Genomic DNA, 230686 nt, shown 5'->3' with positions numbered 1-230686 from the left:
TGCAACTTCAATTCTTGCAATATTTCCGTGATGATAACGCACACGCAGATTACGAATATTCATTTCTTTCAAAACCCGTTCCGCTGCGCTGATTTTCTTTAATTTTTCCTCAGTAATGTGTTCTCCATATTGAACACGTGAAGCAAGACATGCGCTGGCCGGCTTGTTCCATGTCGGCAAATGATACATCTTTGAGAAGAAGCGGATATCCTCTTTTGTCATACCCGCTTCCTTGAGCGGACTGACGACACCGATCTCTTTTAGTGCACGCATGCCGGGTCGAAAATCACCTTTGTCGTCAAGATTAATTCCGGCGGCCAGCCAATGGATGCCTTGTTTTTGCGCTTCTTTGGACATACTGCTGAATTCCATCGCCTTGCAGTAATAGCAGCGATTTGCTGAGTTGTGCCGAAAGTCAGCTCTTTCAAGTTGATTCATCTGAATAATTTTGTAATTGACAGTATTGTTTTTTAGAAACGATTTAACATCTTTTAAATCGTCTTCGGTGACTGTCGGTGATTGAATGGTTAGTGCCAAGGCACCATCCTGCAATTCTTCTTGAGCTACTTTTAATAAAAAGGTACTGTCGACACCGCCGGAGAATGCAATCGCTATTTTCTTGTATCCGTGCAGCAGTGTTTTCAATTTATCTAGTTTAGAAGCTTGCGAGGGCAGCATAAGTTCAGCTCCTTTAATGGATCAATGAATGTCCGTTTCTGAAACATCCACCGTTTATTTCACAATAACCCCAAGACCATCTGGTATAACGGTTACTTTCGCATCTTTTCCCTTAAGAGCAAATGCTTTTTTCATTGCTTCGTCCAGAGTAAGGGCAAGTTCCATATGCATCGACGTAATCAGGTTCGGATCAACGAGATCAGATACAATAATAACATGGTGTCTGGAGAGAATTCGTGCTAAAATTTGCGAAGTCCATTGATCTGGAACGGTTTCCTGACGAGCCGTATGCGTGGCTTTTTCAAGAAATTCTGCCGGATCATCGACATCTGCGATATTGTGATAGAATCCTTCACCGCCATGTCCGTCAGCACAGCCCGCAACCATAATAATGATTCCGCCTTCGTTGTTTGTAGCTTCTGCTGCGGTCATTCCTTTGACTGCTTGGTAAATATTCTGATCGAGAGGATAGCCGCCATTTGTTACTACGGCAATATCACTTGGAATCTTTTTCACTTCGGCCATCTGTTCAACGAACTGACAGCCCGTTTTGTGTGCTTCTTCCAGATCCCCAGCGAAGCTTTTGATCACCTGTTTATTCTCATTTAGAACGACGTTAAGAATGAATTTTAGACCAGCCGTTCTTGCCGCATAGAGCATATCCTTATGAATCGGATTATGATGAAGATTGCCTGTACGCGCCTTGTCTGAATCAATGAATTCACCGCAGTGGTTGGCCATGATCGTTTTGTACGATGCAATGCCGGGAAGCACCGACTTGCGTCCGCCGGAGAATCCTGCAAAGAAATGCGACTCAATGAATCCTTCAGCAATCAGTAAATCAGCTTCGATTGCTGCTTTGTTCACGATACAAGGGCCGCCGGAAGGAAGGGTACCAATTTTAATCATTGATTCGTCATCGGTGGACACATGCATCACGATTTGTTCTTCCGCAACAATACGTTCTCCATATTTATTGACAAGTTCTTCGTGAGTGGAAGGCCGATGAAATCCGGTTGCAACAAGTATTTTGATCTCTGCGTTCGGTTCAACTGAGCGGATGCGGCGCAAAAGGATTGGCATTGTAATTCTTGATGGAACTGGTCGCGTGTGATCAGAGCTGATCACAACAATCTTTTTCTTGCCTTTCACCAAACTTTCCAATTTTGGAGAACCAATCGGATGATCAAGTGAAGCTTCAACAATTTCTGATTCTGATTGATTGCCTTGATTTTTTTCGGTATCTGATTTGAGAATGCCGGCTAAATGATTTTCATCAATTGATAAATTGAGTTGTTTTTTGTCATAAGGTAATTTTATCGTTGGCATTACGTTCATCCCTCTTTAGAGTTCGCTATGGAATGCGCATTCCGTAGTTTTGCTTGACTTAAGAGCTCATAAAGAAGCATACACAGACTTTTAGGTTTTGTATAACAAATATAAAAGATGACAGTTATAAGAAAAAATGATGACAAGCTGTGAAGGAGGGTGAAAATGAGTGTATTAGAAAAGAAAATGAGAGAGTTTTTCGATGGGGGAAACTTGCAATGATCGCTGCGAAGAATCAAAAAGTGAGGTCTTGATAATGAGACAGAATTGTCATTCCATCCGAAAGGCTTTATTGAGTTTAATAACGTAATCAATAAACAGCTTCATTACTTCATATTTGGGGTTCTCTTTTTTGTATAAGAGATAGGTTTTCAAATCAAGAATCGGGTCGATTGCATATTGCATTCCCGGCTCCTTATTTTCTTGCAGAGCTGTAAGCAAGCGTTCAGGAAGCAGAGCACCCGAATTATTCTCTTTGCAATAATTCACAATGGCATAAGGCGTGGATAACTGAACTGTTGCTTTAGGTTCGGCATGGGCATTGTCGATTAGATAGTTGTCAGTAAGGCTGCTCATCAAATAATGTGTCGGGTATTTGACAAACGGGTATTGTAAAATCGTTTTGGCAGTAATTTTTTTCCCGGAAAAAGATAGATTTGGTGCGTAATAGACAATTCGATCCAATCTGAAAAAGGCTTTATCATAGGCACCTAACTGCATATCTGGCGAGAGAAATGTAGAGGCAATATCAATGCGTCCATTTTCCAAAGAATGAATCAAATTACTTTTTTCCATACTGTAAACGGTAATGAAAATATTAGAATATTTTTGATGGAAATAGGCAGCATGCTGATTCATGAGCACGTCACCCAATGAGGTCAGAACGCCAACTTTCAGTTCAAGTGGTTTTTTGCCGGTTACCTGTTGCACGTCGTAAATGGCCGATTTTAAATTCGGAAGAATTTCATTTATTTTTCGATAAAAGAATTCTCCTTCCGGAGTGAGTTTACTGCCTCGATTAGAGCGTTCAATCAACTTAACGCCTATGATTTGTTCTAGCTTTTTCATTTGAAAGCTGAACGCTGATTGAGTCACTTTAGCCTCTTTAGCTGCTAGAGAAAAATTTTTAAATCGACCGTATATCAGAAAATCCTCAAGTTCTGTAATGCTTGGCATGTCCACCATATTTTTACACCTCTAATCTGTTTGGAATTATTGCGATACATGAATAGTTTTAAATCAACTGAACAAATTCGTTTCCAATCACTCGAATAAGTGTACGCTGAAGATAATTTGTTTGTAAAGATATTTCGGAAGAAGTGACACTCCGTAAATGTGAAATGAATCGTGATTCGAAAATCATTAAATATAAGTAGAAACTCGGCTGTTTGTTACAATTCCAGCACAATATTGTGAATTAAATAGCAAGAAAAATATACATTTTAAGTAACATTTTAATAATAAATTTTTTGGATCCTTACATGTTTCAGTACGCTACACATAGGTTAGTATCTATTTTTCATTGGTAAAACGAGCGCAAGATGAGTTATAAATTTAGAAATTAGTGGAACAAACATTATAAATTTACACCGATTATATTGAAATGATCTTGATAAATAAAAAAACTGGAAGAGCACAATATAGGACTCTTCCAGTCTTACGTTTTTTAATTGATTTAAAATTTACAGTCCGAGGAATCCGCGAGCGAATAATGCGGCACAAGCTGCACCGAGGAATGGTGCGATACCTGGGACAATAATACCGTATTGCCAATCGTTGTTTGCTTTTCCACCTGGAATCGGCAAAATGGCATGGGCAATACGTGGGCCCATGTCTCGAGCGAGGTTCATGGCGAATCCGGTAGGACCGCCCATGCCCATGCCGATGGCCCATACAAGAAGACCAACGCCGATCGGCACGATGCCCGGAGTTTTAATCGAAGCAATTGCTAAGATTGCGGTAATAAAGATAAACGTATCAATAAATTCGACAAAGAAGTTGCGCGGTAAATTGCGCACATTTGGGTTTGTTGAAAAGATGTTGCGAATCTTTACACGGTCGAGTTCTTTGGATGCATTGAATTGATCGTAATAAGCGATAAAAACAACGATGGAACCGAAAATACCGCCGAGCACTTCTGCGATACTTAATGGGATAACGTTTGCCCATGGAATATTGCCTAATATTGCCTGTGCGACAACCATCGCAGGATTGATGCTGACATCTCCGAAGATAAATAATGAGATGGTGATACCGAAACCCCAAGTTGTAATGGCGAAAATGTGACCGGAGTTCTGATATTTCGATGTCTTCAGCACCTCACAGCAGTGTACACCGACACCAAAAATAATCATTAACGCCGTTCCCAAAAATTCCGCGATTAACTGATGCATTGATTCATTTTCCCCCTGCAATTTGTTTTAACAGGAAGAGTATAAAAGGAATGCAAGTCTATTTCTTTTCCATTTCTCGGATTAATTTTTGCCGTTTTTCATTGCATACGTTTACAAAATGCAAATTTGTTGACTTCTAGAATTTGGGTTGACATTTATCAAGAAAATAGCTTGCTCTTAACGCGTTAACTTACATTATCTGATATACTACCAAATGACAGGTTTTTTAAATGAATCAATTGATATAAAGGTATGAAAGACGGCCATTCGTCAACCGGAACAGACAAAACGATGACAGGAGGTTCAGCTCATTGGAAGACATCTATTTTTACTTTATGTCATTCAGCCAAGAACAACACTACTGCAGCACTACACATTGTAAAATTGTGATTCCAATTTATGGATATACGGCTATCGTAACTCAATCCGGCGAAAGAAGAATTAATAGTTCTCAATTTTGTTTGCTGCCTGTCGGTTTTTCTTATTCTCTCTGTTCAGCTGAGTCAAATGAAAGTCTTGTGATTGAAATTCCCGGACGTTACATCCGTGAAAATTTGCGCAATCAATTAGATGAACAAAATGAATTAATTTGGGATTTGAGCATCATCTGGCAATCAATTAAGGATTTGCTCATTCACGAAGTAATGCAGGAAAATCATGATGAGGCTGTTTTATTGCTCAATTACTGGTTTCATAAAATAGCGGAAAAGCCTGCAAGTGTATCCATAAGGTTCATTCATCAGCATTATTCAGAAAAGATTGACGTGAAGTCGCTTGCGGAGATGGAGCATTATACACCATCTTATTATTGCGATTGGTTTAAGCGCAAAATGAAGATGACTCCACTTGAATATATCCATTTTCTTCGTATTCATCGTGCGAAGGAACTGCTTGGCAATTCAAAATTGAGTGTACTGACGATCTCCTATCAATTAGGCTATGAATACAATGCTTCGTTTACTAAAATGTTTAAAAAATATGAACGGTGCTCTCCTTCGGAGTATCGTGCGGAGAAGCTTTCTTAAGGCCAAATCGAGATTTGGAAAGACGGATCGGACGCTCAGGCAAGCTCAGTTGTGGTACACTAGTTCCCAGAGAATGATTAATCGGAAATCATGGGGGCTTATGAATGATTACTACAAAACTTCCGGTACGTTTTGTCGACTGCGACGCTATGGGTCATGTTAACAATGCAGTCTACTATACTTACTTTGAAGAGGGGAAACGTGAAATCTTCCGCTGGTTTACGCCGAGCATGGATTTGAGTGACTGGCGCGTGATTGTTGCTTCGACACACTGTGATTACATTCAAGAAATCAACTATGACGAAGAAATAACCGTTTACACATGGATCAGCACGATTTCCCGATCTAGTTTTGATGTGGAACATGCAATTGCGGGACCAAGCGGTAATTGGCACGCACGAGGCCGCGTAACGCTCATCGGTTATGATTATAAAACCAAGCAAGTTGTCCCGCTGACCGAGGCGATCAAGGGAATTCTGAAGCAGCATCAAGATGCTCCTGAAGGTGTTCCTGCGTTAAGACAGATTCGTATTAACGAATAGACGAAAGAATAAATGAAATGCAATAAAATAAAAAGAGCCGAGCGATGGATTTTCCGCTCGGCTCTTTCATTGATTACAAAACAGGGGACAGCAGGCGTGAAATACTTTCTTTGAACTTGATAATAAAGGAACGATTGCGGTAATCGGACATAGTCAGTTCTTTTGACAATCGGATATCCTGCTTAAAGATCTGAGACAGCTCTTTAGCAGTTTCTTGATGGTAGATAAATGCATTGACTTCAAAATTTAGACTGAAACTACGAAAATCAAGATTCGATGTACCAACGGTTGCAATGCGATCGTCAACGATGATCGTTTTCGCATGCAAAAATCCGTTCTGATAAAGATAGACACGTGCTCCCGCTTCAAGCAGCAGTCCGACATTGGAATAGGTGGCCCAATAAACAAATGGATGATCCGGTTTGTTTGGAATCATGATACGAACATCGACATGTGAGAGTGATGCAATGAATATAGCGTTCATCAGACTTTCGTCCGGGATTAAATAGGGTGTTTGGATATAAACCGTTTCTTTTGCCGACAGGATCATTTTTATAAATGCATTTTTAATTTGTTCCCATTTCTGATCAGGACCGCTTGAGACGACTTGAATGCCAACTTCCCCATACTGCGTCTGATCATTCATTGAATAATAGGATTGAAAGGGTACTTGTTCTCCTGACGCCTGGTTCCAGTCGAGAAAGAATCGCGATTGGATGCTGTTCACGGCTTCACCGACAATACGCAAATGCGTGTCACGCCAAAAGCCGAATTTTTTGCTGAGACCAAGATATTCATCGCCAACATTGAATCCGCCGATATAACCGATTGAACTGTCAATAATAACAAGTTTACGATGATTGCGATAATTAATACGTAAATTTAAAAGCGGCAGACGACCGGGAAAAAATGTGTAAAACTTGCCGCCAGCATGAATCAGGCGACGGACAAGCTTCTTGGGCAGTCGTCTTGAACCTTCATCATCGACAAGCAGGCGGACAATCACACCTTGTTCAGCCTTTTGGATGAGTGTATCGATTAATTCATTTCCTAAAAAATCGCCACGAAAAATATAGTACTCAATATGAATGTGATGTGTTGCAGAACGGATATCCTGCAGGAGACTTTGAAACTTGGATTCTCCGCTTGTGAAAATAGACAGCTTATTATTCAAGGTAAGCGGTGCCTCATCATTATTGAGATTCATATAAATAAGACCGTGATAATCACGAAGAATCGGTTCCGAGAAGGGGGGCTCATGATTGACAATCTTGAGCATTTGTCGGCCAACCGTTTCTTTTGTTCGTTGATGAACCGTATGATCCCACTTAAAGATCTTGCGCCTGCTCAAATTTTGTCCGAAGATAATATATAAAATGAATCCGACGATTGGGAGAAAGTTGAGAATCATCAACCACGCCCAAGTAGAGCTGATGCTTTTGCGTTCAAGAAAGACGACGGTCGCACCGAGCAGAATATTGGTTCCAAGTAAAATCGTCAGTAAGATTGAAGTGATGCTCATTATGCCACATCCTTTTTCCTGCCGAGTACATGATAGTTGATTATACCCCTAAACAATCCAATCATGCTAGAGTTTGGCCGTTGCAGTGTTTTGAAAATCAGTATCAAAAGTTGTCCTCGCATGATTTTCATTGCTTCGTCTCTTATTATCAAGCTATAATTAGAATAATAACTTGTGGAAGATAGGTCCTTCACGGACTTGTGAAAAGGTGTGAAACTGTGCTAAAAAAACATTCGAACTTGATTTTCTGGACGATCGAACTCTTGGGAATAGCTCTGCTTATTTTCATACTGACAAAAATATCGTTTATTTTTGTTCCGGTTGTCACTCTGATCACAACGCTGTTTTTCCCAATTATTGTGGCCGGATTCCTTTTCTTTTTGATTAGTCCCTTCGTGGAGATCTTCCAGCGAATGAAGATTCCAAGAACGCTCAGCATTTTAATTATTTACATTATATTGACCGGCTTGATCGCTTTACTTGTGGTGATTGTCGGTCCGCCGCTGACGTCGCAGGTCAAATCGTTATTTAGTCAGCTTCCGGATTATATGACAAGCTGGAGAAAAAGCATCGAACACTTGGCTGATTCTCAAGGATTTAAATGGCTGATCCACCAAGATTATTATTCTATTGATAAAATTCAGAGCAGCCTTGAGAAGATGCTTAAAGCGTTTACGGACAATGCAGGTTCAGGGCTGTCAACGTTTTTTAATGTATTAGTTAATGTGACGCTGACCGTGGTAACGGTGCCGTTTATTCTCTTCTACATGCTTAAGGATGGTAACCGTCTGCCTAGTGCGGTCACTCGTTTTTTTCCGCACAAATATCACGAAGAGGTTAATCGCATTCTCAGTGATCTGAATGATACATTATCTTCGTATATTCATGGATTGATTATTGTCGCGTCATTTGTCGGCATTACATCAAGTATCGGGTTTGCCGTGATCGGATTGCCGTACAGCCTGCTTCTCGGATTGATTGTGGGCGTAACCAACATCATTCCGTATCTTGGACCGATCTTAGGTGCAACTCCGGCACTGGTCATCGCATTGATGGATTCGCCAGCGAAAGCGCTGCTCGTTCTCGCTGTCATCGTCATTGTTCAGCAGCTTGACGGCCATCTGATTTCACCGCTTGTTATGGGCAAACGACTGAACACTCATCCGCTGACAATCATCGTACTGTTGCTTGTCTCCGGCAAATGGATCGGCCCGATCGGTATGATTCTTGCCGTGCCGACTTATGCAATGATCAAGACATTTATTGCGCACATGATTCGTCTGGTGCGATTGCGCCGCAAAAGCAAGGATGACAGTTTGATAAAATGATTATGATTCTTCAATACGGATCCGCCTGGTCAGTGAGACAAACTGCTTCAGGGCCGGATTCGTATTTTTTTTCAAATAGGCAAGTGAGAGCACGGCCTTAAGCGGATAATCATCGATTTTACGATACACGACCTCCAAATTGAACAGCTTTTCTGCAGAAGCCGGTACGACACCAATTCCAATTCCGGCGGAGACGAGACCGACGACCATCTGATATTCCGTTGCTTCTTGAACAATTTTCGGTGTGAAATCGACATGTTGAAATAGAGATAGAAATTCATCGTACAGACCGGGCCAAATGTCACGTGAAACTAAGATAAATGGAACATCTTTCAGATCCTCAATCCGAATTCGTTCTTTTTTCGCCAGTGGATGATTCTTCGGAAGTGAGAGTGCGGCAAATCCACGCTTGATCGGAATGGTATCAATCAAAGAACTGCTCACCGGAGGGTGCAGTAACCCGACATCAATTCGATCACCGATTAGTGCGTTCACTTGATCCGGTGTGGAAAATTCGTGAAGACGTATCGAGACATGTGGGAAAATACTCCTGTATTCTCTGATGATCTGCGGAAGTATGTCATAGGTTGCCGATCCGACGAATCCAATCACTAAGCGTCCGAATTCGCCGCGATGCGCACGCTGAGCCGTATCTACGGCTTGATTCACCTGTGCAACAACTTCACGTGCTTCAGGTAGGAAGAGTTCTCCTGCGGTTGTCAGTTCAACATGGCGCTTATTTCGTTTAAAAAGAGCGACACCGATCTCTTCTTCGAATTGCTGAATCTGTTTACTTAATGGAGGCTGTGTCATTTGCAGCCGTGCGGCGGCTCGTCCAAAATGAAGTTCTTCTGCAACCGTGATGAAATAAATAAAATGGCGAAGTTCCATAATGTTCATAACACTCCTCGACGTACAGTTTTCAATAATAATGATCTAAAAATGATCTTTTGATTAATATACACTATGTATTACATGACGTTCAATAATATATTTCACATTGGTTAATAGACGCGGTAAAATGATATTAGTCACAGAAAACATGAAAAAAAGCGCGGACTATTTGCTGTTGCACCATTCAAAAAAAGTGCCAGCAGATAGAAGAACACTCACACATAACTAGGGAGGAAAAAAATCGTGAGCGATTTAAAAAAGGAAAAAGAAGAACAGAAACTGGCGACCGGTGCTGAGCTTGTCGTTGACTGTCTGATCAAACAAGGCGTGAAATACGTATTCGGGATACCGGGAGCAAAAATTGATGCGGTGTATGATGTTCTAAAGGATCGCGGACCGGAATTGATTGTATGTCGTCATGAACAGAATGCTGCATTTATGGCTGCGGCGATCGGACGAATCACCTGCAAACCTGGCGTTTGTCTGGTCACCTCCGGACCAGGTGCATCTAACCTTGCGACCGGCATTGTTACAGCCAATGTCGAAAACGATCCCATTGTCGCATTGGTTGGTGCGGTTCCGAGAGCAGATCGACTGAAACGTACCCATCAATCGATGGACAACGCCGCTCTGTTTCAACCAATTTCCAAATACAGCGCTGAAGTTGTTGATCCAAAGAACGTACCGGAAGTCGTCACTAATGCTTTTCGTGCTGCTGAATCAACATCGGCAGGTGCCAGTGTTGTCAGTTTTCCACAGGATGTTCTCGTTTCAAAAACAACTGTGAATGCACTGGGACCGCTCGAAAGCCCAAAACTGGGAACTGCTTCTGAAGAAGCGATCGACAAGGCAGTAGAAGCAATCAAGAATGCGAAGATGCCGGTTATACTTGCGGGTATGCGTGCGAATCGTTTTTCAGTAGTTTCTGCTGTACGCTCATTGCTTGGGAAAATTGCCTTTCCTGTTGTGGAAACGTTCCAAGCGGCCGGTCTGATTCCACGCGACATGGAGGAACATTTCTTCGGACGTATCGGTTTGTTCCGCAACCAGCCCGGCGACTTGGTGCTTGAAAAGGCGGATGTTGTGGTAACGATCGGTTACGATTCTGTTGAATACGATCCGAAATTCTGGAACAACGTCGGTGCACGTACAATCATTCATTTGGATGAAGTACGCGCGGATATTGATCATTACTACCAGCCTTCGATTGAACTCGTAGGAGATATTCCATCGACCGTTCAGCGAATTAAGGATAAATTGACAAACCTAAATATGACACAAGAAAGTATTTCTTATCTAGAAGGCATGCGGCACAAGCTCGATGCACGCGATGAACCGCCAAAGAAAGCAAATGGTAATCTTGTACATCCATTGAGCCTGATTCATACACTGCGTCATTTGATCAGCGATGATACCACGGTTACTTGCGATGTGGGTTCGCACTATATTTGGATGGCACGTCACTTCCGTTCCTATGAGCCAAAGACCCTGTTGTTCAGCAATGGCATGCAGACGCTCGGTGTTGCACTTCCATGGGCAATGGCCGCATCCTTGGTCAATAATCACGCAAAGACGATTTCTATGTCTGGAGACGGAGGTTTCCTTTTCTCGGCAATGGAATTGGAAACAGCAGTGCGCTTGAAGCTGCCGATTGTTCATATCGTGTGGCGCGATGGTACGTATGACATGGTTGCCTTTCAGCAAAAAATGAAATATGACCGGACATCCGGTATAGATTTCGGGAAAATTGACATTGTCAAATATGCTGAGGCATTTGGTGCGAAGGGACTGCGAGTGAATAAACCTGAAGAACTCGAAAGTGTTCTGAAAGAAGGCCTCGCCTACAACGAAGGACCGGTGATCATTGATGTGCCGGTTGATTACAGTGATAATATCGCTCTTGGCAAGAGTCTGATTCCAAACCAATTAAACTAATCAATACAGTAATGCATACTTTTAAAATGGCGCAGTGAACCTATTTATTCAGGAAAGAAGGTTTTTCCACTATGGCAAGTGAAAAAAATAACGGTCAGTTGTTTCAGCTTTCAACGATGTCGTCATTGCTTGACGGTGTCTTTGAAGGGGCAATGAACTACGATGAATTCAAGAACTATGGAGATTTCGGTATTGGCACGTTCGAACATCTGGATGGAGAAATGATTGCTTTTGATGATGCATTCTATCGTTTGCGTGGTGACGGTACGGCTACACCGCTCAAAAGCGAAGACAGGACTCCATTTTGCTCGCTGACTTATTTCCAGCCGACGATCAAAAAAGAATTTGATCAGCCGCTCGACAAGGCAGCTTTTGAAAATGAACTGAAGAAAATAATGAAAAGTGAGAACTTATTTTACGCCTTTCGAATTGACGGGGTGTTTAAAGAAGTAAGCACACGAACCGTTGCTTATCAAGAAAAGCCGATCCCGATGACTGAGGCAGTTAAAACACAGCCGATCTTCCACTTTAAGAATGTAAAAGGAACGATCGTAGGCTTCTGGTCGCCGGCATTTACACAAGGCATTGCGGTTTCCGGTTTCCATCTTCACTTTATTGATGAAGAGCGCAAGGGAGGCGGCCATGTCTTTGATTATACGTTGGATCATGGAACGGTTCTTGTTGATAAAAAATCGCACATGAGCCTGTACACTCCTGAAACGGCAGGTTTTCTGAACGCAAATCTATCCCGTAAGGACCTTGAAAAAGAGATCAAGGTTACTGAAGGCTGATTAATATAAAAAATAAGAGAAAAAATCTGAAGGAGCCATCCCTTTGGATTTTTTTTCGTTTCTCCGCATTATTTTTTCTTTTAATCAGCGGTACTGCGCATCATTCATGAGCAGTTTCACATAGAGCAATGCTCCAATGAATTTCAAAACAGGCTTCTGCATAAAAATGAGTAGGTAGCGTTTCAGAAACAATGAAAGCAGGTGAAACTGATGGTTCAAATGATCATTATCCAAGCATTTGCAGCGTTTGGAGCGATCATGCTGCTGCTGGTATTCGTAAAGCTTTTTTTTCATGCCCATGATGTGATGCTGTTCCCGGCTGCTTTTGCTTTCGGATTGTTTTATACCGCCTTTATTGAAAGACGAACAGAACTCCTTGAAGGCGCGATTATAGGGGCCATATATGCACTTGCTGCGTATGGTTTATACATGCTTGTAAAGAAACTGTCTAAACTGTACCGTCACTCTAAGGATGGACCGTTCCATTAAGAAATTGATGAGAAACACGTTATAAATCATTTCTTGCTATCAATTTGCTCATCAAAGGACTCGTCCAAGATCAGAATGCCCGCTAGTCCGAACCATGGATTAAATCGAATGGTCTCGGACAAGATGTTCCATGTGCAGGCGTTACGTGACCACCAAGACAGGAGACAATCATTTGCTTAAGAGAGGGTTACATTGATGTGAAAATTGTATAGATGCCGATACAGATCAGCAGAATTGAAGCCGCATATTCGGATAATGTGCCCATTCGCGAACGAAGCTTCTTTAATCCTAATCGCTGCCCTGCATCTATTGAGAAGAACGAAAGAATGCCGACGGTCAGTGCCACACCGACCGGATTTAATCCGCCAATGCCTGCACCGAATGCAGTACCCATTGCGTTGAACGAGAGTGCGAAGCTCAGCCAGAACGTTTCATTAAAGGAAATCAGGTTATTCTGGTCGCGGTCAATTTGGTCTGCCTGAGGAATTGTCTTTGAAGGCGTCATTCGGTGTGTACAAGTGCTGACAAGCGACCATAGACCGATACCAAGTATGATTGCACCGCTCATCAGATTTGCAAGAAACTCTGGAATTGTGAAGCCGAGAAGCGAACCGGCAATGATTGTAATAAGTGAGGTTGCCAAAGCAACGACAGCCATAAACAAATTGGCGATCCACGTAATTTTCTTCCCCTTGATTCCAAAGGACATGCCCACCGCAAAATTATCGATGCTAGCCGCAATGCCGATTAGGAGTATCATGAACCAATGCATCTTCTCATCCCCTTACCTATCAAAAAATTGAGACCGGCAATTCAATTGTTGTGCTTTAAAAATACTCGGTCGGAAGGTATAGTATGTTAAAATAGAAAAGGTGTTCATTGCTAAAAGACGAATACCCTATCTTTTTAACCGAACTATCATCAGTTTTCGTGTGATAACGGAATGTAAGAAACGAATAGGATGAGAAACAGGTGATCAAGTGAAACAGATGATACAAACTCATGGACTTTATGACGGCGCTGCTTACTATTATCTGAAGTACCGCGGTCAGTATAGCGATCGACTGATTCAGACCTTGGCTTTGAAGTGCGGACTTGATGGAAACGGACGGCTGCTCGATTTGGGCTGCGGAACGGGTAAACTGACTTTTCCGATGGCTAACTATTTTGATGAAACGATTGGCATTGATGTCAGTACGGATATGCTCCAATCTGCCCGCAGTCAATGTGAATTACTCGATATTCATACGATGAAATGGTTAAAGATGGCTTCTGAACAAATGAATCCGGAACTCGGTTCCTTTCGGATGATTACAGCCGGGGATGCATTTCATTGGATGGATCGCGAGCTTGTACTGAAGCTCAGTTATGATCGACTTGAACCGGGCGGTGCACTTGCGCTTGTCGGACAGGGGCATATGCTCGGCGATCGCTCTCTTGATTGGCAGAAGGCTGTTCAGCGCATTGTCGATAAATGGTTTCCTAACAGCAAACGTTTGAAACATAGTGTTCGACATGAGCAGCTCGTGGCTCAATCTTCGTTTCATTCCCTGCTTACAGGACAGATACACTCTGAACGTGAGCGTGACATTCCATCAATTATCGGCTACCTTTATTCCACATCCACCTGCCGCAAAACAACGCTTGGCAAAGATGCAGCAAATTTTGAAAAAGAATTGTATGATGAACTCAAATCAATCGACTCGTCCGGGACTTTTAAAGAACCCGTTACGGATTACTATATCATTGCGTTTAAATAAAACAGGCAGGCTATTTTTGTAGTGAAATAGAAAATGTATTTTTAATAGTCATTTGCAGCCATGAACGGGAGGAACGAACACGTGAACAACCATGATATTGACTACAAAATCGAAGGTCAGGAAATGCAATACGTGGAAATTGAATTAGATCCTCGCGAAACGGTGATTGCTGAAGCGGGAAGTTTTATGATGATGGAAGACGGCATCGGTATGGAGACGATTTTCGGCGATGGAAGCGGTCAAAACGGCGGTGTGATGGGGAAACTGTTCGGCGCGGGGAAACGTCTGCTGACCGGCGAAAGTCTGTTCATGACCGCATTTACCAATGAAGGAGCAGGAAAGAGGCACGTATCCTTTGCTTCGCCTTATCCAGGGAAGATCATTCCTCTTGATCTGAGTCTGTATGGCGGGCAGATGATTTGTCAGAAGGATTCCTTCCTGTGTGCTGCAAAAGGGGTTTCAGTTGGTATCGCTTTTCAAAAGAAGTTAGGAGCCGGATTTTTCGGCGGCGAAGGCTTTATCATGCAGAAGCTTGAAGGCGACGGACTTGCGTTTGTCCATGCAGGCGGAATGATTAAAGAGCTTGAGCTTGCTCCGGGTGAAACCCTGAAGGTTGATACGGGTTGCCTCGTGGCCATGACGAGCAGTGTTGATTATGACATTGAGTTTGTCAGAGGTGTGAAAACCGCTTTGTTCGGCGGCGAAGGTCTCTTTTTTGCGACTTTGCGGGGCCCTGGAAAGGTGCTCGTACAATCACTTCCGTTCAGCAGACTTGCAAGTCGCGTATTCAGTGCGATGCCAGGCAATCCTGCCGGCCGCAGCAAAGATGAAGGCAGCATCACCGGAGGGCTTTTTAACTTGTTCAATGGCGACTAAATGCAAATGAGTTTTTTGGACAGCGCTGGCGCTCAAGTGGGCGACAGCGCTGTTTTGATTCATCTGTGGGCATTTTTCTAGGTTTTCGGCAAGAAATTCTTTAAACTATAGGCAATGATAGATAACGGAGTGGTACGAAGTGAAGAAAAAAAATGAAGCATCCGGTACGAAAAGTGTGTCGTGGGTTTTTTGGCTGCTCACTGCCAAAATTATTTTTATTCTCTTGCTGGCGGGGCTGACGGTATGGATTATCTATGCGGTTCATGCGTCGAATTCAACAGGAGGCGTTCGATTTACTCACGTGCTCGGTGCGGGATACAGCAAGGATGGCAAGACGCTTTGGCTTGGGACGAACAAGCGGCTGCTTACCTATAAAAAGGGTATTTGGCACTCCGAAAAGCTTAAGAACCGTGCGCATGACGACATGTTTCTAGCCATCAGTTCCGGTTTTATTCAGATGAATGAGACGGGCTATCTGCAGTGGAAGACATTGAAACAAGAGCCGCTGGGCCACCGAAAGCTGAATGAACCTCTTGGAGGGCTGTGGGCCTTCGGCTATAAGACAGGACGTATGTATCACCTTCAAACAATAGCAGGTGAAGGATCTGCATTGCGTTATTCGGATGACGGCGGCGCTACGTGGAAAGTCGTGAAGATAAAACATCTGGATGGGAATGCCCAGATTCTTGAAGCTTCACCGGTCGATAAACGTATACTAGTGATTGGGACAACAAAAGGTCTATATGTCAGCACGGATCTAGGCGCTCATTTTCATCGATACTTGAAGGGCTACTCGGTTACGAGCGCTGCATTCGGTTTTAGCAAACAAAATGCACTGCTCGTTGCTGTTGCGGGAAAAGAAACTGCACTTTACCAAATCATTCCTCAACAAGAAAAATCAATAAATCTTGATATGGGTACAGTGGAAAATGACACAGTGACTCGAGTCCTTCAAAATCCGGCGAAGTCCGGAGAAGCTGTCATGTTGACCAAGCACGGTGACCTGTATCGAACGGAGAACAGCGGACAAAACTGGACAATCATTGCGAAAAAAGGTCGCGGATTAAATGGAAATTAAATGCGGACAAAGGGTTTCCTATGATAAACTGATATAAATAACGTGAAGGTCGGTGAAGAGATGATTCAAACGGTTTTATTTGATGTCGATGGTGTATTTCTTAGCGAAGAACGCTATTTTGACGCCTCGGCACTTACTGTGCGCGAATTACTGTACAGCGAGAACTATTTAGGGCTCGGAAACGGCAAACCTTTCCAAACGGAATACAGAGACGAAGAGATTGCTGAAATCCGATCAGACATATTTCTTAATGATGATGTACTGAACTTCTTGAAATCCCGTGGAATGAATGCCAATTGGGACATGATTTATATAACGATTTCCGAACAGCTGATTCATTTAACGACTCAGCTTCCTGAAGATGCGAAGATGCAGGCAGCAGAATTGCTGAAGAAACCGATTGATCAAACCACATTGAATACGTTTCGCTCATTGTTTAAGAATTACCAGATAAAACCTGATTTCAAGCGCTTTATGGATGATTATAAAGATACCAAAGCAGTAAAACAGGAATTAATCGTTTATCTTAATGAGATTGCTTTGAAGCGGCTTGGCATTGAAACCTCAGCATTCCAGCCGAAAAGTGCTTTTTGGCATATTGGCGAGCACGCATCCCAGGAATGGTATATTGGTGATGAAAATGTTCTGGCAGCAACAGGCTTGCCCTCGGTTCAAACAGGTAAGAAAGGTTTTATGAACGAAGAAGTAACTTTGGCTGATCCGGAGTATATTCGTGGAATGTTTCACGCATTTCATGATTATGGTGTGCGCGTGGGTATTGCTACAGGCAGACCGCGATTGGAGACATTCAAACCATTTACCTATTTAAACTGGATCGGCGAGCTTGATCCGAATCATATTGTAACCGCAGACGATGTACTTGCCGCAGAAAAGAAATACGATGTGGCACCGCTTGCTAAGCCGCATCCTTTTACGTATCTCGCTTCCTTTCATGGTAAGGACAGTGATCTAAAACGCTGGAGCGCTCGTCGCCCTGAGCAGCTGCCTGATGGAGAACAAACCTTGATTGTCGGTGACTCACTCGCTGACCTGCTCTGCGCAAAGCAATTGGGCTGCCGATTTGCCGGGGTCCTCACCGGCCTTTCCGGTCAGAAAGCTCGAAGTGAATTAGAGGAACATGGTGCTAATTTTATTCTCGATTCCATTGCAGATGTAAAGGACTTGGTGCTTCATCTTCTGGGAGAATAAAAAAAATAAATTTTTTTAGGCGGGCGATGCGGGCCTGCCTCTTTTTTATCCGGACTTAATGAGGGAAGAAGGAGAATTGATGGTGAATGGTGTAACGGCAGGCATAGACGCAGGTGGAACGCTATGCAAGATTGCTATGCAGACTGAAAAGGGATGGGTATATCAATCATTTCCCACAAAGCAGATCCAGAAGTGTATTTCATGGCTGGATACGTATTGTGCACATCGCTGCCTTTGCATTACCGGCGGCAAAGCGAGCATGATTCGGGAAAAACTGAAACGGTCTGATTATACGCTCATACCTGAGTTCTCTGCATCATGCGCCGGTGCCCGAGAGCTGCTCGCCGCAGAAGGACATGCAGATCTCTCAGATTTTATCCTTACTAATGTCGGTACCGGAACGTCAATAAATCATGTTAAAGGAAAGACACAGGAATGGATGGGCGGAACAGGAGTTGGAGGGGGTACGATATTAGGGTTGTCGGGACTGCTTACAGGCGCTTATAATTATTCGACATTGATTCAGTATGCTGAGCATGGAAAAAGAGATTCGATTGATTTGACGGTTGCACGAATCTATGAAGGTGAGAAACCGCCGATTCCCGGTGATTTGACCGCAAGTAATTTTGGCGCTGTGTCAGATGAAGCGGCATCGCCATCTTCGGCGGATCAGATTGCGTCAGTAATTGGACTTGTCGCAGAGACGGTCACCTCGCTTAGTGTCTTGGCAGCGCAGAAAGCCGACGTAAAGACGATCGTTTATATCGGGAGCTCCTTCGTCAATAATTCCTTGCTGCGAAAAATTGTTACTCGCTACAGTGGGCAATGGGGGTTCGTTCCAATTATTCCGCAGTATGGATCCTTTTGCGGAGCTGTAGGTGCAGCTCTTACAAAATAAAACAGCCGCCAATCGCTGAAAAGCGGAATTGGCGGCTGCTTTACTTTGGCTATGATTAATTTTCATCTTCCGGGATGTTGATTTCAACAAACTGAACATCATTAAGATCTTCAATACTGAGTAATTCATCACGAACGCTGTCCGGTACAGGTTTGTCAACAGTGAGGACCATGACCGCTTTACCGCCGATTGTTTGGCGTCCGACGTACATACTGCCAATGTTGATGCTGCCTTTTCCAAGAATTGATCCGACGTTTCCGATCATGCCGGGAACGTCCATGTGATCAATATAGAGCAAGTATTTTTCTGGTTCCATATCAAGGCGATAGCCGTTAATTGAAACAATACGGCCGCCAAACCCGGTTAAATAGGTGCAGGCAATCGTCGCTTTGTCGTCGCCATTCACGATTTCCAGTTCGATAAAATTGGTGAATCCTTTATGAGCTGCATTTTTTTGTACACTGTATGAGAGACTGTGTGCCTTAAGTACTTGCATGACGTTTACGATATTGATCGAAGAATCCAAGTAATAGGAAAGCAGTGCCTTAATCATTTGCCGTGTGAGCAGCCCTGTGTCTTCTAAAAAGAGTTCACCATAATAATTAATATTTATTTTTTTCGGTGCTTTTTTGAAGACTTGCATTAAAAATTCGGCCATTTGTTCGCTTAATGTGAGATATGGACGGATCTTCTGCTGTACCGATGCCGAAATATGCGGCAGGTTAATGGCGTGCTGCACACTTCCCGATGTAAAGATACCGACAATTTCTTCACTGACCGATTCAGCAACCTTTTCCTGTGCTTCGGCAGTTGATGCACCGAGATGCGGTGTAACAATAATGTGCGGATTCTGAGTCAGTCCGGTGTTTTCAGGGGGTTCGTGTTCGAATACGTCAATCGCTGCTCCGGCGACTTGACCGCTGTTTACAGCGTCGACAAGTGCTTGCTCATCAATAATGCCGCCACGCGCACAATTAATGATACGAACGCCCTTTTTGGTTTTGGCAAAATAGTCTGCGTTGATTAATCCGCGTGTTTCAGCAGTCAACGGGGTATGAACCGTGATGAAATCGGCTTGTTCCGCAATTTCATCCAAGCTTGCTTTAATAATTCCCAATTTCTTCGCACGATCTTCGGTTAGAAACGGATCATAGCCGAGAATGTTCATTTGGAAACCTTTCGCCCGTTTGGCAACTTCGGTGCCGATTCTGCCCATGCCGACAATGCCTAAGGTCTTTTGATAGAGTTCGACGCCTTTGAAAAGTTTGCGTTCCCATTTTCCGGAGGTAAGCGAACCGTATGCCTGAGGAATGCTGCGGGCGAGTGACAACATCATTGCCATCGTGTGTTCCGTTGCAGCGATCGTATTGCCGGCCGGCGCGTTAATGACAATAATGCCTTTTTCAGTAGCTGCCTCAATGTCAATATTATCGACGCCGACACCGGCGCGGGCGATCACCTTCAGCCGGTCCGCAGCTTGTATAATGTCGCGAGTTACTTGTGTTTGACTGCGCACGATCAGTGCGTCGTAATCCTTAATCATTTCTGTGAGAACTGTCGGTTCAAGGCCGGTGTGTTGATCAACTTGAAATTCTTGATTGCTTGTTAAAGCTTTCAAACCGCTCTCGCTGATTGGATCGGTAACAATAACCTTATACATTTTTTGCGTAGACCTCCTCAGCCTTTTTAACTGCTGCGCCGAAACGAGGCGCCTGTCCGAACTTTGCAAGTGTCAATTCGAGTGCGCTCAATACTTTAAGAATATCGAATGGCGTGCAATAACCCATATGTCCGATACGGAATATTTTTCCTTTAAGATCTTTTTGACCGCCGGCAATAGTAATTGAGAAATCTTTTTTCAATGCTTTTTGAATATCCGGAGCAGCGATACCTTCCGGCTTAACGGCTGTAACGGTTGGCGAAGCGTCTTCTTCGGTTGTCAGCAGCGGCAGCCCCAGTTCACGGATCCCGGCTCGCATCATGTCGCGCAGGAGCACATGACGCTTGATCACGTTTTCCCAGCCTTCTTCTTCGATCATGTCGCAAACAGCCTGCGCACCCTGAATGAGTGAGACAGCCGGAGTAAACGGCGTTGATTTTTGTTTTTCATAAGTGTCGACGTAGCGTTTCAGGTCGAGATAAAAACGCTTTTCCGGACATTCGCGAATTGCTTTCAATCCTCGATCGCTGAATGCGGCAAATGCAAGACCCGGAGGAAGCATCAGTGCTTTTTGTGAACTGGTGACGAGAATATCAATATGATCGCTCTCCATGTCAACAGGGACGGCGCCGATGCAGCTGACACCGTCTACGATAAATAGAGCATCGGTTTTTTCTTTGACAACTTTTCCAAGTGCGTGGATCGGATTCAGAACCCCGGTTGAGGTTTCATTGAATGTTCCAAACACCGCCTTAATGGGTGTTCCTTCAAGGGTATCGATAAATGCCTCAAGCTGTTCAGGAGAACAAGATTTGCCCCACTCGATATTTAAGCGGTGAACGGTTGCTCCATAATTTTCCGCAATCGAAGCCAGGCGGTCGCCGAACGATCCGGCAACGATCACGACTGCGTGGTCGCCTTCGTGAATTGTATTCACAACTGCTGCCTCAAGTGCCGATGTACCGCTGCTGGTTAAAATCATGACAGGATGCTTAGTTCCGAAAACAGGCTGGAGCCGTGTTGCGACATCTTCAATCAGTACGGAAAAATCTGGACTCCGATGCCCGATCATCGGGCGTGCCATTGCGGCATTGACTTGATTTGGAATAGGGGTCGGGCCGGGTGTAAACAAATACGTCTGATCTAAAAACAATGAACTCATCCTTCCTGTTTCTCTTTGATTTGCGGAAGCGGCTTTTGTGCTCCCTGAAAAAATAAAAACGTCCCTCGCAGCATGGTTTCATGCTGCGAGGGACGTTGATATTCGTGGTGCCACCCTCATTTACCGACAATAAAATATAAATGTCGGTCTTCATTGAATCGATAACGGCTTTAAGCCGGACCCGCATACACATTGCTGCACATGATTTCACAACAGCAATTTTCTGCCGATCTGTTTCGGAGTGCTCAACTAATTGTGAATTGTACCGGCTTCCAGCGTAATACCGGCTCTCTGTGAACAAATCCCGCAATCAATGCTGTCTCCATCATCACAATTGTCATGATTTAAATGCTTAACTTATTGTGTCCAAATTGTAACAGCTATCTGATTGTTTGTAAAGAAAAATATTTTGATTTCTTCAGAAATATCGGAAGACCTAATTATTTACTCGGTTCCGCCGAAGTTTCGAGAATCGCCTGTTCAAGAATCTGAAGAAAGAGTTTCATATCTTCCATGGTGCCAATGGTGACTCGCACGCCATCTTGAAAGGGGTTTATTAAGAATCCTTTTTGTTTGCAATACAACGCCACCTGTTTCGGCTCGGCAACTTTAATGTAAATGAAATTTGCTTGAGTATCAAAGTAGGAAATGCCCTTTTTATCAAGAAAAGCAGTGGTCATTGAAAGGACCTCGCGATTTTTGAGCACACATGCTTCTTTAAACGTATCATCCTTGAGACCGGCAAGAGCGGCAACTTGACTCAATCTCGGGTTGTTGAAAGGGGGGCGGACCTTTCCAATTTCTTCAATGACGGGCAGACTTCCAATGGCATAACCGATTCGGAAGGAGGCAAGTCCATACGATTTGGAGAACGTCCGGAGCACAAGGACATTTTCCTTGCTCTCAAGGTAGTTTAATCCATTTGGAAAATCCTTTGCTGTAACAAAATCAATATAAGCTTCGTCAATGACAATTAGCACATTTTCAGGGACTGCTTGAACAAATTGATCCAGTTCGGTTTTCGTTAAATAGGTCCCAGTCGGATTGTTCGGATTGCAAATCCAAACGACCTTAGTTGTTTCATCGATAGCCTCAAGCATCGCTTTCCAGTCATGTTTTCCATTTTGGTCACAAGGTATTTTCTTTGTTGCTGCACCTTCAATTTGAGCATGACAATAATATTCATAAAAAGTCGGCCAGGCCATGACCATGCTTGTGCCCGGTTCAAGAAATGCGCGGCTGATTAAAACAATAATTTCATCCAAACCAGCGCCAAAGAGAAAACGATCCTCCCTGATACCTAATCGTCGCGAAAGTTCACGCCTCAGATCAGAATTCTGGCAGTCCGGATAAAGCTCAGGAAGCAGAGCATCCTCTATGATTGCATTACGTACATTTGGCGATGCACCGTATACATTTTCATTGGAGTCTAACTTTATCATGCGCTTCAAGCCGTACATGTCTTTTATTTCATCCACGGATGGGCCGGGATCATAAGCTCTTAAATTTTCAAGTGTTTTTTTAAACATTGTGATCACTCCTTCTGTTCCAGTTTGAATTATTTCTCCTACCACATTATTCGGACACAGGGCTTTTGCCACCTAGGTATGTCCGGTCTCATTTTCAAGAATTTTTAGATGCGGCAGATACTGGGGTCTCTTTATCCATTACATTTAATCATGGAAAAGTATAAATGTAAAGAGAATGTCAATAGAGTTAACAGCTGAAAAATAGGCGGTAAAATAAGATAAATGACTTGATGACTAGAATAGTGTCATGCGTCATTTTATTAAAAAATTGCATGAATACACGTGAAAATTGAACAAAAAGCAAAAATAGAAAACGTTTGCAGAAAATTATTTTCAAATGTAAGCGTTTGATGTACAATGGAATTATAGATGAAGGAGGGACTATGAATGGCAGAGAGTCAATGTATTGTTCGTATTCAGTCAGCCTATCCGCACTTGAGTGAAAAAGAACGCAGAATTGCTGATTATATTTTAAATAATCCGAAGGAAACAATTCACAGCAGTATTAACCAAGTCTCCGCGAGGATCAAGGTGGCGGATGCAACTGTTTTTCGTTTCTGCCGCCGATTAGATTTTAAAGGATTTCAAGAAATGAAAATAGTACTTGCCTCTGACATTGCGCGAAATAAACGCTTTGGAGAAACGACGAAGACAAGTGAAGACGATGTCTTAAGTCTAGCGGAACAAGTGTTTCAAGACAACATCCGCACATTGGAAAACACGTATCAGATTTTAAATAGCGAAGGTTTTAAAAAAGCTGTTTCTATTTTGGCACACTCAGAGCGCATTGCATTTTTCGGAAGCAGTGGTTCTGCCTTGATTGCTCAGGAAGCACATCGAAAGTTTGTACGCGCGGGAATCATGACCTACGCGCCGAGTGATGGTGAGTTTCAAATGCTGTCGGCTTCACAATTGACTGAGCGTGATGCCTCGGTATTTATTTCATACTCGGCTTCAGATAAGCATCTAGTTCAAGTTGCTAAAACGGTGAAGCAGAAACGCTGTCCGGCGATTGGGATCACAGGATTTATGAAATCGCTGCTTGCGGAACTGATGGATGTCTCACTGCACACAGTTTCTGTTCCGACTGATTTCAGATCAGAATCCTATGTGGCACGTGCCGCCCAGGTGACTTTAATTGACGCGCTTTTTGTGAGTGTCATGGAGCAACGCCAAAAGCTGCAGTTAATTGACAATCACGAGCAGGATGCGCTTTTACAGGGATGATTCTGATTTGTATTGCAAACGATTACAGAGTTGGCGCTGCAAACAATAGACGACATTTGATTATCGATCATTGGGAACGCAGGACAAGAAATAAAATATATAAACCGCCAAGAATTGCGGCAAATAAAAATATAAAGCCCCAGGCAATCTTAACTTTCATCAAAAAACCTCCTGATTTGCTCTTAGTTTGAGCAGATCAGGAGGTTTCTATTAAAAAGAAAACTGAGTGTCAGATGCCTATACTTGGAAATTATTTGGCGGATGCGATGCGTGTTTGCACACCAACGTTCACCGGTTCCAGCACGATACATTCGTAGTCTTTGAAACGCTTTTGCAGGAGGCTGCACAAATTCGCACTTTTATCCTTGCTGACCAGTGACATGACTGTTGGACCTGCACCGCTTAAAAAGGTACCAAATGCTCCATTTTCACGCGCTATGTGAGTGATCTCATCCATATCAGGGATCAGCTTTGCGCGGTACGGCTGGTGAAATTTGTCGCTCTCCATCATTTTGCCCGCAGACACGCCGTCCTCACTCAGCAGAGCCGCGACGAGCACATTGCCAATACTACTTGCTTCAATGGCTTGCTTGAAGGGCATTGTTGTAGGCAAGGCTTTGCGCGCTTCACTTGTCTTTAGTTCAAAGTTGGGAATGGTTGTCACCAAATCAAATTTCGGTGCGGGCAACCGTACACTTGTTACCCTCGTTTTCGATTGTGTAGAGATAACCAGTCCTCCGTAGAGCGAAGCCGTGACATTATCAGGATGGCCTTCGGCACGGCAGGCGATCCATGACTTATCCTCCAGAGAGAGGTTAAGATCGAGCAGAACATCGGCAAGTTCAATACCTGCAATGATGGCAGATCCGCTGCTGCCCAGACCACGTGAGAGCGGAATATCGTTGAACACATCCACAGAGTAGGCAGGCAGTGTTTTCCCATGTTCATCGGCAATTTTCCTGGCTGTAACATAAATCAGATTGTTTTCAAGAGCAGGGCGAAATGCAGGCTGATTCACATAGTGGAAGGACCATGAGTCTGCTTTGACTGCTTCTAAACACAGATAACGGCCGACTGCCAAACCAATAGAATCAAATCCTGGCCCAAGATTAGCCGTGCTTCCCGGCACTTTTATTTGAAATGCCAGCGGCTTGCTCATTTGGTCACCTGTTGAAGATGATCGACAACAGCAGAAGCTTCGGCACCGATAATTGTCGGTTCAATCGTCAACGTATCCATTGCTGTGGTTGGATCCTTCAGACCGTTTCCAGTCAGAATACACACGATCTTCGAACCTTTTTTGATTTTGCCTGTAGCCACATGTTTCATCAGGCCCGCAACGGATGCGCAGGAAGCAGGTTCAGCAAAGACGCCTTCTGTTCGAGCGATCAGCTTGTAAGCAGCAATAATTTCTTCATCGGTTACGGAATCAATTTCTCCGCCTGATTCCTTCTCAGCAGCGACCGCAAGCTTCCAGCTGGCGGGGTTGCCGATTCGAATCGCGGTAGCAATCGTTTCGGGATTTTCAATAACTTTATTTTTGACAATGGCCGCGGATCCTTCTGCCTCGAATCCGTGAATTTCCGGCGGAGCGATCTGCTTGTTGTCGCGGAGTTCTTTGAACCCTTTCCAATAGGCAGAGATATTTCCGGCGTTGCCGACGGGGATACAAAGCACGTCCGGCGCGCTGCCGAGCTGATCAACGATTTCGTAAGCACCTGTTTTCTGTCCTTCAAGTCTGAACGGATTGATTGAGTTGACAATGGTAAAATCTGAATGTGCTCCTGTATAGCGAACAATATCCAAAGCTTGGTCAAAGTTTCCGTTGACTTCAAAGATCTTTGCTCCGTACATGACGGACTGAGCTAATTTGCCCAATGCAATTTTTCCTTTCGGAATGACGATGATGCAATCCATACCTGCACGTGCGCTGTAAGCAGCTGCCGATGCTGACGTGTTGCCGGTGGAAGCGCAGATTACACCTGTGCTTCCGCTTTCCTTTGCCTTAGCAACGGCGAGAAACATGCCGCGGTCTTTAAAACTACCTGTTGGATTCAGACCTTCGAATTTTCCATAAATCTCGCAGCCTAATTTTTCAGACAGCTTTTCAAGCGGAATGAGCGGTGTGTTTCCTTCAAGCAGCGTCAATCGCGGTGTTTTATCCGTAACCGGCAAGACATCCTTATATTGTTCCATTAAACCTTTCCAAGCCATGATTTTAGCCCCTTTCAACACGGAAGTATTTAGCATTCACAATGGCATCCAACTGTTTCAGCATTTCAAATGATTTTTCAAAAAGTACTTTGTTCGTGACGTGAGTGACAATGGCAACTTCGGCAACATCGCGTCCCGGAATCGGTTCCTGATATAGTTTTCCGAGGTTAATCTGCTGCTCCCTAAAGAGATCGGTCAGTTTTGAGAATGAGCCGGGTTCATCCTTCATATGCATCCGAACAAAGAACTGGCTCTCGACAAGATTATCCTTGCGGGCATGCAATTCTTTTTTGGGTAGAAAAATATGATTGCCGGTTACGCCAAGCGAGATATTGCGGACAACTGAGAGAAGGTCGGAAACGACGGATACCGCAGTCGGGCCTTCTCCGGCGCCTGCACCATAATACATGGTTTCTCCTAGTGCAGAACTATAAACATAGATGGCGTTGTTTTCATTTTCCACCGAAGCGAGCGGATGGCCGTTAGGAAGCAGTGTCGGTTCGACGCGTACATCAATGTCGCCATTGTTGACCTCCGAGATGCCAACCAGTTTGATCGTGTATCCAAGCTTCTTAGCAAAAACGATATCTTCACGCGTCACATCAGTGATACCCTTAATTTTTACATCGTCCAGTTTCACAGGAATAGAATAGGCAAGATGACTTAAAATGACCATTTTTCGCGCGGCATCAAGTCCCTCGACATCCGATGTAGGATCGGCTTCGGCAAACCCCAACTTTTGGGCAGAAGCGAGTGCTTTTTCATACGACAAGCCTTCGCCACTCATCTTGCTCAAAATATAGTTGGTCGTTCCATTCACAATACCGATCATTTTCTGAATCCGATCAGCTGCCAGACTGTCGGTAAGTGTCCTGAGAATAGGAATTCCGCCGGCAACACTCGCTTCGTAATAGAGATCGCAATGATTGGTTCTTGCTTCTAAAAGTAATTCTTCGCCGTAGGAAGCCATGAGGTCTTTATTGGCAGTGATTACGTTTTTCTTATTTTTAAGCGCTCGCAGAATATAACGATACGCTTGATCCACGCCGCCGATCAATTCAATAATTACATTTATTTCGGGATTGTCAAGAATTTCATAGACATCTGTGGTTAAATTTCGGTTATCAATGAGTACTTTTCTCGGTCTGTTTTTGTTGCGGACGAGCACTTTTTCCAGGTGGATTTCACAACCGGTACGTTCCTCAAGTCGTTCTCTGTCTTTTGTAAGCAGCCTGACGACGCCAGTTCCGACCGTTCCGAAACCAAGCAAGCCTATGGACACCTTCTTCAATTCTCACCACTCCTCGTATGCACACGCTACTAAAAGTATACGTGATCACAGATTAAGGCGCAGGCAGTATGTTAACGCAACTGTCCGCACTTTTCTATTTTTCAGTCAAATAACGAACGACGTTATGTATCTTGCATTATAACCCGAAGATTGAGCAACAACAAGACAATTTTTCTTGACAAATGCGTATGAGTGGAAAGAGAAAACGCCATGGTGTTTTGAATAGATTTAATTCTCTTGAGCAGCGAAAAAAAGATTATCATGTAAATCAGATGAGAATGAAGCTATGGGGGTTGACCATCCGTTAAAAATACGTTAGTATAAATGCCAATCGTCAATAGTTTAATGAATTAAAGTGATGATGGGGACTTGTCATGTGGGAAATGGTTTTCAGAGAATCGGGAATGGTGAAAACCCGGTAACCGACACATGAACATACCGCCCTTGAATGTCTGTCTGAAGAGAGTAGGACAGAACGAGTGCCGGTCACTTGTTACAAAAATGACTGATCTCAAGATTGAGTTTACAGTTGCTAAGCCGGTGTTTGTGAAAACATCGGGAAGCTGGGTGGAACGTGAAAAGCCAAACCTTTTCGCCCCTGCACATTTATTTGTGCGGGGCGGAAAGGTTTTTTGTTTCAGAGTTAATAGTTATTGAACTTCAAATCTGTGCGATGCATATACGAAATGGGTGGCTGAACGAATGAAACAGAGCATGAACGTTGAATTAATGGATCAGGAACAGCTGTATGACTGTCTCTCGAATGTGTTGGGAGGCAAGAGATCACGCGCAAAAAACGTCTCCGTGACGCGTCACGGAGAGGAAAAGGCTGTGACTTACGAATTTGCGGAGACAAAAGCATCAGGCATTGCTCATGAATGGGTACAAAACGGTCCGCAGATTGGTGAAAGAGAGCTGGTGACAATATGTTTGCCGCTCCTATCGGAAAAAGAGTTTTTCCATGTTAACCATTTGATCTCAAAGTACAGAGGTACAATCATTGACAACAGAGACTTAACCTACACCGCGACGGCTGATGCATCCGCGAAACAAGTTGATGCATTGATTTGTGAACTGCTCCCTTATGGAATGACAGCAATGTCCAGAACAGTCATTGAACAAGATATTGATGCTCCTATGTCCTTAAAGAATGAGCAGCAGGAGAACTACAAAGCTTTGGCGCGTGTGATCAGATCCGGCTGCTGATCGATATACTTATTTTCTTTTTTTTGCCGCTTGGGCCATAACCGTTTTAACAATTTCCTCGGCGTTGTTTTGAAGATCCGGACGCATGATTAGTTTGCTTGTGTCGAAATGCTTATAGCTTGGCGTTTCCTTTGCCACTCGTTTCTTTAAACGCGCAACGAGCGCACGGTAGGCAGGACTGTCTCCCTGGTCGACCGCCGATTCAGCCTTATCGACTTCATTTGTTTTATCAAGGCGTATGACCCAATAAATAATGGCCGCCGTTATGTGTTCGCAAAAGGGAGCGGTTGAGGTGCAGCCGCAATCGGCAGTCATTGTGCTGATTTTTGGGGGAAGTGGCGTCTTAGATTGTTTGCTATTCCAGTGAATATTGACCTGAAAAAAAGTGCTGTGAACATCTTCAACACTTGCGTGCAATCCTTGATCCGACGCATGATAATCCCATACCCGATGCTTGTCATACAACATCAGACCGCGTTCGAATGCGCTTTGCTGTGCTCTTGCTGCATAATCAGCCAGCCATCCGGCCAGTCTGGCATTACGAAACGTAAGTCTGCGTGCCATGATTACACCACTCCTTCATGTAATTGAATCAGATTTAACAGTTCCTGATCGCTCATTTCAGTCAGCCAGGACTCCCCGCCGCTGAGAATCTGTTTTTGCAAGCTCTTCTTTCGCTCGATCAACTGATCAATTCGTTCTTCAAGCGTTCCTTCACAGATTAGTTTATAGACATAGACATTGCGTTCTTGACCAATCCGGTAGGCTCTGTCGGTAGCCTGTTCTTCAACAGCCGGATTCCACCAACGATCATAGTGGATCACATATCCTGCTTCTGTCAAATTAATTCCTACTCCGCCGGCCTTGAGTGAAAGGATAAAAAGTGTCTTCTTATGATCGGGATTCTGAAATTTATCGATCATTTTCTGGCGCTGTTCGGCACTTAAGGAACCGTGAAGGAAGAAAACCTGAGCATCCGGATATTTTTGCTGTACTTCTTCAAGCAGTAGTTTCCCCATTTTTACATATTGAGTAAAAAGAAGAACCTTCTCATCCTGTTCAAAAAGTGGATCAAGTATTTGAAACAATAAATCAAGTTTACCGGACGTCTGGTCGCTGGTTGCAGACGGATCGCTGACTAATGAAGGATGGTCGCATACCTGCTTCAGTTTGGTCAGCGTCGACAAAATCAGGCCTTTTCTCTGGATTCCGCCTGTCTCCGCGACGTTCTTTTTCAATCTGTTGACTATGGATTGGTAAAGTGATGCTTGATTTTTTGTCAAGTTGCAGATCCTTTTTGCTTCAACCTTTTCCGGCAGATCACGAATAATCTTTTTATCTGTTTTTTCACGTCGAAGGAGAAAAGGACGAATCATTTGGGTGAGCTGACGTCCTTTAGATCGGTTGTTTTTCTTCTCAATCGGATGAATAAACTGAGTTCGGAAACGTTCAAGTGATCCGAGATAGCCCGGATTCAAGAAATCCATAATCGACCAAAGTTCTTCAAGACGATTTTCAATAGGCGTACCCGTCAATACAAGACGATGTGCGGTCTGAATCGGGCGTAATGCACGCGTTTTTTGAGCGTGCGGATTTTTGATCGCCTGCGCTTCATCAAGAATGACACAGCTCCAATTGTAGCCCAGCATTTCGCTGGCTTCTTTTGTGTATATTGCATAACTGGTCACGACGACATCGCATGCGCGAAGGCGCGCGTGGAACGATTTTCCGCGCAAACGATCCGTACCGTGATGAATATACAGATCAAGCTGAGGCGAAAATGTCGCGCATTCATGCTTCCAGTTCGCAACGAGCGAGGTCGGACAAATAATCAGAGCAGGTCCTTTTGGAAGGGCGGAATCAGAAAGTGAATCTTCGGGATGCTGCTTGATATAATCCAAATAGGCGATTGCTTGAACCGTTTTACCCAGTCCCATATCATCGGCAAGACATCCTCCGACATGTTGGCGGCGCAAATTAACGAGCCATGTATAGCCTCGTTTCTGGTAGGAACGCAGACTGCCGACAAATGCATCGGGCAGCTGAACGCTGCGGGCAGGCTTTTTTAATAATTGGCTCAGATAATTGCCGATTTCCGAATCAAGATGAATATTGATTCGGCCGTTTCGTTTGCGGCGGCGGGTTGCCTCAATTTTCATCGCTGCAGAAACACTCGGCTTCTTATCAAATAGGCTGAGCGCATCTTCCATTTCTTCGTAAGCCTTCATCATTTGATTAACAGGCAAATGGATCCACTGATTTCCTTGATAGATAAACGGTTGATTGGCGCGGACAAGCTGCCTGAATTCATCGGTACTTAATTGAATATCTCCAATTGCAATACGCCAATCATAAGTGATCAGCGAATCTAAGCTGAACAGTGACGCCTCATTTCCATTTTTTTTCTGATGAATATCCAAATCAACAGTTACTGACGGAGCATCTTGAATCGCGACATTTTCCGGAAAGACGACAAGGATCGAGGCGTCTGCAAGGATATGTTCGTATTGATAGAGTTCTGAGAGCTCATGTATTGAGATGCAGCCGTCAGCGACGCCCTTGAACAACGAAACGATTGATTCCGGTATTTGCCCTTTTATCCGATCGAAACATTGGGACAGCCAATTTTCTTGGGTGAGCGAGACCGGACCGGCAGTCTCTTCAGGTGAACGCTCTGCAAGTCTGCCATTTTGCCAGCCGGAAATTTTGATTGTGTAGTCCCAAATGGATGACGCAGAAAACAAATTGTCTGCATTCGCAGGCTTAAGGATTATTTTCGCTGTTTCCGGAACAAAATAGGCTTCAGTTTGTTCACGTTTATAGTTCAACAGTGCCTGCTCCCATGAACCTGACTGCTCAGACGCAACAGGGCGGACCCATCCTGCAAGTTCAAATTCTAACTGATCCATTTGTTCGATCTGTTGCTGGTCATGAAGGATCATCCATGGTTTGTCTGTTCCAGTAAGAGGACTGCCGCTTTTGAGTTGATTCAGAAATGAATCGTGATCACTATTCTCAAGCTCAATCAGCTGATTGCTTAAATCTGTCTTTTGATTGGAACGAATCATGGCGTTCAACCAATAGATGACAATTAGGTAAACCCATTGCTGCACCTTCTGATCCTGCAGCTCATCTATTGAGAATGCGAGGCGCGGCAACCGGCTCAGCCAATCGGCAAACAACCCGCTATCAGTGAGAACGCGGGCATCGGGTATCCATTGACAGAAATAGCATTGCTCATCTTTTCCACGCTTCAGATGATAGAAAAAGGGATAAAAAAGTCCATTTTCTAATAGACTATCTATAGTTTCTGATATTTGGCGAAACCATTGTACAGTGAGTCCGGGTAAAATGCCCTTTTGATCTTCCCGAATAACCCCGTCATGGATCAAACGAAAGACACCGGCCATCGGCATAATAGCGCCGTCAACGTCAGCGTCGCTCTTACCATCAATAAACTTCGCTTTATAAGGGAAAAAAGGATATGAGGATGCTTCGCTCAGCCATTCCGGAATCTCCGCGTTGTCTGCGGAGCGGTTCGGAAAGGGCAGGACTTCACCATTCATGTCAGTAAACCAAATAAAAAAGTTCCATGAATTCTCAATATGAGGAATAAAAGTCATTTGAAGAAATCGATCCATCCAGTAAGATCTCCTTAAAAAGTTGGTGATGTTAAACAATCATATTGTTTATTGGCTCATTTACCACCGGGTTGATGAACGATGGGGAAAAGCTTTCATACTTCGAGCCATCAAATCGGCACATTTTTCAGCAAGCTGAAAGATGTGAAGAGCAAATTAGGCTTTTCACGAATAGGTCAATAATATAGTACGAACAACAAAATCCTGCAACAAAGCCAAAAATAAAAACTGAAATCAAAATTCTATATTATATAGAAACAACTGGCCATAGATTTAATGATTTAGACCATTGAATGCTTGCATTTGCATAAAATTACTATCCTATAAGTGTATCATAGCGATCATTAAGAAGATACTTCAATTCCTGATAATCAGCTGACGAGATGGATAGGCACATGCAATTTTATTGAATTCTTGTTATGATAAACAGAGAAGTTAATTGAGCGCTGTATAACATTATGGCACAGATGGTGATGAAACTATACTTGTAAGGTTCATAATATTGTTAGCGCTAACATTTTCTGTGTACACAGATTTAACGATGAGTTCTAATTATTGAGTGTTTTAAATAACACGGGAATGATGTGTTGGAGCCAGAAAGTAAAGGCGGGATTGCAAATGAAAGAGAAAGAGTGGTATTTTATTGATTCAGGCGTCAATTCACCGGCGTATAACATGGCACTTGATGAATATCTGCTTGAATGCGGCGCAAAGGGCAGGAAGCAGCCAGTCCTTCGTTTCTATGGCTGGAATCCTCCGGGGCTCTCCATTGGCTACTTTCAAAAGACTGATGGAAAAATTGATTGGGAAGGAACAAAGGCACATCACATTGCATGCGTACGTCGCTTGACTGGTGGGCGCGCCGTGCTCCACCATAATGAACTCACTTATAGTGTCATTATTTCTGAAAATGATCCGGACATGCCGCACTCAGTTGTCGGGGCTTACAGGGTTTTGTCCAAAGGATTGCTCGAAGGATTCAGAGCGATGGGATTAAGTGCGGATCTTGCCATCCCCGAAAAAAAGCCGGGCAGTGCCCATTCACCAGTGTGTTTTGAGGAAGCATCCTGGTATGAACTGGTCGTTGAAGGACGGAAGGCTGCAGGAAGCGCACAGACAAGGCAGAAGGGAATGATCCTTCAGCATGGATCAATTCCGATCTCAGTTAATGAAGACGAACTCTTTGATTGTTTTTATTATGCAAACGCCAAGTTGAAGGAGCGGGCAAAACGGGCCTTTTCCGGTAAGGCGGTTGCACTGGAAGATCTACTGGGGCGAAGCGTTGACTTAGAGGAAGTCAAAGAGGCCTTCCATCACGGTTTTGAAGAAGGATTGGATATCAAGCTTCAGCCACTGATACTGACTGAAGACGATGAGCGAAACGTCTTGGCACTGGCAGAACAAAAGTATGAAACAGACCAATGGAATAAATCCAGGTAAGCGCAAAGCGGTCATTGAAAAACGCGAGGGGGAATAACAGTGGAAAAGCACGGATCCTATTTGAGAAAACCTGATTGGCTCAAGATACGAATCAATACGAATCAGGACTATCGCGGTATTAAACATCTGATGAGGGAAGAGAGCTTGCACACGGTTTGTGAGGAAGCAAAATGCCCAAATATTCATGAATGCTGGGCAACCCGCCGGACTGCGACATTTATGATTCTAGGTGACGTATGTACGAGAGGATGCCGTTTTTGTGCGGTCAAAACTGGCAGACCGACAGAACTGGATCTCCGCGAACCGGAACGTGTCGCAGATTCAGTATGCAAGATGCGTCTGCGTCATGTCGTTGTGACCGCAGTGGCCCGAGACGATCTCAAGGATGGCGGTGCATTTGTTTTCGCAGAAACTATTCGTGCGATCCGAAGAAAGGCACCCTATTGCACCATTGAAGTATTGCCTTCAGACATGAAAGGCGATGATGAAAGTATTCTGACGCTCATGGATGCAAAACCGGATATTTTCGATCATAATATTGAAACGGTTCGAAGACTTACGAAACGTGTTCGTGCAATCGCCACCTACGATCGCTCACTCGCGGTTTTGAAACGGGTAAAGGAACTGAGCCCAAATACACCTGTAAAATCAAGTATTATGGTCGGTCTTGGTGAAACTAAAGAAGAGATTCTTGAGGCAATGGATGATTTGCTTGCGAATCATGTGGATATCATGGTGATCGGCCAATATTTGCAGCCGACTCGAAAGCATCTGGATGTCATCCGTTACTATACACCGGAAGAATTCGATGAGCTTAAGGAAATCGCACTTGCAAAAGGTTTCAGACACTGTGAAGCGGGACCTCTGGCCCGTTCATCTTATCATGCTGATGAACAAGTTGGAGAGGATTCACGTCGCCGTCATGACGAATTGATTCGTCAATCTGAAAAAGAAACCGGAACTGAATAATAATACATCAGAGCGCCGCGTCTTGTTTACTTCAGACGCGGCACTTTATTGCCCGAAACGATGCAATCGTTCATAAAAGTCGTCAATAAAGGATGAAAAAAGCTGCTCGGAAGGAGCGAGATCACGATCGCGCGGCCGTATCACGCCAACGGAACGCGATATTTTCGGAGTGCTGAGTGCAAGAGCAGTGACGTCGTCCGGAAGATTATATGCGGCAGCATTTTCAGGCATTAAGGCAATACCGAAATTGGATGAGACTAGGCTCTTAATTGTGTCCATGTCCTCACCTTCAAAAACGATATTCGGAGTAAATCCGGCCTGTCTGCACGCATCACGGAATAATTCTTGAAGGGAAAGCTTGCTGCGAAATGTGATAAATCGTTCGTTTTTGAGTTGGCTCAGCGGAATTGATCCATGTCCGGCTTTTTTATGCTGTTTCGGCATGAGAAGAACCATTCGCTCCGTATAAAGGATGCTGCTGCGTACAACGTCATGGTGCTTCGGAACCGGCGAAGCAAAGGCAAGATCGATGCTGCCCTGTTCAATCAATTTAATTAGGTAGGGGACCGTGCCCTGATGGAGCTGGAAATCAATGCCTGGGTGTATGTCATGAAATTTTTGCAAAACAATAGGCAAGGTGTGTACCGACAAACTTGTTGAAATTCCAAGTCGGATCAATCCCGTTTCAGGATTAAGGTATTCTTTAATCTTTTTTTGAGCTTTTTCAAATTCAATTAATCCCCGTTCCGCATGTTGCAGAAATATTTTTCCTGCTTGCGTAAGTTGAATGTTGCGCCCTTTGCGCGAAAAAAGAGCAACGCCGAGTTCGTCCTCAAGCAGCGCAATCTGACGGCTGATCGCGGATTGCGCGACATGCAAAGCTTCAGATGCTTGTGTTATATGTTCCCTTGTTGCCGCTTCTATAAAATATTGAATCTGCCTTAATTCCATTATTCGCACACCATTCATCTAAAATTGAGATTGATTTATTCTAAATTATATATTGTAAAGATTGATATTGAAAGAGTAAAATTAAATCACCATACTTTTGGCCTAATAAAGAGATAAAAAATACGTTTTCAGAAAACTCACACAGATATGATGCGTGATTGCGAACAGAAGGAAGGATGAGGTTTATGATGAGCAAAGTTCAGACGAGAGAGAAACCGGAAGGACTTTACCGCCCGGAATTTGAACATGATGCATGCGGAATCGGTATGTACGCGGATATTAAAGGGCGTGCGTCTAATGAGATTGTCAAGACTGCGCTGGAGATGCTGGCAAGGCTCGATCACAGAGCCGGTAAGGCTGCCGATGGAAAAACAGGCGACGGAGCCGGAATTTTGGTTCAAATTCCCGACCGTTATTTTCAGGAAGTATGCGACTTTGAGCTTCCCCCTGTAGGACATTATGGTGTCGGCATGTTTTTTATGCCCCAGGATCGTTCGAGCCGATTGGTTGCAATCGGCAAAATTAAAGCCTGCATTGCTGCACGAAATCTAAGAATATACGGCGAGCGCGATGTTCCAATCGACGAAAACGAAATCAGCCGTTTGGCAAGAAGCAAGGCGCCATATATGTACCAAATGTTTATCGGCACGGCGAATCAAGACGCAGGGCCGGTACTGGATTCGAAATTGTATTTGCTTAGAAAAGCCATTGAAGCAAAACTTAATGATGAAATATATGTTGCCAGCCTCTCAAGCCAAACTCTTGTTTATAAAGGTATGCTTCGGGCAAAAGAGGTTTCGGCTTTTTATACAGACTTGCAGGATGAACGCTTTGTTTCAGCGCTTGCCTTAGTCCATTCACGGTACAGCACAAATACCTTCCCAAGCTGGGAACGAGCCCACCCAAACCGGATGATTGTACACAATGGAGAAATCAATACAATTCGCGGCAATATGAGCTGGTTTAATGCCAAAGCGAAACGTTTAAATGACGGAAAACTTCCTCAGATTATTGATCCTGAGGGCAGTGATTCGGCTATTTTTGATAATGTACTCGAATTTTTAACCTATCATGGTTTTTCACTTCCACATGCGGTAATGATGATGGTACCTGAGCCTTGGGAGGGAGATAACGGACTCCCTGATTATCTGCGTGACTTCTATGAATTTCATAGCAGAACGATGGAACCATGGGACGGTCCTATGGCACTTGGATTCTGTAATGGAAAACAAATTGGAGCAATTCTCGATCGCAACGGCCTCAGACCGGCACGCTATTACATCACGAATGACGATAAAGTTGTATTCTCGTCTGAAGTAGGTGTCGCCGATCTGAAACCAGAAAACATTCGAGAACGCTGTCATCTGAAACCGGGCCAGCTGCTGCTCATCGATACCGAAAAAGGGCGTATTGTACCGAGCGATGAGTTGAAGAAAGAAATCTGTTCATCGATTCATTACGCGGATCTTCTGAAAAAATCGGTAATCAAGCTAAACGGACAGCATGGAACCGGGGTACTTCTTCCCGACAGTAAGCGTCTTTTTCAACAAAAAGTGTTTGGCTATACCTATGAAGACGCAACGAAAGCCATTCAGCCTATGGCGGAACAAGGAAAGGAACCAACCGGTTCGATGGGCAATGACACACCGCTCGCGGTCTTGTCCAATAAGTCGCAATTGTTATTTGATTACTTTAAGCAGTGGTTCTCACAAGTAACAAATCCGCCGATCGATGCCATTCGAGAGGCACGGGTGATGTCGAAAATAACATGGCTTGGCCCGCAAATCAGCTTACTTGAACCAAGCAAGCATGTGACATCGCAAATTCGGTTGAAGCACCCAATCCTTGATCGAAAGGCATTTCAGGATCTTCAACACCAAGAATTAAAAACGCGTACGGTCGCACTGACTTATCTTGCCGAAGAGGGCAAATTCGGACTTTCCAAAGCAGTGGATCAGCTGATTCTGCATGTGGACGAAATGATCCATGATGATGTGTCGTTGATTATTCTTTCGGATCGGGATGTGGATCAAAATCATTTGCCGATTCCGTCTCTTCTTGCGGTCAGTGCGTTGCATCATCATTTAATCAATCAGGGAACACGGCCGCAAATCAGTTTGATTGTTGATTCAGGCGAACCGAGAGACAGTCATCAGGTAGCCGCATTACTTGGCTATGGAGCCGATGCCATTCATCCGTATTTGGCACTTAATACCGTTCATTCTTTAATTAAATCGAATCATTTGGATCTGTCCGAGGAAAAAGCGGAGCAAAATTACATTAAAGCACTCGTTGGCGGTATCGTAAAAATCATGTCTAAAGTAGGCATTTCGTCAATTCAAAGTTATCGTGGAGCGCAGACGTTTGAAGCGCTTGGTTTGTCAAATGCTCTTATTGATAAATATTTTAAGGGCACGGTATCACAGATCGGCGGTATTGGGCTGGAAGAAATTGAGACGGAAACCTTGTTGCGCCATAAAAAGGCTGTTGAGGAATGCCTACAAGGAGAAATGAAGCCATTGGACCCAGGCAGTACAATGCAATGGCGCCAAGGCGGGGAACAGCATAAAATTGAACCGCTGATTGTGCATACGCTTCAGCAGGCAGCACGGACAAACGATTATCAATTGTATAAAGACTATAAAAAAATGGTAGACAAAGCGCCGTTCTCGACCATTCGGAGCTTGCTGACTTTTGAAAAGGATCGAAAGCCGATCTCTCTTGAAGAGGTTGAACCTGTTGAAAACATTCTGAGACGGTTTAAAACCGGTGCAATGTCCTACGGATCGATCAGCAAAGAAGCACATGAAGCAATGGCGATTGCAATGAATCGTATCGGCGGGAAAAGCAACAGTGGTGAAGGTGGCGAGGATGCCGATCGATTTACGCATGATCAGAACGGCGACTGGCGCCGCAGCGCAATAAAACAAGTAGCATCAGCACGTTTTGGGGTAACAAGCTATTACCTCTCTGAAGCAGACGAACTGCAGATTAAGATGGCACAAGGTGCAAAGCCCGGTGAAGGCGGACAGTTGCCTGCCGGCAAAGTATATCCTTGGATCGCCCGCACCCGTCATGCAACAACAGGGGTTGCTCTAATTTCACCGCCGCCGCATCATGACATCTATTCAATTGAAGATTTGGCGCAATTGATCTATGACTTGAAGTCTAGTAATCCAAAGGCGAGAATCAGCGTTAAATTGGTTGCGAAAGGCGGAGTCGGTACCATTGCTGCGGGTGTTGCTAAAGGGAAAGCTGACGTAATTCTGATCAGCGGACATGACGGCGGGACTGGCGCAGCATCCAAAACAAGTATTAAGCATGCCGGACTTCCATGGGAAATCGGACTTGCCGAAGCGCATCAAACCTTGATGAAAAACGGTTTGCGTGATCGTGTTCGTCTTGAAACTGATGGGAAATTGATGACGGGGCGCGATGTTTTGATTGCTGCTTGTCTCGGTGCGGAAGAGTTCGGTTTCGCTACGGCACCGCTTGTGGTTCTCGGTTGCCTGATGATGCGCGCGTGTCACCTTGATTCATGTCCTGTCGGCATCGCAACGCAAAATCCGGAATTGCGCAAGAATTTTATGGGCAATCCGGATCACATTGTTCATTTTATGACGTTTATTGCTCAGGATATTCGTGAACAATTGGCTGAACTGGGATATCGTTCGCTTAATGAAGTCATTGGACAGGCGCATTTGCTCAGAATTAAAAAAGAAGTACACAGTCACTGGAAAGCACGCACATTGGATCTCTCCGACCTGCTTTATCAGGCAGAAAGCGATGTTTCCAAACGCTACTTCGCCCGCGCTCAAGAGCACCACGTCGAGCGCCGTTTTGACGAACGTAATTTGGTTGCCACCTGTCTGCCGACGATTGAAAACAAGCGTCCGGTGCAACTTGTCTATAAATTAAAGAATTCCGACCGAACCGTCGGATCGACACTTGGCTATTTCATTTCACGTTCGACCGGAGGTAAGGGCTTGCCTGAAGACACTATTACTTTGTCCTTTACCGGGAGTGCCGGACAGAGTTTTGCGGCATTCATTCCGAAAGGTGTAACGATGATCTTGACGGGAGATGCCAATGATTATGTCGGCAAAGGACTGTCGGGAGGAAAAGTAGTTATTAAGTCAGAAGAGCTTGAGGGTGTTGATTCAGATTCCCAAGCAATGATGGGAAATGTTGCCTTGTTTGGCGCAACGAGCGGTGAAGCTTATGTGCGCGGTACCGCCGGCGGACGTTTTTGCGTGCGCAACAGCGGGGCTAAGGCTGTTGTCGAAGGAGTCGGCGAGAACGGTTGTGAATATATGACCGGAGGCAGGGTTGTCGTCCTTGGTGCAATCGGAAGAAATTTTGCTGCTGGAATGTCCGGCGGTGTTGCTTATGTTCTTCCTGATGGTGAACGTGATCAGCTGATTCCTCTAATTAATAAGGAATTGGTAAATATCGAACCGCTCACGGATAAGCAGGAGCAGGATGAGGTTTATCAGTTGATTAAGAATCATTTGGATCATACCGGCAGTCCGAAAGCCAAAAAAGTACTCATGAACTGGAAAGAATCCATCCAACGAATGATCAAGATTATTCCGCGCGACTACGAAGCAATACTTGAACAAATTGCGCGGTATGAATCGCAGGGATTGACCGGAGAACAAGCCAAGGAGCAAGCGTTCTACTTGAAAAAGCAAGGAAATTTAAGTGTGCGCAATTCCACTTATTTACCGGTTTGAGTTCAAGACGCCGACTTTTGCAGCGGACAAATTTTGAAAGGATGAAGTTTACCTATGGGACAATTAATGGGTTTCCTGAATATAGAGAAAAAGAATCAAAAAGAACGCAAGCCGGTTGAACGTGTGCATGACTGGGGCGAATATAAAATTCCATTGGTGGAAAAGGATGCAAAAGAGCAAGCGGCACGCTGCATGGATTGCGGTATTCCTTACTGTCAAATTGGTACCACAATAAACAGAGGTACAACCGGATGCCCCATCCACAATCTAATTCCTGAGTGGAATGACCTTGTTTATCATGGGCTTTGGAAGGAAGCTTATGACCGTCTGGCGAAAACAAATAATTTTCCTGAATTTACATCGAAAGCCTGTCCTGCTCCATGTGAAGGATCATGTACCGCAGGCTTTGTCAGTGATCCGGTTTCGATTAAATCCATAGAGCGAGCAATTATCGACCGTGCCTTTGAAGAAGGATGGGTCGTACCGAAACCGCCGAAACGGCGTACGGGCAAAAAGGTCGCTGTGATCGGATCAGGACCTGCGGGGCTCGCCTGCGCAGACCAATTAAATAAAATTGGTCATGAGGTGACTGTTTTTGAACGATCGGATCGTCCAGGCGGTTTGCTGATGTATGGTATTCCAAGCATGAAAATTGAAAAGGATGTCGTAGACCGTCGCGTTCATTTGCTTGAAGAAGAAGGTATTCTTTTTAGAACAAATGCGGATGTAGGAAACACAGTCAGCGTCGAAGCGCTAAAAGAAAACTATGATGCAGTGATTCTCTGCACAGGCGCAGGCAAGCATCGTGAGGTGTCGATCGAGGGTCGCGAATTGAAGGGTATTTCACCGGCAATGCAGTATTTGACTGCAAGCAATCGTCACCTGCTCTATGGCGAAGCGCTAAAGCCTGATTTCGATGCAAAGGGAAAACATGTGATTGTGATCGGTGGCGGAGATACAGGCGAAGATTGTGTGGCAACGGCAATTCGTCAAGAATGCAAAAGTGTTGTTCAGTTTGGCAAACACGGCAAGCTTCCAACTCAACGCATGGCCAATAATCCGTGGCCGGAGCATCCAAATGTTTTCTCGGTGGATTATGCTTATGAAGAGGCTGAAGAGGTACTTGGAAAGGATCCGCGTGAATACTATGTTGAAACGCAGAAATTTATTGGAAATTCCGATGGACATGTGCAGGAGCTGATCACCGGTTCATTTAAGAAAGATACGGATGATGCAGCTAAAAAAAGCTGGAAGGCCGATCTTGTGCTCATCGCCATTGGTTTCCAAGGCACTGAAGACAAAATATTTGAGGATTTCAAAGTAACTAAAGACGCCTCAGGCCGTGTGATCGAAACGGATTCACGCAGCTACCAGACAAGCCAGGAAGGTATCTTTGCAGCGGGCGATGTTCGCCGTGGAGCAAGCTTGATTGTATGGGCGATTGAAGAGGGGCGCAAAGCAGCGGCTGCCGTTGATCTTTATTTGGATAAGAAATTGTCTTTGCTTCACAAATAAATCATTTCATAAATAGTTCATTGTGAAATTCATCATTCATAAAAGCCGACATTTGTCGGCTTTTTTCTAATTCATGTGATGTGAAACGACTATGTTGTTTACCGTTCATGAATAAACCAATAAATTGTATGAACAACAAAATCCTTTAAAACCTAATTCAAAAATATCTGATCTTTATTTTGAAGCGACAAATTTCGCATTGTTTCGACGTAAAATTTTTGTAAATTATAGAAACGGCTCCTCATACAGAGTGAAATATACCGTATAATAAGAAATAAGTGTTTGAATTTGGAAAAAGAGATTAAGGTTATGGGGTGAGGACGGTGGCGAGACATAAACTGTTCGCATCGATCACAGTTGGGCTGCAGACGCTTGTTCTAAAAATTGCCGATCTGACCAAAATGTCGATCGTTGAGTACGTTAAAGCTGACGTTTCAATTGGCGCGGATATTTATAACCACAGGATGATTGAATTTCAAACGGTTGATCAGGCTTGCCGTCAATTGGCCGGATTTGTACAAATTTTGGATGATTACGGCGTTACCAATTATCGTGCTGTCGCAGCAAGTTCGGTTCAAGAGGCGAGAAACGCTGAATATGTAAAGGAACAAATCCGAATTAAAACCGGCCTCAATGTTGAATGGCTGGCGAATGCTGAGGAGCGTTTTCTTCATAATCAGGCTGTCGCTTATAACACGGATACGTTCAGCGACTTGATCCAACAAGGCACCATGATGATCGACATCGGATCGGGCAGCATGCAATTGACCGTGTATAATGCTGGCCATTTTATTTTTTCTCGAAATATCAAGCTTGGTCCGCTTCGTATCCGTGAATTGCTTGGTGACTTGGAAAGTAAAACCGGTGATTTTGTGGAAATTATGGAGGATTATATTCGTAGTAAAATTGATGGTTATCATCAATTTGCCCCAAAAGGAGTCGCAATTCGCAACTTTGTGCTGGTCGGTACCGATCTGCTCGCGTTTAAACAAGCGTTTATGAGCGGAAGCGACGAGATAATCAGCCGTCAACGTTTCGATGATTTATATCAGCATATCTTGACCATTCCTCCTCAGGTGTTGGCCAAGGAATTTACGTTGCCCTACGATTCAGCATCGCAGCTGCTTCCATCTGCTATGATCTTGAAGATGACACTGGAGATTACAGGAGCCGAAAGCATTATTCTTTCGGATGCCGATCTGGCCGATGGGATTATTGTTCATGAATTATTACAAATGCATAAGAATATTTTGGATCACTCGTTTACAGAGGACATCATTGTTTCTGCTCGAAATATTTCTGTACGCTATAATTGCGACACGGAGCATATTAACAGTGTTGAAAATTTTGCCCTTCACTTATTTGATCGGTTGAAACGGCTGCACGGTCTGAATAAAAGGGACAGACTTCTTTTACAGCTTGCTGCAATTTTGCAAGATACTGGGAGTTACATTGATATGAACGCCCACTATATACATTCTTACTACATTATTCAATCGTCGGAAATCATCGGCATCTCAGAAAATGAACGGGATATCATTGCTAATATCGCGCGCTATCATAGCGCGGAGACGCCGTCGAGCAACTCGTCTGCTTTTCGGAAGCTTCCTACGACAAGCAGACTGATTGCTGCAAAGCTTGCGGCGCTGTTAAGAATTGCTGATGCACTGGATGACAGCCGTCAGCAAAAGGTGGAGCGTATCGCTGTTTCATTGAAAAACGATCAAGTCACAATTACTGCCCGCTCTGATGATGACCTTTCACTGGAAAAGCAGACGTTTAAAGAAAAAGCGGCTTATTTTGAAGAAGTATTTGGATTGAAACCGATTTTAAGAGGATAGGTGGATGGCAATGGATAATTTTGATCGTGAGGAATATTTCAGCAATCGTGAGTTAAGCTGGCTGCTTTTTAACGAGCGAGTGCTTGAGGAGGCGAGAGATAAAGATAATCCGCTGCTCGAACGGATAAAATTCTTATCAATCACAGCAAGTAATTTGGACGAGTTCTTTATGGTGCGAGTCGCGTCTTTGATTGATATGGTCAACGTAGGCTATAACAAACCGGATGCCTCTGGCTTAAGGGCAGATCAGCAGTTGTCAGCGATCAGCGCCAAGGCTCATCAAATGATCAATCAACAGTATACGACTTATAATCGAATGCTGAAGAAGATGCTTAACGAGAATAAGATTCATATTCTGGATATAGACGAACTCTCCCAGAAACAGCTTGATTTTATTGACCATTATTTTAACCGAGAAGTTTATCCGGTTCTGACACCGATGGCAGTCGATTCGTCGCGTCCTTTTCCGCTGATTTTAAATAAAAGTATCAACATCGCGGCGTTTATTCATAAAAAGGACAGCAAAGCGTCTCAAAGCGAATTTGTTACTGTTCAGGTACCAAACGTGCTGCCGCGCGTTGTTAAGCTTCCGGATCGCGAAGGACATACAAGCTTTATTTTGCTTGAAAACATCATTCGAAGGCATCTTAATCAGCTCTTTGTTGGTTATGAGCTTGATGAAGCATCATGTTACCGCGTTATGCGTGATATGGATCTTGAAGTGGATGAAGAGGACACGGAGGATTTGCTGAAAGAAATTGAGAAACAGCTAAGGCTTCGTGAACGAGGCAATGTCATTCATCTTGATGTGGAGGCGGGAATCAGTGAACGCCTCGTGACCAAGCTGTTTGATCGGCTTTCAGTCAGCGCTGACAATGTATATCGGGTTAACGGTCCCATCGACCTTACCTTTTTATCAAAGCTTGCCGGACAAATCAAAGAGCCGGGCGACATGGTTTATCCGCCGCATCGTCCGTTTGTCCACTATGAATTGCTGGAGCATTCCATTTTTCATGCCATGCGTGCAGGAGATATTTTTCTCCACCATCCGTACGAATCGTTTGATCCGGTGATTGAGCTGATTCGGCAAGCCTCAAGAGATCGTCACGTGCTTGCCATTAAAATGACTCTGTACCGTGTTTCAGGAAATTCTCCAATCATTCGTTATTTGGAAAAGGCAGCTGAGAATGGCAAGCAGGTGACCGTACTCGTTGAACTGAAGGCGAGATTTGACGAAGAAAATAATATTAACTGGGCACAGAAGCTGGAGAAAACCGGCTGTCATGTTATCTATGGACTGGTCGGATTGAAAACGCATTGCAAGATGGCGCTCGTTGTGCGCAGAGAAGAAGACGGTATTAAACGTTACATGCACTTTGGAACAGGCAACTATAACGATATCACTGCTCATTTTTATACCGACATGGGCCTTTTGACTTGCAACGAGCAGATGGGTATTGATGCATCCAATGTATTCAACATGCTTTCCGGTTACTCAGAACCTCCTTATTTTCATAAATTGGTGATTGCACCTCTATGGCTGCGTAACAGTCTGCTCGATTTAATTGATACGGAAATCAAGAATGCGCAAAGCGGCAAACCTGCGTTTATTCGTGCAAAGATGAATGCATTGTCGGATGAAGGCATTATCAAAGCCTTATATCGAGCATCGGCAGCAGGCGTGGACATTCAGTTGCTTGTTCGAGGTATCTGCTGCCTTCGAACAGGTATACCAGGTGTGAGCGACCGGATAGAAGTTCATTCGATCGTTGGTCGTTATCTTGAACACAGTCGAATCTATCTATTCGGCAACGGAGGCGAGACTCTGGCCTTTCTTGCAAGCGCAGATTTGATGCCGAGAAACTTAAATCGACGTGTCGAGCTAATGTTTCCTATCGAGGATGAGCAAATTAAAACAACAATTATTGACCTGTTTGATTTAATGATGAGAGACAATGTGAAGACGCGTGTGCTTGGCAGTGACCATCGTTATGAGAAGCCGGATCGACGAGGGAAAATTCCGTTCAATGTTCAGGAGCATCTGGCAAAACTTGCAGAGCAGCGAACCATTCGTCGTGATCATTCGCTTCGAGAAAAACGAACCTTTACACCAATTAAAGGGCACACGAACGAATCAATTGATCCGGAAGATGAGTAAATAGAATAAAATAAAAAAATATCCTAAAATGTTCGAGAGGCATTTTCCCTTGTCACTGGTGCTTTTTTGCCAAACAAGATTAATGTACTCTCTTTTTCTGTGCTTTTTACGTGTTGAATCACTGAGAGACATGCCGTATGATTAAAGATATCGTTTTAAAGTAATAGATCGTTGCACTTGAAAAATAACTATATATTGTGGTATGTTATTTAACATAAACTATATGTAGTGGTTTTTGTGGCAGAAACCTTCACTGCATTGATAGAAGGAGGAGCGTTCGCTTGCGCATCTTATATGCAACAATGACAGGAAACGTCAAAAGGTTTCTCGCTAAAACAGGACTCGCTCATCAACCGATCAGCAGTGCTGATCCTATTGATGAACCTTATGTTTTGGTGACAAATACTATTGGATTTGGTGACGCTCCGGATCAAGTGAAAGACTATTTAAAAAGAAACGGAAGATATCTCATTGCTGTGGCAGCAAGCGGGAATCGAAACTGGGGTCATAATTTTGCACATGCGGCAGATGTAATTGCAGAGTTGTTCCACGTACCAGTTTTATATAAATTCGAGCTTGGTGGTACTGAGAAAGATGTCAATGAATTTCGAGAGAGGGTGAAGGCACTTGCCGAACGAAGCGATAAAGTCAAAGTCTTACACTGAATTGAACAATGAGGTGCTGACACGCGGAGATGACGGTTTTTACCGTTTAGATAAAGACAAAGAGGCTATTGAGGTCTATATGGAGGAAGTGCACGCGAAGACGATTCATTTTAATGGTATACTTGATCGGCTTCACCATTTGGTTGACGAGCACTATTATTATGACGTATTTGCTGAATACAGTGATGAGCAAATCGAACAGATTCATTCGATGGCTGTCGCCTATAAGTTCCAGTTCAAATCCTACATGGCAGTGAGTAAATTTTATCGTGACTATGCGATGAAAACCAATGACAAATCTCACTATCTTGAAAATTATGATGAACGAGTTGCCATTGTTTCTCTGTTCTTAGCGCGCGGAAATTATGATTTAGCCGTTCGCTTGATGCGTGCGATGATGGAGCAGCGCTATCAGCCGGCAACGCCAACTTTTCTTAATGCAGGAAAAGCACGCCGCGGCGAAATGGTTTCCTGCTTTTTGATCGAAGCGGATGACTCGCTCAATTCTATTAATTACATAGAGAGCACCTCTCAACAGCTGTCGAAAATCGGCGGCGGTGTTGCACTTAATCTCTCAAAGATACGTGCACGCGGTGAAGCGATTAAAGGGGTTGAGGGTGTCGCCAAAGGTGTAGTTCCGGTCGCACGCAAGCTGCAACTCGGATTCTCCTATGCGGATCAGTTGGGACAGCGGCCTGGCGCGGGTGCAGCATATCTGAATATCTTTCATTGGGATGCTCCGGAATTCCTTGATACAAAGAAAGAAAATGCTGATGAAGATATTCGTCTCTCGACATTGTCGATTGGTCTGATTGTTCCGGGTAAATTCTTTGAACTTGCCGAGGCAGGCAAACCTTTTTATATGTTTGCACCTTACACCGTTTTCAAAGAATATGGAAAGCATCTTGATGATATGAATATGGATGAAATGTACGATAAGCTTGTTGCTAATCCTGCTGTTAAAAAGAAGAGCGCGGATACACGCGAATTTCTGAATTTGATTGCTCAAATGCAGATGCAATCCGGATATCCTTATATTTTCTATAAAGACAATGCAAACAAGAATCATCCGCTCCATCGTCTAGGGGACATCAAGATGTCGAACCTCTGCACTGAAATTTTTCAACTGCAGGAGACATCAACAATTAACGATTATAATGTTCCTGACGACATTCGCCGCGATGTTTCATGCATCCTCGGCTCACTTAATATTGTGAATGTAATGGAGACCGGAAAAATCCGTGATTCGGTACACGCAGGTATTGAAGCACTGACTCAGGTCAGTGAGATGACCGAAATTGCGAACGCCCCGGGAGTAAGTCTTGCCAACCGTGAACTGCACTCTGTCGGTCTCGGTGCGATGAACTTAAACGGCTATCTTGCAAAAAATCAGCTTGCCTATGAATCAGCAGAAGCTCGAGATTTTGCACGTACGTTCTTCTCGCTTGTTAATTTCTATTCAATTGAAAAATCAATGCTGATCGCGAAAGAACGCGGCAAAACATTTAAGGGCTTCGAAAAATCGGACTACGCTGATGGTACGTATTTTGCCAAATATGAGCATGAGTTCTTCGGCCCGAAAACAGAGAAAGCAGCGGAGCTCTTTAAGGGTATTCATATTCCTACTCCTGCAGAATGGACAGAACTCAAAGCAAAGGTCGGGCAATACGGCTTATACAATGCCTATCGTTTGGCAGTCGCTCCAACGCAATCGATCAGTTATGTGCAAAATGCAACGAGTTCGGTCATGCCAGTTGTGAATGTTATTGAACGGCGTAAATACGGAAACAGTGAAACAATCTATCCAATGCCGTTCTTGTCGCCGCAGACCATGTGGTATTACAAATCGGCGTATCAAACGAATCAGTTCCGCGTGATCGATATGATTGCTGAAATTCAAGCGCATGTTGACCAAGGAATATCGACTATTCTTTATGTCGACAGCATGACCAGCACGCGTCAACTGGCAAGATTGTATGTCTATGCACACAAAAAGGGATTAAAATCTCTCTACTATACTCGAACACAGCTCTTGTCGCCTGAAGAATGCACGGCTTGCTCAGTCTAAACACAATTAGCGTTCTAAGGCTTTAACGATCAAGAAGTTCAATTGAAGGATGGATTATTTACGATGAAGGCAATTAATTGGAACAGCAGCGACAATCAAATCGCAAAGGTATACTGGAAGCAAAACATTAACCAGTTTTGGACAGAGGAAGCGTTTAAGGTATCGCGTGATCTTTCAGACTGGTCGAAAATGAATGAGGATGAGCGGGCAACTTATGTTGAAGTGCTTTCCGGACTCACCGGTCTTGATCGTGAGCAAGGCGATAACGGAATGCCGCTTGTGGCCATTCACCATGACAATATGCATGAGCAAGCAGTTTTTGCTTGGATGGGGATGATGGAGCATATTCATGCAAAATCCTATTCGCATATTTTTTCAACGTTGATTTCGTCAAAGGAAACGGATTATTACTTAGGCGAGTGGGTGAACAATCAACCTGAACTTCAGGAAAAATACCGTCTGATTGCACACTGGTATAATCAGCTTTACGATAAGCGGGAAAATGTGACACCGTTTAAACGGTATATGGCGATGTGCGCCTCTGTTTTTCTTGAGAGCTTTTCCTTTTACAGCGGCTTCTTTTATCCGGTCTTCTTATCAGGACAGGGCCGCATGATCGCCAGCGGTGAAATTATCCGCAAGATTATCCAAGATGAATCGATTCACGGAAGCTTCACGGGTATGGTCGCACAACGTCTGTATCGTGAGGATCTTACAGATGAAGAGCGCCAAAAAGCTGACAATGAGAGAGAAGAGCTCCTTGACCGATTAATTGAAGTTGAGAAGATATATACAGCAAAGATCTATACGAAGATCGGGTTAACCAATGAAGTGATGGATTATGTATATTATAACGCGAACCGTGCCTTGCAGAATTTAGGCTATGATGACAAGTACGATCATCGTCCGGTGAGTCAAATCGTATTAAATGGAATCGATACAAGCACGATTAATCATGACTTCTTCTCGACAAAAGGCGATTATGTTGTTCCGCTGAACATTGAACCATTGACTAATGAAGATTTCAATTTCGATAATGTATAAAGAAAAGTTCCGATCCATTGTGTTCGGGGCTTTTTTCATATTAGAGAAAAAAATAGAAATTTCTAGTATAATAAGAACTAGGAATTGTTCGCACTGAGTTTATCTTTATGTGACTGACCTACTCGTTGTTCGGCATTCGAATAACTGAAATATAAGGTGTAGCTAAGTTTGGTTTGGAGGTTGGTTCTGTGATCCCTCAATGGATAAAAAAGAGTTTGGTCGCCTGTGTTGCGGTCTTAACCTTTGGTACGGTTATCCCAACTCTTCCTGCTCATTACCTTGATAAGGAAAATGATAAGCAAAATGTCCAAAAAGCAGGAAATGATGTTGCAGCTTCTGGTTTTGAAACCGAACTAGCAACAAAAAAAGAGAGTCATAATTCTTGGAAACTGAAAGATTCCAAAGAAGACTTGCTTGACGGATTTTCAAGCTACGCAGCACGCGAAGCTGAAAAGCAGGGTGCGACTAAATTCGGATCACGGATCACGGAACGAATTAATCGACAATACACGGAACAAATTGTTCCTGCATTTGCTCAAGCACTGCAGGAGATCGGTGATGTGCATAGCCTTGCATGGATTCGCGAACTGGATGTTACTCATGCACCTTCTCAGGGATTTGGCGAGCGGATCATGCATGTGTATAATAAGCAATCAGGCAAAGAGGTCCTGAAACTTCATGTTCGGCGCGATCATCCGCCGCTTGACGGTTATTATTTTAACTTTCATTATCACACGGCGTTGGATGATTTTCAGCAGCACCATGAGATAAAAACGATATATTGGGGCAAGAATATGCCGCCAAAATGGCGTGCATGAATCCAATGGAAAAACCGGGGCATTGCTCCGGTTTTTTGTACTATAAAAAAGTATAAGCGATCCGGGATAACGCCACGTCCTGTGGCGACCCGGATACTAGGTCTTCGCTTTTGTCAAAGTTTTGGCGAAGCCAAGTTTTCTAATGTAAATCAGCCGAAAGCAATGGATTTGTGAATGAGCAGCCGGAAAAAAAGTTATTGAAACTATTCAAAGCCCAGATTCGCGGTGATCTGTGCCATGATGCGATAACCGATTGGATTTGGATGAATGTGGTCGAAGCCGAGTAGCTGCGGTTCATGTCCTGAAAAAGCACGATATATATCGGCAACGCGAACAAACGGATAGCGTTCAAGACCAGTGAGCCGTTTAGTGTATTCCTCCAGCCAGTGATTGGTATTTGGAATGTAAAACAAGGGGTTATACAAATTCAACACACGAACGATAAATGGGCTGGGGTTGCTTGCATGGAGCGTATCAATACGTTGGATCATCTGGTCGAAATGGATCAGACTCTCCTGAGAGGCCTCAATAATGGGTGACGTATCGCCTGTTCGCATCCACATTCTTCCTGCCTTCAGAAAATCGTTGCCTCCTCCGGTCAATGTAATGAATGAAGCATTACTTACCGACTCAGCTACTTCAGGCTGAGAAAGTATATTACGAATCTCCTCAGTTGTTGCTCCATTTCTTGCATAAACACGTCGCTCAATCTGCGTCTGATAATAGGCTTCAAGTGTGCGGTGATAGAGTTTAACAAAGTTCGGTTGAAAGAAAGTTGATCCAATTCCGACAGTTAGTGAATCACCAATAGCAACGTAAAGCGGATGCAAACGCAACTTGATCACCTCCTGTTCACAAGTTGTCTCTTTAATATACAAAAAGAAAGTATAAAAGCGAATTAATAGCAAAAATCTAATATAAGAAAAGCTAAGGTTCGACTGGCATCCGACGACTCGGCATCGGCAAGTTTTCTTTACCAGTGTATTCATGATTTCAGAACATGTTCTGCTGACGGATTAGGTGAAGGAAAAAAGGAGCAAAGCAAAAAGCAGCGTCCACATGTGAAACACAGTGAAACGCTGCTTTCTATTGGGATCGTTGATTATTGAATGTGGTGATAGATGTTGATTAGTTACCGATGAATTCCTGAGTCCAGTAGGAGCCGTAGGAGCCGCCCTGAACATAGCCGACACCGATTGTAGTAAAGCTTGCATTTAAAATATTTGCACGGTGGCCCGGACTGTTCATCCATCCTTGTACAACTTCTTCAGGTGTTTTTTGACCGGCGGCAATGTTTTCACCGGCAGATTTATAAGAGATACCGAATTTTTTCATCATGTCAAATGGTGAACCATAAGTTGGTGACTGGTGATCAAAGTAATTTTTATCACTCATATCTTGAGATTTGGCACGTGCCATTTTTGATAGAGTGCTATTGTCTGCCTTCAGTGGCTGAAGACCGGCTTTTGTCCGTTCCTGATTTGTCAAATCAACAACCTTCTGCTCATACGCGTTCATTTCGCTGTTTGAGGATTGGTTGTCCGAAGGTTTTTCTGAATGATCGGCTGCAGGTTTCTCAGAATTTGCCGGTGCTTCAGATTGCTGCGGTTCAGCAGGCTTCGCTTGCTCTGGTTTTTCTGCTTGAGCGTCTTCGTCCTTCTTTGGAGTTTCAGCCTTTTCAGCTGCATCTGCATCTGGTAAATTCACCAGCTGTTCCTGAATTTGGCTGAAATCCAATGTGATTCCGAGTTTCTTCAGCAGCTCTTCCAAATTCGGATTTTGCTGCTCCTTCAATTTCCATGGGTTGAGCAGGTCTGTTGCGGCAGCTTTGCAGATTTCTTCTTTTGTTTGAGTTGCCGCATGTGCCTGGCCACCTCCCATAACGAGCGGCAGGGCAAGCATCCCTGCGATGGTTAAACCAACTACTTTCTTTTTCATTGTGTAACTCCCTCCTTGGTCAATAGGTTTCGGGTTTAGGAGATTGGTAGTGGGGTAAAAGGTTGAATTACATGATGTTACCAGATTTGTGGAAGATCTACCCATGAGTTTGGTTAACCTATTTTTTGCAGACATTTTATAGAAGAAATAGTTAAGTATATAAGAAAAACCGGGCAAAAAGCGCCCGGTCCTAACATACGAAAGTTCTTACATCTCGCCTCTATTTCTATTAAGCATTCTGATCTTCATTAGTAAAATAAGCGGAAAATTTCCGGTTATATGCATCATGGCACTTGTTTCGCCGGTAAATAAGGGTAATTTTTCCGCTTATGCAAATCAAAACCCTACCATGTTTACGTTTTTCGATTCGATAAGCGGAATTTCTCCGTCTATTTAAGCTTTTTTTTCGTTCATTTTCAAATTAAGCGGAATTTCTCCGTTTATTTCTCAGATTAGGCGCTTACCTGATCGTCCAACCGAATCCTATGACGCTGATCATCATACCAGCAAGACAAAATCTTATACTTTCTTTACTTGTAAGAAAAACCGGGCACAGCCCGATCCTTACTTCCGCAGGACGCGGTGACTTTCGTGTTGCATACAGGACCTACTTTCACAGGACGTATGCGTATTTAGCGAAAGTTCCTTACACTAGCGAAAGCTCCTTCACTCCAAATGGAGCTTTGATCCATCAACCTTGTGATTTGAGCGACACTTCAGCTGCTCGCTTGTCGGGAGTTCAGGACCTCCTCAGACATGCTGATATCTGCGGGTTTCCTTTGGCCTGCGATCAACAGAGCCGCTCCGCAGGCCTCTCGCACTTACGTGTCTGAAATGAACTTAGTGCTGAAATGCCGCTAATCGTAGTGCCATCACGGCATAATTTTATACTTTTGTACGTAATCATCGTACTTTAGCACAATGGTATTTTCATTTAAGCGGTGTCCAGCACCCTTCAAGGGGGACATGAATGTTTCCTATTTGTGTAAAAAAACAACCGCCCGATGTGGATCGGACGGCTGCTTCCGATGAAGTCTTGCTAAAGGGGCAATCACTTAATGGGAGACAAAGCAATCGAATTATAGTGCTGAAACCAATCGATGATTTCTTGAAGACGAGTAAGCCGATTTCTTGGTTTTCCGCTTCGTGAAAGCTCGTGATTTTCTCCTTTTATTCGTACAAAGCGTGTTTCGACACCAAGTCGGCGCAGTGCGATATACCATTGCTCTGCTTGTTCAATCGGGCAGCGATGGTCTTGTTCACTGTGAATAATACAAGTCGGTGTTTTGACTCGATTTGTTTGTCGAATCGGCGAAAGTTGCATCAGCATTTCCTCATTGTTCCACAGATCAGCACCATTAAAATAACGAGTAAGGAAGTAATAGCCGATATCACTCGTTCCATAGAAATTATAGAGGTTGCAGATGGATCGTTGTGTGACTGCTGCACGGAAACGGTTCGTTGTCCCAACAATCGTATTCGTCATAAATCCGCCGTAGCTTCCGCCGGTTACAAATTGACGATCAGGATCGCATTCCGGAAAATTCGCTAATACGTGATCGAGTCCTTTAAGAATATCCATCTTGTCCTTTCTGCCCCAGTCACCATAACATCCGGCACAGAATTCAGCACCGTAGCCGCGGCTCCCCCGCGGATTTGTGTAGACGACGGCGAAGCCCTGCGCTGCCAAACATTGAAATTCATGGTTGAACGAGTCGCCGTAGGCAGCTGCCGGTCCGCCGTGAATTTCCAAAACAACCGGTACTTTTTCTGAAGTTCTGGCGGTTTTGGGGGGCATAAGCACCCAGCCGTCGATTTTCCAGTTGTCGGCACCGTCATATGTAAACGAAATCGGCTCATTCAAATCTAATTGTTTGAAAAGCTCTTGATTATGATTGCTGACTTGTCGAATCGTGTCGCCATTTCCCAGGAAATAGAGATCTCCTGTCGAAAGAGGTGTCGATAGAATTGCGATGATTTTGTCATTGCTCATCGAAAATGAGGTCATTACAGTTTTTTTACGCATGAATACGGTAGAGACTGCACCATTTAAAGTTATTGATTTTAATCCGCTGATTGCACCGTCTTGAACGAGATATGTTAGGGATTGACCATCTGTTGCCCATTGAATCAAATTGTGGCCGGCATCAAAACGAACGTCAGTACCAATAAAACTGCCGAGTGACAGGTGTTCGTTTTTAGTTAGATTTTTTGCTGGTCCACCAGCTACGGGCACAAGCAGAATGCTGATATTTTCCGGAGTACATTCTCCGTCTTCATTTCCTGCGAGAGCAACCGTCTGTCCGTCCGGTGAAACTTTTACATCCTCAATGTAACCTAATGCTTTATAAATACGTTCCGTTGTGTGCGTAGAAAAATCATAAACATATAGATCCGAAAGATAATCATTTTGATCCGGTTGAGGCTTACCCATGCAGAAGTACAGTCGGCACCCGTCTGGTGAAAAGGCAGGAAGTTCTGCGTCGCAATGTGGGTTTGTGATCAGTTCCTTATGCTTGTCTACGATGGAGAGGAGATACAGAGCTGTTGTTCCGTCAACAAAGCCTTTGCCGTTCTGCAAATATCTGAGTCGCGTAACCACCGTGACATCCGGATTGTCAGAGCCTTTCTTATCTTTTAATGTTGTTTGACAGACAAGTTTGTGCCCGTCAGGGGAAAGTGCAAAATCATTTGTGCCATCTTCGAAATCGGTGATTTGTTCCGATTCTCCGCCCAAAAAAGGAATTCGCCACACTTGATCAGTTCCTGTTCGGTTCGAAAGATAATAGACATACATTCCATCCGAGGAGAAACAGGGACTATGATGTTTCTCTAAACCCGTTCCGTTATAGGCATGGGTCAGTGGTCTAGGGGCATGTTCTCCATCTGTACAATACAATGATGAAGAATATCCGTTTCGTTTTACATCTGTTTTCGTTACGACATAGACCGCCTGAGTTCCATCCGCTGAAAGTGCAGGAGAACCGGCAAAAGTAAATGCCGCTAAATCGTCAATCGTTATCAGTCGCTTGCTCAAATTGATTCCCCTCCTTTCATTCAATTATAGGTGATTAGCGATAAAACGACATCCTTTTTTAACAAGCTGTCAGAAGATTTCATCATAACTTTTATTTTGGTCAGCTTTTCCATGCTTGAAAAAAAGCCACCCTGAATAAGATCAGGATGGTTTGATCATGCTTTGATTAATGCTTATTTAGGAAACTGTTGTTGTGCATACTGCATAAACTGCTGCTGTGTCTGCTGGATTTTCTGTGGATCTTGCGACTCCATTTTGTACCAGCCTTTGTTGAACATCAAATTGAAGAGGTCACGTTGATGATCGCATGTCTGATCAAAAACCCCTTTGACATCCTGATACAACGATTGGTGACTGGCTTCCTGAAGCGCATGAACGTAAGAGGTACACAGATATTTTTCCGTAAGAAGTACATCATTCAGATAATCGCGATCATTCATCTGCGGTGTCTTAGGAACTTGCGTCTCTGTGTTTTGAATTGGCATGGATTGTACCGGTTGTTTTTCCATCATCGTGCCATTCCCCCTGCCATCGCAGTTGCTTGAACATGTTTACCCAAATGATTGAGGATGTTTTGATAATGACGCATGTGCAACTGACATGTTCGATTCATCGCCTGAATCACATCCTGATCCTGACACAATGAAGCGTAAGCATTTGCTTTTTTAATGATCTCGAGGTTCCAAGACAGGATGTCTTCAATGTAAAGAAAATCCTTTGTCGATAAAATCGCAGGTGGTTGTGCGAAATTCATTGGAGTCTGCCCGCTCTGTTGCTGAATGTTCATGTGTTTTTCACACTCCTATATAGTTGTGGTGGCGGTGCTCTCTGTTAGTATGTCCGGTCGGCATCAAAAAATTTGGTTGAAGCAACTGTTTTTTTGTGTTGTTTTTTGCATGGTTCATGACGGCAGGTATAATAAAAGAAGATCATTTAGGGGAAGAGAAAGGATGAGTAAAGTGCTGACCATGTATAGCTATCCGCCATGCGGAACGTGCCGAAAAGCGAAGAAATGGCTGGATGAACATTCAATTCCATATGAAGAAATCAATATTGCCGATCATCCGCCCGACTACGATGTACTGAGGCAATTGGTTGACAAAAGCGGGCTTCCGATCGGAAAATTTTTCAACACGAGCGGAAAGCACTATCGTGAAGGCGATTTTAAAAATCGTAAGAAGAATGAACCAGAAGAAAAATGGCTTGAATGGCTTGCTGAAGACGGTATGCTGATCAAACGACCGCTTGTCTATGACAAAAATAAAGCAACGGTTGGGTTCAGCGAAACACTGTTTGAAAACGAATGGATGAAACGTTGAAAATGTGAATGAAATTCATTTGTTTTATCTGCCAAATTTTACGCTATAATAGAAGTATCGTTAAGATGTAAGGAATATCCAGTACCTGAAAACGGAGGCAAAATAATGAGTGTACCTACAGATTTGCTGTATTCAAAGGATCATGAATGGGTTAAGAAAGAAGCGGATGGTAAAGTCCGTATCGGTATCACAGAGTTTGCTCAAAAAGAACTCGGAGATATTGTTTTTGTTGAACTTCCGGATATTGGTGCGGAACTTGGCTCAGGCGATTCATTCGGCAGTGTGGAATCGGTAAAAACGGTTTCTGAACTCTATGCGCCAGTAAGCGGCGTTGTTGCAGCAATTAATGAGGAACTTGAAGATTCACCGGAATTTGTTAATGAATCGCCTTATGAAAAAGCTTGGATGGTTGAACTCGAATCTGTTGATGCGTCAAGCTTTGATAATCTTCTGGATGCTGCAGCATATGAGAAATTGATCGGTTAACGAAAGGCATATGCAGGCAATAAGGCACTTATAAAGTCACTCACAAAATAGTTTAATAATCCTTGTCATCTTTTTGTTACCAGATTGTCGCTTTCTTTTCAATAGGGAAGCATGGTATAAATGAGGCAAGGGTTTTTTGCTTTTTCGACAAAATCCTCGAACAATGGGACATTAACAAAAGTTTTTGACAATAGTCCTACATTTCCATGGGACATGTTATTGTAAAAAAAAGATGGTCAACAGATTTGATTTTTACCATTTGGAATTGATCAAAGACTTAAAGACCAAAGCGAGAGGTGAGTGTTTTGATGAGCGCAAACCAGTTAACATTAGGCGGAGCGTTTAATATTTCGCTTGAAACGAATATTTTTCAGGTACAGCAAGGCGATGAATCCTTGCGAAACTCAATTATCGAATCATACCAGCCTTTTATTAAAAAGGTTGTTTCTAAAGTATGCAATCGTTTTATAGATCAGACAATGGATGAATTCAGTATCGGTTTAGTTGCGTTTAACGAAGCAATTAACCAGTACCAAAAAGGGCAGGGAAGTAAGTTTTTGACTTTTGCAGACATGGTCATTCGACGCAGAATTATTGATTTCATTCGCAAAGAATCCCGCCAAGTACGCCATATTTATTTGGATCAGACAAAACAGACCGATGAAAACACGATGGAAGAAAGTTTCATCGAACAGCAAGCTGCTATTGATCACTTTGAAGAGCAGCGGCGGATTAACGAGCGTATGGAGCAAATCGAAAGCTATCAAACACTGCTGCTCGAATACGGTATTACATTTGATGTGTTGAGCAAGCATTGCCCGAAGCATGCGGATGCGCGTGAAAATGCAAAAGTATCGGCAAAAAGGCTGGTTGAGCACAAGGAATTAGTAACTTATTTAAAGAAAAAGAAGCAGCTGCCGATAAAAGATTTGTTACAATTTGTATCGTGTAGCCGCAAAACGATTGAAAGGAATCGAAAATATATAATAGCATTGTCGCTGATCTATATTGGCGGGTTCAGTGCATTAAAGTCATATATTGAACCGGAATTAGAAACGGTTCAGTGACCGAGAAAGGTGGGGAGGAAAACTGATTAATCAGGGTGTACTCGTGTCCAAAAAGGGGAGGCGTGCTGTCATTCTGACTGATGAAGGCGACTTCAAATCGGTCAGGCTCAGACGCATGGCTGATCTTTCTATTGGACAAACGGTACGTTCCAAACACCTTGCCCGATTTAACTTTCTTCCCAAATCGATACTGACGCCGATCATCGCACTTGGATTTTCGCTGCTTTGTTTTATTCCGTTGTCGCATAGTACTTATGCGCCTCCTGGGCCGGTAGCTGCATATGTGTATTTTGATTTAAAGGCAAGTATCGAAGCGAGTGTAGATCGTAATATGCAGGTTATCTCTGTACAGCCTTTAAACAGTGAAGCAAGACAACTGCTTCAGAGTATCCCTGTCGTCCAAAAGATGCCTCTTCAGCAGTTCAGTTCAGCACTCTTCTCAAAACTGAGGAACGAAGGCGTTTCAGATAAGCGATCGCTTTGTTTAGTTACAACAGTTTTGACGAATCAAATCGGCCGCTCGCAAAAATCAGTATTTACAGAGGGCTTGACCGCATCTTTTAATCGCGGAGCAAGTCAATCCCTTCAAGCGAACGGAATTGGAATTGAGTGGCTTCAAGCATCTCTTGAACGAAAAAAGGATGCCGAAGCACGAGGCCTGTCTGTTGGAAAGTATCTGCTTTATTTGCAAGCGAATGCGTACGGCAAGACGCTCTCGCTTGAAGATGCCCAACAATTATCCACTGAGAAGATGCGCGAAGTATCAGGAGCTGTTTCACTGCCATGGCATTCGTTGATTAGAGAACGGAATAATACTCAAGGAAGCAGACCATCTACGGAGCAAGCGTCCTTTAGGGCCAATCAACTTAAACCGCTCTTTCAAAATCCTTTTCAGGTCGGTGAGGCGGCTAAAAGCAGGGAGAACAGCAGCTATAATTATTTGAACACTCGAATAGCGGGTTATGCCTGATTTTTGTCTATGAAGATCCAAGCAGAGAAACATCTGCTTGGATTTTTTAATATGCATAATCGGGTATCTGTTAAGAGAAAAAATGGTTTGACAGCTTGAGTTATGCGTGGTAAATTATTAACACTCAATTGAATAGAAAAACTCTTATCCAGAGAGGCGGAGGGACTGGCCCGATGATGCCCGGCAACCTAATTGCAGATCGTTGCAATAAAGGTGCTAATTCCTTCAGAAACAAATGTTTCTGACAGATGAGAGAGGCGAATCCCACCTCTCTCAAGGCGGGTTTTTTTATTGGTTGAAACAAAAATCGGAGAGAGGGATGCCACCAAGTAGAATACAGATTAAATGCCAAGTAAAAACGTAGGATAAGTTTTTACGACTGTAATAATTGAAAGCGGTGAACGAAGTTGATTCAATTAAGCAATGTTGAAAAAACGTTTCGGACTGATCAGGGTCCGGTGCGTGCACTATCGGATGTTAGCCTTGCTATTCAGGAAGGGGAAGTGTTCGGCATTATTGGCTATAGCGGTGCCGGCAAGAGCACACTCATTCGGATGATTAATCTGCTTGAGAAACCGACGTCAGGAACGATCACGATTGATGGTCGAAGTCTTACAGACTTGGATGAGCGCCAGCTGCGTGAAGAACGTCGGTCAATTGGAATGATCTTTCAGCATTTCAACTTGCTGTGGTCGCGGACTGTTGCTGAGAATATTGCTTTCCCATTAGAATTAACGAAGCTGAAAAAGAAACAAAGAGAAGATCGGATTGCCGAATTGATTCGGATGGTTGGACTTGAAGGCAAAGAGTCTGCGTATCCATCACAACTGAGCGGCGGTCAAAAACAGCGTGTAGGCATTGCACGAGCACTGGCTAACAATCCGAAGGTCCTTCTTTGTGATGAAGCGACATCGGCACTTGATCCAAAAACAACCGATTCAATTCTTACCCTTCTGTCGGAAATTAATAAGACGCTTGGACTGACGATCATACTGATTACTCATGAAATGACTGTAATTCGAAAAATATGCGATCGTGTGGCTGTGCTTGACGGCGGTAAAATTGTTGAGCAAGGAACAGTTGAGTCTGTGTTTTCGAATCCGCAACAAACCATTACTCAAGAATTCGTAGGCAACCATACTGGGAAAAGTACACCGATTCAAATCAAAGTTTCCGATGTGATACATACTGAGGGAACTGTAATCAGTCTTTCGGCTGCTGACCAAGCCACGTTTCAACACAGCTTATCGCGGCTGCTCGGGAACACGAACCTATCGGTAAAGGTGCTTGGATTAGCATACGGAGCGAACACTCAATCGGAGCATACAATCGTTTCCATTCAAGGGGCTTCAGAATCCATTAGAAAAGCGATCAACGTTCTGCGTTCAGAAGGCGTGAGAGTTGAGGTGACAAAGGAAAATGTTTGAGTGGTTACAAAATGTTGATTGGCCAAGTATGTGGCTGTCTACCGGTCAAACGCTCTATATGACAGCTATCTCCGGTGTGTTTACATTTTTTTTAGGAGTCGCTTTAGGGCTTTTACTTTACTTAACGGCAAAAGGCGGACTCTATGAGAATCAGATTATCTACAGGTTTATTGCTTCATTCGTCAATGTGTTTCGATCAATCCCTTTCATTATTTTGATCATTCTTTTGATCCCGCTTACGGTGATTATCATTGGGACCATGATTGGAGCGAGTGCGGCACTGCCTTCGATCATTATCGGAGCGGCACCGTTTTATGCCCGGCTGGTTGAGATCGGTTTAAGAGAAGTAGATAAGGGAGTCATTGAAGCGGCTCAGGCAATGGGTGCAACCAAGTGGCAAATTGTTTGGAAAGTACTTCTTCCTGAAGCACTGCCGTCACTATCTTCCGGAATGACCGTTACGCTGATTGCACTGATTGGCAACACGGCAATGGCCGGGGTCGTTGGTGCCGGAGGACTTGGTACTATTGCTTATAATGAAGGTTTTCAAGCAAATAATAATACAATTACGTTTATCGCGACCGTGATTATTCTAGTGATTGTCTTTATTATTCAGTATGTCGGCGATCATATTACTCGCCGTGTTGACAAGAGATAGACAGCATAAAAGCTGACTTATTAAACAAATGATGGTAACTAAAATTAATCAAACAGAACTTGGGGGAGTTAATATGAAAAAATCAATCGTATTTGCTGTAGTTCTTGCTTTTGCTCTCATTCTTACCGCATGCGGACAATCAACAGGAAAGTCGGAGAAAAATCAAACATTGACTGTTGGCGCGTCGGCAGTGCCTCATGCTGAAATTCTCAAGCAAGCCGCACCATTGTTAAAAAAGAAAGGTATTACCCTGAAGGTAAAAGTATTCCAGGACTATGTGCTGCCAAACAAAGCACTCGCATCAAAACAATTGGATGCTAATTATTTCCAACATGTTCCATTCCTTGATCTTTATAATAAGCAAAACAATACGGATTTGGTTAATGCAGGAAAAATCCACATCGAACCATTTGGTATCTATTCCAAGAAATTCAAGAGTGTTGATGAAGTGAAAGACGGAGCAACGGTCCAGATCAGCAACAACAAGTCGGAACAAGGACGCATTTTACTGCTTCTTCAATCAAAAGGACTTTTGAAGATTAAATCCGGTATTGATCCAATTGCTGCTACACTTGCTCAGAAAAACGGGAACTATACGGATTTCGACAATATCAAACATCTGAAATTCTTGCAGCCGATCGATCCGGCCATTCTGCCGAAAGCTTATGAGAACAGCGCGGCAGACTTGTATGCAATTAATACAAACTATGCACTTCAAGCGAAATTGCAGCCAAAGAAAGATGCTTTGATCCTTGAAGGAGCTTCCTCTCCATATGCGAATATTATTGCCGTGCGAAAAGGCGATCAAAATAAAAAAGCGATTAAAGAACTAGTCAATGTGCTGCATTCTAAAACGATCCAAGATTTTATCAATAAGAAATATAAAGGCGCGGTTCTACCTGTTTCCGAATAAATAGATAAAGAACAATAAAAAATCGTCCAGCAGCAATTGTTGGACGATTTTTCATTTAGTTCAGGAAAAATTATATTATATATTTTATTCATTCTTCTATTATGATAATTGAAAATAGCGGTATAATACGGATACATACTTACTCGTAAATTGTGGACTATCCTTTGGGTTGCTATCTATTTACATCTGATATAATATGATAATGAGAATAGATTGAGAACGGATTTCAATCTGCAATTAGACTTTTTAAATTGGAGGTTTTGATATGACTGTACCGGAATTGAAAATAAACGATCTTCACGTTTCTGTTGAAGGCAAGTCCATTGTTAAAGGATTTAATCTGAATATGAAGGGCGGAGAAATACATGCCCTGATGGGACCGAACGGGACCGGAAAATCAACCGTTGCTTCTGCATTGATGGGACATCCGAAATATGAAGTCACCTCAGGACAGGCACATCTTGACGATCAGAACTTGTTTGATATGGCCGTTGATGAACGCGCAAGGGCAGGAATGTTTCTCGCCATGCAGTATCCGAGCGAAGTAAGCGGGGTCAGCAATGCTGATTTCTTGAGAACCGCGATCAATGGGAGACGCGGAGAGGGCAATGAAATTCCGCTGATGAAGTTCATCAAGACGATGGACAAGAAAATGCAGATGCTGGAAATGGATCAGTCTTTCGCAGAACGCTATGTCAATGAAGGATTTTCCGGCGGTGAGAAAAAACGGAATGAGATTCTGCAGCTGATGATGCTCGAACCGAAATTTGCAATACTCGATGAAATTGACTCCGGCTTGGATATCGACGCTCTGAAATGGGTGGCTAAAGGTGTTAACTCAATGCGTTCGGAAAACTTCGGGTGCTTGATTATTACACACTATCAACGGCTTCTAAATTATATTAAACCTGATTTTGTTCATATTATGATGAATGGACGTATTGTGAAAACCGGCGGACCTGAACTTGCCTTGCAACTTGAAAAAGAGGGTTATGACGGCATGAAGGCTGAACTTGGGATCACTGATGATGAAACGGTTGAGGCATAAAGTTTTCATATGTGAGGAGGGGTGACGATGTCCATGCAATTGAAAAATCTTCCATTCGACGCGGAAGAACTAACAAAATTTGCTGAAGAACGAAAAGAACCGAAATGGTTTTCAGATACACGGTTAAAAGGTTTGAGCCTAGCCGAAGAACTTCCGCTTCCAAAGCCGGAAAAAACACGAATTGCAGATTGGAATTTTACCAACTTTAATTATCAGATCGGGAGCAGTGCTGTAAATCAATTAAGCGAGCTGCCTGATAGTATTCAAAATCTGATGAAAAACGGCGAAGAAGCAGGCAATGTTCTGATTCATGTAAACAGTTCTGCTGTTTACAGCAGACTTTCAAAAGAACTGACTGATCAGGGCGTTATTTATACCGATTTGGCAACAGCAATTCGGGAACATGGCGACTTGCTTGCGAACTACTATTTTAAGACAACACCGATAGATAAACATCAACTGACAGCTTTGAATGCAGCTCTGGTTAATGGTGGTACCTTTCTTTATATTCCAAAGAATGTTGTGATCGAGCAGCCGATCCAAGCTGTTTATTATCAGGATGCCCCATCTTCCGGCCTCGTGGCACATACGGTAGTCGTTGCAGAACAGAACAGCTCGGTTACTTTTGTAGAAAGCTATCTTTCCGACAACTCAGTTGGCGAAGGTGCGGCGAACTTGGTTAATGAAGTTATTGTAGGTGAAAATGCACAGGTGAAATATGGCGCGGTCGATGAATTTACAGATCAGATTGTCACATATGTCAGCCGCCAAGCAGAAGTAGCAAAGGACGGACGTATCCAATGGGCACTTGGCCAGATGAACGACGGAAACACATTGTCGGAGAACGCAACGAATCTCGAAGGAGACGGAGCAGCTGCAGACATTAAAGCAGTAAGTATCGGAAGTGGGTCTCAAAAACAGAATTTCGATAATTATGTGCGTCATGTGGGTAAGGCAACGCAAAGCCAGCTGCTTGTCCGTGCCGCGCAAAAAGATGCATCAAATTCCATTTTTAATGCAAGAACGAAAATCGAACATGGTGCATCGGGTGCCGATGGTGAACAGACGCAGCGTGTCCTGATGCTCAGCGATGAAGCTCGCGGTGACGCGAATCCGATCCTGCTCATTGATGAATATGACGTTATCGCCGGACATGCGGCATCTGTTGGCAGAGTAGATCCGGATCAGCTTTACTATTTGATGAGCCGCGGCATTAAACAGGAGTTAGCGGAAAAACTAATCGTTGAAGGTTTTCTTGCACCGATTGTTGATTTGCTTCCTATTGAAGGTGTGCGCAAACAATTGACAACTTTAATTGAAAGGAAAGTCGGCTAATGGATATTCAATCAATTCGTCAAGATTTTCCTATCCTGAAGCAGCAAGTCAATGGACACAATTTGGTCTATTTGGATAATTCGGCGACCTCTCAGAAACCTGTCTCCGTCATTCAGACAATGGTTAATTATTACGAGACCTATAATTCCAATGTACACCGCGGCGTGCATACGTTGGGTACAATTGCAACGGACCGCTATGAGGAAGCACGGGAAAAAATCCGCCGCTTTATCAATGCGAGCAGCGAAAAAGAAATCATTTATACTACGGGTACAACTCAGAGCCTGAATTTGATTGCCTACGGATATGGTCTTGCGCGGTTGAGCGAGGGAGACGAGATTGTGATCACGCCAATGGAGCATCACGCAAATCTGATTCCTTGGCAGCAGGTTGCTAAGAAAACGGGAGCTGTACTCCGTTATTTTCCAATGGAAGCTGACGGCACTTTAGATCTTGCTAAAGTCCGCAAAACGATTACGAATCAAACAAAGATCGTATCGGTAACGGAGGTTTCCAACGTACTGGGAACTGTTAATCCTGTAAAAGAGATTGCGAAAATCGCTCATGAACATGGCGCAATTATGGTTGTAGACGGCGCGCAAAGCACGCCGCATATGACTGTGGATGTTCAAGATCTCGATGCGGATTTTTTCGCTTTTTCAGGACATAAAATGCTCGGACCAACAGGCATCGGCATTCTGTATGGCAAACAAGAATTTCTTGAAGCCATGGAACCGGTTGAGACCGGGGGAGAAATGATTGATGAAGTTGGTTTTCAGAGTGCGACCTGGGCAGAGCTTCCTTGGAAGCTTGAAGCCGGAACGCCGCATATTGCCGGAGCAATCGGACTTGGGGCGGCAATCGATTACTTACAGAGTATCGGTATGGATGCGATTCAGCATTATGAAGAACAGATAACAGCGAAGGCTTACGATATGCTTTCAGAAATTGAAGGGGTCACATTATATGGGCCAAGCGAACGCTCCGGACTCATCTCATTCAATATTGAGGGCGTACATCCTCATGACGTATCGACTGCGCTTGACTCGGAGGGCATCGCTGTTCGTGCCGGTCATCACTGTGCCCAGCCGTTGATGAGCTGCTTAAAATGCGAATCAACGGTTCGTGCAAGCTTTTATTTCTACAATTCTGAGGACGAAATTGAAGCACTAGCCAAAGGAATTAAAGAAACGAAGGAGTTCTTTGGACATGTTGTTTAATAATCTTGACCAGCTTTACCGTTCTGTTATTATGGATCACTATAAAAAACCACGAAACAAAGGTGAACTTGAGGGAAATCACTGTGTGACGGTAAACATGAATAATCCGTCATGCGGCGATAAAATTCAAGTGTCACTTGAAATAGAAGACAACAAGGTTGTCAATGTAAAATATTTAGGCTCCGGATGTGCCATTAGTCAATCCTCCGCCTCTATGATGACTGAGGCGATCAAGGGATTGGAGATTGATAAAATTCATCAGCTTACCTTTGATTTCTCTGAAATGGTTCAAGGGCGCGAGCATAATGATGATTTGGATCTCGGAGATGCTGAAGCACTTCACGGTGTTTCTCAATACCCGGCTAGAATTAAATGTGCGACCTTAGCATGGAAAGCTGTTGAGAAAGCATTACGTGAGGCGGATAAGGAAAAAAGTCGTCAATAATCAACAATTCTGTGAATTGTGGTAAACTGAATCTAAGCAATTGCTCATGCCAACTGTTGACTAAGATCAGTAAGTATCTGTGATTATAAATGGCGATACAGATGTATCGTTGAGTAAGATGAAAAAGGAGGAATATCGCGATGGCTACAGAACAGCAGCTGCCCGAAATTGAAGAATATAAGTATGGGTTCCGGGAAAAAGACGTGTCTGTGTTTCGAACAAAGCGTGGTTTGACTGAGGACATCGTACGCGAAATTTCCAAGAAAAAAAACGAACCGGAATGGATGCTTAATTATCGTTTGAAAGGACTGCATCATTTTTATAAAAGACCCATGCCGCAATGGGGCGCAGATTTAAGCGGACTGAACTTCGATGACTTGACCTATTATGTGAAGCCGGTACAAAACCAAGGCCGTTCCTGGGATGAAGTACCGAGTGAAATCAAGGATACCTTTGATAAACTGGGTATCCCGGAAGCTGAGCGCAAATACCTTGCAGGTGTTTCTGCGCAATATGAGTCCGAGGTTGTCTATCACAGTATGAAGGAAGATCTTGAAAAAGATGGTGTCATTTTCCTTGACACAGATTCCGCGCTTCAAAAGCATGAAGATTTGTTTAAACAGTACTTTGGCAAAGTGATTTCTTTTGCTGATAATAAATTTTCCGCGTTGAACGCAGCATGCTGGTCCGGCGGATCCTTCGTTTATATTCCGAAGGGTGTGGTTTGCAAGACACCGCTTCAAGCCTATTTCCGCATTAACTCAGAGAGCATGGGTCAGTTTGAACGCACGCTGATCATTGTCGATCAAGGTGCTTCTGTACATTATGTTGAAGGCTGTACTGCGCCTGTATATTCCAGCAGCTCACTGCACAGCGGTATTGTTGAAATCTATGTGTGCAAAGATGCTTACTGTCGTTATACAACGATTCAAAACTGGGCAAACAACGTGTACAATCTTGTTACCCAGCGCGCGATCTGTGAGGAACATGCGACGATGGAATGGGTAGACGGAAACATCGGTTCCGCCGTTACGATGAAGTACCCATCCGTCGTACTAAAAGGTGAAGGATCACGGGGAAGTACGCTGACAATCGCGATCGGCGGCAAGGGACAGAACCAAGATTCCGGATCAAAGATGATGCATCTGGCTCCGAACACATCATCAACGATCATCTCGAAATCCATCGCTAAGAATGGCGGTAATGTAACCTATCGAGGTAAGGTTCATTTTGCACCGAATGCGAAGAATTCCCGCGCCCATATTGAATGCGACACTTTGATCATGGATGATAAATCGACATCGGATACGATTCCTTATAATGAAGTATTGAATAAGGATATTTCGATGGAACATGAAGCGAAGGTTTCCAAGGTCTCCGAAGAACAGCTCTTCTATTTGATGAGCCGAGGGTTAACCGAACAAGAAGCGACGGAAATGATCGTTATGGGCTTCATTGAGCCGTTTACGAAAGAACTCCCGATGGAGTATGCAGTCGAAATGAACCGGCTGATTAAATATAACATGGAAGGCTCGATCGGCTAACAAGCATAGATGATCAAGTCAAGTATTGATACCTTTCAATCCGCCTTCGGACGGTTTGAAAGGTTTTGTGTTTTTTGGGTAAAGAAATTTAAAAAAGGCGACTCCTCCTTGACAGAATAAAAGCTGCAGAGGATAAAATAGATATGTCAGCTTTAAAAAGCTGCATGGTTTGTTTCTTAATGGGAGGTTTACGTTTGATCACACTCCATTTTTTACATACAAATGATATTCACAGCCATCTTGATTCGTGGGGCTGCTTGGTACGTTACTTGAATCAGGAACGAGAACGCCTTAATGAAGCTGGAGAGCCGTTTCTGACCTTAGATTTAGGCGATCATATGGACCGTGTAAATCCAATGACAGAGGGGCTGCTCGGAACAGGAAACGTAAAATTATTAAATGATGCACACTATGACTACGTGACCATTGGCAATAATGAGGGGATTACATTTACGAAAGAGCAACTCAGCATTGCGTATCTGATGAGACGTTTTAAGATTGTGCTCGCCAATCTCTATGATCAGCAAACCGGAAAGCGTCCGCAATGGTGCATGCCATACGTGATTCAGGAGATGCAGGGCGTGAAGGTTGGTCTGATCGGGTTGACAGCTGCTTTTCCTCATTTTTACAGCCAGCTTGGTTGGACCATTAAGGATCCATATTCCGAATTAACGAACCTGGTGACACAGATACGCGGCAAGGTCGATGTTCTCGTTTTATTGTCTCATGTCGGTTTGCCGTTTGATGAAAAGGTCGCACGGGAAATTGAAGGAATCGATGTTATTATCGGTGCTCATACGCATCATGTGCTTGAACAGGGAAAAATAGTAAGCGGTACGTTAATTGCCCAAACCGGAAAGTTTCTTCAATACGTCGGTCATATCGTCGTTGATTATGATGAACTAAAGAGAAAGGTTGTTTATAAAGGTGCAGATCTTGTAACGCTTCGTGAACCATCTGATCAGAGCGCGAACAATGAGGTGCGCGAACTGACTCAAAAAGGCATTGCAAATATGCAGAAGGTTATTGCCGTGCTCGATCACGATTATCCGGTCGACTGGTTTGCAAAATCAGAATTAACCGACTTAATGGCTGATGCGCTTCGCAAGTGGTGTGATGCAGATATCGGAATGGTGAATGCGGGTGTTATACTGGATCACCTGTTGAAAGGTCCTGTTACGCGATTCATGATTCATCGCATCTGTCCTCACCCGATTAATCCATGCCGCGTCGAAGTGACGGGGGAAGAAATTGTTGAAATGATTCGTCTCGGACGGAAAAAAGACTTTCAAACCTTTGAATTAAAAGGATTCGGATTTCGCGGTAAAATGCTTGGCCGGCTTGTGTTTAGCGGACTTTCGTATGAAATAATTTCAGATTCACTGGTTAATGTCCGAATACACGGGCAGCCGATTGATAACTTAAGGCGATATAGTGTCGGTACGATCGATATGTTTACCTTAGGCTCATTTCTTCCTCCGATTGTCAAAGCTGAGCAGCGCTTCTATTTGCCGGAAACATTGCGCGATCTGCTTGCATGGCGGCTCGGTCAATTGCTTAAAGAAAAATGACAATTCACCCATTGCCCACTCTCCCCATAGGATAGGTGGGGAGGGAGGCTTAATAATGATTGACGTGCAACCTTATACAATTGATGGCATTCTGTATCAAGGGATCAGTGTCTCATTACCGAAAACGACTTTGCTTGTGATTGCTGGGAAAAATGGCTACATTATGTGTGGTGCGCTGGATGTGAATTTACTTAATGATAAGCTCGCTGATCGAAACGTGCTGGCCGGAAAGGCAGTCGGTGTCCGCACTCTGGACGATCTTCTGCATGCACCACTGGCAGAAGTGACGGTCGGTGCGGAAAAGCTTGGCATTCATGCAGGTACGATTGGTTTAGACGCTTTGAAAAAAATGGCCTAATTTCTTCAATCAAAATCTGAATAGATTTTGCGGAATCATTCAGATGCATGATGTGCCATGAGTTTTCCATAGAAAAAAGACTTAACCCTCCTTCACAGTCATATAAATGATGTGGAGGAGGGTTGTCATGTTTAAACCGAGCCGACGCTACAGAAGAAAGAACATGTCGATTAAGCATACGCTGTTTCTCTCACTCTTCATTTTTTTTCTGTGCGTTTCCCTAGCAATTTGGATTGTCAATGAGAAAATGAAGCCCGCCGTAATGAGTATCGCGCTCACACAAACGGAACAAATCAGTAATTATGCGATCAATTATGGAATTGGGCAAAATGTATTAAGCAACGTGAATGAGAAAAATGATCCTAATGAATTACCGAAAATAGATCCCTCTAAACTGATTCTCACTCACCGTACGGATGAGAATACGGTGAGTGATTTCGATCTGAATACTGAGGAAGCTAATCGTTTAAAAGGAATTATTTCTAATCGAATTCTTTGGTTTTTAAGAGCGGCTGAGAAAGGGCGTATTTCCTTAACCAATGGTCATGCTGATGATCTAGTATACAGCAAACATCATAACGGTGAGGCTTTGATCGCCGACATCCCGTTGGGGCAGGTTCTAAATAACGCATTGCTGAGTAATTACGGACCGCGTGTTCCTGTTGAAATGGATGTGGTCAGTAACGTCGAGAGCGACATCCGTTGGAACTATAAGAATGAGGGCATCAATAACACGCTGTTTATGTTGTATCTTGATGTCAAAATTAAGGTTGATGTTATTGTTCCGTTTGAAATGAAGACGAAAACAATTGTGCAACATATACCGCTTGGCGGCAAAGGTCTCAGTCCCGGTGTTCCTTACTATTACAGCTCAAATGGATCCGGCATTTCGACCGCAGTACCGATTGAGACACCTAAAAAAGAAGAAAAAAAGAAAAGTGGTCAGTAAAACGCAACACTCGTAGTCACGCTCAAGTGTTGCGTTCTCATTTGGATTCGTTCTTATTTGCCTGCTGTTCCCATATCCTTAATGCCGGGTACGGATCAACAGAATACTCTGCATGTCCGTTATCTCTGTACAGCCCATAATGCAAATGCGGCGGAAATTTTCCCATCGTTCCTTTTGGACCGTATCCCGAGCTTCCGACATAACCAATGACTTGTCCTGGCTTCGTAATAACATTGTGATGAATTCCGGGTGCATAGCCGTTCAAGTGGGCAAAATAATGGTAGTTTCCATGCAGATCGCGTAGGCCGATCCGCCAACCACCGTATTTATTCCAGCCTATCAGTTCGATGACACCATAAGCGGTTGCACGGACTGGTGTTCCGTAATCGGCGAAAATGTCGGTTCCTTCATGAATTCGATTTCCGCCCCATCCTCGCTTTGCGCCCCATGTCGAGGCATAATCATAATTGTAATTTGTCGGGACGGGAAAAGCGTGCTGTTCCAATTTAGCTGGCGTTGCATAGTCAAAGAGTCGAGCAAAATCTTCTATAAGGTCCACGGCTTTGCCTCTGTTATAGATGTTCCACAGGCCAATTCGTATGTTTTCTTCACCTGGTCCGGATTGAACAATTTGTTCGGCAAATGTGTAGAGCCGATCCTCAGGACTTTCAAGACTTGCATGGCCGTCGCCATTCCCGTCCTTACCCACACCTCCGAATAAGGCAATGGTTTTCGGATTCTCATCATTGAGATCAGGATTGAGCGGACCTGCCCATACGCGCTTTGGAAAGGTAATGCTGATTAGTTCATTTTTATTTTTTTTCTCAAGCCGTAACGCGTTTATATTGCGTGCATATTGGTCGCATCCGGCAAGCACATTCCAAGGAACATCAGTGAGCAATGCAGTTTTTAAATACAGTGCCTTTCGCTCTTGAGCTTGTGTATCCGGCTTTACTTGTGCGTGAACGGTTTGCGATGATACAAAAAATATAATGAGTAAGCTATAGATAATTCGTGACCGCAGCGACATGATTTAACAACGATCCTTTCATCGTTCATTTTTATTAGCAAACTTGGCTTCGCCAAGCCACTGGCGAAGGCGAAGACTACATTCCTTTAATTTTTTTCTTTCTTATTTTGTGTAAAATTGATTTGTTTTTGCACTTTTCACGAAAGCCGCGTGATCTGCTATAATGGACAGTATGCGGATATGATGCTCTGCTTTGCATCCAAAAGCGGGCAGATGCCATGATGTGCTATACGGCAATCAAGAGGGGAGGTTATCCCATTGACCGGTTCAATCGTTTCTGTTGAACACCATAAATATGAAGTTGTAGAAGATGTTCGGAACGGCTGGAATGAGGAAGCCTTTTTAAAGCGATACAGCGAAATCCTGAACAAATTCGATTACATAGTCGGCGATTGGGGTTATGAGCAGCTGAGGCTTCGCGGCTTCTATGAAAACCATAATCCGAAATCAACCTTTGATACGAAAATAAGCACACTTGTTGATTACATTGTTGAATATTGCAGCTTTGGCTGTGCCTATTTTGTACTGAAAAAAATTGATGGTAAATAAACGTATGAACCTTGTCTGTTAGTGTGCACAAAATCAGACAATTGATAAGTCTGATTTTGCTCAAAGACAAGATGCAATGTAAAACAACATGGAGGTAGAGACGGTTGGAAAAGTATGATGCATTTTTGCTTGACCTTGATGGTACCGTTTATTGGGGAAAAGAAGAAATACCGGAAGCTGTAACCTTTGTGAAGACGTTAAAAAGCAAAGGACTGCGTTATTTGTTTGTAACTAATAATTCGACGCGCACGAAAGAAGCCGTTGCCGATCAATTATCCGGGTTTGGTATTCCGTGCACGCCGGATGACGTCTTGACAACGAGCATTGCAACAGCGAGCTATATAAAAGCGCAAAAGCCTAACGCAAAAGTGCTCTACATTGGTGAGCAAGGATTGCAGCAAGCGATGCAAGCCGCTGGTTTTACCTATGAAGAGGAGCACCCTGATTTTGTCGCATTTGGTATGGATCGGCATATTACCTATGAAAAATATGCGAAGGCATGTCTGGCAGTCCGTTCCGGTGCAGCCTTTGTTTCCACAAATCCGGATGTCGCACTTCCTAATGAACGCGGTCTGGTACCGGGAAACGGAGCGCTGACATCCGTAATCACTGTGTCCACAGGTGTAAAACCCGTATTTATCGGGAAACCAGAGCCGATTATCATCGATTTGGCGCTTGAGAAATTAGGTACAACCAAGCAGCGCACACTCATGATCGGAGATAATTATGATACAGACATTATGGCAGGAATTAATGCGGGCCTTGATACACTCATTGTTCACACTGGCGTAACGTCTGCTGAAGTTTTGAAGACGAAGACCGTACAGCCTTCGTATGCATTAAAGTCCCTAAGTGAATGGAACTTTGAATAAGTGCCATTAATAACGACGATTATCATGATTTTTTAACAAATTCTTTAACTGAATAACCGCTTATATGGCCGCATTTTTAATGCGGTTTTTTAACAAGTAAAGAAAGTATAAGATTTTACCCCATATTTAAACGAATAAACCAGTGTCTTGACCGAGAATCAAAGCGGAGGTGCGAGACGCCTGCGGCAAGCGAGCAACCGAAGCGATGATTCAACACTGTAAAGACACAAACCAATCACACATGGCTGGAGATTAAAGACCGGGCGCTTTTTGCTCGGTTTTTCTTATGGAAATCATTGCTTGTTCGGGTGATGAAATATACTTTTGATCAATAGAATGGATAAAGTAGAAGTCTGACAATGGAGGCGGCCGTATTATGAATATGCCTGACTGGCGGTCGGTAGTGGCCAAAGATTACGATATGCAGAATACAGACGGACCCATTAGGCTTTATTTTTATCCCATAAATCAATTTTATCACCATAATTTAGAACAGCTGGCACGATGGGCGGATTATTTAGCGATCGAAGCCGGATTACCGGTCTGCCGAATGGTGCGAAACCGTGAAGGCCGCTATGATACGGAAGTGAATGGAGAGTCATGGGTCCTGATGAATTCTCCACTACAAACGGATCGGCTGGAACGATCAGCCGGGGCAATGCTTGCAGAATTTCACGCGCGGACATCAGGTGTCGATTTGGCGTCATTTCCCGAATCAACAGGGCAATCGAGAACAGAAAACTTAGAGAAACGACTTGATACATTGGAAAAAAAATATGATGTTTGTCAAAATGAAGGGCAGCGCTCGTCTTTTGAGCAAGTGTTCGTAGATCATTTTCCATACTTTTCAGGCTGTGCAGAAAATGCAATTCAGATGGCTGTTGATGAATCCATCAACTCCCCCAATGCGGAACCGCTTTGTATCGGACACGATCAATTTGTCGATTACGAACGTTTTCCTATAGATAATCCTGCTCTTTGGGTTGTTGACGATCGATCCAGGGATTTGGCGGAAGGGCTTCGCACACTTGCTTGGCAAAGCGTGCGAAGTGATCCGGAGCTGACAGCCAAAGCTTTTTTAGATGATTACGAAGCGCGCTTTCCGTTGAGTGAGCCCGCAATTGCCAAGATGTATGGACGCCTTCTCTATCCGCTTACCTTCATAGAATGCTGTGAGCGATATTTTACTGGTTCCGTAAATGCCAACGAACGTGACCTTGAATTGGTTTTGCGCCAGGGAGAAGAAAAAGTGAGGGATCAAGAGCGGCTGCTTTCATTTCTTGCAGACCGTTATAAAAATCGATTCTATGCCCCAGAATGGCTGTCCCGTCCATTATGACAAAAAAAGCACCGTTCGCAAATTCAGCAAACGGTGCTCAGCTTTATCCAGTTCTATTTAAAAGACTTGTTCAAGCTCTTTAATTCCGGGAACATTTTCAACGAGTGCTCGTTCGATGCCTGCTTTCAGCGTGAGTGTCGAACTTGGACAATTGCCGCATGCGCCGAGTAATCGGACACGTACAATGCCGTTCTCCACGTCCAACAATTCAACATCTCCGCCATCGCGCAGCAGGTAGGGACGAAGCTTCTCCAGTACCTCTTCGACTTGATTATACATACACACACTCCTCCACTGTTGCATTTAGACTCATTATAGCTTTTTTTATCTGGAAAATCTATTGATAAGTCATACCAGTTCAACAACTGAAGCGATTGTCAAAAATCAAATCAGTGACGCAGCCGTGTGAATTTGCTATATTAATTAGTAAATTACATGTGATCTTGAGGTGAACGGATTGGAACTAACAGTATACGGAGCTGAAGCCGTCTGCGCAAGCTGCGTTCAGGCACCGCCGGCAAAGGCAACTGCTGAATGGCTGGAGGCAGCTCTTTCACGTAAATTTGACGGAACGATTTCAGTCCGTTACATTGATCTTAATAAACCGGAAACAGCTGAAGACCGTGCCTATTGTGCTAAAATTCTTGACGATGACTATTTTTATCCGCTTGTGGTATCACAAGGGAAGGTGCTTGGCGAGGGATTTATCACACTCAAGCCGATTGTACACTACTTAATTGAGCACGGTATGTGTCTTCGGCAAACAAACCAATAAGCATACGCACGATCGATCAGATAAAAAGGAGGACATCATATGCTCGATTTTCATCACAGCTGGCCCTATGAGAGGGTTGCGAACGACCTCTATTTTGAAGAGTGTCCATTTTGTCATAAATCGCCGGTTTTGCTTTCGATTAAAAAAGAAGCTGTTGACGGTGCTTTCGAGGGAATTAAAGCAAATCTAATTATGCCTTGCTGTCAAGAAAAAATCGTTATTGAAACGATGGATCGTGATTACATCTGGGCAACACAGGTATTACGCTGACGCTGACATACCGCTATCATATTGAGCGGCTTACATAGGACTGGAGTGATGAATTTGGGACAGGAAATTCAGTTTACAAAAATGCATGGCCTTGGCAATTGTTACATCTATTTGGACGGGATCACGCGGGATTTATCATCGATCACGTCCTTTCCTGAACTTTCACAGCACGTTTCCGATCCTTATAAAGGGATTGGTTCTGATGGTTTAATTCTGATTTTGCCGTCGACTGTCGCTGATGTGCAAATGCGTATCTTTAACAAGGATGGTTCCGAAGCGATGAATTGCGGGAATGGACTTCGTTGTGTCGCAAAATACGCCTATGAGCATCAACTGGTCGATTCAAAACGATTTGCAATTGAAACCCGCTCTGGCAATAAATGGGCCGTTGTACATGTGCAGAACGGTGTTGTGGATGAGGTGACCGTAGATATGGGAGAACCGATTCTTGAACGAGAGCGGATTCCTGTAGCAGGAGACAAACGCGGACAAAAGGTTATTCGCGAGCCCCTATCCGTTGAGGATAAGGGGTATACATTCACTGCCGTATCCATGGGAAATCCGCATGCCTTATTTTTTGTGGAAGATATTGCTAAGGCGCCGATTCACAAGCTTGGCGCGATGCTTGCCGATACGGATCCTCTTTTTCCAAATGGTGCTAATATCGGCTTCATTGAACCGATTACAGATCGGGAAGTGAACTACCGTGTGTGGGAACGCGGATCAGGAATCACTCAAGCATGCGGTACAGGTGCATGCGCGTGTGTTGTTGCCTCTGTTTTGGAAGAGCGTGTCGCAAAGAATGTGCCGGTAACCGTGCATCTTGAAGGCGGCGATTTACAGATTGAATGGAGAAACGATACGAATCATGTGATGATGACCGGTGAAGCAAAAACGATTTGTGAAGGGGTCTATTTTCAGGCATAAAGGATGTTTATTTGTGATTCAGGTCACATCACGATATAATGTTACTAAATCATAAAAGGAGCTGAAAGAAATGAATATTACATTGACTGATGCTGCCAGCTTTCGCGTCAAGGAAATGATTGAGAACGAACCGGGAGAAAACTTATTCCTCCGCGTTGGTGTCGGTGGCGGCGGCTGCTCCGGACTGACTTACGGAATGGGATTCGATGATAAAATGATTGACGGCGATCTCGCTTTTGAAGGCCAAGGTTTTAAGGTAGTTGTCGACCAGAACAGCGCGCCAATGCTCGACGGAGTCACCATTGATTTCAAACAAAATCTTGACGGCGGCGGATTCACAATCGATAATCCGAACGCAATTTCTTCATGCGGCTGCGGTCATTCATTTAAAACTGCAGACAACGAAGGACAGCCTGCAAAACAGTGTGACTGCTGAAAAAACAGATTACTTAGAAGCATATTTAGCAAATTTAACTATTAAATACGGTGCGACTTATCTTTTCAATTCTAAAACGTACAGCAAACTGCTTTAAAGGTTCGTGATCCCTTGAGACTTTGGCATCAAAAACTCATTCCCTTTTTACCGAGACAGCAACTGCTAGGACAACATCGAGAATGTGCAGCTCTAAGAGGAAATGGATGGGGCCGACCGCATGCGACCGTTAACTATGTTTTTAAGTATTCTCCATACAAACTTTTTCAGTTTCACATGATTGTAATTAAAGAAATGAAGAAACGTGGATATAATCCTGATATGCAATGGGCAGATCCGTTTTTTCGTGGGAAAAAATGCTTAAAATACAGTGAACTTGAATGCGTACCTTTAAAAGATCCTATTTATCCAGAGCATGATGAGGATTATTTGAAATCCTGCCTGTTAAATTTGAAAAATAAAGGTATTGAACTCTCTCTTTAACTAAAGTTTGCAAATTAAATCGTGTATCAATCAATTCCTAGTCAGCTGCTCTTTAGGTTTTCACAATGACTATTGATTTCGTTCATTTTGGAAAGGTAAAAACTTGCGGCTGTCTTTTTTTTCGAGCACCTTTTAGTGATTCATCACTAAAAGGTGCTTTTTTTTTAATATCGATCGTTCGAATGAAGCAGGAATTATTTCAAGTTCTGTTGAATGACTAATCATATCCTGCAAAAATGGAGATGGTAAACAATGGAACAAATAAAGCTGTCAAAAACTGAACGACTCATTTTAGCTAATCAATATATCATCTTAAGAAAATTGGATACCCATTCAACGGCAGAGTTTGATGGCATAATTGAAGCATTGATCAATGGATATCCATATATCTATAATGATTATTTTAGTTATGTAAACGATAATATAGATGAAGACATTGAGAAAAAAGTAATTAATGTCTTGAGTATGTTTCGAAGTCTGTATTCGAGCTATCAACAATTAGCTGTTGATGATCGGAATAGCATTGATGAAAGTGAAGTTGTTTTTAGTGGGTTCGATGGAAATAACGAAACTTCGCATTACGCCTTTACTGAATGCTTAATTAACAAATACGATCAATTTAATGAAGTAAAAGAGCTGATTAAAAATAAAAAATTAGAGGATTTGAATTCACATTTTCCTACATTGCCACGGTATAATCAACTCTTAGAAAGATGGTTCACGCTTAAAAAAGAAGGACAATTTAGTTCATCTGAAAATGTGTTCCTAACAGTAGATGAACTAAATTATGTCTTGGGACATAATTTCTGAACCTAGAGATCAATTTAATTATAGAAGCTGTCTGATGATTTGACGGCAACCTAACGGCATCTGTTCATTCAGGTGCTTTTATTGTATCTTAATTTGGAAATTTTCATATCCATCAATGGAGGAATTTGGATTTTTTTAGCAATACATGGATGACAATCAAATTGGTTGATGAAGTACATTTTGACGCGTATTGTTATCCGTGAGGAAGATTTGTCCATTTCGTATTATAAATATTTTTGACACAAATTATCCTTGAATTGTTAACAAAAAAGACATATTATTAAGAGGAAAACGAATCAACTTCAATTGCATTGATGGTTTGCTTGCTGGATTCAGTTCAACGAGAGTGAGCATATTAGTCGGCCGATGTTATGCATCGGCAAACCAACCTAATAACTGTATTTATATTTTTTATAAAAAGAAAAAGGTGGCTGTGAACAACCATGAGTAAGCCGAAAATCGTTATACTTGGCGCCGGATACGGCGGTATGATGGCAACCGTGCGCCTCACAAAAGAATTAAGTGTGGAAGATGCGGATATTACGCTTGTCAATAAGCATAATTATCATTATCAAACAACTTGGCTGCACGAAGCTGCAGCGGGAACGATTCACCATGATCGCACAAGAATGTTGATTAAAAATGTGATCAACACAAAACGTGTACATTTTGTGCAAGATTCTGTTCAGTCTATTGACCGTGAGAATCACAAAGTATTGCTCAAAAACGGTGAGATTGATTATGATTATCTGGTCATTTCACTCGGATTTGAGTCGAATACATTCGGTATCAAAGGATTGGAAGAAAATGCGTTTGCTATTCGCAGTGTAAACACGGCACGTAAGATTCGCGAACACATCGAGTATCGGTTTGCAAGCTACAACAGTGATCCGGATGCAAAAGACAGCGACTTGACTATTGTTGTCGGTGGTGCTGGATTGAGCGGTGTTGAATTTTTGGGAGAGCTTGTTGACCGGATTCCGGCACTTTGCAAGGAATATGATATTGATCCTAGTAAAGTACGAATTGTGGATGTTGAAGGTATGCCTTTTGTTCTGCCTCCGTTTGATCGGGAATTGGCAAATTATGCGCAAAACTATTTGGAAAGTAAAGGCGTTGAATTTAAATTAAGTACGTTTATTAAAGAAGCGACCTCCGAAGGCGTTAAGGTTCAAAAGAAGGACAGCGAAGAATTGGAAGAAATTCAGGCTGGTACCGTTGTTTGGACAGGCGGTGTCAAAGCTAACCACATTCCTGCTGAATCCGGATTTGAAACGAACCGCGGCAAAATCCAGGTAAGTGCAGATCTTCGTGCTTCAGAGGACGATCACATTTTCGCAATCGGAGATGTCGCTGTTGTCTTCCCTCCTAATGCGGAACGTCCTTATCCGCCAACGGCTCAGATTGCCATTCAAGAAGCCGAAAATTTGGCGAAAAATATGAAACATATCCTTAAGGGTGAAGCGACTGAACCGTTTGTATACAAGCCTAAGGGTACAGTGGCATCACTTGGTGAAAAACAGGCGATCGGTGTCGTGTTTGACCATAAATTGACTGGCAAGCCTGCAGCGGCAATGAAAAAGGTAATTGATGATCGCTACCTGCTCATGCTTGGCGGTGTTCCACTCGTGCTGAAGAAGGGCAAATTAAATCTTCTTTAAGCATTGTGCCGATTAAATAATTATAGTCTCTCTAGTTTGGCGGATAAGCAAATCTGCCAGCCGGAGGGACTATTATTTTTTTAAATGATGTGTTTACATAGAGTAGTTAATAGAGACCTATGAAGAAAGTCCGATTGTCTCTGGCAACACGTTTCTTGCTCATAAATTAACCATTTGTGAAGTAAAGGGATTGATTGAAGACACGAAAAATAGAGTGCAATGGTTGGGGGGCATTGAAGGGTGTATTGCATGAAAATAATGAGTTCTATTAAAATTGAAGGCATTTACGATGAGCTTCCTGTTGCTCATTTCAGCCATTTCCAAATTTGCATTAACCGATTTGCCTTTTCAGGATTCTCGTTCATTTGATCAATCAGATGGTCAAGTTCCGGAATCTTTTTGACCTTCATAAGTAATTCCTTATCTTCTTGACTGCCGTACCCTAATGCAGACTCATTTATCAAACCAGTGCGACCAAGTAAATAATCTGTAGAAACACGAAGATAATCCGCAATTTGCACAATCATTTCAGGATCTGGTTTGCGATCTCCTGATTCGTAGCGGCTCAGCTGCGCATTGGAAATATTTAATTGACGCGCCATTTCAAGCTGCGATACACTTTTTTCATCGCGCAGGAAACGGATTCTGCTGCCCAACGTGTTAACCATCAGGAGTAATCCTCCTACATTTTGCTTTATCACTAAACAAGAAAATTCTATCATGTTCCCTTTTTAATAGTGTTTTGTTTGACAAATAGGAAAAATGATTGATGATATTTAGATCTTAATGCTATAATTCTAACTAAAATTACCAATAAGGTAATGAGGAGGATCACTATGCTGACTGTTGACCTGAACAGAATGAGACAGTTAAGAGAATCAAAAATGTCATTGCAAGAAATGGCCACACGAATCGGATATCAAAGCGCCAATGGTTACTATTATCTTGAATGCGGCAGAAGTAAAATAAGTGCTGCGACACTCGCTAAAGTGGCAGTGGTACTAGATGTACCGATTCAAGAGCTCTTTACTGACCAGGCGGAAAATTGATACGATGATGGTCTCTTAAGAAGATGGGAAAGTTTACAAGTAATGAAACCAGTCAAAACTTTGAATTTGTACGAGTCAATGCTAAACTTAGTATCGGAATTATACTCGATGTTGAGACGGGGAATGTTGCTTGTGAGTCATTCACCAGCCATCTCTGAAAGGAGACTTTTTAATGTGCGGATTTTGCGGATATATCGCAAGAAATCCTCATTTGGAACCGGATAATCATGAACAAAATTCGATGACCTCACGAGCAGAGATTATTAATCACAGGGGACCCGATGATGTGGGGTATTATACGGATAATCAGGTACAGTTAGCCTTTCGCAGATTGAGTATTATTGATCTTGCAGGTGGACATCAGCCGCTTCCATATGAAAATGATCGTTACTACATTATTTTTAATGGCGAAGTTTATAATTACGTTGAATTGCGCAATGAATTAATTATGAAAGGTTTCAGTTTTGAAACGACATCGGACACGGAAGTCATTGTCGCTCTATACGCTGATCGCGGTTTAGATTGTGTCAACTATTTGCGAGGAATGTTTGCTTTTATTATTTGGGATAAGCAGGACAAAACCTTATTTGCTGCACGTGATCACTTTGGTATTAAGCCATTTTATTATATGGAGCAGGACAATGGGATTTTCTTCGCTTCCGAAATGAAAAGCCTGCTCATTAGCGACGAGACGCATCCGATCGAAGAGAAGGCTTTGCAATATTATCTCACCTTTCAATTTGTTCCTGAGCCCAATATGCTTGCGGGAAATGTAAGAAGTCTGGAGCCTGGACACTACCTTATTAAAAAAAATGGCAAGCCGTTGCAGAATAAGGCGTTTTGGCATCCAACGTTTGCTCCTGTCAATCAGTCAATTGATGATGCAAAAAAGAAAATACAGGACGTGCTTATTGATTCGGTGAAAATACACATGAGAAGCGATGTTCCGGTTGGTGCCTTCTTATCCAGCGGTATTGATTCAACATCAATTGTTGCTTTGGCTAAACGTTTTAATGAAAAGATTAAAACGTTTACAGTAGGGTTTGCAAGCAAAGGCTACAATGAGGTTGATGTTGCAAGAGACTCTGCGGAAAAGCTTGGTGTCGAAAATTACGCGCTTGAGATTACACCCGAAATGTGTATGAAAGAGATGCCGAAGATCGTTTGGCATTTGGATAACCCGCTCGCCGATCCGGCAGCAATTCCGAATTATTTTGTTGCCCGGGAGGCAAGAAAACAAGTGAAGGTTGTCCTTTCAGGAGAAGGAGCTGACGAACTGTTCGGCGGCTATAATATTTATCGAGAACCGCTTTCTCTGAAATGGTTTGACTCCGTCCCTGAACTTGGGAAAAACTTGCTTCACGCACTTGCGTCAAGACTTCCTGATACGTTAAAAGGACGTAGCTACCTGCTTAGAGGAACGACACCGCTTTCCAAACGATATGTTGGAAATGCGTTTATCTTCAATGAAGAAGAGAAGAAATATGTACTGAAGACTTTTTCTGAGAACACTTCATTTACGGATATCACGAATCCAATCTATAAAAAAGCTTCTGGGAACAACAAATTGGACCAAATGCAGCTCGTTGATATTGAAACATGGCTACGCGGAGATATTCTTGTGGTTGCTGATCGGATGACGATGGCGCATTCATTGGAGCTGCGTGTTCCATTCTTGGATACAAATGTGTTTGATGTTGCCCGCTCGCTGCCTGCCTCGCTTAAAACTGCACAGGGAACAACGAAATATGCGTTCCGTGAAGCCATGCGTGGTATTGTTCCGGATTCGATTCTATTTAGAAAAAAGCTTGGCTTCCCAGTACCGATCCGCATCTGGCTGAAGGATGAAATGCATGACTGGGCGCTTAAAATTATCCATGACAGCGATACGGATACTTATATTAATAAGTCATATGTGCTTAAATTGTTGGATGATCATTGCAGTGGGAAAATCGATAACAGTAGAAAAATTTGGACCGTTTTAATGTTCATGCTCTGGCATCAGATTTATATTGAGAAAACAGTAAGTGTGGAGCATGAGCCTGCGCTCCAATCATAAAAAATTGAAATGAAAAAAGGATCCTTGCATCTAGGGCAAGGATCCTTTTTTGTGTTGCTGAAGCTTAATGGGTTTGAGTTTCCCGTTCGCGCTCCAGACCTTCGTTTGGTCTAAATAAGATTGTTAGGCAATACAGGGCACAAATGCCGACAATCCCATACACGAGGCGTGAAAGTGCAGTTCCTGATCCACCGAATATCGCAGAGACAAGGTCAAACCGAAAAAATCCGATTAACCCCCAATTTATTCCGCCGATGATAAGTAGTACGAGACATGTTTTCTGCAAACCGCTCATAACCGTACCTCCTTTTATGTGCGTGCATGACTAGCATGGCTTTTTTTCCCACATCTATTCATAAAAATGATGATTGAATAAAATATAATTAGTGAATGATCTGTGAAATCGTTTGCAATTTGATGAAAGAAAAGGGAATCATGACTTGAATTTGCCCTCATGGTCTTGTACAGTTAAGGAGGAATTATTTTGAGTATTGGAGGCCGATGAAATGAGCAAGAAAGTTGCTTTTGATTACAGCAATGCACTTTCATTTTTTGCACAACATGAATTGGATTATCTGACAGCGCAAGTATCGACTGCTCATCAAGCAATTCATGAAAAAACCGGAGCAGGCAATGATTTTCTTGGCTGGCTTGATCTCCCAACTGCATATGATAAAGAAGAATTCTCCAGGATTAAGAAAGCAGCAGAGAAAATTAAATCAGATTCGGATGTTTTAGTAGTTATTGGTATCGGCGGATCCTATTTGGGTGCCCGCGCGGCAATTGAAACCCTTAACCACTCATTTTATAACATTCTTCCGAAAGGAGAACGCAAAACACCGCAGGTATTCTTTGCAGGCAACAGCATTAGTTCAACCTATTTGAATGAATTGTTTGATGTGCTCAAGGATAAGGATGTTTCGGTTAATGTTATTTCTAAGTCAGGAACAACGACTGAACCTGCGATCGCGTTCCGCGTATTCCGTGAATTTCTTGAAAATAAGTACGGTAAAGAAGAAGCAAAGGGCAGAATCTATGCGACCACAGATAAAGCAAAAGGTGCGTTAAAAACTCTTGCTGACAACGAAGGGTACGAATCCTTTGTTATTCCGGATGACGTCGGCGGACGCTTTTCAGTGCTGACGGCAGTCGGTCTGCTGCCAATTGCTGCTTCCGGAATTGATATTGATGAACTCATGACCGGCGCAAGAGATGCACAGAATGACTTCAGCGAACCTGATTTGAGCAAAAACGCTGCTTATCAATATGCAGCGGTTCGTAACATTCTATACAATAAGGGCAAATCGGTTGAGATGCTTGTCAACTTTGAACCGCATCTGCACTATTTCTCAGAATGGTGGAAGCAGCTCTTCGGAGAAAGTGAAGGCAAAGACTTCAAGGGATTGTACCCTTCTTCAGCTGATTTCAGTACGGATCTTCATTCACTTGGACAATTTGTACAGGAAGGCCGTCGCGTAATGTTTGAAACGGCAGTGCTTGTAGGCGAACCAAGAAAGAATGTGACGATCAAAGCAGAAAAAGGAAATTTGGACAACCTGAATTTTCTTGCTGACAAGACGATGGATTTCGTTAATAAAAAAGCTGCTGAAGGTGTGCGTCTTGCACATACGGACGGTCAAGTGCCGCAGCTCGTGGTGACCATTCCTGAACTGAATGCCTATCACTTTGGTTACCTGATTTACTTCTTCGAAAAAGCAGTTGCGATCAGCGGATATCTGCTCGGCGTGAATCCATTTAATCAACCGGGTGTTGAAGCATATAAAAAGAATATGTTTGCACTGCTCGGCAAGCCTGGCTATGAAGCAGAAAAAGCAACACTTGAAGCACGATTGAATCATTGATTTTCCAGATAATATAAGAAGCTTTGCCTCATAAAGGGGTGGAGCTTCTTTTTTTTTGGAGATATTCCGTATGTTATAGACTGTTTGTTCGTGTAAGGTGGAAAGGTGATTAACGGTTTGGGGTTTGACTAAGGTCACATTATCCCTTAACATATAGTGCAGTGATGCCTTGACGGACATGCTTTGTAAACGATTCGGAAAGGAAGGGAATAGGACACGTGAAACGAAGAAACTCTACCGGAATGTTTCCCAAATTGATCAGCATCCTTTTAACATTCGTTCAAGTTGTCATTGTTTTATATATCTTGCTGCAATTTTTCGGTGCAAATCCGACACCTTTTGTGAATCTGCTTAACAGTCTGAGTGAGCCGATACTTAAGCCTTTTCAAGGCATTTTTCATCCAATTGTCTTTAATGAGCACAGCCTCGATCTTTCTGCAGTCTTCGCTTTAATTGTGTATAGCATTATCGGATTCGGGATCCAAAAGATCTTGGCCATCCTTAAAATAAAATAAGAATAACTGCTGAAAAACGGAGCGTAGGTGCTCCGTTTTTTTACGTGCAACCTTTTGCTCGCAATTAATGATGGTTATTCAATCGTCCCATAATTATAGTGCTGTAGTAGTTGCCATCGGAAAGCTTTTTGTCTTCTCTGAGCACGCCTTCAACAGCAAATCCCATTTTTTTATACAGAGTAATGGCGTTAGTGTTGGTTTCAAGCACATTCAACATGATTCTTTTTATCCCTTGTTGATCAGCCCAGGCAAACAGTGTAACAAAAAATCCCCTTAAATAAAAGGGGATCGTATTGAAGCCGTTAATCAAATTTACGTAATGATTCAACCGGATCAAGGTTGGCTGCCTTAGAAGAAGGGGCAAGGCCGGCAATGACACTGATCAGTATGCTTATCATTAATCCGAAAAGGACAAAGCCCGGTGTCACATCAAGCAGGGACACGTGCATATGCGGACGGGCGAAATAATTGCCGATTGCGGCGGCAATAAATGCCAACCCAACTCCGATTGCTCCGCTGAATAAGCCGAGCAAACTCGCTTCCGAGAAGAAAAGATGGCGAATGTCCTTGCGCCGTGCGCCGATCGCGCGTAAGATGCCGATCTCCTTTGTCCGTTCAGAAACACTTATATACAGAACGACAATGATCATGATTGCTGAGACCAGAAGCGAAATACCGGCAATCGCAGCAAGGACATAGGATGCGATGGAAATGTAGAGTGTCAGTGAATCAAGAAATGCGCCGGCTCCGTTTGGCGTGTAGCCATGCTTTTTAAAGTAGTTCTGGACGGTCTTAACATTTTCAATTTTGTCGATCTTGACGGTTGCCATATTCGCCTTTAACGTCAGTTTCTGCTTATCGTACATATCCTGCAATGTACCATAGTCAGCTGTGAGCAGGCCCATTTGCGCGTTTCCGTTAAAAATGGCTGAGATTTTCAATTTTTTCTGCATGACGATCGGCTGTTGATTTTTGTCCGTCATGTTGACATAGAAAGTAACGGTTTTTCCAATCAGACTGTTTGGTTTTTTCGAAAGCTGCTTAGCGATGTCTTTGCTCAACCCGATTTCGTTTGCCCCTGGGATATGGCTTCCCTTAGCTAAATCTTTTTCAGGAATCGCTCCATCTACAGTCTGAAAATATTGTGGGATAGCGATTTTACTGCCTAGCTTAATGCGTGTTGAGGAGAGCCAGAGTACTTTTTCCGCTGATGTGACATGATTGATCTTTTTCATCTTCGCAAGATCGTCTTCTGAAACTGCAGCGGATTTTTTAATTTGGCTGCTCTCGCCGTCTTGCTGCGAGATTCCTTTCTTGGTGAGCTGAACGACCGTAGGATTTATATTTTTCATGATTTCGTCGTGAAGGTAGGTCTGCACACCGCTGCCCAATGCTAGCATAATGATGACACTGAATATACCAATCGATCCGCCAATCGTAACGAGCAAATTTCGTTTCAAGTTGTGGCGAATATTGTCAAGGGCCATTTTAAATGTTGCGGGCATGCTCAAATTTTTTGTTTTCGGTTCCTCGCGATGTTCAGGCAGCGGATAGGCATCTTTGAGACGGATGTCATCAGCGATCCGCCCGTCGTCAATTTTTATGATGCGTGTTCCGTAGTCTGCAACCTTTTGCGAGTGTGTGACCGTGATGACTAATTTGCCTTGCTTGGCAATTGTGTCAAGAAGCTCCATAATCTGCTCACTGTTCTTCTTGTCAAGCGCTCCTGTCGGTTCGTCAGCAAGGATAATATCCGGATTATTCGCTAGTGCGCGGGCGATCGCCACGCGTTGCTTCTGACCGCCGGAGAGCTGATTCGGCCTTTTGTGGAGATGGTCACCGAGTCCGACAGTCGTTAGTAGGTCCTTGGCGTGCGCCACGCGTTCCTTTTCCGACATCGTCGTCATTTTCAGAGTGATCAGCACGTTATTCAGAACAGTCATGTGATTGATCAGATTGAAGCTTTGGAAAATGAAACCGACATTTGTCTTACGGTAATCATCCAGCTCTTTTTCTTTCATCTGATGCAATGCCTTGCCGTTGATCAGGACATCACCAGTGTAATCCTTGTCCATACCACCGATGATATTCATCAACGTTGATTTTCCACCGCCGGATTCGCCTAGAATAGAGACAAACTCCCCACGTTCAAGTTTTAAATCGACCCCATGAAGAACGGGAAATGTCTGCTTTCCGGAAAGCTTGTACGACTTATGAATGTCTTTTAATTCAATGTAGCTCATTGGGTTCCTCCAGTTATTATCCCGCTTGAATGTTCGCGAGAGTTTCTTATTCTTATGTTTTACTGCCCATCCATAGCATAATGGATGATATGAAATGTTTAACCGTGCTGAGGCATTAAATGTTTCTAAGCCTAAAGACGTATTCTCATCGCTATTTAAGTGTAACCAATAGGAATTTGGCAAAATAGTGATGTTTATCCGAATTAGAAATGACAATTGTCATGCGTTCCACCAATTATTGAACTTCCCATAACTACTCAATGAATCAGCCGACGATTGTTTGTCCGTGATACATTAGTCCGTTGTCCTGTTCATCTTGTTATAATAGTTTAAAAAAATAATTAGGGAGTTTTGAAATGACAGGTTATGAAAACAAAGAAGCATTAATTGATGAAATTCGAAAAACATATCGACTTTTTGATCAAGAATTTGAAAATGTTCCTGAAGCGAACCGGAACATTCGCCTTGATGAAGTGGATCGAACACCACAGGAAATGCTTGCTTATCAGATTGGATGGCTGACGCTCGTGATGAGCTGGGAGGAAGATGAATTAGCTGGGAAACAGGTGATTACACCAACCCCTGATTACAAATGGAATCAACTAGGAATGCTTTATCAGCAGTTTTATCAGCACTACGCCAATGATTCATTGGAGGAGCTTCGTGCATTGTTTAGAGATAAGATTGAAACATGGTGCGGATGGGTTAATGGCTTGAGTGATGAAGAACTTTTTGTTCCGGGTATACGAAGGTGGACGGTGACTAGTGCAAATTGGCCGATGTGGAAATGGATTCATATTAATTCTGTCGCACCATTTAGGAGTTTCAGGACCAAAATCAGAAAGTGGAAAAGAAATATTTAAGTTGGCTGTTACAGAATCTGATGGAAGAATGGTCTGAGAGGATTGAAGGTGAGCAGGGAAAAAGATATACCGCCATCTAACAATGCGTCATTGATCACTGGCTTAATTAAGCGTGAATGAACGGTTAGCATGTATTCAACTGTTTCCGGATACAATAAAAGCCGTTGCACAAAAATCATGCAACGGCTCTCTAGAAAGTGGAGCATAGGGGGATCGAACCCCTGACCTCTGCCATGCGAAGGCAACGCTCTCCCAGCTGAGCTAATGCCCCATAAAAGACCACGACAAAGATTATACTGCCGAGAGAAAAATTGGTCAACCCTGTATCAAAAAAGGCGGTTATATCATTATCTGTTTGTGGATGTAAACTTTTTACTTTAGCATTTATTTTAAAATATCATGAGATTGTGTTAAATAATAAACGAAATTTAAAAATATTACCAAAATTTAAATCTTTAGTCAATAAAATATTTAAATTTTGTAATAAAATATAATCTTTTTACGTCACATTTCCTAACATTAGAGTTATAATTGTCTATGAAATTTTTTTTAATCCATATAAGAGGAGACGTTGGTAGTGAGTATTTTTAAAACAAAACCGATTGCCAGCCTGATTGCGGAAACAGAAGGTAAGCAGGGATTAAAGAAAGCGCTTGGCGCGATGGATCTTACTCTGCTCGGCATCGGAGCTGTTATCGGCACCGGCATTTTCGTCCTTACCGGTGTTGCAGCAGCAACCTACTCCGGACCGGCACTAATTATTTCATTCATTTTATCCGGATTGGCTTGTTTCTTTGCTGCTTTATGCTATGCGGAATTTGCTTCTACTGTTCCGGTTGCCGGCAGCGCATACACGTACAGCTACGCTGCACTTGGTGAAATTTGGGCATGGATTATCGGATGGGATTTAATTCTTGAGTATGCCGTTGCGATCAGTGCAGTTGCGATTGGCTGGTCAGGCTACGCAGTCACGCTGCTGAGCAGTTTAGGCATTGATTTACCAAAGGCAATTACTGCGGCACCTCTAGACGGCGGTGTAGTCAATTTGCCGGCGATGATTATCATTGCATTAATTTGCTGGCTGCTGATTTCTGGTATCCGCCAGACTTCAAATTTAAACGGCGTTATCGTTGCAATAAAGTTGATCGTTATTGCATTGTTCATTGTTCTGGCTGTTTGGCATGTGAAACCTGCAAACTGGCATCCGTTTATGCCGTTCGGCTTCAACGGAGTCGTTTCCGGCGCAGCGGTTATCTTTTTCGCCTACATTGGTTTTGATGCCGTATCTACGGCTGCTGAGGAAACAAAGAATCCTCAAAAGAACCTGCCTAAAGGTATTCTTTATTCACTATTAATCTGTACGGCATTATACATTGTTGTATCAGGAATTTTGACAGGTGTCGTTAAATACAGCTTGTTCAAGCATACAGCTGCTCCGGTTGCGTTTGCTCTGCAGCAAATTGGAATTAACTGGGGCTCGGCACTCGTTTCTGTTGGTGCGATTTGCGGCATTACATCAGTATTGCTCGTCATCACGTACGGCCAAACGCGTATCTTTTTCGCTATGGCTCGTGATGGATTGATTCCTAAAGCACTTGGCAAGGTCAGTGAGAAGCATCAGACACCGGTAACTTCAACACTTTTGGTAGCTGTCGTCACGATCATCACGGCCGGCTTTCTGCCAATCGGAATTGTTGCCGAACTCGCTAATATCGGCACGCTGTTCGCCTTTGTTATTGTCTCAATTGGCATCATTGTGCTTCGTAAAAGAAGACCTGATTTGAAACGCGGCTTTAGAACACCATTGGTACCACTTGTTCCTATTCTCGCCGTGTTGTCCTGCGGTTATCTGATTATTCACTTGCAGACAGCGACACTCTGGCGCTTTGTTATTTGGTTCATAGTTGGTATGATTGTTTATTTCTTCTATGGTCGTCGTCACAGCACGCTGCTTCGCGATACCCAATCATCCAGTCAAGAAAAAGCTTGATAAATCGGATAACATTTTAAATAAGAATAGAGAGAACAGCTTGTTTCCCTTGTGGATACAGGCTGTTTTTTCTTAACGATGAAATTATAGCAATGAACCTGTGAAAAATTTTTGTAAAATGATGTCTCATTTGTATTTTTTGCTAATGTGTAATGAGATATGGTAAAGACTACATAGTAAGGATCTAAACGGTTGATTGAAAGGTGGGGAAGACGAATGGACAGGGAGATACTGTACACGCGCTTATTCCAAATTGGTTATTTCATATTAGGCGCGGCAATCGTCGGACTTCTCTTCTATTTCTTTGTTCTTCTACTTGGCAACCATTATACAGATGATGAGAAGCTGGTGTTGAGCAGGACATCAGTAGTGGTTGACGAGCAAGGGCATGAACTCTCAAGGCTCTATGCTGAAAATCGTGATCCAGTCACCTTGAAAAAGATTCCGAAGCACGTACAGAATGCGTTCATTGTGACTGAGGATCAGCGTTTTTATAAACATTCAGGCATAGATCTTCGCGGCATCATGCGTGCATTGGTAACGGATGTTATGGCAGGTGATAAAGCAGAAGGCGCAAGTACGATTACTCAGCAGCTGGCAAGAAACGCCTATCTTTCTAATGAAAAGACATGGTTTCGAAAGTTCAAGGAAGCGGCCATAGCCGTCAGTCTTGAGCGAAAATACAGCAAGAAACAAATCTTGGAAATGTACTTAAACCAAGTTTATTTTGGTCATGGCATTTACGGTGTTCAAATGGCATCTGAGTTTTTCTTTAATAAAGATGTCAGCCAGTTAACAGAAGAAGAAGGCGCTCTTTTGGCAGCACTTCCAAAGGGACCAAATGGCTATTCACCGATTTTGCATCCAAAGAAGGCATTGGAGCGGCGCAATCTAGTCCTGTCGCTGCTTGAGAAAAATGGCTACCTGACTGCCGAACAATCGGTGCGGTTGAAAGGTAAAACGCTGGGGCTGAACATCCATAAGATTCAAACGCATCCTGAATTTGATTCATATATGGATCTTGTCAAGGAAGAAGCAGCGAAAAAATACCACATTGGAACGGACGACTTGATCCGCGGCGGATATAAAATAGTTGTGCCGATGAGCCGGGAGGCACAATCTGCTTCTTATAATGCATTTAAGAACAACATTTATTTTCAAGGCAGCAATCCAAATCAAACGCCAGAAGGTTCTTTTGTTCTGATGAATAAAAACGGCGGTGTGCTCGCGGCGCAAGGCGGTCGAAATTATGTTCGAGGCAGTTACAATCGAGTGAATGACAAGCGGCAGCCGGGTTCATCCTTTAAGCCTTTGGCTGTCTACGGTCCGGCACTCGATTCGGGCAAGTATCAGCCTTATTCAATGCTTCAAGATAAAAAAGTCGCTTACGGCAGCTACAAGCCGACAAATTACAGCGGCAGTTATACCGGTGAAATAACGATGTATGACGCGGTTACTGTTTCGCAAAATGCACCGGCGGTTTGGCTTCTCAACCGGATCGGTATTTCGAAAAGTAAGTCCTATTTATCGAAGATGGGTATTAATCTGCCGGACAACGGTTTGGCGATTGCGCTCGGCGGCTTATCTAAAGGTGTCTCACCGCTGCAAATGGCTTCTGCGTATACGGCTTTCGATAATGGCGGACGTCAATCTGATCCCTATTTTATTCAGGCAATTTATGATCATCAAGGGAAAAAGATCGGCGAAGCAAAACCGAAAGCAAAGAAAATATTTTCGGAACAAACGGCATGGTACATGACTCGCATGTTACAGTCGGTTATGAAAAACGGAACAGGCCAAGCAGGATATAGTCAGGCCGAGATTGCTGGAAAAACGGGATCAACAGCATACACGAAAAATGGATTGCGTGATGCATGGTTTGTCGGTTACACACCTGATGCGGTTGGTGCTGTGTGGATCGGTTATGACCAAACGAATAAAAATCAGTATTTAACGGGTTCAAGCAATGACGCGGTCAGACTATATAAATCGGTGATCAACAGTATGCCTAATGAACGCAAGCTTACGTTCGAGAAACCGAAGCATGTCAACGATCTCGATGAGCCGATTCGCTTGGCAGCGGTAACACAGCTGCAGGCAAAAGGAATTCTTGGTAAGTATGCACTTCCTGCACTGCAGCTTACTTGGAATGGAGGTTCCGATAAACGAATTGTTTATCGAGTTTATGCCGAATCGGATGGAAAGAAAATATTAAAAGGTGAAGTTAAAGGGAAAAACACCTATCGAATTGACTTTGTTAATCCGATGAGCAAAGAGAATTACTATGTCGTCCCTTACAATTCGCAGACAGGGAAAACCGGAGCAGCATCGCCTTCAGTCGAACTCAATTGGTTCTCCAAGCTTTGATAGAATAATGCAGCAAAGAAAAGTACAGTACAGTGCACTTTCTTTGCTGCTTTTCCCATTCCGTTTTCATTTGGGTTCAAAAGATAATTCAGAATGGACGACCTGTCGCGCAGATGTCCGATAAACTTTTTCCATTTGGCATACAAAGCTTCTAGTCTCATTTCATGTCCATTGTCGGATTTCTCGTCATTTACCCTAAAAAGATATAAAATAGAGCTTGTGAAAAAATATTCTCTATTACATCGTTCGAAGCCTCAGTGGTTGAGGCTAAAGTAATTGCCAATTCCGTAAAAAGCAATGAAAGGTTCTGTATACAATGAGTAGAAAAAAGATTGGTTTGCTTGTGATGGCTTATGGCACACCCTATAAAAAAGAAGATATTATTCCCTATTACACCGCCATTCGTCATGGCAGAAAACCGAGTGATAAACAAATAGATAATCTTGCTCGCCGTTATGAAGCGATTGGTGGCGTCTCACCGTTAGCAAAATTGACACGTGAGCAAGCTGATGCACTAGCTGAACAATTGAACGCGGCACAAGTGGACTATGAATTTCACGCTTACCTTGGTTTGAAATATATCCATCCGTTTATTGAAGATGCCGTGACTCAGATGCGCAGTGATGGTATTGAACAAGCGGTTTCTTTGGCACTGGCGCCGCATTATTCTCGATTCAGTGTTCAATCCTATATTGATCGCGCTCAAGCTAAAGCAAGGGAGCTTGGCGGGATAACTATTGCATCGATAAAGAGCTGGTTTGATCAACCACAGTTTATCCATTTTTGGAAGCAGGCCGTGCTGAGGGCTTTTGAAGACATTTCAGAAAGTGAACGTAATCAAACCGTTGTCCTGTTTACTGCTCACAGTCTTCCAGAAAAAATTATGAAAAATGGTGATCCTTATCCGGAACAAATAAAGGAAACGGCGGAAGCAATTGTGCATGCTGCGGAGATAAAGCATTATGCTCAGGCATGGCAGAGTGCAGGAAAAACACCCGATCCATGGCTTGGGCCGGATGTACTTGATCAAATCCGTGCGCTTCACAAAAAAGAAGAGTATAGGCATTTTATTTTCTGCCCGATTGGTTTTGTCGCTGAGCATTTAGAGGTGCTCTATGATAATGATCAAGAATGTCGTGCACTTGTCGAATCACTTGGTGCAAACTACCATCGCCCGCAGATGCCTGACACAGATCCGCTCTTTATCGACGCATTGTCTTCAGCCGTTTTGAACGTTTGCCGGTCGCATCTGTTTCTGGCAGCAAAATGAGAATCAATGAATCCACAAAAGCTATAACACAAAAAAATGCCTTCAGGCCGTATAGCCTGAAGGCATTTTTTTTTTGCTTCTTATAGATTTTCAGTACGACCGATATAAGCGATTTTGAATACACCGTTTTCGAATACAATTTTTGTGACACTTGTATTTTCAATAGAAGAAACATGTATTTTTTCATCGGATAGCATATAAATAAGACAACTGATATAGAGACCATGGCTGACCGCTAAAATGGTTTCCTCTTCGCTGTGTGCCAGAACACTGAGAATAGCGCGTATACGTCCTTTAACATCGTCATAGCTTTCGGCCAATCCGGTTGTGTCCAATTCTTTCAGTGATTCAAGAGAATTAATTTTTATTTCATCAGGAGAGTCGCCGCGAAGTTCCGAATTGCCCAAGGCATCACTGACTGCTCCCCACATCAAGTCATTCGAATCCCCCTCAAACTTGCCAAAGCTCACTTCACGAAGATTATTCGTTTCGATTGGTACGAGTTCGGGATTTAACGAGTGATCGAGTATCAGCCTGGATGTACGCCTTGTTCTCCCCAGATCGCTTGTATAAGCAGCATCAAAAGAAATGTCCTGTGACTTAAAAAGCGCACCAAGTTCAGCAGCTTTTTGTTCACCGATGTCCGTTAACGGGGTATCCGAAATACCCTGTACTTTCCAAAGTTGATTGAATAAAGTCCGTCCATGTCTTACGAAATAAATGGTTTTCATTTATATCCTCCCATTGACAGTTTTAAAGCGATTTTATTGTCATTCTATAGAAATCAATCTATTTTAGATTATCCTAACTTGCCTATTCTTGTAAAGCGAGGTGTGAGCGATTTTTTAAGAACGAAAGAATTTGTATCTGCTTACATGATCCTGCTAGACGCGAATCACAAAGGGAATTAAGATGAAAAAGGAGAACCCAAAAAGTAAAGGGAGGTACTACACAACATGATTTATTTGAATAATCGCGATATGCTTGATCAAACGCTTAATTTCGCTCTTGAGGAATATGCATTAAAGCATTTATCAATTGATGAAACCTATTTAATGTTCTACCGAATGGCTCCAACGGTTATTGTTGGACGCAATCAGAATGCGGTGGAAGAAGTTAATATGGATTATATTACGAAGAATGAGGTCACGGTGACTCGCCGTTTGTCAGGCGGAGGTGCTGTGTACAATGATCCGGGCAACCTAAGCTTCAGCTTTATTGCGAAGGACGACGGAGACAGCTTTAATAATTATAGGAAATTTACAGAACCAGTGATTCGTGCGCTACATCATATGGGCGTCGATGCAAAGCTTGAGGGCCGCAATGACCTTACGGTTGACGGGAAAAAAATTTCGGGTAATGCACAGTTTGTCACTCAAGGACGGATTTTCAGTCATGGAACGTTGCTTTTTGATGTCGATCTGGATCATGTAACACTAGCCTTGCATCCGGACAAGGCGAAATATGAATCAAAAGGCATTAAGTCGGTGCGTAGCCGGGTGACCAATATTCGCGAGCATTTAACAAAAGATATGGATATTCACCAATTTAAAGCAGAACTGCTTCACTATATTTTTGAAGGTGAGGATCATATACCTGAATACCAGCTGACTGACGATGACTGGACAAACATCATCAATATTGCCAAACGACGCTATCGCAATTGGGACTGGGTTTATGGGAAGTCACCTGAATTCAATGTGCATAAAGCAAAGCGTTTTCCGGGTGGACGTGTGGACTTTCGTATGAATGTAAAAAAGGGTGTCATTGAACAAATCTCTGTTTTTGGCGATTTTTTCGGTGTTGGTGATGTTCGTGAATTTGAAAAATTACTGATTGGGGTAAGATATGATCAGAGTGTCCTTTCTGAAAAACTAACGTCGATTGATTGTCACCACTATTTCGGAAAGTTGGGAGAAGAGGAATTGCTCGCTGCTCTTTTCTAAATATGTTCTAAATAGACCTCACTAAGACTAAATTGATAGTAGCCCGTCCCAGTTTAAAGACGGACAATCATTAGTGTAGCAGAAGAGGAGGATCCTTCTTGAAGAGAAAAAAAGTGATAGGATGGTTTATCGCTTTATATACCGTCTATCTTCTCGTGATGGCTGCTTATTTTTTTGTCTGGTCGAAGTCAGGTATACCGGCAACTATGAAAGGGACTGCAGCTGATCCCTCCTTGTTCATGAACAGGAAACAGCTGGCGGAAAGCGGCAGTCTTAATGCTTGGCGGCATTTTCTTTCCTTTGCTTCCATACCGCTGGAGTGGGGTGTCTATCTGTTTGTTCTGATCGGCGGATTCTCATTGTGGCTGAGAAAGTGCTCAGAGCGTTTATCATCATTTTTTATTGTACAGATGTTCCTATGCTACGTCGGTTTGGCAGTTATTTCTGCATTGGTTTTCTTGCCGGTTGAATTTGCGTCTTACCAGCTCTCACTTCATTACGGGGTTTCTGTTCAGCCGCTTTCGGACTGGCTGAAAGATCAAGGGATCAGCACCGCTATTGGAACGCTGATCGGCTTTGTTGCAATGAGCGCCGTTTTTTTCTTGATTCGCCGATATCCGAAAAACTGGTGGTTTCCGGCATGGCTGCTGTCGATTCCATTCATCTTATTTATCATGTATCTGCAGCCAGTGGTCATTGATCCATTGTATAACCATTTTCAGAGTCTTCAAGATGGCGAGCTTAAGTCGGAAATTCTTCAAATGGCTTCGAAAGCAGGCATTCCCGCGCATAATGTCTACGAGGTGGACATGTCGAATGAGACCAACGCAATGAACGCCTATGTTAACGGAATCGGGTCTCACCTGCGTATTGTGCTGTGGGATACGACTGTTCATCGGCTCAGTCATGCTGAAGTCCTTTTTATCATGGCACATGAAATGGGACACTATGTGATGCATCATATCATTTGGGGCACCGCGGCGGCGTTGATTGGTTTATTGATTACATTATGGATCGCTGCTAAAGTACATTTATGGGCGAGCGCACGTTGGGGGACAAAAATGAACATTGTTCATCCCGGTGATCTTTCTGCACTGCCCATGCTGCTGTTAATTTTGTCACTTTTGTCTTTTGCAGGTGATCCGGTTCAAAATATGGTGTCTCGCCATTTTGAACACCAAGCAGATGAATATGCGATTGAAATGACTCAAAATAAAAAAGCAGCCATCTCTTCCTTTCAGAAACTGTCCGCGTCAAGTCTTAGCGAAATGGATCCACCGGCATTGGTAAAATGGATTCAGTATGATCATCCAACGATGCTTGAGCGTATTATTTATTTAGAGCATGTAAAAATCAATAAATAATCATCTGAGCCAATGAAGCCTGTATTTTTTCAAGAAAGCGTTCTTCTCCCGAGTGGATTGTGATAAACTAAGTAACTGTTGAATGGTAACGATTACATGGAATACTGCATTCTCATTACAGCTATGGAATTGAGGAATTTATGATGAAAAATGAGAAAAAGACAGTCGCAGTTTTATACGGTGGAAAGTCGACAGAACATGAAATTTCATTGCTTACGGCTTTTTCCGTAATTAATGCGATGGATAAAGAAAAGTATCGAGTGCTTCCTGTCTATATTAAGCAAAACGGAAGATGGATTGCCGGCGATGAAATCAAAGGAAAAATTGAGTACAAACATCAATTACTTCTTAAGGAAAACGCCACAGCGGAGTCATCTGCTGAGCACTGGCTTGCGCCGTCAGCACCTGCAAGCGCAGCTGTTGGACGACCGGATGTTGTCTTTCCGCTCCTCCATGGTCCAAATGGAGAGGATGGAACGGTTCAAGGTATGTTTGAACTGCTGAATATCGCCTATGTAGGTTCCGGTGTTTCAGGATCGAGCGTCACTATGGATAAAGTGATGATGAAGGATGTACTCAGCGCGCACAACATTCCCGGTCCGAATTATGAATCCATAACTCGATTTAATTGGAAAAATGATGCACCGAAAATGATTCTTAAGGTGAAAAATTCAATCGGCTATCCATGCTTTATCAAACCGGCAAACGGAGGCTCAAGCGTCGGGATCAGCAAATGCCTAAGTGAGACAGAGCTTTCAGCAGCAATTACGGAAGCATTCCTTTATGACTCAAAGGTTATTGTTGAAGAGGGAATTGCCGGGCGCGAAGTCGAAATTGGCGTAATTGGCAATCATGATTTGTCTGTCTCTGTTCCGGGCGAGATTATTACGAAGAATGCAGCATTCTATGATTATCAGTCGAAATATCATGAAGGAAACAGTACTTTAGTGATTCCAGCTGATTTGCCTGATAAAGTAAAAGCGGAGCTTGAAGAGATGGCGAAACGTGCATTTGTCGCATTGAACCTTTCGGGGCTTGCACGTGTTGACGTTTTTATCCGTGAAAAGGATCAGCGTGTCATTGTCAATGAGGTCAATACAATGCCCGGATTTACGCAATTTAGCATGTTCCCGCTGCTTTGGCAGCATACAGGGCTCCCTTATCATCAATTAATTGAAAAGCTTGTTGACTTCGGATTGGAAATATATCAGGATAAACAGCACATTCATTATCAAATTGAAAAGTAGCAGGATATCTCCAAAGCGGCAAAGGCACCGGTGAGAAAGATCACCGGTGTTTTTGATGTGCATGTACATAAAGAGATGAAATGACGATTCGGTTGAGCAGTCCATTACAGCAGCCCTGTGGCATGGCAGAAGCTCTTTCTTGTTTGCTTTTGTTTAAAAGTTGCTTAATCAGGTTGGACGAGCTGTATGGCTGTCTAAACACCTTCAGTCCACAGCCCAAAGAATACAAGGGTTATAGAAAAGGCTTGGCTGAATATGTCAGCCAAGCCTTTGAGATTCATAATATTATTGGAGAATGGTAATCGTTATGCTCCTGCGTCCAAAATTAAGCGCTTGGTCACGGGAAGCAAAATGGACATCGATCCGATTTCCTTTAATCGCGCCACCAGTGTCCCCGGCAGTATAAACACCGTAGCCCGGAATCATAACTCGAGATCCGAGAGGAATGATACTCGGATCAACGGCAATCACTTTGGCATTCGGATTGCTGCTGAAATCAATTCCTGTAGCTGAACGTCCGCCGAGCGAATAACTTGTTGCCTCAACGGTAATTGATTTACCTGATGGAGCAGATTGTTCTTGCTGCGGATTTGCCGGTTTATAGGAAGTATTAGTGACTTGCGGCTTTTTGGATGCATTTGCGCTTGCACGCTCAGCAGCGGCTTTTTTCGCGGCTTCTTTTGCCGCATCTTTAGCTGCTTGTCGAGCCGCATCTTCAGCTATTTTCCTGGCTTTTTCTTCTGCAGCCTTACGCGCGCGTTCTTTTGCATCTTTTTTTTCCTGAATTTTAATTTCAACAAGCTTTTTTTGATTTTCTTTGGATTCATCCGTATTACGGTAAACGGTGTAAAGAGCAGTTTTTGTATCTGAACCGATTATACCGTTTTCTGAATCCTGACGATTTGACTCTAAAGCATTAACGGCTTCATAGGTCTGCTCGTCGAAAACACCATCGACATCTCCGCCGTAGTAACCGAGCTGCTGCAACTCATCTTGCAGCTTCGCCACCTCCGGACCGGAATCGCCCTGTTGAAGCAAACTATTTCCGAAAATTATGTTGATCTCCTGATTGTCTGTTTGACTGCTCGGAGCGTTTGCTGCAAAACCAACTGCATGTGTTTGTTCAGAATCATTACTTTTCATGATGTGATTATCATTTGTACTGTTCGTTTTGGCGAAAACAATGGTCGTTGGTGTGAGCACACCGAGGCATACCGTTAAGCTCGTCATTGCCGTCAGCCTTTTAATGATATTCATTCAGTGAAAACCTCCTTAGGTGATCAAGCCATGGCCTGAATCCATGGCTAACATCCAAGGGCTATTCTAGACGTTGAATGTCTCAGGCATGTTTTAACAACATTACAGTTCTGTAACACAAGATCACTATTAATCATTTTGTCAATACATTTTCCGCTAATTTTTTTACTATTTTTAGTGGTAAAAGGGCCTAAGGACCTATTTAAATTGGAAATAAAGAAGAATTCTGTCCAAGTTAATGATTAGTCGCAGATCTTTCGACAGAAACTTTCATTTCTTTAAAAATAAGTGAACGCAAATAATCTTAAGAAGAGTTATGATGTATTAGAAATAGGTTTTTTATTTAAGAACGTTGATTTTTTTTGCATGGACACATTGATGACGGACATGCCTTGATCGAAGATGGCATTCCTATTATTTATGGATTATGAATGGAGGATAACGATGCAAGCGAAAAAAGCTAGAGAATCATTATCGGTAACCTCAGTACACGTACTGCCTAATGACACGAACAATCATGGTACATTTTTTGGCGGAAAGCTCATGATGTATGTGGATAATATTGCTGCAATTGCTGCAACACGTCATTCAAGAAGCCTTGTCGTTACAGCTTCAATTGATTCGGTTGATTTTCTGCGGCCGATCTATACCGGTTCATCGGTTTGTTTAGAAGCATTTGTCACCTGGAGCCACAATACATCCATGGAAGTATTCGTCAAAATAATTGATGAAAATCTTAGAACCGGGGTACGTCAATTATGCACAACGTGTTTTTTGACCTTTGTAGCACTTGATGATAAAGGAAAGCCGAATGCTGTTCCTAAAGTCATTCCTGAGAGCGAAGAAGAGCAGCTGCTATTTGAAAGTGCAGAAGGACGTTACTTGAATCGGAAAGAGCGCAGACAGCAAACGAAGAAATTCACCTCAGAGCTGACGCTGAAGAAGCCTTGGGAATAACTGTCTTGTGTCCACACCAAATGGCGTCATAAGCATAACATGTAGTGTTGAGTAAGGGACACATGCTCAATAATATATATGAAGGGGCGAGTGACGATATGGGTGCACCAAGCGGTGGATATAGCGGCAGCTTTGCGTTAATCGTTGTTCTGTTCATTTTGTTGATCATTGTGGGCACAGCCTACGTTTATTAATGACTAGAAGCAAAAGAGCACATTGAAATAATAAAACACCCGCGGAATTGATTTCCGCGGGTGTTTTATTTCTATATAATTATGCTGCGATACGTTTTTGAATAAATTTCTTTAGTCGCTGGCTGATCGGGATCATAATTAATGTCAGCACAACACCCTTAAGCAAGTTAAACGGCATGACTCCGTAAACAATCAGCGTGAGCAGGTTGTGTATGCTTCGGTTCGCAGATTGTGCCATTCCAACAGTGGCGTCGATGCTGAAACCGAGAAACAGAGCATATCCAGGGAAGATCAAGTAGTAGTTTAGGATGGACATAATCACAGTCATGACTACGGTTGCCGATATCATGCCAAGCAAGAGCGAGACAAACGTTGATTTACGGCGATAAAATGCCCAAGTTACTAAAATGAAAAGTGAGCCCGCAGTAAAATTGGCAAATTCACCGATTGGAACAACAGTAAGCGATCCGGTCAACAAGACATGCAGGATGTTTTTGATCGCTTCAATGGCGATACCTGCACCCGGTCCAAGAATAAGTGCACCGATCAATGCAGGCAGATCACTAAAGTCCATGGTTAAGAATACTGGAAACAATGGAATGGGAAAAGCGATCAACATAATCAGAAAACCAAGTGCAGAAAGTAATGAAATCAGTACCAATTTCTTCAAAGATGTGTTCATGTAATTACCCCCATAAATGTAGTATTGGGGATCATGCGCAGCATTTCTGGCTTATGCGCGGTTCGTGGTAAAAACCGTACAGCTCTTCAGGATTTTCATGTTCCAGACGCATTAAAAAGCCCAAAGGAACGTTCCTTTGGGCTCAACAAAATCGATGTGCAGAAGCACAGCGAAAAGAATGCGAAGAATACAAAAATACTGTCGCATCATCCTTCTTTCATCCAGACTCTACTGTCGGTTCCGGTTTCTCACCGGATCTGCCTTGCGGCTCGCGGACTCTGACTGTTTGTCAATACCGCCGGTCGGGAATTACACCCTGCCCTGAAGGAACTTCGTATTTAATTACACTCGTATTATACAATAATTTAACTGCTACAGCAATATAATCGACTTTAATTATCGATGCAAATCTAATAATTTGATCTCAGACTGTTTCAGATAAAGTAATCGAGAACAAGTCCGAGAGATAGGAGGATGCCGAATAAAGTTTGAAGCTGTGCAGTGGCTTTCATTGCAGGCACCATCTGGATGGCTTTCGTTTTCTTACGAAACAATTTGGTTGCTTGAATTGCCTTTGGGAGGCTGGCGAATACGAGGAGCATCCAAGCTGATTCGACACCTAGGATCATTAATCCAAAGATCCAGATATAAGAAAAGGTGAATAAACCTGCAAGCAATGTGATTGCCTTTGGCCGACCGAGTAAGATCGGAAGCGTCCGTCTGCCTTTTTGCTGATCCCCAGCGAGATCGCGTATATTGTTTGCCATATTAATTCCGCCAACCAGTATGCCAATCGGTATCGAGATCAGCACACAATTCAAAGTCAGCGTTCCGGTCTGGATAAAAAAGGAGATCCAGATGATGAATACGCCCATGAAAAGACCGGAGATTAATTCGCCGAAGGGTGTATAAGCAATCGGATAAGGACCGCCGGAATAAAGATAGCCGGTGAGAATGCATATTGAACCTGCAAGAGCGATCCACCAGCTGCTGTTTGCACAAATATAGATGCCGATAAGCATGGCAATGCAACAAAGCGTGAACGCCAGTCGAATAATGGTTTTCGGATGAAATCCATCGCGGACAATGCTTCCGCCAATTCCTACCGACTCCTCATTATCTAAACCTCGCTTAAAATCGAAATACTCATTAAATAAATTCGTTGCAATTTGAATGAGCATCGAGGCGGTCAGCATGGCAAGAAACAAAGCTAAATCAGGACTTTTTATTGGCAGTACGAGTGCGGTTCCCAGTGCAACCGGAACAAAAGAAGCGGATAATGTGTGGGGCCGAAGCATGAACCACCATTTTTTAAAGCCAGTATTTCTTTCGGGTGCTAATTCCCCCATTATAATCTCTCCCACTACAAAATTCTTATGTGTTTCCTATTTTGAACTCATTCCTTAGTTTCATAGATTCAAAGGACGAGCTTTTCTAATAATTGTCACCAATTCGACACTATTTTCTTTTTAAGTTTATGGAATAAAGTTGTTGGTGTCAATAAGATGCATCTGGAAAATGGTTCAAAATTAAGGAGTTCAACAATAAGGTTATGATGCATGAGCAAAAGAAAGATATGGGGCAGAGAGGAAGACCGCTTGGAATGAAAATAACGAAGAAAAAATTGTGTTATGATTGTGCGGCTTGACTTGTTTCCGGAGGATTTGTGAACTGAGTGTGATGTTTATTCAGCAAGCCTTTCAGCGCATCACATTCAATTCCGGTCAGCGTAATGCCGCGTCCCATTTTTTTCTTGTCGGGAGCCCAACTCCGAATATCATATTTAGCTTCGCGGGTATTCCAGCTGACAAGGTTTAATTCCTTTGTCCAGCCACTGTTTTCAGTGGCAAGTACGCCATAGTGTTCGACGATGTTGAAGGTTACTTCTGAATTTGAATCCGCCATACGACAATCACCTCTTCATTTTATTTGAACAAATGTTCTGATAATAGTTTATATGCAAACAAACGTTCTGTCAATTGCATTTATCAGATAATTATTTATGGGAATTACATTGTTCATGACTTGATCACATTTTTGGTATACTATAAGAAAATTAAATGACAATTACGGTATAGTAGTTTTATAGAAAAGATTCGCTGAAAAGGAGATACAGCTAAATGTTGAGCTACACATTAGCGTTCTTGAAATATGAAGATAAAGTGCTTATGATTAATCGTCAAAAATCACCATGGCAAGGTGCGTGGAATGGTGTCGGCGGTAAACTGGAGCAGGGTGAATCTCCGAAGGACTGTGTCATTCGTGAAGTGTGGGAAGAGACAGGCATCAAATTAACTTCACCCGTATTTCGCGGAATTGTCACATGGAATCCAGACGTTGAGCCTGCTCAAGGAATGTATGTGTTTATTGCCAATGTGTCGCGTGATGAATTGACTGATCTGCCGCGTGCGACTCGTGAAGGCATTCTTGCGTTCAAAGATGTTTCTTGGGTTTTGTCAGAAGACAATTTCGGTACCGTCCCGACTATTCGTTTTTTTATGAGACGCGTGCTTGATGTGGGGAGCAGTGATCCTGCAGATTACCATTGTACATTTGAAGGAAACGTGATTGCTAAAACCGAGATTCGACCCTTACCGGAGTTCGTTACGATTTAGGAAGCAAGAACAGGATCAGAAGCATCATACAGCCGAGAAGTCCTATAAAGTAAAGAATCCAATAATCGGCACCCATCATGACAGACAGAACGGGAGCTAAGACTGAATAAACACCGGCGAGCAGAATCATAATGCTGCTCGTCAAAATAAAACGACTCGGATTTTTTATTCGATAATGAATGATACGTGTGAAGGCTGTGTTATTTTTTAAGAAGAAAAGGAAAAATCCGCAGGCAATGAGTAATATGCCCAATACTGTCAAACGATTCATAGGACGACATCAACCTTCGTTCAATTTTCATTCACCACAGTTCATTATACATAAAGAAGTCGTAAATGGGAGATCAAATGTAAATTTTTCGAGATGAAAAAGCTTCGGAATTATATCAATTCCGAAGCTTTTTATTATTTTAATGAGAATGAATAGGCTGTTCAGTTGTCTCATCCGGAAGATCAGCTGTGCAGTTTGCACATTTTGTCGCATTAATCGGAATCGATGATAGACAATATGGACATTTTTTTGTTGTTGTCTCTTTTTTCGGTGTTGTCTTATTCAGTATCTTAATTGCAAAGAAGATGACCACTGAGATAATGAGAAAATTGATAACATTGTTAAGGAAGAGTCCATAATTAATGGTTGGAGCCCCAGCTTTCTGAGCTGCACTGAGACTGCTGTATGCATGACCGGATAAATTTAGATATAAATTGCTGAAATCAACTTTTCCAAGCAACAAGCCGATTGGCGGCATCACAATATCTTTAACAAGAGAACTGACAATTTGTCCAAAAGCAGCCCCAATAATCACTGCCACGGCAAGGTCAATCACATTACCGCGTGCCAAAAATTTTTTGAATTCATTCATTGTTTTCATAAGTGTCCTCCGGTTTCTGTGAAATTTTAGAATGACTATAAATAAAATCATAGCATTTTCGCCATTTTTTTTAAAGAAATCCCTTCTCTTCTTTATCTTCTAGAGTAAAACAGAATGAATCGGTGCATCCTACAGTTAGGAGGTCGATTCGGGTGAAGTATCGAAAATTCATATATCTGCTTTGTGCGATTGTCGCATTATCAACGATCGCTTATGAGCACTACCCCGAAATGAAAGCGAACGCTAAGGATATTCATAGCGGGAAGCTGATTGTTTCGTTAATTAATGCAAAAAATGAAGAAATGGGCACGGCAACGTTAACTGAGACACCAAAGGGCGTTCGAATTGAACTGGAGGCGGACGGATTAACACCGGGTATCCATGCGATTCACTTTCATGAATATGGCAGCTGTACACCTCCAGATTTCATGTCTGCCGGCAGTCACTTTAATCCTGAACACAAAAAACATGGGTTGAAGAATCCAATGGGACCTCATGCGGGAGATATGATGAATATCTTTGCGGACAGCCATGGTCATGTAAAAACGGTACTTTTCAATTCAATGGTAACGTTGCAAGAGGGTAAACCAAATTCGTTAAGAGATGCCGATGGTTCCGCCTTAATCATTCATGAAAGAGGCGACGATCAGATGACAGATCCTTCCGGAAACTCAGGAGACAGAATATTATGCGGTGTAATTAAATAAGAAAAAGATGAGCCGGAGATTTATCCTCCGGTTCTTTTTTGAACATTCGAATTGAACATGATGAAATTTCATTACCAACGACCGCATTTTCCGATACTTCTTATTGAGAGCAGGTGGACTGAACGTCAAACAATCGCCTGAAAGAAAACAGGCGATTGTCGACAGGGAATGTATTTGGTTTTTAAGACGTAACGCGGATTAATCCGCAAGAAGGGAAAGCCCTCCGTCGACTGTAATTGTTTGACCGCGGATCATGAATGCCGCAGGAGTACAAAGAAAATACACGGCCTCAGCGAGATCTTCAGGCTCGACAATCCGACCGGCGGGATTGCGTTTTGCTGCCTGATCGAGTAGTTCGTCGCGATTTGGAAAATGCTTCAGTGCATCTGTGTCAACAGCGCCTCCGGAAACGGTGTTCACTGTAATATTCATTGGCGCCAGCGCTACAGCCAGATAACGAGTGAGCGCTTCAACAGCCGCTTTTGAAACACCAACGACGACATAGTTCGGCAGCGCACGGACTGCGCCAAGACTTGACAGTGCGACAATATGGCCGCCGCCTGTTTTATTCATCAGTTTTGCTGCTTGCTGGGCTGCGAATAAGTAGGCCTTTGCATTGATATCCTGCGTCCAGTCCCAATGTTTTTCCTGAATGTCCATAAGAGGACGCTGAACGCCGGACGCTGCGTTGCTGATGAAGACATCGAGACGACCGAATGCAGATTCAACTGCATCAAAAAGCTGGTCAATTTGATCAAGTTCACCGACATTTGCTTTCATAATATGGACAGAGACGCCATATTGACTTTCAATCGCTTCCTTCGTTTGCTCGGCGTTCGTACTTTTACGTGCATAATTTAAAATAAGGTTGTATCCGTTCTGCGCAAATTTTTCTGCAATTGATTTTCCGATCCCGCGGGTCCCGCCCGTAATCAATGCCACTTTATTTTCCATGTTAATCTCCTTTAAAAACATCCATCCGATTTAAAATAAATCGGATTTAGTATAACAAAAGGTTCAAAAGAAGGACAAGAAAAATATTTAAAAACGAATCATCGCACCATGATCTTTTGCCTGTAATAGGGTATGATACGTTTAGAATAGTTACCGGTAACTCTGAAAGGAGCGTATTTTTAATGATTATCGTTTACCTAAGTCTTGCGCTTGTTGTTGCATCAATCATCGCATTCATTGTTTCCGCTGCTAAGACGGTTAAATTGATGAACGGATCCATTGAGAAAATTTCAAAGACCAGTGCAAAATTAGAAGATCAAACTGAAGGAATTCTGAATGAAAAAGATGAACTCACACGCAATCTTTCACGCATTCAATCGGATATCACTCAGAAAAAAGGCAAGATCCAAGATGCAGCGCGTCAGGCAAAACAATCGGTTCTTTCTGCACAAGTTGCTTTTTACAAAGGAAAAGCATTTGTGAAAAACACTCAAATTAAGATTCGCTGATAAACGTCGGTTCAACGGTGACCTTCACATTTCCTTTGACTGCTTTTGCAATGACGCAGTCCTGTTCCGCTTTATGGATGCAGGTTGTCAGATGGTCATTAAGTAACTTAGTAAGCGGCTCAGCTAAACGGATCGTCGGGTAATGGGTGACGTTCTCAAAATGCAGGCCGCCTTTTTTTGTGACCGTCGCCTTGGTATGGATATCGATACGGTGATAAGCAATCTTTTCTTTTTTTAATCGAATGCCCAGGGTGATCATGTAACAGGACGCGAGCGCGCTGATTAATAATTCATCCGGGTTTGTTCCGATGCCTTTTCCCGACATGGCCGGATCAACTGAAATCGCAGATGATAGACCGTTTGTCTGTATTTTTCCCTCGCCGTCCCAGGATCCTGTCCATGAACCGTTCAGTTCAAAATGAAAATCTGTCATAATGTTCATCCCCTTAGCTATGAATAAAAGAGAGACATGCATTGAATCTCTGTTATCGTAGCATAAATCAAACGCTCTGCAACGGATCATGCTTAAGATTAGGAGGTAGCGATTGTGGCATTGACAGAAAACGAAAAGAAATCAATCATTCCATGGTTATGGTTCAGCATGATCTGTATTTTGCTTTTTTTAATTTTGGTTATTGCGATCCGGCAACCTGCTGTTCAGGCGGCAGATCGTGCACTTGTTCAGAGCCTTAATCCAATACGAATTCCCATATTGGTCACTTTTTTTTCAGAGTTTACCGATTTTGCCTCAAGCAGACTGCTGCTTTGGATTATTGCTCTCTTCATGATTTATCTCTTCGTTTACAAACGTTTTTTTTCGTCTATTCTGCTTCCCTGCGTGTTTTTGTTTGAGCGTGAGCTGAACAGTGTACTGAAAAATTGGGTGATGCGTGATCGTCCGCCGTTCCAGCACCTTGTGCATGAAACCGGCTTTAGTTTTCCAAGCGGACATGCAATGAATGCGTCTACTGTCTATGGATTGCTCATTTTGCTTATTCTTCCGTTAATAAAAACAAAATGGATTCGAATCGCGTGGGCTGTTATCGGCCTGACGATGATTTTGCTGATTGGATTCAGCCGGCCTTTTTTACGTGTCCATTACTTTACGGATATTCTCGCGGGGTATTGCGTCGGCGGTTTTTTAGTCGGTATTTCAGCGATTGTTCTCATTTTTGTATATAATAGAAAGGTTGAGACAAAACGCGCCGATAAAAGGCGTTAGAGCGGAGGATGTTTATGAAAAAAGGTTCGATTACAATGGCAAACGGCGACGTGATCGCTATTGATTTTTTCCCGGAGGAAGCACCGAATACAGTAGCCAATTTTGAAAAGCTTGCGAACTCAGGCTTCTATGACGGGGTAACTTTTCACCGTGTGATTCCGGGTTTTGTCAGCCAGGGCGGCGATCCGACAGGAACAGGGATGGGCGATGCCGGCTACACGATTAAATGCGAGACTGACGGTAATCCGCATAAGCATGTTGCCGGTGCGCTTTCGATGGCACATGCAGGAAAGGATACCGGTTCCTGCCAATTTTTCATTGTTCACGAACCCCAGCCGCATTTGGACGGCGTGCATACTGTATTTGGACAAGTAACCAGCGGACTCGATGCAGTTCTTAAAATGCAGAACGGCGATGTCATGAAGGCTGTAAAAGTTTGGGACGAAGATTAAATCAGTGTTGAGGAGGACTTTCACATGCCAATCAGCAATGTAGGGCTCCAAATTCTTCCCTTTTCAAAAGAAAAGGACACATACGGACTGGTTGATGAAGCAATTAAAGTCATTCAGAACTCAGGTGTAAAGTATGAGGTAACAGCACTCGAAACGATTCTTGAAGGAGAACTTGACGAGCTGCTCGATGTCGTGAAAAAAACGGTATATGCAACGGTCGAAGCGGGTGCTGATGAAGTCGCGGCGGAAGTAAAAATTCATTTCCGCCCTCAAGGTACTTCGATCGAAGAAAAAGTAGGGAAATACCGGAAGTAAAGTGCAGGAATAACTGAATGAGTATAACTAAAGCCGCAGAGACGCGAATCTCTGCGGCTTTTTGTCAATGAATCTTCATTTAGCTGGTCAAGCGAATGAAAAGAACTGATGTTCTGTATATGCTATAATTATAGTAATTAACTTTCGAATTAACGATCTGTTCAGATCTATTTAGATACAATGAAACGGGGGGAGACTGATGTCTGTCCGATTTATATTGGGACGGCCGGGAACGGGTAAAACGGCGATGTGCTTATCTGAAATTCGCAGCCATCTGCGTGAACGGCCGGATGGGGAACCGCTCATTTATTTGGTTCCCGAACATATGACATTCAGCATGGAGTATGCACTGGCATCCACTGCGGGACTTGGCGGGATGACCCGATTGAATGTGTACAGCATGCCGCGTCTTGCACTGCGCGTCTTGCAGCAGGCAGGCGGAGCCACGCGAAAACACTTGAATGCGACCGGTGTGTCGATGCTGCTGCGCAAAATTGTTGAGCAGAATAAAACGAAACTTCGACTCTTTCAAAAGGCATCTCAGCAGAACGGCTTTTACGATCTGCTTGGCGATACGCTGATTGAATTTAAACGTTTTTGTCTTGAACCGGAAGCAATGATCACTGAAGCGGAACAACTTAAAGGAGACAGCGCGGAACGGCTCCTTCTGAAGGACAAGCTTCATGATTTGTCGCTCATCTATCAATCGTTCAGCCAAGCTCTGGAAGGAAAATATATTGATAGTGAGGATTATCTAAAGCTCATGGTGGAGCGAATGGATCACGCTGATTTTCTGAAACAGGCGGAAGTCTGGATTGACGGTTTTCAGACCATGACGCCGCAGGAAATGTTGGTGGTTGAACGGCTGATGGCAACATGCAGACGGGTCACCATTGCTTTAGGAACGGATCAGATCTACGATCGGGCACCGGATGAATTTTCTGTGTTTCGCCATCCCGCACTATTGTTTCTGCAGCTCAAGGAACGAGCAGAGATGAATGATCAAATGCTTGAACCCATTGTCTTTCAAACCGATGCATTACGGTATCAGTCAGTGTCTTTAAAAAATATGTGTCTGCATTTCGGACAGTATCCTTCTCAAGTAAGCCTGGAAACGGATGGAGTCACGATGACTGAAGCTGCAAATCGCCGTGAGGAAGTGGAGCAGGCGGCACGCAATATCATTCACTGTGCACGTGTCCATGGTGACCGTTTCCGTGAAATGACGGTGCTTGTCCGTAATCTGGCAGACTATCGCGATCTTGTTGAAACGATTTTCAAAGATTATCAGATTCCTTTTTTTATTGATCAAAAAAGTCCGATGAAACACCATCCTCTCATTGAATTTATTCGCTCAGTGCTGGAAACGATCCAACAAAATTGGCGTTATGAACCGATCTTCCGCTGCGTGAAAACTGATTTCTTGATTCCATTTGATTTCAATTTAAAGGAAGCCCGCGAAGGCATGGATCAGCTGGAAAACTATGTAATCGCACGCGGCTATTATGGGAAAAAGTGGACCGATGAAGATCCATGGCATTATCGGATCTACAGGGGGCTGGAGGAGCAAACGAGAGCACAATCAGAAGCTGAAGAACATGCAGAAAAGACGATCAATAAATACCGCATGCTTGTTGCACAGCCGATTGCTTCCTTGGAGCGACGATTAGGAGATGCGACGACGGTCTCCGAACAATGCGAAGCACTTTACCGTTTTCTGATCGATATGACCATTCCCGAAAAGCTCGAACGGCTGGCAAGAACAGCGGACCAACAGCAAAAGCTTTCCGAAGCAAAGGCACACGGACAGGCATGGAAAGCAGTTGTGGATCTGCTTGATCAATGTGTGGAAACAGCAGGAGACGAGCAGATGACGCTCGATCTGTTTATAAAGGTTGTCGACACGGGGCTTGATGCACTGGAATTTGCGATGGTCCCGCCGGCATTGGATCAAGTGCTGGTTGGCAGTTTAGATCGGATGCGGTCGTCAGAAATGAAGGATGTCCTCCTCCTGGGCGTTAATGAAGGGGTACTGCCGGCGAAACCAACAGATCAGGGACTGTTCTCCGGTAAGGATCGTGAACTGCTGCTCGATGAAGGCGTAACGGTGGCTGAAGGCGAATCAGAACAAATGGCTGGTGAGAATGAACTGATTTATCGCGCACTGACACTAGCAAGGAAGCGCCTTTTTATTTCTTATCCGCTCGCTTCTGAAGACGGCGAGTCGCTGAGACCCTCTCCACTCATTTCTCGACTGCGGCACTTTTACCCGGATTTGCAGGTGCAGCTGGCGCCCGCAGAACCAAGAACCCTGAAGGATGAGGAGCAGCTTGCATTCATCAATACACCAAGAAAAACGGTAAGTATTCTCTCCGCTCAAATTCGCGAATGGAAAAATGGGTATCCGATTGCCGAACTATGGTGGGATGCCTATAACTGGTTTACGGTGCATCGCGAGTGGGGCAGTGCGGCACACATGGCATTGGCCGGTCTGTTTGCACGCAATGATGAGCGTCTCAGCCCGGATTCGGCTCTTGCCTTATATGGGCAGACGATCCAGACGAGCGTTTCACGAATGGAAAAATTCAATTCCTGTCCATTTTCGCAATTTGCGTCTTATGGGCTCAATCTCAAGGAACGGGAAGCTTTTCAATTAGCCGCTCCTGATATCGGTCAGCTTTTTCATTTGGCGATTAAACAGATGACCGCTCAGATTATGAAGGAAAATCGAAGCTGGCAAGATCTATCGCCGGAGGAATGCGATCAATTGGCAGCAGGCACAGTAAATGAGCTTGCACCGAGTCTGCAGAGACAGATTCTGACCAGTTCGAACCGTTATCGATATCTGCAGCATAAGTTGGCACAGGTCGTGGCACGTGTGGCACGTGTCCTCCGCCGTCACGCATTGTCGAGTGGCTTTTCCCCAGTGAGTCTTGAGCTTCCTTTCGGTCCCGGCCGACCGCTGCCTCCGCTCAGCTTTCCTTTAAAACACGGAGCGAGAATGGATGTTGTCGGGCGAATCGATCGTGTGGATCAAGCCAAAGACGAACAGGGGCGGTTGCTTTTACGAATAATCGATTATAAATCGAGTTCGAAAACTCTTGATCTGTCAGAGATTTTTTACGGCCTTGCGCTTCAAATGCTGACCTATCTTGATGTCATCATCACGTATTCGAAACAATGGCTGGGTTCTGAAGCTGATCCTGCAGGTGTGCTTTATTTCCATGTGCATAACCCTGTATTGAATTTGGATGAAAAACTGCCGGAGGATCAGCTGGAACGTGAACTCTACAAGCACTTTAAAATGAAAGGTTTACTTCTTGAAGATGAAGACGCGCTGCTCCTGACAGATAAGACTGCAGAAGGAAAGATTTCGGATGTTGCGCCATTCGGCATTAAAAAGAACGGGGATTTCTACAAAAGTTCGTCACTCGCAGGTGTGCAGGAGTTCAAAACACTTCGACGCTACACTCGCGAGGTGATGACGGACGTCGGTTGTAAAATTATTGACGGCGATGTGTCGATCACCCCCTTTAAAATGAATGGGCAAGTCCCATGTACCTACTGCTCATTTCGTCCGGTTTGCCGTTTTGATCAATCACAACCTGGCAATCAGTATCGCTTGTTGAAAAAGATGAAGGACGAGGATGTCTTAGGCAAATTGGCGAAGTTGGAGGAGAAACCGGATGAGCACTAACCCGAAAGAAAGAAAATGGACAGAGGCACAATGGCGTGCAATAACAGAACGTGGTCATGATTTGCTTGTCGCTGCAGCAGCAGGTTCCGGAAAAACCGCAGTTCTTGTTGAACGTATCATCCAAAAAATGACGGATTTGGATCAACGTGTGAATATCGATGACTTGCTGATTGTTACCTTTACAAAAGCAGCGGCGTCTGAAATGCGCGAGCGTATTGGACAGGCAATCGAAAAGCGGTTGGTTGATGAGCCTGAAAATTTATTCTTGCGGAGGCAGCAGGGGCTGCTTGGCAAAGCGTCAATCATGACTCTGCACGCCTTTTGCATGTCGGTCGTCAAGCAATACTATTATTTTCTTGATCTTGATCCAGGCTTCCGCCTGCTTGATGAAACGGAGGCAGCGCTGATGCGTGAGGAGGTCTTGGATGATCTTCTCGAAAAGTATTATGCAGCAGACGATCCGGAATTCTATCGTTTGGTGGATCGCTATTCAAGTGACCGAAGCGATGATGCATTGAATCATTTGCTTTTACGTATTTATGAATTTTCGATGAGTCATCCCTGGCCGGAGCATTGGCTGGATCAAATGGCTGAAGCCTATCGTGTGGACAGTGCAAGGGGACTGGATCAATTCGGATGGCTGTCTGATTTGAAGAAGGCATTATGGCGCACGATTTCCGGAGCAGTCCATAGTCTTCAAGATGCGATACGGTTGTGCGGCGAACCGGGAGGTCCTGCGGCTTACGCGGAGACTTTGACTGAAGATTTGGCGGCACTGCAGCAAATTCTATCTAAGGTAGACTCAGATTGGGAGACGCTTCGTTCTGTGTGTCTGACCGTGTCATTTGGCAAGCTGAAGGCGATTCGCGGTAAAGAGGTTGACGCAGCGCTCAAGGATCAAGTAAAGAAAATACGAGATAAGATTAAGACCACAGTTGCTGAGCTGCAGCAGCAATGGTTTTCGCGCTCTTCTGAAGAATGTCTGAACGATCTAAGTGATATGGCACCTTCTGTTGATCTGATCATTGAGCTTGTAAAGGCATTCACCAAGCAGTTTAAAAAGGAAAAAAGGCGCAAAGCCGTTCTCGATTTTTCCGATCTGGAGCATGAATGTCTCACTGTTTTGCGCGGCGAAGGGTCTTCGACGAATCACGAGGTGCCGTCTGTGGTTGCCGAACAGTTCCGCGCGCAATTCAATGAAGTAATGATTGACGAATATCAAGATACCAACCGTGTTCAGGAAACGATTATTCAATTAATTACTAAAGACAGTACCCATGGAGGCAATCTCTTCATGGTTGGCGATGTAAAACAGAGTATCTATGGATTTCGATTAGCCGAACCAGGACTCTTTATTGAAAAATATAAACTGTTTTCCGCGCCGGAAAGCGATGGACAAGTTATTGATCTGTCAAACAACTTCCGCAGCAGGCAGGAAATCGTCGACGGAGCGAATTTTCTTTTTCGACAAACCATGGACGAGGCGGTCGGCGGTGTGATTTATGATGCCGCAGCAGAATTGCGCTGCGGGGCGAGCTACCCTCAGGAGAGCCGTCCAATTGATCTGGAAATGATTAATCGCGCTGGTGCTGAAGATGAAGATTCGGAGGGCGCAGACGATCTGGACTCCTCGGAACTTGAGGCGAGTGCGATCGGCGATCGAATTCAGGCGATGATCGGCGACGGAACATCCCCGTCCTACCAAGTCTTTGATCGTGATTTAGGACATATGCGTCAAATCCGCTATCGAGATATTGCGATTCTGCTGCGCTCTGCAAGCACATCCGCGGCAGTCATGAAAGATGTGCTCGGACGCCGCGCTATTCCCGCTTATGCAGAGTTATCCAGAGGCTATTTTGACACGGTGGAAGTGTCGGTCATGCTCTCTGTTCTGCAAGTGATTGACAACCCGGAGCAGGATATACCGCTCGCGGCAGTTCTGCGTTCCCCGATCATCGGGTTAAACGCGGATGAATTGGCTGCCATCCGTATGTCTGATCGGGAATCAGGTTTTTATCATGCCTTAAAACGTTATACAGAAGACAATGAACAAGATTTAGCACAACGATTGAGTTTATTTCTTGAAAAGGTTGAAGAGTGGCGTGATTTTTCTAAAAATCATTCGGTTGCTGAATTAATTTGGCAAATTTATCGCGATACCGGTTATTACGACTATGTCGGCGGATTGACTGGAGGCACGCAGCGCCAGGCAAATCTGAAAGCTTTCTACGATCGCGCGCGTCAATATGAAAAAACGACATTTCGCGGACTGTTTCGGTTTCTCAGATTTATTGAAAGAATGAGAGAAAACGGCGGCGATCTTGGGGAAGCACGTGCACTTAGTGAGCAGGAAGATGTTGTTCGCATTATGACCATCCATAAAAGCAAGGGATTGGAATTCCCTGTTGTTTTTGTTGCGGGTATGAATAAACGGTTCAACATGCGTGACACCGCTGAACCAGCACTTTTGCACAAAGATTTGGGATTCGGTACGAAATGGATTAATCCCGACATGCGTACCAGTGTTCCCACGCTGCCTTATTTGGCGATCAAAGAACGAATGAAAGCGGATGCGACTGCTGAAGAATTACGTATTTTATATGTCGCGGTTACGCGGGCAAAAGAAAAACTGATTCTGATTGGAACCGTTAAAGACGCGAAAAAACAAATAGAGAAATTCAGACCTGTTCTGCAAACCAGGGAGTGGCTGCTTCCGGAAGATGCGCGTGCGTCTGCCGTAACCTTCTTTGATTGGATTCTCCCGGCAGTTGCGCGTCATCACGCAGCTGAAGCACTTCATGACTTGCTGGATGATCAGCCTGATAAGAGAGCAGTATCAATGGACCCCTCTTCATGGATCGTACAGATTATTGCTGCTTCAGGACTTACTCAAGCAGAGGATCATCGTCAGGCCGTGAATCGGGAACGTCTGCAGAGACTTCATCAAGGTAAAGCTGTCGTTTCCCATTCCGGATTTCAGGATGAGGTCGCAAAGCGTCTCGAGTGGTCGTATCCCGATTTTGCGGCCACCACATCAATGGCGAAACAGACGGTTACGGAAATTAAAGCACAGCAAGACTACTTCAGCGATGGGACCGATGATCGCCTGCTTAGCGACCCGGAACATTTTTCCTCGATCGGCAGAGACCGTCCACAATTCCTGCAGCAATCTGCACTCTCTGCAACTGAGCGAGGTACCGCACTTCACTTGTTTATGCAGCATCTAAATTTAAATAAAGTCGATGATCAGGAGCAGCTTCAGGAACAAGGCCGCGTGCTTGTAGAAAATGAAGTGATTACTGACGTGCAGGAGCAGAGTTTCGATTATGAAGCAGTATATCAATTTTTCCAGACACCGATCGGAGAAAAGATGCGAGCAGCGAGTAAAGTTGTCCGAGAATGTCCGTTCAGTCTTGCTTTATCGACAGATGATGTTTATCCAACATGGAAACGATCAAATCATCAAGAATCGGTGCTCGTTCAAGGCGTTATTGATTGCATTATTGAAGATAAAGACGGATTAATTCTTTTGGATTATAAAACCGATCACCTTTCCGGTCGTTTTCCTGATCAGGAAACTGCTGCAGCTGAACTGAAACGTCGTTATGAAGTGCAGCTCGATCTGTACAGACAAGCCATTGAACAAATTTGGAAGCAGAAAGTAGCACTTGTCGGTCTTTATGCTTTTGATATTGGCTGCTTTATCGATCTGACAAGCGGGGGGAATCAGTCATGAAACTTTTGCACACAGCCGACTGGCATCTTGGGCGCAGTCTTGAGGGCCGCTCAAGAGCAGAGGAACAGGAGCAGGTTATGGATGAAATCTGCTGCATTGCGGACGAAGAAAATGTCGACGCGATTCTGATGGCGGGCGACGTCTTTGACACGGTTAATCCTCCTGCTGCTAGCGAAGCACTTTTTTACGAAACCGCGCAGCGCTTGTCACTCGGCGGAAAACGTCCTGTTCTGATCATTGCCGGTAATCATGACAGTCCGGAGCGGCTGGAGGCTTCCAGGCCACTCGCCGGAAGGCAGGGCATAACCATTGTCGGTCGGCCAGTGCTTAAGCCCCTGGTCATCCCGATCAAAAGGACAGACGAGACACTCGTGCTCGGGTGTGTTCCTTATCCTTCCGAATCCCGCTTAAATGAATGTCTCAGTGAAATCAATGATGAAGACATGATTAAGGCTGCATATAACGAACGTCTTGCTGCGCTTTTTCGTGAGCAGGCAAAGTCGTTTAATAAGGATGCAGTGAACATTTTGATGACTCATCTTTTTGCAGCAGGAGGCAAAGAATCTGATTCTGAACGGCCGATTCAAGTAGGCGGTGCTTATACAGTCCATCCATCTGCTTTTCCTCGTTCTGCTCAATATGTTGCGCTCGGACATCTGCACCGACCGCAAAACTTATTGGACTCACCGGTTCCGGCAAGATATGCCGGATCGCCGCTTGCTTATAGTTTTTCAGAAGCCGGCAGGCCTAAATCAATTAGTATTCTTGAGGGTATGCCTGGTGCACCGCTTGCATTAAGAGAGATTGAACTTAAATCGGGTCGTCCGCTGACTCGATGGCATGCGGAGAATGGCTTAAATGAAGTGCATCAGTGGATTGATGAAGCACGTGATCCTGAAGCATGGATTGATTTGGAAATCCGGCTGGATGAAGCCATGAGCATGCATGACATTCAAGCACTACGTAAAGCACGTCCGCGGATCGTCACCATAAGACCGATATACAACAGTGTTGAAGAAGACAAAGAACGTTCTGAACGTTCTAATCTGCCTATTGATGAACTTTTTGTTCGATTTTATAAAAAGCAGACAGATGGCGCTGAGCCTGGTACCGATCTTATTCGTCTATTCATGCAGCTGATTGACGAGGATGAAGCCGCGCGTGAAGTTGCGGCGGGGAGGGTTCCGAATGAAACCGATTGAATTGACCTTAAACGGATTGAATAGTTTTCGTGAGGAACAGCATATTGACTTTGAAGCGTTGTGTGCGGACGGATTATTCGGCATTTTCGGTCCGACAGGAAGCGGAAAATCGACGATTTTGGATGGAATTACGCTCGCACTTTATGGAACGGTGGAGCGTGCGGCAAATAACACATCCGGGATCTTAAATCAGCTTGAAGAACAGATGTCGGTTGGTTTCACCTTTGAACTTTCCGGAGATAAAACGGAACGATACCGCGCGGAACGCAGCTATAAGCGCACAAAGGACGGCGGTTTGCGTCTGGCAAGCTGCCGTTTGCTGAAGCTTGACGCCGTCAATGAGGTGATTGCTGATAAAGAACGTGATTTGACGCGTTCCGTACAAGAGATTCTTGGATTGACACATGATGATTTTACAAGGGCGGTTGTGCTGCCTCAAGGTAAATTCGCTGAATTTTTGACACTCAAAGGTAATGATCGTCGCAAGATGCTCCAACGGCTCTTTCATCTTGAAAAATATGGTGATGAATTATCTGCACGTCTGAAACGAGCATTCGACGAACGGAAACAGCAGCTCCAGATTATTGTTGAGAAGCAGGCAATGCTTGGTGATGCATCTATAGAGGCGGTCAACGCGGCAATCAAACGATGCACAGAGATTGAGCATGAACTCACTTTATCGCGGACTAAGCTTGAGCACGTGGAAGCTGAGAAGCAATTATTTGAGCAGATCTACAGCATGATTGAAGACAAGGAAGCAAAGACTCAGGTACTTCAGGAGTTGATCCGGGAAAAGGACAACTATGAAACAATAAGGATCAAGCTTGATCGTAATGAGGCAGCGGATAAGTTGATGCCTTACCTAGAGGCGTTGAGCGATACAGAGTTGGAAGCGACAAAGGCAAAAAATGAACACGTGGAAGCACGACGCCGATTTGATCTTGAAAAGGCACAGCTTGAAGCGGTAAAAAAGAAACGTGAAGGCATAAAGAAAAATTTGGATGAGCAAATGCCGAAGCTTGATGAGAGTAAACAAAAATTTCTCCAAGGCGCATCGATTCAAAATCAGCTTAAGAGTGAATTGAACGCTTTGCAAGAGCTCCAAACAGAAAAAAAATCGCTCGAGCAAAAACGAGGCAAGGCGCGAACAGCACTAGAGCAAGAGCAGAAGCACTTTAATGAAATGAAGGCGAGCCTGGATAAGAAAGAGCGTGAACTGACGGCACTGGAAGTGCCAAGCGACAGACGAACGCTCATTCAACAAGCTCTGCAAGAAAAAAAAGAGATCGATACTCTAGATGTTTATCTTAGCGAGAAACGCGGTGAATGGATTCAACTGCGCGACACACTTGAAAAATGCGAACAGGAAATCAAGCATCTTGAAAGTGAGCAGGAGCAGATTAATAAAAAAGATTCATCGCTTTTCAATCAAAATCAGGAAATTTATAACCGCGCTGTTAATACAAGCAGGCTCATTCGATCTGCGCAGACATTTGTTGACATGCAAAACAAAGGAATTGAGCAAGAACGCGACCGGATCAATCGCCATAATCTGTCGTTGCAATTGGTTGCTGCACTGCGTGACGGCGAGCCGTGCCCGGTATGCGGCGCGCTTCACCATCCAACTCCGGTGGCAGGAGATGAAATGCTTTCAGAGACTGAAATTGATGCAAAGAGAACTTTTTATCAGAAAACAACTGAATTCTTAATGAATCAACTTCAGGAAACCAGAATCTGCACAGCACAATTAGAGCAGCAGGCGAAAGCCTTTCCCGCTTCTGTGCAGGCAGCATCACCGTCTAGTCGAGAAAATCATGACATGGATCAATCAGTTGATTTCGCAGAATGGGAGCGTTCCGGTATAAAGGATCTGCTCAATCGAATCACGCTCGCGATTAAAGAGGAGAAACAGGATCAGCTGCAGGTTGCGGATCAATTGGCGACGCAGCTGGACCGAGCGCGTACTATCGAATCACAACACTCGACATGTGATGCTCGATCTGCCATGTACATAGAAAAGATGTCGTCCCTTAAAGACCAAGCAATCGAAAGAAAACGGGAACGTGATCTGCGGTTAAATGAATGGAATACCCGCTTTTCTTCATTCAAAAAAGTACAGGAAGAGGCTAACGCGATCCGTGAATCTGATCAAAAGGCGGAGCACTTGCGCTTGGAGGTACAGCGGATGAAAAAAGACCTTGGCCAACTTGAACAAAAAGCTGGTCAAGATCAGGAGGCCTTAGGCAGCCTTGACGAGCAATGGAGCGAAGGGGTCGGCAGACAGGAAGCGGCAGAGAGATCGTTGCTTCAGTGGCGCGACCAATTACACGCGCTGGAATTAAGCGAAGATATGGCACTGAAACAATTGGCACTCGATGTTGAGCAGGAAATGGTCCGATTGAAACAAGAAATGGAATCTGCCGAACGCATTACTCAAGCCGCAATAGACACGTATCACCGTGTTGATAAGGACTGTACAAATGCTTCTGCACGAGAGGAACGGGCGGAAAAGACATATCAATCAGCAAGTGCAAAATGGGAGGAACGGCTCGCTGCTTCCCAATTTGAAAAGCGTGATCAAGTACAAAAGGCTCACTTAAGCGATGACGTGCGGGTCAAGCTTTCTGAAAATCTGATAAGCTATGAAGAAAAGACAACAAAGCTTTCTTCTGAAATTCAGTCAATCTCTGAAAAACTCGGTGATCAATCGGTTTCTAAAAATCAACTGGATGAATTGCGACAGCAGTGGATGGAACTGAAGGAGAAGGTGCAGTCACTGATAGAACGCGTTGGCGCCGCTTCAAAAGAACGAGAAAATCTAGAGAAAGATCATAAATTGTTCCTTAAGCTGGAATCGGAACGAAAGAAAAATCAGAAGGCTTCCGATCAGTATGAAAAATTGCAACGCGTTTTTCGCGGCAATGCATTTGTCGAATTCGTTGCGGAAGAGCAGCTTCAACAGGTTTGCGCCGCCGCATCGAAACGGCTTGGTGAACTGACACATGACCGTTATGTACTTGAAGTAGATGAGGACGGCGGTTTTGTTATTCGAGACAATGGGAACGGCGGTGTTTATCGCCCGGTTTCGTCTTTATCAGGAGGAGAAACGTTTTTAACCTCGCTTGCTCTGGCTTTGTCTCTTTCAGAACAGATCCAGCTCCGGGGCAATGTTCCGCTTCAATTCTTTTTTCTTGATGAGGGCTTTGGTTCGCTCGACCCCGAGCTTCTTGATACAGTGGTTACCGCACTCGAAAAGCTGCATATGCGGCGTTTAGCAATCGGTGTCATCAGCCACGTGCCTGAGATGCGTGAGCGACTGCCGCGACGATTAATTGTTTCGCCTGCGGTCCCATCGGGCAGAGGAAGTCGCGTGCACATGGAAATGCTCTGAAATCTAAATAAAGTGTTTTGATCAATTAAAGCCGAAAAAAGGCGGTTCAGCATTCATTAATTGAATGCTGAACCGCCTTTTTAACGATTAATGCAGCAGACCTGTATTCGCAATCATACGCAACACTGCCCAAATAAGATGTTCATTTTACTCAAAGCTGTTTGTAGTAGAAAATGGCGAGCTGGGTGCGGTCGCGCAGCGCCAACTTTTCAAGGATTGTGCTGATATAATTGCGTACCGTACCCTCGCTGAGAAAAAGGTTTTGCGCGATTTCACGGTTGGATTTGCCGTTTGCTACTTGTTTAATGATAGAAAGTTCGCGTTCGCTCAGTTTAAACTGGCTGAAATTCGGCTGTTCTTTTTGTTTCATCAATGAGGGGATTTTACTGACGATGGCATCGCCGAATACACGCTGACCACTGAAAACAGCCTTCAGAGCCGGAACGATACTCTCAAAATTCTGCTTCAAAATATAGCCTTTGGCACCTATACGAAGAGCTTCGACAATGTAATCGTCATCCGAAAAAGTGGTCAAAAAAAGAATTTTTGCTTCAGAATTCTCTCCTAGCAAGACCTTGGCCGCTTCAATCCCTGTCATTCCGTCCATCCGGATATCCATGAGTAAAATGTCGGGGGTAAGTTCGCGATAAAGGGCAACCGCTTCGGTCCCAGAGTTGCCGATTCCCGAGACATGAACCGTAGAATCCGCCTCAAGAATCGTTTTGAGCGATGAGGAGACAAGCCGATCATCATCGACAATCAGTACATTCATGATCCTTCTTCCTCCTTAGGTATCGATATGAAGAGTTCAAATCCGTTCTTTGTTTCGATATTGAGAAGACCGTTAAATGCTTCGGCACGATCTCTTATATTCTTTAAACCGATTCCGTTATTCGGATCATAGTTTCGCACCCGCCCGTTATCGGAAATGATCAATTGATAAAATGCAGGATGTTCGCGGAGCGTAATTGCCGCACGTGTGGCAGCAGAATGCCGGACGATGTTGGATAAGCCCTCTTTTACGATCGAGATCAACGCATAGGTTAACTTGCTTCCCGGCGTGTTTTGGACAGAATAATCGAAGGCTAGCGGACAAAAGGTGAATTTATGATTCAGATCAACGAGCTGAGTACGCAGATCAATGGACTCGTCATGGAGGTCGTGAACGCTTGCTCTGATGCTCGTCATCGCTTCTGAAAGGGTATCCTTCAGAGTGGAGAGTGCTTCCTTCGTTTGCGGATCCTGCTTCACAGCGAGAAAAGCGCCAATTTGCAGCAGTGCACGCGACAGCAGATGTCCCACGCTGTCATGGATTTCACGCGCAATTCGGTTGCGTTCGCCAAGCGTTGCCATTGTTAATTCGGTATCCTGTTTCTTCAGCAAATCCTGATTTTGTTTCTTTAAACGCAAAGACATTTCTTTTGTCGTATCACGCAGATTATAATAACGTTCTGCAAGTTGGTTAAATGCAATCGTTCTGTATTTTAATAGAGCGGAAAAAACAAAAAGTGCGCAGAGTGCTGTATCCGCAGCCAAAGGAGCATTCGGGAAAAAGAGTGTTAAAGGCAGCAGCGCTAGCAAGCAAAACCATTGTTTCTTTGAAAAAAGCAGATCATAGCAGACTAATGGCAGAAAAACACAAGCCCACGGCAAGAGCAGTGCGATGAACAAAAAGAATGCAGTCAGAATGATTTGCCAACGACTCTGATCAAAATAGCTGAGCAGACAGGTGAAAATGACAGCAAGCAGAATCGGGACAACATCACTATCAAACGTCCGGCCGAACAGGTATACGGCAAGACAGCAAATAAGAAGGATTAATTTATCAATAATATGATTCATAGCCACCGTCCGTCTTCGTTCATTCCTTTTATGTTTTCATTTAACCATTTTTTCTCTGTGCGCACAATTCCAAATGGGGAATGATGACAATTGTCATGAACATCGATGATGAACGGCACTTACATCGATATAACGAAGCAGCTAAACTGAATACAGATAGGAAGGGAGACACGAAAATGATGATTCATGTGAAGAATTTGGTGAAAAGGTACGGAGACCTTGTCGCTCTGGATCATTTATCTTTAGATATTAAAGAAGGAGAAATCTTCGGTCTGCTTGGTCCGAACGGTTCCGGTAAAAGCACGGCGATCAACTGCATTCTGTCATTGCTGAGCTATGACAAAGGAGAAATTGAAATTTTCGGTAAGAAAATGACGCCGGATGCTTACGCTATCAAACGCGATATCGGTATTGTTATGCAGAACGTCGCGGTATTCGACGAATTAACGGTGTATGAAAATATCAATTATTTTTGCGGCCTTTATGTTCGAGACAAGGCAGAGCGAAAGCAGCTGGTCGAAGAAGCGATTGCTTTTGTTGAGCTTGAGGATTTTCGAAAGTTTTATCCGAAGAAATTGAGCGGCGGCCTTTTGCGCCGATTGAATATCGCTTGTGGAATCGCTCATAAACCGAAGCTCATTTTCTTAGATGAACCAACTGTTGCCGTTGATCCGCAAAGTCGAAATAAAATACTTGAGGGTATCGAGAAACTAAACGCACAGGGAGCGACCATTGTTTATACCTCCCATTACATGGAGGAAGTAGAGCAGATCTGCTCAAAAATTGTCATCCTGGACAAGGGCCGGGTCATTGCCTCAGGAACTAAGGAGGAGCTGAAGGCAATGATTACGCTAGGTGAAAAGATCACCGTAGAAACGTTCTCGATTGAAGAAACGCAGCTGTGTCAATTGCGCGCGCTTCCCGGTGTTGTTTCGGTTGATAAGATTGATAAACGTTTAATCATCAAATCAGGAAAGGGAACGAACAATCTCGAGTCTGTCCTTAACTTTTTGAAAAACAATCAAATTGGATTTGGTCGTATTTATTCTGAATTGCCGACTCTGAATGATGTTTTTCTTGAAATAACCGGGAAGCAGCTTCGCGACTGAGAGGAGATGAATCAAATGTTTGCGCATGTGTTCCGTTATCGATTTAAGTGCTTAATCAGAGACAAACAGTTGGTGTTTTGGACACTCCTTTTCCCCATTCTGCTTGCTACATTTTTCTACTTAGCCTTTATGAACTTGAATGACGATGAGGCCTTTCATCCTATTGACGCAGCAGTTGTTGTCAGCGGTCACAATCAGTACGATGCCCCGTTTAAATCAGCATTGAACAGTGTTTCGAAAGGGAAAAATCGCTTGTTTAATATGAAGGCGGCGTCGAATCAGGAAGAGGCAGCTGAATGGCTGAAGCAGGGGAAGATTGACGGTTATTATACAAGCGGAAAGACGATTAAATTGACCGTAAAGGAATCCGGATTCAATCAGAGCATAATGACAACCTTTGCCGATCAATATCGTTCCAGTAACTCCGCTGTCATGCAAATCGCGTCTGATCATCCTGAAGCCTTGCAGAACGGATTGTTGAATGATGTCGGCAACCGTCAAAATTATGTCAAGGAGATTTCGGGTGGAAGCGCGGAACCGAATAATATATTGAATTATTTTTATTCCTTAATTGCGATGGCCTGTCTCTATGGAAGTTTCTGGGGCATGAAAGAGGTCAGCGATATTCAGGCGAATATCACTGACCGCGCCGCACGTGTAAATATGGCGCCGGTACACAAACTTAAGGCATTTATTGCCGGCAGTTCAGCCGCTCTGGTCATTCTTTACACAGAAATTCTCATTTTGCTTACTTATTTGCGCTTCGGATTGAACATCAGCTTCGGTCCGCGCACAGGGTATGTCTTATTGACCGCGCTCGTCGGCAGCGTGCTCGGCCTATCATTCGGGGCATTTATCAGTGCGCTCATTAAAAAAGGCGGAGGACTGAAAGTCGCTATTTTAATGGTTGTAACCATGGTCGGCTCGTTTCTCTCGGGAATGATGTTCTTAGATATGAAGTATAGAGCGACCGAGCAAGGTCGTGCCTTATAGCGGGTGGGAAGCCCGTCGGAAAAGAGCTAGCCACTCATCCGTAGCGAGTCTTGGAGAACGAAAGGCAACTTTGGTTTTTAAGCGTAGACAGCGAGCCAGTGGGCCGTAAGCCAAGTGGTTGAAGGGATTGAGCCTCGAAAACTTATGAAATGGGAATGCCGATGGCGTTATACTTCCAGAAGGCAACACGCCAGACATCGTTAAGGCAAGAGGTCTGGGGGTTCCCCGGGGTCAGAGACCATGGCACGCTGAGCATCAATAAGGTACGGCAACTCGGGAGATCCCAGCGGGTCTTTCGAAAGAAAGTATAGCGAACCAAGCAATCAAATGTAAGGACGTTAAATGTCTGCTGGGAAGTCGGAGGAAGCACATAGTACCCATGATATCGGGTAATGCCGGTTGAGGGAAGGTGTTTTCCCTTGTTTATGAATCTTATCTGGGACACATCGGCACACACAGAGGTGACAGTAGAGATGACTACAAAACAGGTAAGAATAGCAGAGCTAGCGAAGGAAAATCCGAAGATGGCCTTCACCTCTCTGGCTCATTTATTGAGCGTAGAGGAATTGAGGGTCTGTCACCGGGAACTGCAGGGAAACAAAGCAGCGGGCATCGATCAGATGACGAAGGCAAGCTATCAAGAACATCTTGATGAACACCTTGCCGATCTGGATAAGCGCCTGAAGCAGAAAAGCTATCGGCCGCTCCCTGTCCGGCGGACATATATTGATAAACCGGGAACAAAGAAGAAACGCCCACTGGGCATCCCTGCCTATGAGGATAAAATTGTTCAGCGGGGTCTGGCGAAGATCCTTAATGCCATCTATGAGCAAGACTTTCTTAACTGTTCCTTCGGTTTCCGCCCAAATAGGAACTGCCATGATGCACTTAAAGTCCTGAATGTCTTCATTGAAAAGAAGTACACGAACTACATTGTTGATGTGGACATCAGGGGCTTTTTCGATCATGTCGACCATCAATGGATGATGCGTTTTCTCAAGCTACGGATCAAGGATCCAAGCTTTCTGAGGCTCATTGCCCGTTTTCTAAAAGCGGGTTACATGGAGAAGGAAACTTGGCACGCAAGCGAACAAGGGACGCCGCAAGGCGGACTGATCTCGCCGATCCTAGCTAACGTCTATCTGCACTATGTGATTGACCTATGGTTTACGAAAGCGGTGAAGAAACAGTGCCAGGGACAGGCTTATCTGGTGCGCTATGCCGATGACTTTGTCTGTTGTTTTCAGTATAAACAGGAAGCCCAACGATTCTATTGCGATCTGAAGCGGCGCCTAGAAAAATTTAACTTGGCGCTTGCGGAGGAGAAAGCGAGGATCATCCCTTTCGGACGATTCGCTCAGGAAAATGCCAAGAGAAATGGAAACAGGAAGCCAAAGACTTTTGACTTCCTGGGATTCACCCACTATTGTGGGCAAAGTAAAAGCGGACATTTTCGAGTCAAGAGGAAAAGCAGCCGAAAGAAAGTGGGTGCCAAACTCAAAGCCTATTCGCAGTGGCTGAAAGGCCATCGGACCCAAGAGATTGACTTCATCATGGATCGGCTCAAGAGGTCATTGACCGGCTATTACAACTACTATTGTATCACCGATAACAGTCTAAGCGTGAGCGCTTTTCGATTGCAGGTGATTCGGTTGTTGTATAAATGGTTAAACAGAAGGAGCCAGAAACGATCGTTCACATGGGAAAAATTTAATCAATTTCTCAAACGCTTCCCTCTGCCGCAACCGCGAATCAAGGTCAATATTTATCAACTTCGGTCGGAGCTGAGCTACATTCTGTGAACCATGAACAAGAAGAGCCGTGTGCGTAAATAGCGCACGCACGGTTCCGTGAGGGGACAGAAGATGTGAATCGCTGTCCTACTCGACTAATTGCCGAATACCTTCCGCCACTCGTTTGGCTGAATCCGGTAAACCTGCTGACCGACGCATTCTACGCGCTCTATTATTATGATTCTTTAAATCGGTATGCCTTGAACGTAGGCGCAATGCTCCTTTTTATCGTTCTATTCAGCGCCGCGACCTATCTGATCGTCAGGAGGCGGAAATATGCCAGTCTTTAAGCTATGTTTGAAAATTTTCCTGCACAACTGGATCTCAGTCTCTATTTATATCGTTATCTTTCTAGCCATCTCGATTGCACTGGCAACGAATGGCACGTCAGAACTAAGTAACGGTTATTCTCAAAAGAAAGCTAAAGTGGCATTCATTTCGGAGGAAAAGACCCCTCTGACTGAAGCTTTTCGCCATGAGTTGTCGCGCAGCGCTCAGTTTGTCAATTTGCCCGATCGTACGGAAGAACTCCAGGACGCCCTGTTTTTCCGTCAGGTCACTTATATTTTACGCATTCCTAAGGGCTTCACGGACAGTGTGCTGAACGGAGGATCGGCGCAAATGAAGAAAACCGTTGTGCCCGGATCGATTCAGAATGCCTATGTCGACATTAATGTCGACCAATATTGGAACTTGGCGCGACTCTACGCGAAGCATGAACCAGGTATAAGCCAAGAGGAGCTGGCAGAACGCCTCCAAGAAAATTTATCCGGCGAGACACCTGTACAGATTAAAGCACATCAGAGTGCAAAAACCTCGGGGAGTTTTTCCTTATACTATTTCAATTATTTTGCCTATGCTTTATCTGCCGTTCTTATCATGGGCATTTCGACGATCATGATTGTTTTCAACAAACAGGATTTGAGCCGCCGGCATCGCTGCTCGCCGCTTTCCGCCGGCAGCGTTAATGCTCAGCTGATTATGGCGAATCTATTGTTTGCGGCTATCGCTTGGGTCATTTTGATTGCATTTGATTTTCTGCTGGACACCGGCAGCTACAGTACACAAAATATCATTTACTTCCTAATTAATTCCTTAGTATTTACGGGTTGTATGACCAGTATGAGTTATTTGATCGGTACTTTGATGAAAAATCTTGAGGCGATGTCCGCAGTCTGCAATGTGATTACGCTTGGCCCTTGCTTTATAAGCGGGGTGTTCGTTCCACAGGAATTCTTGAATGATACGGTGCTTAAGCTTGCCAGCTTCACACCGACGTATTGGTATGTGCAGGCCAATGCTCATATCGCTAAGCTCACTCAATTTGGATGGTCTGATCTTTCATCTATTATTTATAGCATGACTGTGGTGATTGCTTTCGCTGTCGCCTTCGCTGCACTTTCTCTTGTGATCGGCAAAAGAAAACGATTAATGGACTAGCATGCGGTTCGATACAAATTGCAAGAAAGGCTGTTTTCCGGAACTATTTCGGGAAACAGTCTTTTTTTTGTATAAATTGTGCGATTTTTATCACAGCATACATAGTTGCTTGTACTTTTGAAGCGCTAAAATAGAAAAGGATTGATATAGAGATAAGTAGATTTAATAGAGGCGTGTTCTAAATACGCGATTTGATGGAGAGGAAGAGAAAATGACCAATAAAAAAACGATGGATGGCAATACGGCGGCTGCGTATGTATCCTATGCATTCACCGAAGTAGCATCCATTTATCCGATCACTCCAAGCTCGCCCATGGCCGAAATGGTCGACGAGTGGTCCGCCCAAGGCAAAAAGAATATCTTTGGAAGTCCGGTCCGTGTTGTTGAAATGCAATCTGAAGCAGGTGCGTCCGGCACGGTTCACGGTTCGTTAAAAACAGGAACGTTTACATCTACATATACATCATCGCAAGGTTTGCTGCTGATGATACCGAATATGTATAAAATTGCCGGGGAACTGCTTCCGGCTGTCTTTAATGTTGCAGCACGCGCAGTGAGCTCTAATGCGTTATGCATTTTTGGCGACCATTCGGACGTCATGGCAACACGTGCGACCGGATTTGCCATGCTCGCTGAAGGCAGTGTTCAGGAAGTTATGGATCTTTCGACAGTTGCACATCTCGCTACGGTTGAGGCATCGATTCCTTTTGTAAACTTTTTCGATGGCTTCCGTACGAGTCATGAAATTCAAAAAATTGATGTGATCGACCATGACGATTTTAAGCGATTGCTGAATCATGATACGGTGGCTGCGTTTCGTCGGAGAGGCATGAGCCCGAATCACCCGACAGCAACCGGATCGAGCCAGAGTCCGGATCTCTTCTTTCAACAGAGGGAGGCGGTTAACAGCTATTATGACCGAGTGCCTGAAATTGTCGCTCACTATATGCAAGAAATAAATAAGTTGAGAGGCACGAATTATGATCTCGTCAATTACTATGGAGCACCGGATGCTACGCGTGTGATTGTGGCCATGGGCTCGGCAACCTCGGTGATTGAACAGGCAATTGATCATCTGACTGAACAAGGCGAGAAAGTCGGCTTGCTGTCCGTCCATTTATACCGCCCGTTTCCGACAGAAAAGCTGTTGGAAAAGCTTCCTGAAACGGTTGAAAATATTGCTGTTCTGGATCGGACAAAGGAACCGGGAGCTTCAGGAGAACCGTTGCTGCTTGATGTTCAAAGTGCTCTGTATGAAAGCGACCGCCATCCGCGAGTGATCGGCGGACGTTATGGGCTCGGTTCTAAGGACGTGACTCCGTCGGACATTTTAGCCGTATACGCACATCTTGGCAGCGCGCATCCGAAGAAACGATTTACAATCGGCATTGATGACGATGTAACACACCTGTCGCTTCCGGCTTTTCCAAGTCTGGATTTGACGCCAAAGGGTACCTTCCAAGCGAAGTTTTGGGGCTTTGGGTCTGATGGTACGGTCGGCGCAAATAAAGCGTCGATAAAATTAATCGGCGACCATACCGATCTTAATGTTCAAGGCTATTTTTCCTACGATTCGAAAAAATCCGGCGGCCTCACGGTATCGCATCTTCGTTTCGGGGATCAACCGATTAAATCGGCCTATTTGGTTGAACATGCGGATTTTATTGCCTGCCATGCATCGTCGTATTTGCGCTCCTATGATCTTCTCAAGGGTTTGAAAACAGGCGGAACTTTTCTACTGAACACGATCTGGGATGACGACCACTTGGAAGCCCATTTACCGAAGTCAATGAAGCGTTATTTAGCAAAAAATAGGATTCGCTTTTACACAATCAATGCAATCGGCCTTGCCGGTAAAATCGGGCTGGGACGCAGAATTAATACGATCATGCAAACCGCCTTTTTCAAGCTGACCAATATTGTACCGTTTGCTGACGCCATTGAGTGGCTTCGGCAATCTGCAATAAAGACCTACGGCCGCAAGTCGATGGCGATCGCACAGCTGAATGTGGACGCAATCAATCAAACGGTGGATTTGCTTCATGAGGTAACGATTCCGCAGCAATGGGGTGAAGCGGATGACAAGCCAAAACCAATGAGTATGAATTCAGTTAAAAAGCAGCCGGATTATGTCTTGAATATCTTAAAGCCGATGAACCGCGAGGAAGGCGGCAAGATTAAAGTAAGCACACTGCTGAAGGAAAATATGGCGGACGGCAGTATGCCGCTGGGCACATCTGCCTATGAAAAGCGAAACGTTGCGCTGCAGGTTCCGGAATGGGACCCGAAGTTTTGCATCAATTGCAATCAGTGTGCGTTCGTCTGTCCGCATGCAGCGATCCGGCCGTTTCTTGCCAATGGAGAAGAGATGGAGAAGGCGCCGGAAGGCTTTATTGTCCGGACGATGCGCGGTGCAGACGGACTGAACTATCGCATTCAAGTTTCCGTTGCGGATTGTACCGGATGCGGATTATGTGTTGAAGCTTGCCCGAAGGCTGGAACAGCGCTGTTTATGAAACCGGCGGAGTCACAGCAGGATCAGGCGGTCAATTGGGCGTTCGCGATGACACTTAAGGCAAAGACTAATCCGGTGAAGAAAGCGACCATTCAAGGATCACAATTCGAACAGCCGCTGCTGGAATTCTCAGGCGCATGCTCCGGATGCGGCGAAACGCCTTATATAAAACTATTAACGCAGCTCTTTGGCGACCGGATGATGATCGCAAATGCAACCGGTTGTTCCTCAATATGGGGAGCATCCAATCCCGTTGTTCCTTACACGACAAATCAACAGGGCCACGGACCTGCTTGGTCAAACTCACTCTTCGAAGATAATGCCGAGTTCGGTCTCGGTATGAAGCTTGCGCGTGATACAAGGCGTACACGGCTTGCTGATCAAATGAAGGACGTAGTGCAATGTGATGAAGTCAGTGACGGCTTAAAGGACTTGATGAACGAATGGATCGAAAAGATGACGGAAAGCGAAGCAACAAGGGATCGTGCGGAAAAACTCGAGCTCGGATTGCTTCAGGAGAAGGATCATCTGCCACTGCTTGAAACCATTTACCAAGAACGCGATCTCTTTATTAAAACAAGCCAATGGATTATTGGCGGCGATGGTTGGGCGTACGATATTGACTTTGGCGGAATCGACCATGTCATTGCCAGCGGGGCGGACGTCAACATTCTGATCACGGATAATGAAGTATACGCCAACACAGGCGGACAATCGTCAAAAGGAACCCCGGCAGCGGCTATTGCTCAGTTTGCCGCAGGCGGTAAGCGGACGGCGAAAAAGGATTTGGGCATGATGGCGATTAATTATGGCCATGTTTACGTGGCGCAAATCGCTTCGGGAGCGAACAAGATGCAGACAATCAAGGCGCTCACGGAGGCGGAACGCTATCCGGGACCTTCTGTAGTCATCGCTTATACGCCTTGTATATCACACGGTCTGCGAGGTGGATTAACCAACGCACTTGCTGAAGCGACGGATGCCGTGAAATCCGGATACTGGTCGCTTTACCGCTATGATCCCGAGCGCAAGGTCAAAGGCGAACCGCCGATGCAGCTTGATTTCAAACGACCGCAATTTGATGAATTAACTGATTTTATGATGAAACAAACACGTTTTTCTGCCTTGAAAAAGGTTAATTCTGAAATCGCTGATCGGTTATTTGAAAAAACGAAACAAGATGCAGAAAAAAGATTCTTTCACTATGCCCGCTTAACCGGACAGGAAGAAAAAATTAAAGAGAGTCTCGCCGCATTGAAAAAATAATTATTGATAGTTAACCGTCTGTTCATAGCGAACGGACGGTTTTTTATTTGTCAAATTTTAAATGAATGTAAATCTTTCAAATCAGAATTGACCGAAAGACGAATAAACAGATATAATGAAGGTAACGAACGATCGTTAGGTGATGGATATGTTAACAAAACAGAAGATATTTGCTTGTGCTCTGGAGCTTTTTTCGATGAGCGGATTCAATGGGGTATCCATGCGCGACATTGCGCAAAAAGTCGGAATCAAAGGAAGCTCGATCTATAATCATTACAACGGAAAAAAGGCAATCATGGATGATATTTGTGAAACATTTGCTCAAACACTGGATGTGTCCCGGCCACCTTTATCGCAAATTGATCAGATGCTCGATCAAATGAACGCAGTTGAACTCTTTCAATCCTTAATTAGGGCATATGGCGAGAAGATCAATAAAACTTGGACTCAGATGGCAAGAATCATTTTTTCCGAACATTTTTATAATGAAACAGCCGGGGAGGTATTTAAGAAGGAGCTCATTCAAGAAAATATCGCCTATTACGTTTCAGTTTTAACAATTATGGAGCAGAGAAAGAAAATCAAGAAATGCAGGAAAGAACTCATTGCAACGCTTTTCAACAATGAGCAGCTTATGCTCAGTATGCAATACGCGCACTGCACATCGGACACAGAACGAGCTGAACTCGCAGCCGTGATGATGGCAAGCGCCGACTATTTATTTGCTGGACTTGAAATGTACGACTAAAAATTAATTCATTGGAGGATTTATCATGACCGAAACGAACAATGGAAAGACAATTTCTTGCTTCATTTTGATCATCTTGCATTTCTTTCTTGGTGTCGGTGCAGTTTTTGGCGGTGGTGCATTAATTCTATCGCCAGATGGAACACTGCTGCATATGCCGCTTGAGTTGCTGAAATACACGGCTTTCGATTCATTTCTGATTCCGGGTATCATCCTGTTTTCTGTTCTCGGTCTCTATCCGATCTATATCGCATTCCTGCTGATCTTTGAAAAACCGATGCTTATTGGAGAACGTATCCGATTTGATTCTTCAGCTTCCGGTGCGTGGAACCATTCACTTTACATTGGGTTCCTCCTGATCGGATGGATAACGATTGAGGCCTATCTTATGCACGACATTGTGTTTATCCATGTCTTCTACATCTTTCTTGGGCTTGCCATCCAAGCGGTGACCGTGCTTCCCTCGGTGAAAAAGCATTATTCCATTAGTGGGCTGGGCAAACGGTAAACAAAAAGCATTGCAAACTCAATTAATGAATTTGCGATGCTTAAGACTCAATCTAATGGCATTTATTATCTACACGATCATCCGGTTTTGCCAAGCTTTTTGACTAGTCGGTTATTGGATTGCTGAATGTGTTGATCAATCTGTTCTAAAGCTTTGATAATTGCTGTCCGATCATTTTGTTTGACTGCGGTTTTTAACTGGCCGAATGCTTGATGGTGACCGCCAAATTTAGCATGGTGGAACAACTGTGCTATTTTTTGATGGGCATCCTCAGCTGAAATTTTTCCTTGTGCCTGATCTTTTTTTATGGCTTGGATCTTTTTTGCCTGCTTTTCACAAGTATTCTGGCAGTCTCGGTTACCTTTTTTGAAATTTGCACTTTGACGCCATTCGCTCATCAGATGATGATGTGTCTCCATATCTTTTTTCATTGTCTGTTTAAGGTCAGCAGGTGCATATTGATCGATAATCTGCGAGAGCCACTGATGCCTAAAATCATGGCCTGGCATACCCATAGGATTATGTCCGGATGCGGCATGTCCTGCTTGTGGGATGATCATAGTAAGCATCAGAATAGGCAGAATAAGCAAACGTGTCAGTTTCATAAATGAGCCTCCAAATTAAGTTTTGCTTAGTTTGTGCAGATTTTACAAAAATGATTCATAAAAAGGTTTGAGCATTGGCTGTCCATGTGTTAATTTGTTAATAATACATGGTGAATCGGCAGCTTTGTCTTGTGAACGAGATGAATATGAGCTGCCATTCTGAAAGGAACGGCGATATGAAAGTATCACTCTATCAAGAATTTAAAGTATTATTGGTCGTTATTACGGGCGCGCTGCTGAATGCGGCTGCCCTAAACCTATTTCTCATACCTGCAAAGGTTCTGGCCGGAGGAATTACTGGTATTGCTCAGCTCGTTAATTCAATGCTGGAGCCGACCTCTTTTCATATCAGTACTGGGATTTTGCTTCTCTTGATGAACATCCCGGTTATCTATGCCGGCTGGATTAAAGTCGGGCGCCGTTTTACTTTATATAGTACAATCAGTGTGGCTTTAACAACATTTTTTATGGCGGTTATCCCGCTTCATCCACTGACCAATGATATCTTACTGAATGCGGTCTTTGGAGGAGTGGTGCAGGCGATCGGTTCGGGGATTACACTGAAATTCGGTGCATCCTGCGGAGGAATGGATATCATCGCCATGATTTTGACGCGAGTCAAGGATCGACCGATCGGCTTTTACATGTTCGCACTTAATGGAGTAATTATTCTTTCCGCCGGTTTTCTGTTTGGTTGGCGGCGTGCGTTGTATACGCTTCTTCAACTCTACGTCAGCATTCGTGTTGTCGATGCCATTCACACAAGTTATGTGAAACTAACTGCCTGGGTTGTCACCGATAAGGCGAGCGAACTTCAAAAAGCGATTTCCGTTCAAATGTACCGGGGGATTACGAAAATATCGGCAAAGGGCGGCTATACGAACAAGGATAAGGACTTGCTGATGATTGTTTTCACTCGTTATGAACTGTACCGGTTGAAGCAGATCATCAAAGAAGTCGATCCGCGCGCATTTACCAATATTGTCGAGACGACGGATGTTTTCGGGTTGTTTGTGCGTAAGAAGGATGCATGATGGGAAAATGCGTGAATGAAGTGGCGAAGAAATCCGTTTCTTTTTTATGTTGGTGAATCTTCCGCTGCTGTATTAAAATCGGAAAGTGTGAACCAATCTGTGACCAAGAATGGGCTGTCATGTGAGCCAATTGGCATGTCAGTTTTGATGTGAACTAATACAGTAAATGCACAAAAAAGCGTAGATGGGATGCAAAATTCCCAATCTGCGCTTTAATACTGTGTGGATTAAACTCTGGTGAATTATCTAGACATTATGAATCGGATTCGGTTATCCTTTATGTATACGATCACTTGTTCTCTGTTATCTCCAAATTTTCTTCCTAATCCCTCTTGCACAACGACAACCATACCGCGTAAGGAGGCCTCATATGCCTACAGACCACGATCGGCGCTTCAAAGTGTTGCTTCACGAATTTTTTGATGAGTTTCTCGAAGCCTTTTTCCCAAAGATTTATCACATGCTTGATCTGTCTGAGAAAACATTCCTTTCGGAGGAGCTGTTTCCGGATCTAATCGAGGGCGACAAGAAGAGGGCGGACATCATTGCGGAAACGAAGCTTAAATCCAAAAAAGATGTAATCCTGATTGTCCATATCGAGGCGCAAAACTATTATCAAGATGATTTTTCTGAACGGATGTATCTCTACTACATCATGATCTATCTGAAATTTCGAAAACCTGTTTTACCGATTGCCATTTTCAGTTATGATGGAGTAAGAGATGAACCGGATGAATTTGTGGTAGAAGTACCTCATTTTATGATTATCAGTGAATTCCATTTTTTGAAGCTTGAGCTTGCCCAAATGAATTGGCGAAAATTTATGCGCAGCAATAATCCGGTTGCAGCCGCGCTCATGAGCAGGATGAACTACTCAAAAAAGGAACGTGTGCAGGTTCGGCTCGCCTTTATCAGGCAGATGATCGGCATGCATCTTGGAGAAGCGCGTGAAAGCATGATCAATGGATTTTTTGAAACCTATCTTCAATTAAACGAGAAAGAGGTGAATCAATTGATGGATCAAGCGAAAAAACTCCCGGAGGAAATCCGTGAAGAAGTGCTCAAGTGGCCGAACTCCTTTTATGATCGCGGAGTGGAGGACGGCATGGAAAGAGGAATTAAAAAAGGAATTGAAAAAGGTGAATTAAATGCCAAAAAGCAGTTCGCGCGAAAGTTGCTGCAAAATGGAATAAGTCATGGGCAAATCAGTGAGTGGACAGGATTAAGCAACAAAGAGATCACTGAGCTTGAGGCAAACAATGAATGAAATAAGCGAGGATATCCGTGAAGAAGTGCTCAAGTGGCCGAACTCCTTCTATGATCGCGGAATGAAAAACAGCTTTGAAAAAGGAATTGACTAGGTTATTGCGCTTAACCGATCGATCTGATAAACTTTGTGTAAAGCAGAAAAGGAGGTGGGTCTATTGTCACTATTCACGAAGTATCGCGCAACATTGGAATCATTCTTGTACACAGTTCGCGCGATTTTTGCTGCATTTTTCTTCAAGGGATCAGTCTGCCCTTTTTTAAAAAACAGCATAGCTTTGTGAATGGACGCGTGACCCACTGAAGCGGAACTCAATTGTTTTTTTAATTGAATCAAGATCAAAATCATCCATGGGTAAATGAGCGCCCGTGGATTTTTTTGCATGCAAAAAATAAGGAAGTGACGAGAAAATGATGATATGTCAAGCAGATCATGTACGAAAAAATATAGCGGGAAATGAAATATTGCGGGATGTCAGTTTTTCAGTGCTGGATAATGAAAAAGTTGCGGTTGTCGGACCGAACGGAAGCGGGAAAACGACTTTGTTCAATTTACTCGCACGAATTGATACCCCGGATCAAGGCGCTATTGCGATAAAAAATGGGGCATCAATCGGTTATTTGCGCCAGCTTCCGGACGGGCAGGAAAGTACGGCGCGCGAAGTACTGATGCATGCTTTCGCGGAATGCATAAAGGTTGAGAAAAAGATGAGAGCGCTGGAAAGGGAATTGGCGGGTACGATCGAAGGACGGCTTGAAAAGCTGCTGACTGAATATGCACGTGTTCAAGAACAGTTTCAGGAAATGGGCGGCTATGAGATGGATTACAAAATTGACCAAGTCGCCGAGGGCCTTGAAATTAAGTGGCTGTTGGGACGCTCATTTGCCTCGCTGAGCGGTGGTGAGCGAACAAAAGTCGGGCTTGCGCTTCAGCTCTTATCTGAACCCGATCTGCTTTTACTTGACGAACCGACGAACCATCTGGATATTCTTGCTTTAGAATGGCTGGAGCAGTACATCAAGCAATACAAAGGAACCATTTTACTTGTCTCGCATGACCGTTTTTTTCTGGATCGTACGGTAACTAAGGTTCTGGAACTTGATGAGGGCGAAATGGTTGCTTACAATGGAAATTACTCTTATTTTGTTAAGGAAAAACAAGAAAGACTGCTGAATGAATTTGCTGCTTATGAAGATCAACAGAAGAAAATCAAAAAAATGAAGGAGGCTATCAAGCGTCTGAAAGAATGGGCAAATCAGGCAAAGCCGCCAAATGCTGCCTTGCATCGACGAGCAAAGAGCATGGAAAAGGCGCTGGACAGAATTGACCGGCTGAAGCGTCCAAAAATGGAGACTGATAAAATGGCGCTCGATTTCGCACGTGGCAGCCGCACTGGAAATCGCGTGCTCAGCTGTCTTGATCTGTCCGCAGGTTTTAATCATAACCCTTTATTTGAACATGTAAGCATGGATATTCGTTATCAAGACCGAGTAGCGATCGCTGGACCAAATGGAGCCGGGAAAACCACCTTATTAAACTGTTTACTTGGAAAATTAAGGCCAAGCCACGGAAATATTCATCAAGGAACCAACTTAAATATTGGGCTATTGTCACAGCATGTGTTTGAGCAGGAAACAGAAAAGGAGCGGCGTGTGATCGATGTCTTTCGCGAGCATGCCCGTTTGACCGAAGGGGAGGCGAGACACGAACTTGCAAAGTTTATGTTTTACGGTTCGGATGTATTCCGCAAGATCGGTTCACTGAGCGGCGGTGAACGTGTACGCATTCGCCTGGCTGACTTGATGATGAAGAAGATCAATGTGCTCGTACTTGACGAGCCAACAAACCATTTAGATATTGAATCGCGCGAAGTTTTGGAAGAAGCTGTGAACCATTTTACGGGAACAGTACTTGCAGTGAGCCATGATCGTTATTTTTTGACCAAATGTTTTAGCAAAATTTACTGGCTTCAGAACGGTCGACTGACGAAGGAAGAACATTTTTCAGAATCCGCACATACTCGTTAAACCAATAGAGAAATCCCGCGAGATGAATGCCAACTCGCGGGATTCTTTTAATCCTTTTTTTTCGTTAATGCGCGTTTTTGTTTTTCATTGGTGTAGTAACGCATGACGTGTTCGACATATTTAGGATCGCCGTAGCTGCTCCAGTTGAGTTCTTTAGACTTCTCTTCTGAAAATTGGCGAGCAAGTTTTGGCGTGTATTTACCGCCGTGTGCCTCAACATAATCGACGAAGCCAAGGCCGAAATTATAGCTTTGGAGAGCAAGCTCAAGATTCCCGTTTGATCGTGTCAATGCTTTTTTAAAATAGTGCGTTCCTGCCTGAATGCTTTTTTGCGGGGAATTTATGGCATTCCTGGGCAGCCCCAAGCTTTCAGAGGCTTGCATCACGTCAGCAGCTTTTCCTTTTGACTCCTGCATGGCAATCGCCATAATGATATCTGTATATTGTCCGACACCATTCGCTTTGGCTGTTTGAGCAATAATCGGGCGATAATGTTCAACCTCAGGGCTGATGACTCGCTGGTCATTAAGAAGCGGTACATGATCTGCTTGAGGACTATACATGCTTGAAATGATATAGAGGAGCACAAAAGCAATACCGATGATCAGTGAAGAAGAGACGATTAATTTAATGATTTTGGTCATCCGTTATTCCTCTGCCTTTTCATTTCGTTCATTATATTTTTCAATGAAAATCGCATTTTTCGTCCGTCTGATTAAAAATTGAATGATTCTATCGTTTATTGACTGGTCAGATAGGCGTCAGATAATACCTGAATGGCATCATTTCTCACGTGCCCAGCAGTTCTGCATAAGATGTGTTGAGGTTAATGCCCAATGGCGGCAAGAAAGGATGACATGAAAAATGTGCGGAATCACAGGCTGGATTGACTGGCGGCAGGATTTACGCGGCGAGGGAAAGACAATGAAACGAATGGCTGAGACGATGGATCATCGTGGGCCAGACGATTTGAATACATGGCTGTCGGAGCATGCAGCGCTTGGACACGCGCGTCTGGTTGTCGTCGATCCGGAAGGCGGTTGTCAGCCAATGAAAAAAACGGTGAATCATAACGAGTATGTGCTCGTTTATAACGGTGAATTGTACAATACTGAAGAAATACGTTCGGATTTATTAAAAAAAGGGTACACCTTTCAAGGACATTCGGATACTGAGGTGCTGCTGACCGCTTACATTGAATGGCGGGAAAACTGCGTCGATCATTTTAATGGTATTTTTGCCTTTGCTATTTGGGATGCCGCCAAAGAGTCCTTGTTCGGTGCACGCGACCGCATGGGTGTTAAACCTTTTTTCTATAAGAAATCGGGAGGCAGGCTGCTGTTTGGTTCTGAATTGAAAGCGATTCTGGCACATCCCGATGTACGTCCGGAAATTGATCGCGAGGGGCTCTATGAAGTATTCGGACTCGGTCCTTCGCGAACACCGGGGCATGGTGTCTATGCAGGAATGGACGATCTGCGCCCGGCTCATGCATTCACGTATACAAAAGACGGTATGAAGATTTGGCGCTACTGGAATGTGGAGAGTCATGTTCACACTGACAGTTTGGAGGATACGATTGCCAACCTGCGTTATCTTGTTACTGACGCGGTTAAACGTCAGCTTTATGCGGATGTTCCGGTGGCAACCTTTCTGTCTGGTGGGCTGGATTCCAGCGGTATTTCGGCCATTGCTTCCGAATATTTTAAAGAACAGAAACGTCCGCCGCTTCACACTTTTTCAATTGATTATGTTGGCAATGATCACTACTTTAAAACAAGTAAATTTCAGCCAAACAGTGACGCGCCTTTTATTGAAGAGGTCTCCAAATATCTTGGTACGGTACATCATAATCTTATCATTGATAATGAACACCTTGTTTCTTATCTAAAAAAAGCGATTGTCGTTCGCGATATGCCTGGTTATGCTGATGTCGATTCTTCACTTCTCTGGCTCTGCGAAGGAATTCGCAAAGAATTTACTGTCGCACTTTCCGGAGAGTGCGCCGATGAAATCTTCGGAGGCTATCCTTGGTTTCACAGCCCGGAAACATCAGCTAAGGAAGGCTTCCCATGGATGCGTTCAATCGGTGCGCGACAGGATTTGCTCAATGACAAATGGGGAAGTAAATTAAATCTAAAAGAATACGAAATGGCACGATTTAATGAAACGATTGCCGAAACACCTAAGCTCGAGGGTGAATCGGTAATCGATGCAAAACGGCGCGAATTGTTCTATCTTAACATGAACTGGTTTATGACTGCATTGCTTGATCGAAAAGACCGTATGAGTATGGGTGCCAGCCTTGAGGTACGTGTGCCATTTGCCGATCATCGTATCGTACAATATATGTGGAATGTTCCGTGGGCGATGAAAATGCTGGACGGTCATGAGAAAGGTATTTTGCGAGCGGCACTCAAAGGCTATCTGCCCGATGATGTGCTTTATCGTAAGAAGAGCCCGTATCCAAAAACGTATCATCCAAAGTATACGGAAGCTGTCTCGGCATGGCTGCAAAAAGTTATTAATACGCCAAGTTCGCCATTACTTGAATTGGTAGACAAACAGAAATTGCAGGCGCTCATTGATACGAAAGGCGATTCATTTAAAACACCATGGTTCGGTCAGCTGATGTCCGGTCCTCAGCTGATTGCCCATATGGCGCAAATGAACGAATGGCTTAAAACATACAATGTGAATATTCTTGATCAATAACAGAATTCAAAGGAAATCCTCTAATTATTCAAAATTAGAGGATTTCTTTTTAGGGTTCGCTGGCTTGTATTGGAGAAAATCAGTGTACAGTAATGAATAAAAAAAAGACTCCACCATTGTTTGGATGAATGGTCGAGCCGTTTTTTCTAGTAAGGTATTGTTCTTTTTTTGATTATTCGCGGGTCTATTTGAAAATAGGATTAGCGCGTATAAGGATACTTAAAATGTTTCGCAAGTGAAGCGACATCAATCGTTCCGAGTCCGGTACTCTGGTTATAAATGGTTTCTTTCGTACCGGTGTAATAGAGATTGGTATTTTCTGTTCCCGTCGCGTTCAGCGGATGGAACGGAGAACTCTTTTGCTTCGCGAATCGGTAGATTTGGCTGTTCCAAAATCCGATGCGACCTTTTTGGTTGCTGTTCATTAATGCAGTCAGGCCGGCAAGTTGAGGCGATACGACACTTGTTCCGCCAAATGTGCTGAAACCGGAATTACTGCCTGGCGCATTAGGATCGGAGAGAAATACTTTATAACCTGTATATGGATCTGCATTAAGCGACACATCCGGCATGTTTCGACCACTTGACGTTCCTGAAACGATTTTCGGATCGCTGAGCGGAGTGACTGAACCAAAATCAGTACTTGGCTGCCATTGCTGAACGGCTGTAAATCGATTCACACCGGAGACTCCTTTCTGATAATCAGGAGTTCGGAATAGCTGGCTGAATCCTCCGCCTCCGCCGACAAAGTAATAGTTTGCCCATCCTTCCGGTGTACTGAGTCCGAGTGAATCAAAGTATGGATAAAGGTAATTCCAGCCCCATGCACGTTCAGATGATACATTGAGCTGCACACCCGTTTTCGTTGTGTAGGACCATGGCAATGTTGTTCCACCGGCAGCGGTAATATAAGGACTGTCGGCCGGATTGTCAACAGCTAAATTGTAAGTGCCCATATCTCGGCTTGCATCATAAGCGCCGGCATCGCCGGCGGAAGCAAACATCGAGATGCCTTGTACTGCTGCTTGCTCAAATAACTGATTAAAGACAAGCGCGTAAGCCGGATCTTCCGTTTGGTCTTTAATCGCGGCGCTGATGGCTGATTCACTGAGTCCCCAGCTTACAGAGATTTGAGAGGCTTTATTTTCGTTAATCGCCGTAGCAAATGCGTTAACAAAGCCTGCATCCGTATTCGGTCCAACATAGACATTAACGTCCGCTTGCGGTGCGAGTGCACCGGATTGCTCAACGTCGAGCGATGTCTCCTCATATCCGTTCCAATCGGATCCGCCATCGACAAGAATTTTGTGAATGCGGTCTGCTTTAACATCAATACCTTCTTGTTTCCAGAAACTATAGGCATCTTCAGTGTTAAAATCTGCTAAGGTAACGATGCCGATCGTCTGTCCCTTGCCGTTAGCCCCTTGATCATATAAGGGACCGACATTGTACTGCTTAATTAGATCAGAAGGATCAAGATTAAGTGGCCCGCCGCTTGAATTCGGTGTCATTTTAAGCGGCCGTTTCACTGCACGAGGTGTCAGTTCGGAATAGTTAGTTAAACCAAGAACCGCCAGTACATGAGTCGCAAGAAAGCGCGGCAGCTTGGGTCCTTTTTTGGCGGCGTGAAAGCTTTTGCCTCTGAACTTTGCTTTTTGGAGGGTGACACTGAATGCCTTGTTGAAATCTCCCGCTGTCCCACTTGCGGAGACAATCAAGTTATTATCATACACTTTTGAACTGATATGGTATTTTTTCAGATACTGAGAGAGTGCTTTAACAGTGATGTTAGATGCACCAAATGCTTTTTTAAATTGAGGAACACTCAGGTACTTGTGATAGAATGTGCTGCTAGGATCAACTGTTTTTTCTATATAGGATTGCAGCTGGCGTTCATTGCCAGCTTTTAAGACAATATCTACTGAAACCGGCGTTTCATTTGGAAGATCTCCGAAATAATCAGCATTCTCTAATACGGATTGTCCGGTTCCTTGTTTTACAGATGTCAGTTTTTGATCCGCTTTACTTGAGGATGCTGCGGCTGCAAAAGAAGGAAGTAAACTGAAAACAAGCAGCAATGACAGAAAAGCGGTAAAGGCTAGTTTGCCCCATTTCTTTAACATTGGTAAATCATCTCCCCATTTAATCAATTTTATATAATGATGAATGATGCTCCCTTTTCTCTATTAAATAAAATTGATTATACGCTAGATTGATTGATAGATTAAGCGTCACGTGTCAAAATAATTTTGACACTATTTGTGCACATTTGGCAAAAACGGGAATAAATACCTAGATTCAGTAGGACAAATAGCACTGAAAACCTGTGGAATGTTCATAGAAAGTAAATATACACGATTAGAGTAAGAGAAAAAAAGGTACATAAGGCCCTCATGTATACGTTTGCTGATTGTAAACGAATAGAAAAGAGAAAACCCATGATTAAGCGATCCTTAGATAGTCATTTGTCGAATTTACCAGATACGAGCAAACACGAAATTCTTGAAGTGATCAAGGCAAGCGAAGAAGATTGATTGTATCGGAATCAATTGGAGCTGTACAGCCGCTACCTGCCTCATTAACAATACTGAATTCGAAGCTGCATTTGGTGCAGACATTTCCCCCATTTAACAAGCGTGAAAATAAATTACATGACAAGTGAACTAATATGACAACTAATTTGACTGAATGTCTAGACAACCTACTGCTTTTATGCAAAAATGACAGAATAGTAGATAAAATGTGACAGAGATAAAGGAGGACAACATCTGTTTATGAGAAGTGATCTGTCATTTTGTGGTTCATGACTTTATCTTTTTATTATTGATAACAGGGGAGAGAGATATTATGTTAGGTTTTCTTCAAAGAATAGGCAAGTCGCTCATGCTTCCTATTGCAGCTCTACCTGCGGCAGCATTGTTATTACGTCTTGGACAACCGGATCTTCTCAACATACCGTTTATCGCAGCAGCAGGAAACGCAGTGTTTTCAAACCTTGCATTAATATTTGCGATTGGTATCGCCGTCGGTTTTGCTAAGGATAACAATGGGGCAGCTGCTCTTGCCGGAGCGATGGGTTTTTTCGTACTCAGCGCCTGTGCAACTTCATTAAATAAGACAATAAACCTTGGCGTCCTTGGCGGTATTATTGCCGGAATCATTGCCGGAATGCTCTATAATCGTTATCACAATATTAAACTTCCTGATTGGCTTGCATTCTTTGGCGGCCGCCGATTTGTCCCTATTGTTACGTCAGGAACAATGCTTATTCTTGGATTTATTTTTGGCTATGTTTGGCCTTATGTACAGCTCGGCATGTCCCATTTAGCGACTTGGATTTACGATGCTGGAATATTCGGCGCTGCTATTTATGGCCTTTTAAACCGATTACTCTTACCGCTTGGACTGCACCATGTTATTAATACACTTGTTTGGTTTGAATTTGGCACTTATAAAGGGTTTCACGGTGAAATCACCCGTTTTCTCAATGGCGATCCGCATGCCGGCCTGCTTCTATCAGGCTATTTTCCGATCATGATGTTTGGCTTGCCGGCTGCTTGTTTTGCCATGATTGCCGCGGCAAAAAAAGAAAAACGCAAAGCGGTCTCCGGCATGCTTATCGGAATTGCACTTACTTCCTTTGTAACCGGTGTTACAGAACCGATTGAATTTTCATTCATGTTCCTTGCTCCCGTACTCTATGTTATTCATGCTTTCTTGACAGCTCTGTCAATGGCTGTTACCTATGCACTCGGTATCCACGATGGCTTTGGTTTTTCTGCTGGTGCAATTGATTATATTATCAACTATCGAATTGCCCAAAAGCCGCTGTTGCTACTGGTTGTCGGCGTTATTTTTGCTGTGATCTATTTCGTTGTTTTCTACTTTGCCATCAAATGGTTTAATCTGAAGACACCAGGTCGTGAGGAAGATGACGATCTCGTCGAAGAAAATCCGGATCAGGCTCCCGACCTCAATACGAATGATAAATATGAAGTGATGGCTGCCCGGTTTATTGAGGATATCGGTGGCAAAGAGAATATTACAAATGTGGATCATTGTACCACGCGTCTTCGATTAACCGTCGCGGACTCAGAGGCCGCAGACAGTGCTGCGATTAAGCATCATGGCGCGCACGGAGTAGTCAAGCTGAATAAGAAAAACTTGCAGATCATCGTAGGCACGGATGTAGAATTTGTGGCTGACGCGATGAAGAACTTGATCAAATCTTCTGCGGATCTTACGAAGGCAGAAGTGGACGGTACATCAACTGAGCCTGGTTTAGCCACTGTATCTGTTGGAGCGGAATCTGTATGTGCCCCCATTAAAGGCAAAATGCTTCCGATTACCGATGTTCCGGACAAGGTTTTTTCTGAAAAAATGATGGGCGACGGATTTGCTGTTGATCCGGATGAAGGGGTTGTTGTTTCTCCTGTCGACGGAAAGGTTAGCGGCGTGTTCCCGACAAAGCATGCGATTGGTTTGACGGGAAGCGATGGTTTAGAGGTCCTGATTCACGTCGGCATTGATACGGTCAAGTTGAATGGTGAGGGGTTTGTTAATTATGTGCAGGAAGGCGATACAGTTGTAAAAGGGCAGAAATTGATGTCTTTTGACCTTCCTGCACTTAAAGATAAAGTTCCATCACTGATCAGTCCTGTAATTTTTACAAACCTTGATCCTTCAAAGCATGTTGTACTTAAAAAGAGTGGTAACGTGGCACTTAACGAATCTGATATTATTACCTTTGATTAATTGATTTATTAATGAAAAAGTCTGCGCATTTATAGCTCAGACTTTTTTTGTTGATTCGTTCATTGTTTTACTGAAAAATACAGCAAACATAAGGCAACCTGTACATTGAAAGAAGTATCCACCTTAAGAAGAGGTAATGGTGTCATTAGAATTTTTCGAGCGTTTCTTTGACGTGAGGAAGCAGATTTTCCCATGCGGCATCCGGAGATTTGCAGATGGTTACAAAGTCATTAAAGCCGAAAAGGCTGATGACGCCGTCTATTTCAATCAATTTTGTTAAAAATGGGGAATTTGTTTGGTCATCTTTGAAAACTTCGACTCGATTTGAAAAAAGAGGTCCTTCAGCGGTGAATTTTAATGCGTTCGGGTTTGGCGTAGAAGTCATCGTAAAGTTCATCTGTATTTTCCTTTCTGTTAATAAACGGATTCTATTGTGTCGTTTTCTTCATTATATATCATGATGGAATGGAGCGCATTGTTAGAATACTGAGGCTGTGGACAAGAGACTGTCTGAGAGATGAAATAGACCAGATATTCGGTTATACTAAACGTAACCCAAATGAGGAAGGAGGTATTTGCAGTGGCTGAGAACAGTTCTTCTGAGGAATTGAAAGACCGCATACTTGAAGCGCTGGAAGATGTTATTGATCCTGAACTCGGTGTGGATATCGTCAACCTGGGGCTCGTGTATGGCGTCGACATAGATGAAGAAAACAATGTAATTGTGACCATGACGCTGACCTTTATGGGTTGCCCATTGTCTGCGTCCCTTTCCTATGACGTTAAGCGTACGCTTGGAGAGATCGAAGAAGTAAATCAAGTAGAAGTGAATTTTGTATGGGATCCACCGTGGACGAAAGAGCGCATGTCGCGGTATGCTAGAATTGCACTTGGACTATCAGAGTAAACCATTTGCCACGTATCAGCCGGAGCAGGATGTATATCCTGCCTCGGCTTTTTGTGTTTCGAACCCAAAAGCCCCCGCAGGTGATGATCACACCATTTTTGGCATATCTTCTTTATACATATCAAAAAAATAGTACAGATCAGCAATAGTTCATGTAAGTGCAACTAAAAATTTGCTTTCAAAAATCTGATGAAATCAAGTTTTCTAACAAATAAAGAACCATTCAACCCGTTTAAGGTGGTACTGGACACTTGAATGAAAATACAATGGTGATAAAGTGCCATGTATTATGTACAAAAGTAAATAATTATTCCCAAGTAAAGGTTGTGAAGCAAACGTGCACAAGACTCCTGCAGTCGTGCTAGTTGATGCAGCTCTTGAGCATTTACCCGTTTTATATATATATTTTCTTGCGTGAGCAGGGGGGAAAATGATGGAAGAAGCAATGGTGTTTGGCGGACTCTCGTCTATTGGTTTTCTTCTTACTGAAAGACTGCTTGAGGCGGGAGTTGTCGTCTATTCAATTAGTTCGGCAGTTACTGATGAAGAGAAAGATCGTGAGGAAGAGAATGAGCTTTTTTTGGGTCGCAACGCACTTTTTCATAATGACCGAGACAAGCCGCGTTCAGTAGCAAAGCATCTTATTCTTGCTGACACTTTCCGGATGAAACAGGAAAGCAATGATGAATTGAAGAAAAAGATGGGTCATCTACTTACTGATTCGCCGCAATGTCAACGTGTGCTTTTTCTCTCTTCCCTGGAGGTATGCGGGCAGCATGTTGATAAAAACGGGAAAAGAAGAGCGGCCTGTCCGACTTCTGTTCGCGGAAGAGCTGCCAATGAAATGGAACTGTTCTTCATTAATCTTTTGCACGAAAGTAAGAGGAAAGAGGCAATTATTTTACGGACGGATTTGAATTTAATTTCCGACAAGTGCGATGGTGAAATCATAGCAGCACTAATTAACGGGTTAATGGAGCAGGAACATGAAGGACTTGATGTCGTCCATTTTAAAAAAGGACTTGATTCGAATGATGCGATAAATGAAAAACTCAGGAGCCTTTTACCGCGGAATTATGAGAAATGGCTGCAAAGAAAATCTTGATTAAACTTCTTTTTCTTTTGATCGAATTAAAAGAACTGCTGAGTGGATCTGAGTTCACCCTTGCAGTTCTTTTACTATTGCCATTTTCAATCATGGCTTTTTAAAGAAATTGAGCAGCGGAGACAATTGTTTGATCGCCGGTGCTGTCTGATTAATGACATTGACCAGCTGGGTGGCGCCATTTACCATTTTGCTCACATCAATATGTCCGTCTTGGCCGAGAAACGGTTTTAAGAATCCGGGTTGTGCAGGCTGTGTCGGTTGCACCGGCTGTACAGGCGGTACTTGCATTCCACTTGCTTGCCAGCCGCTGTTCTGATAGAATGCTTGTGGCGGTTGATAGGTTTGTGTTTGTTGCACTGGCGGGATTTGTGAACCGAACATGAGATACGTAAATGGGTCAAAGTGACTGTCTCTTGGATTTTGAGCAGGTTGAATCAAGAGTCTCCCTCCTTTACATCTGGTCTTTATCATATCTTATGCCTTTAAGTGATGAATGTGTGATTCATTCGCCTTTAGGTGATGATTTAACCGGAGACAGGTGTCCTTTTATCGGGAAGCTTGTTGGACAAATGATTTTTAGTGTATTATATTGTTACCAAGTCATTATATATACTGTTAAGATCTGAGAGGGGATTTGCGGATGTCCGCAGGAATACTGGGAATGGGCAAGTTTATTCCCGAACGTGTGGTTACGAACACTGATTTAGAGAAAGTCATGGATACTTCAGATGAATGGATTCGGACAAGAACCGGAATTGAAGAGCGGAGAATCGCCAATGATGAAACAGACACTTCGGACATGGCATTTGCCGCTGCCGAGCAGGCGATCAAAAACGCAGGTTTGACAGCTTCTGACATTGATTTGATTCTCGTTGCAACGGTTACGCCTGATCATCCTTTTCCTTCTGTTGCATGCATGCTTCAAGATCGACTGGGAGCAAGGCGGATACCTGCAATGGATATTAGTGCCGCATGCTCCGGGTTTATTTATGGAATGGTTACAGCAAAACAGTTTATTGACAACGACACTTTTCACCATGTTCTGGTTGTCGGTGTTGAAAAACTGTCAAAGATTACAAATTGGGATGATCGCGGTACCGCTGTTCTCTTTGGCGATGCAGCTGCGGCGGCAGTTCTTGGCAATGTTTCGGAAGGTCATGGAATTCTGTCCTTTGAATTAGGCGCCGACGGAAGCGGCGGCTCTTATTTGTATCAGGACGGCAAATACATTAAAATGAACGGACGGGAAGTTTTTAAATTTGCAGTTCGTCAAATGGGTGAATCGGCTGTTCATGTCGTAGAGAAAGCTGGTCTGAAAAAAGAAGATATTGATTATCTTATTCCTCATCAGGCGAATATAAGAATTATGGAAGCTTCGCGTGAGAGACTGGAAATACCTGAAGAAAAAATGATTAAGACGATTCAGAAGTACGGAAATACATCTGCCTCTTCGATTCCTCTGGCGTTAGTCGACGCTGTTGAAGAGGGGAAAGTTAAAGACGGAGATGTGCTTGTGATGGTAGGCTTCGGTGGAGGGCTCACCTGGGGCGCGCTCACGCTTAAATGGGGCAAATAATTTATAATTATATCGTATAGCTATCATTTATTGATTACCTAATGATAAAAAGGTTCCAATCCTATCAAAAGGAGAGAATTGAATGAAAAGAAGAGTCGTTGTGACCGGATTAGGAGCTGTGACGCCACTTGGCAACGATGTTGCGACAACATGGGCAAATGCAATTGCCGGCAAATCGGGCATTGGTATTGTCACACGTGTAAACCCTGACGATTTTCGCGCCAAGGTTGCCGGTGAAGTGAAAGATTTTGATCCTGAAAAATATGTTGATCGCAAGGAAGCGCTTCGCATGGACCGTTTTGCGCAATTTGCCGTAGCGGCAGCAAAAATGGCAGTCGAAGATGCTAATTATACAATAGATGAAACGAATGCTGAACGTACCGGTGTCTGGATTGGATCTGGTATTGGTGGAATGGAAACTTACGAAAAAGAACTGCGCGTCGCTTTGGAAAGAGGCTTCAGACGTGTAAGTCCGTTTTTTGTTCCGATGATGATTCCGGATATGGCGTCCGGACAAGTTTCTATTTTACTTGGAACGAAAGGAATTAACTCGTGCACGGTAACGGCTTGCGCTACTGGAACAGATTCAATCGGAAGCGCGTATAAGGCTATACAGCGTGGAGACAACGACGCAATTCTTTGCGGCGGAAGTGAAGCACCACTTACAAATATGTCCTTTGCCGGGTTTACGTCGGCGCGGGCACTTTCTACGAATCCAGATCCGAAGACGGCTTGCCGTCCGTTTGATAAAAATCGTGACGGGTTCGTCATGGGCGAAGGAGCAGGTGTGCTGCTTCTTGAATCTTTGGAATCGGCTCAAAAGCGCGGCGCACATATTTATGCCGAAATCGCAGGATACGGTGCCACGAGCGATGCTTTTCACGTGACACGTCCGGATCCTGAAGCAAAAGGTGCAATCCGTTCGATGCAAATGGCACTCGATGATGCTGGTGTGAAATCGAATCAAGTTGATTATGTAAATGCACATGGAACGAGTACAGAAGCCAATGATTCCACAGAAACGAAAGCTGTTAAGGCAGTGTTTGGAGACGGTGCCTATGATTTGGCAATCAGTTCAACGAAATCAATGACTGGTCACTTGCTTGGCGCATCAGGCGGTGTTGAAGCAATTCTTTGTATTAAAGCAATTGAAGAAGGAATTGTTCCGCCGACCATCAACTATGAGACGCCGGATGAGGCATGTGATCTGAATTATGTGCCGAATGAAGCACTGAAAAAAGAAGTTAATGTGGTACTTAGCAATTCATTTGGTTTTGGCGGTCATAATGCGACACTTGCGTTTAAAAGATACGAAGTTTAAAATTTACTTTTTTAAAGCGTCTGCGATTCATTCGCAGGCGTTTTTTTGCACAAATAAAGAGGTAAGTATGTACGCATACATCTTGTATGCAACGCGAAAGCGATCGCGTTCTGCAGAAGTTAAGGACCGGACTCTTTTTCCCCGTTTTTTCTTACAAGATAAGAAAGTATAGAGCGACCGAGCAAGGTCGTGCCTTATAGCGGGTGAGAATCCCGTCGGAAAAGAGTTAGCCACTCATCCGTAGCGAGTCTTGGAGAACTAAGGGCAACGTTAGTTTTTAAGCGTAGACAGCGAGTCAGTGGGCCGTAAGCCATGTGGTTGAAGGGAATGAGCCTCGAAAACTTATGAAAACGGGAACGCCGATGGCGTTATACTTCCAGAAGGCAACACTCCAATCATCGATAGGGTAAGAGGATTGGGGGTTCCCCGGGGTCTGAGACCATGGCACGCTGAGCATTGATAAGGGACGGCAACTCGGGAGATCCCAGCGGATCTTTCGAATGAAAGTATAGTGAACCAAGCAATCAAATGTGAGGACGCTAAATGTCTACTGGGAAGTCGGAGGAAACACATAGTACTAATGACGCTGGGTAATGCCAGTCGAGGAAAGGTGTTTCTCTTGTTCATGAATCTTATCGGGGACACATCGGCACACACGGAGGTGCAGTAAAGATGAACACAAAACAGGTAAGAATAGCAGAATTAGCGAAGGCGAATCCGGGGATGGCGTTCACGTCACTGGCGCACTTAATGGATGAAGAGGAATTGAGACAGTGTCATCGGGAGTTACAAGGCAACAAAGCAACAGGCATTGACCAAGTAACAAAAGTTGCCTATCAAGAAAACGTGGCGGATAACCTCTCCCACCTAGTCATGCGACTGAAGCAGAAAAGCTATCGGCCGCTTCCGGTGCGTCGCGTGTACATTGATAAGCCGGGTTCAACGAAGAAAAGACCGTTGGGCATTCCGGCTTATGAAGATAAAATTGTACAGCGAGGACTTGCGAAAATCCTTAATGCCATCTATGAACAGGATTTTCTTGACTGTTCCTTTGGCTTTCGTCCAAATAGAAGTTGTCATGATGCGCTCAAAGTGCTCAATGTCTCCATCGAAAAACGGTATACAAACTACATCGTTGATGTAGACATCAAAGGTTTCTTTGATCATGTTGATCACCAATGGATGATGCGTTTCTTAAATCATCGCATTAATGATCCAAGTCTACTCAGACTCATTGCGCGTTTTCTGAAGGCTGGATACATGGAGAAGGGGACGTGGTACGCAAGCGAACAAGGGACGCCGCAAGGTGGACTGATCTCGCCGATTCTAGCCAACATCTATCTTCACTATGTGATTGATCTATGGTTTATGAAAGTGGTGAAGAAGCAGTGTCAGGGACAGGCCTACTTGGTGCGCTACGCTGATGACTTTGTCTGTTGCTTTCAGTACAAACAGGAAGCGGAGCAATTCTATAGTGAACTCAAGCAGCGAATCGGTAAATTTAATTTGACGCTAGCAGAGGAAAAAGCGAGGATCATTCCTTTTGGACGTTTTGCTTGGGAAAATGCCAGACGAATTGAAAACAGGAAGCCAAAGACCTTTGACTTCCTGGGGTTCACCCACTACTGTGGGTGGAGTAAAAGTGGACACTTTCGAGTAAAACGAAAAAGCAGTCGAAAGAAAGTCTGCGCCAAGCTCAAAGCCCACGGGCAGTGGCTTAAAGCTCATCGAACGAAAGAGATAGACTCCATCATGGATCGGATCAAGCGCTCGCTGATCGGCTATTACAACTACTATTGTGTCACCGACAACATTCCAAGTGTGAATGCGTTTCGATTACAGGTGATTCGGCTGTTGTATAAATGGTTAAACAGAAGAAGCCAAAAACGATCTTATACATGGGAAAAGTTCAATCAATTTCTAAAACGATGCCCATTGCCTCAACCACGAATCAAGGTCAATATCTATCAACTTCGCCCAGAACTTAGCTATATTCTGTGAACCATGAACAAGAAGAGCCGTGTGCGTAAATAGCGCACGCACGGTTCTGTGAGGGGGACAGAGGATGTGAATCACTGCCCTACTCGACAGATTTTGCCCCGTATTTAAAAGAATAAACCAGTGTCTTAGCCGAGAATCAAAGCAGAGGTGCGAGACGCCTGCGGGATCAGCCGTGCCAGCGAGCAACCGAAGTAATGATTCAGCACCGTAAAGACACAAACCAATGACACATGACTGGAGATTAAGGACCGGACTCTTTTTGCCCGTTTTTTTCTTATATAGTATTTTTTTTTTACGAGCGCCGAGGTACGTAAATACATAGATTCATAGATTAATGCATAAAATGAACATGAGAAGATATGAGGCACAAAAAATCTGCTCGATCCGAATAAAATCTTCCAATAATGTCCATAATGTTGTCAAATCAAACAGAGGAGATGGAGCCTCATGGAAATTGTCAGTGATATCTGGGTAAATTGGTTTGAGGGTGAAGAGAACAGCTATAATGTATGCGAATTTTTCGAATGGCGTAAACATGATTTTATAGAGCTTCTCGACCAGATTCCTCTGATTAAAGTAGAAAAACCACTCCTTGACTACATTGAAAACGACTTGCAGGATCTTCCCCAAGAATTGTTGAAAGATGTTCGGAATCGAAGCGTGATCTGTAAAAACAATCAACGAGAGATTATTGAATATTGCTTTATCGCAACCGATGGAGAACGCTGTATTGTCGCCGATACCTTGGGCTATTCGATTCCTGTGCGAAAGAGTCGAATGATCCCAAGACAAGAGAGTCTGATCCTGCAGAAGGGAGCAAAAATGGATATCGACCACTATCCGCTTCCTGCCGGATGTTTTCGCAAAAAAGAATATCATATGCTCTCACTTAATCCTGAGTGTATGATGGGCTTAACAAGAAAAGAAAGACAGCTGAAGCAGCTGCTGTTTATGGCGCTTGATCAGCTCTATTCATCTGGGAATGTCGAAGAAATGCGCTATTGGTATACAGAGTGGTATCCGACTAAATATAGTGAAAGCCGCCGAATGACCTTTGATGAGGCATGGCAAGGATTGATTTTAGGAATGAAAAAGGGTTGGTCGGACAAGCATAGTGATCTTTGCGAACGGATGATCAAGGGTCAATCCTATTTCGAAAAGCTGTGGGAGTTAGAACAGGGCACGAAAGTTCAATGAGAGAAAGCTGAATAATAAGACAGACCAGGCAGAATGTTGCTGCTTGGTCTTTTTTTGCTTTATATCAAATCAGAATATCTAATTAAACTTTTTATTAATTAAATGCTCGCTTTGCTTATTGTCGTGTTATTTTTGATAAACTATAAGTAAGTTCAACTTGTGATGAGGGACGCAAAGCATTGTCCTTCTGCGAAACATACTTTATGAACTGCTTAAATTTTACTATATTAAAAAAAGGTGTGCTTATGAATCATCCTGGAGTTACATTAAGATACATCCGAAAATCAAAAAAAATGACGCTGTCGGAACTTGCACAAGGAGAAGTATCGGTTGCCTTTCTCTCTCGCTTTGAACGTGGCGACTGTGACATATCATTTACACATCTTCTTAATTTGCTTAACAAATTGAATGTGTCAATGGACGAGTTTCTCTATGTAAATAACGACTATGAAGTTACTCATTTTCAGAAATTCTTTGATGACTTGAAGGGCTACGTAATGGAAGATAATCTGCATATGCTTCAAGTCCTTCGTGATCGTACAAATAGAAAGTATTTAATAGAAGGAAAAAATTATTATCTGCATTTTTCTATCGTGGCCGAGCTGTATATACGGCGAATTTCCAAGAAAAAGCCGGATCCGAAGATGGTAAAAATTCTGAGTGAATACTTTTCTAATGTGGATGTCTGGGGATACTATGAACTTGTGATTTATACAAATTCGATGTTCAGTTTTCCGGTCGATCAAATGGTTGCACTGTCGCGCATGGCTTATGAGAAAAGTATGGATTATAATCCGCTAGGAAGAGGGGACGTCAAGAAACAAAAAATATTATTAAACACCATTGTGGCACTATTAGAAAACAATAGGCTGCCTGAAGCGAACACATTTCTAATTCTATTGGACGAATCATTGGATAAAGAAAAAGATTCATACATGAAAATTAAGCTTATGTTTTTAAAAGGAATTTACGCGATTAAGTTAGGAAATCGCCAGCGCGGAGAAAAAATAGCTTTACAAGCCATCCAAATTTTTACTGAGCTGGATAGTGCATCACAAGCCAGTACTCATGCCAAATATCTTCAGGACGTTTTGGATTCTACTATATTAAAAAATGATTAAACCTGAAACTAAACTTTTATGAATAAAAAAACAGCCGCCGAGCACATGTAATCGCTCGAGAGCTGTTTTTTGTTCCTTGTCTTAATGCTTGTTTCGTCGTCCGATTCCGAGGGCCTTCTCGGCTTTGCTTAAAGTTTTACTTGCAATAGCGTAGGCTTTTTCTGCACCCTCATCGAGGATTTCATCGAGTTCGGAAGACTCGATCAGATGATTGAATCGTTCCTGAATCGGATTCAATACTTTAACGACCGCTTCGGCAACATCGGTTTTAAATTCCCCATAGCCCTTTCCTTGATAGGAAGCGACCAGATCGTCAACGGATCGGCCTGAGCAGAGAGAGAAAATATCCAGCAGGTTGGAGACTCCCGGTTTAGCATCCCGGTCGTAGTGGATGGATGCTTCATCATCTGTAGTCGCCGATTTGATTTTTTTGATGATATCCTTTTCACTGTCTAGTGTAAAAATGGTTGCCTTGCGGTTCGCATCCGATTTGCTCATTTTCTTTTTTGGTTCAGCGAGTGACATGATTCGCGCACCAACCGGAGGAATGTAAGGTTCCGGAATCGTAAACGTTTCGCCGTATTTGTTGTTGAACCGTTCAGCAAGATCACGTGTCAATTCCATGTGCTGTTTCTGATCAGCACCAACAGGAACAAGATCTGTCTGATAGAGCAGAATATCTGCTGCCATCAGAGGCGGATAGGTGAGAAGACCTGCTGGAATTGCTTTTTTTCCTTGAGATTTGTCTTTGAATTGAGTCATACGTTCCAGTTCGCCCATGTAGCTAGTACATTGCATGATCCAGCCAAGCTGCGCGTGGCAAGGAACTTCCGATTGGATAAAAAGAATGGATTGTTTTGGATCAATTCCCATGGCCAAATAAAGCGCCGCTAGATTATGGATGTTTGTTTGGATCTCCCTCGGATCTTGAGGTACCGTAATGGCATGTTCATCGACAATACAATAGATACATTCATTGCCTTCTTGCAGTGTAACGAAATTGCGCATGGCACCAAGATAATTCCCAAGGGTCGGAATGGACGTCGGCTGAACGCCGGAAAATATTTTTGCCAAAATAAGTCACCTTCCTGATTTTATTATTTTTCTTTTAGACAATATAAAAAGGCCTATCCATCCACAAGGGACGAATAGACCGCGGTACCACCCTAATTTTTCTGCTGTGCAGAAACATCTTTCATCTGATTCTGTTCGAGAATCATTACCGTTGTAACGTACGGAAACGTCTATGCCTACTGACGGATTGAATCCCGAGGTTCGGATTGAAGCTCAGAAGTCCATTCCCAAGCAGTCCGACACTTGGTTTCCATCATACCCAAGCTCTCTAAAGACTTTCTGCAGGTACTCTTCTTCTTCATTGCTTTACTATAAGTCTGTTCAATATTGACATAATTATATATAAAACGCTAATTAAAATCAAATCTATTTAATCATAAGGACCAAGAAAGAAAAATGGAAAGAAGAAACAAAAAAAGACTGTCGAGGAGAAGCGGCCAAATAATGAATGATCTCTTTCCGTCCCGATGTCTATATTCCGCCATTGGAGCTTCAGTGTCCTCTTCCTGAAACGTCTTTTTGCGTGTTGCACGTACAAAACGTTTGAAACTATAAACGACACCGTCAAAAAAACCGCCTTGGACAATAAAAACAATGAGACCAAAGTTGAAAAATAGCAAACTGATAACGGACAAGTGATTAATAAAAGCCAAGTATGAGAGAGAAGAAAAAATTAATTGTGAAAATAGTGTTAAAACGAATTCAATAACCAAGATTAGTAAAATAAGGAAAAAACGTTTTGACTTAAAAATATTCATTGAAGCACCTCTATTATTTAGCAAAATAAGTCGCCTGTTTTGTAATCATTGTTAGAAATTATAACATAACGGCAAAAAAAAATAAGCGGAAAAATGTTGTAGCATCAATATATTCTACATTTTCTGCATCATTAAGCGGCCGAATTTTTAAAAAAAAGAATGCAAAAAAAAAAAAGAACTTGTATAATAGCATTTGTAGGTTTAAGCGGTTCTCTTTATTCGTTGTAATATGGAGGATTAAACCTAAACAAAGATAGCAAATTTAGGGGAGGTTATTACTTTTATGAAGAAGGCAAAATGGTCACTTGTGCTCTCTTTTATCATGGCATTGAGCCTTGTGCTTTCCGCTTGCGGAAGTTCAAGCAGCAGTGACAATGGCAAAAGCGGTGCGTCGAAGCTAGCAGCAAAACAGGAATTGAAGTTTGCGATTACAGCAGACATTCCTACACTCGATCCTAACCTTGCAACGGATACTACGTCATCAAACGCAATTGAAATGACAGAATCCGGTTTGACAAGAATGCATGATAACAAGTTTGAATGGGATCTTGCAAAGGGTGCGCCTAAAGTAAGCTCTGACAAGAAGGTTTATACATTTACCCTTCGTGATCAGAAATGGTCCGATGGCAAACCTGTAACTGCACAAGATTTCGTTTATGGCTGGCAGCGTCAGAACGATCCGGCAGCTAAACCTGCTTACAACTTCTTGTTCGCATCTGTAGGAATTAAGAATGCAGCAAAAATTGAAGATCCTAAAGACCCATTATATGGCAAGTACAAACAACTAGGTATCAAAGCTCTCGATGACAAGACAGTTCAAGTAACTTTGGAACAAGCAGCTCCACCGTTCTTCTACAGCATCTTGTCACAACCTCAATTCTTGCCTCAACGTGAAGACTTCGTTAAGAAGCAGGGGAAAAACTATGCGACTTCAGCTGACACCCTTCTATACAACGGACCATTTACACTTTCCGATTGGCAAAAAGGTACAGGCTGGACCTACAAGAAAAATAAAGATTACTGGAATGCAAAAGCTACGAAACTCAGCAGTGTTAATTTTAAAGTTGTAAAAGAACAAGCAACTGCAATTAACTTGTACAAGACTGGTGCAATTGATGAAGTAGGACTCTCTGCTGAATTCGTTGATCAATTCAAGAAAACATATCCAAAAGAAATCAAATCTGGTGTTGATGCCGGTACTTACTACCTGTATATCAACGAAAAGACAAATAAGAATTTGAAGAACCTGAACCTTCGTAAGGCGTTGAACGCGGCTATTGATCGTGATGGCTTGGTTAAATCAATTCTGAATAATGGTTCAGTTGCATCTAACTTTGTTGTACCGAAGAATTTCGTTGCAGGTCCGGATGGCAAAGATTTCCGTTCAGCTGATCCAGATGGTTTCCCTGCAGGATCAACTTCCGAAGCAAAAACCTACTGGAATAAAGCAAAGAAAGAACTTGGCATTAAGACACTGAAATTGAACTTCTTGAGCCAAGACGGCAGTTCAACACAGCAACTCAACCAGTATGTTGCGAACCAAATCAAGAAGAATCTTCCTGGTGTTGACGTTACAATTAATGCTCAACCATGGGCTAACTATCTGAAATTGAATAATGAATTTAAATATGATATTGCTTTCAGCGGTTGGTTCCCAGATTATCAAGATCCGATGACTTATCTTGATATGTGGACAACTGGCAACCCTATGAATACAATTGGTTGGTCGAATAAGAAGTTTGACAGCCTGATCAATGATGCTCAAACGAATACAGCTGATGCTCAAAAACGTTGGGAAAATCTTGTTTCAGCTGAAAAACTGATGATGTCTGAATATCCAATTGTTCCGCTTTATCAATCTGGTCATACATGGGCAGAAAAATCTTATGTTAAAGGTCTTTCATTCCCATCTTATGGTCCACAAGTTGACTTTGCACGAGCTTATATCTTAAAACACTAATTAAAAAAAGTTTGAAAGATATGTGAGGCATTTTGAAGGAGAGTATATGTCGGTCCTGGCATATGCTCTCCTTTCCATTAATTTATAATTTCTTTAATTATTTAACACACCAAAATCACTGATTGTTGAATGTTAGGAACTATAATATAGATACTAATTTAAGGAGGTTCTATTCGGTGGGTCGATATATTTTAAAACGGGTTGGCTATATGCTCGTTACCTTTTATGTAGTTATTACACTGACCTTTCTGTCTATGAAAATGCTGCCTGGTACACCTTTTAAGTTTGCCAACCGTCTAACACCGGAACAATTAAATCAGCTTAAACATTACTATGGCCTGGATCAGCCGATTCCCGTTCAATACCTTCACTATTTGTGGAATATGCTTCACGGTGACTTGGGTGGATCCTTTCAATATGGTATGCAGCCGGTGACTGAATTTCTTCTTCAACGCTTCCCGATATCGATGGAGCTTGGTATCGAATCGATGATTTTTGGCACAGTATTAGGCATCGTTCTTGGTATTATTTCTGGTATCTATCGTGGTAAATTTCTTGATTGGGGAACCGTTACACTGACCGTTCTTTTTATTTCGATACCGTCATTTATTTTTGCGGCAATTCTTCAGTATTTCTTTTCCGTTAAGATTCAGCTTTTTCCGGTTATCGGTTGGGATTCACCGATGACTCATGTATTACCGGTCATCTCTATTGGTGTAGGTGTCATGGCATCAATTGCTCGGTTTATGCGTACAGAAATGGTTGAAGTGCTGAATCAGGACTATATTGTAACGGCACAGGCAAAGGGTTTAAGCACAGTAGCGGTTATTTATAAACATGCCATTCGTAATGCAATGATTCCAATCGTCACAGTGATTGGGCCGATGACAGCGGCTGTGGTAACAGGATCACTCGTTATTGAGAATATTTTTGCGATCCCTGGCATTGGATCACAATTTATTGATGCCATTGTCACCAATGATTATCCGATGATTATGGGGACGACTGAACTGTATGCCGCATTATTTATTGTGACTATTTTAATTGTTGATATTCTATATGGTGTGATTGACCCAAGAATTCGTGTTTCTGGAGGGAAGTCATCATGACAACAACTGAAGCGTCAGTAACAAAGGACCTTTTTGGACCCGTTGAAGCGGACAACTCGGAAAGTGAAAAAATTTCCGGTGAAAGTATCAGTGCCTGGAAGGACGCAGTTCGCCGTTTTGTTACGAATAAAGGTGCGATGGCTTCAATGATCATTATTGCTTTGATTGTTATATTGGCTATTATTGGTCCTCATTTCTTTGGATATGGTACTGATGATCAGGACGTTTCACGTGCAAACTTGCCACCCAAAATCGGTGCATTGACGTGGATTCCTGCGTTTAGCGGTCAAGAAGGCGGCGTAGATATTTACAAAGAAAAACATATTACCACGAACTATTGGTTTGGTACGGATCAGCTTGGACGTGATTTGTGGACAAGAACATGGAATGGTACTCAAATTTCTCTAATCATTGCATTGATTGCAACACTTGCCGACGTGCTCATTGGCGTAGTCTACGGTGGAGTTTCCGGATACTTTGGGGGCATGGTTGATAATGTTCTGCAACGTATTTTGGAAATTATTGCCGGTATTCCAAGCCTTGTATGGATCATTTTGCTTATTTTGATTATGCAGCCAGGTCTGTTTGCAATCACTGTGGCAATTTTGGCGACAAGCTGGCTATCAATGGCGCGTATTGTTCGCGGCGAAATGCTGAAACTGAAAAATCAGGAATTTGTCCTTGCTTCACGAACACTAGGTGCAAGTGATGGACGAATCATATTTAAGCATTTAATTCCAAATTCAATTGGAATGATCATCATTAATACAATGTTCTCAGTTCCGAGTGCAATCTTTTTTGAGGCATTCCTGAGCTTTATCGGATTAGGGATTCGTTCGCCGCAGTCATCGCTTGGTTCGTTAATTAATGATGGATATCAAATGCTTCAGATTCATCCTTATCAGACCCTATATCCTGGTATCATCATTTCGCTCCTGTTGATTTGTTTCAATATTATGGGAGACGGGCTTCGTGACGCATTTGATCCGAAGCTGCGTCGATAAAGGCAGGAGGTATTCATTATGAGTCATTTATTGGAAATCAATAATTTGAGTGTGAAATTTCATATATTTGGTGGAACAGTACAAGCTGTCCGCGGTATCAGTTTGAATTTAAATAAAGGGGAGACCCTGGCGATTGTTGGCGAATCCGGTTCCGGAAAATCGGTGACATCGAAAGCAATTATGGGACTGATTCCGAGTCCTCCAGGTGAAATTGCGACCGGGGATATTCTGTTTGAAGGCAATGATCTTGTTAAATATTCCAAGAAGCAGCTGCAGAAAATCCGTGGTAAGGAAATTTCAATGATTTTTCAGGATCCGATGACCGCCTTGAATCCAACGATGAAGATCGGCAAACAAATTATGGAAGGTTTGATTAAGCATCAAGGAATGACGAAGCATGATGCAAAAAAACGTGCAATTGAACTGCTGCAATTGGTAGGTATACCAAATCCGGAAAAACGTGTGGATGAATATCCACACCAATTTTCAGGCGGGATGAGACAGCGTGTTGTTATTGCCATTGCATTAGCTTGCAATCCGAAAATTCTTATCGCAGACGAACCAACAACGGCACTTGATGTGACGATTCAAGCACAGATTCTTGATCTTATGCGTGATTTGCAGAAGAAAACAGGAACAGCAATTATTTTAATTACCCATGATTTAGGTGTAGTGGCCAATTTGGCACAACGTGTTGCTGTAATGTATGGAGGAAAGATTGTAGAGACTGGTACCTTGGATGAAATATTTTATAATCCAAAGCATCCGTATACATGGGGACTGTTGTCTTCTATGCCAAAATTGCATGCCAAAACCGATAAATTATTGGCGATTCCAGGGACTCCTCCAGATCTGAGTAATCCGCCAAAGGGTTGCCCATTTGCTCCAAGATGTCCTTATGCGATGAAAGTATGCACGGATCATATGCCTGAGTACACAGAAATGTCGAGCACGCAAAGGACAGCTTGTTGGCTGCTTGATGAGCGGGCACCAAAGGTGGAACCGCCTGCAACAATTGGTGTAGGAGGATCAAATAATGACTGAACAAAGAGAGAAATTGCTTCAAGTTAAAAATTTGAAGAAATATTTCACTATTTCGCGTCAAGATATCTTAAAAGCGGTTGATGAGATTAGTTTTGATGTCTACAAAGGTGAGACCCTTGGGCTGGTTGGCGAATCAGGTTGCGGCAAGTCCACGACCGGAAGAACGATTATTCGTCTTTACGAGCCTACTGACGGCAAAGTGGTGTTTGACAACCATGATATAAGCGGCAAACTCTCTGCAAAAACAAGAAAGGAGTTAAGAAGACGCATGCAAATGATCTTTCAGGATCCGTATGCATCGCTTAACCCGAGAATGATGGTTAAAGACATCATTGCAGAAGGAATTGATATTCACCATTTAGCCAAATCACCAAAAGAACGCATGGAACGTGTTTATGAAATGCTGGAAACAGTCGGCTTGAATCGTGAACATGCTAATCGTTATCCGCATGAATTCAGCGGTGGTCAAAGGCAGCGTATTGGAATTGCAAGAGCACTTGCTGTTGATCCGGATTTTATTATTGCCGATGAACCGATTTCAGCGCTTGATGTGTCCATTCAGGCTCAGGTTGTCAATCTGTTGCAGGAATTGCAGGAAAAACAAGGCTTAACCTTCTTGTTTATCGCACATGATCTATCAATGGTAAAGCATATAAGTGATCGAGTCGGTGTGATGTATCTCGGAAATATGGCCGAGCTTGCGAGCAGCGATGAAGTGTACGAACATCCTCTTCACCCATACACTCAATCGCTTCTGTCGGCAATTCCGGTTGCTGATCCTAATATTGAACGTTCACGTGAACGGATTATATTGGAAGGTGACGTGCCAAGTCCAATTGATCCGCCCAGCGGTTGCCGTTTCAGGACGCGTTGCCCATTTGCAATGGATGTGTGCGCGAAAGTAAGACCAAAATGGCATGAGGTAGAAAAAGATCACTGGGTGGCTTGCCATCTTCATGACGAGGAAATGAAAACTGAAAAAGCTTAAAAAAATAACCCTTGCGCCTATTTATATCGGCGCAGGGTTATTTTTTTTTGTAGATACTATAGAGCTGCACAAAATAGCTGATGACAGTGATGAGCAGTAAAATAGTGATGATTGGCATAGTCAATACATGATAAAAATGATACAAAAGAATGGTCAAAACGAGCAAAAGGGTAAGAATGACTGTGATTAATCGCGCCATGACATCAACTCCTTTAGGGTAGGGTATATTTTTGAATACTTTTTGTTTTTCTCACGTATAGTATAAGAGAAAGAGGATTCAGTTGGCCATCTTCATTACAAATGTGGTTGCGATGCGCTGTTCTGTTAATACTGATGTCCAAGCTTATCACATGCATATGTGAATCTCAAGTTGTGCAAGATACATTTTCTGGACAGGTGCAAACGGAGACAAGTCGAAAAATTACCTTGACAAGCAGGCATACCGGGTTGAGAATAAAAAGAGACAGGTACACTTCTGCGTGAGTCACGGGAATAAAACTTTGTATAAATGGTTTAAGGAGGCGATTATCGGTGAAACCGAAGGAAGTAAGGCGGAGGCGCAAAAATTCAATCAGAAAATGGTTGAAGGAGACATTAGGACAGTTGCAACCTAAGTCACAAGATGCACCGTCATCAAACTTAAAATTGCCGGCGTAATGTAGTGGAACTATCCACATAGATATATTGAACAATGAGTGAGGACTTCTTGCATTTTGGGGAGTCCTTTTTGCATGGAAAATGTTTAAATAACTTCAGTGTTTCTAAAAAAGTCAAATAATTTGTAATTAGTACCTTTACATAAGACCAGGTAACATGTAGAATGATTTTTACAACTTAGTGGAAAAATAAAGAGAAAAAGTCAGATTGTTAAAATTCTGAAAAAAGAATAAATAGAATTCATTAAGTTGTGTTATTAAGGATATACAGAAGGAGATTTTAAGGATGAGGCGTTTGCTTAGCACGTTATTCAGAAGAAAGCCGATGGATTATACGATTCATCAGGCGAGCGGCAAGAGCGGGCTGCAGAAAGCAATGGGAGCTTTTGATTTGACCATGCTTGGTGTTGGAGCGGTGATCGGTACCGGAATCTTTGTTATGACAGGTATTGTTGCTGCGAACAATGCAGGGCCAGCTATTATTTTATCTTTTGTTTTATCAGGAATCGCATGTGCATTCGCAGCTTTGTGCTATGCGGAATTCGCTTCGATGATTCCGGCTTCAGGCAGTGCATATACGTACAGCTATACAGTTTTCGGTGAATTGTTCGCATGGATTCTTGGATGGGACTTAATCCTTGAGTACGGCCTTGCCTGCTCAGTTGTGGCTAGTGGATGGTCTGCTTACTTTCAAGAATTGCTGAAGGGATTCGGATTTCACTTGCCTACCGTAATAAGTGCCGCGTTTGATCCTGGTAAAGGAACTTACGTTGACGTGATGGCAACGGTGATTGTGCTTCTGTTATCGGCAATCCTGCTCAGCGGGGTTAAGGAATCAAGCCGAATTAACGATATCATGGTACTTATAAAAATAGGTGTCGTTGTGCTTTTCGTCGTTGTCGGTGCATTCTATGTGCAGCCATCTAATTGGACGCCATTTATGCCTTACGGTTTTGGCGGCGTTGTACAAGGTGCAGCAACAGCTTTTCTGGCCTACATCGGCTTCGACGCAGTGTCTTCGGCTTCTGAGGAAGTACGGAATCCGCAGCGTGATATGCCGATCGGTATTCTGTCGTCACTTGCCGTTTGTATGGTTCTGTACATTGCTGTCTCGATCGTGTTGACAGGAATGGTTCCTTACACCAAATTAAATGTAGGCGATCCTGTTGCATTTGCTCTTCGCTTTGTTCATCAGGACTGGGTAGCAGGATTTGTTTCTCTGGGGGCTATTCTTGGTATTACTACGGTACTTTTTGTGATGATGTATGGACAGACTCGGCTGTTTTTTGCAATTAGTCGAGATGGTCTGCTGCCAAAATCAATTGCAAAGTTATCAAAAAAATCCAAGACGCCTGTATTCAGTATTCTCCTGACTTGGATTATGGCAACGATTTTTTCAGCACTTGTTCCGCTCGATGAATTGGCGCAGCTTGTAAATATTGGTACACTCTTCGCTTTTATCGTTGTTTCGATCGGTGTGGTCATACTGCGTGTGAAACGACCAGACATCAAACGGAACTTTAAGGTGCCGTTTGTTTATGTGATTCCATTCCTTGCCGTTCTTTCATGCGGGTTTCTGATGGTCAATTTATCAGGAGAGACATGGATTCGTTTCTTAATTTGGTTTGGCATTGGCCTTGTGATCTATTTACTTTTCGGTTTCAAACACAGTGAACTTGGCAAGTTGCAGAAACAGCAAAATCAGTAATAGGATTTTTAAGTGAAAATATATTTTCTTGGAAAAGAAGGCTATACTTCTTTTCCTTTTTTTATGCTATCTAAAGTTCAGTGTTGTTCGTTAATGAGCTTGTAATTCGTTTGTAATGTTTCGTAATGAGAATGAGCGGGAATAATGAAAATAATCTTATTGTCGAAAAAAGGTGAAAGAAGGCGCATATAATGATGAAATATGAAATTATTTTCACATAAAAAAGGGTATAAAATTTATAAGAATTATTATATAATAAAAGAAGCCTTAGAGAATAGAACGTTTCTATTATCCAAAGGAGGGCGAATTATGGTTACATTATATACATCACCAAGTTGTACATCGTGCAGAAAGGCAAAAGCTTGGCTGAAGGAACATGATATACCTTTTAGAGAACGAAACATTTTCTCCGAACCGTTATCGATTGAAGAAATTAAAGATATTTTGCGCATGACCGAGAATGGGACGGATGAAATTATCTCGACACGGTCAAAAGCATTTCAAGAATTGAATATTCAGTTGGAAACAATGTCGATCCAGCAGCTTTTTGAATTGATTAAAGATAATCCAGGGTTGTTGCGGAGACCGATTATGCTTGATGACAAGCGGCTGCAGGTTGGCTATAATGATGATGAAATTCGTCGTTTTCTTCCGAGAAAAGTACGTACATTCCAGCTTCAGGAAGCTCAGCGCTTGGTTAACTAAAGAAATGAGCAACAAACGGATGCCCTTGGGCATCCGTTTGTTGCCTGTTGAGAACGGCTGCTCGTTAACGTGTAGCCGTTCTCATTTGAATAAAGGTACTTTAGATATTATAATTTACCGGCGACTCGAGCTGATGAAAAAAAATTGGTCAGCCAACCGACAATAATTAATGTGCTAATAAGGATGGCTGGGAAAAAATGGGCAAAATGCTGAGAATTTTCAAACAGCCATTGCATTTTCGGTTCGCTCATAATCATTTCCGATGCAGTATAGCCAAGAACTCCGCCACCGGCATAGATCAAGATCGGGAAGTGCTCTAAAGCGATGAGAATCAGCTTACTCCCCCATACAATGATGGGAACAGAGAAGATAAGGCCGATTGCAATATAGCCGATATGGCCCTTTGAAGCACCAGCTATGGCAAGCATGTTGTCAAAACCCATGACGACGTCTGCGAATACAATGGTTTGGACAGCAGCAAACATGGACGTGCCTGCACGAACATTATGTTTTTCTTCTTTATTTGTCATCAGGCGAACGGCAATGACAATTAAGAAAATGCCTCCTGCAAGCATCAGAAACGGAATGTTGAGTAAAGACACAACGATCGCCGTCAGGCAGATCCGCACAATGACGGCAAGCCCGGTACCGAGAAAAATGGCTTCGTTCCGCTGCTTTTCTGCGAGTCGGCGGCAAGCAAGTGCAATAACGACCGCGTTGTCTCCGCCCAAAATAATATCTATAAAAATTATTTTTAGAATGAAAAACAGGGTATTGAGATCAAAAGACATGCGTTGATAGCTCCTTTCCTCTGCCTCCGTTCAAACTTATGCGGACTTGTCCCGAATCATTCCGCTAATCTGTTTGACAGACATTTGCCGTTCTATTGTTTTCTTTGCATAAATAATTTACACGATCAATAAAATGAAACAATTAAACTTATTTTGCTTGCTGAGAAGGCAAGTGCGGAATGTTTGGAATAAGGATTACTTTTTATTTCAATAGTGAACGTTTTATCATACAATAGAGGTACAGGATAGATATTGTCCATTGGCGGTTGGTCACTCCCATAACTAGTGATGAAGAAGGGAGAGATAGCGTTGAAAATCGAGCGAATTAACGAAAACACACTGAAATTCTACATCAGTTATTTGGATATTGAAGACCTTGGCTTTGACCGTGAGGAAATTTGGTATAATCGTGATCGCAGTGAAGAGCTCTTTTGGCAAATGATGGATGAGGCACATAGTCAAGAATCGTTCTCACTTGAAGGGCCGCTTTGGATTCAGGTTCAAGCGCTTGAGAAGGGCATGGAGATTATTGTAACTCGTGCTCAAATTTCGAAGGACGGTGCGAATCTCCAGTTGCCGATCTCAGAAAATAAGCATTTGGATATTCCAATTAATGATCACGAGGACCAGGACCCAGATCAATCGGACATGTCCGAAGATGATACTATGAAGGACGGCGAAGAACAGGACGATGAAACTGAGGAAGATTCACAGCCGATTTCTTTCATTATCGAATTCGATGATCTTGAGAACTTGATTTCGCTGAGCCATGCTTTTGAGACGCATGAGAATATGGATACCGTATTATATGCGTACAAAGGTTATTATTATTTAAACATCACATTCGATGATGAATTAACGGATGATTGTCAAGATGATGCCTTAAGCAAAATGCTCGAATTTGGTCTTGACACAAGTATGACGCATTATGTTCTTATGGAATATGGTAAGGAATTAATATCAGACCATGCCTTACAGACAATAAAATCTCATTTTCCTTTACTTTCATAAGTCTACTAAGCACCTACAAGAGATGATCTGAAAAGCTTGCCGATTGGCAAGCTTTTTGTTTTTTCCAGAGAGGCTGTTGAACTGCCTGTTCGTATGAGGATTGTGCGGGGATTTTCTTACACATGAGAAGGAATGACAGTCTACACTGTCGAAATCATAAAAATAGAAGGAACAGGTGGTGATTTTGTGCTCATCGCATCAACGAAAAATGCTGAACGAATTTCACTGATTGCCCGAGTATGGCCTCGTGAAACGCTGCTGCAGATGGGGAAAATCCATGGGTTTTATTGCCCTGTTTGCCAAGCACCGGTGCATCTGAAAACGGGCACAAAACGATGTTGGCATTTTGCACATCAGCCACATCATGCGTGTTTTGTCGACAGTGAACCGGAAACGTCCGCACATTTGTCAGGTAAAGAAGATCTTTTTCATTGGTGTGACGATGCGGGTCGATCGCCGCAATTGGAACATTACCTGCCCGAGCTCAGGCAGAGACCGGATTTATATTTGCCGGGAATTGAACCTGCTGTAATTGAGTATCAATGCAGCATGATCCCTGAAGAGGTGTTTGCCTCGCGTTCAATGGGATACCTCGATGCATATATCACACCGATATGGGTCATCGGCATTAATCACTATCATCGACAATGGGAGAGGATTCGTCTATCTGGTTTTACCTCCATGGCAATCCGCCAATCAAGGGTCTCTCCCGAAACACATCCGTTTTCTTCTCGTTACTATGTTTGGTTTTATGATCCGTCTACAAAGGTTATCCGCTGCGTTCATGGCCTTTCTCCACTTTCGAAGACACATTTTATTTCCCAGGAAAAGAGCGTTACGCTCTCAGTATGCAAACCTTATCAGTTAATTTCTCCGCCGCAGAAATTTTCACCAGCCCAATTTAAGCGTTATTGGCTGGAAATGAAAAAGAGAAAGCGGCAGGCAATCCCCTATCATATGACGCGCGAAGAATACATGCTGCGTGCTCAAACTTATCAATTAAACCATTATTTCGCTTGTTATCCCGCCTTTGTAGGTCTGCCGCATCATTCATTTATCCATCTTATGAATCCGCCTCTGTTATGGCAAATGTGGGTATATCTTTTTATGGGTGTTATTGAACCGAAACGCTATGTTATGCCCCGACAAATTATTGAGAAAGCTGTACAGAGGGGGATGGGGTCGCTGTATGAACTTCGGCACCTTCCGCTTTGTCCATTGAAAACTGCAAATCAACTTGTCAGAATTTATTTGGAGCAGCTGATTCGGTTGGGGATTGCTGAGAAAATGGATGATCGTTATCGGCTTGTCTATTTGCCCCCAAAAGATCTGGTGATTTCTCGATTACTGGAGGATGATCGTCGTGTTCTGGAGCGATTAGAAGAGACGCTTCTTTCAAATCCAATTAAAGAATAAGCTAAATTTTGCGTAAATGATAAAAAAGAAGTACGATATGGTTGATACATTTTTTGGAAAAGCAATGACATTGGAGGTGCCGCAATGGCTGGTGAAAAGACAACTGCGCTCCCAAAACGAGAGGATATTCCGGTTCAGGAAACATGGGATCTCGAGGCGATTTTTCCTGATGCGGATGCGTGGGAACGTGCGTTTCAAAAGGTTAAGGATTTGATCGCTGAAGCGGAACAGTTTAAAGGGAAAATAGGAGATTCTGCCGAAACATTATTTGCGTTGCTTAAGAAACAGGATGAACTGACGGAACTTTTATATAAGGTCTACGTCTATGCACACATGAAATCAGATGAAAATACGGCAAATGCGACTTTTCAAGCGCTTAATGACCGCGCCGGCAATCTTGCTGCGGTAGCAGGAAGCAAATTAGCTTTTGCTGTTCCTGAAATTTTAGCTATTGATCCGAAAACGCTGAACAGTTTTATTGACAGCAGTAAGGATCTGCAACTCTACCGCCATGCACTTGATGAAATCATTCGGACGCGTCCTCATGTGCTGGATAGTGAAAAAGAAGCACTTCTTGCGGCGGCTGAAGAGGTTACCGACGCTTCATCAACAACGTTCGGCATGCTAAACAATGCGGATTTGAAGTTCCCAACGATTAAGGGTGAGGACGGAGAAGACGTTGAAATTACACACGGGCGTTATGGCACACTCATGGAAAGTGAAAATAGGCAAGTGCGCAAAGATACATTCGAAGGCATTTATAAAACGTACGGTGCATTCAAGAATACTCTAGCTTCGACATTGAGCGGTCAAATCAAGCGCGATACGTTCTATGCAAATGCGCGTCATTATAAGTCGGCACGCGAAGCGGCTTTGTTTGGTAATGATATTCCGGAAACGGTTTATGACAATTTAATTAAAACCATTCATGACAACCTGCCGTTGATGCACCGATATGTGGCGCTGCGTAAAAAGGCGCTCAATGTTGATGAACTTCACATGTATGATCTTTATGCACCGCTCGTCCCGAATGCGAAGATCAAAGTTACTTATGATGAAGCGAAGGAAATTGTAATTAAAGCACTGGCACCGCTTGGCGAAGATTATTTGAATGTTATTCTGGATGGTTTTAAAAAGCGTTGGATTGATGTGCGTGAAACACAGAACAAGCGGAGCGGCGGTTATTCTGGCGGCAGCTATGGCACCATGCCTTACATTTTGTTGAACTGGCAGGATAATGTCGACAGCATGTTCACATTGGCACACGAGCTTGGACATTCGATGCACAGCTATTATTCCCGTACATGTCAGCCGTACCCTTATTCAGACTACTCAATCTTTGTTGCAGAAGTTGCTTCCACATGCAATGAAGCGCTGTTGAACCACTATCTGCTTAAAAATACGGATGATAAGAAGAGAAAACTGTATCTGTTGAACAATCAATTGGAGGGCTTTAAAGGAACGGTCTTCAGGCAGACGATGTTTGCAGAATTTGAGCACATCATTCATGAGAAGGCGCGTGCCGGAGAGGCGTTGACTGCAGATCTTTTGACGGAAACGTATTACAACCTGAACAAGACTTATTTTGGAACGGATATTGTCGTAGATGAAAAAATTGGTCTTGAATGGGCGCGTATTCCGCATTTCTATTACAATTACTATGTTTATCAATATGCAACAGGATTCAGCGCCGCTTCAGCTCTTTCTTCGCAAATTCTGCAGGAAGGCGCGCCGGCTGTTGAGCGCTACAAAAACTATCTGAAATCGGGAAGCTCTGATTCACCGATTGAAGTGCTTAAAAAAGCAGGCGTTGATATGACGGATCCTAAACCGGTACAACAGGCAATGGATGTCTTTGCCAAAGTTCTGGATGAAACTGAACACCTGCTGTTTAGTTGAAAAAAATACTGTTTAAAAAACGACAAGGACTGAGGATTAAATTCTCAGTCCTTGTCGTTTTCATTCATTGCTGCGCCGATGCCGTGTCACGAAGCACATCATGAAGAAAATAATTGTGAAGAGCATCGCCCCGGAAAGCAGCAGGGACTCTAAATGCAGCAATCCAAGCAGGAAATGATAAAAACAAAAAAACGTAACGGCGGTCAGAAGACAGAAAACAAAAAGTTTCATGGCATTCATCCTCTGCAGTTTCTCTAAAAACAAGCCTATGAATGTCTCGGAGTAAACATTCATCTAGAAGGTAAGAAAAGATGCTAGAGCTTGAGATAGCTGCGCACTCGTTCGTAAATCCAATCCATGGCTACACTTTTTTGATAGACGAATTCAAATAGGCGGCCCCGTACATAGACCTCATAATTGAACCAGCCGCGCTTAGTCATGCGGATGTGATTGTTGAAAATATCTTGCTTATTTCTTCGCAGATCCAGTGTTACGTGAGCAATTATGGCATCCAATAGTTCCAAATAAAGCGGTTTGAATTTAGTGTCCGCATGGACAATAGCTGTTCGATCACGTTCAAATGCCATTTTAATGAGCGGAAGCAGCATATATTCGGCGGCAATTTTCATTTCTTTTTCAGTCATTTCCGAGGCGGGCAGAAATCCTCCATGATCATTCATTTGAAATGCCCCCCGATTTTATTCGCACGTGCGCGCAACTGGCTGGACGACATAAGTGAGGTGCCATGAAAGATGGCCGTCTTTCCATATTTTTGATAAATTGTGTCGATTGCAGCACTTAATTTTGTTTTTTCTTCAATATGAGCGAAGAGATCGAGCTGATAGCTGCTTGATACCGGCTGAAGATCACTAAGGGTGACTGCAGCGGCTCGTACCGGAAGGCAGTCCCAGCTTTCTGTAAAAAGCCGATTAACCGCATGATAAATATCCATGCCAAAATTTGTCGCGAAGGGCAGCTTGATCTGGCGATGAAAACCGGTATGGCGCTCAAAAGTTCCGGAAATGCCAACGGAGACAACAAGCCCCATATAGTGTTTCACACGGGCTCGATAAGCGACCTCTTCACTCAATTCAAGAAGGATCACACGAATATCGCGCATTTCCGGGTAGTCGAAGGGCAGGGTCATGTGGTGCCCGATCGCTTTTTGTTCTGTAAAGGTGCTCATGGAGACGGGAGCACTGTCCAAGCCGTGTGAGGTTCGCCATAACAGCTCTCCGTTCACACCCCAACGCTTGCGCAGTAAAGCGAGCGGAAAACGGGCGAGATGACCGATTTGGCGAATTCCCATTCCAATGAAGTGCTGCTCCATTCGATGGCCAACGCCAAACAATTCACCAATGGGCAGGGGCCAGAGGTATTTTTTTATATTCTCAGCATTTAACTCAAAAATTCCTGCTTTGTTCTTTTTGCCATAATGATCACAAGCCATCTTGGCCATTACTTTATTGGGTCCGATTCCAATGCGGGCATAGACACCAAAGCGTTCCTGCATGCATCGTTGAATCTTCCGTGCAATGGTTGAGGGTGAACCAAAGAGCGGCAAGCTTTCGCTGACGTCAATAAACTGTTCATCAATCGAATAAGGCTCAACCAGATCGGTAAACTGTCTAAGAAATCGTGTCACGGCTGTAGATACATCAATGTAATGCTGCATGCGTGGCAGACGGATAACCGCCTGCGGACACTTAATTAACGCTTGACCAAGCGGCTCGGCCGTCAGTACGCCGAAATGCTTGGCAATCGGGCAAGCGGCAAGGACGATGCCGCTTCGCTGCCTCGGGTCACCTGCAACGATCAGAGGCTTGTTTCTGAATTCCGGGAAATCAGCCTTTTCAACAGAAGCGTAGAACGTTTGCATATCGATCAGGAAGATCACTCGATCCATGTGCGACACCTCAATTAATTGGATATGGATTTATTATACACGAACAAACGTTCTTTTAACACTGGAAATAAAAACATGTGTTCGTTATAATAGAGTTATGGAATGATTTAAGACAATGAAAAAGCCCTGCTCCTTTTTTAGGAGCAAGGCAATTATGGTTCTTGCAACATTCAAACGATCAAATGATACGGTCATTACGAATGACCGATATAGGACCAGTATTCACCGCTTTTCAGAGAAACCGGTTCGATAATTTGCTGGAGCTGCAATTTGCGCAGTTCCTTTAATGCCTCTTCTTCCGTTAAGTCATAGATTACGACGACTTCCTGAGTGGTCAGAAAGCATTGTTGTTGAAAATAGTCTTTGAGCGAGATATTTGGCGCCGGGATCGGCTGCTCGCCCAGGAGTTCGGTCAAAATCTGTACATAGACGGAGTAAGGGTAATGTCCGTTTACCTTAATGGCTTCAGAGTCATTGCATGGTGCTGAGAAAACCAAGGTCGGAAGTTCGGTGATTGCCAATTCATTTGCTAATCGGCGATCACACTGAAAAGCCTTAATCGGACGACAGGAATGATAGTCATTGGAAAATTCCTGTTCATTCAGTCCGGCAAGGCGAGCGACACCCAGCAGCTCTTCAAATTTATTCAAGCCCTGTCTTCTGAGAAAAATCTGCTCACGTACGCGGCGAAGAAAAATTTGCCCGGCCGCACCTCCTTGGAATTCGGCCGCCTTAATCGCATAAGCGATCGAATAAGGAGAAGGCGGATTTTCCAGCCACACATCACTGTCGCAGCACATGCCGGTCAGGCGGGCATATTTGTCCCATTCCTCAGCAATTCTTTTTGCACGAGTGAATTGACAGCGATTTACCGTGTCATGCTTTGTCGTTAACAAGACGCGAAATGTAAAATAGTCATGGTATTGAAAAATAAATTTTTTAAGTAAAGGTTCAAAACCCCAGCATTCAGGGCAAAGCGGATCAATGAATGTTAAAATTTCGACTCGCTGGAAGGTTCGTTTCCTGCCGGTTCTTAATGTACACGACTCGTTTCCCGGTGTTCCCTCACATATAGACCCTTCCTCAAAACGTGTCATGGGATCCCACCTCTGGAAGAAATTTTAAATAGGGCGGCCTCAGAAATGGCCCCTGATTCAGATGGACTGTGCCGATAGCCGGATTGATCCATCTCATCATATCTTTATCCATTATTGATAAAGTCAACCTGCCTTTATTATATTCTTTTCAGTTTCATTCATTGAATGGTGGAAGCACAACTTTATGATTCCATCGTCCTGAAACTTTCTATATTGTAACAAGTTCCGATCATTGAGGGCAACTAATCGGCACTCAAGCTGTTTTTTGCGGCATAAATAAATGTTTGAAAAATGTGTTTAGTTTAACAAGTGAAAGTGTTGGGAAAATGTTGCCAGAGGTTGAATCCGCAAATGAAGGTGCTATAATTTGAGACCCGGGGAACTAAGAAAAAATAAAGTGAATGAAGGAAGAACGATATGTTACCTGCTTTTTCCATTGGCGAATTAATCAAAAAATCATGTATTTCAGTTTGTGCCGCTTTTTTATGTGCGCTCAGCATGAATCTTTTTCTTGTGCCGGCTCATGTCTATGCGGCAGGAATAAACGGTGCTGCCCAATTGATTTCAGATATCCTGTTTGATGGGTTGAACCTTCATCTTTCGATCGGTTTGCTGATTCTCGTTTTAAATTTGCCAATTGCCGTACTTGGATGGTATAAGGTCGGAAAGAGTTTTACCTTATTTAGTTTCATTACAGTTATGCTGACCTCATTATTTTTAACTGTTCTGCCGGTGCATCCGCTGTCTTCAGACATTCTGCTCAATTCTATATTTGGCGGAATGATCTCTGCGATCGGTGTTGGAATTGCCTTGAAATACGGTATTTCAACGGGCGGTTTGGATATCATTGCCATTTTTTTAACGCGGCGTAATCGTAATGCATCATCAGGTAAATATTTTTTGATTTTGAACGGTATTATTATTGTGATTGCCGGTGCGGTGTACGAATGGCAGTACGCACTTTATACGTTAATTTCACGTTTTGTAAATAGTTATGTGATTGATATGATTCACACAAAATATCAGAAATTGACGGTTATGACGATCACGGATCAGTCGGATCGGCTGGTTGAAGCAATCCAGGATCAATTTGACCGAGGAATGACGGTGATTCCGTCATACGGAGGGTTTACCGGCACCAAAAAGAGTACGTTAATGATGGTCATCAGTCATTATGAATTGTATAAAATGGAGCGGTTGATTAAGAGCATTGATCCGAATGCGTTTACAAATATTCTTGAAACAAATAAAATTATCGGTACGTTCCACACGGAAGAACAGCAGCGGGCAATTCAGGCCATGAAGCATGGAGAACACACCTTAAAGGTGGAACAGACGCTGGGCTCCCAAGATTATGAACGGTTTCAGAAGTTATTCGGCACGTCGATTGTCAAGTAATTGTTTCATGGAAAAGATAAATTGAAAGAAATGGCATGAAAAAAGAGGGACGTTCACCTGAGCGCCCCTCTTTTTTCATTCTCGATAGTGGGTAAAGACAAAACGTTTGAAGTGGGTGGCAGCAGGAGACAGGGCACGGTCTTCATACCATGAGAGCCCGATCTGTCTTGAGCAGCTTGGCCACTTTACATGCAACTTGGCCACTTTACTGTCGTCGATGTCTTTTTGGTCGGGAAGCAAGGCGACGCCAAGTCCCGCCGCAACCAAACCGGCAAGTGTGGTCACTTCTTCGCCTTCAAATGTGATGTTTGGTGTGAAATTAGCTTTTCGGCAAAGCTTATCGGCAATCTTGCGCAGCTCATAGCCTTCTTTAAGCGCAATCATCGGTTCGGATTGGATTTCATCCAAGACGATGGATTCTCTGCGCGCGAGCGGATGGGTTCTCGGAAGCATCAGAAAAAGCTCTTCGTCCCAAAGCTTTTCCCATTGAATATGGGGATCATCGAAGGCATGATGCACAAGGCACAGATCAATTTCCCCCGATTGAAGCTGTTTGAGTAGTGAGACATTATTGTTTTGATAAAGCTTGATTCGTGTATTGGCATGTTCTTTTTGAAAGGCACGAAGAATATTTGGAATCATGTTTACGCCGAGCGTGTGCAGAAATCCTAGGGAAACCTCACCGTATTCAGGATCAAGCAGGGATTGAATTTCCTTTTTCGTATCATCAATCTCTTTTAAGATCCGATTGACATGCTTTAAGAACACCTTGCCATACTGATTTAAGATAATACTTCTTCCTTGCCGTTCGAAAAGAGAAATGCCCAGTTCTTCTTCAAGGCGTGCAATCGACCTGCTGAGCGCGGGCTGTGAGATTGACAGAGCCTCCGCTGCCTGCGTCATATGCTGCAGCTGGGCGACCTTTTGAAAATATTCAATCTGTTGCCACTCCATAAATGATCACTCCTAAAAAGGGTGGAGAATGATAGCGAAAAAACGCTTCTCTACAGTCACTTTGTGATTAAAATGCCGTCATAAAACAGCATACGTGCTGAAGGTGTATCCTATATATTAACATAGTTATAGTGAAAAATCCCGATAATAAGGCATTTTATTGAATTGCATTACTCCGAAGAATATAACTCATAAAATAGGCAGCTGCAATGTATGTGTGCTTTGACGGGGGATCGGGTGCTCCGGTTCTAAATCCTTATGCATGAATATCATTCACATAATTTATTAGACAACGAATAGGGATTGTCATAGTATGGATGTTACAAAGAGAAACAGAGAGGATGGAATTTTCCATGGATTATATTTCACCGGAAAGTAAAGCCTTTAAAAAGACATTAGTGGCTTTGTTTCTGGGAAGCTTTATCATGTTCGCTGATCTTTATTGCACGCAGCCTGTCATTGCTGTTGTTGCCGCTCAATTTCATGTGCAGCCGGCTATGGCAAGCTTGACCTTGTCGGCGGCGACCGGCGCACTGGCTATTTTTCTATTATTTGTTTCATTTACCTCAGGCATGTATGATCGAAAGAAAGTGATGGTGCTGGCGCTTGTTTCTTCGGCGTTTCTATCCATTATTGTCGGCTTCATCCAATACTTGCCGCTTTTGATTGCCGTTCGTTTTATACAAGGTGCGCTGCTTGCCGGTTACCCGTCTATTGCGATGGCCTATATCAATGAAGAATTTGACAAAAAAGTGCTTGGCTATGTGATCGGCATCTATGTCAGCGGCAATAGCCTTGGCGGTTTGGCTGGTCGGCTGATCGTTGGAACACTCAGTGACACGTTTTCCTGGAATATGGCGATCGCCATTTTAGGATTGGTGAATCTTGTGATGGGTGCCTTATTCATCATGCTGTTACCGAAGTCCAAGCATTTTGATGCGAAACGCGGGTCGATTAAAAGAACGACTGCAGGTTTCCTTGAAAATATTGAATCACCGGCACTTGTTTTCCTCTATTTAATTGGGTTCATTCTGATGGGGAGCTTTGTGACGGTATATAATTATTTTGGTATTCCGCTTATGGAAGAACCGTATAATTTAAGTCAGACTGTGGTTGGATTTGTCTTTATCATTTTTCTTGTCGGTACATTCAGTTCGACATGGATGGGCAAGCTTTCCGATCACACCAGTCGTTCCGGAGTGATTGCACTGTGCATCATTTTGATGACTTGCGGTCTGCTGATTACGATGTCATCATTCCTAGTGCTGAAAATTTTCGGTTTGGCAATGTTTACCTTTGGTTTCTTTGGCGGACATTCGGTTGCGAGCAGCTGGGTCGGCATTTTGGCGAACAGGCGTGAGAAAGCACAATCTTCATCACTTTACCTGTTGTTCTATTATGTTGGTTCAAGCGTGATCGGACCTGTTGGTGGATTATTTCTCGAATCGTATGGCTGGGGTGGGGTCGTCACCTCGATATCTATGCTTTGTCTGATCGGCATTTTGTTATGTTACTATGTACGCAGATTGGTAACACATGGTGAATGTCATCGTTTCCGTCTCCATCACCCAAGCCATCATCATCAAAAAGTTACGGGACAGCACATTTGACTAAAATGATTATGAAGTAAACCGATGTTCAATCCGAAAGGAATGAGCATCGGTTTTTTCTATTAACGTTATGCTCCTGTAATAGGCCGCCTTCGCTATTGCTTGGCTTCACCAAGTTTTCTTTATACTCGTTAGGATGGTAAAAGGGATAAAGGATTAGAGGAAACAAGTATAAGGGCAACTAGGGTTCAGCCTTCGCTATTGCTTGGCTTCACCAAGTTTTCTTTATACTCGTTAGGATGGTAAAAGGGATAAAGGATTAGAGGAAACAAGTATAAGGGCAACTAGGGTTCAGCCTTCGCTATTGCTTGGCTTCACCAAGTTTTCTTTATATAATAGTTGAGATGTGGAAAAACGAGGAAGAAAGAGAAGAAAGATTTAAAAAAGGGGTGTTTTGCAGTGACGGTTTTTGAAGATTATAAATACGAACGACCGGATGTCGCTAAATACGAAGAAGCATTCAGTAAAGCATTTGACGCATTTAAAAATGCTGAGACGCTTGATAAAGCGGAACATTCTGCTGAAGAAATCAATCGCATGCGTACGCATTTGGACACAATGTTTCGACTTGTTGAAATCAGGCATACGATCAACACGGAGGATCCTTTCTATAAAGATGAGAATGATTTTGCCGATGAAACGATGCCGATATTTGAAGGGAAAACGACCGAGTTCTACAAATTGCTCCTCGCCTCTCCGTTTCGTGCGGAGCTGGAGAAGAAATGGGGCAGACAGCTTTTCGCACTTGCCGAAGCACAGCTCAAATCCTTTTCACCTGAAGTGATTCCGCTGATGCAGCAAGAAAATAAGTGGGCATCAAAGTATACTAAATTAATTGCTGCCGCGAAAATTCCGTTTCAAGGCAAGGAATGTACGCTGGCTCAGCTGGCACCATTCCAGCAATCTCCTGATCGTGAAGTGAGAAGTGCGGCGCTTAAAGCATATTTCGGCTACTTTACTGATCATGAACAAGAGTTTGACGAAATTTATGATCAATTGGTGAAAATCAGGACAGAAATGGCACATAAACTTGGATTTAAGAACTATGCTGATCTCAGCTATTATCGAATGGCTCGTATTGGCTACGACCGCGATATGGTCAAAAATTATCGTGAGCAGATTCGCAAATATGTGGTTCCTGCCGCGAACCGTCTCTATGAACGTCAACGCAGACGCATCAATGTTGATGAATTAAAATTTTACGATGTGCCGTTCCAATTCACGACTGGTAATGCAGCTCCGAAGGGAGACGCCGAATGGATCATTGATAACGGAAAGAAGATGTATTCAGAGTTGTCGGCGGAAACAGGTGAATTTTACCAGTTTATGCTTGATCATCATTTAATGGATCTGCTGGCAACTAAAGGTAAAGCCGGCGGCGGATATTGCGAATATATTTTTGACTATGAATCACCATTCATTTTTTCTAACTTTAACGGCACAGCAGGCGATATAGATGTCTTGACACACGAGGCTGGTCATGCATTTCAGGTTTATTCAACACATACTGAAATTCCTGAATATCGCTGGCCAACTTTTGAGGGTGCAGAAATCCATTCGATGAGCATGGAATTTTTTACATGGCCGTGGATGAATCTGTTCTTTAAAGAAGATGCTGATAAACGCAGATTCTCACATTTGAGCGATGCGCTCTTATTTCTGCCTTACGGCGTGAGTGTTGATGAATTTCAGCACGTCGTTTATGAACATCCGGAAATGACCCCGGCGGAACGCAAGCAGGCATGGAAGGCTATTGAGAAAAAGTACTTGCCATACCGTGATTATGACGGCATTGAATTCCTTGAGAGCGGCGGATTTTGGCAGCGTCAGGGACATATCTATGAATCACCGTTCTATTATATCGACTATACATTGGCTCAAGTATGTGCATTTGAGTTCTGGAAGAAGTCGCAGGAAGATTATGATGCTGCATGGAAAGATTATTTAAATCTGTGCAAGCAGGGCGGAAGCAGATCGTTCCTGGAATTAGTTAAGACTGCCGGTCTGGAATCACCGTTTAAAGAAGGCTGTGTCGAATCAGTTGTTCATGCCGTGACTGATTGGCTGGATCAAGTTGATGACAGCAGTTTTTAATGCTAATGGATGTGCATTGAATAGAAAAAGTTCCCGTATCCAAAAGATGCGGGAACTTTTTTTGAAAAAATTAAAAGAGGCCTTGCAAACCCCACATGATAATCGCGGCAACGGGAACTAGCACCCAAACGTTCGATCCCATCAATGGTCGCTGTTTATCTGCTTCAAGAACTTTAACCTTTTTTTCAAGAGCATCAACTTTGGCCTCAAGAGCTTTCAGCTTTTCTTCATCCATAAGAAGGTACCGCCTTTCATACGTTAGCCGTTTGGATTTTGCTCATAATTTTTTTCACGTAAGCTTGTGTTTCGGCAAATGGAGGGATTCCGCCGTATTTTTCTACATTACCTGATCCTGCGTTGTAAGCAGCCAAGGCAAGCGAATAATTTCCGTTAAAACGATCAAGCAGTTTGCGCAGATATTTAGTTCCGCCTTCAATATTTTGGACAGGATCAAAAGCATTAGTGACTCCCAGTCCTGTTGCTGTTCCGGGCATCAGCTGCATGAGTCCTTGCGCGCCAGCCGCACTGGCAGCATTCGGATTGCCGCCGGACTCAGCGTCAATAACGGATCGAATCAGGTTGGCATCAACAGAGTACTTCTTGCTCATTGCCTGAATGATTTCATTATAATCTGATGTGCCGCCGGTGGTGGAAGATGGGTTCTTCATCGACAATGGCGAGACAGAGGAAGAGAACTGCTGCCACAGCAACTGATCGGATGCTGTACTTGAATCCGTGGCAAGTGACGGATCAGAAGTCATTGCTGCTGGGCTTAAAAGATTAGTGTTCAAACTGCTCAATCCGTTGCTGCCCGATGTACTTGTGCTGTCCATATTCATCATTAATGAAAGCAATGTGCCGAACAAATTTGAGTTTTGAGTATTCATTTGTACGGACGAGGTACTGGATTGATCAGAGAAAATCTGATTGCCGGACATGACCGACATGGATAGAAGTTGGGCAAGTGTGTTTGTGTCAGTAGACATTGCCGGTTCAGCTCCTTTTTTCCTGTGTCGCTTGAAAAAGACGAATCATTTTACTTTTTGATGCCCTGCGGGGTATTGAGTGTTCAAGAAGCAATGTATTGAAGATGTCCGATCCTGAACCTTGATCTGCCGCTTCATATTCTAACTCGTAATCATTATGATCTAAGTATAAGCTGTGATCCAGAAACAATTTACCGGATTGGTAGGGGAATTGACAGCGTTTCGTTGTCAATTCGCCAATGAGCACAAGCTGATCTGCATCCACGCCTACTTTTGTGATCGCTTGTTCGATTTCACCGGGAGGAACGATCCCAAGCTGGATCATGGATCGGCTTTCTTCATCATCAAGCTCTTGATGAGTCTCAAGAATAACGCCGTTATGCGGTTGTTTTAATGTAAAGTCATGCTGTTTTCCGACTTCTCGGATACGCAGGACCGTTTTTTTATTCATCAAAGCGAAGGTGGGGGTGTCAAAATAATAATTTACTTGTTTGAAAAACGAGGTTGTTTTCAGTCCAAATACCGTACAAAGTTTGGAAAATTCATCACCTGTCAACATATTCTTATATTCAATTTCCAATTCCTGAGCCATTTGTCTTACGCCCCGCCCTCATCTATGGTGCTAAAGCAGATACTCGTAACTTCCTCTAAATTATGACATAATGGGTGTGAAGAAACAACAGACCGAAGTAAATTTTCAGGTGGACGAGCAGCATTAATGACGACACGTTGTTCTTGTCTTTGACCAGATGGAGTGATTGGAATGGAGTGGGATATATTCCTTGCGCCCTACAAGCAAGCAGTAGATGAACTTAAAGTTAAATTGCGCGGCTATCGTGATCTTTATGAGGTGACCTCGGAAAATTCACCGATTGAATTTGTTACAGGCAGAGTAAAACCGATACCGAGTATTATGGAGAAAGCGCGACGAAAAGGGATGCCGCTGGCTCAGTTGAATACACAAATGCAGGATCTTGCCGGGATACGTGTCATGTGCCAATTTGTGGATGATATACACCGGGTTGTACGACTGATTCGTGGCCGCACGGATTTAGTGGTGGTCGAAGAACGTGATTATATCAATGAGAAGAAAAAAAGCGGTTACCGTTCTTATCATGTTGTTGTTCAGTATCCTGTGCAGACAGTGAGCGGTGAGAAGAAGATCTTGGTTGAAATTCAGGTACGCACGCTGGCAATGAATTTCTGGGCGACGATTGAGCATTCATTGAACTATAAATATAATGGGAAAATACCGATTGATGTAAAAAAAAGGCTGCTCAGTGCCGCTGAGGCTGCCTTTCGTCTTGATGAGGAGATGTCCCAAATTAGAGATGAAATTCGTGTAGCCCAGCTGCGTTTTCTTCAGAAAAACGCTGATGAAGAAAAATAAGCCTTAGAGCAGGACGTAGATCCGCAATGAATAAGTTGGAAGAAGGTTATGGCGAGATGGAACAAAAACCGCGGTACATAAAGAGTGTTCCCGCTGGCAGCTTAAAAAAATTTGCGATTGAAAAAAGAGGAGATGAGCTCTCTTCTGCGTTGCGGAAGCGCATTTTTGAGCAATTGACGCTGCACAAGCTCATCTATGATGACATGGAACCGGACCTTGTTATTTCAGTTGGCGGTGACGGTACGCTGCTTCAGGCTTTTCATCGCTATTCTGATCGCTTGAGTAAAACGGCATTTGTAGGGCTGCATACCGGACATTTAGGCTTTTATGCCGATTGGACCGCTGAAGAGGTTGACGGCCTTATTCAATCAGTTATTGAAAAAAGCTTCGATATGGTTGAGTATCCACTTCTGCGTATTGCCGTTGATTTCATGGACGGTACACAATCGAAACATTTTTTGGCATTAAATGAATGTACGGTGCGCAGTGTTGAAGGGCTGCTTGTTGCGGATGTGATGATCAAGGGTGAAAAATTTGAGAGTTTTAGAGGAGATGGGCTGTGTTTTTCTACACCGACAGGTTCCACAGCTTACAACAAGGGACTGTCCGGAGCGATTATTCACCCCTCACTTTCTTCAATCCAGTTGACTGAGATCGCATCGATTAATAATCGGGTTTATCGAACGGTGGGCTCACCACTCATAATGCCTGAGCATCACCGTTGTCAGGTCATGCCGGTCATGGACAAATCCTTTACTCTTTCAGTGGATCATTTATCAAGTGTCCATGATCAAGTGAAACAGATTGAATTTGGCGTCGCAGAAGAAAAAATCCGCTTTGCTCGTTTTCGCCGTTTTCCATTTTGGCGCCGCGTACGTGATTCGTTTATTGGCTAGTTATCTAAGATAAGGACGTGAATGAGGAATATATGGTTCCGAATAAAATGGAGAAGCAGTGTTATACCATAGTGAAAACCATGAGTTCTGCTGAACAGGGAATGGTTATGCGCGATTATCTAAAAAAAGAAATCAAAGTATCACGGCGTGCGTTGTCCGCAATTAAATATAAAGGCGGTAAATTACTAGTTGACGGTGAGGAACGTTCCGTGCGTCATGTACTTCAGAAGGGTGAGAAGCTAACCATTGTCTTTCCACCGGAGATGCCGAGTGAGTTTCTTTCCGATGAGTCAATGCCACTCGATATTGTATACGAAGATGATGTTGTCCTCATTGTGAATAAACCGGCAGGAATACCTGTTATTCCATCTCATCAATATCCGTCCGGAACGTTAGCAAACGGCTTGCTGCGTTATTTTAAAGAAGAAAATCTTGCGTCAACCGTCCATATTATTAATCGACTGGATCGCAACACATCCGGCTTGATGTTAGTTGCCAAGCATCGCTTCAGTCATGAGCGCTTTTTTAAGATGCAGAAGAAGAAAGAAATCCATCGCAGATATCTGGCATGTGTCGAGGGAACGGTGCACCAGGATCAGGGTGTAATCGATGCACCGATCGGCCGCCGTGCGGGAAGTGCAATTGAGCGAATGGTCGATTGGCAGAATGGTCGACGGTCAATTACTCATTACAAGGTGCTTGAGCGATATAGTAACTGGACACTCGTCGCCGTGCGGCTGCAGACCGGGAGAACACATCAGATCCGTGTTCATTTCGCATCAATTGGGCATCCGCTTTTGGGTGATGATCTGTATGGTGGAACGTTAGAGCGGATTGAACGACAGGCACTGCATAGTTTTGAAGTCTCCTTTATACATCCGTTTACCGGCGAGCCGATCCATCTGCATAAACAGTGTCCAGACGATATGCAGACACTTCTAGCAAATCCAATCAATCTGGAAACGATCTGAAGCGATCCGAGATTCGCGGCATGGAGGATGGAACAGCAACCAGTTTCATTTCTGGATAGCGTAGTGCGCTCAGCATACCGCCAAACGCGCATCCGGTATCTAAGTTCAACGTATGATTTTTCCAGCGCGGTCTCACCACCGGAGTATGGCCATATACAATCAGAGGTTTACCGTGGTACTGTCTTGCCCAATCGCGCCGTTCAGGAAGTCCATTTGCATCTTTTTTTCCTGTAGTATCACCGTACAGAGCAAAGGATTTCATCGCACTCGTGAGCGGTTTAAATAAATTATTTTCCTGCACGCCTGCATGACAAACAACTAATTGCTGCTGATCGAGGTAAAGAATCAGCGGCGATTTTTTGTAGAGTGCGATAAATTGTTCCGATATCTGTTCACGATGGCGATTGTCCAATTGGTTGAGTTCTTGTACGGTTGTTTCAAGTCCGTGCGCGACCTGTACGTTTCTTCCAATCAGGAGCCGGTACAACTTATTGCAGTGATTGCCGGGAACGTACAAGGCAAGCCCTTGCTCTACTAAATTGGCAACAATTCGGATCATTTCAACGGAAGACGGACCGCGATCCGTGATATCGCCGACAAAAACAAGTGTTCTTTGCTCAGGGTGGATGGGCAGTTGATGTACCCATCGATAACCGAGTTTCTCTGTCAATTGAGTAAATTCTGTGAGACAGCCATGGATATCACCAATCACATCGTACATGTATATCATCCCTCAATTACGTATTCAATACTATTTTTCCCAACTTACTTTAAACGAATCATTGCTGATATTTCTTATCATTTTGCCGCTGACTGCTTGTAAAAAAAACAGCCGCTGACCGCGGCTGTTAGGAAAACATGAACTTTTGTGTTTGCATTCGTACGCTTTGAACAATACCGACACAGATCATGCTGGCAAGCAGCGAACTTCCTCCATAACTTAGAAAAGGCAAGGTGATCCCGGTGACGGGCATGACTTGAATGGTCATGCCGATATTTTCAAATACCTGAAACATGACCATGCCGACGATCCCGGTACAAATATAACTTCCAAATGGGTCGTGCGTTTCAACAGCTGCTTTGATTACTCGGGAAACAAACAGAAAGAACAGCAAGATGACCGTTACCGCGCCAATGAAACCGAAACTCCCGCCAATTACAGCGAATATAAAGTCATTATAGGACTCAGGCAAGGTAATTGACGAGTTAAACCGGTAATTGAAAAATTCTCCGGAACCAATGGATTTAAGAGACTGGATCAACTGGTAGCCTACATCAGAAGAATAACGCTGCGGATCCTGCCAAGCTAAAAAACGATCCTTTTGGTGCGATTTAAGGAAAATATTAATGATTTCAGGAAAGTGGAACCAGCTGATGGCGAAAAAAGCTAATCCACAGATAATCGATGCAAAAATGCCTAAAATCAGTTTCCAATTGATGCCGCTGACCGAGGTCATGGAAACGATGATACTGAACATGACGAGTGCGGTTCCAAGGTCCGGCTGAGCAAAGACCAGCATAAAAGGAGGAAAGGATACAAGCGCAATTTTGCCGAGCAGCAGCATGTCCTCCCTTAGTCCTCGAATCGAATATTCTTCATTATGTTTATCAATCGTTGTAGCTATGGATACAATCATAAATAATTTCATGAACTCGGAAGGCTGCAGCTGTCCGATACCAGGGAGCGCATACCAGCTCATGGCTCCGTGAGACTTATCGACCATTGGAATCGGCACACCCAGTTGGGCGAAGGTGAGACCTAAAAGCAGTGCCATTCCGATTCCATAAAAAATCCAGTGCATCCGTTTCAGACGATCATAATCAAAGAACATGATACCAATAGCAATGAATATGCTGACAATGTACCATGCAATTTGACGGTGAGCCATGCTTAGAGCAGGCGCACCGGATTTGAGCGGAGCCATAGAGATTGATAAATAGCTGATGCAGGCGAACAAGAAAATGATAAAAAACAACGTATAATCTATTTTTGCAAGGGAATCTCTGTTCAACATGAGTCTGTCCTTCTTCTGAAAAAAGTTTCGTGGAGGTAACTTATAGTAATACATCGGTAATACTTAATCATGATAGCGTAAAGCATGAAAAAAAGAAACATTTAGATGGATCAAGTAAAATGCAGATATACTGTATTTCTGAATGCAAGGGCTATACAAGTATTCGATTATACATTCTCTTTTTTAGCGGATTTTGAGAATCAATGACTGCGGACCTAAGCATGAAAGGACGCAGGCGTTCTTTCATGATATAATAGCCATTGGATTGACGTGATCTATAGGGAGGATTGGACATGGAATTAACGCTTAAAGGGCGTACATATGTAGTTATGGGTGTTGCTAATAAACGCAGCATCGCATGGGGTATTGCGCAGGCACTTGATCGTGCCGGAGCTAGACTCATTTTTACGTACAATAACGAACGCTTTCGCGAATCTGTGGAAAAGCTGGCGGCAACACTTGATGGGAAGGACAGTCTTTTCTATTCGTGTGACGTCACGATTGACGAAGAGATCAAAGCGACATTTGCAAAAATTAAAGAAGATGTCGGCAAAATTGACGGACTTGCTCATTGCATCGCCTTCGCCAAAAAGGAAGAACTTGACGGCGACTATATGAACACGACGCGTGACGGTTTTCTGCTTGCGCAGAATGTCAGTGCCTATTCATTAACTGCTGTGCTTAAAGAAGCAAAAGGCTTGATGACTGAGGGTGGAAGCGTTGTCACTATGACCTATCTCGGCGGCGAACGCGTTGTTAGAAACTATAATGTTATGGGTGTAGCAAAAGCCAGCTTGGATGCAAGTGTAAAGTATTTGGCAAATGATCTTGGCAAGGATAATATTCGTGTGAACGGCATTTCTGCCGGACCGATCCGTACACTTTCGGCAAAAGGAATTTCTGATTTCAATGGTGTTTTGAAGGTTATTGAGGAGAAAGCACCGCTTCGCCGTTCGATTAGTCCTGAAGATGTCGGCAATACCGCACTTTTCCTATTCAGCGATCTTTCTAAGAATATTACCGGTGAAACCATTCATGTTGATGCAGGGTTCAACATCATTAGCATCTGAATAGCTTCATGACTTTGCATTGGGCGAATTCATGATTACCTTAAATTTCACTTTCTTATTTGTGGAACAGAAAAAAACGGTATCCGTTTCTCTATAGAGAGAATGGGTACCGTTTTTTCTTTCTTTAATTGTTTTTTGGCCGCCAAGTGACATGACCGCAAGTACTGCAACTGCTTTTTCTTTTCTTCGGGGCTTCAAAAAAATCATCAGCTTTGTTTTTTTGCTGATTATCATGAATTTGTTCATCAGCTTCTTCTCTACTCACCGAACGCATCTCCTTTTTCTTTGTCCTTCATCATTTTATTCAGAATGCGGCGGATCGTATGGGCGATCATCGCTGTTAATATGGAAAGGATCAATTTCGACGGAATGCAGATCATCCTCCTCATGATGAAAAGGATGGATCGATTCACTGCTTGATTCTGGGTCTTGTTCATCAAATGCAGGGGAAATCTGGTCATCGATCTGAGGCTGTTTTTCTGCTAGCTGCTTCTGTTCTGGATGAGATGCAGTTTTTTTCTTACTCGGCCATGTCGGCCATTTTACGTGCCGAATAGAACTTAGCTTTTGCTTTTCTCCCTGAACTTCATGATTGTTATTCAAGCCGTTCACCTCCTATATTATTTAGGCGACCATCCGTACCTTTTGCTCCAAGAGAAAAATTATTACGGATGATCATCGTCACTAGTTGAACAGTTCCCTGAACTTTTCTAGTTATCCGCACAAAAAATGGGCAGTCATAATTGTGCCAATCCCCGTGCCATACCCATACTATGTAGGGAAACAACCAACCATGTTTTTTTACATTTGACAGAAAGGAAGGTTTTAAATGGGAAGTAAACTAATCTCCAAGCCAAAAAGCAGGCTTAAGGATGAATGTATCAGAGTTCCCAAGGTCTACGACTGGGTTACGGACAAAATCGGTACAAAATTAAAACTTCAGTTTACTGAAGCGCAGCTTGAAGACATTGAATGCGCTTTGGCCGACCCAAGTAGAAGACCACTGCGCGTAGTGGTTAAAACACCGAAAACTCCGCCTTTATTTCCGCTCGACAATAGTGAGGTAAAAAAAGGTGAGCATAAAGATTTCTTTTGCGAGCAGGTTGGCGGCAAACAATCTGTAGAAGGACATCTTTATGGGCAAGAAGTGAGTGCTCAGCTTGTCACTATTCTGTTCACGGCAACAATTACTGTTCTTGTTGTCGACAGAGAGGGAGAAGTGGTCACTAAACTGAAAACGGATGTCAGCGCTCTTGAGCCGTTTGCGCTTTGCTATCCGAAAGGAACGGATCTTCTTTGCAGAGTATCGAAAATCTCAGCACGCATTCTAGATAATGCGGTTATTCTCAATGGACCGTTCCCGCCATTTATTAGACTGAAAGTATTCTTCTGTGCTGATATTCAGGTTGAGGCAGAGGTTAAACTGTCTGTTCAGGCTAAATTCTGCAAACCGCGTGGCAATGATATCCGCGTAGATGATCCGGATTACGATGATCCGTGCCCGACACCTGATTTTCCAGAAGAATGCGATGATATCTTCCCAAGGAAGCATCATACGGTCAGTGCACGAGGAGAAGCATCCGGTCCCGTAACTGATGAATGTGAGTACGATGGCCGTGCAGCGATCAAAGTCGCAATTGACAGTGATGATCTTGATGAAAGCAGTCTAAAATTCAAATACAAAGATCTTGATGATGACAAGCATGATAAGGACTTTACATTTGAGGCTGACCGCTTTGATCCTTCTTCACTTGATGCTTTTGAAAAGAATGGCTATTCTATTCTAAAAATTTCCGGCGTCGGTCATGCCGATGATAAAGAAGTAGGATTTGAACTTGATCTGGCTGATGGAAACGGTCAAGATAAATTCAGTCTGAAGCTTATTAATAAAAAGAGTGGAAAAGTAACATTTGCGACTGGATTGGTCGAAGTAGACGAAGGAAATATCAAAATAAATCTCGGCTAAGCATGATTGGACGTAGGGAGTGATTTGTTCACTCTCTATTTTTTTTATTTACTTTTCTTCAAAACTGACACATTGAGTAGAAAAAAAGATGGGCAAGCAATGGACGAGCTATTCCTTCATATACTGGTTTCAGTGATGACATTTTTCGGGAGGCGCCAGTCATGACCAGCCAAAAGGACATGTTAACAATAGCTTCATTGGAAGACAGGCAGAAATTTTATCGGAATAAGGCGCTAAAATTGGAGCAAAGCATGATCTTCGCCAAGGAAGAAGTTGCACAGTTAAAAAAAGAGCTGGATGAAAAAACAGCAAAAACAAAAGCAGTTGACAAGAGTTATGAGAAGCTCAAGCACCAACTATCCAGCTTGAACAAGGATTATGAGACTCTGAAACAGCATGAACAAGAGATTCAGGAAAAGCTTGATTCCGCTGAAGCAACCATTGAAATGATGAAGCAGAATCAGCGGTCGAAATCTGATTTATCAAGTGATGAATATCATCGCCGTGTCCAAGGTTATGAACGCTTGCTTGGTGAAGTGCAAACAGAAATTAATGATAAAAACAGACGAATTGAAGCCTATGAAAAACGGCTGGCCATACTGGAACATCGGTTAAAAAACGAGCGCAAACGAACAGAGACGCTTCCCGTTCCAAATGCGGACAGTCATCATCCAGTAAAATACGGAGCTGTTTCCTATATTAATTACGTTTGGATTCTGAGCGGGAAGAAAAGTTTGATTCAAGGGGATGTGCTCATTGAAAATACAGGCTCGCTGCCTCTGGATACGCCGACAATCTGCTTCCGTTTTCATCCGGGAGATATTGCTGCACTAAAAGGGCATGTCGTTCACGAAGAAGATTTGCCTTTAGCGGAAGGCGAACAAGAAGAAAATGTTTGGGTAATTTTGGACACGGAGGATGGGAGCGAGAAGAATGAGTCTGGGGAAATATGGGTGAGGCCATCTGATTCACTCGTTATAAACCCAAAGCAATCGACGGCGTTTACTAATTTTCAAATACCTATTGATCACAGCTACTTGGATTCTGTACGCATTGAGTGCTTTGTTTTCTTTGGAGACAATGTGTATAAGGTCAGGTGCGGTAATGAAATTGTTGTGAACACATCGTTTCATGAGCAGAAAAGTGATATCGACTGAATGGCATAGGATATGATGGTCATTTGGCATTTGCAGGTGAGTCTAGAGCCAGCAAATTTTGGAATAGTTATACACCTTTTGGGGTTTAAGAATGTATCCTTTGAAGGAACAGCCCGTCCTCATTTCGCCATTCGGCGATCATGATTTGACTTGGCTCCTCAATGGAGCGTTTTTTCAGCTCGTCAATTAGCCACGCTTCTGTTTTACCGATTAAAGGCAAATTTTTCTCAATAATCGTTCCGTCACTGATTAATGTGATTGGAAGAGATACCGCTTCGTCAGCGAGTTTCAAATCTTTGCGCTTTGTTTGTTCATATTCTGATTTTCGAATAACGGAGATTTTACCGTTCGGCTCCAGTATAGCAAATTCAATTTCACGCAACGAGAAAATATCCCGATCCCGTAGAAGCATTTGCAGATGATTCATGTCGATACGGTTTTTTTTCATTATTTTCCGATCTATTTGCCCCTTATTGATTATTAAGGCGGGCTGACTCTCGAAGAAACCGCGTGATTGATGGTATTTCAATGTAATAATATCAATAAGATAAATCAAAATCCCCCAAAACAGAATCGTAAAAATAACCTTGAAAACATGAGTTTGCGGATCATAGATTGCATCGCTGACAAAATCACCAACAACGATCATTGAAATGAAGTCAAAGGGAGTCGACTCAGACATTGATGCCCGGCCCATAACTTTTGTAAGAAGAAGCAGGGCGAACAATCCGACACTTAATTCAATGCAAATGGAGATAAATTCCTTCATGGGCGCATACCACCTTCCGGATTCAGCTGTCATGCTGACAACAAAGCTCATTTAGTTTTAGAGAAAGCAACAGATTTTATACGATTACGGAAGAAAAAATGATCTCAAAATAAATAGTGCACGTGTCTTGTGAATAAAAAGAAAATCAAGGTTCTCATACAGAAATAGAGCCGTTTTTAGCTCGTCCTTGCTTGGACAGGGTGATTACGCTATGATAACGTTGCAGTCTCTCGATGAGCGAGCAAACCATTTTGACGTGCTTTTTACAACACTTTTGTGACTTTGTCAGTCTTCCGTCATTTCTTTTTGTTCTTCAGCATAAAATGAAAGAAGGCGGATTACGTAATTTTGGGCGTTCAGCAGTATAGATCAGCCTATTGCGACTGTTTTGGTGCTTTCTTTAATATTCCTTATGAATGATCTGAGTCTTATCCGTTCTTTTCAGCCGTACCTTGTTTTTGAACGGTTTCTTGAATCAGCTGTATGCAAACATTCAATAATGAACAGAATGACAAGTCTTGATCTGTCTTTGGAAGGAGAAAAGATGAATGAATGAACAACCTTTTTCAAAAAGCATGACCTACGCACCTGGGCTGCCGAAGGGTGCTACCTTTTATTCGGCACATAAAAAAAGAGTGACTTCTCAGGCCATTGCAAATGCCGTTGAAGCGGCTTTGGCAGAGCGTGGTGTCACCGTTGAGGACATTGCTGAAATCGTTTTGGATTTACAGAAGCCATTTATGTCCGGATTGACGATTGATACATGTGTGGAGAATGTTCAAGGGGTACTTGCCAAAAGAGAGTTGCAGCATGCAATCCTCGTAGGAATAGAACTGGATCGTCTTGCCGAAAAAAAACTGTTGTCTGAACCTTTGCAGTCACTTGTTGATCAGGATGAAGGCTTGTTCGGCGTAGATGAAACGATTGCGCTTGGTGCTGTGTCCAGTTTCGGCAGTATTGCAGCTACGACTTTTGGCTATTTGGATAAAGTGAAGCCTAAAATCATCGGCCGACTGGATCTTGAAAAAGAGGGCAAAGTCAACACATTCCTTGATGATTTGATTGCAAGCATTGCAGCGGACGCTTCGAGCCGACTTGCACATCGAGTAAGAGATGACGAAGAAAAACGTGTTTCGCAATCTAATAGAAAATAAGCGGATCCGGATCTCTTGGATCCGCTTATTTGATGATATAATGTATTAAACGGATTTTTAATACAAAAAGAAAACGCAAAAGAGTAAGAAATTAGCGGGTGCCTAGTATAAGAAAAGAGAAGAAGAACTTCGAAGAAACTTCCGCTAACTGCGTGCATGTCGTTGTACATAATGTGGGAGTTCAGCCGGTGTCCAAGGACTCGGCAAGAAAATTTTTTCTTTATGAGGTAACGTAATTAACTGATGAGGTGCTGAATATGACCTGTTTTCTTGTGCTACATGGGCTTGGCGGCAGTACGAGCGGACATTGGCAAGAGTGGCTGACTAAAGAATTGAAAAAAAGGGGAGAGCGTGTCTGGTTTCCTCAATTTCCTCAGTGGGATCATCCGGTAAGAGAAAGTTGGATCAACTGTCTTGAAGAGACCATAGATGAGATTCCTAAAGATGAACCCTTGGTAGTGGTGACACATAGTCTGGGCTGTATCCTTTGGATCCATTATGCATCACAGCATAACGCAAGAAAGGTCGATCGAGTAATCATGGTCTGTCCGCCATCTGAGCATTTGGACAACCCAGAAATTCAAAACTTTTTTCCGCTTCCAAAAGATAAAGCTTCATTACCGAGCATTGCAAAGAAAACATTACTAATTTTATCAACCAATGACCGCTTTCTGCCCCAAGAGGAAATGAAACAGTATTTTGACTTTCATGTGCCTTGTTTGATTTTTCCTGAGCAAGGGCATATTAATATCCAATCAGGGTACGGACCATGGCCGTGGATACTTCGTTTTTGCTTAGAAGATGCTGCATATTGGCCATGCACAACGGTTTGAGAAAAAATAAGCCAGAGGCGGAAGCCCTCTGGCTTATTTCATATATGAGTTATCTTTCAAATACCTTTTGTAAGCAATCTCGAGCTCGGTTAAGGAGAGCTCATAGAGTTGATGATTTTTAAATTTAAAAATCCCATGATCCAGCATCTTGCCGATGAGATTATTCTTCTTCTCTTCGTAATTTTTTGTGAGTGTATCAGTCATCACCCACACCTCTTGTCTTTTATAAAAATATTCGATCACACGTGAGCAGGTAAAGAAATTTATTTATGCATTTTGGACACGCCTTAATAGTTCAAGTGCCTCATTACCGCTGACCATAATTAATTCTTCCAGTAATTCGTCACGTTTCAGATCAAGCTGAATAATGCGTTTTGCTAAACTTGCCGCTTTTTCCTGTTCCATTGAGAAGCCTCCTATAGCCATTCGTCGTACATAACCCATCTATTAGTTTAAACGGGATGAATTATTTCGTCCATTCATTTGTCATTAATTCTCACATGCCGATTGATGTATGGGAAATAATGATGTAATATTATCTTACAAAATTGTTTCGTGATTAATGAGTCATGTTGGTTGCGAAGAGAGGATGATAAATGAATGGCGACGCATTCTCCAAAAGACGCTTATTTGTACAAGAAAGTCATCACGATCGGAACTGTTTGTGAACTTACAGGTCTCAGCGAACGTCAAATCCGTTATTATGAAAAAAGAAAATTGATTTTTCCTGAACGAACAGAGCGAGGAAACCGAAAGTATTCTTTTTCAGATGTGGAAGCGCTTATGGATATAGCCAATAAAATGGAAGACGGTATGCAGACTTCCGAACTACGTAAAGAAATGCAGAAAAAAGAGAGCAAGCGTTATGATAATAAGCTGAGGGAACGCATGATCCGCGGACAATTGAATGCGTACTTTAACAAAAGAGATTAATGAATCTTGAATTAATCTGGATCCGGTAGCGATGCCGGATCTTTTTGTATTTATAAACAGAATTCCTATGGCCGGAAAGTCTTGAGAAAGCGAAAAAATTGAATTTAGGTCAGTAAGGCCAATGGATTTCATGAGCTTTGTCACAAAACAGAAAAAAATGCGCCATATTTTGTTCACAAAATTGTCATTAGCTAAAGGGGAAAGTATGCTATGGAAGTTGTAAAGTAAGAAGTGGAATGTGACATCTGTTACACTTTTGTACATTTAAACCCGATTGAAGAAGTCGGGAATGTGATTTATGTCCTATAGATAAATGGTGGCATCAATGAAAAGTCACCAACTTGAAAAGAGGAGAGAGTATGGACGTATTGAGTTTAGCGAGATTTCAGTATGCGGCAACAACAATTTTCCACTTCTTTTTTGTTCCTTTGTCCATCGGCCTCGTGCTGATTGTGTCAATTATGGAAACGATGTATGTTGTCAAGAATAATGAAATTTACAAGAAAATGACTCAATTTTGGGGGAAGTTCTTTTTAATTAACTTTGCGATTGGGGTTGTGACAGGAATTCTGCAGGAGTTCCAATTTGGAATGAACTGGTCCGAATACTCGCGATTTATGGGCGATGTCTTCGGAGCGCCTCTTGCGATTGAAGCATTGCTTGCTTTCTTTATGGAGTCAACATTTATCGGCCTGTGGCTGTTCGGGTGGGACAGACTGTCGAAAAAGGTTCATCTTACCTGCATTTGGCTGGTTACGGCTGGAACGAGTTTATCAGCCCTTTGGATTCTGACTGCCAATTCATTTATGCAGCATCCGGTTGGCTTTCATATCAACAATGGAAGAGCGGAAATGAATGATTTCTTGGCACTTTTAACAAATCCTCAATTATGGGTTGAATTCCCGCATACTATTTTCGGTTCATTTGCCACCGGCGCTTTCGTTGTTGCCGGTATCAGTGCGATTGCATTGCTGAAAAGAAATCATGTGGATTTCTATTTAAAATCATTTAAAATTGCAATAATGATCGGGCTCGTGTCCGGAGTTCTCCTTGCACTTGTCGGACATTCACAGGCACAGTATCTGGTAAAGACGCAACCAATGAAAATGGCGGCAAGTGAAGGGACCTGGCAGAATACAAGCGATCCTGCTCCGTGGACCGTTATTGCAAAGATTGATACGAAAAATCATAAAAATACAGGAGAAATAAAGATTCCTTACTTGCTGAGTTTCCTTTCGTACGGAAAATTCAGCGGAAGCGTAGAGGGGATCGAAAGTCTTCAAAAGGCATATGTGGAAAAATATGGTCCAGGGAATTATATTCCGCCTGTGAAAACAACTTTTTGGACGTTCCGCATCATGACGGTTATGGGTGGACTGCTCTGTCTGCTCGGCATTGTCGGCGCGTTCCTTGTATGGAAAAAGAAACTCCTGAATAATAAATGGTTCTTACGCACCATGGTCGCAGCAATCGCTATCCCTTTTATCGGCAGCACAACCGGATGGCTAATGACGGAGATTGGCCGTCAGCCGTGGACTGTGTTTGGCTTTATGCAAACGGCTGCCAGTGTGTCGCCCAATGTGTCGGCAGGAGAACTGCTATTCTCGATCATTGCGTTTATGAGCATGTACTCAATTATGGCCATCGTCATGGTTTACCTGTTTGTACGCACGTTTAAAGAAGGACCTTCACTCGATAATAAAATGACGATTCAATCAAACGATCCGTTTGACGGGGAGGGATATCACGTTGTTACTGAATGAACTGTGGTTTCTTCTAATTGCTGTCTTGTTTATTGGCTTCTTTTTCCTTGAAGGCTATGATTTCGGTGTCGGCATGGCTACGCGGTTTGTCGCACGTAATGAAACAGAGCGGCGTATGTTGATTAACACGATCGGGCCGTTTTGGGACGCAAATGAAGTATGGATGATTACAGCGGGCGGTGCGATGTTCGCCGCTTTTCCGAACTGGTATGCGACCTTGTTCAGCGGCTTTTATGTTCCACTCGTTTTCCTCCTGCTGCTCTTGATTGCGCGAGGAACTGCGTTTGAGTACAGAGCGAAGGTCGCTCACCCAAAATGGTCAGGCACTTGGGATTGGGCGATCTTTATCGCCAGCCTGCTCTGCCCATTCTTATGGGGAGTCGTTTTTTCATCGCTCGTTTATGGACTTCCGATTGATAAAAATATGAATATGTATGCAACCTTTACGAGCATTGTTAATCCGTACACGGCTCTTGGCGGAGTATTGATCACACTTTTGTGCCTCTATCATGGGCTCGTCTTTATTTGCCTAAGGACGACGAATGATATTCAAGAGCGCACGCGTGACTTGGCTAAAAAAATAGTTTGGATACTGGCAGTTGCCGCAATTGCTTTTGTTGTGGTTACATTCTTTGTCACTGATCTGTTTGCGAAACGCGGTGTGTTCCTGTATCCGATCTATGCGTTGGACGTCGTTCTGCTGGTTTTGTCGGCATTTTTCTTAAGTAAGAAGCGTGACGGATGGGCATTCGGAATGAACGCCGGAGTTATTGTTCTGACAATCAGTTCATTGTTTATTGGTTTGTTCCCAAGACTGATGATCAGCAACATCAAGACTTCCTATGATTTAACCGTGTACAATTCAGCATCAGGTTCCTACTCACTAACTGTTATGACCATTGTTGCGGTTACATTGCTTCCGTTTGTTCTCGGCTATTCGATTTGGAGTTATTATGTATTTAGAAAGAGAGTTTCGAAAGAAGAACATATGGAATACTAAGAGAAAGTAAGGAAAGGATGTGGGCGCTTGGCCCTCGTGACAACGAGATTAAATGATTGCCAAGCCTGTTTATGGATCGGGAACTGTTGTCTTATAAAGGCGCCAAGCCGCTTTTCGCATTAACGGCGTTCTTGACGGTATTTCAAGGATTGTGTATTATTTTGCAAGCGATATATTTGGGCCGGAGCGTATCCGGCCTTTTTTCAGGGAAACAGATTGCGAGCATAAGCTCCGATCTGCTCCTTTTTTTCGTTGCATTGATGCTCAGATATTTACTCATCTTCATTATCAAGCAAGCTTGCTATCGTTTTGCTGATCGAACAAGCTCTGAATTGAGGAAATCATTTCTGAGGAAGCTTTTTGAAACCGGACCGCGGTCGGTGAAAAAAGAAGGGACCGGGTCCATGGTATCTCTCGCACTCGAAGGAGTGCTCCAAACTCGGAATTATCTGGAACTTTTTGTTCCTAAGATGGCAGCGAATGGAATTATTCCATTATTAATTCTCGCCTATGTTTTTTGGGCGGATCGTATGTCCGGAGTTATTTTGCTCCTGACCATGCCGATATTGATCATTTTTATGATTTTACTCGGGCTCGCTGCACAGAAAAAGATGGATGATCGCTGGGCCTCCTATCGCGTGCTGTCCAACCACTTTATTGATTCGTTAAGAGGACTGCCTACACTTTACTATCTGGGTATTAGTAAACGACATAAGCAGACGATTAATCGAGTCAGTGATAAATACAGAACGATGACAATGAGTACATTGCGCCTCGCTTTTCTGTCATCATTCGCTCTGGACTTTTTTACAATGCTGTCGATCGCTTTTGTTGCGGTGGCACTTGGTATCCGGCTTGTTGACGGACATATCTTATTGGAACCGGCGCTGACCGTGCTCATTCTTGCTCCTGAATATTTTTTGCCGGTTCGGGAACTTGGTCAGGATTACCATGCCACACTTGACGGCAAGGAAGCTGCACGAAAATTAAATGTCTATGCTAAGGAAGAAACCATTGGGAAACAGGTGACAACAAACGAATCTCATATCGATCGATGGTCGAAACAAGCGGTTTTAGCTATTGAAAACGGATCGGTCGCTTATCAGGGTTCAAGTAAGAAGGCACTTGATCACCTGAATCTGCAGTTTTCAGGTTTCGAAAAGATAGGAATAATCGGCGTCAGTGGAGCGGGTAAATCCACAATGATCGATTTGATCGGCGGCTTTATAAACGCAAATTCAGGCACGACAACGGTAAATGGCAAAGCTGCGGTATTTACCTCGAGTGAATGGCGGCAGCAAGTGACCTACCTTCCGCAGCATCCTTATCTATTCAGTGCGTCGCTGCGTGATAATATTGCTTTTTATGCCCCGGAAGCAACGCAGCAGCAGGTCGCACATGCAGTAGATGAGGCAGGGCTGGATACGCTTGTGAGCCGTTTTCCGAATGGACTGTATGAACGTATAGGCAATGGAGGAAGGCAGCTGAGCGGAGGCCAAGAGCAGCGTGTCGCACTGGCGCGTGCCTTTTTATGCGACCGTCCGATTTTATTGCTTGATGAACCGACGGCGCATCTTGATATTGAAACAGAATACGAACTGAAAAAGCCGATGCTGCGGTTATTTGAGAATAAGCTGGTTCTGCTGGCGACGCATCGCTTGCACTGGATGGAACAGATGGATCGAATGATCGTCATTAAGGACGGTAAGATTGCTGAAATCGGAACACAGGACGAACTGATTCAAGCAAATGGTGTGTACCGTGCAATGGTTCGCTCTCAATTGGAGGGGATCTGATGAATGAGTGGCTCAAACCATCAATAAAAAAACATTGGAGAGGCTTGCTTTTTGCCGGTCTGCTCAGTCTTATGGCCATTCTTTGCGCATCAGGCTTGCTTTTTACATCCGGCTATTTGATTTCCAAAGCAGCCCTGCGTCCGGAGAATATACTGATGATTTATGTTCCAATCGTTGGTGTGCGGACCTTTGGTACCTTCCGAGCAGTATTTAATTACGCGGGAAGACTGGCAAGCCATAATACGATCTTAAAAATACTTTCTGAAATGCGCACGCATTTGTATGAAAAGCTTGAGCGATCCGCCTTGTTTATTCAGTCAAAATACAAAACAGGCGACATTTTAAGTGTTCTTTCGGAAGATATTGAGCATCTTCAAGATCTCTTCTTAAGAACCGTACTGCCCGGCGGAATTGCGCTTATTATTTACGCGTTATGGATTACAATGCTTGGCCTGTTTGATTTAGGCTTCGCATGTTTTATGGCACTATATCTACTTCTCCTGCTCCTCATCTTTCCAATTGCGTCCTTAATATGGATGAGAAAAAGGCATCGCATTATTTCGCAAAGCAGGCACAGACTTTACGTACAATTAACCGATGCTGTTTTGGGTTCCGCAGATTGGATGATGTCAGGCAGACAGGAACGTTTTCTTGAAAAGTATGAGCAGCTGGAGGGGGAATCGCGGTCAGCGGAACGTTCCTTACATTCTTTCAGAAAGTGGCGCGATTTTGCTGCCCAATTAATTGTCGGTCTTTGTGTCGTACTTCTGGTACTATGGTCCGGGCGCCTTGCTCATGAAGGAATGATTGATCCGACATTAATCGCTGCATTCGCACTGGTGGTATTTACAGTTGCAGAAGCGCTTGTGCCTCTCTCAGAAGCAGTTGAACGTTTGCCGCACTACGAACGAGCACTCAATCGTCTGAACAGAATTGAAACGCCTCAAGCTCAGACGACAGAGATTCGAACTGATGGGAATTGGAAAGTAGCTGCTGAGAAGATCACCATTGATATTTGCCATGTCTCGTTTAGATATGCAAAAAATGTTGACTGGTCCGTTCATGATGTATCGCTTAAGCTGCCTCAAGGGACAAAGCTTGCGGTGATTGGACGAAGCGGGGCAGGAAAATCGACGCTCGCCCATTTAATTTACGGTACACTTGTCCCTGAAAAGGGAACGGTGACTTTAAATGGAACTCCTGCTCACCAAATTGGGTCGGATCGATCAAAACAAATATCCGTTCTCAGCCAGAATCCGCATCTATTTGATACATCTGTCCTGAACAATTTGTCGCTCGGCTGTCCTGAGGCAACGATGGATGAAATCGTCAATGCGGCAAAACAAGTGGAGTTGGATGCGCTCATTGAACAGCTCCCGCAAGGATATCATACTCAAATGCATGAAGCAGGTTCCATTTTTTCCGGTGGTGAGCAAGAACGGTTGGCTCTTGCACGTATACTATTAAGAAAGACGCCGATTGTCATTTTGGACGAGCCTACTGTCGGTTTAGACCCAATTACTGAAAGGACTTTATTAAAGAAGATTTTTGATACACTTGAGGGCAGAACATTAATTTGGATCACGCATCACCTGACCGGGACAGAAAAAATGGACCAAGTTATTTTTATGGACAATGGTAAGGTGCACATGCAAGGCAGACATGATCAGCTTTTCAGTCAATCTGCACGGTACCGCAGTCTTTACGAATTGGATGTACCCCTTTATTTAAGACAGGCAATTGAAAAACAAAATCGATAGACAAAAAAGAGAAGCGCGGAACAGCGCTCCTCTTTTTTACTATTTACAAGATGCTCACTGATTAAGAATTATTTGGAACCGTTTTAACCTTAGTAATCATAATCTTTCGAATCTGATGGGCTTCCATTTTCTTAACCTCAAAAGTCACATGATCATAATTAAGGGTTGAGCCAACTTCGACATTTGGATCCTCGGCAAGAATCCATCCGCCGATTGTATCGATTCCTTCTTCTTCGATGTCAATTTGAAATTGCTGATTCACATGAGAGATCAGTAATTTGCCATCAACGAGAGCCTGATCAGGATTAATACGTTTAATTAGCGGCTCTTCGCCTTCGTCGTACTCATCTCGAATTTCTCCGACGATTTCTTCCAGAATATCTTCAACGGTGACAAGACCTGATGTGCCGCCATACTCATCAGTGAGAATGGCCATATGAATGCTTTCTTTCTGCATGCGTTCAAAAAGCGTGCGAATCGGCATCGTTTCAAGCACGGATAGAATCGGACGAATATAGTGATCCATCGGTTGAAGATCTTTGTTCAGCACATCGGTGAACATGTCCTTAATATTAATCATGCCGACGACATGGTCTTTATCTTCTTCTACAAGTGGGAAACGAGTGAACTTTTCGTTATGCAGCGTTTGAAGCGACTCTTCAAACGGATCTTCTTTGTAGATACAGACAATTTCGGTTCGCGGCACCATAATTTCTCGAGCAGTTCGTTCATCAAAATCAAAGATGCGTGTCATATAACGTAATTCGCCTTGACTGATTTCCCCGCTTTTAAAGCTGTCGGCCAGTGTAAGCCTCAATTCGCCTTCGGTCAGTGCGCTGTCATGCTGATCTTCAGGTTTAACGCCAAGCAGGCGGATAACTCCGTTTGACAATGTGTTAAGCAGCCATACAAATGGGAAGAGCAGGCGATGTATCCAAATAAGAGGATAGGCAATGTTCAGTGTAATTTGCTCCGCTTTGTGGATCGCAATTCCTTTAGGTGCTAATTCACCAAGAACCACGCTGGCAAACGTGATCAGGAAAAAGCCGGTCAGCACTGAAAGGGTATGAATTAACGCGTTATTCAAGCCAAACAACTGAAATACAGGATTAAATAGGTGGGCAACTGCCGGTTCCCCAATCCAGCCGAGGACAAGCGCAGTAACCGAAATACCGAGTTGTGTTGTTGACAGGTAAGCATTTAATTCATCTACAATTTTCTTTGAAGCAGCAGCACGCTTGTTGCCCAGCTTGATTAGTTCATTCAAGCGGGTGGGGCGAATTTTAACAATCGCAAATTCTGCAGCTACGAAAAAAGCAGTTAATATAATTAAAAAAATGACGATTAATAAGCCAATGGTATCGTCCAAATGAGCCCTGAGTATTGTCATGAATACCCAGGTTTCACCTCCAAATAAATAATCGAATTACACTATTTCAGTATACACGAAAAATGGAATGCTTTGAAAGAAGAAACACAATCTTTGCAAGTGGTTACTCATTTTATAGAAAAATGCCCGACGGTTGGATACCGTCGGGCATTTTCATAATCTGTTAATCAGCAAACAAATGCAGCGCCAACAATAATTAACAGGATGAACAATACAACGATGAGCGCAAACCCACTACCGCAGGATGTGCCACCTACAGGATAAGAAGGGTAGCCGCCACCGCAGCCGCAGCCTTCACTTGCACCACCATATGGAGCATTTGACGGATATCCGCCGAAACCAAAGTTGCCCATTCAAGTCACTCCTTTATCACGAGATATGATATTCTATGTTAACCAGGGGTATTTGGCGATGAAATAAACGCCCAATCCTTGAATCTATGCGAATGCCTATTTGTTGGTTGAACATTTATGTTCCCTTTTTTATTTTAGAAAAGGGAAAATCCGAGTTTCAAGCAGCACGCAAAGGCGCGTTGTTTCGTAAGATTTCATCGCCAGTTGCTTGACAAGAGCGTATGATTACCCCAACCTTGTGATTGAGTATGTTGTGATTTGGAGGAATAATAGATGGGAAAAATGGATGAACAAATAATTGTTGTAGGCAGATCTGATTTATTCGGAGCTGGAGACAGCAGCCTTGTTTTTCAAGGAACAGAGCGATACGAACAATCGGTTGCCACGTTAAAGAAAAGAATGTCTGACCACTTTTTGGTTATGCGACGGGGCGATGCGGAAGAGAATCCGTTATACAAGCAGCCTATTCCATATGCAGTGTTGAAGAAAGGTGAGCGCTATTTTACATATAAGCGGTTAGGCGAAGGCGGCGAAGAACGCCTTTATGGAAAATTATCGATCGGGGTCGGAGGACATATGAATGAAGTTAAGGGCGCAGATGATTTTCAGCAAGTCCTTGCTCAGAATTTGGATCGAGAAATCAATGAGGAATTAATTGTACAGAATGCCGAAACCGCAGACATGAAAACCATTGGTTTAATTAATGATGATAAATCTGAAGTCGGCAAAGTTCACATCGGAGTTCTTGTCGTCATCGTCTTGCCGAATGATGCTCAAGTCGATGTTCGTGAAAAGGACAAATTGGAAGGAAGCTGGAATACACTTGATGAATTAAGAAACCCTGATGTTTATGATCGAATGGAGAGCTGGTCCGGCTTTGCAATCGATGCACTGTCTCATGTGTGAGCGTCAAACAAACCTAATTTTGTGAAAAGAATTTCATTTTGCTTTTAGCAATCGAGTGCAGCGCTATACTAAAATGGCTGACAAATAATGGCCTGCAGATTTGTATGAATGAACATGCAAAATGGCAGGGGTGCCAAAAAGACAGGCGGATATTTATGAACGAAGAACTACTACTCTGCATTATTGTTCCTTGTTTCAATGAAGAAGCTGTACTGCCAGAAACAATAAAGGTATTGACCGGGATCCTTAATTCTTTGTCAGAGACGGGCACGATCAGCCGGAAGAGTTTTATCCTCTTTGTCGATGACGGAAGCTCGGACAAAACGTGGCAGCTTGTAAGTGCACGCGCTGAAACTGTTCCGTCAATACAAGGATTAAGGCTGAGCAGAAATTTTGGGCATCAGAATGCGCTTATTGCAGGTATTGAAACGGTGAATAAAGAAGCGGATTGTGTCATCACTATTGATGCTGATTTGCAAGATGATGCCCGAATGATTCCTGCGTTTGTTTACAAGTATCTGGAGGGATCTGATGTCGTCTACGGAGTACGGAAACGGCGTGATCAAGATACATTCTTTAAAAAAAATACTGCACGTGTTTTTTATAAACTCATGGCTAAAATGGGAGTTAACCTGGTACCGAACCATGCGGATTTTCGTTTGCTCAGCCGAAGAGCGGTACAGGAATTCATGCGCTATCAAGAAGAGAACCTCTTTATTCGAGGCATTATCCCGTTGCTCGGCTTCAAATCGTCTAAAGTGTATTATGACCGCCAAAAACGGTATGCAGGTGAATCAAAGTATCCGTTGAAGAAAATGCTTGCATTCGCAGTCGACGGCATTACTTCATTCAGCATTGTGCCAATTAAATTGGTGATGAGTATCGGCTTTCTTTTTGTATTGATTGGAGGCGCAATTGCTGCTTATGCGTTGATCAATTGGTTTCTAGATCATACAATTAGCGGCTGGACTTCACTGATTTTGTCGATCTGGATGATTGGCGGTATGCAGCTCATGGCAATCGGCGTGATTGGCGAATACATTGGCAAGATCTTCACGGAAACAAAAAAGAGACCACGGTATACTATAGAAATCAATACACTGCACAATAAAAAATTAAGTGAAAAGGATAAGTTCCATGAGTAGCCGAAGTAGAGGGCAGTACATTGATCAAAAAATAAAAAAAGATAATTTAAAATGGCGATGGATCAAACAAGCATTTATTTTTGGCTCCGTTGGCGTGAGTAACACGGCAGTTGATTTTATTGTATTTTTTGTACTGGCACATTTTTTCTCCATTTTTTATGCAGCTGCACAGGTTCTGTCGTATGGCGCCGGTATGCTGAATAGTTATATTTGGAATTCCAAAATTACGTTCTCAGAATCCAAACGGTCGCTTTCACGATTGATTCGATTTATTGTTCTGAATCTCGCTGTACTGGGCATCACTTTGCTGGCTATGCACAGCATGTTGTTTCTGCCTCTGTACATAAATAAATTAATCAGTACACTCATTGGTTTAAGTGTTAACTTTTTGTTAAGTAAATTATGGGTGTTTAGAGCCTAAATGCGGCGCACCGATTGACATTTAGGGACGCAAAATGTAGAATGCTTGTATTCATACGTGCCATTGAATTAGAGCTTATGTCGAACCATTAAAGGTGAGTGTTTGACAGGTCATATAAGCCTGTATTTTTGATTTGATAAACTGCGTTTGGGCAGAATAAATGTTGTGTAGACACTTTAGTTACTGTTATGGATTGATGGGCTTGCGCACATTGTGATTTTTAAGGAGAGCGAATTAAATTGAAAAGAATTTTAACCTACGGCACCTTTGACTTATTGCACTATGGACATATCAATTTATTGAGACGCGCGAAGGAACTTGGCGATTATCTAATTGTCGGGCTCTCGACGGATGAGTTTAATGCCGTGAAACATAAAGAGGCCTACCACAGCTATGAGAACCGCAAGTTGATTCTCGAAGCGATTCGCTATGTCGATAAGGTAATCCCTGAAAAGGATTGGGACCAGAAGATCGCCGATGTTAAAGATAATGATGTGGATATCTTTGTCATGGGTGATGACTGGAAGGGAAAATTTGATTTTCTGAAAGATTATTGTGAAGTTGTTTATCTGCCGCGTACAGTTGGTATTTCAACCACAAAGATCAAACATGATTTGTTTACTGTGAAAAATGGCTAAGGAATTTCTGATTAACTGTTATCTTGTTTTTTTTAAAGTCATTTTTACGCTCTGCAAAATTTTTAGGCTTCACAGGAAGATCGTTTTTGTCTGTTCTTATACAGACAATAATCAATTTGTCTATGATGAAATGAAGCACAGAGGATCTGAAACAGAAGTTGTTTTTCTGTGCCGAGGAAAAGCTGTTTTCACTCATTTCGGCAGCACAGGTGAAATGGTGATTCCGTTTGAAACCATGAATATATGGCAGTTTGTTCGCTCAGCTTATCATTTGGCGACAGCGAAACTGGTTGTGGTTGATAATTATTTCGGTTTTCTTTCGGTGGTCAATTTTAAAAAAGATGTATTATGCATCCAGCTTTGGCATGCATGCGGAGCTTTTAAGACGTTTGGTTTAAAAGATCATTCAGTTACCTTTAGGTCTGCGCGTGCGCGTGCGCGGTTTTCAACCGTATATCGGCACTTTGATAAGATTGTTGTCGGTTCCGATGCCATGGAGGCGATTTTTAGGCAGTCCTTCGGTTTAGGTGATGCCCATTTCATTCATTTGGGGATACCGCGAACCGATCTTTTTTTTGATTTAAAGAAGCAGGCAGAGATAAAAGATTCGTTAAACAAAATGAGTTCGGGCAAGAAAATCATCTTATATGCACCAACTTTCAGAGATCAGCCTCTGGAGGAGCTTGGACTCGATTTAAATAGGATGGAGGAAGAACTCAGCAAAGATTACGTGCTGATTCTTCGTCTGCACCCTTCTGACAGAGGAAAAATGATTAATCTCAGCTGGGATCATAAGTTTTTAATTGATGGTTCCAAATGGAACAGCGTAAACGAGTTACTGCTCGGTACGGATCTTTTAGTGACTGATTATTCATCCATTCCCTTTGAATTTGCATTGCTGAATCGTCCGATGATCTTTTTCCCATATGATTTGAATTCTTATGAAAAAAACAGGGGATTATGGGAAAATTATGAGCAAATGGTTCCAGGGCCAGTTGCGAACTCCACTGATGAAGTCATTCGGCTGATTAAGCGTGACACCTTTGACTTGCGGCAAATTGCGGCTTTTTCGGAGAAATGGAATCGCTATTCAACGGGTCAGTCGAGCAGTAAGATTGTGGATTATTTGACTGCCTGTATGAACAAATGAATGGAGTAATGGTCATAGTGGTTACAACCAATAAAAAAAACAAGAAGAGTAAAAATGAATGGATAGATCCTACTACATCTAGGAGGAGCAGGGGAAATGATCAGTGAGCAAGCCGAAAAACAGATAAAAAAATTAATAAAACCACGGATTTTAAGTTTTGAGGCGAGTCCGGGAGAATGGAACGTCACCATTCGTTTCAATCCAATGGCAGATGAAAGTTACATAAAACGCATGGAAATACACGTGTGCGATCGTTTTGGCGATGCTGCGTTTGTATTTCCTATTGAGTCTGTGAGCAAAGACGAAAATGACTATTGGGATGCAAAGATCAAAATTATGTTGCCGGCAATTCAGAATCGCTTGTTTGAACGCGACTATTGGGACTTTTTCATATCTGTACCTGTAGACCAGTCGTTATTAGATCAGGTCTATTCAAATTTGGACGAAGCTCAGACTGAAGAGATGGAGATTGTTGATCGAAGTGAGCTCGAAGAGGGTTTTCGCTTGACTATTCGCTTGCATGCACTGCGACCGCTGCAACCGCTCGATTTGTTTAGCCTCTATAATGAAGAGCAAGACAAAATGCTCATTCCTTTTTATACAAAAAAGAATGGCCTTTCACTGCGTGTTGAGGAAGTTCACGTAATGGCTCGAATTGATCGTGCGGAGATCAGCAGAACTTTTATGCTTACTCTCGAAGGACATGTTGTTTTCCCGTTTTCTGATGTGCTTTCGCAGCCTGATATCCAAAAGAAAATCATGCTTTTAAACAGCGAAGAAGAGGTCATTGCGGAATGGCGGACTGAGAATGTAGAACGTCCGGATTTAACAGAGGCTGCCGCATCTTTAAATCGTAATTATGATTGGGCAGGTTTTTCTCTTGCCATTGATCTCAAGCCCATTGCATCGCAGTTTGCTGATATCGAAGAGCCCGTTTATCTGTATTTCAGGCTGGAACTGACTCACAAAAAGAACGGGATGCTGTATTCTGAACGTCCAGTGCGTATTCTTGCCAGACATAAGGTGATCACTGGCCGCCACATCATTAAACTGAATGGATTGAAGAAGAGCCTGATTGTGAAGCGAAATCGCAATCACAGCCTTGCTTTCCGCATCGCGCCGTATACCGTGGCTGATGCACTTAAAGGGAAAGCAAGACGCGGCTTGAATCGTGTAAAGAAGAGCAGAGTATTTACATCTCTTTATCACCGAACATTTCAAGCCCTTTCTCATCTGCCGATGAAAAAGAATTTAGTGATGTTTGAGAGCTTTTTCGGTCGCCAATACAGTTGCAATCCGCGTGCGATCTATGAGTATATGCGTGAGCATTGCCCTGAATATCAATTGATCTGGAGCGCTAACGCCAAGTATACAGAATTGTTTGAACAGCATCAATTGCCGTACGTCAAGCGTTTTTCATGGAAATGGCTGATGCTCATGACCCGTGCTAATTATTGGGTGACGAATGTGCGCTTACCGCTTTGGATGTCAAAACCGAAACACACGATTTATCTTCAAACATGGCATGGAACACCATTAAAACGACTAGCTTTGGATATGGAAGAAGTACACATGCCAGGAACAAATACTGAGAAGTACAAACGGAATTTTCTGGCAGAGTCTGCTCGGTGGGATTATTTAATATCACCAAACCGGTATTCATCGGAAATTTTTGCTCGTGCGTTCGGCTTTGAGAATACAATGATCGAGTCCGGCTATCCACGCAACGATTTTCTATATCAGAAGAATAATCAAGAAACGATCGATGCAATTAAGGATCGAATTGGCTTGCCAAAAGATAAGAAAGTTATTTTATACGCACCGACATGGCGTGATAATCAATTCTATGGTAAAGGTCGTTATCGTTTTGAATTGGATCTGGATCTGCGACGCATGCAAAAGGAACTTGGAGAAGATTTCATAATCATCATGCGCATGCACTACTTGATTGCTGATAACCTTGATTTAACTGAATATGAAGGATTTGCTTATGATTATTCACATCATGAGGACATTAGTGAACTTTACATGATCTCTGATCTCTTGATTACGGACTATTCATCCGTTTTCTTTGATTTTGCGAATTTAAGACGGCCAATGATTTTCTTTACGTATGATATTGATGACTATCGTGATCACCTGCGCGGCTTTTATTTTGAATTTGAACAGAAAGCACCAGGACCGCTTGTTTTGACAACAGAGGAAGTAATTCAGGCTGTGCAGAACATTGCAGCATCCGGATTTGCCGTATCTGATCGTTTTGATGCATTTTTTGATAAGTTCTGCTCGCTTGAAAACGGGCATTCTTCGGAAAAGGTAGTGAAAACTGTATTTAAATAAAATTGATTAGTTCAAATGGAATCAAGCAATGTTAAAGAAGTTGTTCCTAAGTCGAATATTTGGCTTTGAAACAGCTTTTTTTTCGAAAATCGGAAATTTTAATCATTGTTATAAGTGTAGAAAAAATGTCATAAAATTAGGGAATTATTGTCTTAAAATACGCTTACAAATTTTGAAAGGTGGTATAGTATAGGTGTAGTAAGTTAAAGAGTTTTGGAAGGTTGGTGATGATTATGTATAAGATTCTCGTTCCTGTTGATGGTTCTGAGCCGGCAAACCGCGCTGTTCATGAAGCAGTTTCGATCGCTTCAGGAAAGAAGAATGCCGAAATTACATTACTTTATGTGAGCCCATCTCCAGTCTATTTTCCTTTCTATTCTATGGTCGGTCCATCACTGGATGCGGATGTCAAAGAGGTTGAAGAAAGAGAAGGAAATCAGATGCTCGACGACACTATCGAAAAAGCATCTAAAGATACATCTGTGACGTTCCGCAAAAAACATCTTTACGGTATTGCGGCACAAGAAATTTGTGATTATGCAAATGATACGAAGAAAGATTTAATTATTATGGGCAACCGAGGAATGGGTGCATTTGGACAGATGATCCTAGGGAGTGTCAGCAATAAAGTGCTTCAACTCGCGCAATGCCCGGTTATGATCGTCAAATAATTAATTTTTACTGATATGGTTAACAACCTTTGCAAATATCGTCATTGCAGAGGTTTTTTATTTTTTTATCCTTTATACTTGAAAGTCAAAGAAGGTCAGATTATAATATAGTCATAAGGTCAAATAAGGTCAAAAGAATCCAAATCCTAATTGACATTAAATCAAACTGAAGGAGGTTTGATCTTATGCTTTGTGATGAGTGTAAATTAAATCAAGCAGTTGTTGAAATGAATGTAATGATTAATGGACAGCAAAAACATCTTCATCTTTGTGAGGAGTGCTACGCAAAAATGAAAAATAATTTTAATATGCCTTCATTTTTTCAGGGCGGCGGGTCGCCATTTGATGATTTATTCCGCAGCTTTATTCAACCGTCAATGGCCTCCGGTGAAAATAGAGCTCAGGAAAACGGTTTGAATTTTGACGGGATGAACGGAAAGTCAGCGGGAGGTGGCGGCGGTGGTCACCGTCGTGGCGGATTTCTGGATCAAGTCGGAAGAAATCTGACCGAAGCTGCACGACAGGGAAAAATTGATCCGGTCATTGGTCGTGAGCGCGAAGTTCAATTAGTTATTGAAACGCTAAATAGAAGAAATAAAAATAATCCGGTCCTTATCGGAGAGCCAGGTGTTGGTAAGACAGCGATTGCTGAAGGACTCGCTTTAAAGATTACCGAAGGAAAGGTACCTGCAAAGCTGGCAAATAAAGAAATTTATCTGATTGATGTTGCTTCCTTAGTTGCGGGTACAGGAATCAGAGGTCAATTTGAGCAGCGAATGAAACAGTTGATGGCTGAGATTGAAAAGCGGAAGAACTGCATTGTCTTTATCGATGAAGTACACTTGCTCGTCGGAGCCGGGTCTGCAGAAGGCGGATCTATGGATGCAGGAAATATTTTGAAGCCGGCACTTGCTCGTGGCGAATTGCAAATTATCGGCGCGACGACCTTGAATGAATACCGCAAAATTGAAAAAGATGCAGCTTTGGAGCGGCGTTTCCAGCCGGTCATTGTCAATGAGCCGACTCAGGAACAGACCATTCAGATCTTAAAAGGCATTCAATCGAAGTATGAAAAGTACCATCATGTTCGGTATACGGATGAAGCAATCAAGGCATGCGTGGCGCTGTCGGCGCGATACATTCAGGATCGTTTTCTTCCGGATAAAGCAATTGACCTAATGGATGAGTCGGGGTCTAAGGTTAATTTGAATCTTACTCCTGTTGATACAGAGAGTGTTAAGAAGAAAATTGAAGAGATCTCTGCGGCTAAGGCAGAAGCGACAAAAAATGAGCAATTTGAAACTGCTGCACGTCTTCGTGATCAAGAACATGCGTATCAGAAGCAGTTGGAACAGTTGGAGAAAATCAAAGCCAATGGTTCTGAATTGCCCGTTACCGGCAAAGATGCGGTTGTTGATGATGTACTGATTCAGCAAATTGTTGAGACACGTACAGGGATTCCGGTTCGCAAATTGCAGGCTGATGAACAAAACAAAATGCGTAATTTGGCTGACCGCCTCAATGCAAAAGTAATCGGTCAAAGCGAAGCCGTCCAAAAAGTATCACGTGCCATTCGCCGCAATCGCACAGGCTTTCGCAAAACAACACGTCCAATTGGTTCGTTCTTGTTTGTAGGACCAACCGGTGTCGGAAAGACCGAGCTTGCAAAAACGCTTGCTGAAGAAATGTTTGGTGAACGCGATTCAATGATCCGTCTTGATATGAGTGAATACATGGAAAAGCACTCAGTGTCTCGTTTAATCGGAGCACCTCCGGGTTATGTAGGCCATGACGAAGCCGGACAGCTTACTGAGAAAGTTCGTCGCAAACCATACAGCATTATTTTGCTTGATGAGATTGAGAAAGCACATCCGGACGTAATGCACATCTTTCTGCAAATCTTGGATGATGGTCGCTTGACAGACAGCCAGGGAAGAACGGTAAGCTTCAAAGATACGGTTATTATCATGACAAGCAACGCCGGGATAAAGAATAAATCTGCTTCGGTCGGTTTTGGAACAACAAGCAGTCGTGAAGATATGATTAAACAGCTTGAAGATTATTTCCAGCCTGAATTTTTGAACCGTTTGGATGGAATTATCAAATTCAATGCATTGAAAAAAGAAGATTTGCTTTCCATTGTCGATCTAATGTTAGGTGATATCCGCGTGGCAGCTTCTGAACAGGGCATCGAGTTGAGTGTCACGGATGCAGCGAAAAAGAAATTGGCAGAGCTCGGTTACAATCCCGAATTTGGCGCACGACCATTGCGTCGGGTTCTTGAAGAGAAGGTTGAGGATCAAATTTCCGACTTGCTTATTGACCATGGTAATGCGAAGAAAATGAACGTTGATGAGAGTGATGGAGACATCAAAGTAACTGTTGAATAAATCAATTCGAAAAAAGCACTTGCAAAGCAGTGCTTTTTTCTTTTACTGAAGCAAATAGTTTCAATGATAAGAACGCATGAATAAGATTGTAGGATAAGTCAAAGTTTACGAATCAGTTCGTTATTGAAAATTTGACAGGAATCAAAAAAAGTGGCAGAATGACTATACATTATATAGTGAAAAACAATGACAGGAATAAGTAGCGGTCGAAACGGCTATTAAGAGAGCAGGCGGTTTGGTGCGAGCCTTGCAGCAATCGATGCAGCGAATTACCTCCTCGAGTATCTTCTGTGAACATATATTCAATTAGTAGCAGAGGACGGTTGCAGCCGTTATGAGTTAATTAAGTGACTGTTTTTTTATCAGTTAACAAGGATGGTACCGTGCGATCAGCGCTCCTTTTTAAGGAGCGCTTTTTATTTTTTTAACTTTTAGCAGTAACTTTTTTAACATGAAAGAGATTCAATTTAATTAGGAAAGGTTGAACCAATTATGGATATTATTGATGATTTAAAGTATCGAGGTTTAATTAATCAAGTATCGGATGAAACAGCATTGCGTGAGGCATTGAAGAAGCCGCTGACCTTCTATTGCGGTTTTGACCCAACTGCAAACAGTCTGCATGCAGGAAACTTACTCGTCATTGTAATCATGATGCGTCTGCAGAAAGCAGGGCATCATCCAATTGCTGTTGTCGGTGGCGGTACAGGTATGATCGGCGATCCAAGCGGTCGTTCAACGGAAAGGCAGCTGAATACAAAAGAGGTAGTGGACAGCTATGCAGAGAGCTTGAAAGGTCAATTGAATCGTTTTCTACATTTTGATGAAGGAAATGCGACCTTTGTTAATAACGCAGAATGGCTTAATTCATTGTCCGCAATTGAATTTCTACGAGATGTCGGCAAATATTTCACACTGAATTATATGCTGTCCAAAGATTCCGTGCAGACAAGGCTGGAAGCAGGTATTTCGTTTACTGAATTCTCATATATGCTGTTGCAATCTTTTGATTACCTCAACCTTTATGAGAAAAAACATTGCAGAATGCAGGTCGGAGGCAGCGATCAATGGGGCAACATCACTGCCGGTTTGGAATTAATTCGGAAGCGCGGCCATGAAGAACAAGCATTTGCCATGACCTTTCCTTTAATCACAAAGAGCGACGGTACTAAATTCGGCAAATCAATGGGCGGAGCAATCTGGTTGGATCCTGAGCGCACAACCCCGTATGAATGGTACCAATTTTGGTTCAATGCATCAGATGATGATGTCGTTAACTTCTTAAAATATTTTACGTTCTTAACGAAAGCTGAAATTGAAGCATTGGCTAAAGAGGTCAAGGAACACCCGGAAGAACGAAAGGCTCAAAAAACACTTGCTAAAGAAATGACCATTCTGGTCCATGGTGAACATGCATTGCAGCAGGCAGAACACATTTCAAAAGCGCTGTTCAGCGGCGATGTTGCACAACTGAGCGGAGAGGAAATTAAGCAGGGCTTTAAAGATGTACCGACATTTAACGCGACAACCAAAGAGGCGGTCAGGCTGCTTGATTTGCTTGTTGAAGCTGGTGTTGTATCTTCCAAACGTCAAGCACGCGAAGATATTTCTAATGGCGCAATTTATATTAACGGGGTGCGTTGCATGGATTTGAATGCACAGGTGACGAATGATGATCGAATTGACGATGAATATGTTATTGTCCGCCGTGGCAAGAAAAAATACACATTAATACAATTCTAATTTTTTCTAAGTTATGCAAAATAAATTGAAGTTTTAGGACGGGATTGTATCACATGGTATACTAAGTGTAGTTGATACATGCTTTAGAGCTATGGGTATTCAGCTACCAATTCAGATTGCGGTTAAGGAGGGGCTAAATAATGGCTTCAGAAAATGAAAAGTGTACATGCAGCGGTACTGGCATTAAGGAGCTGGTGCTTGGCGGAATTATTGGCGGCGCGATCGGTGCATCTATTGCTTTGCTGTTTGCTCCGAAATCAGGAGCTGAGATGCGCAAGGACCTTTCTGTAAGGGAAATCGTAGACAGCGGTGTTGACAAAGTAAAACAAGCGACAACGAGCCTGCTTCATAAAGATGACGAGCCGTTCAGCTAAGTTAGAATCATTAAGCAAATAATAAAAGAGCTCTTCAAGCAGACAGTGCAAATCTACTTGGAGAGCTCTTTTTAACATGGCCGCTGTTAGGGTTCATACCTTTAATCACTTTTATTAGCTCATTATAATTTAATAAACCGTTTTAACTAGCCGAGGAATCTCTACTAGCAAATAAATCAATTGTTTGCTTCCTATTTTACACAATAGGTCGTTTTGGAGGGAAGTTCCAAACAGTTTAATTGGCCACCGAACACGCAGCCGCCATCTATGCCGATTATATTATTCTTTCCAAAAAAAACGTCGCTCGTTTCGTGAAGATTCAACGTTGGCGTATGCCCGAAAATAACAGTCTTATCCCCCTGATAGCCCTCAAAGAATGGTGTGCGAATCCACAAAAAGGTTGTCTCATCGGTGTCCTTTAACTCTTTTTCAGGATCGACTCCTGCATGAACGAAAAAGTAATGTTCCGTTTCAGCATAAACGTTTAAGTGCTGAATCCATTCTAAATCGTCCTGGAGCTCATCCGGTAGCGAAAGCGTTCCATTCTGAACGTCCTTATAGACATTCTCAATGGATAAACCGTAACTCGACAAGGTTTGTGCGCCGCCATTTGCAGCCCAATGAGAAACAGCTTCAGTGCTTTCCCCGACAAGCGCTTTTTCCATCATATCCTCGTGATTGCCCTTTAGAGTAATCGCACCTTCTTTTTCAAGTTGGCGTGCTTTTTTTATTACTTCTTTTGGATTCTGTCCACGGTCGACATAATCCCCTAACAAGAAGAGCAGATCCTCTTCAAGTGAATAATTAACTTTATCGAGTAACGCATTAAACGCGTCGATCTGACCATGCATATCACTGATTACAAGCAAGCGTTTGACTGTCTGCAAACCAATAACCTCTCTTTCTATAACTATCATAGACAAATTACAATCTATTATGCAAGCTTTGATAGAACCAAAGAGAAATATACCTCATCATCAATAAAAATTGATACCTTTTCATTTTACCAAGTACTCACCTTTCAAAAAGTAAAAAAAAGAAAAGCCCTGTTAAGGGCTCGTTATTTTTTCGTTTGAGTGGAAGAGACACCGTAGTTTGAGTCAGGTGGAATCTTTTGATCAGTATTATAGTTGATTTTTGATACATCAGGTGCAACAAATCCTTTAGGATGATAAAAGCGCAGCAGGTCACCATAAATAACCTTGTCTGAGTAGTCAAGCATCTTTTTAGCCATATCTTCATATGGCTTTCCAAGTGAGTCCTCAACTTTCTTGCCATCGTTATTAGCATAGACATTTCCGCCGACAATTGAATATTTGTTCGTAATGACATCACCATTGCGGAAAGGAATAATTTGACGATGTTGCTTTGAAAAAAGATCTGTTCCAAACTGAATGTAGTTTTTGGTATTAATACCGAGCAGACTCATCAGTGTCGGTCTTACATCAACTTCTCCGCCATAGGTTGAAACTGTACCACCTGCTACCTTAGGAATATGAATAAACAGTGGTACTTTCTGCAACTGAGCGTTATCGAAAGGAGTTATTTCATCTTTGCCTAGTACTTTCGCCATGGCATCGTTATGATTTTCTGAGAGACCATAATGGTCACCATACATAATAATCACCGTGTTATCAAAGAGACCGGCCTTTTTTAAGTCTGTGAAAAATTGCTCAACAGCCTGATCCATGTAATTGGCAGACTGAAAATAATTATTAACAACACTGTCACCAAAGTCTCCAGGCTGAAACGTTGTGTCCTCTTTGTCCATGCCGAACGGGAAGTGATTAGACAGAAGGATTAATTTGCTGTAGAACGGCTGCTTCAGATTCGAAAGATAAGGTATTGTTTCCTTAAGAAACGGTTTATCCTTCATGCCGTAATTCTTTGTGTTTTCAGCACTCATATCATAATACTTAGAATCGAAGAAACGCTCATAACCAAGTGATTTATACATTTGATCACGATTCCAAAATGACTTGACATTACCATGAAATACCGCAGTCTCATAGCCGCGCTGATTCATAATTGCAGGAGCAGCCTGATACGTATTTAGTCCTTTCATCTGGAATACAGGTCCCTGCGAGAGAGGAAAGAGCGAATTTTCCATCATGAATTCAGCGTCGGATGTCTTACCTGAGCCGGTTTGATGATAAAAATTCTTAAAATAGGTGGTGTCATCGGCGCCTGCCGTTAGCTTGTTTAAAAAAGGCGTAACTTCTTGACCATTAGGCATTTTGTAGTTGATGGCAAAGCTCTGCAAAGATTCCAAGGATATATAAATGACATTCATTCCCTTGGCTTTTGCATAATAGTTCGGGTTCGGAGCGGCGAAATTTGATTTGGTGAAATTTTGAATATCATTAATATCGCTGCTGTCTGCCATCGCTCTCTGAGCATTTGAGCGGGCATTCTGAATGGTATCATAGATTGCAAAATTATAAGCGCCTAAATATTTTACAATATAGTTCCGATCAAATGTTCGGCTAAGCAGTTCCGGCCGGTCGGTTTCCGCAAGGCTTAAGTTAACAATGAAAACCATGACTGCGGAAACAAAGACAGTAAAGATTGCGCGAATGTTCCATCGCTCAGCAGACGGGCGAGCGATTCTAAAGAGAACGAGACTAAGAACAATTAAAGTATCGATGAAAAATAAAACGTCGTATCCATTCATCAACGACGCAATGCTTCCTCCTAAGTCACCGGCATTGCCCGTTGATTGAGTCATCGTAGAGAATGTAATGAAATCACTAAAGAAGCGGTAGTAAACAATGTTTGCATACAGCCAGAATGATAGGACAAAATTAATAATGATTAGCAGCCATTGCTGCAAGCGTCCCTTAAAAATAATAGCGATACCAAAAAATAAAAGTGCAGAACTTACCGGATTTAGAAAGAGCAGAAATTGCTGCATCTTATCGTTGACACCGAGGTTAAACTGAGTTAAGTAGACAAAGTAAGTTTTTAGCCAAAATAGGATGACTGTGAGCAAGAAGAATGCATATTTTTTTGTTAGTATACGTTGTCCGCCAGTAAATAATTGCTTCACGTTTGTTCAACCTCCTGAAATCAAGGTAAATGATTCAACTAAGGTACTATTCACATCTAAATTTAAAATCGTTATAGTCCCAAATTATATCATACGGATTAATATGAAGTTATATTAAAAATGTGTAAAAAAAAATACACGGAAAACCTTCAATAATTTTATATCATTTTAATTTAAAGTCAAGAAATGTATGCACTAAATCCTGTACCATTATTTAAATTTCAAAAGAAGAACTTGTCCAACAGCGAAATTAACATTTTATATAGGAAAGAAGTGGAATTTTGTCATAATCTTGGATTAAAAAAATCAATCCGGAACATCAGATTGATGTGTGTTGTTTGGTTGATGGATGCCGTTAACCTTTATGTGGTTATCGTGCTTCACGAAGCCGTTTTAATTTCTGCTCATTTTTTCCAACATTTTTCAGCAGTGAAGGATATCGAACCATTAGCATCGTGTAACGACCAAATAAAAATCCAGAGATAAATATGAAGTAAATAATAAAGCTCGAAGAACCATTTAATGAAGGAGTCATTGACAAGTAATGGATTGATAGGGATTTGAGCGCAAAACGAATGGGTATTGACAGCGACCAAGTTAATACCGACATGATGGATCCAGAAAGATACCATGCGCCGTCATGATTTAAAAGCGGGGTAAAACGACCTTGGATCAATCCGAGCCCGAATGAAAAACACAAAGTTGTAACGATCATGATCCAGTCAATGAGCGGCAATGGCTGCATAGTGGAAAGTGCACAAACCGCGCAAAATAACAATGCCAGTGGTTGCCGATAAAGACGGCCGGTTAATGGTTTTTCTCTAAACTGGTTGTAGAGAACAGTTGTCAGCAAAACCGAACCAAAGATAAGAAACATGGCATTTACCTCCGCTCATTTTGTTCTACTTAGTTAATGTATGTCACGTTCAAATTGTCCTATTCCTTTCATTTGTTGTCCCAATAAATTCTTTTTCTGAAAAATTTATTTAAATGACAAATTTATTACAAAGGAAAAATGATTTAATTCGTGGGATATCGAGCTAATGTTACAATTATATTTCATTTCGACATATAAGCTTAATATCAGTTTGAAAAGGTAGGGTGCTATAATTAAAAAGTCGATAAAGAGAAAATAATAGAACCTAATAAAATGTACGGTAAAAAAAGAGAATGATTGTTTTGGGGAGGAACTAGGCCGATCATGAAAATGAATAAGAAAAAAGCAACCGTGACACTGGCACTGACGTTCGGACTGACATATACTTCGATTGCTCCATCAGTTACATACGCTTCACCATCATTAAGTGATATTAATAACAAAACTTCTGCTCAAAAATCACTGAGAGATCAGCTGACTAAGCAGCAGCAAGCCATTCAGAATGAACTTGCCGAGATGAATAAGAAACAGTTGAAACTGACAAGCGAAATCAGTGATGGACAGGCACAGATTAATCAAAATAATGATCAGATTAGTGCCTTGAAAGCTGAAATAACTGAAATCAATAAACGAATTGAAAAACGAAAAGCACTGTTAAATGATCGTTTAGTTTCGATCTATAAGAATGGCGGATCTGTAAATTACTTAGATGTCTTACTGGGTTCCAAAAATTTCGGGGATTTTATTGACCGTACCTTTGCACTAACAACGATTACGAACCAGGATCAAAAAATTATTACTGATCAAAAGAATGATCAAGTCGCTGTGAAAACAAAGAAAGCAAGTGTTGAGAGAAAACAAGCAGCCAATGTTGCACGTTTGGAAAAGCTGAAGAATACGTTAACTGAAGTTGTTGCACTTCAGGAAAAGAAGAAAATTGCTTCTAAGGCATTGGATCAAAAGCAAGCCAGTGTATCAGCTCAACTCGCTTCTTTAGCAAGTGCTGCAGAAGACCTGAAACGTGCATCGATCAAACCGGTTTCTTATAATCCATCCAGTGAATCTACTGATTCGAACAGTTCAAGCAGCTCAAGTAACTCAAGCAGTTCAACAGCTAGTGATTCTTCATCAAATAGTAGCAGTTCATCAAATGATTCAGCACAGTCTCAGCCTGTTAGTCTGTCAGCATCCGTTGCGACAGGGGGCATTTCCGGTATCCTTGGTTATGGCAATCGATTTATTGGCAGGTCGACTTACGTATTTGGTGCTTCCAATCCTGCAGCTGGTCAGTTTGACTGCTCTGGCTTCGTTCATGCTGCATTTGCGGCAAATGGCATTGGAGTCGGTCGATCAACAGGTGCACTGGTAAGTCAAGGCAGTGCGGTAAGCTTTGCCTCTGCACGTCCTGGTGATCTCGTATTCTTCGATACATATAAAACGAATGGTCATGTTGGTATTTATCTAGGTGGCGGACGCTTCATTGGTTCCCAGAGCAGCACCGGCGTTGCCATTGTAAGCATGGACAACTCATACTGGAAATCACATTTCCGCGGTGTAGTTCGTAGAATCCTTAACTAATTCATTCCCAAATATAAAATTTTTAAAACACAAGCTTAGTTGCTTGTGTTTTTTAATTTGTCATAAAATCAGCGAAATATAACAAATATGACAGCTGTCATAAAAGAAATATGATATGTGAGACTATGCGTGCTGCAAATCATTGGCTATTCTTTTTGTAGTGGTATTATTTCAATAATAAAGAAGGCTGAATGATGAACACTTTTCCGCTGGTTAAACATTTTTTGCGTGTCATGATGTATTACAAAATTAATTTGATCTTTACCCTCGGAGTGCCAATTGGATCAATCATTTATACGATGCGTCCCTTTATCTTCCATACGTCGGATCAGCAGATTGTCCAGAATCATGTGTTTTACTGGATTAGCTACATGGTTGTTCTTTATGCCATAATTAACAGCGGCCCTTCATTAGTTGTTCTAAGAGAAGATCAATTTCTAAAAATGTTTCTATTCATTTCAGGGAATGTCTGCTCGATCATTTATGCCAAATACATATCACAATTTATTTTACTCACTCTATCCGTTCTAATCTTGGATATTCTTAGCTGTTTTTTATTCGATCTGCCAATAATAAAACTGTTGATTCAATCCTTTCTGCTGATTATTCTAAGCAGTCCGCCAATATTTTTTCTCTTTCTTTTCTTTGCAGCTCTACGCTTGCGACAGGAAACAATGATCCCGTTAACTAATATACTGATTTTCTGCTTTATTTTCATGTCGGTCAATCAAATAAATCGTGTTTTATCATTCATCAACCCCATTGATTATGCCTTTCAGATCGCAAGATTTTTGTTTGATGGAACATCTATCCATGGGTTTCAGATTTGGTTTTCGATCACAATAACTTGTTTCTATTTGTTTATTGGTTTATTTTCTTTAAAAAAAATACAGTTCTTACCGATTTTTAGAAATTGAGGTGAAACGCATGAAAATAGAACATTTGAATTTTAGGTATCGGCAAAATGATCGCTTAATTTTTGACGATCTATCATTTAATCTCGTGCAAGGGAAGACGCATTTTTTACTTGGAATGAATGGAGAAGGAAAATCGACTCTTCTTGATGCCTTCGCAGGTTTGCTCAATGTTGATGCGGCTATTCTGAATCCAATCCAAAGAAATGAAATACTCTATCAGATCCAAGGAGTTCCTATTCTAAGCACGATAAAAGGTAAAGATCTTGCTGAATTGATTTTATGCGGGAGCGGTCAATACAGGAGTGGGGATTTATCACCAGAGATGTGTAGCGAACTTTTTGATGATCCGAGTGCATTAAGAAAAATCACCTATTTGTGGGATATGCAATATGGCAAGATGTCCCCTGGAGAGCGTCGCTGGCTGACTATCGTTCTGTATTGTCTGATTGATAAATCCTTGTATCTTTTTGATGAGCCAACCGCAGGTGTTGATCTCTATTCCGGAATGCAAATCGCACAGTCGATTCGTCGATTGCAGGAGAGGAGAGGAAAGACAGTGGTTTATGCCACCCATCAGCTTCAAGATCTTAAATGGTTTGAAGATTACCAGGTGCATGTTCTAGATAAAGGAAAAATCATCATTGACGAAAATGAACGGCATTGGATACAAGCGTGCAGAGAAAATAAAATGCCTATTTGCGTGCGTATTATCGATGAATGGGAAATGTCATGAGATTAAGCTTCAGTTTTTTTGAAAATAATCGAATTTTTATTTAACTTGTTTACTGACTTTTTATTAACATGTATTCTAAAGAAAAGCCGCTTAGAGAGAGGGCGCGAAGATTGAAAATATTTCCAAAAGCGACAGGCCCATATCCCTATCTTTGGATACTGATTATTTTTCCTCAATTCTTTATTAATGTTTGGCAGGCCGATCATTTATCGGAAAAAGTGATTGGGTTGATTGCAGGACTTGTACTGCTTTATGTCTTTCGGCAGATGTACTGGCTTGAGTACACGACGCTACTTGTCCATTTTTTATTAGGTGTCGCTGCACTCGTCGTTGCCTCAGTAACTCTCGATTCTGCCATAATGCTCCTTTACGGCATTAGTTTTGTTTTTCTTTTCGGTTATATTGAACGTGTGAGAGACTTGGCGATTGGAATTGCGGGACTAGCCGCGGCTTACCTGTCGGTGTCGCAAATCATTGATGGTTGGCCGTTAGCTTTTATTTATCATGATCAGGTCTTTTTTTTCCTATTAGAAGCTGCCATTCCGATCGCAATTTTTCTTCACGAGCGAACAAAAAATTTGCATCATCAGCTTGCCCAGGCGAATGAACAGATTGTTGCCTTGGTTAAGGAACAAGAGCGTGGACGTCTTGCACGTGATCTTCATGATACACTGGGGCACACGTTGACGATGATTATTCTTAAAAGCGAGCTTGCCTTTCGATTGATTGATAAGGATGCGGGTCGTGCCAAATCAGAGATCGGAGAAATAGAACGAATTACTCGATCGGCTTTGGGACAAACGCGGGAGATTGTTGCGTCCATTCGTCATCATTCGCTAGCAGAGGAACTAAATGAAACGAAGTATTTTCTTGAAACAAAAGGCATTTCAGTGATTATTCATAATCCGGAAAAATGGCCGCGGCTTCAGGCAGCCGATGAGACAATGCTGAGCCTTGCGTTCCGTGAAGCAATCACTAATGTCGTCAGGCACAGTGCTGCCAAGCATTGCATCATTCAGGCGGCGATTGATGGTCATAAATTAATTCTTGAGGTTATTGATGACGGGATCGGCATTCGAAACAAGGATACAAGAGGAAACGGCTTGCACACAATGCAAGAACGAATGCATTTGATTGGGGGAGCAGTGGATGTGCGGACAAAAGATAAAGGAACGCTCCTTCGTTTTTCTCTGCCGTTAAATGAACAAAAGGTGGTTGAAGAAAAATGAAATTATTAATCGCTGAGGATCAAGGAATGCTTCGTGGCGCGCTTGCTCAGTTGCTCGAAATGGAAAAGGATTTTGAGGTTGTGGGCCAGACAGGTAATGGCAGAGAAGCATTTGAGCTCGTTCGACGGTTGAGCCCGGATCTTATGATTGCAGATATCGAAATGCCGGAGATGACTGGACTCGAGATTGCCGAAAAACTTAAGGATGCGGATACGCCGTGCAAAACAGTCATTGTGACGACATTCGCACGCCCAGGTTACCTTGAACGCGCAATGAAAGCTGGGGTAGCAGGATACATATTAAAGGATGAACCGATTAATGAGCTTATTGCGCATTTGAGGCTCATAAACGATGGAGGCAGGTTTATTAGTCCTGAACTGGCGACAGCTTTTTATTTTTCCGATACAAATCCATTAACGAATCGTGAACAAGAGGTCCTGTGTCAAGCCTTCTCCGGTTACGAAACGAAGCAGATTGCAAGCATACTTCATTTATCAGGCGGAACCGTCCGCAACTATTTATCAACCGCCATTCAGAAGCTTAACGCGCATTCGAGGCAGGAGGCTGCCAAAAAAGCGAAAGAAAATGGCTGGATTTGAATGCAAAAATCAAAGAAACCAGTGCAAAACAGGTTGAACTTATAGTCACCTTTTCTCTTTTTTTAATTATATTGCTCTTTTAAAATGTTAGCGAACCTTAACATGTAGCGGATTAACTGCGTTCTTTATAATTTCATATATCCATTAGGTACTTCACAGTGATGATGAAAACAGATCTGAGTTTTTGTCGAAAAATGTGCAAAGGCCGCTGCAGAAGTGGACATGACCGAATAGGATATAGAAAAATAGAGGGGGATGCAGTATGTTTATTCTCATCGTTGTCATGTTTATTCTCCTTGTCATCGTTGGTCTTTTCTATTAAATAGGGAAAGATTTAATGATAAACCGGTGTTCATTTAAAAATGAAATTCCGGCTTTTTTTTATGCAAAATTTTTATGAGAGTATGGAAGACATGGTATCAATAAATTTTTTATGAACTGCTTCTTCCAAACTAGTGTTTAGTCGACAAAAAAACCCCGTTCAGTATTTGCGTGAAATGTGTGACAATAAAGGTATCTTATTTAAGCGAAAGGAAGTGCCAACTGCTATGCCAAACATCGTTTCTTTCAAATTCAACCCAAGGGAACTGAAACTAAACAAATTCATTGATTTTTATGGTTATTGCGCGCAATGGAATCAAAATATTTATGTTTATGGGAAAAATGAAGCACAAAAGGTTCATCGTCTGTCAGAGCTGCTCTCCTTTATTTTGTTTTCCCATGATGAGGAGTGCCTGATCGTTATCGAAGGAAGCGGAATTGATCAAACAAAGGACTATATTACAAAACATTTAGCAGGTGTTCAGACTGCCTGAGCAAAGATTTCCTGACCAAGACGGATGCATTTGAAAATGTGACAAACTCGTGAATTATCTTTTCAATATGGTATAGTATGAGTAGTGTAAATTCATATTGAAAGGCTAGGAGTTGCATGACAACAATTGAACAGATAAGAACAGCACCGATCAGTCCTGAAAATGATCCGTGGGAAGCTTACTTTGATATGGAGCATTACGGACACTTAGAACTGACGAATGTGGAGTTTACCACGACGACGCTCTGCAACATGCGATGTGAGCATTGCGCGGTAGGATACACATTGCAGAAACGTGATCCAAATGCTCTTCCGTTAGACTTGATTTTCAAACGACTTGATGAAGCAAAGAATCTGCACGCTTTAAGTATTACAGGTGGCGAACCGATGCTGTCACTCAAGTCAGTAAAAGAATATGTGGTGCCCATCTTAAAGTATGCGCACGAACGCGGCTTGAGAACTCAGATCAATTCGAACCTGACGCTTGACCTTGCGCGGTATGAACTGATTATCCCATATCTTGACGTGCTTCATATTTCCTTTAACTATGGAAGTTTCGAAGATTATTCCAATATAGGTTTCGCAGTAATGGAGAAGAAGCCGAAAATTGAAGCACAACAATTGTTTTTTAATCGTATGATTGAAAATGCACGAGAATTGACTGCTCGCGGAGTGATTGTTTCAGCGGAAACGATGATTAATAAACGAACTCTGCCGCATCTTGAACGGATTCATGAACAAGTGGTGGCGATGGGGTGTCAACGTCACGAAGTACATCCGATGTATCCTAGCGATTTTGCCAGCGTATTACAAGTTGCTTCGCTTGATGAAATTCGATCAGGTATTCATCGTTTGCTTGATTGTCGTGATCAGAACGTATGGATGCTGTTTGGGACCTTGCCTTTTTACCCATGCAACAAAAATGAGAAAGATCTGGCGTTACTTGAACGTCTGTATCACGAGAAAAATGTGACTGTTCGTAATGACCCTGACGGCAGGTCAAGACTTAACGTCAACATTTTTGATGGAAATATTATTGTCACTGACTTTGCCGATGCACCGGCACTGGGCAACATTAAAACAACAACACTGGAAAATGCCTATCAACACTGGTTGACGACTCCACTTGCAAAATCGTTGAATTGTCACTGTCCAGCAGTAAAATGTCTTGGTCCCAATGTGCTTGTCAAAAATACTTATTATAAAGATGTTGATTTTATGAAACGGAAAGCACTTATTTCGCGGTGATTTCCGCATATATAAAAAGGTCCTCTGCATGATTTGATTGCAGAGGACCTTTTTTCTTATTGAATACCTAATACTGCTCTGAGATAAAGTCGGAGCGCATCAATCTGAGTTGGGGCACCAACCGTTTTATGCCCCAGTAGAGCTGCTTCTAAAGCAATTCCATCTGTTGTGTTAATGAAAAAGCGTGTAATGTCTTCAATAGGCTGCTGCGGAATGAACTCACCACGACGGACACCTTCTTGAAAAATGCGAGAGAAAATGTTTTGTCCCTTCAGGTAACGATTTCTTAAATACGTTTTTCGTTCTTCATTGCGCCATCCGGTGACGAAGTATTCATAGACCGCTATAGAAAAAGGAGTGCCTGCCTCATGTGATAGTGCTTCTAAATAATCTTGAACTGCATCCCACATTTTTGTGTGTTTCTGTATAAGTGAATTTATAAATTTCTCGAAATCTGTGTTGTTTTCTTCCAATAATGCGCGCATCATGGCCTCAGTGCTTGAAAAGTATTGATAAACCCCGCCGCGGCTCATCCCGGTTTCATTTACAATATCCTGCATCGTGGCCGGTTCAAAACCTTTATTGGAAAAAACAATTTGAGCGGCCTGAAGAATTTGCTTTCTTCGTTGCGCAAAATGAGCTTCACTCACCTTTGGCATCGTCACCCCTCCTGCTTTTTCAGTATATCACAATCAACTCTTTATCGATCATGAGCTTGGTGTATCACCGGCGCGAGTTTCACTCAAATTAAGGCTATATGTTCCTGTGCCAAGTTTATCTGGTTCAGGCATCTGGCGCAAGATCGGCAGAACGAGCCAATAGAGAGAAACAAATAAGAGACTTGCCCCAATACTTATGAAAATAGGACCAACACCCCATAGATGTGCTATTTGTCCTCCAAATAAAGATCCAAGCGGCATGGCACATCCGCCTGCACTGATCATTATGGTATAGATTTGTGCTAAGTGTTTTTGTGGAACAGCCTTCTGCAACGCTGAAACAAAAAGAATATTAGTCATGCCGGTTGGAATCAGACTTGCTGCATATAAGATAAGTGACAGACTGTTCAATGGTGTAAAATAAGAGATCAGCCATGAGATTCCAGATAAGAAAAAACCGAAAATAATTAGCTTTCCTAGCGAGCATTTTTTGAATAATGGCGCAGTCGCCGCGCCGATGAGTATGCCAATTGTTTCCGCCGATTGATAAAAGCCATACCATTGCGCGCCGCCGCGTTCTGCGGCATAAGCGGGCAATGTGGCGTTGAGCATTCCGAAGACCAGATTGGCAATAACGGTTGCCGGTATAAATTGGATAATAAATGAGCCGCATACCATTTTTAATCCGGAAGTGAGATTTTTCCAATACTTGTATAAATTTTTCTTCAGATCTGTTGATTTATCCGCTTCCTTTTGGATTTCCATTGTTCTTTTAATCAGAAGAAAGCAGACGATACTGCAGCAATTGAAGATAATTGACAAAAGATAGAGCGTTAAGGGTGAAATAAAGACAATCAAAATACCTGCAAGACTAGTGAAGATGATGGAGAATGCTTGATAACTCACGTTCATCAGAGCGTTTGCTGAGGCGTACTTTCCTTCTTGAACAAATTCCGGAATTAAGGACATTTCCGCAGGATTACTGAACATACCTAAAACAGCGACGACAGGCGTGAGCACGATGAGCGCTGCTGCAGAGTGCCAAAAAACAGTAAACATTACATAAGTGATGACTACTGAGATAATTTGACCGAGCTCGGTCATCCAAAGCAATCTTTTTTTATTCAACCGATCAACAAGCGGTCCGACCAAAAATTGAAACATCATGGGAGCGAGCGCAAGAAAGCCGACTATGCCAGTGTAAAAAGTGTTTTGAGTCAGGTGGTAAATGGACCAAATCAGTGAAACGTTGTACAAACTCATTCCAATTGTACTGAGTGAGCGTCCTGAAAGCAGTTTCCAAAAATTAATCGACATATAATTCATCTCCAACAAAGTAATAATGACACCGATGTCGTTATTATAAACGACACTTGTGTCATTTTCAATGCGTATTTAGAAATAAATTTTGTAAACGTATTATGTTGTTTTTATTTCAATGAGCAGCAAATAAGATGAAAAAATAATTCCGTGTTTTAAGATCGTTGAGAATGAAACCGCATAATTGCTGGTTAATGTGAATTTCGTCGAAAAATGTGTTAATCTTTTTTTAACAATTCGAAAACGGATTGTAAATCTATTGTGTTCTGTTAAAATGGAAATTGGGCTCTTTTTCAGTCGTGATGGCATTGAAATTGAATGTTGTAAATTTTTTTCTGTGCGACTCGTTAAAAAAATAATTTTAATTATGATATGGAGAGGTGGACTTTGTGCACTTTTTGTCGAAAAATGACAAGTTTTTGAATATGCTTTCAATCATCTCACTTAATCTAGAGGATGCAGCTAAATTTTTTGATGAAAGTAAAATTAAAAATGAAGCTGACTTACACGAGTTTTCTCAGAAAATGAAAAACTTTGAACGTAAAGGAGATTCTTACGTTCATGAACTTATCATTGCTCTAAATAAGACCTTTGTCACTCCTTTGCAACGTGAAGATATTTTGGAATTAGCAATGAAAATGGACAGTGTCCTGGATGGATTTGAAGAATGGTCAATGCGACTTGAAATATATGGGATTTCTCATGCTGATGAATATATGGTTGAGTTTGTCGGCATTTTATATGAATCCTGTAAGGAAATTAATCAGGCCATCACATTGATGAGTAAAAAGAACTTGTCAGGTATTCGAAACAGCGTCATCAAAATCAATGATTATGAAACTCAGTGCGACGATCTGCTTGTTAAATGCATTACAAATTTATTTAAGAATGAAAAAGATGCAATTAAGATCATTCAGTATAAAGAATTATACGAAATGTTGGAAAGCGTTGCCGATAGCTGTGAAGATGTTGCCGACACATTGGAAACAATCATGATGCGAAACGCATGATTCCGTCTTTGTGCCCGTTTCTTTGTGGGGAAATCTTTCCGCAATGATTACGATTGAAAATCAATGAATGACTGAGCAATTCCTGAAAACCACGCATTCATTTTTTACGAGGAAAGGGTTTTATGATCATGGAAAGTTTGTTTGCGTTGACGCTGATGATTGTGTTTTTGGCGTTTATGTTTGATTTTATTAATGGCTTTCACGATACTGCAAATACGATAGCCACCTCTGTTTCTACACGTGCTTTGCGCCCAAGGGTTGCAATTATTTTGGCAGGTACCATGAATTTCCTTGGGGCCATTACATTTACGGGTGTAGCCCAAACAATCAGCAAGGGGGTTATTGACCCATTTACCATTAAAGATGAAACGACTGGTTTAATCATTGTAATGGCGGCGCTGATCAGCTCAATTTTATGGAATCTTGCAACATGGTATTTAGGTGTGCCCAGCAGTTCGTCTCATGCAATTATCGGTTCCCTGGCGGGTGCGGGGATATCTGCGCTTGGCTTTGGCTCTTTAAACTATCAAGGATTTATTGAGATTTTCGAAGCGCTGATTTTCTCACCGATTGCGGCGTTTACAATTGGCTTTATTGTCATGAAACTTTTCACGCTCATCTTCCATAACTTTTCGTTAGTGAAGACAAATCGTCACTTTAGGATTTTTCAAATATTCACAGCGGCATTGCAATCTTTTGCTCATGGAACAAATGATGCTCAGAAAACAATGGGGATTATTACGATGGCTCTGGTGGCATCAAATTATTTGACAAAAGTTGAAATACCTATGTGGGTACGTGTTGCTGCCGGACTTGCTATGGCGATGGGAACATCGGTAGGCGGCTGGCGTATTATTCACACGGTAGGAAGTAAAATCATGAAAATTCAACCGATTAATGGAGCAGCTGCCGATCTATCTTCTGCTACAATTATTTTTGGATTTACATTTATCCATTTTCCGGTCAGTACAACGCATGTTATTACTTCTTCTATATTAGGCGTTGGTTCAGCGGAACGTGTTAGAGGCGTAAACTGGGGAATGGCATTGAATATTGTCATCACGTGGGTCATTACGCTGCCTTTTACAGCGATTGTTGCTGCTGTGATTTATCGGCTATTGAATTGGATTCTTTAATTAAGTATGTTAAATCGGCTCGTTGATACGAGCTTCTTTTTTTATAAGATAAAAGAGTATATAAATAAATGGATAGTTTTTAGAATGAGCTCTGCTGAAAACATGCCGAGCGAGTAATCACAAATAATAAAATTCTTCTCATAGTGGGTTAATATTTCATGATAACGATTACAAAAAGAGGCAAATAAAAAATGAATGCCGGCCAGAAGCCGGGAAGAGCTAGGGGCGAAAGGAAGTACGGTGACTCTATCTCAGACCTGTGCGCTTTGAGAAATCGCTGAACATTTTTCTTGAACTTCAACAATCATTAAATCAAGTTCTTGACTGCAAAGTAACGTTTGTTCGGCATACAGGCCATACTTTTTAGCGGTATCCAATAAATTTTTCCGCTTATTCTCAATAGCTTCAGAGTAAACGCTACTATTTTCCTGGTAAATAAGTACCTCTGATAACTCAGACATGAACAAAAAGCCCTCCTTGAGCATCAACATCTAGCAATATTAAATATATTATAGCATGTCTCTTTTGTTTGTCTACCAAATGTAGCAGGCATAATGAGAATGGGGAGGTTCAGCTAAGAGATTGATCACGTATCGTTGGAGGGAAAGACTTTGAAATTATCTGATCTTGAATTAATTACTGTATTATCGGACG

208 protein-coding genes, 1 tRNA gene, 3 pseudogenes, 2 riboswitches and 2 other annotated features (2 of these 216 cut by a window edge) are annotated in these 230686 nt (G+C 43.0%); of the genes and pseudogenes, 140 read left to right on the top strand and 72 right to left on the bottom strand.

Going from position 1 to position 230686, the window contains the following annotated elements:
• The 4 genes from larE to larD all read right to left on the bottom strand — a co-directional run.
• A protein-coding gene (larE, locus tag AC1MBV_RS03860; RefSeq protein ID WP_255746866.1) for an ATP-dependent sacrificial sulfur transferase LarE crosses the window boundary here: on the bottom strand, window positions 1-678 show its 5' portion. Its footprint begins 177 nt before the window's first position; 678 of the gene's 855 nt are visible here — the first part of the coding sequence; it begins with the start codon at window positions 676-678; its stop codon lies off the left edge, out of view.
• A 54-nt stretch (window positions 679-732) separates the two neighbouring features.
• Window positions 733-2007, bottom strand: a complete 1275-nt coding sequence (larA, locus tag AC1MBV_RS03855) for a nickel-dependent lactate racemase (RefSeq protein ID WP_480947541.1) — start codon at window positions 2005-2007, stop codon at window positions 733-735.
• A 270-nt stretch (window positions 2008-2277) separates the two neighbouring features.
• On the bottom strand, window positions 2278-3183 hold the full coding sequence (locus AC1MBV_RS03850) for a LysR family transcriptional regulator (protein ID WP_255746869.1): 906 nt from the start codon (window positions 3181-3183) through the stop codon (window positions 2278-2280).
• A gap of 506 nt (window positions 3184-3689) precedes the next feature.
• Window positions 3690-4400: a D/L-lactic acid transporter LarD gene (gene larD, locus AC1MBV_RS03845; RefSeq protein WP_255746871.1), complete on the bottom strand. Its 711-nt coding sequence runs from the start codon at window positions 4398-4400 to the stop codon at window positions 3690-3692.
• A 311-nt stretch (window positions 4401-4711) separates the two neighbouring features.
• Here larD and AC1MBV_RS03840 point away from each other — a divergent pair, with 311 nt between their 5' ends.
• Window positions 4712-5425 carry a helix-turn-helix domain-containing protein gene (locus AC1MBV_RS03840; protein ID WP_255746873.1) on the top strand — a complete coding sequence of 238 codons (714 nt, stop codon included), beginning with the start codon at window positions 4712-4714 and terminating at the stop codon, window positions 5423-5425.
• Between the two features lie 104 nt (window positions 5426-5529).
• A complete protein-coding gene (locus AC1MBV_RS03835) occupies window positions 5530-5967 on the top strand; it encodes an acyl-CoA thioesterase (protein ID WP_255746875.1) in 438 nt (145 codons plus the stop codon).
• A gap of 73 nt (window positions 5968-6040) precedes the next feature.
• Here AC1MBV_RS03835 and cls read toward each other — a convergent pair whose 3' ends face one another.
• On the bottom strand, window positions 6041-7489 hold the full coding sequence (gene cls / locus AC1MBV_RS03830; protein ID WP_255746877.1) for a cardiolipin synthase: 1449 nt from the start codon (window positions 7487-7489) through the stop codon (window positions 6041-6043).
• Window positions 7490-7707: 218 nt separating this feature from the next.
• Here cls and AC1MBV_RS03825 point away from each other — a divergent pair, with 218 nt between their 5' ends.
• Entirely contained in the window at window positions 7708-8817 is a 1110-nt protein-coding gene (locus AC1MBV_RS03825; RefSeq protein WP_255746879.1) for an AI-2E family transporter, read from the top strand.
• Here AC1MBV_RS03825 and alsR read toward each other — a convergent pair whose 3' ends face one another.
• The gene (gene alsR, locus AC1MBV_RS03820; protein WP_255747082.1) at window positions 8818-9708 is read right to left on the bottom strand and encodes an acetoin biosynthesis transcriptional regulator AlsR; all 891 of its coding nucleotides are present in this window, start codon (window positions 9706-9708) and stop codon (window positions 8818-8820) included.
• Window positions 9709-9954: 246 nt separating this feature from the next.
• Here alsR and alsS point away from each other — a divergent pair, with 246 nt between their 5' ends.
• The 3 genes from alsS to AC1MBV_RS03805 all read left to right on the top strand — a co-directional run bounded on the left by alsS (window position 9955) and on the right by AC1MBV_RS03805 (window position 12926).
• Window positions 9955-11646 (top strand): acetolactate synthase AlsS, encoded by a 1692-nt coding sequence (gene alsS / locus AC1MBV_RS03815; RefSeq protein WP_255746881.1) that lies wholly within the window; start codon window positions 9955-9957, stop codon window positions 11644-11646.
• A 71-nt stretch (window positions 11647-11717) separates the two neighbouring features.
• Complete coding sequence (gene budA / locus AC1MBV_RS03810; protein ID WP_480947540.1) at window positions 11718-12437, top strand: acetolactate decarboxylase; 720 nt, start codon at window positions 11718-11720, stop codon at window positions 12435-12437.
• 219 nt (window positions 12438-12656) lie between these two features.
• Entirely contained in the window at window positions 12657-12926 is a 270-nt protein-coding gene (locus tag AC1MBV_RS03805; RefSeq protein ID WP_480947539.1) for a hypothetical protein, read from the top strand.
• Between the two features lie 187 nt (window positions 12927-13113).
• On the opposite strand, the gene AC1MBV_RS03800 is transcribed toward AC1MBV_RS03805, so the two are convergent.
• Window positions 13114-13698, bottom strand: a complete 585-nt coding sequence (locus tag AC1MBV_RS03800) for a manganese efflux pump MntP (protein ID WP_480947538.1) — start codon at window positions 13696-13698, stop codon at window positions 13114-13116.
• Window positions 13699-13915: 217 nt separating this feature from the next.
• On the opposite strand from AC1MBV_RS03800, the gene AC1MBV_RS03795 reads away from it, so the two are divergent.
• The 5 genes from AC1MBV_RS03795 to coaW all read left to right on the top strand — a co-directional run bounded on the left by AC1MBV_RS03795 (window position 13916) and on the right by coaW (window position 18747).
• Window positions 13916-14686 (top strand): class I SAM-dependent methyltransferase, encoded by a 771-nt coding sequence (locus AC1MBV_RS03795; RefSeq protein ID WP_480947537.1) that lies wholly within the window; start codon window positions 13916-13918, stop codon window positions 14684-14686.
• Window positions 14687-14767: 81 nt separating this feature from the next.
• Window positions 14768-15562: a TIGR00266 family protein gene (locus tag AC1MBV_RS03790; RefSeq protein ID WP_255746887.1), complete on the top strand. Its 795-nt coding sequence runs from the start codon at window positions 14768-14770 to the stop codon at window positions 15560-15562.
• 139 nt (window positions 15563-15701) lie between these two features.
• Window positions 15702-16640, top strand: coding sequence for a beta propeller repeat protein (locus AC1MBV_RS03785; RefSeq protein ID WP_480947536.1), 939 nt, complete (start codon window positions 15702-15704; stop codon window positions 16638-16640).
• Between the two features lie 60 nt (window positions 16641-16700).
• On the top strand, window positions 16701-17849 hold the full coding sequence (locus AC1MBV_RS03780; protein WP_480947535.1) for an HAD family hydrolase: 1149 nt from the start codon (window positions 16701-16703) through the stop codon (window positions 17847-17849).
• An 82-nt stretch (window positions 17850-17931) separates the two neighbouring features.
• Window positions 17932-18747, top strand: a complete 816-nt coding sequence (gene coaW, locus AC1MBV_RS03775) for a type II pantothenate kinase (protein ID WP_480947534.1) — start codon at window positions 17932-17934, stop codon at window positions 18745-18747.
• Between the two features lie 55 nt (window positions 18748-18802).
• Here the strand turns inward: coaW and serA are convergent, their stop codons facing one another.
• From serA to hisC, 3 genes are all read right to left on the bottom strand, one after another.
• Window positions 18803-20407, bottom strand: a complete 1605-nt coding sequence (gene serA, locus AC1MBV_RS03770) for a phosphoglycerate dehydrogenase (protein ID WP_255746891.1) — start codon at window positions 20405-20407, stop codon at window positions 18803-18805.
• Window positions 20400-21569 (bottom strand): pyridoxal-phosphate-dependent aminotransferase family protein, encoded by a 1170-nt coding sequence (locus AC1MBV_RS03765; protein ID WP_480947533.1) that lies wholly within the window; start codon window positions 21567-21569, stop codon window positions 20400-20402. The genes serA and AC1MBV_RS03765 overlap by 8 nt, the downstream gene beginning before the upstream one ends.
• A gap of 440 nt (window positions 21570-22009) precedes the next feature.
• The gene (gene hisC / locus AC1MBV_RS03760) at window positions 22010-23098 is read right to left on the bottom strand and encodes a histidinol-phosphate transaminase (RefSeq protein ID WP_480947532.1); all 1089 of its coding nucleotides are present in this window, start codon (window positions 23096-23098) and stop codon (window positions 22010-22012) included.
• A gap of 387 nt (window positions 23099-23485) precedes the next feature.
• On the opposite strand from hisC, the gene AC1MBV_RS03755 reads away from it, so the two are divergent.
• Window positions 23486-24325, top strand: coding sequence for a MurR/RpiR family transcriptional regulator (locus AC1MBV_RS03755; protein ID WP_255746894.1), 840 nt, complete (start codon window positions 23486-23488; stop codon window positions 24323-24325).
• Window positions 24326-24575: 250 nt separating this feature from the next.
• Here the strand turns inward: AC1MBV_RS03755 and thrB are convergent, their stop codons facing one another.
• The 3 genes from thrB to AC1MBV_RS03740 are packed head-to-tail and all read right to left on the bottom strand — an operon-like array spanning window position 24576 to window position 27830.
• On the bottom strand, window positions 24576-25484 hold the full coding sequence (gene thrB, locus AC1MBV_RS03750; protein ID WP_480947531.1) for a homoserine kinase: 909 nt from the start codon (window positions 25482-25484) through the stop codon (window positions 24576-24578).
• The gene (gene thrC / locus AC1MBV_RS03745; protein WP_480947530.1) at window positions 25481-26539 is read right to left on the bottom strand and encodes a threonine synthase; all 1059 of its coding nucleotides are present in this window, start codon (window positions 26537-26539) and stop codon (window positions 25481-25483) included. The genes thrB and thrC overlap by 4 nt, the downstream gene beginning before the upstream one ends.
• A 4-nt stretch (window positions 26540-26543) precedes the next feature.
• Window positions 26544-27830 (bottom strand): homoserine dehydrogenase, encoded by a 1287-nt coding sequence (locus tag AC1MBV_RS03740; protein WP_304654774.1) that lies wholly within the window; start codon window positions 27828-27830, stop codon window positions 26544-26546.
• A gap of 702 nt (window positions 27831-28532) precedes the next feature.
• On the opposite strand from AC1MBV_RS03740, the gene AC1MBV_RS03735 reads away from it, so the two are divergent.
• A complete protein-coding gene (locus AC1MBV_RS03735) occupies window positions 28533-29036 on the top strand; it encodes a hypothetical protein (protein WP_480947529.1) in 504 nt (167 codons plus the stop codon).
• Between the two features lie 9 nt (window positions 29037-29045).
• On the opposite strand, the gene AC1MBV_RS03730 is transcribed toward AC1MBV_RS03735, so the two are convergent.
• The gene (locus tag AC1MBV_RS03730) at window positions 29046-29600 is read right to left on the bottom strand and encodes a hypothetical protein (protein WP_255746900.1); all 555 of its coding nucleotides are present in this window, start codon (window positions 29598-29600) and stop codon (window positions 29046-29048) included.
• Between the two features lie 2 nt (window positions 29601-29602).
• Window positions 29603-32677, bottom strand: coding sequence for a DEAD/DEAH box helicase (locus AC1MBV_RS03725; RefSeq protein ID WP_480947528.1), 3075 nt, complete (start codon window positions 32675-32677; stop codon window positions 29603-29605).
• Window positions 32678-33295: 618 nt separating this feature from the next.
• Here AC1MBV_RS03725 and AC1MBV_RS03720 point away from each other — a divergent pair.
• On the top strand, window positions 33296-34117 hold the full coding sequence (locus AC1MBV_RS03720; RefSeq protein ID WP_480947527.1) for a lipoate--protein ligase family protein: 822 nt from the start codon (window positions 33296-33298) through the stop codon (window positions 34115-34117).
• A 39-nt stretch (window positions 34118-34156) separates the two neighbouring features.
• The gene (gene lipA / locus AC1MBV_RS03715) at window positions 34157-35086 is read left to right on the top strand and encodes a lipoyl synthase (protein ID WP_255746905.1); all 930 of its coding nucleotides are present in this window, start codon (window positions 34157-34159) and stop codon (window positions 35084-35086) included.
• Window positions 35087-35131: 45 nt separating this feature from the next.
• Here lipA and gltC read toward each other — a convergent pair whose 3' ends face one another.
• Window positions 35132-36055 (bottom strand): glutamate biosynthesis transcriptional regulator GltC, encoded by a 924-nt coding sequence (gene gltC / locus AC1MBV_RS03710; protein WP_480947526.1) that lies wholly within the window; start codon window positions 36053-36055, stop codon window positions 35132-35134.
• Window positions 36056-36225: 170 nt separating this feature from the next.
• On the opposite strand from gltC, the gene gltB reads away from it, so the two are divergent.
• From gltB to AC1MBV_RS03670, 8 genes are all read left to right on the top strand, one after another.
• Window positions 36226-40773, top strand: a complete 4548-nt coding sequence (gene gltB / locus AC1MBV_RS03705) for a glutamate synthase large subunit (RefSeq protein WP_370645930.1) — start codon at window positions 36226-36228, stop codon at window positions 40771-40773.
• A 54-nt stretch (window positions 40774-40827) separates the two neighbouring features.
• Window positions 40828-42288: a glutamate synthase subunit beta gene (locus tag AC1MBV_RS03700; RefSeq protein ID WP_255746908.1), complete on the top strand. Its 1461-nt coding sequence runs from the start codon at window positions 40828-40830 to the stop codon at window positions 42286-42288.
• A gap of 323 nt (window positions 42289-42611) precedes the next feature.
• Window positions 42612-44129: a Ppx/GppA phosphatase family protein gene (locus AC1MBV_RS03695; protein ID WP_255746909.1), complete on the top strand. Its 1518-nt coding sequence runs from the start codon at window positions 42612-42614 to the stop codon at window positions 44127-44129.
• A gap of 4 nt (window positions 44130-44133) precedes the next feature.
• The gene (locus AC1MBV_RS03690; RefSeq protein WP_255746910.1) at window positions 44134-46287 is read left to right on the top strand and encodes an RNA degradosome polyphosphate kinase; all 2154 of its coding nucleotides are present in this window, start codon (window positions 44134-44136) and stop codon (window positions 46285-46287) included.
• 281 nt (window positions 46288-46568) lie between these two features.
• On the top strand, window positions 46569-46952 hold the full coding sequence (gene nrdI / locus AC1MBV_RS03685) for a class Ib ribonucleoside-diphosphate reductase assembly flavoprotein NrdI (protein WP_255746911.1): 384 nt from the start codon (window positions 46569-46571) through the stop codon (window positions 46950-46952).
• On the top strand, window positions 46915-49020 hold the full coding sequence (nrdE, locus tag AC1MBV_RS03680) for a class 1b ribonucleoside-diphosphate reductase subunit alpha (protein ID WP_255746913.1): 2106 nt from the start codon (window positions 46915-46917) through the stop codon (window positions 49018-49020). Before nrdI ends, nrdE begins: the two co-directional genes overlap by 38 nt.
• Window positions 49021-49083: 63 nt before the next feature.
• Window positions 49084-50064 (top strand): class 1b ribonucleoside-diphosphate reductase subunit beta, encoded by a 981-nt coding sequence (nrdF, locus tag AC1MBV_RS03675; RefSeq protein ID WP_255746915.1) that lies wholly within the window; start codon window positions 49084-49086, stop codon window positions 50062-50064.
• 188 nt (window positions 50065-50252) lie between these two features.
• Window positions 50253-50882 (top strand): YpjP family protein, encoded by a 630-nt coding sequence (locus AC1MBV_RS03670; protein WP_255746916.1) that lies wholly within the window; start codon window positions 50253-50255, stop codon window positions 50880-50882.
• 203 nt (window positions 50883-51085) lie between these two features.
• Here AC1MBV_RS03670 and AC1MBV_RS03665 read toward each other — a convergent pair whose 3' ends face one another.
• From AC1MBV_RS03665 to AC1MBV_RS03645, 5 genes are all read right to left on the bottom strand, one after another.
• The gene (locus AC1MBV_RS03665; protein WP_255746918.1) at window positions 51086-51718 is read right to left on the bottom strand and encodes a GDSL-type esterase/lipase family protein; all 633 of its coding nucleotides are present in this window, start codon (window positions 51716-51718) and stop codon (window positions 51086-51088) included.
• A 292-nt stretch (window positions 51719-52010) separates the two neighbouring features.
• Entirely contained in the window at window positions 52011-52820 is an 810-nt protein-coding gene (locus tag AC1MBV_RS03660) for a CAP domain-containing protein (protein ID WP_255746920.1), read from the bottom strand.
• Window positions 52821-53871: 1051 nt separating this feature from the next.
• Window positions 53872-55857, bottom strand: coding sequence for a S9 family peptidase (locus AC1MBV_RS03655; RefSeq protein WP_480947525.1), 1986 nt, complete (start codon window positions 55855-55857; stop codon window positions 53872-53874).
• 173 nt (window positions 55858-56030) lie between these two features.
• Entirely contained in the window at window positions 56031-56366 is a 336-nt protein-coding gene (locus tag AC1MBV_RS03650; protein ID WP_255747088.1) for a spore coat protein, read from the bottom strand.
• Window positions 56366-56644 (bottom strand): hypothetical protein, encoded by a 279-nt coding sequence (locus AC1MBV_RS03645; RefSeq protein WP_255746924.1) that lies wholly within the window; start codon window positions 56642-56644, stop codon window positions 56366-56368. Before AC1MBV_RS03645 ends, AC1MBV_RS03650 begins: the two co-directional genes overlap by 1 nt.
• 163 nt (window positions 56645-56807) lie before the next feature.
• Here AC1MBV_RS03645 and AC1MBV_RS03640 point away from each other — a divergent pair, with 163 nt between their 5' ends.
• From AC1MBV_RS03640 to yunB, 15 genes are all read left to right on the top strand, one after another.
• Window positions 56808-57176, top strand: a complete 369-nt coding sequence (locus AC1MBV_RS03640; RefSeq protein ID WP_255746926.1) for a Spx/MgsR family RNA polymerase-binding regulatory protein — start codon at window positions 56808-56810, stop codon at window positions 57174-57176.
• A gap of 105 nt (window positions 57177-57281) precedes the next feature.
• Window positions 57282-57662, top strand: coding sequence for a glycine cleavage system protein GcvH (gcvH, locus tag AC1MBV_RS03635; RefSeq protein ID WP_255746928.1), 381 nt, complete (start codon window positions 57282-57284; stop codon window positions 57660-57662).
• Window positions 57663-57970: 308 nt separating this feature from the next.
• Window positions 57971-58729 carry an RNA polymerase sigma-I factor gene (gene sigI, locus AC1MBV_RS03630; protein WP_255746930.1) on the top strand — a complete coding sequence of 253 codons (759 nt, stop codon included), beginning with the start codon at window positions 57971-57973 and terminating at the stop codon, window positions 58727-58729.
• 22 nt (window positions 58730-58751) lie between these two features.
• Window positions 58752-59699: an anti-sigma factor domain-containing protein gene (locus AC1MBV_RS03625; protein WP_480948253.1), complete on the top strand. Its 948-nt coding sequence runs from the start codon at window positions 58752-58754 to the stop codon at window positions 59697-59699.
• A 141-nt stretch (window positions 59700-59840) separates the two neighbouring features.
• Window positions 59841-59954: riboswitch (SAM riboswitch) on the top strand.
• 152 nt (window positions 59955-60106) lie between these two features.
• Window positions 60107-61126, top strand: a complete 1020-nt coding sequence (locus tag AC1MBV_RS03620) for a methionine ABC transporter ATP-binding protein (RefSeq protein ID WP_255746934.1) — start codon at window positions 60107-60109, stop codon at window positions 61124-61126.
• Window positions 61119-61784: a methionine ABC transporter permease gene (locus tag AC1MBV_RS03615; RefSeq protein WP_480947524.1), complete on the top strand. Its 666-nt coding sequence runs from the start codon at window positions 61119-61121 to the stop codon at window positions 61782-61784. Before AC1MBV_RS03620 ends, AC1MBV_RS03615 begins: the two co-directional genes overlap by 8 nt.
• A 73-nt stretch (window positions 61785-61857) precedes the next feature.
• A complete protein-coding gene (locus AC1MBV_RS03610) occupies window positions 61858-62697 on the top strand; it encodes a MetQ/NlpA family ABC transporter substrate-binding protein (protein WP_255746937.1) in 840 nt (279 codons plus the stop codon).
• A 265-nt stretch (window positions 62698-62962) separates the two neighbouring features.
• Window positions 62963-63745 carry a Fe-S cluster assembly ATPase SufC gene (gene sufC, locus AC1MBV_RS03605; RefSeq protein WP_255746939.1) on the top strand — a complete coding sequence of 261 codons (783 nt, stop codon included), beginning with the start codon at window positions 62963-62965 and terminating at the stop codon, window positions 63743-63745.
• A gap of 27 nt (window positions 63746-63772) precedes the next feature.
• Window positions 63773-65080, top strand: a complete 1308-nt coding sequence (gene sufD / locus AC1MBV_RS03600) for a Fe-S cluster assembly protein SufD (protein WP_255746941.1) — start codon at window positions 63773-63775, stop codon at window positions 65078-65080.
• On the top strand, window positions 65080-66300 hold the full coding sequence (locus AC1MBV_RS03595) for an aminotransferase class V-fold PLP-dependent enzyme (protein WP_255746943.1): 1221 nt from the start codon (window positions 65080-65082) through the stop codon (window positions 66298-66300). The genes sufD and AC1MBV_RS03595 overlap by 1 nt, the downstream gene beginning before the upstream one ends.
• Complete coding sequence (gene sufU, locus AC1MBV_RS03590) at window positions 66290-66745, top strand: Fe-S cluster assembly sulfur transfer protein SufU (RefSeq protein ID WP_255746945.1); 456 nt, start codon at window positions 66290-66292, stop codon at window positions 66743-66745. Before AC1MBV_RS03595 ends, sufU begins: the two co-directional genes overlap by 11 nt.
• Window positions 66746-66885: 140 nt before the next feature.
• Window positions 66886-68289: a Fe-S cluster assembly protein SufB gene (gene sufB / locus AC1MBV_RS03585; RefSeq protein ID WP_255746947.1), complete on the top strand. Its 1404-nt coding sequence runs from the start codon at window positions 66886-66888 to the stop codon at window positions 68287-68289.
• A 194-nt stretch (window positions 68290-68483) separates the two neighbouring features.
• Complete coding sequence (locus AC1MBV_RS03580) at window positions 68484-69860, top strand: bifunctional metallophosphatase/5'-nucleotidase (RefSeq protein ID WP_255746949.1); 1377 nt, start codon at window positions 68484-68486, stop codon at window positions 69858-69860.
• Between the two features lie 55 nt (window positions 69861-69915).
• Entirely contained in the window at window positions 69916-70218 is a 303-nt protein-coding gene (locus AC1MBV_RS03575) for a YunC family protein (protein ID WP_255746950.1), read from the top strand.
• 127 nt (window positions 70219-70345) lie between these two features.
• Complete coding sequence (gene yunB, locus AC1MBV_RS03570; RefSeq protein WP_255746952.1) at window positions 70346-71167, top strand: sporulation protein YunB; 822 nt, start codon at window positions 70346-70348, stop codon at window positions 71165-71167.
• Between the two features lie 37 nt (window positions 71168-71204).
• Here the strand turns inward: yunB and AC1MBV_RS03565 are convergent, their stop codons facing one another.
• On the bottom strand, window positions 71205-72197 hold the full coding sequence (locus tag AC1MBV_RS03565; protein WP_255746954.1) for a M23 family metallopeptidase: 993 nt from the start codon (window positions 72195-72197) through the stop codon (window positions 71205-71207).
• A gap of 258 nt (window positions 72198-72455) precedes the next feature.
• Here AC1MBV_RS03565 and AC1MBV_RS03560 point away from each other — a divergent pair, with 258 nt between their 5' ends.
• The 3 genes from AC1MBV_RS03560 to AC1MBV_RS03550 all read left to right on the top strand — a co-directional run bounded on the left by AC1MBV_RS03560 (window position 72456) and on the right by AC1MBV_RS03550 (window position 74957).
• The gene (locus tag AC1MBV_RS03560; protein WP_255746956.1) at window positions 72456-72746 is read left to right on the top strand and encodes a YutD family protein; all 291 of its coding nucleotides are present in this window, start codon (window positions 72456-72458) and stop codon (window positions 72744-72746) included.
• A 104-nt stretch (window positions 72747-72850) separates the two neighbouring features.
• A complete protein-coding gene (locus AC1MBV_RS03555) occupies window positions 72851-73618 on the top strand; it encodes a TIGR01457 family HAD-type hydrolase (protein ID WP_255746957.1) in 768 nt (255 codons plus the stop codon).
• A 376-nt stretch (window positions 73619-73994) separates the two neighbouring features.
• Complete coding sequence (locus AC1MBV_RS03550; RefSeq protein WP_255746958.1) at window positions 73995-74957, top strand: hypothetical protein; 963 nt, start codon at window positions 73995-73997, stop codon at window positions 74955-74957.
• Window positions 74958-75014: 57 nt separating this feature from the next.
• On the opposite strand, the gene AC1MBV_RS03545 is transcribed toward AC1MBV_RS03550, so the two are convergent.
• Window positions 75015-75236: a NifU family protein gene (locus AC1MBV_RS03545; RefSeq protein ID WP_255746959.1), complete on the bottom strand. Its 222-nt coding sequence runs from the start codon at window positions 75234-75236 to the stop codon at window positions 75015-75017.
• 178 nt (window positions 75237-75414) lie between these two features.
• Here AC1MBV_RS03545 and AC1MBV_RS03540 point away from each other — a divergent pair, with 178 nt between their 5' ends.
• The 7 genes from AC1MBV_RS03540 (at window position 75415) to AC1MBV_RS03510 (ending at window position 80316) form a co-directional block, all read left to right on the top strand.
• Window positions 75415-75732, top strand: a complete 318-nt coding sequence (locus AC1MBV_RS03540; RefSeq protein WP_255746961.1) for a DUF1462 family protein — start codon at window positions 75415-75417, stop codon at window positions 75730-75732.
• 39 nt (window positions 75733-75771) lie between these two features.
• Entirely contained in the window at window positions 75772-76002 is a 231-nt protein-coding gene (locus tag AC1MBV_RS03535) for a hypothetical protein (RefSeq protein WP_480947523.1), read from the top strand.
• Window positions 76003-76056: 54 nt separating this feature from the next.
• The gene (dapF, locus tag AC1MBV_RS03530; RefSeq protein WP_370645937.1) at window positions 76057-76929 is read left to right on the top strand and encodes a diaminopimelate epimerase; all 873 of its coding nucleotides are present in this window, start codon (window positions 76057-76059) and stop codon (window positions 76927-76929) included.
• Window positions 76930-76999: 70 nt separating this feature from the next.
• Complete coding sequence (locus AC1MBV_RS03525; RefSeq protein ID WP_255746969.1) at window positions 77000-77365, top strand: HesB/IscA family protein; 366 nt, start codon at window positions 77000-77002, stop codon at window positions 77363-77365.
• Between the two features lie 111 nt (window positions 77366-77476).
• On the top strand, window positions 77477-77845 hold the full coding sequence (locus tag AC1MBV_RS03520) for a TIGR02328 family protein (protein WP_255746972.1): 369 nt from the start codon (window positions 77477-77479) through the stop codon (window positions 77843-77845).
• A 252-nt stretch (window positions 77846-78097) separates the two neighbouring features.
• Window positions 78098-78655: a YfbU family protein gene (locus AC1MBV_RS03515; protein WP_255746974.1), complete on the top strand. Its 558-nt coding sequence runs from the start codon at window positions 78098-78100 to the stop codon at window positions 78653-78655.
• 443 nt (window positions 78656-79098) lie between these two features.
• Window positions 79099-80316 (top strand): NAD(P)/FAD-dependent oxidoreductase, encoded by a 1218-nt coding sequence (locus AC1MBV_RS03510; RefSeq protein ID WP_480947521.1) that lies wholly within the window; start codon window positions 79099-79101, stop codon window positions 80314-80316.
• Window positions 80317-80621: 305 nt separating this feature from the next.
• Here the strand turns inward: AC1MBV_RS03510 and AC1MBV_RS03505 are convergent, their stop codons facing one another.
• Window positions 80622-80984 carry a helix-turn-helix domain-containing protein gene (locus AC1MBV_RS03505; protein WP_255746979.1) on the bottom strand — a complete coding sequence of 121 codons (363 nt, stop codon included), beginning with the start codon at window positions 80982-80984 and terminating at the stop codon, window positions 80622-80624.
• Between the two features lie 168 nt (window positions 80985-81152).
• Here AC1MBV_RS03505 and AC1MBV_RS03500 point away from each other — a divergent pair, with 168 nt between their 5' ends.
• The gene (locus AC1MBV_RS03500) at window positions 81153-81365 is read left to right on the top strand and encodes a helix-turn-helix domain-containing protein (RefSeq protein ID WP_255746981.1); all 213 of its coding nucleotides are present in this window, start codon (window positions 81153-81155) and stop codon (window positions 81363-81365) included.
• Between the two features lie 172 nt (window positions 81366-81537).
• On the top strand, window positions 81538-83424 hold the full coding sequence (gene asnB / locus AC1MBV_RS03495) for an asparagine synthase (glutamine-hydrolyzing) (protein WP_255746983.1): 1887 nt from the start codon (window positions 81538-81540) through the stop codon (window positions 83422-83424).
• Between the two features lie 64 nt (window positions 83425-83488).
• Here asnB (AC1MBV_RS03495) and AC1MBV_RS03490 read toward each other — a convergent pair whose 3' ends face one another.
• Window positions 83489-83719 (bottom strand): DUF378 domain-containing protein, encoded by a 231-nt coding sequence (locus AC1MBV_RS03490; protein ID WP_255746985.1) that lies wholly within the window; start codon window positions 83717-83719, stop codon window positions 83489-83491.
• A 211-nt stretch (window positions 83720-83930) separates the two neighbouring features.
• Between AC1MBV_RS03490 and AC1MBV_RS03485 the strand changes: the two genes are divergently transcribed.
• Together AC1MBV_RS03485 and AC1MBV_RS03480 are read left to right on the top strand one after the other, a co-directional pair.
• The gene (locus tag AC1MBV_RS03485) at window positions 83931-85286 is read left to right on the top strand and encodes a glucose-6-phosphate isomerase (RefSeq protein WP_255746987.1); all 1356 of its coding nucleotides are present in this window, start codon (window positions 83931-83933) and stop codon (window positions 85284-85286) included.
• Window positions 85287-85504: 218 nt separating this feature from the next.
• The gene (locus AC1MBV_RS03480; protein ID WP_255746989.1) at window positions 85505-85801 is read left to right on the top strand and encodes a YggT family protein; all 297 of its coding nucleotides are present in this window, start codon (window positions 85505-85507) and stop codon (window positions 85799-85801) included.
• Between the two features lie 64 nt (window positions 85802-85865).
• On the opposite strand, the pseudogene AC1MBV_RS03475 reads toward AC1MBV_RS03480, so the two are convergent.
• A pseudogene (locus tag AC1MBV_RS03475) lies at window positions 85866-86051 on the bottom strand (N-acetyltransferase family protein); the annotation flags it as partial.
• A 52-nt stretch (window positions 86052-86103) separates the two neighbouring features.
• Entirely contained in the window at window positions 86104-88044 is a 1941-nt protein-coding gene (locus AC1MBV_RS03470) for an ABC transporter ATP-binding protein/permease (protein ID WP_480947519.1), read from the bottom strand.
• 356 nt (window positions 88045-88400) lie between these two features.
• On the opposite strand from AC1MBV_RS03470, the gene AC1MBV_RS03465 reads away from it, so the two are divergent.
• Entirely contained in the window at window positions 88401-88907 is a 507-nt protein-coding gene (locus AC1MBV_RS03465) for a ClbS/DfsB family four-helix bundle protein (RefSeq protein ID WP_255746993.1), read from the top strand.
• An 8-nt stretch (window positions 88908-88915) separates the two neighbouring features.
• On the opposite strand, the gene AC1MBV_RS03460 is transcribed toward AC1MBV_RS03465, so the two are convergent.
• A complete protein-coding gene (locus AC1MBV_RS03460; RefSeq protein ID WP_480947518.1) occupies window positions 88916-89038 on the bottom strand; it encodes a hypothetical protein in 123 nt (40 codons plus the stop codon).
• Window positions 89039-89105: 67 nt separating this feature from the next.
• Window positions 89106-89178: transfer RNA gene (locus AC1MBV_RS03455), tRNA-Ala, on the bottom strand.
• A gap of 306 nt (window positions 89179-89484) precedes the next feature.
• Here AC1MBV_RS03455 and bcaP (AC1MBV_RS03450) point away from each other — a divergent pair.
• From bcaP (AC1MBV_RS03450) to hemH, 3 genes are all read left to right on the top strand, one after another.
• On the top strand, window positions 89485-90897 hold the full coding sequence (bcaP, locus tag AC1MBV_RS03450) for a branched-chain amino acid transporter BcaP (RefSeq protein ID WP_255746998.1): 1413 nt from the start codon (window positions 89485-89487) through the stop codon (window positions 90895-90897).
• A 216-nt stretch (window positions 90898-91113) separates the two neighbouring features.
• The gene (locus AC1MBV_RS03445) at window positions 91114-93264 is read left to right on the top strand and encodes a transglycosylase domain-containing protein (RefSeq protein ID WP_255747000.1); all 2151 of its coding nucleotides are present in this window, start codon (window positions 91114-91116) and stop codon (window positions 93262-93264) included.
• A gap of 316 nt (window positions 93265-93580) precedes the next feature.
• Window positions 93581-94534 carry a ferrochelatase gene (gene hemH / locus AC1MBV_RS03440; RefSeq protein WP_480947517.1) on the top strand — a complete coding sequence of 318 codons (954 nt, stop codon included), beginning with the start codon at window positions 93581-93583 and terminating at the stop codon, window positions 94532-94534.
• Between the two features lie 80 nt (window positions 94535-94614).
• Here the strand turns inward: hemH and AC1MBV_RS03435 are convergent, their stop codons facing one another.
• Complete coding sequence (locus AC1MBV_RS03435; protein ID WP_255747005.1) at window positions 94615-95265, bottom strand: histidine phosphatase family protein; 651 nt, start codon at window positions 95263-95265, stop codon at window positions 94615-94617.
• A 225-nt stretch (window positions 95266-95490) separates the two neighbouring features.
• Between AC1MBV_RS03435 and lplA the strand changes: the two genes are divergently transcribed.
• The 4 genes from lplA to AC1MBV_RS03415 all read left to right on the top strand — a co-directional run bounded on the left by lplA (window position 95491) and on the right by AC1MBV_RS03415 (window position 99393).
• Entirely contained in the window at window positions 95491-96480 is a 990-nt protein-coding gene (gene lplA, locus AC1MBV_RS03430) for a lipoate--protein ligase (protein ID WP_255747007.1), read from the top strand.
• Window positions 96481-96578: 98 nt separating this feature from the next.
• Window positions 96579-97844 (top strand): M48 family metallopeptidase, encoded by a 1266-nt coding sequence (locus AC1MBV_RS03425; protein WP_255747008.1) that lies wholly within the window; start codon window positions 96579-96581, stop codon window positions 97842-97844.
• Window positions 97845-97987: 143 nt separating this feature from the next.
• Window positions 97988-99091 carry a D-alanine--D-alanine ligase gene (locus AC1MBV_RS03420; RefSeq protein WP_255747009.1) on the top strand — a complete coding sequence of 368 codons (1104 nt, stop codon included), beginning with the start codon at window positions 97988-97990 and terminating at the stop codon, window positions 99089-99091.
• A gap of 92 nt (window positions 99092-99183) precedes the next feature.
• Window positions 99184-99393 carry a hypothetical protein gene (locus tag AC1MBV_RS03415; RefSeq protein WP_480947516.1) on the top strand — a complete coding sequence of 70 codons (210 nt, stop codon included), beginning with the start codon at window positions 99184-99186 and terminating at the stop codon, window positions 99391-99393.
• Here the strand turns inward: AC1MBV_RS03415 and AC1MBV_RS03410 are convergent.
• A complete protein-coding gene (locus AC1MBV_RS03410) occupies window positions 99377-100348 on the bottom strand; it encodes a 3D domain-containing protein (RefSeq protein WP_255747010.1) in 972 nt (323 codons plus the stop codon). The genes AC1MBV_RS03415 and AC1MBV_RS03410 overlap by 17 nt on opposite strands.
• 444 nt (window positions 100349-100792) lie before the next feature.
• On the opposite strand from AC1MBV_RS03410, the gene AC1MBV_RS03405 reads away from it, so the two are divergent.
• Together AC1MBV_RS03405 and AC1MBV_RS03400 are read left to right on the top strand one after the other, a co-directional pair.
• A complete protein-coding gene (locus AC1MBV_RS03405; protein WP_255747012.1) occupies window positions 100793-101305 on the top strand; it encodes an acyl-CoA thioesterase in 513 nt (170 codons plus the stop codon).
• 98 nt (window positions 101306-101403) lie between these two features.
• Window positions 101404-101499, top strand: a complete 96-nt coding sequence (locus AC1MBV_RS03400) for a YjcZ family sporulation protein (protein WP_093673370.1) — start codon at window positions 101404-101406, stop codon at window positions 101497-101499.
• Between the two features lie 79 nt (window positions 101500-101578).
• On the opposite strand, the gene AC1MBV_RS03395 is transcribed toward AC1MBV_RS03400, so the two are convergent.
• From AC1MBV_RS03395 to AC1MBV_RS03385, 3 genes are all read right to left on the bottom strand, one after another.
• Complete coding sequence (locus AC1MBV_RS03395; RefSeq protein ID WP_255747013.1) at window positions 101579-102181, bottom strand: ECF transporter S component; 603 nt, start codon at window positions 102179-102181, stop codon at window positions 101579-101581.
• Window positions 102182-102386: 205 nt separating this feature from the next.
• Window positions 102387-102514: riboswitch (FMN riboswitch) on the bottom strand.
• A gap of 101 nt (window positions 102515-102615) precedes the next feature.
• Window positions 102616-103530: a 1,4-dihydroxy-2-naphthoate polyprenyltransferase gene (locus AC1MBV_RS03390; protein ID WP_255747016.1), complete on the bottom strand. Its 915-nt coding sequence runs from the start codon at window positions 103528-103530 to the stop codon at window positions 102616-102618.
• A gap of 280 nt (window positions 103531-103810) precedes the next feature.
• Complete coding sequence (locus AC1MBV_RS03385) at window positions 103811-104086, bottom strand: YdbC family protein (RefSeq protein ID WP_255747019.1); 276 nt, start codon at window positions 104084-104086, stop codon at window positions 103811-103813.
• Window positions 104087-104301: 215 nt separating this feature from the next.
• Here AC1MBV_RS03385 and AC1MBV_RS03380 point away from each other — a divergent pair, with 215 nt between their 5' ends.
• The gene (locus tag AC1MBV_RS03380; RefSeq protein WP_255747021.1) at window positions 104302-104796 is read left to right on the top strand and encodes an NUDIX hydrolase; all 495 of its coding nucleotides are present in this window, start codon (window positions 104302-104304) and stop codon (window positions 104794-104796) included.
• Here the strand turns inward: AC1MBV_RS03380 and AC1MBV_RS03375 are convergent.
• Both AC1MBV_RS03375 and mscL read right to left on the bottom strand, forming a co-directional pair.
• Window positions 104786-105067 (bottom strand): hypothetical protein, encoded by a 282-nt coding sequence (locus AC1MBV_RS03375; protein WP_255747022.1) that lies wholly within the window; start codon window positions 105065-105067, stop codon window positions 104786-104788. The genes AC1MBV_RS03380 and AC1MBV_RS03375 overlap by 11 nt on opposite strands.
• 139 nt (window positions 105068-105206) lie before the next feature.
• On the bottom strand, window positions 105207-105668 hold the full coding sequence (gene mscL / locus AC1MBV_RS03370) for a large conductance mechanosensitive channel protein MscL (RefSeq protein WP_255747024.1): 462 nt from the start codon (window positions 105666-105668) through the stop codon (window positions 105207-105209).
• 152 nt (window positions 105669-105820) lie between these two features.
• On the opposite strand from mscL, the gene AC1MBV_RS03365 reads away from it, so the two are divergent.
• A complete protein-coding gene (locus tag AC1MBV_RS03365) occupies window positions 105821-106375 on the top strand; it encodes a superoxide dismutase family protein (RefSeq protein WP_255747025.1) in 555 nt (184 codons plus the stop codon).
• Window positions 106376-106573: 198 nt separating this feature from the next.
• Here the strand turns inward: AC1MBV_RS03365 and fabL are convergent, their stop codons facing one another.
• The gene (gene fabL / locus AC1MBV_RS03360) at window positions 106574-107329 is read right to left on the bottom strand and encodes an enoyl-[acyl-carrier-protein] reductase FabL (RefSeq protein WP_480947515.1); all 756 of its coding nucleotides are present in this window, start codon (window positions 107327-107329) and stop codon (window positions 106574-106576) included.
• Between the two features lie 182 nt (window positions 107330-107511).
• On the opposite strand from fabL, the gene AC1MBV_RS03355 reads away from it, so the two are divergent.
• The gene (locus AC1MBV_RS03355; RefSeq protein WP_480947514.1) at window positions 107512-107838 is read left to right on the top strand and encodes a hypothetical protein; all 327 of its coding nucleotides are present in this window, start codon (window positions 107512-107514) and stop codon (window positions 107836-107838) included.
• Here AC1MBV_RS03355 and AC1MBV_RS03350 read toward each other — a convergent pair.
• Complete coding sequence (locus AC1MBV_RS03350; RefSeq protein ID WP_480947513.1) at window positions 107825-108271, bottom strand: OsmC family protein; 447 nt, start codon at window positions 108269-108271, stop codon at window positions 107825-107827. The genes AC1MBV_RS03355 and AC1MBV_RS03350 overlap by 14 nt on opposite strands.
• A 114-nt stretch (window positions 108272-108385) precedes the next feature.
• Here AC1MBV_RS03350 and AC1MBV_RS03345 point away from each other — a divergent pair, with 114 nt between their 5' ends.
• From AC1MBV_RS03345 to AC1MBV_RS03315, 7 genes are all read left to right on the top strand, one after another.
• Complete coding sequence (locus tag AC1MBV_RS03345) at window positions 108386-109060, top strand: phosphatase PAP2 family protein (protein WP_255747030.1); 675 nt, start codon at window positions 108386-108388, stop codon at window positions 109058-109060.
• Window positions 109061-109074: 14 nt separating this feature from the next.
• The gene (locus tag AC1MBV_RS03340; RefSeq protein ID WP_255747031.1) at window positions 109075-109512 is read left to right on the top strand and encodes a peptidylprolyl isomerase; all 438 of its coding nucleotides are present in this window, start codon (window positions 109075-109077) and stop codon (window positions 109510-109512) included.
• A gap of 24 nt (window positions 109513-109536) precedes the next feature.
• A complete protein-coding gene (locus AC1MBV_RS03335) occupies window positions 109537-109827 on the top strand; it encodes a thiamine-binding protein (RefSeq protein ID WP_255747032.1) in 291 nt (96 codons plus the stop codon).
• Between the two features lie 199 nt (window positions 109828-110026).
• Entirely contained in the window at window positions 110027-113524 is a 3498-nt protein-coding gene (gene addB / locus AC1MBV_RS03330; protein ID WP_255747033.1) for a helicase-exonuclease AddAB subunit AddB, read from the top strand.
• Complete coding sequence (gene addA, locus AC1MBV_RS03325) at window positions 113514-117260, top strand: helicase-exonuclease AddAB subunit AddA (RefSeq protein WP_255747034.1); 3747 nt, start codon at window positions 113514-113516, stop codon at window positions 117258-117260. The genes addB and addA overlap by 11 nt, the downstream gene beginning before the upstream one ends.
• Window positions 117257-118462 carry an exonuclease SbcCD subunit D gene (locus tag AC1MBV_RS03320; RefSeq protein ID WP_255747036.1) on the top strand — a complete coding sequence of 402 codons (1206 nt, stop codon included), beginning with the start codon at window positions 117257-117259 and terminating at the stop codon, window positions 118460-118462. Before addA ends, AC1MBV_RS03320 begins: the two co-directional genes overlap by 4 nt.
• Entirely contained in the window at window positions 118449-121853 is a 3405-nt protein-coding gene (locus AC1MBV_RS03315; protein WP_480947512.1) for an AAA family ATPase, read from the top strand. Before AC1MBV_RS03320 ends, AC1MBV_RS03315 begins: the two co-directional genes overlap by 14 nt.
• A 151-nt stretch (window positions 121854-122004) precedes the next feature.
• Here the strand turns inward: AC1MBV_RS03315 and AC1MBV_RS03310 are convergent, their stop codons facing one another.
• A complete protein-coding gene (locus tag AC1MBV_RS03310) occupies window positions 122005-122625 on the bottom strand; it encodes a response regulator (RefSeq protein ID WP_480947511.1) in 621 nt (206 codons plus the stop codon).
• The gene (locus tag AC1MBV_RS03305) at window positions 122622-123695 is read right to left on the bottom strand and encodes a sensor histidine kinase (protein ID WP_480948252.1); all 1074 of its coding nucleotides are present in this window, start codon (window positions 123693-123695) and stop codon (window positions 122622-122624) included. The genes AC1MBV_RS03310 and AC1MBV_RS03305 overlap by 4 nt, the downstream gene beginning before the upstream one ends.
• Window positions 123696-123871: 176 nt before the next feature.
• Between AC1MBV_RS03305 and AC1MBV_RS03300 the strand changes: the two genes are divergently transcribed.
• The 8 genes and pseudogenes from AC1MBV_RS03300 (at window position 123872) to AC1MBV_RS03265 (ending at window position 134067) form a co-directional block, all read left to right on the top strand.
• Entirely contained in the window at window positions 123872-124804 is a 933-nt protein-coding gene (locus AC1MBV_RS03300) for an ABC transporter ATP-binding protein (RefSeq protein ID WP_480948251.1), read from the top strand.
• 6 nt (window positions 124805-124810) lie between these two features.
• Window positions 124811-125797 carry an ABC transporter permease gene (locus AC1MBV_RS03295; RefSeq protein WP_480947510.1) on the top strand — a complete coding sequence of 329 codons (987 nt, stop codon included), beginning with the start codon at window positions 124811-124813 and terminating at the stop codon, window positions 125795-125797.
• A 425-nt stretch (window positions 125798-126222) separates the two neighbouring features.
• Window positions 126223-127599 (top strand): group II intron reverse transcriptase/maturase, encoded by a 1377-nt coding sequence (ltrA, locus tag AC1MBV_RS03290; RefSeq protein WP_480947509.1) that lies wholly within the window; start codon window positions 126223-126225, stop codon window positions 127597-127599.
• Window positions 127600-127664: 65 nt separating this feature from the next.
• Window positions 127665-127880, top strand: coding sequence for a hypothetical protein (locus tag AC1MBV_RS03285; RefSeq protein WP_480947508.1), 216 nt, complete (start codon window positions 127665-127667; stop codon window positions 127878-127880).
• Complete coding sequence (locus AC1MBV_RS03280) at window positions 127867-129030, top strand: ABC transporter permease (RefSeq protein ID WP_255747048.1); 1164 nt, start codon at window positions 127867-127869, stop codon at window positions 129028-129030. Before AC1MBV_RS03285 ends, AC1MBV_RS03280 begins: the two co-directional genes overlap by 14 nt.
• Before the next feature lie 211 nt (window positions 129031-129241).
• Window positions 129242-132805 (top strand): annotated as a pseudogene (gene nifJ / locus AC1MBV_RS03275) (pyruvate:ferredoxin (flavodoxin) oxidoreductase); the annotation flags it as partial.
• Window positions 132806-132953: 148 nt separating this feature from the next.
• Window positions 132954-133559 carry a TetR/AcrR family transcriptional regulator gene (locus AC1MBV_RS03270; RefSeq protein WP_480947507.1) on the top strand — a complete coding sequence of 202 codons (606 nt, stop codon included), beginning with the start codon at window positions 132954-132956 and terminating at the stop codon, window positions 133557-133559.
• A 25-nt stretch (window positions 133560-133584) separates the two neighbouring features.
• Window positions 133585-134067 (top strand): hypothetical protein, encoded by a 483-nt coding sequence (locus tag AC1MBV_RS03265; RefSeq protein WP_255747053.1) that lies wholly within the window; start codon window positions 133585-133587, stop codon window positions 134065-134067.
• 77 nt (window positions 134068-134144) lie between these two features.
• Here the strand turns inward: AC1MBV_RS03265 and AC1MBV_RS03260 are convergent, their stop codons facing one another.
• Window positions 134145-134672: a hypothetical protein gene (locus tag AC1MBV_RS03260; RefSeq protein ID WP_255747055.1), complete on the bottom strand. Its 528-nt coding sequence runs from the start codon at window positions 134670-134672 to the stop codon at window positions 134145-134147.
• A 176-nt stretch (window positions 134673-134848) separates the two neighbouring features.
• On the opposite strand from AC1MBV_RS03260, the gene AC1MBV_RS03255 reads away from it, so the two are divergent.
• From AC1MBV_RS03255 to abc-f, 4 genes are all read left to right on the top strand, one after another.
• A complete protein-coding gene (locus AC1MBV_RS03255) occupies window positions 134849-135706 on the top strand; it encodes a YitT family protein (protein ID WP_255747056.1) in 858 nt (285 codons plus the stop codon).
• 370 nt (window positions 135707-136076) lie between these two features.
• Window positions 136077-136973: an RpnC/YadD family protein gene (locus tag AC1MBV_RS03250; RefSeq protein ID WP_255747057.1), complete on the top strand. Its 897-nt coding sequence runs from the start codon at window positions 136077-136079 to the stop codon at window positions 136971-136973.
• Between the two features lie 148 nt (window positions 136974-137121).
• Window positions 137122-137256: an RAxF-45 family protein gene (locus AC1MBV_RS03245; RefSeq protein WP_370645941.1), complete on the top strand. Its 135-nt coding sequence runs from the start codon at window positions 137122-137124 to the stop codon at window positions 137254-137256.
• A gap of 127 nt (window positions 137257-137383) precedes the next feature.
• Window positions 137384-139000 (top strand): ribosomal protection-like ABC-F family protein, encoded by a 1617-nt coding sequence (abc-f, locus tag AC1MBV_RS03240; protein WP_255747059.1) that lies wholly within the window; start codon window positions 137384-137386, stop codon window positions 138998-139000.
• Between the two features lie 47 nt (window positions 139001-139047).
• On the opposite strand, the gene AC1MBV_RS03235 is transcribed toward abc-f, so the two are convergent.
• A complete protein-coding gene (locus AC1MBV_RS03235; protein ID WP_255747061.1) occupies window positions 139048-139644 on the bottom strand; it encodes a lysozyme family protein in 597 nt (198 codons plus the stop codon).
• A 220-nt stretch (window positions 139645-139864) separates the two neighbouring features.
• On the opposite strand from AC1MBV_RS03235, the gene asnB (AC1MBV_RS03230) reads away from it, so the two are divergent.
• The gene (asnB, locus tag AC1MBV_RS03230; protein WP_255747062.1) at window positions 139865-141715 is read left to right on the top strand and encodes an asparagine synthase (glutamine-hydrolyzing); all 1851 of its coding nucleotides are present in this window, start codon (window positions 139865-139867) and stop codon (window positions 141713-141715) included.
• A 200-nt stretch (window positions 141716-141915) separates the two neighbouring features.
• On the opposite strand, the gene AC1MBV_RS03225 is transcribed toward asnB (AC1MBV_RS03230), so the two are convergent.
• A complete protein-coding gene (locus tag AC1MBV_RS03225; RefSeq protein ID WP_480947506.1) occupies window positions 141916-143838 on the bottom strand; it encodes a S53 family peptidase in 1923 nt (640 codons plus the stop codon).
• Window positions 143839-144562: 724 nt separating this feature from the next.
• Between AC1MBV_RS03225 and nagE the strand changes: the two genes are divergently transcribed.
• Window positions 144563-146470, top strand: a complete 1908-nt coding sequence (gene nagE / locus AC1MBV_RS03220; protein ID WP_480947505.1) for an N-acetylglucosamine-specific PTS transporter subunit IIBC — start codon at window positions 144563-144565, stop codon at window positions 146468-146470.
• A gap of 145 nt (window positions 146471-146615) precedes the next feature.
• On the opposite strand, the gene AC1MBV_RS03215 is transcribed toward nagE, so the two are convergent.
• Complete coding sequence (locus tag AC1MBV_RS03215; RefSeq protein WP_480947504.1) at window positions 146616-146855, bottom strand: NifU N-terminal domain-containing protein; 240 nt, start codon at window positions 146853-146855, stop codon at window positions 146616-146618.
• A gap of 195 nt (window positions 146856-147050) precedes the next feature.
• On the opposite strand from AC1MBV_RS03215, the gene AC1MBV_RS03210 reads away from it, so the two are divergent.
• A complete protein-coding gene (locus AC1MBV_RS03210) occupies window positions 147051-147377 on the top strand; it encodes a metal-sulfur cluster assembly factor (protein WP_370645942.1) in 327 nt (108 codons plus the stop codon).
• Between the two features lie 433 nt (window positions 147378-147810).
• Entirely contained in the window at window positions 147811-148482 is a 672-nt protein-coding gene (locus AC1MBV_RS03205) for a hypothetical protein (RefSeq protein ID WP_255747069.1), read from the top strand.
• Between the two features lie 90 nt (window positions 148483-148572).
• Here AC1MBV_RS03205 and AC1MBV_RS03200 read toward each other — a convergent pair whose 3' ends face one another.
• Window positions 148573-148923, bottom strand: a complete 351-nt coding sequence (locus AC1MBV_RS03200) for a YppG family protein (protein ID WP_255747070.1) — start codon at window positions 148921-148923, stop codon at window positions 148573-148575.
• Window positions 148924-149125: 202 nt separating this feature from the next.
• Between AC1MBV_RS03200 and AC1MBV_RS03195 the strand changes: the two genes are divergently transcribed.
• The 5 genes from AC1MBV_RS03195 (at window position 149126) to AC1MBV_RS03175 (ending at window position 155701) form a co-directional block, all read left to right on the top strand.
• Window positions 149126-150061: a beta-ketoacyl-ACP synthase III gene (locus AC1MBV_RS03195; RefSeq protein ID WP_255747072.1), complete on the top strand. Its 936-nt coding sequence runs from the start codon at window positions 149126-149128 to the stop codon at window positions 150059-150061.
• An 82-nt stretch (window positions 150062-150143) separates the two neighbouring features.
• The gene (gene fabF, locus AC1MBV_RS03190; protein WP_255747074.1) at window positions 150144-151382 is read left to right on the top strand and encodes a beta-ketoacyl-ACP synthase II; all 1239 of its coding nucleotides are present in this window, start codon (window positions 150144-150146) and stop codon (window positions 151380-151382) included.
• 672 nt (window positions 151383-152054) lie between these two features.
• Window positions 152055-153383: a group II intron reverse transcriptase/maturase gene (gene ltrA, locus AC1MBV_RS03185; RefSeq protein WP_255749773.1), complete on the top strand. Its 1329-nt coding sequence runs from the start codon at window positions 152055-152057 to the stop codon at window positions 153381-153383.
• A gap of 447 nt (window positions 153384-153830) precedes the next feature.
• Entirely contained in the window at window positions 153831-154580 is a 750-nt protein-coding gene (locus AC1MBV_RS03180) for a DUF3603 family protein (RefSeq protein WP_255749747.1), read from the top strand.
• 245 nt (window positions 154581-154825) lie between these two features.
• Window positions 154826-155701 (top strand): helix-turn-helix domain-containing protein, encoded by an 876-nt coding sequence (locus AC1MBV_RS03175; RefSeq protein WP_255749746.1) that lies wholly within the window; start codon window positions 154826-154828, stop codon window positions 155699-155701.
• An 81-nt stretch (window positions 155702-155782) separates the two neighbouring features.
• Here AC1MBV_RS03175 and trpS read toward each other — a convergent pair whose 3' ends face one another.
• Both trpS and AC1MBV_RS03165 read right to left on the bottom strand, forming a co-directional pair.
• The gene (gene trpS / locus AC1MBV_RS03170; protein ID WP_255749745.1) at window positions 155783-156775 is read right to left on the bottom strand and encodes a tryptophan--tRNA ligase; all 993 of its coding nucleotides are present in this window, start codon (window positions 156773-156775) and stop codon (window positions 155783-155785) included.
• Between the two features lie 63 nt (window positions 156776-156838).
• Window positions 156839-157086: a binding site (T-box leader), on the bottom strand.
• A gap of 63 nt (window positions 157087-157149) precedes the next feature.
• Complete coding sequence (locus AC1MBV_RS03165) at window positions 157150-157533, bottom strand: DUF3899 domain-containing protein (protein WP_255749744.1); 384 nt, start codon at window positions 157531-157533, stop codon at window positions 157150-157152.
• Between the two features lie 322 nt (window positions 157534-157855).
• On the opposite strand from AC1MBV_RS03165, the gene AC1MBV_RS03160 reads away from it, so the two are divergent.
• From AC1MBV_RS03160 to AC1MBV_RS03140, 5 genes are all read left to right on the top strand, one after another.
• Window positions 157856-159493, top strand: coding sequence for a peptide ABC transporter substrate-binding protein (locus AC1MBV_RS03160; protein WP_480947503.1), 1638 nt, complete (start codon window positions 157856-157858; stop codon window positions 159491-159493).
• Window positions 159494-159669: 176 nt separating this feature from the next.
• On the top strand, window positions 159670-160602 hold the full coding sequence (locus tag AC1MBV_RS03155; protein ID WP_255749742.1) for an ABC transporter permease: 933 nt from the start codon (window positions 159670-159672) through the stop codon (window positions 160600-160602).
• Window positions 160599-161606, top strand: coding sequence for an oligopeptide ABC transporter permease (opp3C, locus tag AC1MBV_RS03150; protein ID WP_255749741.1), 1008 nt, complete (start codon window positions 160599-160601; stop codon window positions 161604-161606). The genes AC1MBV_RS03155 and opp3C overlap by 4 nt, the downstream gene beginning before the upstream one ends.
• A gap of 18 nt (window positions 161607-161624) precedes the next feature.
• A complete protein-coding gene (locus tag AC1MBV_RS03145) occupies window positions 161625-162650 on the top strand; it encodes an ABC transporter ATP-binding protein (protein ID WP_255749740.1) in 1026 nt (341 codons plus the stop codon).
• Complete coding sequence (locus tag AC1MBV_RS03140) at window positions 162643-163638, top strand: ABC transporter ATP-binding protein (RefSeq protein ID WP_255749739.1); 996 nt, start codon at window positions 162643-162645, stop codon at window positions 163636-163638. Before AC1MBV_RS03145 ends, AC1MBV_RS03140 begins: the two co-directional genes overlap by 8 nt.
• A gap of 37 nt (window positions 163639-163675) precedes the next feature.
• On the opposite strand, the gene AC1MBV_RS03135 is transcribed toward AC1MBV_RS03140, so the two are convergent.
• On the bottom strand, window positions 163676-163837 hold the full coding sequence (locus AC1MBV_RS03135) for a hypothetical protein (protein ID WP_255749738.1): 162 nt from the start codon (window positions 163835-163837) through the stop codon (window positions 163676-163678).
• Between the two features lie 743 nt (window positions 163838-164580).
• Here AC1MBV_RS03135 and bcaP (AC1MBV_RS03130) point away from each other — a divergent pair.
• Together bcaP (AC1MBV_RS03130) and spxA are read left to right on the top strand one after the other, a co-directional pair.
• On the top strand, window positions 164581-166002 hold the full coding sequence (gene bcaP, locus AC1MBV_RS03130) for a branched-chain amino acid transporter BcaP (RefSeq protein ID WP_255749737.1): 1422 nt from the start codon (window positions 164581-164583) through the stop codon (window positions 166000-166002).
• Between the two features lie 309 nt (window positions 166003-166311).
• The gene (gene spxA / locus AC1MBV_RS03125; RefSeq protein ID WP_255749736.1) at window positions 166312-166707 is read left to right on the top strand and encodes a transcriptional regulator SpxA; all 396 of its coding nucleotides are present in this window, start codon (window positions 166312-166314) and stop codon (window positions 166705-166707) included.
• A 107-nt stretch (window positions 166708-166814) separates the two neighbouring features.
• Here the strand turns inward: spxA and AC1MBV_RS03120 are convergent, their stop codons facing one another.
• Entirely contained in the window at window positions 166815-167498 is a 684-nt protein-coding gene (locus AC1MBV_RS03120) for a TerC family protein (RefSeq protein ID WP_255749758.1), read from the bottom strand.
• A gap of 309 nt (window positions 167499-167807) precedes the next feature.
• Here AC1MBV_RS03120 and mecA point away from each other — a divergent pair, with 309 nt between their 5' ends.
• The 3 genes from mecA to pepF all read left to right on the top strand — a co-directional run bounded on the left by mecA (window position 167808) and on the right by pepF (window position 171824).
• Window positions 167808-168509: an adaptor protein MecA gene (gene mecA / locus AC1MBV_RS03115; protein ID WP_255749757.1), complete on the top strand. Its 702-nt coding sequence runs from the start codon at window positions 167808-167810 to the stop codon at window positions 168507-168509.
• A gap of 132 nt (window positions 168510-168641) precedes the next feature.
• A complete protein-coding gene (locus AC1MBV_RS03110) occupies window positions 168642-169925 on the top strand; it encodes a competence protein CoiA (RefSeq protein WP_255749756.1) in 1284 nt (427 codons plus the stop codon).
• Between the two features lie 84 nt (window positions 169926-170009).
• Window positions 170010-171824, top strand: coding sequence for an oligoendopeptidase F (pepF, locus tag AC1MBV_RS03105; RefSeq protein ID WP_255749755.1), 1815 nt, complete (start codon window positions 170010-170012; stop codon window positions 171822-171824).
• A gap of 60 nt (window positions 171825-171884) precedes the next feature.
• Here the strand turns inward: pepF and AC1MBV_RS03100 are convergent, their stop codons facing one another.
• The 4 genes from AC1MBV_RS03100 to AC1MBV_RS03085 all read right to left on the bottom strand — a co-directional run bounded on the left by AC1MBV_RS03100 (window position 171885) and on the right by AC1MBV_RS03085 (window position 174827).
• Entirely contained in the window at window positions 171885-172055 is a 171-nt protein-coding gene (locus AC1MBV_RS03100; protein ID WP_255749754.1) for a hypothetical protein, read from the bottom strand.
• Window positions 172056-172138: 83 nt separating this feature from the next.
• Window positions 172139-172504 carry a YhjD family protein gene (locus AC1MBV_RS03095; protein ID WP_480947501.1) on the bottom strand — a complete coding sequence of 122 codons (366 nt, stop codon included), beginning with the start codon at window positions 172502-172504 and terminating at the stop codon, window positions 172139-172141.
• Window positions 172501-173730 carry a DNA polymerase IV gene (locus AC1MBV_RS03090; RefSeq protein WP_255749752.1) on the bottom strand — a complete coding sequence of 410 codons (1230 nt, stop codon included), beginning with the start codon at window positions 173728-173730 and terminating at the stop codon, window positions 172501-172503. The genes AC1MBV_RS03095 and AC1MBV_RS03090 overlap by 4 nt, the downstream gene beginning before the upstream one ends.
• A gap of 194 nt (window positions 173731-173924) precedes the next feature.
• Window positions 173925-174827 (bottom strand): DsbA family protein, encoded by a 903-nt coding sequence (locus tag AC1MBV_RS03085; protein ID WP_255749751.1) that lies wholly within the window; start codon window positions 174825-174827, stop codon window positions 173925-173927.
• A gap of 417 nt (window positions 174828-175244) precedes the next feature.
• Between AC1MBV_RS03085 and AC1MBV_RS03080 the strand changes: the two genes are divergently transcribed.
• Window positions 175245-176225 carry a YitT family protein gene (locus AC1MBV_RS03080; protein WP_480947500.1) on the top strand — a complete coding sequence of 327 codons (981 nt, stop codon included), beginning with the start codon at window positions 175245-175247 and terminating at the stop codon, window positions 176223-176225.
• A gap of 75 nt (window positions 176226-176300) precedes the next feature.
• On the opposite strand, the gene AC1MBV_RS03075 is transcribed toward AC1MBV_RS03080, so the two are convergent.
• Window positions 176301-177179 carry a LysR family transcriptional regulator gene (locus AC1MBV_RS03075; RefSeq protein WP_480947499.1) on the bottom strand — a complete coding sequence of 293 codons (879 nt, stop codon included), beginning with the start codon at window positions 177177-177179 and terminating at the stop codon, window positions 176301-176303.
• A 353-nt stretch (window positions 177180-177532) separates the two neighbouring features.
• Here AC1MBV_RS03075 and AC1MBV_RS03070 point away from each other — a divergent pair, with 353 nt between their 5' ends.
• Both AC1MBV_RS03070 and AC1MBV_RS03065 read left to right on the top strand, forming a co-directional pair.
• Window positions 177533-178789, top strand: a complete 1257-nt coding sequence (locus tag AC1MBV_RS03070; RefSeq protein ID WP_255749748.1) for an MFS transporter — start codon at window positions 177533-177535, stop codon at window positions 178787-178789.
• A 399-nt stretch (window positions 178790-179188) separates the two neighbouring features.
• Window positions 179189-180883, top strand: coding sequence for a M3 family oligoendopeptidase (locus AC1MBV_RS03065; protein WP_480947497.1), 1695 nt, complete (start codon window positions 179189-179191; stop codon window positions 180881-180883).
• 70 nt (window positions 180884-180953) lie between these two features.
• Here AC1MBV_RS03065 and AC1MBV_RS03060 read toward each other — a convergent pair whose 3' ends face one another.
• The 3 genes from AC1MBV_RS03060 to AC1MBV_RS03050 are packed head-to-tail and all read right to left on the bottom strand — an operon-like array spanning window position 180954 to window position 182461.
• A complete protein-coding gene (locus AC1MBV_RS03060) occupies window positions 180954-181118 on the bottom strand; it encodes a hypothetical protein (RefSeq protein ID WP_480947496.1) in 165 nt (54 codons plus the stop codon).
• A gap of 16 nt (window positions 181119-181134) precedes the next feature.
• Window positions 181135-181869: a lytic transglycosylase domain-containing protein gene (locus tag AC1MBV_RS03055; RefSeq protein WP_304654947.1), complete on the bottom strand. Its 735-nt coding sequence runs from the start codon at window positions 181867-181869 to the stop codon at window positions 181135-181137.
• 7 nt (window positions 181870-181876) lie between these two features.
• Entirely contained in the window at window positions 181877-182461 is a 585-nt protein-coding gene (locus AC1MBV_RS03050) for a CYTH domain-containing protein (RefSeq protein ID WP_255749639.1), read from the bottom strand.
• A 171-nt stretch (window positions 182462-182632) separates the two neighbouring features.
• Here AC1MBV_RS03050 and yjbM point away from each other — a divergent pair, with 171 nt between their 5' ends.
• Genes yjbM through AC1MBV_RS03035 form a run of 3 tightly spaced genes read left to right on the top strand, consistent with a single transcriptional unit; the run spans window position 182633 to window position 185126 of the window.
• Window positions 182633-183259 carry a GTP diphosphokinase gene (gene yjbM / locus AC1MBV_RS03045; RefSeq protein ID WP_304654946.1) on the top strand — a complete coding sequence of 209 codons (627 nt, stop codon included), beginning with the start codon at window positions 182633-182635 and terminating at the stop codon, window positions 183257-183259.
• A 56-nt stretch (window positions 183260-183315) separates the two neighbouring features.
• The gene (locus tag AC1MBV_RS03040) at window positions 183316-184155 is read left to right on the top strand and encodes an NAD kinase (protein WP_255749643.1); all 840 of its coding nucleotides are present in this window, start codon (window positions 183316-183318) and stop codon (window positions 184153-184155) included.
• 32 nt (window positions 184156-184187) lie between these two features.
• The gene (locus AC1MBV_RS03035) at window positions 184188-185126 is read left to right on the top strand and encodes an RluA family pseudouridine synthase (RefSeq protein ID WP_255749637.1); all 939 of its coding nucleotides are present in this window, start codon (window positions 184188-184190) and stop codon (window positions 185124-185126) included.
• On the opposite strand, the gene prpE is transcribed toward AC1MBV_RS03035, so the two are convergent.
• Entirely contained in the window at window positions 185107-185847 is a 741-nt protein-coding gene (gene prpE / locus AC1MBV_RS03030) for a bis(5'-nucleosyl)-tetraphosphatase PrpE (protein WP_480947495.1), read from the bottom strand. The two genes, AC1MBV_RS03035 and prpE, sit on opposite strands and share 20 nt — an antisense overlap.
• A gap of 127 nt (window positions 185848-185974) precedes the next feature.
• Window positions 185975-187141: an FtsW/RodA/SpoVE family cell cycle protein gene (locus tag AC1MBV_RS03025; RefSeq protein WP_480947494.1), complete on the bottom strand. Its 1167-nt coding sequence runs from the start codon at window positions 187139-187141 to the stop codon at window positions 185975-185977.
• A 293-nt stretch (window positions 187142-187434) separates the two neighbouring features.
• On the opposite strand from AC1MBV_RS03025, the gene fabI reads away from it, so the two are divergent.
• Window positions 187435-188211, top strand: a complete 777-nt coding sequence (gene fabI, locus AC1MBV_RS03020; RefSeq protein ID WP_255749634.1) for an enoyl-ACP reductase FabI — start codon at window positions 187435-187437, stop codon at window positions 188209-188211.
• 6 nt (window positions 188212-188217) lie between these two features.
• On the opposite strand, the gene AC1MBV_RS03015 is transcribed toward fabI, so the two are convergent.
• Window positions 188218-188445 carry a hypothetical protein gene (locus AC1MBV_RS03015; RefSeq protein ID WP_480947493.1) on the bottom strand — a complete coding sequence of 76 codons (228 nt, stop codon included), beginning with the start codon at window positions 188443-188445 and terminating at the stop codon, window positions 188218-188220.
• 66 nt (window positions 188446-188511) lie between these two features.
• Window positions 188512-188814 (bottom strand): hypothetical protein, encoded by a 303-nt coding sequence (locus tag AC1MBV_RS03010; RefSeq protein WP_255749632.1) that lies wholly within the window; start codon window positions 188812-188814, stop codon window positions 188512-188514.
• A 226-nt stretch (window positions 188815-189040) separates the two neighbouring features.
• On the opposite strand from AC1MBV_RS03010, the gene AC1MBV_RS03005 reads away from it, so the two are divergent.
• The gene (locus AC1MBV_RS03005) at window positions 189041-190177 is read left to right on the top strand and encodes a BMQ_0737 family morphogenetic spore coat protein (RefSeq protein WP_480947492.1); all 1137 of its coding nucleotides are present in this window, start codon (window positions 189041-189043) and stop codon (window positions 190175-190177) included.
• Window positions 190178-190338: 161 nt separating this feature from the next.
• Window positions 190339-191334 (top strand): hypothetical protein, encoded by a 996-nt coding sequence (locus tag AC1MBV_RS03000; RefSeq protein ID WP_480947491.1) that lies wholly within the window; start codon window positions 190339-190341, stop codon window positions 191332-191334.
• Window positions 191335-191419: 85 nt separating this feature from the next.
• On the opposite strand, the gene AC1MBV_RS02995 is transcribed toward AC1MBV_RS03000, so the two are convergent.
• On the bottom strand, window positions 191420-192103 hold the full coding sequence (locus tag AC1MBV_RS02995) for a DUF421 domain-containing protein (protein ID WP_480947490.1): 684 nt from the start codon (window positions 192101-192103) through the stop codon (window positions 191420-191422).
• A gap of 548 nt (window positions 192104-192651) precedes the next feature.
• Here AC1MBV_RS02995 and AC1MBV_RS02990 point away from each other — a divergent pair.
• Window positions 192652-193257 (top strand): phosphatidylglycerophosphatase A family protein, encoded by a 606-nt coding sequence (locus tag AC1MBV_RS02990; protein ID WP_255749628.1) that lies wholly within the window; start codon window positions 192652-192654, stop codon window positions 193255-193257.
• A gap of 257 nt (window positions 193258-193514) precedes the next feature.
• The gene (locus AC1MBV_RS02985; RefSeq protein ID WP_255749627.1) at window positions 193515-194090 is read left to right on the top strand and encodes an RBBP9/YdeN family alpha/beta hydrolase; all 576 of its coding nucleotides are present in this window, start codon (window positions 193515-193517) and stop codon (window positions 194088-194090) included.
• 33 nt (window positions 194091-194123) lie between these two features.
• Here the strand turns inward: AC1MBV_RS02985 and AC1MBV_RS02980 are convergent, their stop codons facing one another.
• Window positions 194124-194294 (bottom strand): Fur-regulated basic protein FbpA, encoded by a 171-nt coding sequence (locus tag AC1MBV_RS02980; protein ID WP_255749626.1) that lies wholly within the window; start codon window positions 194292-194294, stop codon window positions 194124-194126.
• Window positions 194295-194357: 63 nt separating this feature from the next.
• Window positions 194358-194495 carry a hypothetical protein gene (locus AC1MBV_RS02975; RefSeq protein ID WP_255749625.1) on the bottom strand — a complete coding sequence of 46 codons (138 nt, stop codon included), beginning with the start codon at window positions 194493-194495 and terminating at the stop codon, window positions 194358-194360.
• 195 nt (window positions 194496-194690) lie between these two features.
• On the opposite strand from AC1MBV_RS02975, the gene AC1MBV_RS02970 reads away from it, so the two are divergent.
• The 5 genes from AC1MBV_RS02970 to cydC all read left to right on the top strand — a co-directional run bounded on the left by AC1MBV_RS02970 (window position 194691) and on the right by cydC (window position 201342).
• Window positions 194691-195023 carry a MerR family transcriptional regulator gene (locus AC1MBV_RS02970; protein ID WP_255749624.1) on the top strand — a complete coding sequence of 111 codons (333 nt, stop codon included), beginning with the start codon at window positions 194691-194693 and terminating at the stop codon, window positions 195021-195023.
• 359 nt (window positions 195024-195382) lie between these two features.
• Window positions 195383-196786, top strand: coding sequence for a cytochrome ubiquinol oxidase subunit I (locus tag AC1MBV_RS02965; protein WP_255749623.1), 1404 nt, complete (start codon window positions 195383-195385; stop codon window positions 196784-196786).
• The gene (gene cydB / locus AC1MBV_RS02960) at window positions 196773-197786 is read left to right on the top strand and encodes a cytochrome d ubiquinol oxidase subunit II (protein WP_480947489.1); all 1014 of its coding nucleotides are present in this window, start codon (window positions 196773-196775) and stop codon (window positions 197784-197786) included. The genes AC1MBV_RS02965 and cydB overlap by 14 nt, the downstream gene beginning before the upstream one ends.
• 71 nt (window positions 197787-197857) lie before the next feature.
• Entirely contained in the window at window positions 197858-199582 is a 1725-nt protein-coding gene (gene cydD / locus AC1MBV_RS02955; RefSeq protein ID WP_480947488.1) for a thiol reductant ABC exporter subunit CydD, read from the top strand.
• Window positions 199582-201342 (top strand): thiol reductant ABC exporter subunit CydC, encoded by a 1761-nt coding sequence (cydC, locus tag AC1MBV_RS02950; protein WP_480947487.1) that lies wholly within the window; start codon window positions 199582-199584, stop codon window positions 201340-201342. The genes cydD and cydC overlap by 1 nt, the downstream gene beginning before the upstream one ends.
• 61 nt (window positions 201343-201403) lie before the next feature.
• On the opposite strand, the gene AC1MBV_RS02945 is transcribed toward cydC, so the two are convergent.
• Both AC1MBV_RS02945 and AC1MBV_RS02940 read right to left on the bottom strand, forming a co-directional pair.
• The gene (locus AC1MBV_RS02945; protein ID WP_255746027.1) at window positions 201404-202732 is read right to left on the bottom strand and encodes a hemolysin family protein; all 1329 of its coding nucleotides are present in this window, start codon (window positions 202730-202732) and stop codon (window positions 201404-201406) included.
• A gap of 167 nt (window positions 202733-202899) precedes the next feature.
• Entirely contained in the window at window positions 202900-203085 is a 186-nt protein-coding gene (locus AC1MBV_RS02940; protein WP_304654739.1) for a YjcZ family sporulation protein, read from the bottom strand.
• 273 nt (window positions 203086-203358) lie between these two features.
• Between AC1MBV_RS02940 and AC1MBV_RS02935 the strand changes: the two genes are divergently transcribed.
• The 10 genes from AC1MBV_RS02935 to AC1MBV_RS02890 all read left to right on the top strand — a co-directional run bounded on the left by AC1MBV_RS02935 (window position 203359) and on the right by AC1MBV_RS02890 (window position 214863).
• On the top strand, window positions 203359-203991 hold the full coding sequence (locus AC1MBV_RS02935; RefSeq protein ID WP_480947486.1) for a hypothetical protein: 633 nt from the start codon (window positions 203359-203361) through the stop codon (window positions 203989-203991).
• 155 nt (window positions 203992-204146) lie between these two features.
• Window positions 204147-205136, top strand: coding sequence for a glycosyltransferase family 2 protein (locus tag AC1MBV_RS02930; protein WP_255746032.1), 990 nt, complete (start codon window positions 204147-204149; stop codon window positions 205134-205136).
• Entirely contained in the window at window positions 205129-205557 is a 429-nt protein-coding gene (locus tag AC1MBV_RS02925; RefSeq protein ID WP_255746035.1) for a GtrA family protein, read from the top strand. The genes AC1MBV_RS02930 and AC1MBV_RS02925 overlap by 8 nt, the downstream gene beginning before the upstream one ends.
• Before the next feature lie 239 nt (window positions 205558-205796).
• Complete coding sequence (gene tagD, locus AC1MBV_RS02920; RefSeq protein ID WP_255746038.1) at window positions 205797-206195, top strand: glycerol-3-phosphate cytidylyltransferase; 399 nt, start codon at window positions 205797-205799, stop codon at window positions 206193-206195.
• Window positions 206188-207345 carry a CDP-glycerol glycerophosphotransferase family protein gene (locus AC1MBV_RS02915; protein ID WP_255746040.1) on the top strand — a complete coding sequence of 386 codons (1158 nt, stop codon included), beginning with the start codon at window positions 206188-206190 and terminating at the stop codon, window positions 207343-207345. Before tagD ends, AC1MBV_RS02915 begins: the two co-directional genes overlap by 8 nt.
• A gap of 96 nt (window positions 207346-207441) precedes the next feature.
• Complete coding sequence (locus AC1MBV_RS02910; protein WP_304654740.1) at window positions 207442-209685, top strand: CDP-glycerol glycerophosphotransferase family protein; 2244 nt, start codon at window positions 207442-207444, stop codon at window positions 209683-209685.
• 227 nt (window positions 209686-209912) lie between these two features.
• Window positions 209913-210356, top strand: coding sequence for a universal stress protein (locus AC1MBV_RS02905; protein WP_480947485.1), 444 nt, complete (start codon window positions 209913-209915; stop codon window positions 210354-210356).
• A gap of 185 nt (window positions 210357-210541) precedes the next feature.
• Window positions 210542-212746 (top strand): ATP-dependent Clp protease ATP-binding subunit, encoded by a 2205-nt coding sequence (locus AC1MBV_RS02900; RefSeq protein ID WP_255746043.1) that lies wholly within the window; start codon window positions 210542-210544, stop codon window positions 212744-212746.
• 177 nt (window positions 212747-212923) lie between these two features.
• Window positions 212924-213149 (top strand) — a binding site (T-box leader).
• 89 nt (window positions 213150-213238) lie between these two features.
• Window positions 213239-214489: a tyrosine--tRNA ligase gene (gene tyrS, locus AC1MBV_RS02895; protein ID WP_255746045.1), complete on the top strand. Its 1251-nt coding sequence runs from the start codon at window positions 213239-213241 to the stop codon at window positions 214487-214489.
• 140 nt (window positions 214490-214629) lie between these two features.
• Entirely contained in the window at window positions 214630-214863 is a 234-nt protein-coding gene (locus AC1MBV_RS02890) for a YtxH domain-containing protein (RefSeq protein WP_255746048.1), read from the top strand.
• A gap of 191 nt (window positions 214864-215054) precedes the next feature.
• Here the strand turns inward: AC1MBV_RS02890 and AC1MBV_RS02885 are convergent, their stop codons facing one another.
• The 3 genes from AC1MBV_RS02885 to AC1MBV_RS02875 form a co-directional block, all read right to left on the bottom strand.
• A complete protein-coding gene (locus tag AC1MBV_RS02885; protein WP_255746051.1) occupies window positions 215055-215750 on the bottom strand; it encodes a metallophosphoesterase family protein in 696 nt (231 codons plus the stop codon).
• Window positions 215751-215923: 173 nt separating this feature from the next.
• On the bottom strand, window positions 215924-217912 hold the full coding sequence (gene ltaS, locus AC1MBV_RS02880) for a lipoteichoic acid synthase (RefSeq protein ID WP_480947484.1): 1989 nt from the start codon (window positions 217910-217912) through the stop codon (window positions 215924-215926).
• 370 nt (window positions 217913-218282) lie between these two features.
• Window positions 218283-218789, bottom strand: coding sequence for a hypothetical protein (locus tag AC1MBV_RS02875; RefSeq protein WP_255746055.1), 507 nt, complete (start codon window positions 218787-218789; stop codon window positions 218283-218285).
• Window positions 218790-219119: 330 nt separating this feature from the next.
• On the opposite strand from AC1MBV_RS02875, the gene AC1MBV_RS02870 reads away from it, so the two are divergent.
• The 8 genes and pseudogenes from AC1MBV_RS02870 (at window position 219120) to yfkAB (ending at window position 225907) form a co-directional block, all read left to right on the top strand.
• Window positions 219120-220367: a coiled-coil domain-containing protein gene (locus tag AC1MBV_RS02870; RefSeq protein ID WP_480947483.1), complete on the top strand. Its 1248-nt coding sequence runs from the start codon at window positions 219120-219122 to the stop codon at window positions 220365-220367.
• A gap of 194 nt (window positions 220368-220561) precedes the next feature.
• On the top strand, window positions 220562-221284 hold the full coding sequence (locus AC1MBV_RS02865) for a hypothetical protein (RefSeq protein ID WP_480947482.1): 723 nt from the start codon (window positions 220562-220564) through the stop codon (window positions 221282-221284).
• Window positions 221285-221294: 10 nt separating this feature from the next.
• Complete coding sequence (locus AC1MBV_RS02860; protein WP_255746061.1) at window positions 221295-222017, top strand: ATP-binding cassette domain-containing protein; 723 nt, start codon at window positions 221295-221297, stop codon at window positions 222015-222017.
• A gap of 110 nt (window positions 222018-222127) precedes the next feature.
• Window positions 222128-223246, top strand: a complete 1119-nt coding sequence (locus AC1MBV_RS02855; protein WP_255746062.1) for a sensor histidine kinase — start codon at window positions 222128-222130, stop codon at window positions 223244-223246.
• On the top strand, window positions 223243-223845 hold the full coding sequence (locus AC1MBV_RS02850) for a response regulator transcription factor (protein ID WP_255746063.1): 603 nt from the start codon (window positions 223243-223245) through the stop codon (window positions 223843-223845). The genes AC1MBV_RS02855 and AC1MBV_RS02850 overlap by 4 nt, the downstream gene beginning before the upstream one ends.
• A gap of 256 nt (window positions 223846-224101) precedes the next feature.
• Window positions 224102-224167: pseudogene (locus AC1MBV_RS02845) on the top strand (YjcZ family sporulation protein); the annotation flags it as partial.
• Window positions 224168-224393: 226 nt separating this feature from the next.
• Window positions 224394-224660 (top strand): hypothetical protein, encoded by a 267-nt coding sequence (locus AC1MBV_RS02840; protein ID WP_255746064.1) that lies wholly within the window; start codon window positions 224394-224396, stop codon window positions 224658-224660.
• 116 nt (window positions 224661-224776) lie between these two features.
• Window positions 224777-225907 (top strand): radical SAM/CxCxxxxC motif protein YfkAB, encoded by a 1131-nt coding sequence (gene yfkAB, locus AC1MBV_RS02835; protein ID WP_255746066.1) that lies wholly within the window; start codon window positions 224777-224779, stop codon window positions 225905-225907.
• Window positions 225908-225963: 56 nt separating this feature from the next.
• On the opposite strand, the gene AC1MBV_RS02830 is transcribed toward yfkAB, so the two are convergent.
• Both AC1MBV_RS02830 and AC1MBV_RS02825 read right to left on the bottom strand, forming a co-directional pair.
• Window positions 225964-226566 (bottom strand): TetR family transcriptional regulator, encoded by a 603-nt coding sequence (locus AC1MBV_RS02830; protein WP_255746068.1) that lies wholly within the window; start codon window positions 226564-226566, stop codon window positions 225964-225966.
• Between the two features lie 48 nt (window positions 226567-226614).
• A complete protein-coding gene (locus AC1MBV_RS02825) occupies window positions 226615-227883 on the bottom strand; it encodes an MFS transporter (protein ID WP_255746070.1) in 1269 nt (422 codons plus the stop codon).
• 392 nt (window positions 227884-228275) lie between these two features.
• Here AC1MBV_RS02825 and AC1MBV_RS02820 point away from each other — a divergent pair, with 392 nt between their 5' ends.
• Both AC1MBV_RS02820 and AC1MBV_RS02815 read left to right on the top strand, forming a co-directional pair.
• Window positions 228276-228896 (top strand): DUF47 domain-containing protein, encoded by a 621-nt coding sequence (locus tag AC1MBV_RS02820; RefSeq protein WP_255746071.1) that lies wholly within the window; start codon window positions 228276-228278, stop codon window positions 228894-228896.
• A gap of 128 nt (window positions 228897-229024) precedes the next feature.
• Complete coding sequence (locus tag AC1MBV_RS02815; protein ID WP_255746619.1) at window positions 229025-230032, top strand: inorganic phosphate transporter; 1008 nt, start codon at window positions 229025-229027, stop codon at window positions 230030-230032.
• 251 nt (window positions 230033-230283) lie between these two features.
• On the opposite strand, the gene AC1MBV_RS02810 is transcribed toward AC1MBV_RS02815, so the two are convergent.
• On the bottom strand, window positions 230284-230493 hold the full coding sequence (locus AC1MBV_RS02810) for an aspartyl-phosphate phosphatase Spo0E family protein (protein ID WP_255746072.1): 210 nt from the start codon (window positions 230491-230493) through the stop codon (window positions 230284-230286).
• A gap of 150 nt (window positions 230494-230643) precedes the next feature.
• On the opposite strand from AC1MBV_RS02810, the gene AC1MBV_RS02805 reads away from it, so the two are divergent.
• On the top strand, window positions 230644-230686 hold the start of the coding sequence (locus AC1MBV_RS02805; RefSeq protein WP_255746074.1) for a LysR family transcriptional regulator. 827 nt of this gene lie beyond the right edge of the window; only the first 43 of its 870 coding nucleotides appear in the window; its start codon is at window positions 230644-230646; the stop codon falls past the right edge of the window.

The organism is Sporolactobacillus sp. PKPK-6, assembly GCF_056678885.1.
This window is presented reverse-complemented; position numbering and strand designations above follow the sequence as displayed.

Bases quoted from the DNA above. Each gene is read 5' to 3' on its own strand.
- larA (WP_480947541.1), bottom strand. From the start codon at position 2,007: ATGCCAACGATAAAATTACCTTATGACAAAAAACAACTCAATTTATCA.
- AC1MBV_RS03850 (WP_255746869.1), bottom strand. From the start codon at position 3,183: ATGCCAAGCATTACAGAACTTGAGGATTTTCTGATATACGGTCGATTT.
- larD (WP_255746871.1), bottom strand. From the start codon at position 4,400: ATGCATCAGTTAATCGCGGAATTTTTGGGAACGGCGTTAATGATTATT.
- AC1MBV_RS03835 (WP_255746875.1), top strand. From the start codon at position 5,530: ATGATTACTACAAAACTTCCGGTACGTTTTGTCGACTGCGACGCTATG.
- cls (WP_255746877.1), bottom strand. From the start codon at position 7,489: ATGAGCATCACTTCAATCTTACTGACGATTTTACTTGGAACCAATATT.
- alsR (WP_255747082.1), bottom strand. From the start codon at position 9,708: ATGGAACTTCGCCATTTTATTTATTTCATCACGGTTGCAGAAGAACTT.
- budA (WP_480947540.1), top strand. From the start codon at position 11,718: ATGGCAAGTGAAAAAAATAACGGTCAGTTGTTTCAGCTTTCAACGATG.
- AC1MBV_RS03805 (WP_480947539.1), top strand. From the start codon at position 12,657: ATGATCATTATCCAAGCATTTGCAGCGTTTGGAGCGATCATGCTGCTG.
- AC1MBV_RS03800 (WP_480947538.1), bottom strand. From the start codon at position 13,698: ATGCATTGGTTCATGATACTCCTAATCGGCATTGCGGCTAGCATCGAT.
- AC1MBV_RS03795 (WP_480947537.1), top strand. From the start codon at position 13,916: ATGATACAAACTCATGGACTTTATGACGGCGCTGCTTACTATTATCTG.
- AC1MBV_RS03780 (WP_480947535.1), top strand. From the start codon at position 16,701: ATGATTCAAACGGTTTTATTTGATGTCGATGGTGTATTTCTTAGCGAA.
- serA (WP_255746891.1), bottom strand. From the start codon at position 20,407: ATGTATAAGGTTATTGTTACCGATCCAATCAGCGAGAGCGGTTTGAAA.
- AC1MBV_RS03765 (WP_480947533.1), bottom strand. From the start codon at position 21,569: ATGAGTTCATTGTTTTTAGATCAGACGTATTTGTTTACACCCGGCCCG.
- hisC (WP_480947532.1), bottom strand. From the start codon at position 23,098: ATGTTTAAAAAAACACTTGAAAATTTAAGAGCTTATGATCCCGGCCCA.
- AC1MBV_RS03755 (WP_255746894.1), top strand. From the start codon at position 23,486: ATGGCAGAGAGTCAATGTATTGTTCGTATTCAGTCAGCCTATCCGCAC.
- thrB (WP_480947531.1), bottom strand. From the start codon at position 25,484: ATGAGCAAGCCGCTGGCATTTCAAATAAAAGTGCCGGGAAGCACGGCT.
- thrC (WP_480947530.1), bottom strand. From the start codon at position 26,539: ATGGCTTGGAAAGGTTTAATGGAACAATATAAGGATGTCTTGCCGGTT.
- AC1MBV_RS03735 (WP_480947529.1), top strand. From the start codon at position 28,533: ATGAAACAGAGCATGAACGTTGAATTAATGGATCAGGAACAGCTGTAT.
- AC1MBV_RS03730 (WP_255746900.1), bottom strand. From the start codon at position 29,600: ATGGCACGCAGACTTACGTTTCGTAATGCCAGACTGGCCGGATGGCTG.
- AC1MBV_RS03725 (WP_480947528.1), bottom strand. From the start codon at position 32,677: ATGGATCGATTTCTTCAAATGACTTTTATTCCTCATATTGAGAATTCA.
- AC1MBV_RS03720 (WP_480947527.1), top strand. From the start codon at position 33,296: ATGAAAGAGAAAGAGTGGTATTTTATTGATTCAGGCGTCAATTCACCG.
- gltC (WP_480947526.1), bottom strand. From the start codon at position 36,055: ATGAATGGTGTGCGAATAATGGAATTAAGGCAGATTCAATATTTTATA.
- gltB (WP_370645930.1), top strand. From the start codon at position 36,226: ATGAGCAAAGTTCAGACGAGAGAGAAACCGGAAGGACTTTACCGCCCG.
- AC1MBV_RS03700 (WP_255746908.1), top strand. From the start codon at position 40,828: ATGGGACAATTAATGGGTTTCCTGAATATAGAGAAAAAGAATCAAAAA.
- AC1MBV_RS03690 (WP_255746910.1), top strand. From the start codon at position 44,134: ATGGCAATGGATAATTTTGATCGTGAGGAATATTTCAGCAATCGTGAG.
- nrdF (WP_255746915.1), top strand. From the start codon at position 49,084: ATGAAGGCAATTAATTGGAACAGCAGCGACAATCAAATCGCAAAGGTA.
- AC1MBV_RS03660 (WP_255746920.1), bottom strand. From the start codon at position 52,820: ATGAAAAAGAAAGTAGTTGGTTTAACCATCGCAGGGATGCTTGCCCTG.
- AC1MBV_RS03650 (WP_255747088.1), bottom strand. From the start codon at position 56,366: ATGGAAAAACAACCGGTACAATCCATGCCAATTCAAAACACAGAGACG.
- AC1MBV_RS03645 (WP_255746924.1), bottom strand. From the start codon at position 56,644: ATGAACATTCAGCAACAGAGCGGGCAGACTCCAATGAATTTCGCACAA.
- AC1MBV_RS03640 (WP_255746926.1), top strand. From the start codon at position 56,808: ATGAGTAAAGTGCTGACCATGTATAGCTATCCGCCATGCGGAACGTGC.
- gcvH (WP_255746928.1), top strand. From the start codon at position 57,282: ATGAGTGTACCTACAGATTTGCTGTATTCAAAGGATCATGAATGGGTT.
- sigI (WP_255746930.1), top strand. From the start codon at position 57,971: ATGAGCGCAAACCAGTTAACATTAGGCGGAGCGTTTAATATTTCGCTT.
- AC1MBV_RS03615 (WP_480947524.1), top strand. From the start codon at position 61,119: ATGTTTGAGTGGTTACAAAATGTTGATTGGCCAAGTATGTGGCTGTCT.
- AC1MBV_RS03610 (WP_255746937.1), top strand. From the start codon at position 61,858: ATGAAAAAATCAATCGTATTTGCTGTAGTTCTTGCTTTTGCTCTCATT.
- sufC (WP_255746939.1), top strand. From the start codon at position 62,963: ATGACTGTACCGGAATTGAAAATAAACGATCTTCACGTTTCTGTTGAA.
- sufD (WP_255746941.1), top strand. From the start codon at position 63,773: ATGTCCATGCAATTGAAAAATCTTCCATTCGACGCGGAAGAACTAACA.
- AC1MBV_RS03595 (WP_255746943.1), top strand. From the start codon at position 65,080: ATGGATATTCAATCAATTCGTCAAGATTTTCCTATCCTGAAGCAGCAA.
- sufU (WP_255746945.1), top strand. From the start codon at position 66,290: ATGTTGTTTAATAATCTTGACCAGCTTTACCGTTCTGTTATTATGGAT.
- sufB (WP_255746947.1), top strand. From the start codon at position 66,886: ATGGCTACAGAACAGCAGCTGCCCGAAATTGAAGAATATAAGTATGGG.
- AC1MBV_RS03575 (WP_255746950.1), top strand. From the start codon at position 69,916: ATGATTGACGTGCAACCTTATACAATTGATGGCATTCTGTATCAAGGG.
- yunB (WP_255746952.1), top strand. From the start codon at position 70,346: ATGTTTAAACCGAGCCGACGCTACAGAAGAAAGAACATGTCGATTAAG.
- AC1MBV_RS03565 (WP_255746954.1), bottom strand. From the start codon at position 72,197: ATGTCGCTGCGGTCACGAATTATCTATAGCTTACTCATTATATTTTTT.
- AC1MBV_RS03550 (WP_255746958.1), top strand. From the start codon at position 73,995: ATGAATATGCCTGACTGGCGGTCGGTAGTGGCCAAAGATTACGATATG.
- AC1MBV_RS03545 (WP_255746959.1), bottom strand. From the start codon at position 75,236: ATGTATAATCAAGTCGAAGAGGTACTGGAGAAGCTTCGTCCCTACCTG.
- AC1MBV_RS03535 (WP_480947523.1), top strand. From the start codon at position 75,772: ATGCTCGATTTTCATCACAGCTGGCCCTATGAGAGGGTTGCGAACGAC.
- AC1MBV_RS03525 (WP_255746969.1), top strand. From the start codon at position 77,000: ATGAATATTACATTGACTGATGCTGCCAGCTTTCGCGTCAAGGAAATG.
- AC1MBV_RS03515 (WP_255746974.1), top strand. From the start codon at position 78,098: ATGGAACAAATAAAGCTGTCAAAAACTGAACGACTCATTTTAGCTAAT.
- AC1MBV_RS03510 (WP_480947521.1), top strand. From the start codon at position 79,099: ATGAGTAAGCCGAAAATCGTTATACTTGGCGCCGGATACGGCGGTATG.
- AC1MBV_RS03505 (WP_255746979.1), bottom strand. From the start codon at position 80,984: ATGGTTAACACGTTGGGCAGCAGAATCCGTTTCCTGCGCGATGAAAAA.
- AC1MBV_RS03500 (WP_255746981.1), top strand. From the start codon at position 81,153: ATGCTGACTGTTGACCTGAACAGAATGAGACAGTTAAGAGAATCAAAA.
- asnB (WP_255746983.1), top strand. From the start codon at position 81,538: ATGTGCGGATTTTGCGGATATATCGCAAGAAATCCTCATTTGGAACCG.
- AC1MBV_RS03490 (WP_255746985.1), bottom strand. From the start codon at position 83,719: ATGAGCGGTTTGCAGAAAACATGTCTCGTACTACTTATCATCGGCGGA.
- AC1MBV_RS03485 (WP_255746987.1), top strand. From the start codon at position 83,931: ATGAGCAAGAAAGTTGCTTTTGATTACAGCAATGCACTTTCATTTTTT.
- AC1MBV_RS03470 (WP_480947519.1), bottom strand. From the start codon at position 88,044: ATGAGCTACATTGAATTAAAAGACATTCATAAGTCGTACAAGCTTTCC.
- AC1MBV_RS03465 (WP_255746993.1), top strand. From the start codon at position 88,401: ATGACAGGTTATGAAAACAAAGAAGCATTAATTGATGAAATTCGAAAA.
- AC1MBV_RS03460 (WP_480947518.1), bottom strand. From the start codon at position 89,038: ATGCTAACCGTTCATTCACGCTTAATTAAGCCAGTGATCAATGACGCA.
- AC1MBV_RS03445 (WP_255747000.1), top strand. From the start codon at position 91,114: ATGGACAGGGAGATACTGTACACGCGCTTATTCCAAATTGGTTATTTC.
- hemH (WP_480947517.1), top strand. From the start codon at position 93,581: ATGAGTAGAAAAAAGATTGGTTTGCTTGTGATGGCTTATGGCACACCC.
- AC1MBV_RS03435 (WP_255747005.1), bottom strand. From the start codon at position 95,265: ATGAAAACCATTTATTTCGTAAGACATGGACGGACTTTATTCAATCAA.
- lplA (WP_255747007.1), top strand. From the start codon at position 95,491: ATGATTTATTTGAATAATCGCGATATGCTTGATCAAACGCTTAATTTC.
- AC1MBV_RS03420 (WP_255747009.1), top strand. From the start codon at position 97,988: ATGAAAAATGAGAAAAAGACAGTCGCAGTTTTATACGGTGGAAAGTCG.
- AC1MBV_RS03410 (WP_255747010.1), bottom strand. From the start codon at position 100,348: ATGAATATCATTAAAAGGCTGACGGCAATGACGAGCTTAACGGTATGC.
- AC1MBV_RS03405 (WP_255747012.1), top strand. From the start codon at position 100,793: ATGCAAGCGAAAAAAGCTAGAGAATCATTATCGGTAACCTCAGTACAC.
- AC1MBV_RS03400 (WP_093673370.1), top strand. From the start codon at position 101,404: ATGGGTGCACCAAGCGGTGGATATAGCGGCAGCTTTGCGTTAATCGTT.
- AC1MBV_RS03395 (WP_255747013.1), bottom strand. From the start codon at position 102,181: ATGAACACATCTTTGAAGAAATTGGTACTGATTTCATTACTTTCTGCA.
- AC1MBV_RS03390 (WP_255747016.1), bottom strand. From the start codon at position 103,530: ATGGGGGAATTAGCACCCGAAAGAAATACTGGCTTTAAAAAATGGTGG.
- AC1MBV_RS03385 (WP_255747019.1), bottom strand. From the start codon at position 104,086: ATGGCGGATTCAAATTCAGAAGTAACCTTCAACATCGTCGAACACTAT.
- AC1MBV_RS03380 (WP_255747021.1), top strand. From the start codon at position 104,302: ATGTTGAGCTACACATTAGCGTTCTTGAAATATGAAGATAAAGTGCTT.
- AC1MBV_RS03375 (WP_255747022.1), bottom strand. From the start codon at position 105,067: ATGAATCGTTTGACAGTATTGGGCATATTACTCATTGCCTGCGGATTT.
- mscL (WP_255747024.1), bottom strand. From the start codon at position 105,668: ATGAAAACAATGAATGAATTCAAAAAATTTTTGGCACGCGGTAATGTG.
- fabL (WP_480947515.1), bottom strand. From the start codon at position 107,329: ATGGAAAATAAAGTGGCATTGATTACGGGCGGGACCCGCGGGATCGGA.
- AC1MBV_RS03355 (WP_480947514.1), top strand. From the start codon at position 107,512: ATGATTATCGTTTACCTAAGTCTTGCGCTTGTTGTTGCATCAATCATC.
- AC1MBV_RS03350 (WP_480947513.1), bottom strand. From the start codon at position 108,271: ATGACAGATTTTCATTTTGAACTGAACGGTTCATGGACAGGATCCTGG.
- AC1MBV_RS03340 (WP_255747031.1), top strand. From the start codon at position 109,075: ATGAAAAAAGGTTCGATTACAATGGCAAACGGCGACGTGATCGCTATT.
- AC1MBV_RS03335 (WP_255747032.1), top strand. From the start codon at position 109,537: ATGCCAATCAGCAATGTAGGGCTCCAAATTCTTCCCTTTTCAAAAGAA.
- addB (WP_255747033.1), top strand. From the start codon at position 110,027: ATGTCTGTCCGATTTATATTGGGACGGCCGGGAACGGGTAAAACGGCG.
- addA (WP_255747034.1), top strand. From the start codon at position 113,514: ATGAGCACTAACCCGAAAGAAAGAAAATGGACAGAGGCACAATGGCGT.
- AC1MBV_RS03320 (WP_255747036.1), top strand. From the start codon at position 117,257: ATGAAACTTTTGCACACAGCCGACTGGCATCTTGGGCGCAGTCTTGAG.
- AC1MBV_RS03315 (WP_480947512.1), top strand. From the start codon at position 118,449: ATGAAACCGATTGAATTGACCTTAAACGGATTGAATAGTTTTCGTGAG.
- AC1MBV_RS03310 (WP_480947511.1), bottom strand. From the start codon at position 122,625: ATGAATGTACTGATTGTCGATGATGATCGGCTTGTCTCCTCATCGCTC.
- AC1MBV_RS03305 (WP_480948252.1), bottom strand. From the start codon at position 123,695: ATGAATCATATTATTGATAAATTAATCCTTCTTATTTGCTGTCTTGCC.
- AC1MBV_RS03300 (WP_480948251.1), top strand. From the start codon at position 123,872: ATGATGATTCATGTGAAGAATTTGGTGAAAAGGTACGGAGACCTTGTC.
- AC1MBV_RS03295 (WP_480947510.1), top strand. From the start codon at position 124,811: ATGAATCAAATGTTTGCGCATGTGTTCCGTTATCGATTTAAGTGCTTA.
- ltrA (WP_480947509.1), top strand. From the start codon at position 126,223: ATGAATCTTATCTGGGACACATCGGCACACACAGAGGTGACAGTAGAG.
- AC1MBV_RS03280 (WP_255747048.1), top strand. From the start codon at position 127,867: ATGCCAGTCTTTAAGCTATGTTTGAAAATTTTCCTGCACAACTGGATC.
- AC1MBV_RS03270 (WP_480947507.1), top strand. From the start codon at position 132,954: ATGGATATGTTAACAAAACAGAAGATATTTGCTTGTGCTCTGGAGCTT.
- AC1MBV_RS03265 (WP_255747053.1), top strand. From the start codon at position 133,585: ATGACCGAAACGAACAATGGAAAGACAATTTCTTGCTTCATTTTGATC.
- AC1MBV_RS03260 (WP_255747055.1), bottom strand. From the start codon at position 134,672: ATGAAACTGACACGTTTGCTTATTCTGCCTATTCTGATGCTTACTATG.
- AC1MBV_RS03255 (WP_255747056.1), top strand. From the start codon at position 134,849: ATGAAAGTATCACTCTATCAAGAATTTAAAGTATTATTGGTCGTTATT.
- AC1MBV_RS03250 (WP_255747057.1), top strand. From the start codon at position 136,077: ATGCCTACAGACCACGATCGGCGCTTCAAAGTGTTGCTTCACGAATTT.
- abc-f (WP_255747059.1), top strand. From the start codon at position 137,384: ATGATGATATGTCAAGCAGATCATGTACGAAAAAATATAGCGGGAAAT.
- AC1MBV_RS03235 (WP_255747061.1), bottom strand. From the start codon at position 139,644: ATGACCAAAATCATTAAATTAATCGTCTCTTCTTCACTGATCATCGGT.
- asnB (WP_255747062.1), top strand. From the start codon at position 139,865: ATGTGCGGAATCACAGGCTGGATTGACTGGCGGCAGGATTTACGCGGC.
- AC1MBV_RS03225 (WP_480947506.1), bottom strand. From the start codon at position 143,838: ATGTTAAAGAAATGGGGCAAACTAGCCTTTACCGCTTTTCTGTCATTG.
- nagE (WP_480947505.1), top strand. From the start codon at position 144,563: ATGTTAGGTTTTCTTCAAAGAATAGGCAAGTCGCTCATGCTTCCTATT.
- AC1MBV_RS03215 (WP_480947504.1), bottom strand. From the start codon at position 146,855: ATGACTTCTACGCCAAACCCGAACGCATTAAAATTCACCGCTGAAGGA.
- AC1MBV_RS03205 (WP_255747069.1), top strand. From the start codon at position 147,811: ATGGAAGAAGCAATGGTGTTTGGCGGACTCTCGTCTATTGGTTTTCTT.
- AC1MBV_RS03195 (WP_255747072.1), top strand. From the start codon at position 149,126: ATGTCCGCAGGAATACTGGGAATGGGCAAGTTTATTCCCGAACGTGTG.
- fabF (WP_255747074.1), top strand. From the start codon at position 150,144: ATGAAAAGAAGAGTCGTTGTGACCGGATTAGGAGCTGTGACGCCACTT.
- ltrA (WP_255749773.1), top strand. From the start codon at position 152,055: ATGAACACAAAACAGGTAAGAATAGCAGAATTAGCGAAGGCGAATCCG.
- AC1MBV_RS03180 (WP_255749747.1), top strand. From the start codon at position 153,831: ATGGAAATTGTCAGTGATATCTGGGTAAATTGGTTTGAGGGTGAAGAG.
- AC1MBV_RS03175 (WP_255749746.1), top strand. From the start codon at position 154,826: ATGAATCATCCTGGAGTTACATTAAGATACATCCGAAAATCAAAAAAA.
- AC1MBV_RS03165 (WP_255749744.1), bottom strand. From the start codon at position 157,533: ATGAATATTTTTAAGTCAAAACGTTTTTTCCTTATTTTACTAATCTTG.
- AC1MBV_RS03160 (WP_480947503.1), top strand. From the start codon at position 157,856: ATGGCATTGAGCCTTGTGCTTTCCGCTTGCGGAAGTTCAAGCAGCAGT.
- opp3C (WP_255749741.1), top strand. From the start codon at position 160,599: ATGACAACAACTGAAGCGTCAGTAACAAAGGACCTTTTTGGACCCGTT.
- AC1MBV_RS03145 (WP_255749740.1), top strand. From the start codon at position 161,625: ATGAGTCATTTATTGGAAATCAATAATTTGAGTGTGAAATTTCATATA.
- AC1MBV_RS03140 (WP_255749739.1), top strand. From the start codon at position 162,643: ATGACTGAACAAAGAGAGAAATTGCTTCAAGTTAAAAATTTGAAGAAA.
- AC1MBV_RS03135 (WP_255749738.1), bottom strand. From the start codon at position 163,837: ATGGCGCGATTAATCACAGTCATTCTTACCCTTTTGCTCGTTTTGACC.
- bcaP (WP_255749737.1), top strand. From the start codon at position 164,581: ATGAGGCGTTTGCTTAGCACGTTATTCAGAAGAAAGCCGATGGATTAT.
- spxA (WP_255749736.1), top strand. From the start codon at position 166,312: ATGGTTACATTATATACATCACCAAGTTGTACATCGTGCAGAAAGGCA.
- AC1MBV_RS03120 (WP_255749758.1), bottom strand. From the start codon at position 167,498: ATGTCTTTTGATCTCAATACCCTGTTTTTCATTCTAAAAATAATTTTT.
- AC1MBV_RS03110 (WP_255749756.1), top strand. From the start codon at position 168,642: ATGACAGTCTACACTGTCGAAATCATAAAAATAGAAGGAACAGGTGGT.
- pepF (WP_255749755.1), top strand. From the start codon at position 170,010: ATGGCTGGTGAAAAGACAACTGCGCTCCCAAAACGAGAGGATATTCCG.
- AC1MBV_RS03100 (WP_255749754.1), bottom strand. From the start codon at position 172,055: ATGAAACTTTTTGTTTTCTGTCTTCTGACCGCCGTTACGTTTTTTTGT.
- AC1MBV_RS03095 (WP_480947501.1), bottom strand. From the start codon at position 172,504: ATGAATGATCATGGAGGATTTCTGCCCGCCTCGGAAATGACTGAAAAA.
- AC1MBV_RS03090 (WP_255749752.1), bottom strand. From the start codon at position 173,730: ATGGATCGAGTGATCTTCCTGATCGATATGCAAACGTTCTACGCTTCT.
- AC1MBV_RS03085 (WP_255749751.1), bottom strand. From the start codon at position 174,827: ATGACACGTTTTGAGGAAGGGTCTATATGTGAGGGAACACCGGGAAAC.
- AC1MBV_RS03080 (WP_480947500.1), top strand. From the start codon at position 175,245: ATGTTACCTGCTTTTTCCATTGGCGAATTAATCAAAAAATCATGTATT.
- AC1MBV_RS03075 (WP_480947499.1), bottom strand. From the start codon at position 177,179: ATGGAGTGGCAACAGATTGAATATTTTCAAAAGGTCGCCCAGCTGCAG.
- AC1MBV_RS03070 (WP_255749748.1), top strand. From the start codon at position 177,533: ATGGATTATATTTCACCGGAAAGTAAAGCCTTTAAAAAGACATTAGTG.
- AC1MBV_RS03060 (WP_480947496.1), bottom strand. From the start codon at position 181,118: ATGGATGAAGAAAAGCTGAAAGCTCTTGAGGCCAAAGTTGATGCTCTT.
- AC1MBV_RS03055 (WP_304654947.1), bottom strand. From the start codon at position 181,869: ATGTCTACTGACACAAACACACTTGCCCAACTTCTATCCATGTCGGTC.
- AC1MBV_RS03050 (WP_255749639.1), bottom strand. From the start codon at position 182,461: ATGGCTCAGGAATTGGAAATTGAATATAAGAATATGTTGACAGGTGAT.
- yjbM (WP_304654946.1), top strand. From the start codon at position 182,633: ATGGAGTGGGATATATTCCTTGCGCCCTACAAGCAAGCAGTAGATGAA.
- AC1MBV_RS03040 (WP_255749643.1), top strand. From the start codon at position 183,316: ATGGAACAAAAACCGCGGTACATAAAGAGTGTTCCCGCTGGCAGCTTA.
- AC1MBV_RS03035 (WP_255749637.1), top strand. From the start codon at position 184,188: ATGGTTCCGAATAAAATGGAGAAGCAGTGTTATACCATAGTGAAAACC.
- prpE (WP_480947495.1), bottom strand. From the start codon at position 185,847: ATGTACGATGTGATTGGTGATATCCATGGCTGTCTCACAGAATTTACT.
- AC1MBV_RS03025 (WP_480947494.1), bottom strand. From the start codon at position 187,141: ATGTTGAACAGAGATTCCCTTGCAAAAATAGATTATACGTTGTTTTTT.
- fabI (WP_255749634.1), top strand. From the start codon at position 187,435: ATGGAATTAACGCTTAAAGGGCGTACATATGTAGTTATGGGTGTTGCT.
- AC1MBV_RS03015 (WP_480947493.1), bottom strand. From the start codon at position 188,445: ATGATAATCAGCAAAAAAACAAAGCTGATGATTTTTTTGAAGCCCCGA.
- AC1MBV_RS03005 (WP_480947492.1), top strand. From the start codon at position 189,041: ATGGGAAGTAAACTAATCTCCAAGCCAAAAAGCAGGCTTAAGGATGAA.
- AC1MBV_RS03000 (WP_480947491.1), top strand. From the start codon at position 190,339: ATGACCAGCCAAAAGGACATGTTAACAATAGCTTCATTGGAAGACAGG.
- AC1MBV_RS02995 (WP_480947490.1), bottom strand. From the start codon at position 192,103: ATGAAGGAATTTATCTCCATTTGCATTGAATTAAGTGTCGGATTGTTC.
- AC1MBV_RS02990 (WP_255749628.1), top strand. From the start codon at position 192,652: ATGAATGAACAACCTTTTTCAAAAAGCATGACCTACGCACCTGGGCTG.
- AC1MBV_RS02985 (WP_255749627.1), top strand. From the start codon at position 193,515: ATGACCTGTTTTCTTGTGCTACATGGGCTTGGCGGCAGTACGAGCGGA.
- AC1MBV_RS02980 (WP_255749626.1), bottom strand. From the start codon at position 194,294: ATGACTGATACACTCACAAAAAATTACGAAGAGAAGAAGAATAATCTC.
- AC1MBV_RS02975 (WP_255749625.1), bottom strand. From the start codon at position 194,495: ATGGAACAGGAAAAAGCGGCAAGTTTAGCAAAACGCATTATTCAGCTT.
- AC1MBV_RS02970 (WP_255749624.1), top strand. From the start codon at position 194,691: ATGGCGACGCATTCTCCAAAAGACGCTTATTTGTACAAGAAAGTCATC.
- AC1MBV_RS02965 (WP_255749623.1), top strand. From the start codon at position 195,383: ATGGACGTATTGAGTTTAGCGAGATTTCAGTATGCGGCAACAACAATT.
- cydD (WP_480947488.1), top strand. From the start codon at position 197,858: ATGGATCGGGAACTGTTGTCTTATAAAGGCGCCAAGCCGCTTTTCGCA.
- cydC (WP_480947487.1), top strand. From the start codon at position 199,582: ATGAATGAGTGGCTCAAACCATCAATAAAAAAACATTGGAGAGGCTTG.
- AC1MBV_RS02945 (WP_255746027.1), bottom strand. From the start codon at position 202,732: ATGACAATACTCAGGGCTCATTTGGACGATACCATTGGCTTATTAATC.
- AC1MBV_RS02940 (WP_304654739.1), bottom strand. From the start codon at position 203,085: ATGGGCAACTTTGGTTTCGGCGGATATCCGTCAAATGCTCCATATGGT.
- AC1MBV_RS02935 (WP_480947486.1), top strand. From the start codon at position 203,359: ATGGGAAAAATGGATGAACAAATAATTGTTGTAGGCAGATCTGATTTA.
- AC1MBV_RS02930 (WP_255746032.1), top strand. From the start codon at position 204,147: ATGAACGAAGAACTACTACTCTGCATTATTGTTCCTTGTTTCAATGAA.
- AC1MBV_RS02925 (WP_255746035.1), top strand. From the start codon at position 205,129: ATGAGTAGCCGAAGTAGAGGGCAGTACATTGATCAAAAAATAAAAAAA.
- AC1MBV_RS02915 (WP_255746040.1), top strand. From the start codon at position 206,188: ATGGCTAAGGAATTTCTGATTAACTGTTATCTTGTTTTTTTTAAAGTC.
- AC1MBV_RS02910 (WP_304654740.1), top strand. From the start codon at position 207,442: ATGATCAGTGAGCAAGCCGAAAAACAGATAAAAAAATTAATAAAACCA.
- AC1MBV_RS02905 (WP_480947485.1), top strand. From the start codon at position 209,913: ATGATTATGTATAAGATTCTCGTTCCTGTTGATGGTTCTGAGCCGGCA.
- AC1MBV_RS02900 (WP_255746043.1), top strand. From the start codon at position 210,542: ATGCTTTGTGATGAGTGTAAATTAAATCAAGCAGTTGTTGAAATGAAT.
- tyrS (WP_255746045.1), top strand. From the start codon at position 213,239: ATGGATATTATTGATGATTTAAAGTATCGAGGTTTAATTAATCAAGTA.
- AC1MBV_RS02890 (WP_255746048.1), top strand. From the start codon at position 214,630: ATGGCTTCAGAAAATGAAAAGTGTACATGCAGCGGTACTGGCATTAAG.
- AC1MBV_RS02875 (WP_255746055.1), bottom strand. From the start codon at position 218,789: ATGTTTCTTATCTTTGGTTCGGTTTTGCTGACAACTGTTCTCTACAAC.
- AC1MBV_RS02870 (WP_480947483.1), top strand. From the start codon at position 219,120: ATGAATAAGAAAAAAGCAACCGTGACACTGGCACTGACGTTCGGACTG.
- AC1MBV_RS02865 (WP_480947482.1), top strand. From the start codon at position 220,562: ATGAACACTTTTCCGCTGGTTAAACATTTTTTGCGTGTCATGATGTAT.
- AC1MBV_RS02860 (WP_255746061.1), top strand. From the start codon at position 221,295: ATGAAAATAGAACATTTGAATTTTAGGTATCGGCAAAATGATCGCTTA.
- AC1MBV_RS02850 (WP_255746063.1), top strand. From the start codon at position 223,243: ATGAAATTATTAATCGCTGAGGATCAAGGAATGCTTCGTGGCGCGCTT.
- AC1MBV_RS02840 (WP_255746064.1), top strand. From the start codon at position 224,394: ATGCCAAACATCGTTTCTTTCAAATTCAACCCAAGGGAACTGAAACTA.
- yfkAB (WP_255746066.1), top strand. From the start codon at position 224,777: ATGACAACAATTGAACAGATAAGAACAGCACCGATCAGTCCTGAAAAT.
- AC1MBV_RS02830 (WP_255746068.1), bottom strand. From the start codon at position 226,566: ATGCCAAAGGTGAGTGAAGCTCATTTTGCGCAACGAAGAAAGCAAATT.
- AC1MBV_RS02825 (WP_255746070.1), bottom strand. From the start codon at position 227,883: ATGTCGATTAATTTTTGGAAACTGCTTTCAGGACGCTCACTCAGTACA.
- AC1MBV_RS02815 (WP_255746619.1), top strand. From the start codon at position 229,025: ATGGAAAGTTTGTTTGCGTTGACGCTGATGATTGTGTTTTTGGCGTTT.
- AC1MBV_RS02810 (WP_255746072.1), bottom strand. From the start codon at position 230,493: ATGTCTGAGTTATCAGAGGTACTTATTTACCAGGAAAATAGTAGCGTT.